Below are 198,487 nucleotides of genomic sequence, written 5' to 3'. Positions count from 1 at the left end.
GGGCGCGCTGTCCTCGGTCAAGTGTGCGTGAGTTCTAGCGCAAGACTATATGCAGGCGTTAGGTGTGCCAACATCGCGCTCTTTGACACTGTATGTTTCTAAATCTGAGGACCGTTACCGGCCTGGTATTCTCAAGACCCTACTCTATTGACCCTGATGTTTTGGTGGACAATCCTGTGGCCATTTCAATCGCGTTGCACCCTCCTTTTTGCGCGTTGGTCAGCTAGAGTTATTGCCGCCGCACTCGCAGCAATGCTCATCCAAAAGCATTAGAAGAGTTGAGCATGATAGTGTCGCACTTAATTGAGCGAGAGTACAAAAGCGACATTAATCAAAGCCTGGTTTTGCCGGTCAATTAGTTGAATTGGCTAGCTATTTCGCCAGCGTCTCACTTCACTGGTGGCTAATTGGCTACGTGTTGGTTATTGCCAGGGTAATTTTAACAGTGACAACTGCGCTGCTGGAGGCTTTACCTAGACTATGGACCCTTTGGATTTTGTGAAAATTTGACCCTTGGTTTCAACCTTGGACTGGTGGCGGCGAGCACTTTTCATTCTTCAATCAGCCCATTGCAGCAGAAGCAAATTATTACATGTTTTGGAAAGCAGTGAGACTGCTACTTACAGAAGATGCTGAAGCGTTAGAACAGTTCGACCAAGTAGGCCGCGGCTTTTCAGAAGCCATGCAAAAACAAATCCAAAAAATGTGGGCGGACAAACTTGGCTTGACTGAATATCACCCAAAGCTATTTGAAAAATTTAATGCAGTTAATGACTGACTCAGAGGTAGATACACCATTTTCTTCCGCGAGTTATCCCATATACCAGATGATATCTCAGCATTGAAAAAAAAGCTTCTACGTTAAAACTTCACCACAAACTCGATGAACAATGGCAATCTTGGCTAAAAAGCTGGCGCGACCTCGTCATTAACGACGGCAATTTGGCTGAGATATCAACAAAGATGAAACAGACGAACCCAAAATACACATGGCGAGAGTGGTTGATTGCCCCTGCCTACAACAAGCCATGCAGGGTGACTATACTTTAGTTAAAGAGTTGCAAGAAGCTTAGCTATCCATATGATGAGCAATCACAAGACGTAGAAGATAAATACTATCGTCTAAGACCTAAGGCGTTTTTTAACACGGGTGGGTGTCGCACTATAGCTTTCATCTTGAATAGCTGCGTGACAAGCAACTATTCAAGATGAACAGCTTTGTTCTGAGCAAACTGCTGAAAGCCAGGTTTGCAATGAGTTTGAGTCCGATATGATAAAAAATTTCACGTATCGCGGCTCAACCCTAATAGCAATGCATAATTTGAATTAGAAGTCGAAGCGTCTATTGCTCATTCCCTGGTATAGCCTGGCTTTTTGTAGAGCTTCTCTGGTTGTTCAAGATTTCTGGTTTATAGACTGTCTCTACCCAATCCTCTGGGTGATTTCTTCGATCGCGACCGAAATCGAGTCTTCGCTGCTTTCGAGAATTGACATAGCATCTTTCACAATTTGCTCGACAAACCGAACCTTTGCTGTTCCGACCTCGGGATAAAGCTTGATGCTGATATGAGGCATTGTTTTTCTCCTTCAGTGCTTTGCTGAACAAAGTTTAAAGCCATTGGCGCGGAGGTCATTCTCATGACCAGGGACGAGCCGACAATTACTGGTAAGAATTCGATCCACTGCCTGGATTTAGTTAACGTTTATTGGTAGGTATCGTTTCAGCGATTAATATGTTGCATGAAGGATAGCAGGTGATTTGCAACGACTTGGGGTTGATCGAAGTGGGGCACATGTCCCGCTGCCTCAATCCAAATGAGTTGACTGCCTGAGATCGCTCGCTGCACCGAGTCGCATCAGCGGTTCCTAACACATCATCCGCTTTGCCCCACAGAATCAGCGTGGGATGGGTGACTTGAGCAATTCGATCGCTTAAATCCGAATACCCGCCACTTCTGGTAAAAGAGGCGATCGCCTCCTTCCACCAGGCATCTCTGATGGAGGAATGAGCAACGCAAAGCATCAATCAGCATCGGATTGACCATCGGTAAAACTGAAGCCGCCGCCAGGGCAGCCCGCTTACGGAAATAGAGCCAGTCCGCACCCAGGTCAATGAGTCCCTGTGGCAGAAATTGTCCGATTGGAAAGCTGCCAGAAAGCCAACGCTATCAATCAAAGCAAGGGATCGCACCCAGTTAGGATGGTGCAAAGCGAAATCGATCGCCACTGCCCCTCCTAAAGAAGCACCCACAAGAATAATCGGTTCACCAATCCAAGTTTCTACAATGCTCAGAAGATGTTGCCGGATTGACCTGGATTAACTGAGATCGAGGTAGGGTGCTCGGTGAACCCTGACCCGAGAGGTCGATCGCCCACACGTCTCCGCTCCCTGCCAACAACGGGAGCAACCGCCGAAATTCTAACAGGGAACTGTCGAACCATGCAACAGCAGAATTGGAGGAGTATCCGGGAAACAAGAAGATGACTGGGGAGCGAAATGAACATAAGCCGTCGAGAGCGCCGTTAGCCCTGCTGAAATGGCACCTCGACGATACGACGCTGAATGGTTTGCAGAAGGGTAATCGCCCCTGTATCTTGAATCTCGGCAACAGAGGATGGCAGAAAATGGGCAAACATTAGTCTCAACTAGATTGAGTAAGTTGGTATGCCAAGTTCCAATTTGGAACCGGACGGGATTGTAAATTAGATTGTGTCAAAGGTCAGAAGTTGAGATCTAATGAACTACTGAACTTGAGACAAAATCATGATGACCTTTCAACCCGAACTACTTGACCAACTGCTTCAAGGCTATGAAAAACCAGAAGATTTACTGGGGGATGGTGGCATCCTCAAACAATTGACTCAAGCCTTAGTGGAACGCTGCTGGAGGCAGAAATGCAAACCCACATCGAAGCACATCGGACTCAGCCTGAAGCTTTAAAGCCAAACAATCGTCGCAATGGGCATAGCAGAAGACGATTAAAGGTGAGTTTGGCGAAGCCGAGATTGCGATTCCACGTGACCGAGCAGGGGAGTTCGAACCCATCATCGTCCAGAAAAGGCAGACTCGCTTTGACGGGTTGATGACAAGATTCTGTCGCTGTATGCGCGGGGGATGAGTACTCGTGACATTACAGCTCAACTGCAAGACCTGTATGGGGTAGAAGTATCGGCTGGTTTGATTTCCAACGTGACTGAAGCCGTGGAAGAGGAGCGCAAAGTCTGGCAGAATCGTGGGCTGGAGCGGGTTTACCCAATTGTCTACTTTGATGCCATTGTGGTCAAAGTCAGGCAGGATGGACGGGTGATCAACAAAGCGGTTCATTTAGCTCTGGCAGTGAATCTGTCAGGCACAAAGGAACTGCTGGGCATGTGGATGACCCAAAACGAGTCATCTAAGTTCTGGCTCCAGGTGCTGACGGAATTACAGAATCGAGGACTCAAGGATATTTTCGTTGCTTGCTGTGATGGACTCACTGGCTTTCCAGATGCCATTGAAGCGGTATTTCCCAGAACAACGGTGCAGTTGTGCATCGTCCATATGGTGCGTAATTCCTTGAGCTATGTGTCCTACAAAGACCGTAAAGCTGTAGCAGCCGATTTGCGTCTGGTTTATACGGCCAGCACCGAAGCTTGGCGGAGCAATACTTGGTGGAGTTGGCTGAGCAATGGGACAAGCAGTATCCCACTATCAGTAAGTCCTGGATGAACCACTGGCAAAGGATTACTCCTTCTTTGCCTTCCCGAATGAAATTCGGAAAGCCATCTACACGACCAATGCCATTGAGTCGGTCAATATGACCCTGCGAAAGGTGTTGAAGAATCACAGAGCGTTTCCGACCGATGAGTCTGCACTTAAAGTGGTTTACTTAGCAATTCAGAACATCTCCAAAAAATGGACGATGCCGATTAAAGATTGGAAGCCTGCCTTAAATCGGTTTGCCATCGCCTACGACGATCGCTTTCCACTGTGACCTTCTATCCTTGACACAATCTATTTGACATACCCAACCGGACTGCTATCTTATGCAATCTACAAGTTTTCATCCTCCCCGATTGCCTTCAAGTACGCCTCGGCTGCTGCTTGCTTGAAGACACCCTTGGTGTACCGCTGAAACACTCGATCTCTCTTGATCCCCATCAATTCCTTACCAAACAAGGGATCAACCGCCTCGTCGGATCACTTCCGTTCCAAAGGTATGCCGGAACCGATGCGGGTTGAGATCTTCCACTCCAGCGATCGCCCCCAATTTCTTCACCATCCGGTGCAACCCTTTGTACCCTAACCTCTGTCCTGCACTCTTTGGGTCCTGCGCCAAAAACATCGGACTCTCTGGCAACGGTTCAAACATTCCACCCTGCTGCCGCCGCCACTCCAGGTAAGTCTCCAGATGAGATCGTGCCTCTCGACTCAGCGGCACCTCCGACACATTCTGCCCCTTCGAGCGATGCACCTTCAAAATCTTGCCGTTCCAATGCTCCACATTCAGAGCAGACGCTTCCGAAGCCCGCAGCCCATGACTGATCACTGCGGTTATCGGAAAGATGTGGGTGTATCTCTCTTAACCTGGTCTGAGGCTCTGGCTCGTGATGCTCAAACCTGGACAAACCATCTGGCAGCAATGGGTGGCAACACACTAATGCATGATGAAGGCGAGAATCTCTGGCTGGGCACCGCTGGAGCTTTCAGCAGCAATGACATGGTGAACTCTTGGGGAGCGGAGAAAAAGCAGTTTCGTCAGGGTATTTTTCCGAACGTCAGCAAAACTGGCGATTGGAATGATGTTGGACACTACACTCAGATGATTGGGGTGCGACGACTCAAGTCGGTTGTGCTAAAACCACCACAGGCGGCAATGACATTTTGGTTTGCCGCTACAGTCCTCCCGGTAATTTTGAGGGACAGCCTGTTTTTTTAAAACTGCCACATGGCTCATCTGCCCCTTGATTTAGACTGCAACGTGCCGCAATGGCAATGTTCCGCACCGCTGGACGCAGACATTGCGGCTCACATTCGCCGCGCCATGATGTTGCAGGGCTTCAAATGGGATACGCAAGTGGGCGATGTCAACACCCTGGCTCCTTTTGCCCTGATCTTGCCAGCTCAGACTTGGCGACAACTTGCTCAATTGGCGGAGTGTCTGACCCAGGAAACACTTCAGGCGGAGGCTGAACTGCAAGAGCGTCCTGATCTGTGGCAAGAATTGGGACTGCCGCGATCACTCCGACAAGCCATGTCCCAACACACACCCTGAACACCTGCCGCTGACCGAAATCAATTTGGCTATGCCAAGTGTCCACGTAACGGGGTTTTTCGTTCCACTGCATCTCAGACCCCACCGACAAACTGAAGCCGGAAAAAGCTGGCACACGTTGGAGGTGTCTCAATCGACGGTGCAGCAGTGGGAGAAATGGCAAAAATGTCTCCAGTTTGGAGAATCTGGAGAAGATTGCTCGAATTAGGGGATGGTGGTGGAGGATTTTGTTGCTTACCTGTATGGGTGCACAGGTGGGTTGACGAGTAAGGACATTCTTGATCGGGTAGAAGTAATGCCATCGCGGATTTTGCCCAGATGTTGCGAGTGATGGCGGATCGGATGGCTACGGCAAAGGATGCGCCGCCGATAGTGGAGCGTAAGGGGAAGGCTTCGACTAACGCTCAGCCCAAGGGGAAGGGCGAGGGGGAAGGCTTAGCTCAAGGTGATCGGGTGCCGCTGGAGTTGCTGGAGCAAGTTGAAATGGATGAGGTAACGGAGGGTACGGATGAAGAGATGAAGGGTGAAGTCTGAAGAATGAGGCTGAAGGAAACTGGAGCTTGCAGGGTTGAGATAGGGAACTCTTAACTCAATCAATAGGTTCAAGTATGAGATACCAATCCAGGCAAAGAAGGTCTTCGACATCGTTTGCAGTCAGAGCAAAACAAGTTCTCTTGCCTGGATTGTTGATTGCTGGAGTTAGCCTGCTTTCTGCGAAAGATGCTTTTTACTTTGATAACGGGTCGGGTGGGGCGGGTTGGAAGATTGGTAAACCAAAAGTATCGCTGCTCAACGCTCACGGCGGTCGATCGCTCCCAGAAGTTCGGCAGTTGGCGTTGGCGCTGGTGAACCGAGATCGTCAACTCAATGGCTTGTTGCCGCTAGTGGAAGATCCGCTGCTCTCTCAATCGTCTCAGCAGCACAGCCAAGATATGATGAGCCGCAATTATTACGCTCATGTCACTCCAGAGGGGAGAACCCCAACGGATCGCTTCACCCAAGTAGGCGGACGCGGTGGGGTGGGAGAAAAACATCATGCAGCAGACAGGCGGAACAGGAATTAGCTTGAGCTATGGGCTGATTGAAGCATTTCAGAAAAGCTGGATGTATAGCACAGGACATCGCCAAAAACTTGTTAAAGCCGGACTACAAACGTTTTGGTTATGGGATTGTGGTTGACCCGATGAGGGGACGAGCTTATGCGGTGCAAAACTTTGCTGGAGCAGAACAGTAATAACACTTGCGTCAGGGACTAGCGATTCTCGGTGTCGATCCACCAGCGTTGAAGTTTAGGCTTTTGACCGGGTTGATTATTGACGGTGACAACTGCTAGCTTTTGCCGTTGGCGTTGGTGAAGCTGAAGCGACAAAAGCCCATACCTGTACCAGAGCAGGTTTCGACTTCGTTGTAGCCAAGTTTGTCGATGAGTAGTTCATTGCGCCGAAGCGATCTCGATTGGGGGAATGTACTACACTTGCCATCCGCTGTTGAGCAAGGTCTTTCGTGCCTGAGCGTAGGGCATACCTTGTTTAAGGGTTTTGGGGAGGGTCTGAGCTATGGCGATCGTGGGCACAAGGAGTGTTGCGATCGTGGTTGCAGTGATTGTGGCAAGCAGTTTGTTCATAAGCACAACTTTATTTCTCCATGCAGTTCGCTAGATTTTTAGATTTACTGGATTTGTACGGAGCCAAATTAGATGACATCAAGACAAATTCGTGTCGCTGCAAACTCCCGCTATTGTAGGTTTGCAGATGATCGGTTGCTGAACAATCAATCATCTGGTCATCAGGCTTACCAAGTTGGCTCCAGACGGAAGGTTCATCAGGTCTAGCTTTACTGCTTCAACGACACTAATGCGTCTCTACGACAAATTAAAAGTCACTGTACACCTTAAAAGCATGGCAGCGAAGCGATTAGAACGAGTTCGTTGGCTGCACAAAGCGAGCGTTAGCGCGAACCAAGCAGTTATCGGCGGTGCGCAGCCAGGGAGCACCGTTAGAGGTGGTCATGGCCAGCCCGGAGCGATCACGAAATGCAGTGATCGGATCGCCCGCGTTGTAGGTGCGGCGAATGGACCCATTGGGTGTGGCGCGACAGTTGAGAAAGCCATCAGCCGACACGACTCTCCACCCGCGCCAAGTGCTAGATTGAGTGCCACCATTCCACTGATCGACGCTTACAGGTGTAAAGTCTCCACGCCCATCGGGACGGGGCAAGGCAGCCACTAAATTGAGCGTGACAGTCTGACCGATGACAGGACAAGCCTTGCCGCCTGTAACGTTCCAAGTGACTGAGAATCTTTGCCCAGGGCGATTGTCAGTCATGTCGATCGTGCCTGTACAAACCTGTTCAGCTCCGGGACCCGTACGAGAATCTCGAAACGTGCCTCGATAGCGTGAGACAACCACTCTCAGGCACCGGAACACCAGACACATTCGCTGAGCCAATCCAATCTTTGCCTTGAATGCGGCTCACGTATTCCACGCTCGGTTTCGAGCGACTTGAATCAAGCACGAAGCGAGTTTGTCCAGTTGTCGTAGTGTAAACAGCAGCTGAGGCGGCAGCCGGAAAGGCAAATGATAGTGCGCTGAGCGCCAGAAGATAACGGTATTGCATGGTTCAGTCCTGTAGCTTTGTCTTTTCAAAGTTCATTACTTCTAGAAAGACTACGCTTGTGTTGCGTGTTGCTACGGAAACAGTCGATAACTTTCTTCGCTGCTCGACCGAAGGGGGCACCTCAGAATTCGGAAAAATTTGTCCACTTAGGCGTTTCTGTAGCTTTGAGACCCAGTGTTACCGCGTGCGACCTTCCGGTTTACGCACATCCACGGCATTCGGTGGCAGGATGTTGCAGATCAACCCGCCTTCGGTGACCTGTGGATTTTTATCCAGCCCTTCATGCAGGATGCTGCTTTTCTAGCCGCCCATAACGCCTCTTTTGACCGGGGCGTGCTCTATGCGTGCTGTGACCTTTACGGCATTGCTCGACCGCCACAGCCTTTTTTGTGTACGGTGCAACTGGCTTGCAAAACCTGGAATTTACGTCCGACCAAACTGCCCAATGTTTGTGAATACCTGGGCATCGAGCTAGAGCACCATCAAGCGTTGTCTGATGCAGAAGCCTGTGCTCGCGTTGCTCTGGCAGCTCACCAGTCCCAAGCAGCTTGCCAGAATCGGTGTTGAACCAATCAAACGTCAGCGCCTACATGGGCTTAGAGATCGCCCCCCTGATGCCAGTGGAACCTGACCCTTGTCACCGTAACAGGGATTGCTTGCCTGATCTCAAGACCAGCCCGTAGGGTGAGAATAGTCCTGTTTGCCTGCCATTCATAATGCCCATTGAGGTCACCCTGGAGCGACGGCAACTGCAATTGACCTGTATCGAGGGGGCACTGGCGAAAGGTGCCACCAGCCGACACGCTTTACGCCGACAGTTTGAAAGCGCGATCGCTGCATTGCCTTTAATTGCAATCAAGCCCCCCCCCTCTCCCTCATCCTCACATTGAGATAATTTGATTAATTGGATTGTTGTGCCTGACGTTGTGACGTTGCCCCAGCCCATGCCTTTGATGATGGCTTTCAATTTCTGGTCTACGGTTGGCTAGAGCTTGTTGTACGCGACCTTGAGAAGCGGAATAGTCATTGCCTCTAAGGAGGGCCAAAAGCGCTGGAACCCCAATAAACCACTTGTCGTTAAACGCTCTAACTGGATCATCATTCCAGGCAATAATCAGAGAAATCGCCTCATCAATCTTTTCCAAAGCCGACGCCTGATCGCGAATTCTTCTTTGCGGCGTATGACCTGCAATAGTTGGTTGAACTCGTGATGGCACTGGCACCACAGGTGTAGGTATCGGAGTAACCGGAGCCGAACCCGTAAACAGTTGTTTTAACTGCTGAAACTGAATCAACTCCGCCTGCAGCCGTTCATTTTCAGTTTTCAACGCCTCCAACTCTTCCAACTCCTCCAACGGTCGAATCGCCACCGATGCCATACTTTGAAGTTGCCCCTGGGCCTGGTCAAGTTTTGCCAAGAGCGCCTGATTTTCAGCCCTCAACCGTTCTACTTCAGCTGTAAACCATTGAAAGGTGCTGCCAAAGGATTCAACCGAAGTTGCTATCGTCGGAGTCGAATCGTCTCGCAGAAACCTAACAACCGCCTCCATTACATCCGCATTAGAGCCTTGAGCATTGAGTTTAATTGCCGCTAATTCTTTGAGTTGATGCATTAAATCAGTAGGCACACTCGCGCGAGGTTTACGGGGATGGATTTCAGCATCCGGAAGAGCGATCGCCATTGTTTCATTCTCCATTACTTCAACTGGCTCAATATCTGCCAGTTCAACGGGTTCAAGCTCCAATTCGACCGTAGTCGGTAACGCTCCAACGCGTTCTAATAGAATCCCCTTTTCACCGAGTGGCTGCTGCTGGGCCCCGATCAAGAAATAATGAAAGTAGTGTTCCGTAGCCCCCGCATTCTTCCTTTTTGCTAATTCAGACTCACCAATCACATGCCCTAGATGCTGTTGCAGGAACCGGTGAGTGCCTTGATTAGGAGGACAGAAGAAATGCGTGGCAATTTCAGCATACGCCCCCCTAAGATTGTGAGCCGTCACCGCCTTTTCGCCAGGTAGCACCGGCAGTACCTCTGAGTCCTCGAAGCTGCTCTTGATATAATGCCTGACACTGGTATTGAGCCTGGAGTTAATGTCATCAGGAGACAACTCCGCCAACTCCTGAATTCTAGGATGGGCTCTAAACTTATAGATCGCCTTTAGAACCTTATCTGCATCAATCAAAGTAGCGATCAGGAAGGTTTGAGCCTTTTCAATGTCTTGAATTCCTTTTTTCAGTTGCCCACGAAACGAGATCGCGTAAGGATGATGGGTCGGTTTAAATTCGCCTTTAGCCACAATCTCACTGAATCGTCTCCCCGTCACCGCCAAAAGCCCTACTGCCCATTCATAGGGAGTTTCCCTTGTCAACAAATCCTTCGCCTTATTCAAGAACCTGTCTGCGCGAATCGGCTGTAAATCGTCCTGCTTTAGATTGTTCTTAATCGTCGTTTTTTGCTTAATTGCCTGCTGTACCTCATTTGGATAAGTCAGGTGATAAAGCCCCCAGTGAGGGTAAACCTTGCCATACAGACTAGGTGGCAACTCCAGCCTAGGCAATCGACCCTCATCTATAGCCCGAGCGATTGCCTTGCGATAGTCTGGTAAATATTGATTCGCGATCGAGGCAACCGGGTAGCCTTCTTCGAGGAGGGCAATTTCAGCGGCACAGAGAGCTTTCGCTGCGTTTTCAGTCTTACAGTTGCCCAACCTATCGATAAAGTGGAGGATCAATTCTCCACGTTCGTCTTTGGAGAGTTTAGTGCGATCGTTTGTAGCGATGCGATCGCGGAATCGAGCGATTAATTGTTCGCGGGTGGTGTCATGGGTATAGGCAGTAGGGATAAAACTCATCGTTTCACGTCCATGTTCATTAAATCCCTATCTATATCAGATATTCATACTATATCATTATCCTTATCGCTGTTGCAATCGGTGTGAGGAGGGGGAGCAAGAACTAGTTCTTGCAATAAATTTATGGAACGAATTGGGCATTTTAAGGGGGTAGTTTTTTGCATCTACTATGAAAGGCGTTTTGCATAGAATCCAAGCAAGGCTTGCTTCGCTGCTTTCCAAAAGCGAACTGAAGCAACCCACAATTAGCAGTTATGGGCAAGCTGAGAGTGGTGTTGCTTTAGACGATATTCAACCGGTAATGGAATGGTTATTCCTTAGCCTTCTCAATGCAGGCTATCAAGGGCAATCTCACTTGTTCTGGTTGTCTCCTAGAGATGCTGTTGACTTGCATCAACATCTACGACAGTTACACCAGAAAGATGAGCCTATTTTTGGCTATCGCTGTGGAGATCGCGTTTCAACACCCCGGAAGGCTTTTATTGGAGAATAATGGCAGAGCATCCCTCTTTGAAAATTTACCAGTTAGAAGTACAGCAAAATGGCTAAAAATGATTTTGTATCTACAATCGGGGTTGACTATACTACCCTTCTTGACCTGCTTCAAGCAGAAAACATGGATGAAGTTACAAAGAGGCAGGAAATAAAGAGCAACACTGGAACCTTTATTCCTAGTCAATTCAAGAGGTGAAACGGAGCTTTTACAGGTATTAAGCGATGAGTAAGCAAAGCCCATTTCACAAGTTACCCGAATGCGATCGCTGTTTTCACAATACCCATAACCCTCATCTTTTCTGTGCCGTTCATCCCTATGGAGTGCAAGAAAGTAGTGAACAGTGTGTAGATTTTGAACTAGATCCGAACTTATTAAATGGGGAATGGTGGGAGCCAGAAGAAGCCAGTTTTTATGGGAATGAGCTTGTCATTTCACCGGCGCAACGATGGAACCGAGCGCAAAAGCTAGAACTGTTGCTGTGGCATCCGCTTTTTACAGGTCTGTGCCCTGAGTGTCGCTATCCATTTCCTCCCGATTCAGCGCGTGTTCATTGGGATTGCCCTTCGTGTGAATGGAAAGACGACAGTGTGTAGATTGCACTTCAGACAATTTTGTTTGGGTCTAACTTTCTGGTTTTAGCCTAAACCTCACCGGGTTGCAGTGGCTTTCCTTGCCAGGATTTCTTGCCTATATAGAAGTCTTTTAATCAGCAGAGTGATTGCTCAACTTAATCGTCTAACCGCCGTGTTTGATTAAGATGAGGTCTGAATGTCCAGTTAATGCGTTCTGCTACTGATTGCTTAGTCTTGGGCAATTGATGAATGTGAGTGGATTGGCAACCGGGAAGCATGAGCAGTAGCGAACCATGTTCGAGAAAGAAATGCTGTAATTCCCCCTCATGCCCTTACGGGGTTTAAGGCTAAACTTGCGGATAGCGCCCAATGAAATCGAAGCGATCGCGGGACTGGTGCCCAGGCTCTTTTCGTTATCCGAGTGCCAACCGATTGAGTGTTCACCGACGCGATAGCGATTGCCAGTGGTGATCGCAAAGTTGAAGCCAGATTCAGTTTCTATACGGTCTCGTAACTTGGCTAATGGGTCCGTCCAGGGCAGCGGTTCTAGAAGTACCGACGACGAATAGAAATAGCTGCATCCCTCATCGCCATAGATAGCTTCCAAACGAGGGACAGGGATAAACTTGCCAAACATCCGAATATCATTTTGCTGCCAACTCAGAGCTTGGCTGTGTTCGTAGAGAGCATCGGCTTCAGCTTGAGAGAGGAATTGAGGCAGGTAGTAGTAGGGTTCTTGGGTCATAGCACCATCAGGGGGGTAGTGAATAGGCAAGGAATTGAAATAATTCGCGATCGCAGCAAGAGAAAACGTGTGACGTAGATTATTTCGATATAAGGTGCCCAAAGTCCAAGGAGATCATTCCTATTTCAAGTTATTTGCTACAGCGAAAGGATTGTAGCCAGAGAAGCTAACCGAGTCCTCATCGAAGAACCCCGCGATTGCCTTTCTGATTCCCTCTTTTTCCAAGCTTTAATAGTACAATTGCTTCAACGGCTCGGAACAATTTACCCATGCGACGGGATTCAATTTTCTATGCCTTATTTCAGCAATCTCCGACGCTTCTATTTGAGTTACTCGAAGAGCCACCCCTTAACGCTGAGGCCTATCGATTTGATTCCGTAGCCGTCAAAGAACCCCGGTTTGAAATCGATGGAGTGTTCTTACCCCCTGACACTGAAGTGCCTGGAATTGTGTACTTTTGTGAGGTTCAATTCCAACGGGATGAGCGGCTGTATGAACGCCTTTTTGGTGAGTCGTTTTTATATTTCTATCGCAACCGAGATCGCTTCAGTGATTGGCAAGCTGTAGTAATTTATCCCGCTCGTTCAATGGAGCAGAGCAATACGCTTCCCTATCAAGATTTACTGGCGGGAGATCGGGTTCATTGCGTGTTTTTAGATGAGTTGGGAGACATTGGACAATTGCCGTTAGGAGTCGCCCTCATGGTATTGACAACCCTTGAAGAAGCTCAAGCACCCGCAGAAGCAAGAGCGTTACTCGCGCGATCGCGGCAGGAAATAGACGAGCCAGCAGCTAGTCGCGCCATAATGGAGATGCTGACCACCATTATGGTTTACAAGTTTACAAATCTGAGTCGGCAGGAGATTGAAACGATGTTGGGAATCAGTTTGCAGCAGACACGGGTATATCAAGAAGCTAAGGAAGAAGCGCTTCAGCAGGTAGTGATAAACCTTCTGAAAGAAGGAATGACGGTAGAGGCGATCGCTCGTGTTACTGGACTATCGGTCGAACAAATCGAGCAGTTGCAGAAGAGCGTTCCTCACAATCCACTAGGATAGTTAACGCGATTGCACGTCTTCACCGCTCCATCCATACTCTTCATTAAATCGCACTGGTTCTGTAGTGTTATTTTTCATCGTTCCATCACGACCTTCCCTAATTCAGGAAAGGAACTGACTTAGATGTTCAAAAAAGCCTTCCCCCTTGCCGTTGCTAGAAGCTGCCGTCGATACCACACTTAACGTTTCAATGAGAGAGTCTTGGCTAGCATTCGCGACTAAATGCGTCAGAGCTTCTCCCCCTTCCCCTGTCTGAGCCGCCACAATAGCATTGATGTAATCTATCCGTTGCTCATTGGCAATTACCCCAATCAGGAAGCCTGCTCGAATCAGTAATAGATTCATCAAGAGGCGTGCTGTGCGTCCATTACCATCTTGAAACGGGTGAACCGTCACTAGCCTGAGATGAGCTTCAGCCGCATAGACGATTGGATGTAGTGCTTTGGCATTTTGAGAATTAAGCCATTCCACAAAGTCTGCCATCAACTTGTCTACCTGATAGTGGGGAAGATAGACAGACTCAGTCCCTGCCGCCCGGACATCCAGTAACCGAAATCGTCCTGCCGTTTCCGGGTCAATCGTTCGCAGAATGAGGCTGTGGACTTGCCTCAACTCCCACTCAGTAATGACAGCATCAGCAACAGAAAACGATTCAATGTAATTGATTGCCTGCCCATGTCCAATCACTTCTAAATGCTCTTTTAAGGACTTGCCCCCAATTGTGATGCCTTGCTCCAGCACTAGAGCAGTCTCTCTAAGCGAGAGCGTGTTGCCCTCGATCGCGTTGGAGTTGTAAGTAAACCGGACATCATAGCGTTGCTTAAGTTCAGCCACGATGCTGCGGTCAAGGGGACGAAACAAGTCAAGCCATGCTTTAAGACGATCTAGATGTGCCAACTTCTCAGAAAGAGAGACGTGGGATGCAAAAGTCAAATGCTCTCTTAAGACCTCTTCTGCGATGAGAACTTGGGATTGTAGGGCAGCAATCCAGCGAGCGTAGGCTATGGATGTATTCATAGGCATTCTGCAAGAAGTCCTCCACTTCAGTTTGACAGAGGAATTGAGGCAGGTCGTAGGGGTTTGAGTTATAGCACTCTGAGGAGTCAATGAACAATTATTTCAAGTTCTTTACTACGGCGAGAGGATTGCAACCGGAGAAGCTGATTGAGTCTTCGTCAAGGAAACCCGCGATCGCCATTTCAACAATTGACTCAATCGGTTGTTCAATCTGAGCGGCATAGGTCAACAGTCCCAACCGAATTTTATCTGGAAGCATCTGAATAAAAGCTTGGGCTGCTTCAGGAGAGAGATGTTCGGTCGTAATCTGCATTTTGCTGTCTCCTAGTTCATGCGAGTGTTGTAACGGGGTCGAGCCATTTGAATCATCAATGTTTCAATGTACTCAACTTGCTGAGGGGAACGCCGACCCATTGCAAAAGTCGAAATTCTAACATCATCTGGATTGAGCCTGTCAACAAATGCCCAACTCAGAGCCTTATGTCCATTACGGAACCGTCGTCTAAGATTGTTACCAATTCCAATATACAAAATCTCATCACGATAACGAAACGCATAGAAGCCTGGATTAGAGGGAACGGGTTTCAAAATCGCGGCTAAGCGGATAGCATTCCTCAAACAGGATAGAAGAAAGCGCTTTAAGAACCATCTGGGCATCTGATTTAAGTGTTTCGCTCATTGTTCAGTAAAGTGCAGGATCAACTTTGAGCGCTCGTTTTTAACCAGTTTAGTCCGTAGGGAGCGATCGCGAATTATTGGCTATTCCGTGTCCAAAGCTCAATGACATCGAGCCAGTTCATTGCGATCGCCGTCGCCTCGCGATTAAATATTGAATCTAAACTTTACCCTTGTTTTTATAGCCCTGCCTCCATGAGCGCCTGAAACAAATCAGCCTCAATCCCCAACTGGCGCGACCATTCGCCCAAATAATCAAAATCTAGAGTGTCGCCCTGCACCTTTAGTACTCCCAACACATCGCGCCATTGCTTATCCGATTGTGACTGTTGCCGCCAGCGTAATTTATTCAGCACCACATCTTCGGGCGATGCAAAGTAGAACGCTCCAGCCCCAATGACTTCGACTAGCTTGCGGCGCTTAAACTTCACTAAATCAAACTCTTCACTCCCCGCCATCATCAGATCGGCGCGTGAAATCGTAGGCTGATGCGTCACCCCCAAGGTTTTCATCCGACCCGATCTTACATCTTCCACTCCCGGAACATAAAACTGATGAACTTCCAACGCAATCACCAGTTGCTCTAGCTGCAATGGCGCAATTGCTAACACCACATCCAAATCACGGGTTGCTCTCGGATCGCCAAAAGTGGATGAGGCAACCCCGCCCGTAATGTAATAGTCGATTTGTACCTGCTCAAATACCTCATGCAAAATTGCCGCCAGCGCAATCGAATCTTGAATCCAGGTCATTTCATGGGTTGCTGTAAAAAAATTAGGCGGACAATGATCACCCAAAAAAGACTGGGCAACCTTTTGGGCAAAGGCCTCCCCCACCATCTGCGGGAAGCGATGCTTTAGCCCACTTATAGAGAGCCTGCGGGTGCTGCGAGTGTGAGCCGCAGACATCAACGCGCGATCGCTGTTCGTCCGCTGCCGCAATAACGCAAACTCAAACACATCCGTCTCAATGCTAGTGTCTTCCGCTTGGGGGCAGTACCCTGGCTTTACGGTAACCATTTAGGCGAAATACAGTAAAATAAATAGGCTTACATTATACACAATCTAAACGTTGTGGCAGTCAAGAAATATTCACGGCAGCAGGTGATCAAACTGGCAAAAACTACATCTAGCCGACTGTCGTACATGGATCGAATGGGGTTTGTTGTACCAGAGAAGATTGGTGAAGCGGATACCAAAAAGCCTGTGGTGCTGTATACGAAACATCAGATTGAACTGGTCAAGCAAATTAACCAGGCTTCTCATTTCTTGAGTGCATCAGGGTTGAGGTTGGCAATCCAACGCGATCGCCTGGCTGAAGTGGTGCGATCGTTGAGTGAATTACTAGATTAATTGAGCTACAAACGAGCTACGAACACAACCAATAAAATATCAAACAAGCTACTTATGCCATATAGCATTCAGAGGTTTTGAATATTGCCAGTCTTTTTCAGTTGATATCGTCTGTCTGGTAGCCGTAGAGTTGTTCTTCAAGGCGAATAATGCCTCTTTCGCCGTCCTGATAGAGAATTTCTGGTCCCAATCCAAAGCAGAATCAGGCAATGGTTCAAAGGCTTGTGGATGCGCGTAGAAAGCATCAAGCACTTTCAAGTCAGATGCCAAAGGCACATTTAAGCGATTGGGATTATTGGGAATGAGAGCGATCGCTTCTCGCAGTTTTTCAACGCCTAGTTGTTGCTGGAGTTGCCATAGAAACTGAACATAGGGCACTGTTGTAGGCATGTTTTCTTTGTGGTAGTGCAACCACAAAACTCGAATTTGGAGTGCAGTACAAGAGATAGAGGAGTTGAGCTTCGAGTTCATAGTGAGTGAAGATGATAATGAACAAAGTGATCGCTGAAGTTTTGTAGAGTGTTTAAGGAACCTTCAGGTTGAAATGAAGTGTTCATAGGAAAAATTTAGGCAAGAGGGTGGTGAAGCCACTGGAGCGATTGGAGCGATCGCAACACTCAGTTAATGAGACGCATCTTAGGAAAGCGGGTAGTCAAGCACTGGAGCGATCGAACATAGCTAGAAGGAGCGATCGCAACACGGCTAGAAGGAGCGATCACATTTCAACTCAAGTGTTGGAGCGACGAACTTTGTGGTCAATCGATAGAGATGTTTCTATGTTTTCTACTGCGTCAAGAGCAGCGTGGATGACCTGCGGTGGAACCAAGAGGTTGAAGCCGTGTTGCATTTTGACAAACGTTCTGCCAGGTTCCAGCCAACCATCACAGCCAACTCCATTGAAAGGCAAAGGAGCGATCGCATAGAGGATTGTAGTGTTTCTCAATGCCTGATTGATTACTGTGTAGCGGTGAACTTCAAACGAGCTAACGATTGCTGTGGTTTCCATTGCCTGATTCCTAGTAGAGTTCAGGGAACGCCAACTTGTTGATCCAGAGGGCGGCTCTTTGGCGCGTCCAGCGACGTTCTAAAGCAACAAGACCAATGGCGTGGTCAATAGCGTATTGCTCGTCAGCGGTCAGTGAGGACTGACGGAGAAAGTCGGTAACAGTTGCAATCTGAGTAAGTAGCAGTACCAGTAATCATAGGGAGTGCCCACGAATCAATTCATATTCATATCCATATCGTTATTATAACTCTATCTTTATCAATATCGCAATACATTAACCATAGAAATACCTGGAACTCATCCTGGATAAGACTTGTAAAAAACAATAACTGTCAATGATAGGAATATCAAATGTATCGCAGCTATAAAAAAGATAAAGATAAGAAAGATTCATTAGATATTTGTATCATTTCAGCGTCTCCTTGATAAGGATAGGGCGATGCAATGATGAGAACTGTGCAGAGTCGACAAGTTGAATCGCTGAAACTCATACACAGTGGGCATTGTAGTGATCGTAGTTTATGAGGCTTGTCAGCGATCCCCATCCTGCCGCTATCCTTATCACAAAATGGAGGGTTTGCGATAGGGTGAACGATAAGGATTGCTAATGATAGGGTAGTGATAAGGTATCCTTATAGGTGGACAGGGATAGCTTTTTGGTTAACCAAAAAGCTATCCCTGTCCACCTATAAGGATACCTTATCACTACCCTATCATTAGCAATCCTTATCGTTCACCCTATCGCAAACCCTCCATTTTGTGATAAGGATAGCGGCAGGATGGGGATCGCTGACAAGCCTCATAAACTACGATCACTACAATGCCCACTGTGTATGAGTTTCAGCGATTCAACTTGTCGACTCTGCACAGTTCTCATCATTGCATCGCCCTATCCTTATCAAGGAGACGCTGAAATGATACAAATATCTAATGAATCTTTCTTATCTTTATCTTTTTTATAGCTGCGATACATTTGATATTCCTATCATTGACAGTTATTGTTTTTTACAAGTCTTATCCAGGATGAGTTCCAGGTATTTCTATGGTTAATGTATTGCGATATTGATAAAGATAGAGTTATAATAACGATATGGATATGAATATGAATTGATTCGTGGGCACTCCCTATGATTACTGGTACTGCTACTACTCAGATTGCAACTGTTACCGACTTTCTCCGTCAGTCCTCACTGACCGCTGACGAGCAATACGCTATTGACCACGCCATTGGTCTTGTTGCTTTAGAACGTCGCTGGACGCGCCAAAGAGCCGCCCTCTGGATCAACAAGTTGGCGTTCCCTGAACTCTACTAGGAATCAGGCAATGGAAACCACAGCAATCGTTAGCTCGTTTGAAGTTCACCGCTACACAGTAATCAATCAGGCATTGAGAAACACTACAATCCTCTATGCGATCGCTCCTTTGCCTTTCAATGGAGTTGGCTGTGATGGTTGGCTGGAACCTGGCAGAACGTTTGTCAAAATGCAACACGGCTTCAACCTCTTGGTTCCACCGCAGGTCATCCACGCTGCTCTTGACGCAGTAGAAAACATAGAAACATCTCTATCGATTGACCACAAAGTTCGTCGCTCCAACACTTGAGTTGAAATGTGATCGCTCCTTCTAGCCGTGTTGCGATCGCTCCTTCTAGCTATGTTCGATCGCTCCAGTGCTTGACTACCCGCTTTCCTAAGATGCGTCTCATTAACTGAGTGTTGCGATCGCTCCAATCGCTCCAGTGGCTTCACCACCCTCTTGCCTAAATTTTTCCTATGAACACTTCATTTCAACCTGAAGGTTCCTTAAACACTCTACAAAACTTCAGCGATCACTTTGTTCATTATCATCTTCACTCACTATGAACTCGAAGCTCAACTCCTCTATCTCTTGTACTGCACTCCAAATTCGAGTTTTGTGGTTGCACTACCACAAAGAAAACATGCCTACAACAGTGCCCTATGTTCAGTTTCTATGGCAACTCCAGCAACAACTAGGCGTTGAAAAACTGCGAGAAGCGATCGCTCTCATTCCCAATAATCCCAATCGCTTAAATGTGCCTTTGGCATCTGACTTGAAAGTGCTTGATGCTTTCTACGCGCATCCACAAGCCTTTGAACCATTGCCTGATTCTGCTTTGGATTGGGACCAGAAATTCTCTATCAGGACGGCGAAAGAGGCATTATTCGCCTTGAAGAACAACTCTACGGCTACCAGACAGACGATATCAACTGAAAAAGACTGGCAATATTCAAAACCTCTGAATGCTATATGGCATAAGTAGCTTGTTTGATATTTTATTGGTTGTGTTCGTAGCTCGTTTGTAGCTCAATTAATCTAGTAATTCACTCAACGATCGCACCACTTCAGCCAGGCGATCGCGTTGGATTGCCAACCTCAACCCTGATGCACTCAAGAAATGAGAAGCCTGGTTAATTTGCTTGACCAGTTCAATCTGATGTTTCGTATACAGCACCACAGGCTTTTTGGTATCCGCTTCACCAATCTTCTCTGGTACAACAAACCCCATTCGATCCATGTACGACAGTCGGCTAGATGTAGTTTTTGCCAGTTTGATCACCTGCTGCCGTGAATATTTCTTGACTGCCACAACGTTTAGATTGTGTATAATGTAAGCCTATTTATTTTACTGTATTTCGCCTAAATGGTTACCGTAAAGCCAGGGTACTGCCCCCAAGCGGAAGACACTAGCATTGAGACGGATGTGTTTGAGTTTGCGTTATTGCGGCAGCGGACGAACAGCGATCGCGCGTTGATGTCTGCGGCTCACACTCGCAGCACCCGCAGGCTCTCTATAAGTGGGCTAAAGCATCGCTTCCCGCAGATGGTGGGGGAGGCCTTTGCCCAAAAGGTTGCCCAGTCTTTTTTGGGTGATCATTGTCCGCCTAATTTTTTTACAGCAACCCATGAAATGACCTGGATTCAAGATTCGATTGCGCTGGCGGCAATTTTGCATGAGGTATTTGAGCAGGTACAAATCGACTATTACATTACGGGCGGGGTTGCCTCATCCACTTTTGGCGATCCGAGAGCAACCCGTGATTTGGATGTGGTGTTAGCAATTGCGCCATTGCAGCTAGAGCAACTGGTGATTGCGTTGGAAGTTCATCAGTTTTATGTTCCGGGAGTGGAAGATGTAAGATCGGGTCGGATGAAAACCTTGGGGGTGACGCATCAGCCTACGATTTCACGCGCCGATCTGATGATGGCGGGGAGTGAAGAGTTTGATTTAGTGAAGTTTAAGCGCCGCAAGCTAGTCGAAGTCATTGGGGCTGGAGCGTTCTACTTTGCATCGCCCGAAGATGTGGTGCTGAATAAATTACGCTGGCGGCAACAGTCACAATCGGATAAGCAATGGCGCGATGTGTTGGGAGTACTAAAGGTGCAGGGCGACACTCTAGATTTTGATTATTTGGGCGAATGGTCGCGCCAGTTGGGGATTGAGGCTGATTTGTTTCAGGCGCTCATGGAGGCAGGGCTATAAAAACAAGGGTAAAGTTTAGATTCAATATTTAATCGCGAGGCGACGGCGATCGCAATGAACTGGCTCGATGTCATTGAGCTTTGGACACGGAATAGCCAATAATTCGCGATCGCTCCCTACGGACTAAACTGGTTAAAAACGAGCGCTCAAAGTTGATCCTGCACTTTACTGAACAATGAGCGAAACACTTAAATCAGATGCCCAGATGGTTCTTAAAGCGCTTTCTTCTATCCTGTTTGAGGAATGCTATCCGCTTAGCCGCGATTTTGAACCCGTTCCCTCTAATCCAGGCTTCTATGCGTTTCGTTATCGTGATGAGATTTTGTATATTGGAATTGGTAACAATCTTAGACGACGGTTCCGTAATGGACATAAGGCTCTGAGTTGGGCATTTGTTGACAGGCTCAATCCAGATGATGTTAGAATTTCGACTTTTGCAATGGGTCGGCGTTCCCCTCAGCAAGTTGAGTACATTGAAACATTGATGATTCAAATGGCTCGACCCCGTTACAACACTCGCATGAACTAGGAGACAGCAAAATGCAGATTACGACCGAACATCTCTCTCCTGAAGCAGCCCAAGCTTTTATTCAGATGCTTCCAGATAAAATTCGGTTGGGACTGTTGACCTATGCCGCTCAGATTGAACAACCGATTGAGTCAATTGTTGAAATGGCGATCGCGGGTTTCCTTGACGAAGACTCAATCAGCTTCTCCGGTTGCAATCCTCTCGCCGTAGTAAAGAACTTGAAATAATTGTTCATTGACTCCTCAGAGTGCTATAACTCAAACCCCTACGACCTGCCTCAATTCCTCTGTCAAACTGAAGTGGAGGACTTCTTGCAGAATGCCTATGAATACATCCATAGCCTACGCTCGCTGGATTGCTGCCCTACAATCCCAAGTTCTCATCGCAGAAGAGGTCTTAAGAGAGCATTTGACTTTTGCATCCCACGTCTCTCTTTCTGAGAAGTTGGCACATCTAGATCGTCTTAAAGCATGGCTTGACTTGTTTCGTCCCCTTGACCGCAGCATCGTGGCTGAACTTAAGCAACGCTATGATGTCCGGTTTACTTACAACTCCAACGCGATCGAGGGCAACACGCTCTCGCTTAGAGAGACTGCTCTAGTGCTGGAGCAAGGCATCACAATTGGGGGCAAGTCCTTAAAAGAGCATTTAGAAGTGATTGGACATGGGCAGGCAATCAATTACATTGAATCGTTTTCTGTTGCTGATGCTGTCATTACTGAGTGGGAGTTGAGGCAAGTCCACAGCCTCATTCTGCGAACGATTGACCCGGAAACGGCAGGACGATTTCGGTTACTGGATGTCCGGGCGGCAGGGACTGAGTCTGTCTATCTTCCCCACTATCAGGTAGACAAGTTGATGGCAGACTTTGTGGAATGGCTTAATTCTCAAAATGCCAAAGCACTACATCCAATCGTCTATGCGGCTGAAGCTCATCTCAGGCTAGTGACGGTTCACCCGTTTCAAGATGGTAATGGACGCACAGCACGCCTCTTGATGAATCTATTACTGATTCGAGCAGGCTTCCTGATTGGGGTAATTGCCAATGAGCAACGGATAGATTACATCAATGCTATTGTGGCGGCTCAGACAGGGGAAGGGGGAGAAGCTCTGACGCATTTAGTCGCGAATGCTAGCCAAGACTCTCTCATTGAAACGTTAAGTGTGGTATCGACGGCAGCTTCTAGCAACGGCAAGGGGGAAGGCTTTTTTGAACATCTAAGTCAGTTCCTTTCCTGAATTAGGGAAGGTCGTGATGGAACGATGAAAAATAACACTACAGAACCAGTGCGATTTAATGAAGAGTATGGATGGAGCGGTGAAGACGTGCAATCGCGTTAACTATCCTAGTGGATTGTGAGGAACGCTCTTCTGCAACTGCTCGATTTGTTCGACCGATAGTCCAGTAACACGAGCGATCGCCTCTACCGTCATTCCTTCTTTCAGAAGGTTTATCACTACCTGCTGAAGCGCTTCTTCCTTAGCTTCTTGATATACCCGTGTCTGCTGCAAACTGATTCCCAACATCGTTTCAATCTCCTGCCGACTCAGATTTGTAAACTTGTAAACCATAATGGTGGTCAGCATCTCCATTATGGCGCGACTAGCTGCTGGCTCGTCTATTTCCTGCCGCGATCGCGCGAGTAACGCTCTTGCTTCTGCGGGTGCTTGAGCTTCTTCAAGGGTTGTCAATACCATGAGGGCGACTCCTAACGGCAATTGTCCAATGTCTCCCAACTCATCTAAAAACACGCAATGAACCCGATCTCCCGCCAGTAAATCTTGATAGGGAAGCGTATTGCTCTGCTCCATTGAACGAGCGGGATAAATTACTACAGCTTGCCAATCACTGAAGCGATCTCGGTTGCGATAGAAATATAAAAACGACTCACCAAAAAGGCGTTCATACAGCCGCTCATCCCGTTGGAATTGAACCTCACAAAAGTACACAATTCCAGGCACTTCAGTGTCAGGGGGTAAGAACACTCCATCGATTTCAAACCGGGGTTCTTTGACGGCTACGGAATCAAATCGATAGGCCTCAGCGTTAAGGGGTGGCTCTTCGAGTAACTCAAATAGAAGCGTCGGAGATTGCTGAAATAAGGCATAGAAAATTGAATCCCGTCGCATGGGTAAATTGTTCCGAGCCGTTGAAGCAATTGTACTATTAAAGCTTGGAAAAAGAGGGAATCAGAAAGGCAATCGCGGGGTTCTTCGATGAGGACTCGGTTAGCTTCTCTGGCTACAATCCTTTCGCTGTAGCAAATAACTTGAAATAGGAATGATCTCCTTGGACTTTGGGCACCTTATATCGAAATAATCTACGTCACACGTTTTCTCTTGCTGCGATCGCGAATTATTTCAATTCCTTGCCTATTCACTACCCCCCTGATGGTGCTATGACCCAAGAACCCTACTACTACCTGCCTCAATTCCTCTCTCAAGCTGAAGCCGATGCTCTCTACGAACACAGCCAAGCTCTGAGTTGGCAGCAAAATGATATTCGGATGTTTGGCAAGTTTATCCCTGTCCCTCGTTTGGAAGCTATCTATGGCGATGAGGGATGCAGCTATTTCTATTCGTCGTCGGTACTTCTAGAACCGCTGCCCTGGACGGACCCATTAGCCAAGTTACGAGACCGTATAGAAACTGAATCTGGCTTCAACTTTGCGATCACCACTGGCAATCGCTATCGCGTCGGTGAACACTCAATCGGTTGGCACTCGGATAACGAAAAGAGCCTGGGCACCAGTCCCGCGATCGCTTCGATTTCATTGGGCGCTATCCGCAAGTTTAGCCTTAAACCCCGTAAGGGGCATGAGGGGGAATTACAGCATTTCTTTCTCGAACATGGTTCGCTACTGCTCATGCTTCCCGGTTGCCAATCCACTCACATTCATCAATTGCCCAAGACTAAGCAATCAGTAGCAGAACGCATTAACTGGACATTCAGACCTCATCTTAATCAAACACGGCGGTTAGACGATTAAGTTGAGCAATCACTCTGCTGATTAAAAGACTTCTATATAGGCAAGAAATCCTGGCAAGGAAAGCCACTGCAACCCGGTGAGGTTTAGGCTAAAACCAGAAAGTTAGACCCAAACAAAATTGTCTGAAGTGCAATCTACACACTGTCGTCTTTCCATTCACACGAAGGGCAATCCCAATGAACACGCGCTGAATCGGGAGGAAATGGATAGCGACACTCAGGGCACAGACCTGTAAAAAGCGGATGCCACAGCAACAGTTCTAGCTTTTGCGCTCGGTTCCATCGTTGCGCCGGTGAAATGACAAGCTCATTCCCATAAAAACTGGCTTCTTCTGGCTCCCACCATTCCCCATTTAATAAGTTCGGATCTAGTTCAAAATCTACACACTGTTCACTACTTTCTTGCACTCCATAGGGATGAACGGCACAGAAAAGATGAGGGTTATGGGTATTGTGAAAACAGCGATCGCATTCGGGTAACTTGTGAAATGGGCTTTGCTTACTCATCGCTTAATACCTGTAAAAGCTCCGTTTCACCTCTTGAATTGACTAGGAATAAAGGTTCCAGTGTTGCTCTTTATTTCCTGCCTCTTTGTAACTTCATCCATGTTTTCTGCTTGAAGCAGGTCAAGAAGGGTAGTATAGTCAACCCCGATTGTAGATACAAAATCATTTTTAGCCATTTTGCTGTACTTCTAACTGGTAAATTTTCAAAGAGGGATGCTCTGCCATTATTCTCCAATAAAAGCCTTCCGGGGGTGTTGAAACGCGATCTCCACAGCGATAGCCAAAAATAGGCTCATCTTTCTGGTGTAACTGTCGTAGATGTTGATGCAAGTCAACAGCATCTCTAGGAGACAACCAGAACAAGTGAGATTGCCCTTGATAGCCTGCATTGAGAAGGCTAAGGAATAACCATTCCATTACCGGTTGAATATCGTCTAAAGCAACACCACTCTCAGCTTGCCCATAACTGCTAATTGTGGGTTGCTTCAGTTCGCTTTTGGAAAGCAGCGAAGCAAGCCTTGCTTGGATTCTATGCAAAACGCCTTTCATAGTAGATGCAAAAAACTACCCCCTTAAAATGCCCAATTCGTTCCATAAATTTATTGCAAGAACTAGTTCTTGCTCCCCCTCCTCACACCGATTGCAACAGCGATAAGGATAATGATATAGTATGAATATCTGATATAGATAGGGATTTAATGAACATGGACGTGAAACGATGAGTTTTATCCCTACTGCCTATACCCATGACACCACCCGCGAACAATTAATCGCTCGATTCCGCGATCGCATCGCTACAAACGATCGCACTAAACTCTCCAAAGACGAACGTGGAGAATTGATCCTCCACTTTATCGATAGGTTGGGCAACTGTAAGACTGAAAACGCAGCGAAAGCTCTCTGTGCCGCTGAAATTGCCCTCCTCGAAGAAGGCTACCCGGTTGCCTCGATCGCGAATCAATATTTACCAGACTATCGCAAGGCAATCGCTCGGGCTATAGATGAGGGTCGATTGCCTAGGCTGGAGTTGCCACCTAGTCTGTATGGCAAGGTTTACCCTCACTGGGGGCTTTATCACCTGACTTATCCAAATGAGGTACAGCAGGCAATTAAGCAAAAAACGACGATTAAGAACAATCTAAAGCAGGACGATTTACAGCCGATTCGCGCAGACAGGTTCTTGAATAAGGCGAAGGATTTGTTGACAAGGGAAACTCCCTATGAATGGGCAGTAGGGCTTTTGGCGGTGACGGGGAGACGATTCAGTGAGATTGTGGCTAAAGGCGAATTTAAACCGACCCATCATCCTTACGCGATCTCGTTTCGTGGGCAACTGAAAAAAGGAATTCAAGACATTGAAAAGGCTCAAACCTTCCTGATCGCTACTTTGATTGATGCAGATAAGGTTCTAAAGGCGATCTATAAGTTTAGAGCCCATCCTAGAATTCAGGAGTTGGCGGAGTTGTCTCCTGATGACATTAACTCCAGGCTCAATACCAGTGTCAGGCATTATATCAAGAGCAGCTTCGAGGACTCAGAGGTACTGCCGGTGCTACCTGGCGAAAAGGCGGTGACGGCTCACAATCTTAGGGGGGCGTATGCTGAAATTGCCACGCATTTCTTCTGTCCTCCTAATCAAGGCACTCACCGGTTCCTGCAACAGCATCTAGGGCATGTGATTGGTGAGTCTGAATTAGCAAAAAGGAAGAATGCGGGGGCTACGGAACACTACTTTCATTATTTCTTGATCGGGGCCCAGCAGCAGCCACTCGGTGAAAAGGGGATTCTATTAGAACGCGTTGGAGCGTTACCGACTACGGTCGAATTGGAGCTTGAACCCGTTGAACTGGCAGATATTGAGCCAGTTGAAGTAATGGAGAATGAAACAATGGCGATCGCTCTTCCGGATGCTGAAATCCATCCCCGTAAACCTCGCGCGAGTGTGCCTACTGATTTAATGCATCAACTCAAAGAATTAGCGGCAATTAAACTCAATGCTCAAGGCTCTAATGCGGATGTAATGGAGGCGGTTGTTAGGTTTCTGCGAGACGATTCGACTCCGACGATAGCAACTTCGGTTGAATCCTTTGGCAGCACCTTTCAATGGTTTACAGCTGAAGTAGAACGGTTGAGGGCTGAAAATCAGGCGCTCTTGGCAAAACTTGACCAGGCCCAGGGGCAACTTCAAAGTATGGCATCGGTGGCGATTCGACCGTTGGAGGAGTTGGAAGAGTTGGAGGCGTTGAAAACTGAAAATGAACGGCTGCAGGCGGAGTTGATTCAGTTTCAGCAGTTAAAACAACTGTTTACGGGTTCGGCTCCGGTTACTCCGATACCTACACCTGTGGTGCCAGTGCCATCACGAGTTCAACCAACTATTGCAGGTCATACGCCGCAAAGAAGAATTCGCGATCAGGCGTCGGCTTTGGAAAAGATTGATGAGGCGATTTCTCTGATTATTGCCTGGAATGATGATCCAGTTAGAGCGTTTAACGACAAGTGGTTTATTGGGGTTCCAGCGCTTTTGGCCCTCCTTAGAGGCAATGACTATTCCGCTTCTCAAGGTCGCGTACAACAAGCTCTAGCCAACCGTAGACCAGAAATTGAAAGCCATCATCAAAGGCATGGGCTGGGGCAACGTCACAACGTCAGGCACAACAATCCAATTAATCAAATTATCTCAATGTGAGGATGAGGGAGAGGGGGGGGGCTTGATTGCAATTAAAGGCAATGCAGCGATCGCGCTTTCAAACTGTCGGCGTAAAGCGTGTCGGCTGGTGGCACCTTTCGCCAGTGCCCCCTCGATACAGGTCAATTGCAGTTGCCGTCGCTCCAGGGTGACCTCAATGGGCATTATGAATGGCAGGCAAACAGGACTATTCTCACCCTACGGGCTGGTCTTGAGATCAGGCAAGCAATCCCTGTTACGGTGACAAGGGTCAGGTTCCACTGGCATCAGGGGGGCGATCTCTAAGCCCATGTAGGCGCTGACGTTTGATTGGTTCAACACCGATTCTGGCAAGCTGCTTGGGACTGGTGAGCTGCCAGAGCAACGCGAGCACAGGCTTCTGCATCAGACAACGCTTGATGGTGCTCTAGCTCGATGCCCAGGTATTCACAAACATTGGGCAGTTTGGTCGGACGTAAATTCCAGGTTTTGCAAGCCAGTTGCACCGTACACAAAAAAGGCTGTGGCGGTCGAGCAATGCCGTAAAGGTCACAGCACGCATAGAGCACGCCCCGGTCAAAAGAGGCGTTATGGGCGGCTAGAAAAGCAGCATCCTGCATGAAGGGCTGGATAAAAATCCACAGGTCACCGAAGGCGGGTTGATCTGCAACATCCTGCCACCGAATGCCGTGGATGTGCGTAAACCGGAAGGTCGCACGCGGTAACACTGGGTCTCAAAGCTACAGAAACGCCTAAGTGGACAAATTTTTCCGAATTCTGAGGTGCCCCCTTCGGTCGAGCAGCGAAGAAAGTTATCGACTGTTTCCGTAGCAACACGCAACACAAGCGTAGTCTTTCTAGAAGTAATGAACTTTGAAAAGACAAAGCTACAGGACTGAACCATGCAATACCGTTATCTTCTGGCGCTCAGCGCACTATCATTTGCCTTTCCGGCTGCCGCCTCAGCTGCTGTTTACACTACGACAACTGGACAAACTCGCTTCGTGCTTGATTCAAGTCGCTCGAAACCGAGCGTGGAATACGTGAGCCGCATTCAAGGCAAAGATTGGATTGGCTCAGCGAATGTGTCTGGTGTTCCGGTGCCTGAGAGTGGTGTCTCACGCTATCGAGGCACGTTTCGAGATTCTCGTACGGGTCCCGGAGCTGAACAGGTTTGTACAGGCACGATCGACATGACTGACAATCGCCCTGGGCAAAGATTCTCAGTCACTTGGAACGTTACAGGCGGCAAGGCTTGTCCTGTCATCGGTCAGACTGTCACGCTCAATTTAGTGGCTGCCTTGCCCCGTCCCGATGGGCGTGGAGACTTTACACCTGTAAGCGTCGATCAGTGGAATGGTGGCACTCAATCTAGCACTTGGCGCGGGTGGAGAGTCGTGTCGGCTGATGGCTTTCTCAACTGTCGCGCCACACCCAATGGGTCCATTCGCCGCACCTACAACGCGGGCGATCCGATCACTGCATTTCGTGATCGCTCCGGGCTGGCCATGACCACCTCTAACGGTGCTCCCTGGCTGCGCACCGCCGATAACTGCTTGGTTCGCGCTAACGCTCGCTTTGTGCAGCCAACGAACTCGTTCTAATCGCTTCGCTGCCATGCTTTTAAGGTGTACAGTGACTTTTTAATTTGTCGTAGAGACGCATTAGTGTCGTTGAAGCAGTAAAGCTAGACCTGATGAACCTTCCGTCTGGAGCCAACTTGGTAAGCCTGATGACCAGATGATTGATTGTTCAGCAACCGATCATCTGCAAACCTACAATAGCGGGAGTTTGCAGCGACACGAATTTGTCTTGATGTCATCTAATTTGGCTCCGTACAAATCCAGTAAATCTAAAAATCTAGCGAACTGCATGGAGAAATAAAGTTGTGCTTATGAACAAACTGCTTGCCACAATCACTGCAACCACGATCGCAACACTCCTTGTGCCCACGATCGCCATAGCTCAGACCCTCCCCAAAACCCTTAAACAAGGTATGCCCTACGCTCAGGCACGAAAGACCTTGCTCAACAGCGGATGGCAAGTGTAGTACATTCCCCCAATCGAGATCGCTTCGGCGCAATGAACTACCTCATCGACAAACTTGGCTACAACGAAGTCGAAACCTGCTCTGGTACAGGTATGGGCTTTTGTCGCTTCAGCTTCACCAACGCCAACGGGCAAAAGCTAGCAGTTGTCACCGTCAATAATCAACCCGGTCAAAAGCCTAAACTTCAACGCTGGTGGATCGACACCGAGAATCGCTAGTCCCTGACGCAAGTGTTATTACTGTTCTGCTCCAGCAAAGTTTTGCACCGCATAAGCTCGTCCCCTCATCGGGTCAACCACAATCCCATAACCAAAACGTTTGTAGTCCGGCTTTAACAAGTTTTGGCGATGTCCTGTGCTATACATCCAGCTTTTCTGAAATGCTTCAATCAGCCCATAGCTCAAGCTAATTCCTGTTCCGCCTGTCTGCTGCATGATGTTTTCTCCCACCCCACCGCGTCCGCCTACTTGGGTGAAGCGATCCGTTGGGGTTCTCCCCTCTGGAGTGACATGAGCGTAATAATTGCGGCTCATCATATCTTGGCTGTGCTGCTGAGACGATTGAGAGAGCAGCGGATCTTCCACTAGCGGCAACAAGCCATTGAGTTGACGATCTCGGTTCACCAGCGCCAACGCCAACTGCCGAACTTCTGGGAGCGATCGACCGCCGTGAGCGTTGAGCAGCGATACTTTTGGTTTACCAATCTTCCAACCCGCCCCACCCGACCCGTTATCAAAGTAAAAAGCATCTTTCGCAGAAAGCAGGCTAACTCCAGCAATCAACAATCCAGGCAAGAGAACTTGTTTTGCTCTGACTGCAAACGATGTCGAAGACCTTCTTTGCCTGGATTGGTATCTCATACTTGAACCTATTGATTGAGTTAAGAGTTCCCTATCTCAACCCTGCAAGCTCCAGTTTCCTTCAGCCTCATTCTTCAGACTTCACCCTTCATCTCTTCATCCGTACCCTCCGTTACCTCATCCATTTCAACTTGCTCCAGCAACTCCAGCGGCACCCGATCACCTTGAGCTAAGCCTTCCCCCTCGCCCTTCCCCTTGGGCTGAGCGTTAGTCGAAGCCTTCCCCTTACGCTCCACTATCGGCGGCGCATCCTTTGCCGTAGCCATCCGATCCGCCATCACTCGCAACATCTGGGCAAAATCCCGCGATGGCATTACTTCTACCCGATCAAGAATGTCCTTACTCGTCAACCCACCTGTGCACCCATACAGGTAAGCAACAAAATCCTCCACCACCATCCCCTAATTCGAGCAATCTTCTCCAGATTCTCCAAACTGGAGACATTTTTGCCATTCTCCCACTGCTGCACCGTCGATTGAGACACCTCCAACGTGTGCCAGCTTTTTCCGGCTTCAGTTTGTCGGTGGGGTCTGAGATGCAGTGGAACGAAAAACCCCGTTACGTGGACACTTGGCATAGCCAAATTGATTTCGGTCAGCGGCAGGTGTTCAGGGTGTGTGTTGGGACATGGCTTGTCGGAGTGATCGCGGCAGTCCCAATTCTTGCCACAGATCAGGACGCTCTTGCAGTTCAGCCTCCGCCTGAAGTGTTTCCTGGGTCAGACACTCCGCCAATTGAGCAAGTTGTCGCCAAGTCTGAGCTGGCAAGATCAGGGCAAAAGGAGCCAGGGTGTTGACATCGCCCACTTGCGTATCCCATTTGAAGCCCTGCAACATCATGGCGCGGCGAATGTGAGCCGCAATGTCTGCGTCCAGCGGTGCGGAACATTGCCATTGCGGCACGTTGCAGTCTAAATCAAGGGGCAGATGAGCCATGTGGCAGTTTTAAAAAACAGGCTGTCCCTCAAAATTACCGGGAGGACTGTAGCGGCAAACCAAAATGTCATTGCCGCCTGTGGTGGTTTTAGCACAACCGACTTGAGTCGTCGCACCCCAAATCATCTGAGTGTAGTGTCCAACATCATTCCAATCGCCAGTTTTGCTGACGTTCGGAAAAATACCCTGACGAAACTGCTTTTTCTCCGCTCCCCAAGAGTTCACCATGTCATTGCTGCTGAAAGCTCCAGCGGTGCCCAGCCAGAGATTCTCGCCTTCATCATGCATTAGTGTGTTGCCACCCATTGCTGCCAGATGGTTTGTCCAGGTTTGAGCATCACGAGCCAGAGCCTCAGACCAGGTTAAGAGAGATACACCCACATCTTTCCGATAACCGCAGTGATCAGTCATGGGCTGCGGGCTTCGGAAGCGTCTGCTCTGAATGTGGAGCATTGGAACGGCAAGATTTTGAAGGTGCATCGCTCGAAGGGGCAGAATGTGTCGGAGGTGCCGCTGAGTCGAGAGGCACGATCTCATCTGGAGACTTACCTGGAGTGGCGGCGGCAGCAGGGTGGAATGTTTGAACCGTTGCCAGAGAGTCCGATGTTTTTGGCGCAGGACCCAAAGAGTGCAGGACAGAGGTTAGGGTACAAAGGGTTGCACCGGATGGTGAAGAAATTGGGGGCGATCGCTGGAGTGGAAGATCTCAACCCGCATCGGTTCCGGCATACCTTTGGAACGGAAGTGATCCGACGAGGCGTTGATCCCTTGTTTGGTAAGGAATTGATGGGGATCAAGAGAGATCGAGTGTTTCAGCGGTACACCAAGGGTGTCTTCAAGCAAGCAGCAGCCGAGGCGTACTTGAAGGCAATCGGGGAGGATGAAAACTTGTAGATTGCATAAGATAGCAGTCCGGTTGGGTATGTCAAATAGATTGTGTCAAGGATAGAAGGTCACAGTGGAAAGCGATCGTCGTAGGCGATGGCAAACCGATTTAAGGCAGGCTTCCAATCTTTAATCGGCATCGTCCATTTTTTGGAGATGTTCTGAATTGCTAAGTAAACCACTTTAAGTGCAGACTCATCGGTCGGAAACGCTCTGTGATTCTTCAACACCTTTCGCAGGGTCATATTGACCGACTCAATGGCATTGGTCGTGTAGATGGCTTTCCGAATTTCATTCGGGAAGGCAAAGAAGGGAGTAATCCTTTGCCAGTGGTTCATCCAGGACTTACTGATAGTGGGATACTGCTTGTCCCATTGCTCAGCCAACTCCACCAAGTATTGCTCCGCCAAAGCTTCGGTGCTGGCCGTATAAACCAGACGCAAATCGGCTGCTACAGCTTTACGGTCTTTGTAGGACACATAGCTCAAGGAATTACGCACCATATGGACGATGCACAACTGCACCGTTGTTCTGGGAAATACCGCTTCAATGGCATCTGGAAAGCCAGTGAGTCCATCACAGCAAGCAACGAAAATATCCTTGAGTCCTCGATTCTGTAATTCCGTCAGCACCTGGAGCCAGAACTTAGATGACTCGTTTTGGGTCATCCACATGCCCAGCAGTTCCTTTGTGCCTGACAGATTCACTGCCAGAGCTAAATGAACCGCTTTGTTGATCACCCGTCCATCCTGCCTGACTTTGACCACAATGGCATCAAAGTAGACAATTGGGTAAACCCGCTCCAGCCCACGATTCTGCCAGACTTTGCGCTCCTCTTCCACGGCTTCAGTCACGTTGGAAATCAAACCAGCCGATACTTCTACCCCATACAGGTCTTGCAGTTGAGCTGTAATGTCACGAGTACTCATCCCCCGCGCATACAGCGACAGAATCTTGTCATCAAACCCGTCAAAGCGAGTCTGCCTTTTCTGGACGATGATGGGTTCGAACTCCCCTGCTCGGTCACGTGGAATCGCAATCTCGGCTTCGCCAAACTCACCTTTAATCGTCTTCTTGCTATGCCCATTGCGACGATTGTTTGGCTTTAAAGCTTCAGGCTGAGTCCGATGTGCTTCGATGTGGGTTTGCATTTCTGCCTCCAGGCAGCGTTCCACTAAGGCTTGAGTCAATTGTTTGAGGATGCCACCATCCCCCAGTAAATCTTCTGGTTTTTCATAGCCTTGAAGCAGTTGGTCAAGTAGTTCGGGTTGAAAGGTCATCATGATTTTGTCTCAAGTTCAGTAGTTCATTAGATCTCAACTTCTGACCTTTGACACAATCTAATTTACAATCCCGTCCGGTTCCAAATTGGAACTTGGCATACCAACTTACTCAATCTAGTTGAGACTAATGTTTGCCCATTTTCTGCCATCCTCTGTTGCCGAGATTCAAGATACAGGGGCGATTACCCTTCTGCAAACCATTCAGCGTCGTATCGTCGAGGTGCCATTTCAGCAGGGGCTAACGGCGCTCTCGACGGCTTATGTTCATTTCGCTCCCCAGTCATCTTCTTGTTTCCCGGATACTCCTCCAATTCTGCTGTTGCATGGGTTCGACAGTTCCCTGTTAGAATTTCGGCGGTTGCTCCCGTTGTTGGCAGGGAGCGGAGACGTGTGGGCGATCGACCTCTTCGGGTCAGGGTTCACCGAGCACCCTACCTCGATCTCAGTTAATCCAGGGTCAATCCGGCAACATCTTCTGAGCATTGTAGAAACTTGGATTGGTGAACCGATTATTCTTGTGGGTGCTTCTTTAGGAGGGGCAGTGGCGATCGATTTCGCTTTGCACCATCCTAACTGGGTGCGATCCCTTGCTTTGATTGATAGCGTTGGCTTTTCTGGCAGCTTTCCAATCGGACAATTTCTGCCACAGGGACTCATTGACCTGGGTGCGGACTGGCTCTATTTCCGTAAGCGGGCTGCCCTGGCGGCGGCTTCAGTTTTACCGATGGTCAATCCGATGCTGATTGATGCTTTGCGTTGCTCATTCCTCCATCAGGAGATGCCTGGGTGGAAGGAGGCGATCGCCTCTTTTACCAGAAGTGGCGGGTATTCGGATTTAAGCGATCGAATTGCTCAAGTCACCCATCCCACGCTGATTCTGTGGGGCAAAGCGGATGATGTGTTAGGAACCGCTGATGCGACTCGGTGGCAGCGAGCGATCTCAGGCAGTCAACTCATTTGGATTGAGGCAGCGGGACATGTGCCCCACTTCGATCAACCCCAAGTCGTTGCAAATCACCTGCTATCCTTCATGCAACATATTAATCGCTGAAACGATACCTACCAATAAACGTTAACTAAATCCAGGCAGTGGATCGAATTCTTACCCAGTAATTGTCGGCTCGTCCCTGGTCATGAGAATGACCTCCGCGCCCAATGGCTTTAAACTTTGTTCAGCAAAGCACTGAAGGAGAAAAACAATGCCTCATATCAGCATCAAGCTTTATCCCGGCAGGTCGGAACAGCAGAAGGTTCGGTTTGTCGAGCAAATTGTGAAAGATGCTATGTCAATTCTCGAAAGCAGCGAAGACTCGATTTCGGTCGCGATCGAAGAAATCAACCCAGAGGATTGGGTAGAGACAGTCTATAAACCAGAAATCTTGAACAACCCAGAGAAGCTCTACAAAAAGCCAGGCTATAACCCAGTGGAATAGCAATAGACGGCTTCGACTTCTAATTCAAATTATGCATTGCTATTAGGGGTTGAGCCGCGATACGTGAAATTTTTTATCATATCGGACTCAAACTCATTGCAAACCTGGCTTTCAGCAGTTGCTCAAGAACAAAGCTGTTCATCTTGAATAGTTGCTTGTCACGCAGCTATTCAAGATGAACAGCTATAGTGCGACACGCCACCCGTGTTAAAAAACGCCTTAGGTCTTAGACGATAGTATTTATCTTCTACGTCTTGTGATTGCTCATCATATGGATAGCTAAGGACTTCTTGCAACTCTTTAACTAAAGTATAGTCACCCTGCATGGCTTGTTGGTAGGCAGGGGCAATCAACCACTCTCGCCATGTGTATTTTGGGTTCGTCTGTTTCATCTTTGTTGATATCTCAGCCAAATTGCCGTCGTTAATGACGAGGTCGCGCCAGCTTTTTAGCCAAGATTGCCATTGTTCATCGAGTTGTGGTGAAGTTTTAACGTAGAAGCTTTTTTTCAATGCTGAGATATCATCTGGTATATGGGATAACTCGCGGAAGAAAATGGTGTAATCTACCTCTGAGTCAGTCATTAACTGCATTAATTTTTCAAATAGCTTTGGGTGATATTCAGTCAAGCCAAGTTTGTCCGCCCACATTTTTTGGATTTGTTTTTGCATGGCTTCTGAAAAGCCGCGGCCTACTTGGTCGAACTGTTCTAACGCTTCAGCATCTTCTGTAAGTAGCAGTCTCACTGCTTTCCAAAACATGTAATAATTTGCTTCTGCTGCAATGGGCTGATTGAAGAATGAAAAGTGCTCGCCGCCACCAGTCCAAGGTTGAAACCAAGGGTCAAATTTTTCACAAAATCCAAAGGGTCCATAGTCTAGGGTAAAGCCTCCAGCAGCGCAGTTGTCACTGTTAAAATTACCCTGGCAATAACCAACACGTAGCCAATTAGCCACCAGTGAAGTGAGACGCTGGCGAAATAGCTTAGCCAATTCAACTAATTGACCGGCAAAACCAAGGCTTTGATTAATGTCGCTTTTGTACTCTCGCTCAATTAAGTGCGACACTATCATGCTCAACTCTTCTAATGCTTTTGGATGAGCATTGCTGCGAGTGCGGCGGGCAAATAACTCTAGCTGACCAACGCGCAAAAAGGAGGGTGCAACGCGAGTTGAAATGGCCACAGGATTGTCCACCAAAACATCAGGGTCAATAGAGTAGGAGTCTTGAGAATACCAAGGCCGGGTAACGGTCTCAGATTTAGAAACATACAGTGTCAAAGAGCGCGATGTTGGCACACCTAACGCCTGCATATAGTCTTGCGCTAGAAACTCACGCACACTTGACCGGAGGACAGCGCGCCCGTCGGCACCCCGGCAATAAGGCGTTGGGCCACCCCCTTTCAATTGCATTTCCCAGCGCTGTCCATTGATGATTCCTTCAAATACAGATATCGCCCGACCATCGCCATAACCATTACCCGTACCAAATGGACATTGTTGGGTATATTCGGTGCCATAAATCGACAGGGCATAACCCGTCGCCCAGCCCACCTGACGCATCGGCTCATGGGCAGCAGAGAGATCACCAGAAAATACACGGCGAAATTTTTCATTAAGCGCCAGCCCATCGCTCAACCCAAGTTCCTTAAAAAAAGTGCGGCTATGAGCTACATATTCTGGGTCTGCAAGCGGCGTGGGTGACACAGGTACGAAATGACCAGAAAAAACCTGGCGGGCCCGGTGATCATCACCATCGACCGTGGCATCAGGATCGGCATTTAAGGTATCCATCAGAGAATAATCTGCCAATTGTACAAACTCATCGAAGGTTGTTACACAAGGCTCAGCAGAGGGTTTAGATGGATATGGCATTGTTGCTAGCGCCGATATTGTTGGGAAGGATTCATGTTTAATTGAGGACTTTGCAGAGGCTAGCATATTAAATGTGAAGCTTTCCAGACTAACCGACTTATTAGTGGGGGTGATTGAAGCAGACCACCTTGAATTCCTTGGGTACCACCGGAGGAATCTGCTCATCTGAGCTTCAGCGCTACAAATAACCGAATAGCTGCCTGCCCAGCAAACAGTCAATGCTTTCATTTCGGTCGCCGCAAACCCTATCCAGCAAAGCTTTGATGCCTATATGATAAATTTTTACACGTATCGTCGGATCGATGCCTATTACTGGAAGCACTATTAAGCGATCGCCATACTGAGAGCAATAATCTCCCCGTTTGTTGTTAACCCTAACAGCATCTCTTGCTGTGGTTGAATATGCTGCCCTGTAATGGCACATTGCTCTTCTTGTTGAGAGACTGCCCTAAACGTCGCCCGAATATCCGACATGGATAACAGTGGGGGATGAAAGGGCGATCGCCTATCTTCAACCGAGTACGATTCTCCTTTGGAGAGGCTACGCCAACGCACCTCATCCGACACCATCTGCTGATCCACAAACTGCCAAAGGACTTCCCGAATCAGGGTTTGATAGCCCTGTTCTCCAGAAATCTCCCGCAATCGCTCCTTCAGTTCGGGTTCCAATCGAATACTCGTGACCTGCATTTCCGAAGTGCTGCCCCGCTTGCGTGTATCCATAACCGAACATCCTAAATTTCAATCAAGGGTGGACAATCCGATACTACAAGTGTAGTATGTAGACATCCAGAATTGTCATACAAATATTACAGCCTTCCATGATACGCATCCTTCACGCCACCTTAGCCAGCGCCATGCTCTGCCGACCTCAACACGGTCTAGGCAGAGCAGCGGTGCTGTTTGCGTTTGAGGGGACGTATTGGTTTAGCGGCGGTAAATCCGTCAGCGAAGGCATTGATATCAAAATCGCCGGACGACTCAATCCGGATCAACTCACTAGCAGCGGGAGGTGCAGGGCAATCCTGACACCGACATAGGGAAAGCCATATCCACTTCCCCAACCCCCGCTCCTGGTCATCAGAGGCGGGGTTTATTTTTTGAGGAGAAAACTCATGCAGACTGAGCAGCGACAAAAAATTCCAATACTTCAGAACCAGGTCGTAGTGTTTTCTAAGAACTACCTGCCCCTGGCACAGATCAACATTAAACGGGCGATCGTTCTACTGGTTACCGGACAGGCAGAGACCCTGGAGTTCAGCAGCACCCAGCAATGGGAAGTACGCTCTCCCAGTGTCGTACTACAAATCCCAGACCACATCCGGTTGACCAGTGGCAATCCAGAGCGGCATTGGAAAGTACCTCCTGTGAATCGTCGGGAAGTCTTCCGCCGCGACAACCACACCTGTCAGTACTGTGGCAGCACTAAGCATTTGACGCTGGATCACGTTATTCCCCGCTCAAAAGGGGGCCCCCATACCTGGGACAACGTGGTAACCGCCTGCGAGAAGTGCAATTCATGCAAAGGCGATCGCCTTCTGCATGAAACCGGGATGGTACTCCAAACCAAACCCAAAGCACCGATGCATCCTGCGATCGCCTTCGCCGAGCAGTTCTGGAAAGAACAGCAACCTGTTGACCCCTGATCTCAAGCCTAGAAAGGAGGCACGACCAATGTTGAAGCTGAATTACACCGACGTTGGGCTGTACATGGAGCGGACCATGACCAACCCCGAACTGTTGATTGCCCAGCGAGTCCTCCTGGCAATGCGGTTAGGGCGATCGCTCCATATCGAATCCGGTCGCGCCTCCTTTCTGCTGCCTGTTGATATTCCCGAACTGGAAGGGCTAGAGATGGCGCTACAGCGGGAATATGGCTCAGTAGTCACCCTCATTGCTGTAGATGAGGAGTTTGTCGAAGTTGGAATCAGCGGAAGCTGGATTGCCGAGGACAAAGACGCTCACGAAGGAATGTTCCTGGCGGTAATGAGCGATCGCGCTGAATTCCTGACTTACAAACTGTGGCGGATGAGTGAAGCCCGCATTTCCTCCCTAGCGTAGTGGGGAAACCCAGTAGGAAAGGGCGATACGACTATTTCTTTCCCGATCGCCCTCTTGCCTAGAAAAAAAGTTGTAGTACACCCTTGACAACTTGCAGCGCGTTTGTAGTATAACTGTAGTATCAACACTACAACCTCTCACAAAGGCTTTGTAGTCACCCTTCTGAACCTAGACAACTGAATCGCCACCTTTGGGGGTGTAGCTTAGTCTGGCTCAAAGCAGTCGCCTGTCGAGCGAAAGATCGCGGGTTCAAATCCCGCCATCCCCGCCTTGTAGCATCGTGGACGAATAGAGAAGTCGCCGTGCCTCTCAAGCATGGAGAAGCGGGTGCAACCCCCGTCGATGCTCCCAATGAGGATGTAGCTCAGATGGACAGAGTGCTTGTTTCCGAGACAAGTGGTCACAGGTACCGCTTCGCGGAAGCAAGCTACGACCCTGTCATCCTCGCTCGTGGGAACGGATTGGCATCACTTGCTCCGAAATCAACAAACGGACGGTTGCAGGATTGGGGTTCAATTCCCCACGTTTCCACCAAATCTCCAGGTCGCCAAGTGGGAAGGCGTTGGTCTGCAAAACCAACTAGCGAGAGTTCGATTCTCTCCCTGGAGTCCAAATTATTGCAGCGTAGCTTAATGGCAAAGCCCCAAGCTCATAACTTGGTCATCGCGGGTACCGCTTCGCGGAAGCAAGCTACAACTCCCGCCGCTGCAACCAATGCACAGATGGTGTAACGGCAACATCGCGGTCTCCAAAACCGTTGTTCGAGGTTCAAATCCTCGTCTGTGCGTTCTACGGCGTGCCCTCATCCGAGAAGCCTACATACTGGTCACTCGCCTAAACAGCGAAGTAGGTACCCTGCGGGAAGCAAGCTACGACTCCTACAGCCTCCGCCAACTTGGAGGCTGAAAAAACAGCTTCTCAAACTTGCACGTTGTAGAAATCTCAAAGTTTGGTGCCGTAGGCAAATTGGTAAAGCCGTCGATCTTTCAAGTCGATGCTTGCGGGTTCAACTCGTCGGCACTGCCAAATTCAACATGGGTCGGCTCGCCTATCAGCGTGGGCAACTGTCTGTAAAACAGCCGCTTCTTGCGTTGCAGGTGCGACTCCTGCCCGACCTACCAAATCTATGGAGAGTAAATCGATCAGGCGATCGGCGCTGTTTGCTAAACAGATGGATGAACAATTGTGGTTCGACTCCACTGCTCTCCGGCTCTGAGAACGTGGTGTAACTGGATAAACACATCGGTCTACGAAACCGAAGAGTGAAGGTTCAACTCCTTCCGTTCTCGCCAATCATGGAGGGCACCGCTGAATGGTCGGCAACTGGTCTTGAAAACCAGGGTAGTCCTTGGGCTAGGGGTTCGATTCCTCTGCTCTCCGCTTGTGGGAAGTTGGTGAAGCTGGTGCTCACGTGCCGCTGAAGACGGCGAGAAGGCGGTTCAATCCCGTCACTTCCCACTCGTTGCCCTATAGCTCAATGGCAGAGCGAGCGGCTGTTAACCGTGAGGTTGCAGGTTCAAGTCCTGCTAGGGCAGCCATTTATTGCAGGATGGACGATTGGCAAGTCGCTCTGACTCTGAATCAGAGAGAGGTTGGTTCAACCCCAACTCCTGCATCCATTTCAATGCCCTGTGGTGTAACTGGCAACATCCCGCTCTTTGAAAGCGAAGATTCCAGGTTCAAACCCTGGCGGGGCAGTTAGGAGGTAAACAGTCGCCTGGGCCATTCCCCTGTATTCCTCCCATCTCTCACTCCTGTAGCCCAACTGGAAGAGGCTATCGCCTTAGAAGCGATGCGTTGCAGGTTCAAATCCTGTCAGGAGTACCAAACATCGGGATGTAATTCAGTGGTCAGAAGCCTTGGTTTGGGACCAAGGAGTCGTGGGTTCAAATCCTACCATCCCGACCATTTGCCCTTGTGACGGAACTGCCAGACGTGCTGGCTTCAGAGACCAGATTTTGTGGGTTCGACTCCCACCAAGGGTACTGATGCTCCTGTGGCGGAAGGGAAGACGCTCTAGACCGAGGATCTAGGTTTTGTGGGTTCGATTCCCACCGGGAGTACCAAGCACCGAAGGCGGAAGTGGTGGACGCGCACGCCCGATAAGCGTGTTATTAGCAGGTTCGACTCCTGCTCGGTGTACCAAATATCTGAGTGTGGTGCAGTGGGAGCACGTCGGTTCGGGGAACCGGAGGTCGTAGGTTCAATCCCTACCACTGAGACCATTCGGGTCGTTAGCTCAACGGTTAGAGTGGCTGCCTTTTAAGCAGACAGATCAGAGTTCAAATCTCTGGCGACCCACCAATGCTTCGGGTTGTTAGCTCAGTTGGTAGAGCAGCCGCCTCTTAAGCGGAAGTGCATAGGTTCAAACCCTATACAACCCACCAAATACCCCTGTGACGCAATTGGCAGACGTGTCCGGCTTAAACCCGGATTGTTGCGAGTTCGACTCTCGCCGGGGGTATAGCGGGGATAGAGCAAGAGCGGCTCGGCAGTCTCATAAGCTGCGATCGGTGAGTGCAACTCTCACCCCCGCGTCTAACAAACGCAGGTGTGATGTAACGGGCAACATGAGGCTCTCGTACAGCCTTCATGCAGGTTCAACTCCTGTCACCTGCTCCAAATGCAGACGTGGTGTAACGGGCAACACAGGGGCTTGGTACGCTCCCGATATGGGTTCAACCCCCATCGTCTGCTCCAAATGTGCTGGTGTAGCTCAGTTGGCAGAGCAATCGCCTTGTAAGCGATGGGTTGCAGGTTCAACTCCTGTCACCAGCCCCAGAATGCGATCGTGGTGCAGCGGCAAGCACCTCTGGCTTCCACCCAGAAGACACGAGTTCGAGTCTCGTCGATCGCTCTGAACCAATAATGGTTCTGCCTGCGATCGTGATGTAACGGCTAGCATCTGAGTCTGCCAGTCTCAGCGTATGGGTTCGAGTCCCATCGATCGCTCTCATAGTCCTGTAGCTCAATGGTGGAGCGGGTTCCTTACAAGAACAGGGTTGCGGGTTCAAATCCTGCCAGGACTACCAATTATGGGCGTGTCGCCTAAGGGATAAGGGCATCGGTCTTCTAAACCGACTCGTATAGGTTCGACTCCTATCACGCCTGCCAAACATGGGTCTGTAGCTTAACTGGGAAAGCGTCTGCCTTGCAAGCAGAAAGATGTCGGTTCAACTCCGACCAGAATCCACCAATGGTGCTTAAAGTCGAAGCGGTCGAGACACCAGCCTGTGAAGCTGGCTATTAGCGGGTTCGAGTCCCGTTAAGCACCCTTAAGATGATGAACAACTGAACAGATGGAATCAGGAATACGATCGCCTACGCAATCCGAGCAATAAACTGTACTGGACTCAGGTTGCAAATGTGATCCAATGCGCCTGTGAGTGTAAACAGCCGTGGATCATCCCGGAATCGAAACACACGGTATAGATGGTAATGATCGCTGTAATTCTGGGAAACCATTACCTCATTCTGAGAAACGAAGAAGGGGACTTGCTTACCATAGGCAGTTGTCTTGACTTCGATGAAGCGATCGCGCCCATCCGCTTCAAACGATCGAACATCAAAACCAGCCCCATCTCCCTCAGTCACAGCAATGTGTTCTACTCGGTATGCAAGGCTTTCTTGCCCCAATCGGATGAGCCGTGCTCGCTCAAAATTAAGCACAAATTCTTCACCAGCCCTGCCAAGGGAGGCATTACGAGCTTCTCGTTCCAGATAATTAATGGCAGGACGGACACGACGCAACGGTTCCGATCGCTCTGCGGTTGGCGCAGGGGTGTATGGTTCAGGAGGAGAATCAAGCCGAGATAGCAAATCCTCTACGGTCGGGATGTTGGCAGGTTCCTCCACTGCCTGCTGCACAATTGCGCTAAAGCTTGAATCAGAACTGATGCGATCAGCGACAACCTCATAAAGTAGGGATTGATAATTACCCAACGGCTTGTAGCCAAAGATGTAGGGATAGCCAAACTCCATTAGGATGGCACTGATATTTTGGTGCTTTCGCTCAATGGCTCCTTCCGATCTCCCGTTGAGAAGCTGGATAAGGTTCCGTCGATGTGCCGCTTTGTTGTAAGGCTCCCGTCGTAATTCCAGGGAGAGCATGGCGAAGTAATCTGAAACAACAGCCTCGACTTCCGCTTGTGACCACTCACTCGGCACGTCATCTTCCCTTGGAACTGAGAAATTGAATCTTCAATGCCTCAAAGCTCATACCGCCGTTGTTACAGGCTGCGTTTTTCCTGCGCTCAACACCCGTGATGAGATGGAGTGCGATGCGGCTTCTGCCATTGCCTGCCAGTCTTCCTGGGTGAAAATTTCCGTCAAAAGTGACACTGCTTGCTTCCCGGTCGCTGGGTTCATATTTCCCGGATCAACACTTTCTGCCAGGATCCTATTAATCCTTGCCAGTTGAGTTTCAGTTGGATTGGTTAAATGATGACGAATCAACCGCCGAGCGATCGCATAGGTGTCGTCAAACCCCGCACCCAAATCCCAGGATTCCATCCACTGTCGTAAGGCTGTAAAGAGAATTGCCTGGACTTTCATCTGCTGCCGCAACTGCTGGTCTTGTTCGCTCGTGAGTGCAGCGATAGTTTGGCTAAACCCTTTCATCGGCAGTCCTGCTTCTACCTGCACCCCGTCTTCAACTTGAGTAGACTCGCGCAACCACGCCTCGTTGTTGCACAAATCCATTAAGTCTCCACTTTGGGCATATTGGGCAGCGAGGGTGGGATCATCCATCGAAAACTTTCCTAGAAATTATGGCAAACTTAGCGCCGGAGCACACCGTATTCAAAGTATACCAAGCCCTCCTTGTCTGGATCTGGGTCATACTCCGGCATTTGGTTGCGACGATAAAATTCTTCTGACTCGGGTAAAGCGTGAAGCCCGACTCGACCGCTATATCCTAATTCCAGGCTGCGCTGCCGCGCAAACAGCAATAGGGTTCGTCCTACCCCCCGTAAGTATGGTGGGTCTTCCAAGCGCCGACGGTTCCAGGGAGCCACAGCCAATGCTTCAACATAAACCAATGGGTAACGCTGGGGAAGTTGAGATCGGTGCCACTGAGTCTCAAGAAACATCAGTCCCTGAGTCAGACTGTCCACTTCAATTGCGTAAGCTTCATACCGGGACTCCTGATTGCCTTGCCGTAGCTTGTAGTCCCAACTCCAATAGCTATCAGGTTGCTCGGTTGCCCTCAAAACACCTTTCCAAATTGTCTCAAAATCCTCTAAGTGGCGATCGCTCATGCTACAGAGTAGTCCAGCTACGATGTCTCCTGTTCCACTTAGCAGTTGAATCGATCGTTGCATTCCCAGAAATTAAAGTGATGGTTCAGAACGTTGCGAGTAATGGTATCTCCAGAGAGTATCTCATGCTGCTGCTGTATCAGTTCTCCAAGGAATCAAATAACTCTGGATGTTGGTCAGCAAAAATGACTTTGCCAAGCACCTGCCGATGTTGTCCGTCTATGAAGACATGCCGCCAATGCTCATTGTTATCCTGAAAGGCATCTATCCGGGGATTGCAACTGTAGTCAAGAAAAGGGGCGATCGCATCAAATAACACGCTCTCATCTCCCGCTTTATCGCACCGATACTCCACAATCTCAATACTACCGTCTGCTTGCTGTACACTCCCTAAAGACCACGCCTGCAACGCATCCATTAGGGTCGCAAAACTCCCAGTAGACGGGAGATGACCACCTCGATAGCATTTTCTCATCGTCTTAGTTGTGTGGTCGTAGCTCATTGCTGTACCCATTCGTTCAACTATTTCAAGTTGATACAGATGATGAATTGCTGCTAGAGCTGCCGTAACTTGAGATGCAGGAATACGAACATTGTGAAATGAATAGTGAATCAAATACCCCATCGATTTATTTCCCGATTCAATCGCAGGTTAATCCCACCACATCGCAATAATAGACGCGCAAATTGATCTTTCTTTGCTTAGATTTGCACAAATTTCTAGCAGATCAATTGGGATATAGAGCAACAGGCGGTTTTTATAAGTTCTACTCATTGGCTTCAGCAGTGCACTACAGCCTGATTGGACTACAACTGGCCTCAAGTAGTACAGAAAATCCCATGCTACAAGCGTAATCCTGACCTGTTGACCCGCCTACGATGTTGATTCTGTGGATGACTCATTGCTCGTTTCGCAATGAGTGACCACCAGAAAGAAGATGAGCAGAAGTTATCAATCAAGCCCCTCCATCCTTCTGTTCATCAACTGTGTCTAAAATAGGCAAGATCACAGTCTGAAACTTCTACCCAGAAAAGGTTTCAGCCGATGTGGTAATTAATTGCCAGGAACGGTGTCATACGTGCGATTCGTTTAGCTGAAACAAGCGAAAGCTTGGGGATAGCTAGCAAGGAATAAAGGAGGTTAACAACTCAAACAACCTTGTAACTGAATAATCATGAGGGTGAAAGCCCCTCCCCACAAGTGCAGTGGTGACAGCATCACCCCTACGGTAGCGACTAGCCATCAATCCGTAAAGCGGGGTGAAAAGGCGGTATCTGAGAGCCTTACTTGGAAACCCGTCGAGCAGAGAACCGATGAGTAACACCCGTGAAGATGCATTGAACCATCGTCACCGTTAACCAGCCAAATCAGGCTGATAGGCTGGAGCCAAAAGGCAAAGGATAAGGGGTTGGCGTGTGTATGAGCGACCAATTGCACTCCCAATAAACCCGGTGGAGAGCATCACTCTAAGGGTTCTAATCAATGGTTATTCGGAACGAAGTAACTCACCATTTGCTCTTGCCCCCTGGGTCAGGCGGGCGAGTAGGTGCTAACCGCAAGCAAATGGTGAGAGGGATTGCCTAAGAAGCTAATGCCAGCGGGAAAGCCGCAGGATATGCAGACGTAGGCACGGTGATTTGGAATGAAGGGGAGTGATTAGCAATGAAAATGTCTAAAGCACGGGTAAACCCGATGATGGAATGGAACACGATCCCCTGGTGTCAGCTAGAGCGGCGCGTGTTTAAGTTGCAAAAGCGCATCTTCAAAGCCTCACAGCGTGGCGATGTCAAGGCAGTTCATCGACTTCAAAAGACTCTGATGAGATCCTGGTCTGCCAGGTGTCTCGCGGTACGTCAGGTGACTCAGGATAACACTGGCAAGAAAACAGCCGGAATTGATGGAATCAAGCAATTGGTTCCATCCCAGCGGTTGAAACTGGTCAGTATGTTACACCTAACCCATCGAGCACAACCCGTTTGCCGGGTCTTTATTCCGAAGCCTGGAAGTTCGGAAAAGCGTGGGTTAGGTATTCCGACAATCCATGACCGCTGTGTGCAGACATTGGTAAAGCTAGGACTAGAACCCGAATGGGAGGCAAAGTTTGAGCCCAACAGCTATGGGTTTCGACCAAGCCGCTCATGCCATGATGCGATTGAAGCGATTTTCAGTGCCATTCGGCAAAAGCCCAAATTCGTTTTGGATGCAGATCTCGAAAAATGCTTCGACCGGATCGACCAGTCCGCCTTGCTGGCAAAACTCAAGACCTTTCCAACGCTACGACGACAAGTTCAAGCTTGGCTAAGTGCTGGGGTGATGGAGAGAGGAGCACTGTTTCCGACCAAAGAAGGTGTGCCACAAGGGGGGTGTTGCTCTCCGTTGATGGCAAATATCGCCTTACACGGAATGGAGGCAGTGGTGAGCCAAGTCTCTAAGACGGCACGGCTCATTCGCTACTGTGATGATTTTGTGGTGTTACACGAAGATATTACAGTGGTACAAGCCTGCCAGCAGGCATTACAACAGTGGTTAGGTGGCATTGCATCCGTGGTCAGCAAAGCCTGTTTTGAGAAGCTTGACCATCTCATCTTTCAGCAACTGCGGGCTTGGGCACGTCGTCGTCATCCCAATAAGTCTCTTTACTGGATCATTCACCGTTACTGGAGAATGGAGAGTGGAGAGAATTGGCGCTTTAGCGTCACACTCAACGGACAACCGATGCACCTTCTCAAACATCGTGATACGCCCATTGTGCGGCATATCAAGGTGCAGGGAAATCGAAGTCCCTATGATGGCGATTGGCTTTATTGGAGTACAAGATTGGGCAGCAATCCAGAGGTGCCAACCCGAGTGGCAAGGCTACTCAAGCGCCAGAAAGGACAATGCCCAGCCTGTGGACTGTTTTTCAAAGATGGGGACCAGTTGGATATTGACCACATTCTTGCACTCTCACAAGGGGGTAAGGACGAATACAAAAACCTCCAACTGCTCCATCGACACTGCCATGTGGTTAAGACAAAACGGGAAAGAGCAACCGTTCAATCCTAGTTGGTTCAGTAGGTATGCATGACAAGCACCAAATTGCTGAGGAGCCGTGTGAGGTTACAAGCTTCAAGCACGGTTCTGAAGACCAGCGGGGTGGGCGACTGCTCCGCTGAGTTTAACCCCATCGTGGGCTTATTGACTTGTGCATTTGCAGCGTTCATGATGATGCCTAAAAATGTGATTGTAGTGGTTGCTAGAAACAGTGCGACGACCAGAAGCGGACGAAAACTGTTTCTGAAGGTGGACCCTATTTAGTTCATTGGATGTGGAAAAAACATGGAATAGATCTGATCGGTTCTAAGGCATCTCAGATTTGTGCCATACCAGAAATCATTAGGATTCCTAATCCTGCTGCTTCCATCGGATATTCGGGGTAGTGACAACGAAGCATCTGCATCATTCATCCTTCTCTGCATCTATATGCAATTCACCCTCTAATTGAGTTATTTCCCAGTACGTTTGGTTATCCACACGCCAGAACCGTAAGGCAACCTTGGCATCCCCCACTACCAAATTCTTCAGGGTTAAATCCGGCAACCATTCCGGTAGAACAGGCTGTACTCGTAGCCGTCGCTTCGGAGCATCAGCTTCCAGTCCAAGCAGGGTGCGGATAAGAAAGAAAATTGAGCCAGCCGCCCAAGCTTGCGGGATGTTAGCATCCGGATACGGCACGGGAAAGCTTTCAGCACCGCGCTCAATTCCAGCAAACAGTTCTGGCATTCGTCCAGACTCAAAGTAACTCGCTGCCGCAAAGGTAGCTTCAGCAATGCGATTAGCTTCCTGGTGATAGCCGTATCGCTTTAGCCCGGCTGCAATAAACGCATTATCGTGAGGCCAGACGCTGCCGAGCTGATAGCTAATCGGGTTATAGGCAGGATTTTGGGCTGAAAGCGTCCGTACACCCCAACCGCACCATAAATCTGGCTGAAACAGACGCTGCACGAGCGGCTTGGCTCGTTCGGGGGGCACAATCCCAGACCAGAGCAAGTGGCCAGGATTCGAGGTAATCGATCGAATCTGCTGCTTCTGGCTATCTAAACCCAAACAATAAAAGTTTTCTTCCGCTATCCAAAAGCGATCGTTGAATTGTTGGTAGAGATCTGCTGCTTTCTGGCGCAAGGTTTGGGCACGTTCGGATTCTCCCCAAATTTCATAGAGGGTTGAGGCTCGTTGCCAGGCATCATAGACGTAACCCTGTACTTCACAAAGCGCGATCGGCGGTTCAACTTGACTACCGTCTGGATACACGATCGAGTCCCCTGAATCTTTCCATCCTTGATTCCGCAAACCGTCTTTGGAGCGCGTTAAATACTCAACAAAGCCATCTCCATCAAAATCACCATACTGATCAATCCACGCCAGTGCGCGTTCTAGCGGTACTCGACAGGTATCAAGCAAGCTGGAGTCAGCATTCCAGCGATAGGACTCTGCTAGTGTAATAATCCAGAGGATGGTGGCTTCCACTGTTCCGTAGTAAGGGGTGTGTGGAACTTCATGCCGTTGCGCTAACTCGCCCTGCCGGATCTCATGCAAAATTTTACCGGGTTGAGCATCGCGCCAGTCATCTACCTCTGTAGCTTGAAGTTGCGCTAGCTTCACCAAGGTGCCGCCCCCAAACTCATAATTTACTGCCATAGTTTGCAAGCTGGCAATAATCGAATCACGCCCAAATACCGCTACAAACCAGGGAATGCCTGCTGCTGGCATCCAAAACGCTTGCCCAGTGTCCTCTACTTCAATTCGCAATGCTCCCATGTCAATCAACGCCTGTTGATAGGTTGCCATCACCTCTACATTAGAGGAATGCAGTTGGGTGGCAACGTCGAGAAAGTTCGCCATCACCTGTCCTGCTTTCGTGACGCTGATGGTTGCATCTGTGTGCTTTGGTTCCAGCACTTCGTCATCTACCAGAGCAATAAAGTTGATGCAGGTGTGCCAGGTTTCACCTGGATTGAGGATGACATCAAAGAAGAGCCGACCGTTGGCGTAACGGGGTGGCGTACTGGTGCCATCCGGTGCAACGACGATGCTGCGTTGGAACGCACCGTTCCGATACTCTGTTGTGAGGGCTTCATTTTGCCAGGTTGTTTTTACCTCACCCCGTGTTAGCAATTGCTTTGACTTAACTTGAAAAATATCAGCAAAGTCTGAACGAACAGCAAGCATCAATTGAAACTCAACGCGATTGCTGTGATGGTTAATAACGTCAATATCCTCGTGCATGCCACCGAGAATATCACGACGAATGGTGATAATCAAACGACCAGAAGGCAACGTTCCATTGACGGTGAGTAACTCTGGATTGGTAAATTTATAAATAGCAACGCGATGGCTAATACTGCTCGAAGCTAGCAGTTGCAGAGGATAACGGTTGATAGAAATTTCGTAGTAGGAAATGAGGCGAGTATCGCGAACAAAGAATCCCTGAGCACGGTTATCATCAATGGAACCATCACGAGCCGTAACGAGAAAAGAAGAACCATCATTGATGACAATCTGTTCAGTGTTAACGGCAACTTTGGTAGGCATAATTCATTTCTTTAAACTATAAGGAGAGAAAGTAAGTAGTAAAGGAACATGGGGCGTTGCATCAAGCACTTAATCACCGCTACTGTTTCTGGCAATTCCAAAGCAAACCGCCATCGACAAAAAAGGTGGTTAGTTTCATTGTTGCGGTTACTGCTAACTAAAACCAGGAAAGATAGGTAAGTTAGTTTTACCTTTAGCGACTGATGTTCTTCAATCTGAAACCACCCTAATTAGCTACAAGTAAGTTTAATGGTGGACATTGAGACAGGCTACAGATTGAAATTTTGCCCTGGGTATTAAAGCTGTGACTGAGAGACTCAAATTTTCCATTGCAAACAACGAATCGACAACATTACCCGCCCTTGGAACCTTGCCCGATGGAATCACAGTGCCCACTTGGGATCGGTGGTGAATACGATCGTCAGCCAACGATCAGGATTGTCTTCGCCCAATGCTTCGCCGATCTGATCACGGAGCGCATCCCATTCCTCCAGCCGCTTGGCAGAATAGTCTCGGGGTACGATGAAGTTGAGTTCTATCTGCCTTCCTCGACCCACGCGCGCGACGTAAGCACGGTAAGAGACGAACCCGAACCGCTCCACGGTCTGCATAGCAACCAGATCAACCTGTTCCTTCAAGTCCTGTGGAGTCACAAGCAGGATGTCGGCTAGCGCCTGACGAATCGTGCCGATAGGCATAGGAATGATGACAAGGCAGATGAGTAACAATGCCGCAGGATCGACATAAGCCGAGAGCCATTCGTAAGCGGTTCCACGAATAAGAAAGCCCAGCAGGAAGGCGGCGAACAGCGCAGTGCCAAGAGCAGCACTCATTATCCATGACTTCGCATCCAGAGCGACAAGCTGGGAGCGTATGCTTCTATTCGCACGCAGTGTATAGATAGCCATTCCAACGTCGGCTGTGGTCGAAATTGCGGCGTAGACTATAGCTGCGTCGAAGGAGAGTGCGCGTCCGCCTACAAGGATACTGCCAATCGCGTTAATCAGCGCATATATTGCCGCACCAGTAAGCAGGACTCCGTTGAGACCCAACACAATTGGCTCCAGATGCCAAAAGCCCATCGTGAACCGCTCGTAAAGCCGACCGCCAGACGCATCCGCCGCATTGGAGGTAGCGATCAATCGCGCAACCCCCAGTGCAAGCGCCGTCATCGCTGCATCCACCAGCCCATACACGCCATCGAAGATAATTGCGGTTGATCCGGCAGCGAGTCCAAAAACGACGCCGCTGAGGGCTAGCATCACAGTGGCGAACACCGAAACGCGAAGAACAGTTTGCTCTTTGCTCATGTCTATCTCACAGAGAAGGGGTCTGACCGGCAGTTCGGGGAAGTAGGGATTGAATCCGTCACGGTGCCTGCATAGGTGTGACCTGCTACAAGGACCAGAACTTTTAGTTTGATTGTTGCGGCTACTGCTAACCAAAACCAGGAAAGATAAGTAAGTTAGTTTTACCTTAAGCGACCAACATTTTTCCCTAAGTGTTTAACGAACGCTCAAGAGAGCATTAGCATTAAGGACATCAAGACGATTACCTGAGCTTGAGTAGAGGAAACATTGACCCAGCCCTAACCAAAGCTCACCTAACCTAATTTTGGTATTCCAGCTATGATTAGCTTACCCGGTATCACTATCAGAGCCAAAATCTATGAAAGTTCCAGTTCTCTGGTGTATCGGGGTGTCAGAGAGCAAGATGGCTTACCGATTGTCCTCAAAGTACTCAAGCACGACTATCCTACTCCTGCTGAGTTAATTCGCTACAGGCAAGAGTACGAAGTGACGCGATCGCTCAATCTGGAAGGAGTCGTCAAAGTCTACAGCCAACAGGATTACCAGCGCACTCTCGTCATGATGCTGGAGGATTTTGGCGGGGAGTCGTTGGAGAAATGGATGCAAGATTCCCCACAGATGTATTGCCCAATCCCTTTACCTGTGTTTCTTTGTCTCGCAGTTAAAATCGCAGAGATCCTGGGCAGAATTCATTTTGCCAATGTGATTCACAAAGATATTAATCCCAGCAATATTGTTTTCAATCCTGGAACCGGACAAGTCAAAATTATTGACTTTGGCATTGCCACTCGGTTTACTCGCACCAATCCCAGCTTCAAAAGTCTTCATGTTCTGGAAGGAACCCTCGCCTATATGTCACCGGAGCAGACGGGCAGGATGAACCGAGCGATGGATTATCGCACTGACTTTTACTCGCTGGGTGTCACATTTTATGAATTGCTTTGCGGTCGTCTGCCTTTTGAGGCAACGGATGCTGTGGAGTTAGTCCACTGTCACATTGCCAAGCAACCAATTCCACCCCATGAGCTTAATTCAGAGGTTCCTAAGGCAGTTTCAAACCTAGTATTGAAATTGTTAGCAAAAAACGCTGAAAACCGATATCAAAGTGCCTGGGGAATTAAAGTAGATTTGCAGGAGTGTTTAAATCAGTTGAAGGCTGACGGTAGGATTGAAGCCTTCTCTCTAGCTCGACACGACGTTTCTGATAAGTTTCAAATCTCTCAAAAGCTTTATGGCAGAGAGCAAGAAATTACTACCTTGCTAACAGCCTTTGAGCGAGTCAGTCAGGGTAAAAGTGAAATGATGCTGGTTTCGGGATATTCCGGTATCGGCAAGTCGGCGTTAGTGCAGGAAATTTATAAACCTATTACTCGACAGAGAGGGTATTTCGCCTCTGGCAAATTTGACCAACTTCAGGGAAATATTCCTTACAGCTCTCTAATTCAGGCTTTTCAAGAATTAATCCAACAGTTGTTAACTGAAAGTGAAATACAGATCGCTAGTTGGCGAGAGAAGTTTCTTGCTGCACTAGGAAACAATGGTCAAATTATTGTTGATGTAATTCCTGAAATAGGACTGATTATAGGTAAACAACCTGCTGTAGTAGATCTCCCGTCTACAGAGTCGCAAAATCGCTTTAATCTAGCCTTCCAAAATTTCATCAAAGTTTTTACCCAACCAGAACATCCCTTGGTGATTTTCTTAGACGATTTACAGTGGGTAGATAACGCTTCTCTTAAGCTGATTCAGTTATTGATGACTGAGCCCAATAGTCAGTATTTGCTGCTAATTGGAGCGTACCGAGATAATGAAGTGAGTGCAGCTCATTCATTAATGCTGACACTAGATGAGATCAAAAAGGCTGGGGTGATTATTAACTATATCTCCCTCTCCCCTTTGGATTTGACGGATACTAACCAGTTAATTGCAGACACACTTAACTGTGAAGTGAAAAATGTAACAACACTGGCAGATTTAGTGAGCCAGAAAACCGGCGGCAACCCCTTCTTCTTGAATGAATTCTTGAAATCGCTATATCAGGAGAAGTTGCTTAACTTCGAGCTTAATCTTGGTAGATGGCAGTGGAGTTTGGAGCAAATTCAAGCAGCACAACTCACCGATAACGTGGTCGAGTTAATAGCAGATAAAATTCAGAAACTCTCGGAGCCAATCCAGCAGATCTTAAAGCTCGCTGCCTCTATTGGTAACCAATTTAACTATAAGACCTTATTAATTATCAGTGAAAAGTCTCAAGCTGAAACTACTGCTGACCTTTGGGAAGCAGTACAAGAAGGTTTGATTCTGCCTATTGGGGATGATTATAAATATCTGCAAATCAAGAATTCAGAATTCAAAACTCAAAACCCTTCTGACTCCTGGTCCTTGACTCTTGACTCCTGTTCCTACAAATTTCTGCATGACCGGGTACAACAGGCAGTTTACTCCTTGATCTCAGAAGCAGACAAAAAACAGGTTCACTTGCAAATAGGTCAACTACTTCTAAAATCTACTCCTCCAGAATCACTGGAAGACAAAATATTTGACATTGTTAACCAGCTAAATATTGGAGTTGAACTGATTACTGATCAAACTCAGAAAGATGAATTGGCTCAACTAAATTTTATTGCTGGTAAGAAAGCCAAAACCTCCACAGCCTACAAAACTGCCTTAAGCTATTTCCACGTTGGGCAAAATCTTTTGAGCGAAATTTGTTGGACCTTGGATTATGATTTTACATTCGCTTTGACCACCGGGCTGGCTGAATGCGAATTCCTATGCGGTCGTTTCGATGAAGCCGATTACTACTTCGATCTGCTTTTGGAAAAGGCGCAATCACGTCTAGACAAGGGCAAAATCTACGACTTAAAGATCCACCAATATGAAAACTTAACTCATTTTGCTGACGCTATCCGTGTTGGCTACGAAGCTCTTGCACTCTTTGGCGTATACTTTCCTGACCTTTTGGAAGAAAAGCAGGCGGCTCTGGAGGTTGATCTCTCGACCATCCAGTCCCTCGTGGGTAATAGAACCATCGACTCCCTGATTGACCTGCCAGTCATGGAAGATCCAGAAGATCAGATGGTTATGAAGCTTCTCAGCAATCTGCATACCTCGTTCTATCTGGTGGGTGACAAAATTCTGACGCTCCTGAACACCTCTAAGATGGTTTGCCTGTCTCTCACCCGTGGAAACGCCCCAGAATCGGCACATGCATATGTACTTCATGCCATGCACATTGGTTCTATCAGAGGGGATTATAAATCTTCGTATGAGTTTGGCCTGCTAGCTATGCACCTGAACGAACGCCTACCCAATCCTGGACTGCGAGCCAAGATCTTGATGAACTTCTCGTGGGCGATTAGTATCTGGCGCAAGCCGATAGTGGACTCTTTTGCCTACTCGCGCGAGGCAATACGGCTTGGCAGTGAGACTGGACACTTTTCCGACGCAGCGTACGCCTTCTTCAACGACAGTTACTTCACCCTGCTTGCTGGCCGCCGTGAACTCGGTACTGTGCAGCAGGTGTGTGAAGCGGCTGTCAGCTTCACTAAGCGCATCAAGATGCATGGCTTCGTAGATGCCCCGCAGGTGTTTCGTCAATGGAGCCTTGCGCTTCAGGGGTTGACAGAGAGCCCGACCTCTCTCACCATTCATAAAGCCCGGACTGAGCCTACTGCCAGCTTCGATGAGGACGTGTACCAGCTTACCCACCGGGGGCACAGCCTCTTTGAGATGTTCTACCTCATCGCAAAACTAGCCCTCCTCTACACCTTTGATAGGTATCTTGCTGCATGTGAAGTTGCCCAGGAGACAGAACGAGTTATCCGGGATTACACTGGCACGATTTGGGATGAGCTGAGGGTTTTCTATCACGCCCTCGCGATCGCGGCACTCTATGACTCTTTCACAGCAGAAGAGCAGCAAAAAGCATGGAACCAGTTGACAGACCTACACGGCAAAATGAGAATTTGGGCTAAGAACTGTCCAGAAAATTTCCTGCATCAATATCTGTTAATTTCTGCAGAAATGGCGAGGATCAGTGGCAACCATATCGAGGCGATGGAATTCTATGAGCGTGGAATTCAGTCGGCGGTTGAAAATGAATTTATGCAAAATGAAGCCCTGGCAAACGAATTGTATGCCAAATTTTGGCTGCATAGAAAAAATGAGAAAATTACCAGGCTGTATATTAATGAAGCTCATTACAGTTATGTGAAATGGGGAGCAACTGCAAAAGTCAAAGATTTAGAAACTCGCTACCCGCAGTTTTTTCCTTCGTCGTCGAGCGTTGATTCCACGGCAATTCGCACAGCTTCTGAAACCATCTCTACTCGCTTAGACAGCGCTTTCGACTTGGCAGCAGTACTGAAGGCATCCCAAGCGATTTCGAGTGAAATTGAACTGGATCGGTTACTTGGCTCTCTGATGCAGATTTTAATTGAGAACGCTGGGGCACAAACCGGATTTCTAATTCTGGAGAACTCAGGCGACTGGGTGATTGAAGCTGCTTGTGAACTCGATGAGGGTGAGCAGGTTTGTGCTACGCGAGTGCTGCAATCGATTCCGATCGCAACTCGTTTACCCGCATCTATTATTCAGTATGTGATCCGGACTCATAAATCCATCATCTTGAACGATGCAACTCATGAAGGTAATTTTATCAATGAGTCATACATTCAGCACAATCAAACTCAGTCGGTCTTCTGTTTACCACTGCTGAACCAAAGTAAGCTGGTCGGCGTGTTGTATCTGGAAAATCAGTTAGCAACTGGAGCATTTACACCGGAGCGATCGCAAGTCTTACATCTACTATCGACTCAAGCAGCCATTGCGATCGAAAATGCCAAACTATACTCCAGGCTACGCGCTAGCGAAAGTAGGATGACTCAATTTCTAGAAGCAATCCCGGTGGGAATTGCTGTCGTGGATGTGACTAGTCGCCCTTACTACTTCAATCAACGGGCTATTCAGTTAGTGGGCAAAGGAACTGATCCTTCCGTAACACTGGAGCAACTTGCAGAGGCTTATCAACTTTATCGGGCGGGAACAAATCAACAATATCCCACTGAAGAACTACCCACTATCCGGGCGTTGAGCGGCGAACGCACCACAGTTGACGATCTGGAAATTCACCAAAACAGCGCAATCATTCCAGTTGAGGTGTGGGGAACTCCTATCTTTGATGAGCAGGGCAATGTCGCTTATGCGCTGACAGCCTTTCAAGACATCACTGAGCGGAGACAAGCAGAACAACTGCTAACCGATTACAATCGTACCTTAGAGCAACAGGTAGCGGAACGAACGGCAGCCCTACAGCGCAGTGAAGCTAAGTTCCGCAATATCTTTGAAAACTCACAGGTCTGCATCTTCCGAACGCGTCTTTCTGATGGATTAATTCTCGATGCCAATCAACGCCTGGTGGAGCTGTTTGGCTTTGATTCACCCGATGAGATTATTGGCATCAAACGCACGACAGACTTTTATGTGAATCCAGTTGTATTGCACCCGCATCTGGGTGAACTGCAAATCTTTGATAAGAATGTGCGAAACATTGAAGTGCAGATACGAAAACGAAATGGCGCGCTATTGTGGGGACTTTACTCCTTTTGTCTGAATACAGCCGATGGATACATGGAATGCGTGATTTCAGATATTAGCGATCGCAAACAAGCAGAAGCCGCTCTACAAAATAGTGAAGAACGGCTGCGCCTAGCACTAACAGCCACAAATCAGGGACTCTACGATCTCAATTTAAAAACTGAAGAAAGAATTTTTAACCCGGAATATGCTTTAATGCTGGGCTACGATCCAGCAACATTCCACGAACCCATTTCCGAATGGATTGCCCGTTTGCATCCTGACGACAGAGAATCAGTTGTCGCAACCTACCGTGCTTACATTGCTGGAGAAATCCCCAGCTATCAAGCAGAGTATCGCCAGCGTACCCAGGATGGTCGGTGGAAATGGACTCTTTCTGTTGGCAAAATTGTTGCCTGGGACGAATCAGGTCAACCCATGCGGATGTTGGGAACCCACGCTGACATTGACGATCGCAAACGTGCCGAAGAAGCCTCCATTCTAGAAGAGCGCAACCACATGGCACGGGAAATTCACGACACTTTAGCACAGGCATTTACAGGGATTATCATTCATACTCGATCTGCCTCCGATGAGGTAACGGCAGATCCAGAAAAAGCGCAAACTCTCCTCACTCAGATCCTCGACTTAGCTCGTTCTGGGCTTGCGGAGGCACGTCGTTCAGTAGAGGCACTACACCGTCCGCACCTTTTAGAGAGTAGTAACTTACAGGATGCCCTAAGCCGTCTTGCTGCTCAATTGGACTCCTCAATCGCCACCCAAATCGTCTACGAAGTCATTGGTACGCCCTATCCTCTATCCTCCGATTTGGAGAATAATCTGTTTCGGATTGGGCAGGAAGCTTTGACCAATGCAATCAAACATGCTGAGGCGCATGAAATCCGCATTGAACTGGTCTATGAACCGACCCAATGCAGCTTACGAATAAAAGACAATGGGCAGGGATTTGATGTAGAAAACCAGGCGATGAGAAATGGCTTTGGTCTGCTGGGGATAGTACAACGGGCTGAACGCATCAGAGCTGAGTTAAAGATTCAAAGCCATTTAGGGCAAGGGACCGAGATCACGGTATCTATTAATCGGGAGTAAGTCAGCATGAGTCAGCCCAGTCACATTCGCGTTCTGGTTGTGGACGATCATCCCGTTGTCCTTCAGGGTTTGATTGGGATGTTAGAGAAGGCTTCAGATATCGTCATTGCGGGTCAGGGGCGAAATGGGCATGAGGCGATCGCAGTGTTTCAGCAACAGCAGCCTGATGTGACTTTGATGGATCTACGGATGCCTGAGATGGGAGGTGTTGAGGCGATTACAGTGATTCGCAGTGAGTTCCCTAACGCCCAGATTATGGTGCTGAGCACGTATGACACTGATGAAGAGATTTATCAAGGATTGCGAGCCGGGGCAAAGGGATATTTACTGAAAGACTCTGAGCCAGAGGAACTATTGGCAGCAATTCGTACAGTGAACAGGGGGCAACGGTATGTTCACCCCAACGTGGCTGCCAAGCTAGTTCAGCGGGTGACTGGTCCAGAATTGAGCGATCGTGAGCTAGAAGTGCTTCGTTTAGTCGGACAGGGAATGAGCAATCAAGAAATTAGCACTGCGCTAACGATCAGCGAAAGTACGGTGAAAACTCATATTAACCGAATTTTAAGCAAGCTAGAGGTCAAAGATCGCACCCAAGCAGCCATCATTGCATTGAAACGCGGAATTGCGAGTTTATAAAGGTGAAATAGGGGTCAACTCAGAATTTGGAAAAATTTGTACGTTAAGGCTGTAAGCATTGATATGCAGAGGTTTCAGGGGTCAACTTTGAGATGTATTAATTTCACATTAGATTGCTTACCATAGGCGGTTTGAACGAAAAATCAGGGGTTTCAGAGTTTAATTATTACAAGAAGGTTCTTAATACTGGCAAAAGCAAGGCATTAGAGTACGATTTTTCCCGAATTCTGAAGTGACCCCAAGCTCATCCCGTTCTTGATACTCGTAAGTCTTTTTTTCGACTGACTCCTAGCTTGTGCTATACGGAAATCGCTTCACCGTAAATGTTCTGCTGAGGTTTTCTAAGCAAGGAGTAGACAAATTCAAGGGCTTGCCATAGGATATGACCATTCAGTCATATGACTGAATGGTCATATCCGTTTTGATTAGGTTCATGCCGTCCCAAACTTTTTTTAATTTACCTGATGTCAAGCGACAGATCATTATCGACGCGGCGATCGACGAGTTGGCGAACCATAGCTATGAAGCCGCGTCGATCTCAAACATTGTCAATCAGGCAAAAATTGCTAAAGGTAGTTTTTATCAATATTTTGAAAATAAAGAAGATCTGTATCTCTACCTGGTTGATCAAGCATTGGAGACAAAGAGAGCGTTCATTGCTAGAGCAAATTTGCCAAGCATTCAAGCTGGTTTTTTTGTGTACTTGCGGGCGTTATTTCAGGCAGTTTTAGAGTTTCAATTGGCGCATCCAGCCTTGACTCAAATTCTGCATCGAGGACCCCATCATGGCAATGTGCCGTTTCGAGAAGAGGTCTTTAAGCGCACAAGAATTGCCTCGATCTCATTCATGCGCCAGTGTGTGCAAGAGGCTATTGCCCAAGGTCAACTTGCAGCGGATATCAATCCAGATGTGACAGCCTTCACGATCGTGACGTTGGGAAACGAACTCAGGCGCTTTATTCCGGTTTATCTGGGAATCAACGCAAACCAATTGGTCAAAGACGGTCCCGTTCTGGATCAGGCTGCCATTGGTGAAGTTCTAGACGACTTTATACGCACCTTAGAGCGCGGGATTGGAGGCAGTCCATAATGCTCAACACCCTGCCGATTTCAATCAAAATTGTCATCTGGTTGTTTCTCTTTACGTTTCTCTTTTCAGTGGCGCTAGAGAAACCAAAGGTCGAAATCATCGCCATGATGAAATCGGGCTTGATGGGGCGATCGCTGTTCGCAAATTTCATTTTGCTGCCGATCGTGGGCTTAATTCTGATTCGGTTGTTCCATCTATCGCCCGAAATCTCAATAGGTTTTCTGGCGGTTGCGGCAGCCCCTGGCGGTTTGCTGGCTCTGCATTTTGCGCGGGTTGCCAAAGGAAACCTGATGTATGCCGTGGGCTTGGTCTTTCTGCTATCGCTCTTATCCATAATCGCGACACCGATTCTGATTCATCTGATTTTTCCCAGTATTAGCCCAGCGAGTGTGCCTATTTTCCCGCTCATGGGTCGCCTCTTGTTGCTGATTGCTCCGCCCCTTTTGGCTGGACAGGTGACCCGACATTGGCTAGAGATGTTGGCGCAGCCTCTCCATCGGAGAATCGCACCCAAACTGCAAAAACTAACCTCTTTTTTAGCTATTGCCCTGTTCATTACGTTGACTATTCTCACTTCGACGCTCAAAGCATTAGATACTCAAACGCTGGGATGGAATGGTGTAGCAGCGATCGCCACCTTGATCGTGGCAGCTTGGATCATCGGTTGGTGGTTGGGTGGAGCGGATCTCGCGGATCGTAAAGTGTTGGCAATCAGCACCAGCATGAGAAATATTGCAATTTGTCTGGCGATCGCGAGCAGTAGTGCCCTCGACCAAAAAGCAAATCTGGCAATCATCGGCTTTAGTGAACTGTTGGCTCCAATGAATTTAGTCTTTGCGATCGCTATGAGTCGCGTTAAGTCTCCATTAGCTTAATCAGTAAACCAACTAATCACGCGATTATCTACGCAAAAAAATTATGCCAAATTCAATCAGAGCAGGTTAACAAAAATGCGCCTAAATCACTTGTAAAACTAGCCATCATCACCACCTTACGACCACGCGCTATCTACTTATCATCCAGGAGGAACTCATGCTGAAACAATTTGAGGAACTGAGCCGCACTGTTCGCAATCTCAGCTCTGTCACCGATTTGCTCAAATCGATGGGTGAAAAAACAGACAATGTGTTTGACATTGAAGATAACTTTCGCGGTAGTGAGCAAATGAAGGTGTGTGTCGATCGGGTGAAAGCCATCCCCGAAGCCCGCGCCATGATGGACGATCGCTACATGGGTTCCGCGATCGATCTAGAAGCCTTGTCCAAATTGCCGAAAGGAACCCTGGGTCACACATACGCTACGGTGATGAAAACCCTGGGCTATGATCCCAATTTCTTCCGGCAACGCGAGATTGAAACGGATGACGACTGGGTGGTGGTGCGCCTCCGCAAAACTCATGATTTAACTCACCTGATTACAGGCTTCGGTCCCGCGGGTGGAGAGTTGGGCGTGTTGTCTATTAACGCGGTGCAGATTGGCTATCCCGCATCGGTGGTGCTTCAAGTGGCTAGTATTGGCTTGGCACTCAAGCGTCAACCGGAAAAGCTCTCCTATGTCACGCAGCAGGCAGCGCGAGGCATGGGGATGGCACTGGAAATAAAACCATTGATTGCTCAACGGTGGGAAGAGGGCTGGGATAAACCCTTGCAGCAATGGCGTGAGGAACTGAACATTACTGATCCGGTGATTGATGAGCCATACAGCATGAAGAACCGTTTGCCGGATCTGGATTTGGATTGGTAATTTGCTTGATTAGAACCTGTGAGGCTACTTTCTAAACCTCCAGGTTCGACAGATTGATAGAAAAAGCAGGATTTCTGCAACTTCCCTTCTCCTGCTCAATAACATCATTCAGCAACAACAAAGGATAAACGCCATGAAATCTTTTACACGTCCCACCATTTTTGCCTTGTTTTCAGTCTTGTTGTCTATCGGTATGGTTTCTCTGGATGCCCAACGTCATGCAACTGCTGCACCGCGTGTTAACCCGAATGTGAATCCTAATCCTAATGCGGGTCGTCAAAATGTGAACCCTAACTTTGATGCGAATCCTAATGTGAATCGGGTCAATCCTGGCGGCGTGGTTAATCCAGTTGTCAATCCTGGCGTAGATCGCGTAAATCCTGGCGGCGTGGTTAATCCAGTTGTCAATCCTGGCGTAGATGCGGTAAGGGCAGACCTGCTATTGGTGCAGTTGTCAGGGCATTACCTGGAGGTTGCTCGGCAACTTTAGAAGGTGGAGTCACCTACTACAACTGCGGCGGTGTTATTTATAAACCCTTCTACCAGGGCAGCAATGTTGTTTATGAGGTAGTTAGATATTAATTAAAAAGTTAATTTCAGTAAGCGGATTTTCACTACTTCGTTTGCTGAAATTAAACGTTTGGATTGTAGAACCTAGATCTTTGGATAGCTACCAAATAATTTCGGGTATTAAACCTGTGAGGCTACTTTCTCAGCCTTCAGGTTCGACAGGTTAATAGAAGAAGCGCGATCGCCGCAGCTTCTGAGGTAAGCATTATCTGTAACCACCCCACCCATGAAACGCACTTTTCTTCAAACCTTACTTGGATCGCTGTTAGCCATCATACTGGCTGGCTGTGGTAACACCGTTCAATCCAAAGGCATCCCGGCGATCGCACCCTCTCAATCCATGTCGATTCCTGCCGATCTACGCGATTTCCGCTATTGCGAGGTGCTTCCAGTGTTTCGAGATAGACTCACACTCACGGTCGAGGTTTACAACACGATGGGGCTAAATGATTGCCCCGCCGATCTATGGGCAAAGCTAGATGCCGACGCACTGAGCCAACAATATGGCTCCACAGCAACCAAACTCAACGGGCCACGCTATTGGGTGTTCAATCAAACCACAGCCGGAGGCGAAACGGCGGCAGGCAAAGTCGTCGATTTTGGCGGCATTGAGATGAAACTATTGGCGAAGCTTGAAACCAAATTATGGCAAGGCTCCGTTGGGGACAAGTTCTTTACGCCTAATGAAGTTCAACGCACCACGAGTTTTTTCTATCGAGCAGGCAACCTGGTTTATGAACTGATCTCTCCTGAAGGGGAGGTCTATCGGATGCAATCTTACGCTCAGATTGCCGATCCAGCATTAACCATTGCTGATCTGGAAACGCTGGGCACACGCCTGGAACTGCCGCAGGGCTGGAAATATCAGGCGCGTGTGTTGGAAGCAGATTCTGAATTGAGTGCCGATGGGTTGGCATATGTGATCAGCGACAACTTCTACAACACCTATCAGAAGGTTTTGCCATAGTTCAACGAGTTGGCGATCGCTGCGACACTTATTGCGAAATAACCATGAATACCCTTTTAGAAATATTACTGCCTGCCAAAATCGACAATACGATACGAGGGACGAAACTGCCGTTCTACGTGTTTGCCTTGTATACGATCGTCAGCACTGTGCGAAGTTTGATCCACCTGCTCGCTCCCGATGGTGGTGCGGGCAGCATTGCCGGGATGGATCTCTCAAACGGTGGCGCAGACGGCATTATCTTTGCCTTTGCCCTGTGGGGCAGTTCGCAAGTGTTGTTTGCCATTATTCAACTGCTGGTTGTGTTCCGCTATCGCTCGCTCGTGCCGTTCATGTACCTGTTGCTCGCACTAGAAATTCTGTTGCGCAAATTGGTGGGTCACATGAAGCCAGTTACCTTCGCACACACCCCGCCCGGTGAAATTGGCAACCAGATTATCTTGCCACTCGCAATGGCGATGCTGTTTCTGTCGCTGTGGAGTGCGTGTCGGAAACAAGTCAGCGAGGTTAAATGAAACATTTAGTCGCTTTGCTGTTATTGATTGCTTTGACGAGTTGTGGGCTGCTGTCCCGTCCCGCCGATAACTTTCTTGCCGACACAAATCAAACTGATACCACTGTCAATGACGGCACAGATCGCGGACAGGGTCAATTGTTGAGTGCTTTCTTTGGGCTGGATAATGGGCTACCCTTTAGTACCAACATCGGGATTTGTCCGGGTGGAGGCAAGGCTGATGGTATGCCGATCATTTTTGACCACGAGGTGGATAGTCGTACCCTTCAAGCTGGTGATTTTCGCGTGGTGACGCAGTTGGGCAAGGTGGCCAAGATCACCTGCGTAACGATGTTCCCTGCAATCGATACTGGCGAACTGCGTACAGCCCTGCTAGTTGGTGACTTTGGTTCTGCCAATAATGACCCGCCCAACGAGGTCAAGATTGTAGGTAACTTGCTCTCGTTGGATCAGACCATCAACTTTAAAGCTACCCAAATCAATGTGACGCCCTTGCTGCTTGGCCCCACGTTAATTTTGGCCGAAATTGTGCCGCAAGAACAGTGGCAACTTGGCAAAGAGTCTGGAACGGGGCGGGGGAGCGGTAGTGGTTGTCCTCAAAACACGATACAAATTGTGCGCGCTGTGTGGACGGGCGGTGTGGAAAAAGCCAATAGTGAGGAACTCGGTGATGCCGAGCGGTTGTTGTATCAAATTGCGCTTGAACAGAGTGATGGCAGTACCCAACGTGTGGCTCCTTTTGCGCTGGCAGATTTGGGTGATGGTGACAACAACCATCTGCTGTGTTTGGCTGTGACCGGAACCCCTCGCATGGTTTCATTTCCTGCTGGGCATCTGGTTGACCCAAACCATGACTTGAATCCTGCCACCTCTATCACTGTATCTGCGCCCGCTTTGCCGTGACAGTAGAAAGATACATACCATCATTGCAAAATAAACATGAAAGCCATATTAACTGCTGCTCCAAAGAATTCTCCAAAAGTACGTAAAGCTGTGTTGATTGGTGCGATCTCACTCGGCATCGGTGGCATAATGACGGCGGTAGTTTGGCGGTTTCTCGCTCCACCTGCCCCCGCCCCTCAAACCATCAGCCAACCTGAGATCAAAACGATCACAGCATTGGGACGTTTAGCCCCAAAAGGCGAGGTGATTAAGCTCTCTGCATCGACATCGAACCAAGAGCAACGAGTTGAGCAATTGTTGGTTAAAGAAGGCGATCGCGTCAAAGCGAATCAAGTGATTGCGATTTTAGATTCGCGCGATCGCTTACAAGCAGCCCTGGCGGAAGCCGAAAAACAAGTGAATGTGGCGCAAGCAAAATTAGACGTAACACTAGCGGGCGCAAAGTCAGGTGAAATCGAAGCGCAACGTGCCGAAATTGCCCGCCTTCAAATGGAACAACAAGGCAACATTGCCGCTCAAACAGCAACGGTGGCGCGATTACAATCCGAACGGCAAAATGCTCAAACCGAGTATGGTCGCTATCAAGCGCTGTATCAAGACGGAGCAATTTCGGCTTCTGAACGTGACAGTAAGCGATTAACCTTAGACACTGCCCAAAAGTCTGTACAAGAAGCGCAAGCCACGCTCGATCGCATTCGCACTACCAGTCCACAGGAATTGAATAAAGCGAGAGGCACCCTGGCTCAGATTGCCGAGGTGCGTCCTGAGGATGTGCGTTCGGCGGAAGCAGAGGTGAATCGGGCGATCGCAGCGCGTAATCAGGCAAAGGCAAGTTTGGAGCAACTATCCGTGCGATCGCCTGTGGATGGCGAAGTCCTATATGTTCATACCCGATCCGGCGAAGTCATCTCGACCGATGGCATTGTGGAGATTGGGGCAATTCAACAGATGCAGGCGATCGCCGAAGTTTATCAAACTGATATTGGTAATGTTCAGCCTGGACAACGAGTGCGGGTGACGAGCGACGCAATTCCCGGTGAATTAATCGGCACGGTTGAGCGAGTGGGTTCGCAAGTGCGCCGGCAAGATATCGTTAACAGCGACCCAAGCGCCAATATTGATGCCAGGGTGGTCGAGGTTCACGTAGCGCTGGATAGTGCCTCCAGTCAAAAAGCCACTAAGTTCACGAATCTTCAAGTTCGGGTAGTGATTGAACAATGATCAAATTGATGCAACAACTTCAGCGCCGTACTCCACTGGGATGGCTACAACTGAGCCACGAAAAAGTTCGGTTGCTGGTCGCGATCGGCGGCATTGCCTTTGCAGATATGTTGATGTTCATGCAGCTTGGCTTCGAGGCTTCACTCTATGACAGTAATACCCGTGCTAATCGCGCGATGTTGGCAGATATTATTTTGATCAGCCCCAAAGCCCTCAATCTGCAAAATGTGTCTACGTTTTCGCGGCGGCGGCTAATGCAGGCAATGGATATTCCCGGAGTGCAGACGACTAACGCGCTGTATGTCAACACCATCAATTGGAAAAATCCTCAAACTCGCCAGACCGCAACTGTACAGATGCTCGGATTTGCCCCCGATCAGCCAGCGTTTGACTTGCCAGAAGTTAACCAACAGCTTGACAAAATTAAGTTGCCGAATGTGGTGCTTTTCGATCGCGGCGCTAGAGGTAAGTATGAAGAAGTCATTGCCCAAGTCGATCAAGGCAAGATTATCACTGCTGAAGTAGATCGCCACACCTTGACGATTGCTGGGCTATTTAGCTTGGGGGCTTCGTTTGGTTCCGATGCCAGTCTGATGATGAGTGATCAAACCTTTCTCCGCCTCTTTCCCCGCCGCGATGCTGCCAGTATTAGCATCGGGCTGATTCGGCTAAAACCGGGCTACGATCCTCAGCAGGTTGTCGCTGACTTAAAGGCTCATCTGCCTGATGATGTCCGCGTGTTAACGGCTCAAGAGTATGTGCAGTTTGAGGAAAAATTTTGGAAATCAGCCAGCCCAATCGGCTTTATTTTCGGTTTAGGAACAGCGATGGCGTTTGTCGTCGGAATCGTGATTGTCTATCAAGTGTTATCGACTGATGTAAATGCTCATATCAAAGAATATGCAACCTTCAAAGCGATGGGCTATCAAAATATTTATCTGTTGGGCGTGGTCTTTGAAGAAGTAATCATTCTTTCAATAATGGGATTTTTTCCAGGTTTGCTTTTATCGTTTGGACTTTACCATTTAGCTGCAAAAGCCACTGCTTTACCGCTTTACATGACCGTTACCAGGGCGTTAATGGTGCTGGTATTAACGATCGTCATGTCTATGCTATCGGGTGCGATCGCAACTCGTAAACTGCAATCTGCTGACCCTGCCGATATGTTCTAGGAATAAGTATGACTATTGCAATTTCTGCTCAAGGGCTAGATCACTATTTCGGTCAAGGTGAACTACAAAAACAAGTTCTGTTTGGGATTGATCTTGAAATTAACGAGGGCGAAATTGTGATCATGACTGGACCTTCGGGTTCTGGTAAAACCACACTGCTCACCTTAGTCGGTGGATTGCGTTCGGCTCAATCGGGTCGTTTACAAGTGTTTGGTCAAGAACTCTTGGGTGCAACTGCCAAACAATTAGCGCACGTTCGCCGCCAACATGGATATATTTTTCAGGCACATAACCTGCACAGCAGCCTGACAACCCTTCAGAACGTCAGAATGGGACTCGAACTACACCCTAATTTCTCGGTCGCTGAAATGCAAACTCGCTCGACCGAAATTTTAGAACAAGTCGGACTAGGTGAGCGCCTCAATTACTATCCTGATGATTTATCCGGTGGACAAAAACAGCGCGTAGCTATCGCTCGTGCCCTGGTGAGTCATCCCAAACTGGTTTTAGCCGATGAACCCACGGCAGCCCTTGATAGCAAATCCGGTCGGGATGTGGTGACGCTCATGCAAACGCTGGCGAAAGAGCAAGGTTGCACAATTTTGCTGGTGACGCACGACAATCGCATTTTGGATATTGCCGATCGGATTGTGAATATGGAGGATGGCAAATTGAAGGATAATACAGTCGTCACGACGACTACAAACTGAACGGTCGGGTTCTAGACAAGGTGATCTGAGATCTTGCACCAATCTCAATTGCAACCTCCTCCGGCTAGGAAATCAATTTCCTAGCTCATAGCAATTAGTTTAGTCACTAAAATACAATGGCTTACTTTGCTGGGCGGTATAAGAAAGCTCAAATTCTGATCATGTAAATGACCCACAAATACTGTCTAACGGTCGTATTCAGCGGATACAAATCACCTTTGCAACTCAACGAAGAAGACTAGTTGTTCCGCTGCAATACGGTTGTTAAGCTGATGTGCATTCAAGTTGCATAAAACCGGGCTTGGAACCTAAACAGCGAGGGGATCAGTCTGAAAAAATAAATGACGATTAGCTGAGCTCAGTGTTTCTTAGAGTTGTAAATTTCACACCTAAGTTTCCCCACCAGCAGCTTTAATAAGAGGACTGACAATTCCTCTTGGTCTTCGGAAACCGCCCCGATAAGGGGTCGCCTCAGAATACGGAAAAAATCGTACGTTAAGGTTTTTGCAAATCTGATTTCGCTGTCAGTTATATCAGATGCTTAGTGCTTTATTGAGCATAATTTTTGGTGATAGGGATCAAGGAAAGCTTCTTGAAACACATGACAATGGCATTGAAACGAGAAAGGCTTTTCGAGAACTATTTCTGAGAACTCTATGCCCTTATGTTTGCCAACCAATAATCGAAGACAGGTTGCTTCTCACAAACGTAGGTTTTCAAGAACAAGATTCCTTCTCTTCGTGACTATGCAGCGGTCACCTGCCTATGCTGCGCAGTAATTATGCCTGATTGCAAGATTGAAAGGCTTACAACACCTACATTTACAAGTCCTTAGCGTACGATTTTTCCCGTATTCTGAGGTGACCCCAAATAGTACTTCTAACCTGGATTGACAATCATAGCCAGCTACTACTCTGAAGCGAGGGATTTTGTCTATGGAGGTAGACAATCAAACCTGAGTTTGATCTAAAGCCGAACTAAAGTTTGATTCGTTCTAATGCTTCAAATTGACTAATCCTCAATCGTCTTGCTACCTAAAATACAAACCACGGATTGACGACAGCGTTAAGTGAGTCCCGTACATTAAAGCCATACACATGATACGGGATGAAGGAAAGAGATTTCAGCGTGCTTCTTGCACGATTAATCCTCTTTTCCTCAAGGTTTAGAATGAGCAATGTTATTCCTGATGACGCACCTAGCGACCCTTGCGGTAACTGCGAAGCGGATCACAATCAGTTAGTTGTACCCCCTTCTGAGCAAGACCATCGGCAAGGATCATTGAATGCCCGTGTTGTGCTCGTTGAGTATGGGGATTATCAATGTTCTCAATGTGGTGAACTTTATACCTCAATTAAGGCAATTCAACGCCAGCTTGAGGCGACCCTATATGGGAGAGATTCTTTATGCTTTGTATTCCGGCATTTTCCTCAACCTCACATCCATCCTCAAGCTCAAAAGGCAGCAGCAGCGACAGAAGCAGCAGGAGCGCAAGGTCAGTTTTGGCAGATGTACGAAATCTTGCTGGAGCATCAACAAGCTTTAGAGAATGGCTATCTTGCCGAGTACGCTGATCGTTTAGGACTTAACGTTCCTCAATTTCTGCGGGATCTTGCAAGAGGGACGTATCTCGATCGCATTAATCAAGATATCGAAAGTGGAATACGCAGCGGAGTGACCCACGCTCCAGCTTTATTCATCAATGGCACTCGATATCGCAACGCTTTAGAAATTGAGCCACTACTGGCTGCAATTGTTGAATCAGGGGATTTTTCATAATCGCCAAGGCTTGTAAACAAATTATGACTGCACAAAGGAGGGAGAATCAATGACGAATGCCGCACTGAAAATGCCAAAGTCCCCTGTATCCTACCAGCCAAAACCTGACTTTGTAGAACGAGACTACCAAACTCAAGTTACGTCTCGCAGCCGCGAACGAGGGGTGATTCTGACACTGTATGGATGGAACAAACTTCAAACTTCAAAATCACAGGTGGAATTTGAAGAGAATGCTGGCGATCGCTTTACGTTGGAAGAATTAAGCGAACGGACAGAATTATCCTCACGGACTATCTCCAAAGTATTGGGCTGCATAGAACCCGTAGACCGATATTCACTGCAAACAGTGTTTCAGTCCCTTGGACTGGAGATGAGCAAGAATGATTATATCCGACCGACCTCTCGATCTGAAACCTCAGAATCTCAAGAATCTCAGCAGATTAATCTGTGGCAAAAGTGGAATTTAGGGATTAGCGGAATTGATGAAAATACAGTGACACCCCATTGGATGACTTCAGTTTGTTTCAGCCTAGACGGTAAGACGCTAGCTAACAGCAGTTCTGATTTTTCAGTACGAATATGGGATGTGCAGAGTGGTCAGTGCCTCAACATCTTGCAGGGACACTCAAGTTGGATCTATTCAGTTTGTTTTAGCCCCGATGGACGCATTCTAGCGACCAGTAGCCAGGACAGAACGACTAAGCTTTGGGATGTTCAGACAGGCGAGTGTTTCCAAACGCTGAAGGGCGATTGCTCAATTTCAAGTGAGAAGCGCAAGAGTCTGACAAACTGCCCTAAGAATCTGAAAGAAACTGGCATTTAAACTTTATACGTTTTGAGTAGACGAAGTTAGAGATTTTTAATCTTTTAATCAGCTTGGATTCAGTTTTAATTACCACTAAAAGGGTTCTAATATGTTTTCTAAACTGATGATAGCTGTTATAGTCGCAGTGCTAATGATTGTGACCTCTTGTCTTTTTCCAACGGTATCACTGGGCAAAATTGCGATTGCTCAAGTGCCAGGTGTCTATCCATTCAAGTTAGGTGATTTCACAATTACAGTCCTGAGCGACGGCACACTCCCCCAGGATCTACATACGCTGCTGTCGAATACGAACCCAACAGAAACCGATCGCCTGCTTCAGAAAAACTTTCTAACCAATCCTATTGAAGCATCGATTAATGTCTTCCTGATTGACACTGGAGATCAACAAGTGTTAGTAGATACAGGAGCCGGAACCTTCTTTAGTCCAAAGCTAGGCGGCAAGCTTCAGACATCGTTGAAGGCAGCAGGCTATGCTCCCAGCGAAGTTGATGCAATCCTCCTGACTCATATTCATACCGATCACAGCGGCGGTCTGGTCAAAGCAGGTCAACTGGTATTTCCCAACGCCACAGTTTATGTCGCCAAGCCAGATGTCGATTTCTGGTTCGATCGAGCGAATGCCACGCGATTCAACGTTGCTGAAAAGTACTTTGACGAAGCCGCGAAAACTGTCAAACCTTATTTAGATGCAGGCAAGGTGAAATCGTTTTCTGGCAAGACAGCCCTTCTACCGGGAATCACCGCGCATCCCACACCCGGACACACTCCTGGTCATAGCTGCTATGTGGCGGCAAGCAAGGGCGAGAGCATTGAGTTTTGGGGCGATATTGTTCACTTTGCTTCGGTGCAATTTCCCAAGCCAGAAATTACAGTTGCTTATGATGTCGATGCCATTGCTGCTGCGGCACAACGCAAAAAACAGTTTGCAAGAGCGGAAGCATCCCGAATTTTGGTAGCAGGCGCACATTTACCCTTTCCCGGCGTTGGACACCTTCGGGCAGCAGATCAAGGCTATGACTGGGTACCAGTAGATTACCGATGGCGTGAACCCTAACGAGAAGGTTGATGCCAACTGATTTGTTGGGCATTCAGAGTTGGCGTTGTTGCTACAAAACATCAACAGTTATGCCACTGAGAGTAATTTAGTTCGCCTATTTCAGGATTGATCGTAGTTAGTCGAACTGTAATTCATTGAGAAATAGTCATGTCTCATCATTTTGATTCGCCGACTGCCCGTGAAGATGGTCGTGTTGACCTAAGCGATCTCTACGTTTTTCCGGGAGAGAACTCAGATACCACTGTTTTGATCTTGACCGTTAATCCGGACGCTGGACTCTCTTCACCAATAACCTTTCGTCCAAATGATGCTTTGTACGAATTCAACATCGATTTGAATAATGATGTGCTTGAAGACATCAGTTACCGCATCACTTTCGGCAACCCCAATGGTAACAATGTGCAATTTATGCAGGTACGGGTTGCCGAAGGCGAAACTGCCAGAACTTCCAATGGTGCGATGGGAGAATTAATTGCTGAAGGATTGACTGGCGAAGTAATCAGCGTTGCAAATGGAGGGCGAATTTGGGCTAGGCTTGCTGCTGATTCCTTCTTTGCAGATGCCGGAGGTTTGGCAAAATTTCTCAGCGCAATCTCTGAAAATCGGCTCGAACATCCCACCTCTGAACCGCCACAGAATTGGTTCGATCTCCGAAATGTTTCAGGAATTGTGCTGGAGGTGCCAAATTATAAGCTGAACACAGAGGTCATTCGAGTTTGGACGACGGTTTCGCTGTTTGGACATGTCCCGCAGCAACAGGTAAATCGACAGGGAATGCCACTGCTGCAACCAATCTTTAATCAAGAGGATGAATGGAGCGAACAGGATAACCGCACTCATCCCAGAGACGATCGAGCTAACCTCCAGACTCGGGTTGCTAACGTTGTTGCCAAAGCTACAGAGATAGCTGGCACAGCAGCAAATCCTCAAGCTTATGGTTTACAGATTGCAAATCTTTTGCTTCCCGATGTCCTGACTTATTGCCCCAGTACTGCCGCAAGTTTTAGCTTTGCTGGGCTGAATGGTCGCACTCTCAATGACGATGTTTTTGACATAATGATGACGATCGTTGCTAACACTCCATTAACCGATCGCGTCGATTCTCCTCATCACTTGCCGTTGAGCTTTCCCTATCTTGACTCACCCTACCACGACCAAAAAGGAGTACTCCCTTTTCTAAACCGATCGCAATCGCCTTATTAATACTAATGAGTTTTTCACGTTATGCATCGCTCAGACAAGTTTGACATTGTTATGGAGCTAAACAGTATTAATCATCTCTTTAATGCTCCAGAAATGAATCCCTTCTCGAATAACGAACTGGAGGTTATGGGCGAATCTATTCTAACAAGATTGTTGCGTCAATTAGAGTCTCAGTCTCTAAACCGTAAAATGCGCCTAACCTTGCTATTGCCTGCTGAGCAAATCAAGCCAGATCTTGAACAGGAGATTCTGAAAGCCATGAATCAATACTGCCGCCTAAACATCAAAAACAACGAATGTAAGCTACAGCTACTGCGGCAATTTTGCTGGCGATCGTTGTTGAATGGCTTAACTTTTCTGACAGTATGTCTTTTGCTGTCTAACCTGTTTAATGCTCAATTTCTGTCGTTTATCCCTGAATTCATTCGCAGTGTTTTTAGAGAGGGATTTACGATCATTGGTTGGGTGGGGCTATGGCATCCCGTAGAGATGGTGCTCTACGACTGGATTCCCATTGTGCGTACAAATGCAATCTATAAATTCATTACAACGATACCGATTTATGTCTTTCCGAAAATCTAACGCATTGCCGCAATGCGTCTTCTAGTTCTCAAGTTTTTCCTTCTCTCATCAAACGAGGTAATTTATGTCTACTGCAACGATCGCTCCCTTCGATGCCCCCAACCGCAAGACGATCGCTCAAGGGCACCCAACCGATTGGCAATCGCCCCAACCGAAAGACCGATACGACTTAGTGGTGATTGGAGGTGGCCCTGCTGGTTTGACGGCTGCGGTGACAGCGATTCAGGCAGGTCACACCGTCGCGGTGGTTGAGCGAAACCTGATGGGTGGCACCTGCGTTAACTTTGGCTGTACCCCAAGCAAGTCCCTCATCCGAGCTGCCAGGGCAGTGTATCAAGCACGCGATGGCGAAAAATTTGGCTACACACTCGGTGCTGTGCCCCAAGTCAATTTTGCTTCAGTCATGACGCGAGTTCGGGAGATGCGAGCCTTCAGCGGCAGCTTTGATGCAGTGTCGGTTATGGCTGAGGCTGGGATTGACCTGTTTCTTGGCGATGCTCACTTTGTGAGTTCTGATGCGATCGCAGTCAAGGAACAGACGCTACGCTTTAAGAAAGCCGTCATTGCTTCAGGCAGCAAACCCGCAGTTCCCAATTTACCAGGGTTAGACACAGCGCATTATCTAACGAACGAAACCGTATTTGAGTTGTCTGAGCTTCCTCAACGGCTGGTCTGTATTGGGGCTGGTACCGTAAACTGCGAACTGGCTCAGGCATTTTGTCGGTTGGGCAGCGAGGTCGATTTGATTGGTAGTGGAGAACGCTTGCTATTAGCTGAGCCAGTCGAGGCATCAGAGGTGATAACCAGGCAGTTGCAAGCGGAAGGGGTGCGGCTGCACCTCAATACAAAGGCGACGAGGGTAGATGGTGAACAGCAGCGACTGACCCTGAGTAACGGGACGGAGTTAGCCTACGACGTACTCCTAATTGCTACTGGTAGAAAGGTCAACGTAGACGGAATGGGTTTAGAGGTAGCTGGGGTGAAGTTCAACGCCTCTGGAGTCGAAACCAATGACTATCTACAGACCACGAATCCAACTGTGTATGCGGCTGGTGATGTGGCGTTGCCAGAGAAGTATACCCATGCAGCGATCGCGACAGCAGGACTAGCGGTTGCCAATGCGATCGACGGAGCTGAAAAGCGGGTATCAGAACTGATCATCCCACGCTGCACCTACACCGATCCGGAGGTCGCTCATGTTGGACTCACTCCTCAAACAGGGGCAGAGCGCGAAATTGCTATCGATACCCATCGGTTAGAACTAGGGCAGGTTGAGCGGGCAATGATCGACGGGGAAGCAGATGGGTTCATTGCTCTATACACACAAAAGGGAATCATTGTTGGGGCGACTTTTGTTGCCGCCCATGCAGGTGAATCCCTACCTCTACTCACCTTGGCAGTCATGCAAAAGATGACACCGGCTGATTTAGCATCCGTGATCCACTGTTATCCAACTCAGGTCGAGGCAATTCAACGAGTTGCTGCCCTAGCTAGTCAAGCTGGTTGAGATCTAGTAGTGAAAGTGCTTTAAAGAAGATGGGTTTGTAGTAGCAGACACTATCAATTACGGAGGGCTTCTATCCAGTCTTATTCTGCTTAAATGTAAGTTTGTGTAGAAGCCCTCTATCCGTGTGCAGAATTGTACTGAGAGATGTCAATCAGTAACAGTTTTGTTGCTACGCGCATGAATTTACTAAGAGAGTGTTTGTAAATAAGCATTGCGAAAGTATTTACGAAATCCGGTTAAAAAGCGTACTAAAAAGTCAGAGTTGAGTGAGGTTAGGCATGGGAGCATTTAAAACCTACAGCAGTGATTTAACCGATGCCGAGTGGCACAGAATTGAGCCTTTGTTACCCACAGGAAAACCTGTAGGACGATTGCGGGAAGTAGATTTACGGCAGGTGTTAGATGCCATTTTCTACCGGGTTGAAAATGGAGTGAAGTGGCGCAACCTGCCGGCGGATTTTCCAGCATGGCAAACGGTGTATAGCTACTTTCGATTGTGGGTGCGTTTGGGGATATGGGAATCGATTAATCAGGCTTTAGTCCACCAGGTCCGACGCTCAGCAGGACGAGTAGGAGAACCCAGTTTGGGCATCATTGATAGCCAGTCAGTCAGATTGGGAGAAAAAGGGGGGAACACATTGGCGTAGATGGCTTCAAAAAGATCAAAGGGCGAAAACGAACGATTGTTGTCGATGTCTTAGGAATGGTGCTCAAGTGTCATGTGGGGGCTGCCAACCAAGCGGATGTCAAAGCAGCGCCTTGGGTACTGTTTGGGGTGATAGAAACCTACGAACGAATCGTGAAGATCCTGGCAGACCAAGGCTATCGAGGAGATCTAGAAATTGATTTGTCAGTGGTGTATGGCGTTGAGTTGGAGGTGGTTGAACATCCAGGAAAGGGCTTTTCAGTCCAGCCAAAGCGATGGGTTGTAGAACGGACTTGGGCATGGCTCGAAAATTGTCGAGGACTCACGCGAGACTATGAACGGTTGAGCGAGAATCATCAAGGGATGGTGTACATTGCCATGATTCGGTTGATGCTGCGACGACTAGACAATAATCGCAGACGGTGGAAACAAGAAACTGCTTAACACTGATTTACAAACGTCCTCTAAAGGGAGTGTGGTATGAACTCGATCGAGGGAGTCACTAAGATAATCGGTCTAATTATTGCTCCAGTTGTACTGGTCACAGCCTGTGTGTTGATTGTCAATGGATTGATTATTCAATATAACTCGATTGGCGATCGCATCCTCACTGTAAATCAGAAAATAATCAAACTTCGGAGTGTTCATATCAATGAAGATGACATCGAAACACAACATCTACCAGAACTTGAGGTTCTATTACTTGATCTGTTCAAACATCATCACTTCGTTCACGATGCCATCCTACTAATCTATTTATCCATTCTGATATTTATGTTGGATATGCTGGTGATCGCGATAGCAGTTACCACCAACATCAACTGGTTAGCACTGATGACACTCATTATCTTTCTAAGTGGCGTTGCTACTGCGTTTCTAGGAATAATTTTAATTTCTTACGAAACTAGTACATCCCACTATTCCATTCAGTTAGAGGTGCATCATAGTTGCCATCAGTGTCGTCGAAGTAGAAGATTCCTCCCCAACAGATACTAAGATAACCTCCAATTTTTGGAATAAACAAGTCTATTAAGTTTAACCTTAAGATAGCTATCTTTACTGGAAAAGTTGGTTTTGAGGATGCAAACTACTATTTAGTAAGCTCCATTAAATCACGCCTGTAAATAGCTACAGCAATCAATCAACCCAATCTGCTGTCTGGTTCTTCACTTTTACAACTCAAACTCTTCGATTGATGTCAATCAGTCAGCTTTTGAACCAGTCACGAGAGGATTCGCCAGTCATGATGTTGATGCTGCCTCTCAAGTTAACTTCAGTACTAGACAGCCAATAGTGTTGAAGCAATCTGATTTCAGCACAGAATCAGAAAAGAGCCTGAACATGAATCAGTACTGTCTAACTAATTGTCACTCTATTCCTCAAACATCAGGAGGAAAGGCTATGAACCAACTAAATATTCTGTCGAATTGTAATTGGGGTCTGAGGAGCAACGGAACGGTAAATGTATTTAAGGCTCCAGTTCTATTGCAGTCAGAGAAACCCTTAGCCAGCAGCCCTAACCACAAATGCCTTGATCCTAGGTTAAAAGCTATGCGTGACCTACAAACTGGATTGCATAAACCTGTTGCCAATTGATTGTCTAGTGCAATACGTTTATGCAACAGCCAAGGCCTATATTTCTGGTTAGATTCGGATCATTGCACAAACGTTCGTTTATGCAACGATGAGTCCCTCTAATTATGAGCGGTAGTAGCCGTTAGTTTATGGTACAGAGCGAAAGACTAAAAGGCTCTATTTGCAATGCTTTAGGGCACTATCAGATGAGATTTGAGAACGCTTAAGTGCATTTACCGTTCCACTGCTCCCCAAACCCCAAATTCAAATTCTGGTCATCGGTTGAAAGGCTTGTTTGGGAGGAGCGATCGCGAGCGTAAACAAAACCACCGGATACTGTTGGCGAACTCCGATTGGGATCACACTCCTCTGCTTGAGCTGTAAATTTCCGAATTCTTCTGCACTAAATTCTTCAACGCTATTTAGCACTTTGAGTCAAATTCCCTTAGCTCACCCTGACAAATAGGGTTCATCCCAATTCGTCTGTTGAATGGTCAGGAATTTCAAGCGTTGACTGAAAGGAAAAATACCGCCAAAAAGAGTGTACTCTATTTGTCATCCTCTTCCCGCCCCACCATGGCCCTCTCGATCGCGTGCTATCTTCGGGTCTCTTCTCGCACCCAGAAAACGGATAGACAGAAAGCCAAAATTGAGCAATGGCTAATTCGCCACGGGCACGAGCTAGCATCCGTGCAGTGGTTTGAAGATAAGGAATTTGGCAAAACGTTGAAGCGACCTGCATTTCATTAGATCTCAACTTCTGACCTTTGACACAATCTACTTTACAATCTCCCTTAGAAACTGAAAACAGTTCGTAAAGTCCCTGTGATAATCGTGCCGTTTTCATTTCGATTCCCCGCATTGGTAATCACCTGAATCAGCGGCGTAACTTGAATTCTGTCGTTGATTGGAAAGTTGTAAAACGCTTCAAAGTTCGTTTGAGTTACATTTCCCGCCGCCGCTTCAATAAAAGGTTGACCAACGCCAAATCCGGCAAGTGCGCCGCGTACAAATAAATCTTGCAGCACTACTCCAGCGCTCCAGTACTTCGGTTTAATGTCTCCTAATGTCGTGTTGGGATAGTTGGCACTGCCATACCGCCCAAACAGTCCCACGCGATCGCTCAGCGCGAGTTCAACATTTGCCCCAAAAACATCAAAGTCACTGCCAAATAACCTGCCGCTACTGTAAAGCAAACGAGCAGTAAACCATTGAATCGGGGTGTATTCCAACTCAATGATGCCCTGATAGGGGTCGCCAAACAAACCTCCCGTCGCCCCACCACCGCCAGTCGGAAATAGCCGAACGTCTTCTGCTCCGCCACCGCCGGTCAACCGTTGATTTTCGCCTAAATCCGCCGCCCCACTGGCAGCAACATAAACCGCCCGCAGCTTGAATGCGCCTTTGCCAGGGTTCCAATCCAATACTGCACCTGCACCCACCGGACGGGGTGCCAGAATAAAATTGTTGACGAGTGCCTGGGTTGAGAAGTCGCGAAAACTGGTGTTGGCGTAGCGATTTTTGTCAACAAACTCCAGGGCTGAGAGCAGAGAGCCGATCGTCACGTTGAGATCTTTAACAGGCGTGAATGTATAGTAGGCACGTCCCAGACTGATTTGCCCATCTGTCCCTGGCAACGAATAATCCAGCACACTGCCCAAATTGGGTTCTAAAAAACCAGCGGTGTTATCGGTGGCGCGATCGCTGCCCGTAACCAGCCGTACTTGCAAGAGATCGTTGCCCTGAAAGCTGGTGTTGAGATTGAAACTGGTGCGGTAAAGTACGGTTGCATTGGGATCCGATGCCGTAATCACGGCTCCTCTGGGCGCAATGATGCGATCGCTTCCAAAGCTGCCCTCGTTGGCAGCAATAATTACCTGTCCTGTTAGCCTGGTCGTTGTCGAGAATTGACTCCGCTCCAATGTTGCAGTGCGAATCTCCAAAGCATCGACACGACCACGTAAGGTTGCCAGTTCTGCGGCAAATTCCTCTTGCAGTTTTTGCAGGGTCAACCGATCGTCTTTAGTCACCAGATTGACTGTACTCGCTGCCAGTAATTCTGAAATCCGATTCAGGCAGGCGTTCACTCCTGCTGCAAATTCATACCGAGTCAAAGCGCGATCGCCTCGATAGCTACGGTCTGGATAACCAACGATGCAACCATAGCGTTCCACCAAAGCTTGCAGCGCACCAAACGCCCAATCCGTCGGTTGCACATCTGAAAATTGACTCACAGATGTCACTTGAGTCATGGGATTGGGTTGGTCTAGTATCGGTATGGTTGAGGCTGATTGAGCGATCGCGTCTCTGCTGCACGGAATACAGAGCGTCATCGCACCGATCAAATAAAGCCAGTTAAAATCACGTCGCCTCATACGGTCAAACTCCGTCATACTCTAAACCTTATAGGATTATTTCCTTGCATGAAAGTACAAAATGAACTCGCAGCTCACGCTGCTTTTGTGGAAATCAGCCTACAAATAGGGCGCTGTAGAGCCATGAGAGCCAATCCACAAACCAGCATTAGCCCTCCCGCTAAAGCGTAGGTTGTGCCTAAACCAACCGCTTGACTGACGGGCTGACTAACCAACGGTGAAAGAAATTGCCCTAGGAAAAAGAACATTGTCGAGCCTCCCAGCGCCCGTCCTCGAGCCGCATCGGAAACTTCAGAGGCAATCCACAGATTTAGATTGGGCATTAGCAACCCTAACCCTGACCCCGCGATCGCCAATCCAACCAGCACTAACGCATAATTATTCACCAGTCCGATGATGCTGTAGCCTGCGCCCATCAATCCAAACGCCAGCACCAGAACGCTAAAGAAGCCAAAATGCTGTTTGACTTTACCGTAGAAGAAGGACGACATGGCGCTGAATAGGGTTGCTAAGGCGATCGCCAGTCCACTTTGACTCGCGTTTGCGTTCGCTAATTCTTTCAGGTAAAACGGCAACTGCACCGGAATCAGGTAGAAGATAATTTGAGTCAGCAGCGCCACGCCGTAGAGAAACGCCAGTAGTTTGACCGGAAAACCGGAACCAGAACCGGGAGTATTCCCTTGAGTGGAAGGTGTCATTCGGTGCGGCTCGGAGATTGCCCAAATGATCAGTGGCAACAGCACCCAGGCAAACAAATAGATCAAAAACGGAGAGCGCCAGTTTTGATCCGCCAGAAATCCGCCGAGTGACAGAAAGACCACGCCTCCTAAACCCATAAAGGCAGCCTGCAAGCCGAGAAAGGCAGCGCGGGTTGCTCCAGTGTAATAATCTGCGATCAAGGTGGTGGCAGTGACCATAATGCCTGCGACGGCAAACCCCAGAAACGCTCGTCCAATCAAGATGTGGAATAACGAGTTGAGCACGTAGCCGGACGCGCCAGCCAACCCATACAGAGCAACCGCTGCTAGCAGAAGCGGTTTACGCCCAAAGCGATCGACCACTACTCCCGCAATCAGTGAGCCAAAGACGATAAATAGGGCTGGCAGGGTGAGTACCAGTCGAACCCAAAGAGCCGCATTGGGGACTTCTTTAAAGTGCTCTTGCATTGCAGGCAGGGAAGGCGCGATCGTCGCCCCCGCCATCACGGTCAGCGTACTCACGAGCAAGAGAGTCGCTTTGGTGGGAAATGAGTTGGAGTTTGGTTGGCTCATGGTGTTCTCTTGGTCGGTGATTGGACGTTGAGTTAAATTAAACAATGCCACCGTTAGCACGGATCGATTGACCTGTAATCCAATGAGCATCATCGGACATCAGCAAAGCAACCGCATTGGCAATATCGGTCGGCTGACCTAATCGTCCCATCGAAGTTTGGGCAATCATTTGATCGACTTGTGCTTGCTCCAGTACCAATCCATCGGTTTCGGTCGCGCCAGGAGAAAGCGTGTTTACAGTAATTCCCCGTGCGCCCAATTCCTTTGCCAGTCCCATACTGAACTGCTCAATCGCCTCCTTACAGCCTGCATACGCGCCAGCCGTAGGAATTGCCATTGTCGTTCCACTGGTCGAGATGCTAACAATACGACCCCCATCTGCGAGATGATGCGCGGCTTGCTGAAGCGTAAAGTAAACGCCGCGTGTGATGTCAAACATACTGTTGTATTCGTCTTCAGTCATTTCTGCGGTGGGTTTAAAGATGTTTCTCCCCGCTGCATTGTTGACTAAAATATCGACTTTGCCAAACTGCGTGATCGCCTCTTCAAACAGCGATCTCACCTCTTCTAGCTTTCGCACATCGACCTGAATTGCCGTTGCTTTTGATCCAGCAGAGGCGCTCGCCTGAACAACCTCTTCCGCCTTGTCTCGATCTCCAGCATAAGTGACCACTACTGACGCGCCATCGCGTCCTAATCTTTCAGCAATCCCACGACCGATGCCACGAGATGAACCTGTGACGATCGCAACTTTTCCTGATAGAGATGACATAGAACTAATTCCTCAAAGTGGAAAAAGTGGAGATGGAGTAAACACTTTCTAAGTTAGACTTATACTGATATTTTTGGAAGTACTTACTTTTTTGTCAGTATCCACAGATGGTGTAGAGGTGGTGTAGATGTCTGAACAAACGGTAGGCACAGAATTTGTGCAAACGACATTGAGAATCTTAGGGGGCAAATGGAAGATTTTGATTTTGTGGCATTTGAAAGATGAGGTAAAACGGTTTGGTGAACTGAAACGGCTGATGCCTGAAATTACGGAAAAAATGCTGATTCAGCAGTTGCGAGAACTGGAAAAAGATGCGATTGTACATCGAAATGTGTATCCAGATGTGCCTCCTAAAGTGGAATACTCATTCACCGCTTACGGCAGAAGTCTTGAACCTGTTTTACAAGTGCTTTGCAGTTGGGGAGAAGCGCATTTGAACCGAAACAATCAGTTTCCCTCTAAAGACGAAGTGCAATAAACTCGGTAAACTCACTTTCTAGAATCACTGTTGATGCTGAATCATTCATATAGGTGGCTTTTCGATCGCATGCATTTGGACAAGTAAATGAAAACGAAGCTACTCAGAGCGAACCCCACCCCCCAATGGGTACGAGTGATCGGAGGCTTTTCTGAGTTTCAATTTGCAGAACTTTGTCTACCGACGTTGGCAGAACTCAATGCAGCCGCTCCAGACACACCCGTTTTTGTCTTGAACCTCTACGATCGCGCACTGCTCAACCGGGCTGCTCTCCGAGCAATTGGCTATACCAAAGACACTCCTGATCCGCCTGGAGGCTTAATTGAACGCGATCGCGCCGGAAACCCTTTGGGTCTAATCGTTGCTAAACCCAGTCCTCTATCGCTCTTGGCAGCCCTTGCCCTGGCAGAACAGCTTTCCCCCGATGATGAAATCAACTCGACTCGGCAATTTATGCGAGAGCTAAATCGACTTGGCATCACCAGCGTCATTGATGCAGCAGGAGGCGGATTACGCTACCCCGATAACTACAACATCGTTGAGCAGTTAGCTGAAGCAGATCAGTTAACAGTTCGGATTGCTTACAACTTGGTCTCCCAAAATATTGGGCGTGAGCATGAAGATTTTGTTAACTATGTGAACACGCTTCAGATGGGGCAGGGCAACGATTTCTATCGCCTGAATGGTGCCGGAGAGAATCTTGGGGTAGTGAGCGGCATCAACTACTTTTGGAGATGAAGCAGACCTATAAAGTCTTTACACCGCGCTTTAGATTGATTGAATCCCTATTGGAGATGCTCCTATGATGAATGCGAAGATTGATTTATTGACTCCAATCCAGATGGGAGCTTTCACACTACCCAATCGGATGGTCATGGCACCGATGACACGCTTGCGAGCAGTTGGCTCAATTCCCACTCCTTTGATGGCAGACTATTATGCCCAGAGAGCTTCAGCCGGGTTAGTCATCACTGAATGCACCATGATTTCATCCTTGAGTAACGGCTATGTCAACTGTCCAGGCATTTACTCCCCAGAGCAAGTCACAGCATGGCAGCAAGTGACGGATGCGGTGCATCGCGAGGGTGGCAAAATCTTTTTGCAACTGTGGCATAGTGGGCGGGTCAGTCATCCCTCCCTGCTTAACGGTAAGTTGCCCATTGCACCAAGTGCGATCGCAGCGATCGGCACCCTGCATGGCCCCACTGGCAAAGTCACTTTAGATAAACCTCGCGCACTGGAAACTGATGAAATTCCTCAAATCATTGAGCAGTTTCGCCAAGGAGCCAAAAATGCGATGCAGGCAGGGTTTGATGGCGTTGAGCTACATGGTGCTTTTGGTTATTTGATTGACCAATTTCTGCAAGATGGCTCCAACCAGCGGACTGACCAATATGGCGGCTCAATTCAAAATCGCGCTCGATTTCTTCTGGAGATTGTAGAAGCAGTTTGTCAGGTTTGGGGGAATGATCGGGTCGGGATTAAACTATCGCCTAGCAATACGTTCTATGGGATACACGATTCAAATCCTTTGACAACCTTCAGCTATGCGATCGAACAACTCAATCAATTTAAGCTGGCGTATGTGCATTTGATGGAGCCGAGCGAAGACGATCTCAAGACCCGTGATGTGATCAATCCTGTGATTTCGACTTTTCGCCCCCTTTATTCAGGTCTAATCATCACAAACGGCGGATATGACAAATCTAAGGGAAACCGAATGCTAGAGACTGGCAAAGCAGATCTGGTTTCCTTCGGTAAGTTGTTCATCGCAAACCCCGATTTGCCAGAGCGATTTACTCTGAATAGTCCTTTGAACGACCTCAACTTTGCAACCATATACAGTAAAAGCGATCAAAATTTAGAGCAAGGGTATACGGATTACCCGTTCCTAAAATTGCAAGGGAATTAGCATGTGGTTTGATGGCTGGCGTTTCACTTCAGAGGCAAGTTCCTAAAATTGCAAGGGAATTAGCATGTGGTTTGATGGCTGGCGTTTCACTTCAGAGGCAACCAAATCCTATACTCGATCTATGTGGTGATCAGAGCATAATCGGGTCGAGGAGGGTGTTTCTCCCCCCCCCTCCCACACTACCCGTCAAGGTCAAGCGGCTCCTGCTGCTTTTTCACCTCCCACTTGTTGTACTTCACACCGTTTGGCATCTGGGGTCCGGAACGCATTGTGGGGGCGTGAGCAAATCTCGAATATCAGTTGCAGTTGTTGGGCGTTTTAGGGTCGCGTCAAGGCAAATTTCAAATCAGTACAGGAGATTAACCAATGGACGAACGGATTGATATTCTGACAACGCTTTATATCGCAGAGCAAACATTTGATTCTGGAGACTTGGAACAAAACATCCAGACCTGGAGCGATGAGGTGCTAATGTGAAACACCCTTTGGTTCTGCGGATAGCCTGGAGTCCTACAAGGCTTGGTTTAACGGGTTTTACGCACAAACCTCTGCTAATGGTGAAACGCGCCACTATGTTCACGATCCTATCGTTCATGTAAATGGAGATCGCGCCGAAATCATTGCCTATCTCTACATCATCAACGCTAGTACAGGTGGTTTTCTCGGCTTCGCAAGAATCCATGAAAAGTTGAAGAGAACAAGTGCTGGGTGGAAGTTTACCTACCGTAGCGTAGCGTCAGATCAAGACTTATCCAAACCGACTTCTTGAGAAGGTGCGTGACATTTACTGCACTGACGGCATAATAAGTCGCTACACCGGAACGTCGCAAACTGCTCGGCGAATGTTCAAGTGTACCTGCGTCCGGTGAGCTTGTCGTTGGGCTGCTGAGGGTTATATTTAAGGCTCAATAGGGATTCCGGGGAGGTATTTGAAGATAAGGGTTTGAAATGCTTACTAGTAAAGCTTTTCAGCGCCGGAGGTCAAAAGACGCTGGAACGGATCTGGTTCAGACTTTTCGGCTTTTCCCCATAGCTCATCTCCCTAGAACAGCTATTGAGCCATGTTTAATTACCGTATAATTCAAACATAATCTTAACCTCAAGATGAACATTGAAAACAACACGATTTTAATCACCGGCGGCGCAACAGGAATTGGATTTGCTCTTGCCAAACACTTCTTAGCAGCAAACAACAATGTGATAATTTGCGGAAGGCGCGCAGAGGCATTACTAGCGGCAAAACAGAAACTTCCCAAATTACAAATTCGCGTTGCCGACTTAAACAATGTTGACCAACGCAATAGTCTGGTTGAGTGGACGACCGGGAATTTTTCGAATCTAAACATTTTGGTTAATAATGCCGGAATAGAGCGTGAGTTCCGAGTAAAAGACTCAAGTCTCGCCGATGATTTTCTAAACGAGAACGAAATCGAAACAAATTTGACTGCGCCAATCCATCTGACGTTTTTATTATTGCCGCAGTTGCTGAAACAACGAGAGGCTGCGGTTGTCAACGTTTCGTCTGGACTTGGATTTGTGCCGATTGCGGTAATGCCCATTTATTGCGCGACGAAAGCCGCGATGCAATCTTTCAGCAAGTCGCTTCGTTATCAGCTTAAAGAAACGAGCGTTAAGGTTTTCGATGTCGCCCCGCCGCTGGTTGAAACCGAATTACACGAAAAAGTGGGAGCGAAAAGCAGCCAGCCAAAAGGAATTCTGCCCGAACAAGTTGCTAAAAAAACTTTGCAAGCCATCAGAAAAGACAATTATGAAATTGCCATCGGATTAGCCCGAGTTTTACGAATAGCATCTAAAATAGCTCCGAGCCAAATGTTCAAAATAATAAACCAAAATGCATCTGGGGAGTGAAACACCGCAATAACAAAACGCAGCCCAACTCTACATCATCAACGCTAGTAGGCCCAAAGGTAGCGAGGCTGCAACCAAGTGCCACTCGACCTCTAAAACGATTGCATAGCAAGCAGTTCAGCTAAAAATCTAAAATTTGCAACTTGCTCGTAAATGATAGATAGGTTTTTGATAAAATGCACGATAGAACTAGGGTTTCAGGCAATTTCCTCTGCAAAACTTGCCCGTAAATGACTATTTTCCGGGATGTTTTAGCCAAACCACGAAATTCTTTCTGTAATCCTTGTGCAATCTAGCTTCCAGACGTTACGTGGCACTTCGTTACAGCTTCGCTGACACTGTTGGCGAATTATTTCTTCATAGCTGAACTACCTATTCCGTCGTTACTCGACTTACAAAACCAATGACTTTCAGCTAAGGAACGACAGCAGTTCAGGTCTCTCAGTGCGTTAAGCAATGTTTCGCCAACAGTGTCTTCGCTATCTTTACCCCCTATTCGAGGTCGATGGTAAGCAGACAACCACAATCATGAGAAACGGGATTGATAGAAATCCGGCGTAGTTGATGAGAAGTCGAATACGCGAAAAGCCTCCACTTTTACATGCTCCGCTGCGATCGCCCGAGCGTCGGCCCACTCACCAGCATCACGATGAGTGCTGCCATCCAGTTCACGGCAGCTAAACACCACCACGCCCTAATATAGTCTGGGCCTGAGAACAGTTGAAAGACGTTGAATCCTGCGCCTCCCATGGTATTTGCTGCTGTGTGGTACACCATAGCGAGTAATGCGCTGCCATCAGTGTTGTAATACACCCAATTCGTCACAACGGCTGAAGCGATCGCGGTGATCAAGTAGGGTGCTGCAAGGGTGCGATCGCTTAAAGCAATCGGCACATGCCAACCAGCGATCAGCACTGCAAGGATGAGGGTGTTGGCAATTGGCGAACGCTCGGCGGGAAATTGGGGTAGGGAATATCCACGCCAGCCCGTTTCCTCTAACAGGGGAGCATCAAACAGGGCTAAGGGAAACAAGAAGAAGAAACTGTACCAAGGGCTGAGCTGAATCGTTGTAGACACAGCCGCGCCCATTAGGAGGTTAAGCGCTACTGCGGTCAGGGCGATCGCAATCGGAACGGTCAGCACCACGATGTACCACAGGAGTCCGACCCGCCAGTACAGACAACGACGCAAAAGCTCATTCAGTCCGGCTTTGCCAAGGGTAGCGCTCGCCACGATCAGTGCCGCGAACCATGGACCCCAAGGGAAAAGGAAAGGACCAGATAAAATCGCGTAGCTACCCCACGAGAAGCCGTAGGCCAAACCAAAAAAGGTGATGAGTGGGAAGCGCTTGACGAACGCAGCGATCAAGGTCATGGTTGTCTCATAATTGCAATCTAGTACGGGTAGATTCCCCACCGCTCTGCGACGAAGCGGACAAACTGCAATCTGATTCTGCCATTCTTGACCGTATGTTGGGATTCACAGCTTGGACAAGAAATCATCTCGCTTGACCTCAGAGAAAGGAAATATCCGCCATCATTTGATCCTTACTTGTTTAGGAATACCGTTAAAACAATTCGACTCATGGCAGGTCAGTCTCGGATTGTAGGCTAGGCACTTCAGGGAATAAAGACAGTGAACGCGAAGGATCAATCGCATTTATCGGGGGGAATTGACGCGACTGTGCGGCTAAATATTGCCCGGTCAACATAGGCGGAACCACTTTCATGGTGTGTGTTCGACTGTAATAACGATGGGTCTGTTCGCTATTACGGCGCTCCTGCAAGCTTTCATTCGCGATCTTTTTTCGGAGCTTTATAATTGCGTCCAGGATTGCTTCTGGTCGAGGTGGACATCCAGGTAAGTAAATATCAACGGGAATTAGTTTATCAACGCCTCGGACAGCCGTGGGAGAATCAACACTAAACATACCGCCTGTGATGGTACAGGCTCCCATCGCAATCACATATTTCGGTTCAGGCATTTGTTCGTATAGTCGAATCAGGGCTGGAGACATCTTCATCGTGATGGTTCCGGCTGTAATTAACAAATCTGCCTGACGCGGACTTGCCCGTGGGAACATCCCAAATCGTTCAATGTCGAACCGAGAGGCGATTAACGCTGCCAGTTCAATAAAGCAGCAGGCAGTTCCAAACAACAAAGGATATAAGCTCGACATCTTTGCCCAGTTGTAGAGATCATCAACAGTGGTGAGAATGATGTTCTCAGACAAGCTGTCTGTTACAGAAGGAGGTGAAACTGGGTTGATGATAGAAATTTCAGCGCTCAAATTAGCATTGGGTGTTGGCTCGGATAAACTCATAAAAGTTCCTCAATATGGAAAATTCAGGGCCACAGGCTCGCTTACGGCGACAAATAGTTGGTCAGCGATCGACTGATTCGACATCCCAGTTGCAAGATATTGGATTCGCGGCGATATGAGTGAGCGATCTCAAGACTAAGGGTAATGCTTGAGTTGAAAAAATTGCAATGTCCATAATCAACCCCTAAGTTATTGATGCTTCTAACCGATTGCTCAGCACTGGGCTATAGAGTGCAAGCGCACTAATTCAGTAAACCGATTTTCTTACCGTTATCATGAGCCAGATGAATTAGATGTTGACGGTGTTTGATGTCGATACCGCAGTGATCGCATACCTGAGTCATTGGGCAGCAAAGCGATTAGAACGAGTTAGTTGGCTGCACAAAGCGAGCGTTAGCGCGAACCAAGCAATTATCGGCAGTTCGCAGCCAGGGAGCACCGTTAAAGGTGGTCATGGCCAGCCCGGAGCGATCACGAAATGCAGTGATCGGATCGCCCGCGTTGTAGGTGCGACGAATGGCCCCATTGGGTGTGGCGCGACAGTTGAGAAAGCCCTCAGCCGACACGACTCTCCACCCGCGCCAAGTGCTAGATTGAGTGCCACCATTCCACTGATCGACGCTTGCAGGTGTAAAGTCTCCACGCGCATCGGGACGGGGCAAGGCAGCCACTAAATTGAGCGTGACAGTCTGACCGATGACGGGACAAGCTTTGCCGCCTGTCACGTTCCAAGTGGCTGAGAATCTTTGCCCAGGGCGATTGTCAGTCATGTCGATCGTGCCTGTACAAACCTGTTCCGCTCCGGAACCAGTACGAAAATCTCGAAACGTGCCTCGATAGCGTGAGACACCACTCTCAGGCACCGGAACACCAGACACATTCGCTGACCCAATCCAATCTTTGCCTTGAATTCGGCTCACGTATTCCACGCTCGGTTGCGAGCGACTTGAATCAAGCACGAAGCGAGTTTGTCCGGTTGTCGTAGTGTAAACAGCAGCTGAGGCAGCAGCCGGAAAGGCAAATGATAGTGCGCTGAGCGCCAGAAGATGACGGTATTGCATGGTTCAGTCCTGTAGCTTTGTCTTTTCAAAGTTCATTAGTTCTAGAGAGACTACGCTTGTGTTGCGTGTTATAGCTACAGACAACAGTGTTAGGACACAGCATCTTTCAGGACCGACTCCATTGCTTGCCGTAAAGAACTAAAGCTAGACAAGCTGTTGCGAATACGACTTTTCAGCCAAGCCCAACACTTTTCAATCCGATTGAAATCTGGAGAATAAGCGGGTAAATATAACAACCGACACCCTACCGACTCCACCAATTGAGCAACCCGTCCCCCATGATGAAACGTGGCATTGTCGAGAATCAAAACCTTCCCAGGCTTAAGCGTTGGCAGCAAACACGTTTCTAGCCAGATTTCAAACACGACTCGATTACAAGAGCCGTTCACGGTAAAAGCAGCACTCAGTTGGTGCTCACAGTAAGCCGCAATCATATTGATTCGTTGACCCCGTCGCCCTGACTTGAGTGCTTCAAATCGCACACCGGGTTCACACCAACCATATCCATAATCCTCTCGCTCATCCATTCCCGATTCATCGATGTACACCCGGTCGGATAAAGACACTTTGGCGAGCTGCTCTAGGAACTCTGCTCGTTTGTGCTCATCGCGTTCAAGGTAGCCATAGGTCTTTTTTTTCGACTCAAGCCCAGTTTGTGTAACGCCCTGGAAATTGTGCGAACACTGAGTTGGTCTTGCCACAACTCGACCATTTGCGCTTGGGTCTTGCCCCCATGCTGCTTGGCAAATTTGGCAAACTTGTCCCAATCGGTGATTTTGCTGCTGGTTCGATGGGGACGAGTTGTTTTGGCTTGGTAGTCTCCAGTTTCCTTCTGTCGCTTCAGCCATAGATTAATCGTGTTGCGACTGAGTTGAAACACTTGGGCGGCTTCACTCTGCTTCATGCCGTCTAATTGGATGGCATTGATCACCTTTTGTCGCAAGTCGTAACTGTACGCTTTTGCCATAGATGCACTCACCCTCCTATAGCTGGGGATACCTCTCAGTCTATGTCCTATTGGTCCTGGCAATAGCTATAACAAGATTGATTGCGAGAGCTATCCCTTTACCCTGATACTGGACAATCAAACTCAAATTCACACCAGAGCAGTCGTCATCGCTTCGGGTGCGCGCTACCGCTGAGGGATGAGAAGGTTTTGAAGTCAATTTTGGCTCACGCTAGATGATTGCCCTCAGAGTTAAACTCAATGAGATTGAGCGAGAAACGCTTGATATTGATCTGGGGTATCCAAATCGATCGCGCCTTTTGGAAAATCGATGGTGTAAGTTTCGTTGAGATGTTGTTGAATAATTTGTCTTGCTCCAGTATCTGAATTGAGCCGCAAGAGTTCGGAAAAATAGCGATCGCTCAATAAAGCTGGAACCCCAATGGTTTCTAAATAGGTCGTTGCTACAATCTGATAGTTTGTGGACTGGTAAGCTACCACTAGCTGATCGATCAGGGCTGTCGAAACGAAGGGTTGGTCACAAACTAAAATTAACATTGCTTTCAAGGTGGGTTTCTGTTCTAATAACGCGGCTAGACCTGTACTAATCGAGGTTCCCATGCCCGATTGCCAATGCTGATTCTCAATAATTTGCAGCGGTAAATCTTCAATTTCAGGGCGGATTTGATGTGGAGATGCGCCTAGCACTGCAATCACCGGATCGCATAGTGACGCGATGCTAATTTCTGCGAGATGCCGAAGCAAGCTACGTCCTTGAATGGGCAGTAACTGCTTGGGCGTTCCCATTCTCCTCGAAGCTCCTGCCGCGAGGAGGAGTAATCCGATCTGGGTAGGTTTCATGAATGGATGCATTGCGATATTTGAGAGAGTTGCCTGAACGACCGCTCAAGACGGCTTGGATTTCTGCCACAATCGCCAGCGCGATCGCGGCGGGTATTTCCGCTCCAATATCCAGTCCAACTGGAGCGTAGAGTTTTGATAGTTGCACCTCGGTGTAGATTGTTTCTTGTTGCAGTTCCTGTAGCAGTCGTTTTGTTCGCTGTTTTGATCCGAGTAAACCGATGTAGTGAATAGAAGCCGGGAGTAATACTCTGAGAGTTTCCAGATCGTCGTAGTAGTTGTGGGTTACGATCACGGCAACTGCTCCGGTTGGGATGGCGAGACGATCGAGCGTGTCTCGTCGGGTGAGAATCACTTGATCGCTGCTAGCAAATCGCTGGTAACTCAGTGGATTGGCGCGACAGTCTATAACTGTTACATGCCAGCCTAAAGTTTTGGCAAACTCAGCGATGGGCATGGCATCCTGACCGGCACCAAAAATCAACAGGGGGATGGGTGGTTGAATGAATTCGAGCAAGACTTGAACTCGTCGGGTTGCAAGCTCATATTGCCTCACCACAGACTGTTGATGTTGTAGAACTGATTGAGCATCGGGGATGATTGCATCGATTAAATCTGGCTCAGTTTTACCCAACACGCTAATTGAATCTGATGTCAGCGTCAGACAAGCCCCTAACTGAGTGGCACTGCCTTCAACTTGAATGATGCTGACTAAGACTCCAGGAACGCGATCGCGCCAACACTGAGCTAGAAAGGTAAGCGAATCGTGAGGCGGATTTAATGGTTCAACCAGGACCTGCACAGTGCCAGTGCAACCGAGTCCAAATCCCCATAGAATATCTTCGGTAGCAGTATGGTCGTAAGTAACAATCTTGGGTCGATTGTCTTGCATGAGCTGAGTGTGTTCAAAAAGATCGCGTTCTAGACAGCCACCACTCACCAAGCCAACGGTTTCGCCATCGTCAGTGATAAATAGGCGCGCACCAGGACGACGATAGGTTGATCCTTGAGTGCCGACTACTGTTGCGAGAAACGCCGCTTTGCCTTGACGTTGGCTTTGCTCAAAAGCATTGAGAATTGATTGAATTTCACTGCTCATTTCAGATTAATTTGTCTAATGTGATTGGCAGATCTCGAATACGTTTTCCGGTAGCGTGATAGACCGCATTGGCGATCGCCGCCGCCACACCGACAATTCCAATTTCACCTACTCCTTTAGCGCCAATCGAGTTGATGTATGGGTCATTTTCTTCCACAAAATAAGCTTCGATCGCGGGGATATCTGCATTCACGGGGACGTGGTACTCGCCCAGATTAGGATTGACGATGTGCCCAGAGCGTGAATCGGTAATCGTCTCTTCCATTAACGCCATGCCAATGCCCATTGTGATTCCACCAATCATTTGAGAACGTGCGGTTTTCAGATTCATGATTTGCCCTGCACCAAAAGCTCCCACAAAACGGCTGACCCGAATTTGACCCAGATCGGGATCGACGAGCACCTGGGCAAAGTGTGCGCCAAATGAGTGCATTGAATGCTTCTTATCTTTCGAGTCAAACTTGGCATCGAAGCTGGCTTCCACCACCTTCAAATTATTGCGTTTGAGAATAGATTCATAGGTTTCGCTTTTGGCGCGATCGCTCTTAACAAACAACTGTCCGTTTTCAGCAACAACTTCTGTATCTGGAATGTTGTACAGCGGCGATCTGCTATCTTGACGGGCTATTTCTAATACCTTCGCACGGATTGCTTGCGTTGCTCCTGCTACCGCAGTCCCGACTGAAGAGATGGTTGCCGAACCGCCGGAAACTGGCGCACGCGGCAGTTCAGTATCACCCAGTTCAAATCGCACTCGCCCGATCGTAATGCCCAGTGCATCGGCAATTATGGGTGCTAAGGCTGTTGCCGTGCCTGTCCCCATCTCGTGCGTACCGCTTTGGACAACCACGCGACCATCTTGCATAATTTTGGCGACGGCACTAGCAGGAAAATGAATTACGGGGTACGTTGCATTAGCCATGCCCATGCCCACCAGATACCGACCATCGCGCATCGATCTCGGTTCGGGGTTTCGCCGCGACCAGCCAAACTTCTCAGCACCCAGTTGATAACATTCCTTGAGTGACTTACTCGACCACGGCAAGTTTGTATCAGGATCGGTGTCTGCGTGGTTTCGCAAGCGCAACTCGATCGGGTCTAGTTTTAACTGATAAGCAAGTTCGTCAAAGGCAGATTCGAGTGCATAAACTCCAGAAGCTTCACCTGGGGCGCGCATAAACGTGGGTTGCCCTTTGTTTAGTCGAACGACTCGCTGAGAAAGCCGCATATTCGGGCAGGCATACATCATGGGAGTCGCTCTTGTGAACGGTTCGACAAACTCACCAATTGCTTCTTCACAAGTATCAGAAATACCGGTGTGAGCTAAAGCAGTCAGCTTGCCGTCTAAAGCAGCAGCCAGAATCACTTGTTGCTCTGTCTGCGCCCTGTACCCCGTACCTGTAAACATTTCCGGGCGCGTCAACACTAGCTTGACCGGACGACGCACATAACGAGCGGCTAGGACAGCTAGAGGGACATGCGACCACATCGTCCCTTTACAACCGAAGGCACCGCCGATGAATTTGCAGATAACGCGCACGTTTGCTTCGGGGATGCCAAACGCTGCCGCTAGAGTTTTGCGCGTGCCGAAGTTGTTCTGTGTGGCATCGTAAACTGTGAGGCGATCGCCTTCCCAAACGGCGGTTGTGGCGTGCGGCTCCATTGGGTTGTGGTGTTCGGTGGGTGTGGTGTAAGTTTCGTCAACCCGCACCTGTGCCTGTGCCAACCCTTGCTCAAGATTACCGCGCAGCGTATCTGCTGGTTTTTGCCCTACTTTGCCTTTCGGTATGACTGCTTGGTTTCGCAGCCGCTCCATCTCGATTAGTGGAGGTTGTTGTGCATACTCAACCCGCACTAATTCGGCGGCGTGGGTGGCGCGCTCAAAGGTATCGGCAACAACCACACCAATGTATTGACCTGCGTGATAAATATTGTTGTCGCTTAAGGGAGTACGGTTCTCTGCTGCACTTCCTCCGGCTGTAAAAGTTGGCAGGGCTTTGAGTTTGGGGGCATTAGCATGGGTGAGAATAGCAAGAACTCCCGGTGCTTTTTCTGCTGCACTTGTATCAATCGTTTTAATTGATCCACGGGCGATTTTACTGTCAATTAGGACTGCATAGGCAAGATTCTGTTGCGGATATTCAGCCGAGTATTGCGCCATTCCCGTCACTTTCTGGCGACCATCAACCCGATCCATCGGTTTGCCTGTCACTGCATTGATTGACCGATTTGCTTGATTCATACCGCTGTCCCTTCTGTTGCTATAGTTAGCGAGCGCACAATTGACCGTTTTGCGAGTTCCACTTTAAAGGCGTTGTCTTTGTAACCTTTTGCTCCCCTTAAAGTTGCATCTGCCGCCGCCTGGAAGGTTTGCTCATTCGGCTTCGCACCAATCAGAATTTTTTCGGCTTCGACCGATCGCCAAGGTTTATGTGCGACACCGCCCAATGCCATCCGCGCATTCTGAATCGTGCCGTTATTGATCTCTAGGGCAGAAGCCACCGAAACCACCGCAAACGCATAGGATGTTCGATCTCTGACTTTGAGATAATGCGATCGCTCAGCAAACGGTGAATTGGGCAAATCAACCGCCGTAATCAACTCGCCCGGTTGGAGTGCCGTATCGATCTGTGGCGTATCTCCTGGTAAGCGATGAAACTCCGAAAATGGAATCGAGCGATCGCCGTTTGCTCCCGATACTTGTACAACAGCATCAAGTGCTGCTAATGCCACACACATATCGGAAGGATGAGTCGCGATACATTGGTCACTCGTACCCAGAATTGCATGAATGCGGTTGTATCCTTCAATGGCGGCGCACCCAGAACCTGGTTGACGCTTATTACAAGGCATGGACATATCGGAGAAGTAGTAGCAGCGAGTTCTTTGCAGCAAATTGCCACCGACCGATGCCATGTTTCTTAGTTGTGGCGATGCTCCCGCAAGCAAAGCTTGTGATAGCAGCGGATAGCGGGTGCGAATCAACGGATGGTTGGCAGTATCACTGTTTTTTGCTAACGCCCCAATTCGCACCCCGTTAGATGTGGTTTCAATTTGCGACAGTTTTATTCGAGTGATATCAACAAGACGATCAGGCTGTTCTATGCCTTCCTTCATCAAATCGAGGAGGTTCGTACCACCAGCGATAAATTTCGTTTGGTTGCTAGTTGCTGCTTGGATAGCTGTACTGGGTTCGGTAACCCGTAGATAAGCGAATGGCTTCATATAGGGAAGGGGAATAGAGAGCTAAGAACCAAATTTTTTTATTTAATCTACTTGTTGTTGGAATTGACGAATGAGATCGATTATGAACTCGCTTGACTTGCTTCCTGTACTGCTGAAACAATGCCGGGATAAGCACCACACCGACAGAGATTCCCACTCATCCGTTCTCGAATTTCTACATCGGTCAATTTAACCTGTTCCTGCTTTCTAACATCCGCTGTCACTGCACTAGCTGTCCCCGCTTTTGCTTCAGCGATCGCCGCCACTGCCGAGCAAAGTTGGCCGGGTGTACAATATCCGCATTGAAAACCATCATGCTTGATGAATGCTGCCTGGATCGGGTGTAGGTCATTTCCTCGCGCCAATCCTTCAACGGTGGTGATTTCTACATCGTCGTACATGACTGCCAACGACAGACAGGAATTGATCCGCTGTCCGTTGACTAATACAGTGCAGGCACCACACTGACCGCGATCGCATCCTTTTTTGGTTCCAGTTAGACCAATGCGATCTCGCAGTGCATCCAGCAAGGTCACACGCGATTCAATTTGCAATGGATACTCTTTGCCATTGACTCGGAGCTTGATGCTATTCGCTGCCAAACCTTGCGCGGTCGAAGGAGGAGCAGGTCTAGTTTGGGCGATCGTTCTTTTCGTAATCCCGCCAAATGCACCTGTTACTGCACTAATGACGACCCATTGACCAAAGCGCCGCCGTCTAAATCTAAGATTCACTCGCTAAGCTCCTATACGAACATCGATCAAATATTGATAAAAAACGCTTTCTTGCTGTCTGTGTAACGAGGATCTTTACCAAAGCAGATGAGATCAATTGAAGGCACTCGCTGAGCAGTATTTACTGAAGAAACTTGCTCAGCAATACTTACTGTCAGCGTGAAAACGGCAGCAAATGCAAGTACTTAAAAAAAACGACGCTTAAACATGAGCAGCCCTCAAAAGATGAAGGAAAGCAGATGAGTGATTAGGCAGCGATTGTAGAACAGATGCGATCAACGCGAAGTTCTTGAGCAAGGCGATGCCATTGATTGAGTTAATCTTAAACGCAGAAAGAGGATGAGGAATCTAATTGACATTACCTTAGTGGTTGAGCATTTAGATTTTGTCTCTCCATTGAGATAGATTTGTCTCACTATTGAGATAGATTTGTTTCTCTAGGTAACAGACTGGGCATGGTCAATCAGGGGAAGGCAAGCAACGCTGCAAATGTCGCCACTCCCAATGTTCTCGCTCTACTTTTATTCGCGACTATCGGTATCGTTATTGTGGATACCTCCCAGAAGTGAAACGGCAAATTGCAGAGATGGCAGTCAACGGGAGTAGGATAGCCTTCGGCACGTCTACGCCTACGAGATACCGCCCGTGTGCTCAAGATTAGCCGCACAACGGTGATTGAAACGTTAAAAAAAGACCGTCATCTCAAAGCAATCAATGAAGCTCGTTCGGCAGAACTTGAACTGACTCAAACGATAGTGAAACTGTGCCACTGGGAAGACTTGGAAGCTGAAGCTGACGAAATGTGGAGTGACGTCGGTTCAAAGAAACAGCAACGGTGGTTGTGGCACGCCATTGACCATCAGACGGGTGAAGTGTTGGCGTATGTGTTGTCTCATCATCAAGACAGCGCTTTCTTGGCACTCAAAGCGTTGCTAGAACCCTTTGGGATTATGCAGTTTTACACCGATGCTTGGGGTGCTTATGTTGGCGTAGCCTGCCGGAGGTATCACGTCATCTTGATCCAGCGTTTCACATCGTTGGCAAGGCAAATACTCAAAGGATTGAGCGCAAGCATCTGACCTTACGCACCCGAATTAAACGGTTGGCTCGCAAAACCATTTGCTTTTCCAAATCCATCTGGTTGCATGATGTCGTCATTGGACTGTTCATCAACCGCTATGAGTTTGGCTTGAATGTTTAGATTTAATCCACAGGTCTAGTCCATTAGTGCGCCGAGCGAAGCTCGGCTCTGCCAACCAGGGGAAGAACCTGGTCAGGGAAGCCTTGGCAAGGCACCAAGTACCGAGTGTTGCGCTGTCATCGGCAACGAGGACAGTGAAGCGTACACAGGGAGATGATGGGCTGCAATGCGAAAGCGTGAAGGGATTGAGCCCCGAAATTAGACACACAGGTGGATGCTGACACAGTTAGTGGTGTGGAAGGCAAAACCGACAGAGCCGAAGCCAAGGTTCTAGAGGGTCCACCGGGGTCGGAGACCGTAGCACGTCATCAAGGTAGAGTCGGGAACTCGGGAGATCCCAAGAACTCCTCCGAATTGGGGGTAGAGCAGCACAACCGGCAAACCGGAAGGACGCTTAACGGTTCATGGGAAGTCGGATGTCCCCATAGTAGTGAAGAAGTGGGGTAACGCCCACGGAGCGAAGGGGGACACATTGGGTCGAACACTCGAAGGCAACATCAACCACACTCAGAGGTGGAAGTATGGTGGCAACAGGAATCGAGCGGATAGCCGAACGGGCTCACAGAGAATCAGGGGCTGTCTTCAGTGCCCTGATGCACCACTATAGTGTGGAGAATCTGCGAGCCTGCTTTCAGTCGCTAGACAACAAAGCGCCTGGAATCGATGGAGTGACGAAAACGGAGTACGGACAGAACCTGGAGGAAAACCTCCAAGCTTTGTCCCAGAAACTGAGCCAGATGTCGTATCGACCACAAGCGGTACGACGCGTCGAGATTCCCAAAGAAGATGGCAGCTTGCGCCCCCTGGGAATCAGTTGCGTTGAAGACAAAATCGTTCAGGAGATGACTCGTCGGGTCTTAGAATCAATTTACGAACCGGTATTCCTCAGTATCTCCTATGGGTTTCGACCCAATAAAGGATGTCATGATGCCCTGCGGCAACTGCATCAGGAGGTCATGGGGCAACCCGTTGGGTGGATTGCAGACCTAGACCTGGCTCAATTCTTCGACACCATGCCGCACCAGGAAATCCTCAAGGTATTAGCCCTGCGGATTCGGGATAGAAGATTCCTACAGGTGATTGCGCGAATGCTCAAAGCCGGAGTCCAAACCCCAGGCGGCGTAGTACAGGATGAATTGGGTAGCCCGCAAGGCTCGATAGTCTCCCCCGTCATTGCAAATGTGTTCTTGGATTTTGTGCTAGATCAGTGGTTTACCACCATTGTGCGCCAGCATTGCCGAGGCTACTGCGCTCTGATTCGGTATGCGGACGATAGCATTGCCTTGTTTGAGTTCGAGGATGATGCTCGACGATTCATGCGGGTTCTGCCCAAGCGATTGGAGAAGTTCGGCTTGCGCCTCAATGAGGAGAAAACCCAACTTCTTCCCTGCGGCAAGCGGCAAGCGGGTCTAGCCCTCAAGTACGGGAGAAAATTCCCCAGCTTTGATTTTCTGGGATTTACCCACTACTGGGGCAAGAGTCGCAACGGAAAATCCCGATTAAAGCGCAAGACTTCAAAGAAACGATTTCGCCGTGCGTTAGTCACCCTCAATCAATGGTTGCAGCAAAAACGCAATGCTCATAAGCTGCCTCAGCTATGGCAAGCAATCGGGCAAAAGCTGCGCGGACACTTCAACTACTTTGGGGTCACCGACAACGGTCATGCGCTCTACCACTTTGAAGACGCAGTTCACAAGCTGGTCTTCAAATGGCTGAATCGACGGAGTCAACGACGTAGCTTTCGCTGGGAGAGCTTTCTACGCTATCTGGCGTGGCATCCTCTCCCCAGACCTGGTCGCTTAGTGTCGCTTTATTAGAGCAGGTGAATGGCTCAATGAAGAGGCTTGTGCGGGAAAACCGCAGGCAGGCTTCTGTGAGGGGGAGGTTTCCAACGATATAAGGCTAAATCGTGTGACACTCTCGTATTCCGAAAGGTGAGAGCAACGGGGAATACAAAGCAAGCCTAAACATTGGAGGAACCCTCTCTACTCGACCCCTGCAACTGCATCACAACTGTCTTATCTGTTCGGTTTTGATACATAGATTGACTGACAAGTTGTTTTACAGGGTTTGAGGGCTGAAATGCTAAGTTGCGATCGCCCATCTGACTATCTCTTTTGGGGTCCTTTGATTGACAGAAAATGACCAAGATAAGCGGCAGCTGACAACTTTCGCACCGTCACTATAGATCTCTCAACGGTCCGTTTCATTGACTTGTTAGCTGGTTTTTGCCACCAACAGCTTCCATAAACGATGGCCTCGCTTTCACAAGCACTGCTCATACAATCTTATCGATCTTACTAGTAGTCTCCAAACTGCTGTCAGTACAGGGTTTATAAACACTAATGGCGCGGTAATCAAGTTGCCATGACAGTTCTTCAGTCATGAGTTTCGCTCCAGTCTTTGCTCTTGAATTGTCCGCCCGATCACACACAGATCGTCGAGTTTCAACGATCCAACCAGAAATGTTAGTTGTTGAGTTAGTTGTTGAAGGAGATAACAACTCTTGCAAAACCACAGAGTCAACTTTAACCTTCCACGGGCAAGGAGACTGCCCCCATAAGCTAGAGACCACTTGACCTGTCTCCGGCAGTACTTGTAAACGCAATTGTAGTGCCACAGCACTGTGATTCCGGACGATCAAATCTTTATAGCCATAGGAGATCGAAGCATCTTGACCCAGCTGGTAAAAGCGATCGCCCCCGTAAGCATCGATGCTATGGCAATGTCGCTCCAGAATCTGGCAGCCTGAAAACAAAAACATATGAAACAGGTTGGTAGCAATTAAGCATAGTCCGCCACCCACTCCCGTCTGTACTTGACCGCGCACAAACACGGGTCCTGCCTTAAACCCATTACTTAAGGTTGGGTCGCCTACGCAATTACAGAAGCTGAAGATTTGCCCAGGGTTAAGTTGAAGTTGGTGAATTTTGCTCGCAGCCAGTTGCAAGTTTAAGACACGATTTTCCCGAATTTCTGGACTGCCACGAGTTGGAATGGCTGTGACGGAATCACACCATAAATGAGAGTAAAGATATGACCGATGGGGAGTTTGTTGACGAGCATAAAAAAAAGGGTAGCCACAAAGCAAGCTCCTAGCATACTTGAGGCTAATACGCAGAGATCGTTTCCATTCTTTCAAAACGGCGACTCCTTTATTGATGTACCCGACAGATTTGACGGAGATCAAGCAATTCCGCTTCTATAATAAAAGCTAACGCCCCGGTTCACCCGTGGAAGATTATCTCACCATACTCGCTGAGCCACTACGTTCCATCGGGTGCAACCGGATAGTTAGGCAGTAATTGCAAAATGTAAAATGTAAAAAAGGGTGCTTTTAAGTGCCCAGAAACATATCCATATGAAAAACCAACAGCACTCGTTGTTACTCACCCTGTTTGAAAATTACAGGGGGTAGCTGTAGAAAAGTGCGAATGACTTCAGCAGCTTCACGTTTACTGCTTAGGTTAGCGCTGTAGGTTTTAGCCAAAGGTTCTATATGGCCGGAGTCTAAAACCAGGCTAACTCGATATCCCAGGCGACTTCGTTGATGCTCACCGACTTCTTTAATTGATGTAAATCGATTTTCTTCAATTGCAATTGCTTGAATAGCTTGAATAGGATACCTGAGGGTGGGGGATAGGCTATGCCGTTTGAGGGTAAGCATTCCATTTGCTTTGTCAAATTCAAACCACGACCCTGGTTTACGGGCATACAACAAGCTTGCTACTACCACTAGCAAACCAGGCAGATAAGGTTGCCAGGGGATTGGATAACTGATAATGATGGGGGTAAGTTTCGTCTTCTTGATAGTGTGGGTCAGTTGTATGGCAATGGCTCCTACCGGAGAAGTGACGAGAACGGCAGGTGATTCAGGATTAGCGATCGCGGTTCGTAAATGAGCGGTTAACGTATCTGCATCATGCCAGGTCGCTGTGAGTGGAATATCAATGGTTGCAAGCTGATTTGAACCGCTAATACGCAGATGGTTGATTGAGTCAGCATGGAACTGGCCAAAAGGTGAGGGGCTAGCTGGAGTTGCAGGTACAAGGGCCACGCTTTCGACAGGATTGACTTCTACTTCCGTATCACTCGGTTCAGTCCCAAAAAACATGACTGTTTTGGCGCGACAACGTAACCCCCGGGGTGGATACTGCCACCAAGTGCGATCGCATTCTAAAACTGGCGTTTTGGTCAAAGACCAAAGATAAAGGCCTGTCACAAGGAGTAAAACGCTGATAATACTAAGTTCGTTCCGCGTATACAGACGTAGCTTATTGGTAACATTAGCCGTAACGCGCAACTTTAGATTCGTGCTGGTATAGCTTGCCATGTTAATTCATCACAGATCTGCTGGTTCGCTTCCCTATGTATTCCCTCTAGAATAGCTCTTCAGAAATTGAGGATGTTACGGAGGTAACTGTCTTCCCAACTTCAGTAATCAGTCTCTTAACAGCAAGAGTCAAGTACGGGTCAATCCAGTCCTCCAGCACCGCTTCGTCTAGCCAAAAGGTTAAATCTTTCTCTACCCTTCAGGCCAACGTTATACTCAGACCAGTTGCGGACACGGTATGTAGCTCTCATAGTGTGTTTTGGTTGTGGTGATTAAAACCTACCATTTCTCTCCCGCCCCCCAGTTCCTCTTTCGTGCAACAACGCCGTGTGTTTGTTTAATTGACAGGAGACGATGAGATGTGGCAGTGGCTGAACTCCTGGCAAAGCGTGATCGACAAACTTCAACTTGGAGTCAAACAACCTGTGGTTAAAGAGCTAACCCCACCACCAATTACCTTGCTTTCCCCTGCCCCCAGAGTCGCAGTTACCCAGGCTCTACCGCATCCGCTTGCCGTTGACTTGCTTGAATCCAGCTTGTTTTACTGCTCTATTGAGGGCAAGATCGTGTGCAGATCGATCGCGTCGGGTGCGATTGAGTGGGAATCGAAAGACAATGCCTATCCCTTGCGCGTCAGTGATCACATTCTGTGGGCGGTGCAAGGTGATGCCATTGCCGCCTATTCGACGACAGACGGTCAACTGCTGATGCGATCGCAACCGCTGTGGCTACCAGGTGGAGCGACTCATACTCTGTGTGACTTGTCTCAGCAAACCTTGCGAATCTATTCAAAATATTTTCCACCACCACCAAATACCGGAGTGTGGGTTCCTCATTACCCCAATGAGGATGCGGCAGCGTATGAGGTCAGTCTTATCAGTGGAGAAGTGACTACCCTATACCAGTGCACTCTGCGTTGTTCACATCAAGCCATGGGAGATGCGATCATTCCCAGGCTCCCTGACGCGTTATGCAATGCCCTGGAAAGTCATTCTATTGATGAGCATGATAAGCCACGCCAACTTATGGAGGACTATCGCGGCGGCAAGGTTTCTCGTGACGACTTATCCCAACGTCTTAAGGACGATCTCAGCGAAAGCAGCAAGGCTTATGACGAGCTACTCCAACGCATTGAGGACTATCGTAGTGAGAATAAGAAGGCTTATCATTGGCCGGATTGGCAAGAAGTTGAGTCGCAATTTTATGGGGGGAGAAACTCTGGAACGGCTGAGTTGCAGAAGGCTTCTGTTGTCGTTTTCGATTGCTCTGTTGACCAATCCGTCAAGCGTAGGACTGCATTGAGGGTTTCCAGTAACCAACCTCCTTATACAGAATACTGGCAAGATCCAAACTACTGGCAAGTCACCTTAAAAGAATTTTGTATAGAAATACCGCGCTGCTAACGCTCATCATGCATTCCTGTTCCATAGCGACCGGCAAAGAAATTGAAGTTTCAGCGCTTTGTAGTAGTTTTGAACTTAATAAAGGAGATCGCTGCGGTACTGATTAACAAGAGCAAGATTCTTCAGACTCAATAAGACTGCCTCTAACTGTTCTGTCTCTAGTTTGCCCCACTCCACAGCAATCGGATACGACGAGTGAAACCGCTGCACTCGATTTGTCTCCGTTTTTGTTCTGCCAACACTGCTTCACGATCAATGCTGTAGGCTGCCATCAGGTATTGTTAGACTGGGCTAACTTCACAAAGTAAAGTTAGCCCAGTCCGCGCTCGAAGACCTGCATCGTTAACCGATAGAGGGGATCAAAACTTCTAGCTTCATCCTCAACGAGGACGATCCCTGGGCTGTCGTTGCTTCCAAAATGCGATTACTAAAGCTAATCCTATCCCAATTCCAGCGATTGCCCACCAAGGCAACCCTACTGCCTCATTCGCCTTAGCGACAGGATTAATTGAAACCGACCAGTTATCAATCCCACTAATAATCGAATATTGAGCGTTTGTTGTGGTGTTGGCGCGAAAGAAGCCAAACTGAATTGGTGCTCCTGTCGCTGAGAAATCGGGATGTTGGTTGGTCGTACCCATTGCTACAAAGTCTTGTGCCTGCAGAGCGTTAAGCTCCTTATGTGTCCAGCTAGTTTCTGGCGTAATCAATCTGGAGGTAGGGAGGTAGATCTGTTGATTTTGACGTAGAGCCAGTCCGGCAGCTTGCCCCTCACCAAATCCATTGATTAAGATGGCTTCCTCCGAATAGTTAATGGCTGCTATTGCACCCTGAGCTTGGGGGTCATAGGTTGCCCCAACTCGCCAGTGCAGCCCAAGCACGTTAGAATTGACGCCTTTCGAGGCTTGGTTAACGGTATTAGTGATTTCTCGAAAAGAGCCAACCTCCCCCATAGCATCTCTTTGCTGGACTGCTACTGTTCCCCCTTTGCCGCTTGTTATTACCTCTAACTGCCAGCCTGTATCGTTAAAGGTCGAGTCTAAGAACTGCACATTTGTCATAAAGCTTAAGAATTTTAGAATGACTCTACTTGCGAGTTACGGAAGTTTAACGAGGCAGAGTAATTTAATAATTCCCCATTATATTGATAAGTCCAACGGTGAGCGTCAGCGGCGGCAGATAGGATTGAGACAAAGCTGGGGATTGTCATTCCGTCCGGTGCACGCAAGGGTTAGCTGGCGATCGCTAAAGTAGCAGAATTAGCCAGTAGGGGAACCGCTGGTTTCTTTTGATCAACCCAACCTACACTGTTAATGATCGCACTAGAATTAAGCAATCATCGTGATTACTCCGGTATTAAAGCGCTGCTGTGTGCATCTTTCAGGTGTCCGCTATACCTGCGTTGATTTGGAGCAGGCTCACAATGGCACTCACCAAGCGTTCTGACTCCAAAGGTTTCGTCAAGTGCTGCTGAAAGCCAGCTTGCAGGGCGCGTTTTTGGTCGATTTCGGCAGCATAGGCCGTGAGGGCGATCGCGGGCACCGTACCGCCCTGAGCCGGTGGGCGGGAGCGAATCTGCTCCATCAGCAGATAGCCATCGATTTCTGCCATCCCGACATCACTGACAATCACATCTGGAATCGCTCGATCAAGTGCCTGTAACGCTTCTGAGCCAGAGGCAGTGGCGACCACCGTTGCCCCCTGTTGTTCCAACAGGAAAGCCTCAAACTCGCGGGTATCCGTATCGTCATCCACAAGCAAAACTTGCACATTTTGCAGGCGCATTTCTGAGTTGGCTTGAACCTGGGTCGGTTCAAAATCGATCCGCCTGATCTGGAGTGCCGGCAACTGCACAATGAACGTTGCCCCTTGCTGCTCACCCTTACTTTCTGCCCTAACCGAACCACCGTGCAATTCTACAATTTGCCGCACGATCGCTAGCCCCAATCCCAGACCGCCAAATTTGCGGGTCGTGGAGCCGTCTTCTTGCCGAAAATACTCAAACACATGGGGCAGAAATTGTGGATTGATTCCTTTCCCTGTATCGATGACTTCGATTTGTGCCATCGCATTGCCCAAGCTGCCCTCGGCAGCCACTCGCCTCAGTTGAACCATCACCTGTCCGCCAGGGTCTGTGAACTTGACCGCATTGGTCAACAGGTTCCAGACCACTTGTTGCAGCCGGACCGTATCACCGGGGACGGGGGCGACTTCCGAATCAAGGTTAAGCGTGATTTGAATATTTTTCGCGGCAGCCGCTAAAATCACGGTTTCAACGGCAGCAGAAATGATAGATGCCAAACTGACCGAAGTCGCCGTTAGGGTCAGCTTGCCCTGCATAATGCGGGAAATGTCGAGCAAGTCCTCAATTAGTTGCGATTGGAGTTTGGCGTTACGCTCGATCGTGGCTAAAGCATCCCTTTGACGGGCGGGATCGAGTTTGCCGTTTCGCAACAGACGTGTCCAGCCCAAAATCGGATTGAGGGGCGATCTCAACTCATGGGACAGCACCGCGAGAAACTCATCTTTGATTCGATTGGCGTTCTCGGCGGCTTCGCGTGCACTTTGTTCTTGCTGTAAGAGCTGTTCTCGTGCAGCTTGGGCGCGTCTCAGCTCTTCGATGTCTGTGCTCGTGCCAAACCACTGCACAATTTGTCCCTGTTCGTCTCGAATGGCGATCGCCCGTGAGAGAAACCAACGATAGGTCTGAGCCGCCCAGTGTTTCAAGCGAAATTCCGCTTGATAGGGTGTCCCGGTCGCCAGCGCCGTCTGCCACAGTTCACTCGTGATCTCAAAATCATCAGGATGAATGACTTGAGTGGCATAGTGGATGTCTTGAGTCTGCTCTAGAGTCAGCCCGGTGTAAGCTCTCCATTGCTGGTTCACATATTGCGTATTGCCTTGAGCGTCGGTGATCCAAACCTGTTGCGGCATGGCATCTGCGAGTTGGCGAAACTGCGCCGCCCGTTGCAAAATAGTGGCTTCTGCCTGTTTGCGATCATGGATATCGACCGATGCGCCGAACCAACGGCTGATCGCGCCCGTTTGCGAGTCTCGGTAAGGCTCTGCACGTACCAAGAACCAGCGATAGCTGCCCGTGGCCGAGCGAATCCGGTTTTCAACCGCGAAAACGCCGCCGCTGCGTAGCGCTGCGTTGAACACCTCTATTGAGCGCTCGCCATCGTCTGGGTGCACAAAGCTAGCCACAGCCTCAGCTGCTGTCATCGGTTTATAAGGCACGCCTGTGTAGTCGCACCATTGCTTGTTGAAGAACTCCACCCGCCCTTGGGCATCCATAATCCAAACGATTTGCGGGACGGCATCTGCCATCAGTCGGAACCGTTGCTCACTCTCACGCAGCGTTGCTTCTGCCTGTTTGCGTTCGCTGATATCGGTAAATACGACCGCCACCTGGCGCATTGCGGCATCGCCAATCCGCGACACCAAGACGTCGAACCAGCGATCAAGCGAGTTCGCTCGCTCTTCAGTGCGGATAGACTCACCGGTGTGAATGACTTGGGCGTAAAGATCATTCCAATACTGTTCCAGCCCCGGTGCGAGTTCGCTTGCCCTTTTGCCTTCTGAGTTGACAATACCAGACTGCCGCTCGAAGGCTGGATTCGCTTGCAAAATGCAGTGATCAACCGGCTTGCCCTCGACATCGAAGAGCACTTCAACCGTGCAAAAGCCTTCGTCGATCGACTCGAACAACTGGCGATAGTGTGCTTCCGATTGACGCAGGGCAACTTCTGCCTGTTTGCGATCAGTGATATCCACCGCCGCTCCGTAAAGCACTTGTGCTTCTAGGTGCGGCTGCGCTCTCCAGAGCAACCAGCGGTAGGAGCCGTCTTTGTGCCGATAGCGATTTTCAAAGGCAAACGTTGCGCTGCCAGACAACACGCGGACGCTTTCCGCAACAGATGCAGGGATATCGTCTGGATGAACAAAATACGTCCAGGGGCGAGATGTCATTTCGGCGGGTGTCCAGCCGAGAATGCGCTCAAAGGCAGGGCTGACCCATCGGAAATAGCCGTTGCTGCCCGTGATGACTTGCAGATCTGACCCGATGGCAAGAAAGCGAGCGCGTTCCTGCTCAACTCTTTGGCGCTCGGCTTCGATGCGCTTTGTCTCGCTAATGTTGGTAAACAAGACGGCAAACTGATGGCTTTGTGGCTCACCGACGCAAAAGGCGTAGACATCAAACCAACAGTTCATGGCGATCGCTTGCTGCTCAAAGCGAACAGGTTCCCTGGTTTGCACAACTCTGCCATAGATCTCAGACCAGTAGGCTTCATGCTCGGGCACCAATTCCCGCATCGTTTTACCAGTCGCTTGCTCCACTCCGGTGAGCCGCTCAAATGCCGCATTCACTTCAAGAAAGCGATAATCAGTGGGTGCACCGTGCTCATCAAACAGCAGTTCGCAGCGGCAGAAGCCTTCATCAAGCGACTCCAACAATGTGCGGTATTTTGCTTCCAATTCGCGCCACTCGGCTGACGCACGGGTAGGTTGAACGGGTGCTGTGGGGTTGCTGTTGTAGGGTTGCTGTGGCTCGGTTTCTATAGGCGTTTTCTCTGACTGCTGGTTTTGGTCGAGTTTTGCCAACCGAAGCTGCACCGCCATTTTCAGGTCGTCTGTCCACGTTTCGATGTCGCCCAGGGGCGTTTGTGACCAGTCGTGCGATCTCAGGAAGGTACTCATCTCACCACCGCCCACAAAGAGGGCTTCCGGCCGTTCCAAGGGTTCCTCTCCTCTCATGCTTTGAGCGTCTTGAAAGGAACGTCTTTGCCTTGGCTCGCCTGGCTGCGTGTTCGCAACGTCATCGCGGGTGACTCCGCTAACTGGTGCAGCAAAAGTTCAATTTGTTTTAGGGCTAAGGGTGAAGGAGTGGCATGTCCGTTTTCCCAGCGATTGATTGTGGGGAAGCTGACGCCCAGTTGTGCGGCAAACTTCTCTTGAGTGAGCTGCAAGGTTTGCCGCAGCTCTCGAATCAGTTGGCCAATGGCTGGTTGTTCGACCCCTAGATAGTCCTGATGAAACGCCATGGCACTCACAATTTATAAAGTTCAATATGATTACGAGTTTCGGTGAGGTTTCAGGCGCTGTCAATCCGCCACCCGAGAGACGCGCCTGCCTGGAGTGGAGGAAGAACTGCTCTCCGATGGTCGGCTTTACTACCCCATGAATCCAAAAAGCCTTAAACTGCCTTTACCAATTGCCTAGCGGTTTCACGCCTAAACTTGTGATCCAGCATCCGACAGTGGTTTTCAAACCAAAGCGTAATGCGCAATCGGTGTCGTCTGCGCTGATCTTCTGGTTCAGTCAGAATTCTTAGTTTATAGCTCGATTCTCCGATAGAAGACTTTAACAAGAATATGATTCATTGTTGAATAACTTGCTCTATTTATTAGAAGCAGTCATTCGTCGTAATTTCTAACATATATTTAGCCCCAAGTATTACTTAGAAACTGTATGGGAATTCTTGTTGGAAAACAGTTGCAGAACGGCAAGTATACACTCGCTCACGAACTTGGGCATGGCGGGTTCGGCATTACCTATCGTGCTAGATTGCACTCGTTGGAACAAACGGTCGTGGTTAAGACGCTGAATGACTCATTTCGCAAAGACCCACAATTTGCTCAGTCACAACAACAGTTTCAGGCAGAAGCGAAGCGACTGGCCCTTTGTGTACACCCGAATATTGTTAGAGTGCTCGACTTCTTTGTTGAGGATGATCTTCCCTTCATCGTCATGGAGTATGTCCCAGGACAAACCCTCGATACCCTAGTCCTTCCTGACACTCCCTTACCCGAAGTAACCGCAATCCATTACACCCGTCAGATCGGCTCTGCCTTAAAAGTCGTTCATCAAAATGGACTGCTGCACCGCGATGTCAAGCCGCAAAACTTGATTCTGCGGCAGGGGACTGATCAAGTCGTCCTGATTGATTTTGGGATTGCTCGTGAATTTTCTCCAGGGGAAACTCAAACGCATACAGGTTTGGTCTCCCCTGGTTATGCTCCCATTGAGCAATATCTCCAACAGGAGAAGAGATCGCCCACAAGCGATGTGTATGGGTTAGCGGCTACCCTCTACACTTTACTCACGGCTCAAGTTCCGGTTGCCTCGATTTTGCGAGAGCGCCAACCCTTATCCGTACCACGTGATTTGCGTCCAGAGTTGAGCGCCGCAACGAATCAAGCAGTGATTCGGGGCATGGCCGTAGACTCTCACAATCGACCTGCCAGTATTGATGATTGGCTCAAGCTGTTACCCATTCTCCCCTCTGGAACAACCGCCCTAACCGGAGCAACAAGCCAAATGGCAACGTTGCGTGTGTCTCCTGGTCGCGCGAGTTTGTCTGAGGGAAAGCCTGCAATCACCCCTAAGGTAAGTAGACCCATCTGGCAAACCTGGTTGCCTATGGGAGTAGCCGCATTAGCGACAGCCGCAATCATTGGAGCAATTTTGGCAAGACCGCAACAACCTGTTCCAGATCCCAATGCGACTGCTTCTCCAACCACAGCTACAACCACATCTCCCTCTTCTCCAACGCCGGTGCCCCCCAGTCAGCCCACTCGCCCTGAAGCGATTCCTCCAAGGGATTCTGAGTTACCCAGTCCCGTACCATCCCCATCCCCTAGCACGGTAGAACCATCCCCTCCAACCGATGATGCCATCCCACTTCCAGAGGTGGAGCCAACCGATAATGCCATCCCACTTCCAGAGGTGGGGCAACCGGAACCAGTCAATCCTCAGGAAGCTGAACAAGCGCAAGAAGCTCAGAAGAAAACTGAGGAGCAGATAAGAGAAGCCCAGAAGAAACAGGAGGAACAACAACGAGAGGATGAGAAAGCGGCCAAGGAGCAGGAGAAAGACAACGCTAAAGGAAAGGGAAAAGATTAACCCCTTCCTTCGCAATTCTCTAATTGCTTGCTAGTCCCCAACTTGGTCCCGCAAGTTCTCCCCGTGCCACATCTGGTCTTTTCACCACCGTCGTTGTGCCGACAGCCCAACGTCCATCGAGCGTAACAAAAATTCACCTTGTTCAAAACCACCGCCGGGTTGCCACTTGATGGGGCAAAGGTAGCATAGCTGCAACGAAGTGCCACGTAGCGTCTGAAAGCTTTACTATGCAAGGATTACAGAAAAAATTCCACGATTTAGCCAAAACATCCCAAGAAATACCTATTTACGGGCAAGTTTTTACGCGAAAAGGGTGTGAAAGGCTGATTCTACCGTTAAATTCCTGAGCAACCCAGCCATCATTTATGGGCAAGTTTCAAATTTCGAGGTTTTTTTGCTGGATTCGTTGATACTGAAGCATTACAGCGGTTGCGTGGCACTTGGATGCAGCTTCGATACCTTTACGCCTACTTGCCGCGCGATTGGTTGAATATCTTCTCAAGTTTTTGTGCTCAAAGGATGGGGGGCGCTAGAGGGTGCAACCTTGACTGAGACAAAAATCAAGACAATCTAAACGCGGGGCAAATTGCAGCTCAGCCAGTCGGCGTTTTCGCGCAGGACATGCAGAATACTGGCACGAACGACCAATTCCATTTGTAATCGCTCTTGTATAGGGAGAGAGGGGTATTTAGATTGGTCAAATGGTTCTTGTACCCCTTGGACAATGTAGTAGTTGGGGACATTACTGAGAATGTGGGCAACCAGCCTTTGGTGCAGTTCAGGCAATAAAAAAGCGGCTTGATAAGGATGTTCAGGGTATTCCTCTAAGACATACTCAATCTCTTGAAGAACTGCTGGCAATGTTAGATTGACTAAGCCCTGGGACATGTTCACCTCTAAATATAAAAACTGTGGATGTAAGACTGTGGATAACCCAAAGACGACTTTTAGAGCGATCGCCGTTAACTTAATAAAATAGGCATGTCCTGATGACAATGGGCACAACGCCAGTAAAGCCCATCCAAACGCATGTGGCGTAGCAAAACCCTAGAACAACAGGGGCAAGTATGCCGGATATTCATGGAAGGATCGATAGCCGTTGTAGCGCTTAATTGTTGGCTGCGATCGAGTTTGAGGTGCCTTGATATGGGTAGTAGATAATCCAATAAAGTAACCATTTTGAAACCTGAACTAATCTCTGGCGATGTAAACACTTTTCAAGAAACTAGGACTTACGCAAGAGATTCCTAAACCCCTTTTTAATGAGCTTTTAAGGTTCCCCCTCTTAAGAAGGGTTAGGGAGGATCTCAATTTGAAGGCGCAAGTGCTTAAGTCCTGAAAACTGTTACGGCTAGCTCTAATGTGTTTCTGGTTAGACTTCTTTGACGAGGTGGCTCACCAAGCGGCTGCACTCAAGCATACTCACCTCCGTTCATTACGCATCTTCGTCCAAAACGGTTCCGGCTAAATTTGCCCCGTCCAGATTAGCACCACTGAGGTTCGTCTGGTCTAAATCTGCTTGATGTAGATTCGCGTGGGAGAGATCGGCGATCGCCAAGTCCGCCTGTCTCAAATCTGCGCGGTCTAAATTTGCCGCGTTCAAATTAGCCTCTGCTAAATTTGCCTGACTTAAACTTGCGTCAATCAACTTCGATAGTGCCATCTCAGAGTGGCTCAGGTCAGCATTGTCCAATGTTGCTCCCTCCAAAATTGCGCCCTCTAAAACGGCACCATTCAGATTTGCGCCACTCAAATTCGCATCCTTTAGGTTGGCTCCATTCAAATCTGCCTGACTTAAACTGGCATGGCTGAGATTGGCTTGAGTCAAATTTGCACCGTTCAAGTCGGCATGGTTCAAGATGATATGACTCAGATCGGTTGCTGCTAAATTGGCTTCACTTAGCTTCACTGCGGTGAAATCTCGCCGTCCTTCAGCATATTGGATTAAGATTTCTTCAACGTCCATATGTCCTCCTGGTTACAGCTCTATCCAAGTGAGTTTTGTTCTTCACACAATCTCATTGAGCAGAATCAGATTGCGATACCAGCCCCCTAAGATCAATCCCTGACGGAATCGCTGTGCCAGTGGTGGCATAGCTGTAACCAGCATAGCTAACGCCAGCAATCAACGCGATGGCCAGTAGCGCACCCAAAAGCCCGTCTCCTGAACGAGAGCGGGTGGCCATCCTGCCTTGTCGGATGCCATCCCGATAGCCCTTCAGATAATCTAAATTCTCAACCGTTTTAGGTTTTGTCGTTTGTCTCATGATGGTTTAACTGAAATTAATAGAAGAGTCCTTTGCGATCGCTCAGCCGCAAATTTTTCAAAGTATTTCAAATCTGCAATCGCTCAAGAGGACTACTGCTCCAGCAATCGCGACTATTATGAAAGTTGACTCTGGAGTAAAAGCACGATTCTACAGAGGAGCTGCGAGCATCGATGCCCCTCGTGCGGTATCAGATTGTTGACACATCGAGAGAATGCGTTGATCGTTGGCGCTGAAAGTCGAGATCGAATGCAACCCAACGAGGGAGGTATCTGCTTCGACTGGACGAGAATCTCCATTCATCGTCGCTTCCACATCTAAGCGACTTCCCTGAATTTCACCGACAAAACAGGAGAACTCTGATCGAGGTGAGTAAAAAGCACCGACAACCTTACCATTCTGGTGCTGAAACAGGACGTAGTTGTTCAAAAGCTGGTCGGGCTGAGGCGTATTGCTGTAGAGATAAACGCCGTTTGGTAGAGCAGAATTGTTAAATGACCTAGTCTGACTGGCTTGAACCTTGTGTTCTAAATCCATTCCCACTAGCCCGAGTGGCAACAGAGCAGCCGTTGTTAGCATTACCCATTTTTGAGCAGATGCAGGTGGAATCATAATCGTTTCTCCTTGCTTGCTTTGAACAACACGATAGACCAACATCTTTGCTGAACCCTCCCTCGCAGGTTGTGGTTTTGAACCATAAATATCTACCTATTGGCAGAGACAACAAAAGTACTACAGGTGAAAGACCTCAAGGGTTTGTTCGGTCAGCGGGTGATGCGGCTTTGAGAGAGCAGGGATTGATTGATGATGGCGATATGGCAGCATAAAACTATCCCTCTGTGCAATTAAGCTCCTGATAATGAATCTTTTCGGGAGCTTATTCGGTTAGGGCGATCATTATCTTCTGGGACGAAACCGAAGGGGGTACACCCTATGTTGAACCCAACCTGATCACCAGTTCTTCTGACTCTATCCTCATACCAATTTAAACAGTATTCAAGGCAGATAGGGCATCCAGGATAAAGGAATAACCTGTGAGAGAAGCAATTACTTGTGGTGTTAACTCAGCCAGGAGTTGATCGATTTTGACTTGTAGTTGGTCGAGCGTTTTGAACGCAGCCCACTTCAAACTTGCCTTGAGATGTTCCCACAACCTCTCAATAGGATTTAGCTCAGGGCAGTAAGGCGGTTGGAATAACAAGATGATGTTCTCTGGCACCACCAACGCTTTACCCTTGTGAAACCGCCCGTTATCCACTTGCAAGACGTTCAGACTATCCGGATAAGCGTTGGAAAATTCATTCAAGAATCGTTGATAACACTCGGTATCAACATGAGAAAATTGCAGAAAAAAGGACTCTCCCGTGGCAGGTTCAACCGCCCCGTAGAGCCAGAACGCTTTGAACAACCACTGCCACTGCCCAATCGGTTTGATGCCACACGCCGTGATCAATCGTCCCATCAGAGTATGCAGTCCAAAACGACTCTCATCCTGAGCAAAATAGCGAATGGGACGTTCATCCTGCCCCCGGTGGCGAGCATACTGACTCAGCAAGCTGAGGTCGCCCTTGAGGTTTGCTTAAAAGCAGATCGCTGTTCACTATCCTGCTGGCAATTTTGAGGACGAGCAACCTTTAGCTTGGCTTTGAGCCGATAGCGGGTCATTTGGTAGACCGCGTGATACTCCGCTTCTACTCCCAAGGTTTCTGCCAACCACTGTTGTACTGCTCCATAACTTTGAAAGCCGTGTCTCTGTCGTAACCGCTTTGCCAAAGCATCCTCTGCCCATTGGGGTATCACTCGCACTCCCCCCGGCGATTTCTTGATTTCTAGCATCGCCCCCACTCCTCCAGTGCGATACATCAATAGCCAGCTTTGCACCGTGTTTCGATGTTTCCCGACCGCTTTGGCAATCGCACTAATGCTCGGCGCATTCTCTTGTTTCAACCAGTAGAGCACTTGCAATCGTTCTTTAGCGCTTGGCGTTTCGGCTTGCCGCAACTGTTGAGCTAAGTCATCCAAACTTTCTTTCACGTCTATTGACGTTACACCTGCCATGACTAGACTCTCCAAACAACTCCGCTCAGTCTAGTCCATTTGCCGCTTACTCAATTTAAATTGGTATCAGTATTTTCATCGAAGCGCTGCTTCAAGCGATGACTGCACGATTGGTTGAATATCTTCTCAAGTTTATTGCGCTCAAGGTATGGGGGTCGCTGCTCATACTGCTGGTGTTTAATTGCCATCGGGCTATGGATGAAGCGGCGATCGTTTTGATGGGCTGCCAGCACAATTGATCGCAGGTCGGACAAGGGTAAAGGTTATAAGCCCTATGCGAGGACCCAGCATGATTCCCTTTTTCTTTCACCACCTCTTCAGCCTTTTGATCAAGAAGGTGCTCAAACCATTTGTAGAGCGATTAGCTGAATATCTTTGGAAACGTATTGCCTTGACAAGCCCAACCAGAAACTTAATTGATGTTTTCCAGAGAGGCAATTTCTTGGTTCCATTAGCCCACAGGCTTTCTAAATAAGAAGAATGCTGCACTGTCGAGTCTCAACAGTGCAGCATTCATGGCTTTCTCACCTCAGCTTATCTATTAGGACTTACGCAAAATGGCATCTAATAGGGATAAAGACACTAGATATAGTAGTTATTGCCCCTGTGAAAACGCTATTACACTAGTCTGTGCGTAAGTCCTGTCTATATCAGCGACGGATTCATCCTAGAGCACTTAAGCATTCGCTTTACGCTGAAGCTTCTTGCGACCTAGAATAGCGCTCCCTGCTGCGATTGCACCTAAGATGGTCATGGGTTCAGGAGCCGCCGCAGAGTTCTCACCAACAGAAATAGGCGTGACTTCAGGAGCTGAAGAGATTCCACTCACCAGACCACCTAAAACTTTATCGCTGCCACCTCCTGCATTTACTTGCTGGAAGCGACCAACGATATTTAAGGAGTCGTTCTTGATACCGCTCAGGAAGGAATTCTCAACCAAGCTAGCCGTTAGTCCAGTACCGGAGAATATGAAGCTGACCAAAGTAGAGTTCCCAGCGGTTAAGCCTGTTTGAGGATTGCCGCCTGCAAAGGTCCCTGGCCCGGCAGAACGAATGCCGACATCAAAGGTGCCAAAGGGGTTTAGAGCTGCCTCACCTAGGACTGACTGATTCAAGCTGGAGTCGCCATAAAGCTAGTAAACGCACTGCCTGAGGCGTTGTAGCTAAAGCCTTTGATTAAAGCAGGTAGATCAAATCCAACGCCAACCAGAGTTGAGGCTGTAGCACCCAGCCCAGTGGACCCATTGGTTGTGTTTTGGAAGCCCAGGTTGAGCTTGACGTTAGCGCCATCTTGGACAAAGTTGAAGTCAAGCAAAGCCGTAGAGCCAGTGTTCTCGGTACTGCCCTGGGAGGGGTCGAGTGAAATGGTAAAGGCTTCTGCTGGATTGATAGCGGCAACGGATGAAACCAGAGCCACACCTATCGCGAGAGCAGAAAGGGATAGGGAGGAGAGAGTGCGGTTCATAGCTTAATCCTAGATAAGTGGCGAGTTCAGGTGTTTGAGGCTGCAAAAGATGCTTATGTAGCCTAAGCTACCCAAATGAACGGCTCTTGTCCTCGGTTACATAACTGAAAGGGGACTATCTTCAATTAAGCCTGCCCTTGCATGAAGAGCTGGAAAAACACGTAGAGGGCAGCGAACGTGGCATCAGCAACTAAGGGTTTGCACTTGGACAGTGCTCAAATCGAACCAGCGGGGCATTTGAATAGAAACCTACAGTTCTGGTTGGAGATGTTATTCCACAAAGCTTTCACCGCCCGTAAAGGCAACTGCTAGAAAAACAACCGTTTTCTTTGTAACGAACTTTTAGCCGCAATTGGACCTTGATAGGCGCAAAAAAACTCATCAAAAAATCAAAATCAGGTTACATGGTCAGATCTAAGTTTCCTGACACATCGAAACCGTAACTTTCTGCATGGATGCGCCCGCTGGTCCCATTAGCGTAATCATGGTTCATGGGATTTCATCGTCAGAATGTAGTAGTTCTCATAAAACCTTTCTCTACTCTCCTTTTGCAAGCTTTTGTTTTGTACTAAGCTTTGGAACTACCGAATTTGGTTTAGGCAGAATACTCTTTCAGTCGAGGAGCTAATCCTAAAAGGGTTAACAGGGCAATCGCAATAACCGCACTGGCAGCAATGATTTCAAATCGGGTGATGGCCCGAGTTTCAACGTTGTTCGTCGTCCCTAAGATTTGGATCGCTTCGTTTGCCGCCTTAGTCTGAGCGTCCTGAGGATTGGGATTGACTTTAACTTTAAATGCGATGTCAACACCCACTTCCCGAAGTGCCTGTACGATCGACTCCTGAAACGCCATCATGTTTATATCTAGCACCTTCTGATGGGCTTCCTTATACTGTTCAAATGCCCCATTAGATTGACCGACATCGGTTCCTATACACAGCACGATCGCCTCTTGATGCTTGCCACTCTGCTCAAGTTGGCGAATTTGATTATCAATGTTGAAATAGACTCCAAATGACCGGAGTGTTTCAACCGCTGCCTCCCGTTCACCGGGGAAGGTAATGTTGTGAAGAGCATCGGCAAAAAATCCCTGGAACCCGTCGGCTCTGAACTCTCGATCTTGAGTGGATCGGTAAGCATTGGCAACTGAATCAAAGGTTTGAGGGGTGGAGACTTTGGCAATTTGATCCGTTTTCTGAAAAAATGCCTGCTCATGATTTTTGGCGATTGCTCTGTCGAGTAAATAGCGACTCTCATCTCCATTGGCACTGTAAGCAAGCGATCGCGCCACACGCAAGGCATAGAGGGAGTCAAAGGCATTCTCTTTGGCAACTTTTAAGTGATGGGAAGCCGCATTCAGGCTCTGGTAGGTGTAGTCCAAAAAAAGGATGGAGATCGCAGAAGCAGCCAGCAATCCAGGATTCAACCGCCGACGCATTCTGTGATTCAAGAATAACTGCACTCCAACCAGCACTCCCAAAAGTACCAGTCCGGCGATCATCACGCTAAACAGATAACTGCTGTGGGTTGATCGTTGGTTTCGGTAGCTCACCGTTAGCTGGTTATTATTGACTTCAGCCAGGGTCGTTGCCGCAGGCAACAAGGTTTTGTCCATCAATTCGGCTGCGGCTCGATAGGCTTTGAGCGTGTTTGCCTGATCGCCTTGAGCATGAAAATCTCGCGCTTGCTGAATGAACTGAATATAGTCACCGACCTTCGATTGAATCGTTTGAATTGGAATCCGTTCCTGGTCGTCGTAGGTAATGTTTTCGGCAACGGCAACTAGCAAATTGGACAATTTCTCTCGACGCTGATCATATCCGGCTACTGCATCCCGATTTTGTCCTGGTTTAGCCAGCAACTCATTGGCAGCGTTGGCATCCATATCCGCCAAACTATCTTTGATCCGCTGGGCATTGAGAATGCTGGGGGCTGAATCCAAACCAACAGTCTTGATGGCATCCCGCTGCGATTGAACCGCTGAGATCGCCGTTGTCATCAACACCAAGCTAGCCCCCCAAGTTGCAAATAAACTCCATCTCAGCAGCTTTGGAGTGGGAGATTCCTTTACTTTTGTCAGAAGACCTACAGATGTTGAACTCATTGTTTAAGTTTCTCCTTTTTATGAGCGATCAGTTGTCGTTTGTCAGTTGTAGTGAATGCAATATCAACGATGATCCGTAAAAATTGATGCTTAATAAGCAATGACTAACTATTAGCCACCTTGATTTTTATCCAATGTCCCAGTGTGATTTCATCTTCACTTTTTAACAGCACATCAACCATTGGTTTTAATTCAACATTATTGAGTTTCGTGCCATTTGAAGAGCCAATGTCCCGTAGCACTAAAGTTCCATCGAGATTGAGGCTTAGCAGAGCGTGACGATGGGAAACGGCATCATCGAAGTCGAGAGGAATTTCGGGATGAATTGCGCGTGCTTGACTGGTGCGTCCAATCAAGTTGTTGCCTTGCACTAAACGTAAACTGATGGGAGTAAAGTTATCTGGAGGAGGTGGGCTTGCTGGATCTAGGTCAACGGCAGCGATCTCAATGGTAAGCTCCCAGTTCAAAGGGTCGGGCGAACTAGGCAGGGATGAAATGGGTAAGGAAACAGGATCTATGGTGTCCTGCTTTTGATGTGATTCCCCTTCCTCTAGCTTGATTGGGTCTGAAACGGGAGGATGGCTGATCGCGATCGGCACTTCACCATGTGCCCCACTGACGAAGTTATAACCGCAGATTTCGCAAAAATCACCGCTATTCGGTTCGTGAAGAGTTGCACAATCGGGACAGGTCAACCCGGATTTTGACTGAGATGATGGTGGTTGCGTAGGGCTGAATGATGGGTCAGAACTGCCCTGAATTCGAGCACCACATTCAGAACAATAGTCAGGCTCAGTCGAGTTGTGTCCTTTGGGACAGAGGTAGATGGACATAGTGTATGCAAATAATGCTTAAAGTTGCACTTATTGGTGATGATTTGTTCTGTGACATAATGTCAGTCATTGACTAACGACTATTCACACTATTGAGCAGATTTAGGAATTCTGGTTGTTTTGGTCGATCGCGTTTCCAGCGTCATTGCATCTTCCTTCGCAACTTCTCGTTTCAGGCGCACCGTTCCGGTAACGGCATCTTCCACCTCAACGACTTTGCGAAGGAGTTTAGCGGTTGCCTCGTTACCAGATTGATGAGCAAGCTGCACCGCTTTACCAAGTTTGGCAGTTGCTACTTCAAGGTTGCCCTGCGCTTGGGCTTCCAGTCCTTCTTGAATCGACTGGGCGAGATCTGCCTGTCCAGTGTAGTGAGCAACGCGGCGATCGATTTTGGCGGATTTTGCTTCATCATCAGTCCAGACTGCCAGAATTTTGGCTTCGGTAATCTTGGTTTCCACTCCATTTAGAGTACACATCAAACTTGCACGCCCAGCCAGCATTTCATCCCCCATGTTGCCCGGTTGCACTTCGATACAGAAGTGGTAATCGCGGGATTCGTCCTTACTCCAAGAACCGGTAGGATAATCGACGACCTGCGGCTTAATGGATTTGGCGCGGGCAGTCAGATCAACAATATCGGGGCTGACTTGCTTGCAAAACAACGTGCGGGCACCCTGAGGAGTCCACAACCGAAGATTTACATCGCTGATGTTCTTGCTCAGGGCTTTCCCCAAAATTTCCTGGAAATCTGCCTCAATTCCGGTAGCATCGGAAATAATGTCGGTTGTGCCTAGCAACTTACTGGAGATTTGCTGAAGCTGTCCCACTTTCCAATCAGTACCCACGCCTCGACAGTCACATTGAAATATGCCTTCACACCGCTCTAAAGCAGCTAGCAAGGGGCGATCGTCATTCCTATCATTTTGACCATCTGTTAATAGAAGTGCTTGCCGAATTGCATTAGGCATCTTCTTGAATTGTGCCAATGCTTGAATTAACCAATTTGAAATGACCGTCGTTCCGTTGGCATCAATCGTGCGGATGAGACTGATTGCCCGTTCCTTATTTTGCGGTGTCGCCAGTACAACCGGAACCAGTACTTTGGCAGTGTTGTCTCCAGTGACAACGAAGAAATGGGTATCCTCCGGGATTAACTGGATCAATTTGATTATTGCCTGCTTGGCTGCCCCAATCTTTTCGCCCTGCATTGAACCGGAAATATCGCAAATAATGCCAAATAGGCGATCGCGACCGGAAGCAGCGGAGACTTCAGCAACGCCTTCTGCGGCAATCGTCATAATGGCATGAACTTCACGGGAGCCTTGCGGCAGGAATTGGTTTTGGAAGACTTCAGCTTTAAATTGAGTAGTTGTCATGGTTGATAGGTAGTAGGGAGAAAGGGTTTAGGGATTGGGAATATCAAATTAGAAATGACAAAACTGCAACAGTGATGTTATCGCGTCCGCCTTGCGATCTCGCATACTCGACTAATCGACGGGAAAGCACAATGGCATCAGGAGCCACATAGCGATGCACCAATTCTGCAAGCTGGCTGGCAGTAGGGGTGTAGTTCCACAACCCATCGCTGCATAGCAATAGGTAGCCAGACCCAGGAATCGTAAACGTGGCGATCGAAGGAGTTGCATTTTCTCTGGCATCTGCTCCTAGCCAGCGATTGATGGCGTGGGCGTGGGGAGATTGCCTTGCCTCGGCTTCAGAGAGTTTGCCAGACGCAACCATATCATTCATCCAGGAATCATCTTGAGTTAATTGTTGGATAGTGTCGGCAGCAACCCAATAAGCGCGGCTGTCACCGAGCCAGCCAATTGTGATTTTGTTTGTCTGAACGATTGCTGCAACGATTGTAGTGGAGGGCGGGTCGCCATCGTCTTGTTGATGATAAGGAATGGCGCAAACTGCTTTCAATGCAGCGGCGATCGCGCCATTCATCGCCAGTTCCGACTCTCCACCCGCTGGCAAAGCCGTTACTAGATGTTGACAAGTCGCCTCTACTGCTGCTTTTGCTGCTAATTCTGGAGTCTGGGAACTTGACACCCCATCACACACAACCAGGATATGATGGTCGTCATTCAGGGTTTGCAGAGTAATGTAGTCTTCGTTGCGATCGTGCTTGAGTCCCGGATCGCTAACTCCTGCCAATCGTGGCGATACTGCCAGTTCGATGCGATCGTTGGGGATGGCACTAGAGACTGGAGCGTTGCGAAATCCACACTGAGCGCAATAATCCTCAGCATCGATGTCACTGGAGCCGCATTTTGCACAGGCTGTCGGGGGCGATGACTCGGCGATCAAGGGTACACCACAATTCTCACAGAAGCGATCATCTGACAGGATAGAACCATTACAGTTAGGACATTGCATAGTCGTGATTCGTCATGGGTTAGTGATGATTGGTCTCTAAAACAATGTTTTGGGGCGGATACGATTTGCCTCATCGACCAATTGAATTTTTTCGTCACCTAGAGTCAAGTGCGCCATCGATCGCAGAACTTTTTCTAATCCCAAGCGTAACTTCACTTCTTCTAGGGGCTGTCCCAGAATAGTGACTGTGGATGTTGGTGGGAGTGCTTTGGTGGTGAGAAGATGCAATGCGGTTTCTAAGACTTGTTTATTCAATTGATGGCGTTCCATCCCTTCTAGAGTGATTGCTTCCACAATCGTGGCAGCATTCTTCAGTTCGTTCATGCCTGGTTCGGATCTGTCCCGACTAGTGAGAATGCGAGCAACTTCAACCCGCGATCGCGTGAACAGGCTAGAGGATTGGGGCACTTGTTCTAGAGCGGCGACTGCGCCTTTGCGATCGTTTTTGTGAACCAGGCAGCGTGCCAGTCCAAAAGCAGCGGAAACGTAGCTAGGATCGGTGCGAAGTACCAGGTTATACATTTGAATGGCGAAGGAAAAATCACGAGCTTGCTCGGCAGCAATGGCGATCGCTAGTTTGGGTGTCAGTTCTCCAGGTAGGTCAAAGTAGACTTGATCAAACGCTTTCTTTGCCTCCTGGGCTTTGCCTTCTGCCATCCGAGATCGCCCCCGATACCAAAGTATCCGCCAGTCCCAGGGGTCGTTCTCCTCAACCTGAGCCAGAACTTGCTCCACCCGAAATTTCTCCACCCGCTTATCATTGTCACCCAGGTCAATCAGGCTATTTGCCAGACGCAGCAGAGCTTCCTTCGATTTGGGATACTGATCGGCTACCTGGATCAAGTTCTCAACGCGTCGCTCTGGGTCAGCGATCGCGCTGGCGTTCATAACCGCATTAAACGCTGGATCGGTGGCATCTAGAAGCGGGATTGGCAGATGACGGAATTCCGGCTTGATGGGAGCAAAATCATTGGCGGCAGTGAGGGCGAGCAAATCTCCGCCAAATAGGCTGCTGGTAGTCGGACGGGGTGTACTGGTTTCTAGGGCAACGACCTCTCGCAATACGCCCAGCAGTTGATCTGCCATCTCGTCGGCAGATTGAAAGCGGTCATCTGGTTTTTCGGTTGTGGCTTTTAACAAAAATCGATAGAGAGATTCCTGCTGAGCAAACAGCGGTTCTTCTTGAGGACTGGGCAGGCTGTATTGGTGGGTGCTACCAAAGCCTTTGATGTCACACAACAGGACTGCCAGAGTTCGCCCGATAGTGTAGAGGTCGGAGACTGCCGTAGGACCTTCCCCTGCTTCAGGCGCACTGTAGCCCACGGTGCCGTAAATGTCGCCATCAGGATCATCAATCCGACGCACACCGCCCATGTCGATCAGCTTGACATCGTTGTCTTCCAGCATGACGTTATCGGGCTTGAAGTCGCAGTAAGCCAATCCTTGTGAGTGTAGATAAGCAAAGGCTCCCAAAATGCGGTGGATGTAAGCGATCGCCTCGGCTGCGGGTAATGGACCTCGTTCTTTGCGAATCTGCTTCAGTGTCTTGCCACCGACGTACTCCATGACAATGAAGCCTTCGGTGCCATGATTCACGAAGTTATAGATGCCAACGATATTGGCGTGTTTGACCGATGCCAAAAATTTACGTTCAGCGATCGCAACAGCGGCACTGGCGGCATCTTCGCTGTTGAGCAACCCTTTCAAGACAATGTAGCGAGACAGCGTATTGTCAAACCCCAGGTAAATCCAGCCCAACCCACCGTAGGCGATCGCGCCCTTGACCTCATACTGCTCTGCAATTAAATCCTTTGGATTCAGGGTTGCACTGAAGGAATACTTCTGTCCACACTTACTGCAAAAGCCTTTTTCACGGCGAAGCGGATTGTTGCAATTGCCGCAAAACCGCTTATTCTCCGGCACGTTTGGCTCAACCAGAATCAGTTTTTCCGGTTCTGTAGACGGCAATTCTGGAATTGAAACTAGCCCTGCGCCTAGCTGCTTGCGGCTACTGCGGGCAGACGTGGAACCTGTGCGGCGAGAGCCTCTAGATCGATTGGTTAAAGGGGAAGACCCAGTTCCAGTGGTGACGGGTGCACTTCGACCTGTGGGCGTTGTCGTCTGTTTCTGGCTAATGAGCGACCTAACCGCCGCCAATCCACAGACATCGCAATAACCATCTTCAAGGGTTCCAGTACAGGCAGGGCGTTGACAACGTTCGTTCATAGTTCATCCGAGTAAGGGGTAGAGGGTTGAGTGATCTGGTTCTGATTTCAGTTAGCGATCGTTCAGGTGCCTCTCGTACTGAGTCACCAACTCAATCGCTTTAGTTAAGTCAGTCGGGCGGGTATATAAGATTTGTTTTGCCTGGGCAGAGAGGTCAGCCAAAATTGGGTCTTCCGCCCGTCCACGCGCCAAGGCTTTTGCCTTCAGTGCCGCTAACCGTCCCCGGAGTTCGCGACGAGTTTCCAGAGGATAGCAATTGGCACTGACGGCACGTTGTTCGATCGCGATCGCGGCTTTCACATTTGCAGTCCAATTTTCTAAACCCACTTGGATCGGATTGACTAATCCTTCCGCAAATCGGGTTTCCAAGCGGGATAACCACTGGCATAGGGCATCCAAATGATCTGCTGATAGAGGCGGTTGTAAGCCGGAGTGATCCCTTACCTTCTCTAAGCTTTCAGCATAGGCTGTATGTGCTTGCTGGTTTAATTCTGTAAGATTCTGCAACAACGTGTGAGCGATCGCCAATCCATCCTGGATCTGATTGTGCTGCTGCAAGACCTGATTCAGACTATCCTTAACTCGCTCAATTAACGGCTGGATTTGCTGCTCAAACTCATCTTTCACTCCTAACGGATCGGTCGTAACCCGATCTCGGAGTGGTGCGATCTCCTGCTGAATTACTCTTAAGTCAATCAGGTTATTCCCTCCCAACATATTCACCTGCTGCCGTAAGGGCTGAATCTCGGCTTCCACCCGGGAAAGAGTTAGTTCTAAGTGAGACCAGGCAACATCAATCGCCAAAATCGTATCTCTGGCAGTTTCAAAGGTAAGGGTCATCATTGCCAGAAGGTTATCTGGTGTCACTGTGCAGGTGGTTTCCGCTGCGCTTAACAAACTTCGTTGCGCCAAGGGAACCTGTACAACGGACAACTGAATGGATTGCCCGATTAACAACTCTTCAACTGCTTGCAGCTTTTGATCACTTCCAAGAAATCGCGGAACTTGCTTGTATAATGCTGCTGCCCGACTAATCGTTGCCAGCAGCAGATCAAAATACTGAAAAACCTGGTTCATGGCATCAAGGGCAGCAGCAACCTGTATTGCAGTAGTCCCAGTTAGTTGTGTCTTTGGGAACCCGGCTTCACCTGCCAACCGTTGATAGGTGGTCAGCCCCTGAAGGGCAAGCATATTCTGGCTTGCTAGGTCTAACCGCATTTTCCAATCTGCTAGTAGCTGCTCAATTCGTTCGGGTATCACTTGTTTGTTGGAGTTTAGAGTAATGACCATCTGTTTCCATTGATTTACCCATAAAGTTTCCTGAGTGCCTAAGAGTGTGTCTGAGAAGTCACTAATTTACAGAAAGCAGCAATAGGGCAACAGCTTTACCTTTTAAGCCATCTTCTAAATTGCAAAGTATCCATTTAAAGGCGATCTCTATTTATGGATAGCCGTATCTTCACTGAAAACTCTATTAATTCCAGAATTCGAGGATCTGAAGCAATACACGCAATCCGCAAGGACAAATATCAAAAGATGATGGGCGCTTTGCCCCAGCAGTTCACTCAAGCTGCCCTGCGCTTCATCCCGCTAGATTTAGAGAAAAGGATTGCTGAGTTTCCGCCTGACACTGGCATTCGGCTACCGCTTCAGCCATTTTTTGGCATTTTGGGCGTGGCAACGGAGGATGATCGGTCTTCTATTCCGCCCGGACTCTACGGTGGCAACATTGATAATCGCCAGCTCCAGGCAGGATCACGCTTATTTTTGCCGATCTTTGTGCCAGGAGCCCTGTTTTCAATCGGCGATGGTCATGCTGTTCAAGGTGATGGTGAAGTGAATGTGACCGCGATCGAAACCTCGATGAATGGCACTATTCAACTGATCGTCCGCAAAGATTTAACATTGACCGCTCCGATCGCTGAAACTGCCACCGACTTCATCACCATGGGCTTTGGCAATACTCTCGGTCATGCCTTTGAACACGCGCTCCAGCAAATGATTGAGTTTTTGCAGCGCTTCATCGGTTGCCTGCGGAAGAAGCCTACGTGCTATGCAGTTTGGCGGTGAATTTCCACATTACCCAGGTTGTGAACAGTCCCCAAAAAGGAGTCCATGGACTGTTGCCCAAGGCGATTTTGCCCGTCACTTCGGTGCTGTAAGTTTTGCGATTGCGCCCATCACAGCCCTGCTTTCAAGGAATACTACTCACTGCCCATTGCCAATCAAGATAAACGGTGCCCAGTAGAAAGGACGGGCAAAATTTCCACCCTCGCGGATGAGAGATAACTGAGCTTGACGCAAGGCTTCAGTCTTGGTCATTGGCTTTTTGGCAGTGCTAGCAGCCAGAGTGCGATAAAACTCATACATCAACACACTGGTACTCGCATCATTCACACTCCATAAAGACGCAATCACAGCTTTGGCACCATTGCTCAAAAAATAAGAGCTGAGTCCAGAGATTTCTACTCCATCTTGATCCGCACCGCCCAACGCCGTTTCGCAGGCAGACAGCACCACAAGATGGATATTATTCAAATCTTGCAGGGTTTTGATTTCTGGGATAGTCAGTTTCTCGCCACTGCCCAACACGAGAAAAGAATCTTCTGGGCGACCAGAGACAAACTTGCCGTGAGTAGCAATGTGCAAGATTTTGTGGGCAATCAAATTGTCTCGCAGTGCGCGAAAGTTAAACGACTGGTTGAGAAATTTTGAGCCAGAAAACCCGCCGTTCAATTGATTTGATGGAGATTTTTGCTGGACGATCGCGTTTAATTCGGCAGGCACACTCGGCAACGGGCTGTAGTCCTTATCTTTAAACTCAGATGCACCCAAAGCCAAAATGGAGGTTTGATTACTGGCGGGCAGTCTATCGCGCAGATCGGTTAAATCGGCAGAAAGCACGGTGGAGACAGCATAGTTTTCAATCAAATACTTTTCGCCATCAAACAGGGCACTCATAGGAATGTAGCGGGTGACGCGATCCAGCGAAAACACGAGATTTTGAATCTTATTGGCTTTCAGTTCCGGTTCCAGTGGTTTGATCAGCCAGTCATACAGTTGCTTTCCAGTCGTGAGCATGGCTTGGCGATCGCCCGGACTCTGACTTTGCACCGCTTGGCGAAATTGCACCACGGTTTCCCCTAGTTGTTTTCGGGAAACGGGCACCGCCACACTTTTGATAATCCCGCCTTTTGCCGCCCACAGCAGCCAGATTTTGTCTTCCAACACAAACGGATAAATCAACACCGTGCCCGGTTGCGATTCTACAATTTCCTTCGCCTTAGACGACAGGTTGCGCGGGTCGAGCAGGGCATCATCCACCGATTTGCGCCGACGGATTTCTTTTTCAAAGCTGGTAACGGTTTGGTTATATTGCTGAGTCAGCACTTGCTGCTGGTCGTTAAGTTGGCTGAGTTGGGCACAGCGGCTCTGTTTGCAGGTTTCCACTTTTTGCCCAAAGGCGATCAGGCTGCCGTGTTCTTTAAGGATTTTTGCTTCACTTGCAGTCGTCGCAATCCCGGCAGATTGAGCGGTTTTTACTTCACGGGTGAATTCGCGAATTTCCTGGATTTTCAGTAGCTCCAACACCTGCTGTGCTTCCAGAATTCGCCCCTGTGCCAAGAGCAAATCTGCCAAAGCCCGATAGGTGCCAGACACCGTCTGGGTATAAGATTCTTGCTGCGATCGCGATAAACTTTTCAGCCCACCCTTAATCTCTTCCCGCACGTTGATCGATTGTTTGTAAAAAGCGATCGCCAGTTCTGGCTGTTTTTGTTTGGCAAACAACTCACCCAAATGGCTAAGGGCTTGAGCCTGTGTAGGGCGATCGCCCGCCTCTTGTGCAACGACTAAGGCTTCCTGCAAAGCGGATTGGGCTTCAGTTGCTTTGCCTAGTTGAGTTTGAGCCTGCCCTAAAAAGCTTAGGGTAGCGGCAGCATCAGCACGGACTCCCATTTGCTGTTGAGCAATCAGGGCTTGCTGGAAAGTACTAGCGGCTTGTGCCGGTTGGGCTTGCTGGAGATAAAGCCGACCCAAACCCTGAAGTGTGGAGGCTTCGCCATAACGATTGCCAATGGCTTGAGCGATCGCCAGAACCTGTTGATAGTGCTTCAGTGACGCATCTAAATTGCCCTGGTCGCGATAATCGGAGGCAAGGCAAGCAAGGCTGCGGCTTCCTGCGGTTTTGTGCCGATTTTTTGGGCTGTTGCCAAGGCTTGTTGATGGGTAGCGATCGCCAGCGAATATTCACCCAACTGACGGTGCAGTGCCCCCTGATGCAGCAACACCGACACCGTACCCGTAGGTTGCCCAATTTCCTGGTGAATTTTCAGCGCTTGTTGATAGGTGGTTAAAGCCTTGGCATAGTCGCCTTTGTAACGATGCACTTCTGCAATGTTATCCAGAATTTTTGCTTCAGCGGCGCGTTGCCCGATCTTTTGTGCTAAAGCTAGAACAGTCTGGTAGATTTCCAAAGCTGCTGCATAATTACCTTGATCGCTGGCAATTTGCCCCAAGTTTGTACGATAGGCGATTTCGCCGCTGCGGTTATTCTGCACAACGGCAATCTTCAGAGCTTGCTGGATCAATTGGGTCGCTTTGGCATAATCTCCTTGATTGAGCGCCACTACTCCCAAGTTATTTAGATTGTATGCCTCGTCTGCTCGATCCTGCTGCTGACGGTTAATCGCCAGGGATTGTTGGTAGAGTTCCTGGGCTTTTGGGTAGTTGCCCTGGTCGTCATATACAGTTCCCAAATTGTTAAAATTTGTCGCTACGGCATGCAGCACACTCCCTCGCCAGGTGGCAATCCTGAATTTGAATGAGTCAAAAATATAGCCTGTGGGCAAAGTATCAGGCGTAGCACACACTTGTGAAGAAGATCCGGGCCTGGCTTGAGGATCTTTGCCACTGCGAAAATTATTTCGCTCTTGACACAGCCAACGGATGTTTTGGGGAGTAACCCCTGCGGACAATTGCTCCACAGTTTTTTGATTTCTCGCTAATCGATCTTGATAAATTGCTAATGCCTGCGCGTAGTTACCCTGAATAACGTAGATATTGGCGATATTGTTTAGGGCAATGCTTTCTTTCGTGATGTAGCCTCGGCTGAGTTGGAGGGCTTGTTCGTAATAGGCAAGTGCTTGAGCATAGTTTGCTTGATCTTTATAAATGATGCCGATGGAGAGCAGGGCAAAAATTTCCTGTTCACGATTTTGCACCTCCCGCGATCGCGCCAACACGCGCTGATGGATCGCTAAAGCTTGGGCATATTGCCCTCGAAACCGGTAGACCTGGGCAATCCCTCCCCAATGTTGCAGTTCTGTGCCAGGAGGCTGGAGTTTCTCGGCAAGGGCGATCGCTTTTTGGGAATAGTCTAAAAATTTGTCGTACTGTTCTGGGGTGTTGTGGCGATTGGCTAAACCATTGTAAATCGTGTGTTCTAAGAAGATTAGGCTCTGTTCGTTATCGGGTTTTCCGGTCGCTTGGAGCAGAGCACGCAGCTGGCGCATTTGCTCTAACGCTTCAGCGTATTGATTTAGCGCATTGTAAGCATTGACGATTCCCGTCCGCGTCTGAAAAATTGCCTGCGTGATTTCTTGGCTTGCCTCTGCGTCTTTAAGGTCTGTAGCAAGTGTTTGTGCCTGCTGCCAGATCGGAAGGGATTGCTCATACGGTTTCACGGCTCCCGCATAGTTTCCACTACCATGAATCGCCTGCCCAATGTTGCCATAAGCTTGGGCGATTGCCTTCAGCGCCCACAGTTCTTGGGGGCGATCGCGATTGCCGCGTGCTACTTCTAACTGTTGCTGAAAGGTGGCTAAGCCTTGCTCTGAAAGGGTTTCAGCCTGAGTATAATCCCCTTGAGAGCGGCGAACATTGCTATGGAACAAGTAGGTATAGCCAATGCTGCTCAAAACCTGGATTTCTTGCTGCGGATTTTTTAGCTGTCGATAGAGGGTCAACGCTTGCTGATAGTGTTCTTGGGCTTGAGGGTATTGCTTTTGTTGTTTATATGCATCGCCCAAATTAGTCCAAACTTGGGCAATATCTGCCTTGGGGCGATCGCCTGCTTGGTGTATCTGTAAGGCTTGTTGGAAATGGGTCAACGCTGTGGGATATTGCTTCAGCCGATAATGGGCAATGCCGATGTGATTGTGCAAATAGCCGACGGAAGCGCGATCGTCCGTAGTTTGATACACCGCCAAGGATTGTTGATAAAAGTCGATCGCAGGTTCCGGTTTTTCCTGCTCAATTTGGGTTAATCCCATGAAAAATAGCGTGGTGCCTTCCATCTTGCGATCTCCCATCGCTCGATTGATCACCAACGCCTGCTGCATCGTCTGCAAACCTTGTTCTGGCTGTTTGGTCAGCGACTGCGCCCGACCCACCCACGCTAAAATTCGTCCTTCCCAAACCCGCGATTTAGGGTTTTCTGTGCCTTGTTTCAGCTCATCTAATCCTTGTTTCAGCGGCTCAAAAGCTTTGTCATTGTTGCCTTTGCCCACCAACGCCGCACCCCAAATCAGGTGGCTTTTGCCCAATTCCAGATGATCTTTCAGACGGGTTTGAATCGCGATCGCCTGTTGTGTCAATTCGATCGCTGTGGCATAGTCGCCCTTTGCCCGATGGGCATCGGCAAGATTGGTCAGAGTTGCGGCAGTTTGGCGATCGTTGTTTTGATTACGCGCTTGAGTGAGAGCTGTTTGCAAGGTTTGTAGGGCGCGATCGTACTGTCCCATACCCAGATATGCCTCGCCTATCTTATCCAGAGTGGCGGGGTTATCTTTCTTGAAGTTCAAGATTTGCTCAAAGGTTTGAATGGCAGCTTTTGATTTGCCCTGCAATAACAGCTGTTCGCCTTTCTGAAAGAGCCGATCCCCTTCCCGTGAGACTTCGTAATCTGGGATAGTTTGGGCGGCAGCAGGGAGTAGCACATCAGGAGTGAGAAGTAGGGGAAACCCAGAAGTCAGCAGTAGCGTAACAGCAAGGCGGAAGGTCTGGGCGGGTTGCATGGGGACGCTTACCTTGGGGGTGACTGCCAATTTATCATCCTCTAACCCAAAAAATATGCCGTCTCACTGGACTGCTCATTTCACAATTTCTATCAATCACCTGAACCTTTCTGCCTGTGAGCTGGTCTAATTAAACGTAACTCCAAATTTGATGGAGGAGTGTTTTGCAGGGGTTCATTGTGTCAACTGCGTTTCACGAAAGCCTGCCCGAAAGTGATGATAGTCACCTCGTACAGCAAAGCCTTCATGGGGATGCACAAAGCTTTCGGCTTTTATATCGTCGTCATGAAAAACGGGGCGGCGATCGCGATTTAGGGAAGGTCATTGGCACTCGTTACCCGCTAGATGTGCAAGATGCTTTATTGCAGTTGAAAGACGCTCAAGGGTTTGTTCGGTCAGCGGTTGAAAGCCCCATTCTCTCGTAGCACTTCTGCCACTCCCACAGAAGTGCTGCTGCTGAGCCTCGCCTTCAATAGATTCTCTAAAACTCAATTCAAATAAGGCTTTCCAGCTCATCTTGCACTTTTTTGGTCATATGGCGGCTCGACCCCTAATGCAAGGAATTACAAATCGGTTGTCTCAGAAAGCAGGTCTTCAGCAATCAGGTTGTCTCTAATTGCGATGACAGCAGCTTGGGTGCGATCGCGCACGTCTAGCTTCTGCAAAATGGCATGAACATGAACTCGCACCGTTCCTGGCGCAATGTATAACATCTGAGCAATCTCCTGGTTGGTATTGCCATCCGCAATCAAAGCCAGGATTTCCTGTTCTCGCCGCGTTAGAACAGGAGCCGAGTTATCTGAAACATTCGCAGACATGGCACTGGAATTACTTTCAAAGGCAGCGCGAATTTCAGTTGTAGCGGCAGAATCCCACCAGGATGCTCCAGCGGCGACTGATTGAATCGCAAGAATTAGAGTCTGTGATGGTGCACCTTTGATGCAATAGCCTTGTGCTCCAACTTCAATAATTCGGTTAATCAATGCTTTTTGTGTATGCGAGGTGAGCACTAGAACTGGGAGATTCGGAGCCAACTGTCTGATCTGCCGACAGGCATCAACACCGCCTAAACCCGGTAGTCCAAGATCTAAAACGACGATGTTGAGCAAGTGAGATTTGACCATTTCGATCGCCGTCTCCCCATCTTCTGCCTCTGCCACAATTTCCAGCCCTGGCTCCCGCTCTAGCCGCACCCGTAAACCGAGACGAAAGAGTTCATCGTCCTCGACTAAAAGAATCTTGAGCGGTGGGGATACCATCTTAAGCAGAATGGGAAGGGTTATACGGGAACGTGGGTAACCGAAAAGCAAAGGTTGCCCCGGTGGCTTGTCGATTCTCTGCCCAAATTGTACCGCCGTGAGCCTCTACGATTTGCCGAGATAGGTAAAGCCCCAAGCCTGATCCTTTTGCCTGTCTATCGCTCTGTCCCTGATAAAACCGTTCAAACAGGTGGGGAAGCTCGTTTGACTTAATGCCTGCACCACTGTCTGTCACCTTAACCGTCTGATGAGAGGAACCTGGTTCCAGGATGACCTCAACCCGTTCACCACGAGGGGAGTGGTTAATGGCATTGGTGAGCAGGTTTGCCATCACGCGCTGGAGTTGCAGGGTATCCCCTTTCACCCAAAGAAACTGGCGAAAATCAGATGCTCCATGATGGAGAGAGAGGTGTACCCGACGACTGGCAGCCAAATCTGTCATCGTTGCTTTGACCTCTTCTGCAATCTCAACCAGATCGATTGGAGCGAGATTAAGCTGCAAGCCTTCATTGTCATTTCGGTAGACATCCAACAGGGTTTCGACCATCTGTAGGGTTGTTTTATGACTTCGCATCATGGTTGCTAGAACCCTCTGTTGACTGGGTTCAACCGAGCCAAAGCTGCCATTTTGAAATGCTTTTAGTGTCTCAATTGCCCCCAGCAGTGGAGTTTTTAAATCGTGGGTCAGGGCTGAGGCAAAGTCCTCCCGAATGTTGGCTAACGTTTCCTGTGCTTCCAGTTTGGCTTGCTGTTGCAGAACGGTTTGTTGATAGAGGCGGTTGCGATCGCTCAGAACACCCGTTACGACCAGTGCCAGTGTTGCAATGAATCGGCTGGCGATCGTTGGAGCTTTCACGGTTTCAATCCCTGGCAGCCAAACATTCATCAAGGTGAGAACACAAGCAATTAGGGTCGTTTGGAATGTAGTTTTGCGGCTCAAGTGAGCACTGGCTAACAGAATGGGACCAATGTAGAGATAGCCAAACACGTAATCAGGTGGGGTTGAAAATTCCAGGGACAGAACCACTGCAAACAATCCCACCACTAACCAGAATGTTCTCAAATGCCAGTTCTGTGAATGAAACACATGTTGAAGTTGCAACATTTGACTCCAGAAGTCAGGAAAGTAGCCATTGAACTTTTTAAGTAAAACCATCTAAAAAGCAGCTTAGTCTGCGTTTAGATGTAAATCTATATTTGTAGATATAGAACCTGTCTAAACACTCTCTAAACACTACGTCCTATGGATATGCCATTGATCCATGAATTGTAGTAAACGCTGCTCTACACCTTGTAATTCTTAAATCAGACTCTCACTATCAATGAATAGGGGGCTTTGAAAGATTTAGTGATGAATCTTTAGTTAATAACACTGGTTCAGTAACGAATGATGACTGAGCAACGACCCTTTCACCAATGCTTGGAGTTAAATGACTCATGTTACAAGGATGGATTCAAATTGGATTGACGCTACTGATCGTAGTGGCAATTACGCCATTCTTCAGTCGGTATATGGCACGTGTATTTATGGGACAGCGTACATTACTTGATCCGGTTCTAACGCCTGTAGAACGAGCTATTTTTTCGTTAAGTGGAGTTCGAGCCAAAGAAGAAATGACAGGCTGGCAGTATGCGCGGGCAGTGCTGTATAGCAACTTGGCGATGCTGATATTTATCTACCTGATCTTCATGTTGCAGGGAGCGTTGCCCTTTAATCCTACTGGATTGGGTGCACCGTCCTGGGATCTAGCTCTACACACCACCATTTCATTTGTTACCAATACCAATCAACAGCACTATTCTGGCGAGACAACCTACAGCTATTTCAGCCAGTTTGCGGCTCTGGGTTTCATGATGTTTACCTCGGCAGCCACAGGAATTGCGGTGGCGATCGCCTTTATCCGGGGCTTAACGGGCAAACCGTTGGGAAACTTTTATGTCGATTTAATTCAGTCCATTACGCGAATTCTGCTGCCCATTAGCATTGTCGGTGCTGTTGTTTTGATTGCAGCTGGAATACCGGAAACGCTTTCAGGGTCAGCCATCGTGCCGACTTTGGAAAATCCAGAAATAAGTCAGGCGATCGCACGCGGTCCGGTTGCCCATTTCGAGATTATCAAGGAATTGGGCGAAAACGGTGGTGGTTTCTTCGGTGTTAACTCAGCACATCCCTTTGAAAACCCGAACGGATTCTCAAATTTAATTGAACTGGTTGCAATGCTCTCTATTCCAACCTCAATGATCATCACTTATGGCATCTTTGCCAATAATCTGAAGCAAGCGTGGTTAGTGTACAGCATTCCACTTGCGATTCTGGTGATTTTCATCATTATTGCTGGGGTTGGAGAATATCAGGGTAATCCTGCTGTAAATGCGCTGTTGGGGGTGGATCAGGCTCCGAATTTGGAGGGGAAAGAAGTTCGGTTTGGTTGGGCGCAGTCGGCTTTATTTGCTGTGTTTACAACCGCCAGTATGTGTGGTGCCGTCAACGGAATGCACGACTCGTTGATGCCTAATAGCGGATTTGTCACCCTATCCAATCTGTTTTTGCAAATTGTGTTTGGTGGACAGGGAACGGGAACGGCGTATCTCTTTGCTTACTTGATTTTGGCTGTGTTTGTGACAGGCTTAATGGTCGGGCGCACCCCTGAATTCTTAGGACGCAAGATTGAGAAACGGGAAGTGGTACTGGCGAGTTTTCTCCTGTTGCTGGTTCACCCGATCGCCGTTTTGATTCCATCTGCCATAACCCTGGCATCGTCAGGGCAACTAGCAGGCATCAGTAACGCCGGATTTCATGGCTTGTCTCAGGTGATTTACGAATACGCTTCCGCTGCTGCAAACAACGGGTCTGGATTTGAAGGATTGGGAGATGGCACCCTTTGGTGGAATTTAAGTACCAGTTTCAGCCTGTTAGCGGGACGCTACATTCCCATGGTGGCGCTGCTGCTGCTGGCGGATAGCATGTCCCGCAAACAACCCGTCCCTGCAACGACTGGAACGTTAAGGACTGACACAGGATTGTTTACTGGAGTAACGGCTGGTGTAATTCTGATTTTGGGCGCACTGACCTTTTTCCCGATGCTGGCATTAGGTCCGGTTGCAGAAGCATTTCAAATTGCCAAAGGTATTGGGTAGGAGTTTTGAGAACTTATGAAAACTAACAACAAACCCTCTACATCCTCTCGCCCAGTTCGGGTGCCTCATGGTCGCCGTGATGATCGCAGACATATGCAAAAAGTCGATCGCAAAGGACTGTATCAACGAGCCATTCGCGAATCATTTGTTAAGCTGAATCCGCGTGTGGTAGTGCGTAATCCAGTCATGTTTGTGGTGTGGCTGGGTACGATCGTTACTCTACTTGTCACCATCAATCCCAACCTGTTTGGCACAGTTCAAGCGGATGTTAATCAGCAGCGTTTGTTGAATGGCATCATCACATTCATTTTATTTTTCACGGTTCTGTTTGCCAACTTTGCCGAAGCGGTCGCAGAAGGACGGGGCAAGGCACAGGCAGATGCATTGCGATCAACCCGCAGTGACACAATTGCCCGCAAGCTATTGCCTGATGGGGATCTTCAGGAAGTCAGTTCCACTGAACTGCGTCGGGGCGATCAGGTGAAGGTGATTGCGGGGGATATGATTCCTGCGGATGGTGAGGTGATACAGGGCATTGGTTCAGTGGATGAATCAGCCATCACTGGGGAGTCGGCTCCAGTCTTGAAACAACCCGGTACAGATATCGCGAGTTCCGTCACGGGGGGCACTCGCCTGCTCTCGGATGAACTGGTGATCCGCATTACCTCTGATCCAGGGCAGGGGTTCATCGATCGCATGATTGCCCTGGTAGAAGGAGCCGAACGCAGCAAAACGCCCAATGAAATTGCGCTAACCGTGCTGTTGGCAGTGTTGACCCAGGTGTTTTTGATTGTTGTCGCCACAACCCCAGCTATTTCTGGCTACATTGCTGGCTTTTTAGACAGCGTTGCGGGAGACACAACAGGCAACAGTTTACGGGCTGGCACCAGCATCGCCATTTTGATTTCCCTTCTGGTTGCCCTCATTCCCACCACAATTGGTGGCTTGTTAAGTGCGATCGGCATTGCTGGGATGGATCGAGTGGCTCAGTTTAACGTAATTGCCACTTCTGGACGAGCCGTAGAAGCTTGTGGCGACGTGAATACGCTGGTTTTGGATAAAACTGGAACGATTACTTTAGGAAACCGTTTGGCTGATGAATTTATCCCAGTTAATGGTCATGACCTTCAGGAAGTCGCCAATGTTTGTTTAGCTGCCAGTGTGTTTGATGAAACCCCGGAAGGGCGATCGATCGTCCAGTTAGCTCAAAAACTAGGTGCGAAATTCGATCTGGATGGCAAACCCGCAGAGGGCATTGAGTTCTCGGCTAGAACCCGTATGAGCGGCACTGACCTGGATAGCCAAGAATACCGAAAAGGTGCGGTGGATGCCATTAAAGGCTTTGTGCGTTCACGAGGTGGGCAAGTTCCTACAACTCTGGATGAAGCCTACGAGCGAGTATCCCATCTGGGTGGAACACCCCTCGCAGTATGTCAGGGCAATGACATTTATGGCGTAATTTATCTCAAGGATATTGTGAAACCTGGACTGCGAGAACGGTTTGACCAGCTGCGGCGCATGGGTGTCAAAACCATCATGCTCACAGGCGATAACCGCATTACTGCCTCTGTGATTGCCCAGGAAGCGGGAGTGGATGATTTTATTGCTGAAGCCACCCCCGAAGACAAAATTGATGTCATTCGCTCAGAACAGGCTCAGGGCAAGTTGGTGGCCATGACTGGAGATGGCACCAATGACGCACCTGCTCTGGCTCAGGCCAATGTTGGTGTGGCCATGAACTCTGGCACTCAGGCAGCAAAGGAAGCTGCCAACATGGTCGATCTGGATTCTGATCCAACTAAATTGATCGACCTGGTGACGATCGGCAAACAACTGCTAATTACCCGTGGTGCATTAACCACCTTCTCCGTTGCCAATGACATCGCCAAATACTTTGCAATTATTCCCACCATCTTCGCTGCTGCGGGAATTGGTGCGCTCAACATCATGGGGCTAAAGAGTGCTCAATCGGCGATCGTCTCTGCTTTGATCTACAACGCCTTGATTATTCCAGTTCTGATTCCTCTGGCTCTGAAAGGTGTGCAGTTCCGTCCACTAACCGCCGATCAACTGCTGCGACGCAACATTCTGATTTACGGCTTAGGCGGCATTATTGCCCCGTTCATTGCAATTAAGGCGATCGATTTGATTCTGCCGCTGTCCTAGCTCTCAAACAAATTTCTTTGTAGCAATGAAACTCAATCTTTTAAGATCATCACTTCCATCTCCTCAAACAGACACTCAAACGCTCGAGACGGTTTCAGAAATTTGGTCAGAATGGCGCAGGCGAAAGCTGCCGCTATATCTATTTTTGGCACTGAGCTTCAACCTGGTTGTTGCACCTGTCGTTTACGCCGCTAGTGGCAGTGAATTCTCTCGCACCCAAGCCTGGTCATTAGGGCTCTTGGGACTGGGAACGATTGTGCTCTCGGTTTACTTATTCTTTGTTATGTTCGTACCGGAGAAGTTCTAATGAGTTTTTCACGTGAGGCAGGTAGAGCCATTCGATCAACCCTGGTGCTTTGGGTCATCACTGCCCTGATTTATCCGCTGGTCATGGTTGCTTTTGGGCAAATTGCCTTTCCCTTTCAGGCAAACGGCAGCATTTTGACGAATGCTCAAGGTCAACCTGTCGGATCAGCCTTGATTGGACAACCGTTTACCCGCGATCGCTACTTCAACAGTCGTCCCAGTACTACCAGCTACAGCACAGCAGATCCGAAGAAGGATGAGTCTGGCATACTCAAAACGGGTGTGTCGGGAGCAAGTAACCTGGCTCCGTCTAATCCTGATCTGCTTAAGCGAGTTCGAGAAACCACAGCTCAGTTAAAACAGGCAGGTATTCAACCGACTGCTGATCTGGTTTACACTTCTGGTTCCAGTCTTGACCCTCACATCACGCTTGAAGCCGCCAGAGCGCAGATTACACGAGTGGCAACTGTACGGGGGGTGCAACCCAATCAACTCAAAGCTCTGATCAATCAAAACACAGATAGTCGCTTTTTAGGCATCTTTGGCGAGCCGGGGGTGAATGTGCTGAAGCTCAACCTGGCTCTCGACGCATTGGGCAGCTAAACTATGTATCACTCGTCAAACCCTTCACCTGACAGCACCGACATTCGTCCTGCCCATCGCGGCAAGCACAAAATCTTTATTGGCATGGCTCCCGGCGTTGGCAAAACGTACCGCATGCTGGATGAAGGGTATCGCCTCCGGCAAGAGGGTGTTGATGTGGTCATCGGTTTACTCGAAACCCACAATCGGCAGGAGACTGCACAACGGGCAGAGGGGCTAGAAATGGTGCCCAGGCAACCCATTAACTGCTCTGGTGTCATTCTTTCCGAGATGGACACAGACGCAATCCTTGCTCGCCAGCCGCAACTGGTTCTTATCGATGAACTCGCCCATACCAATGTCCCTGGTTCTCAGCGAGAAAAACGGTATCAGGATGTAGAAGTTGTTTTAGCATCCGGGATTGATGTGTATTCCACAGTTAATATTCAGCATCTAGAGAGCTTGAATGACCTGGTTGCCCGGATTACAGGAGTTGTTGTACGAGAGCGGATACCTGATCGCCTATTAGAAGAAGCCGATCAGGTAGTCGTCATTGATGTCACACCGGAGACGCTAGAAGAGCGCCTGAAAGACGGTAAAATCTACGCCCTTGAAAAGGTTGACCAATCTCTGCAAAACTTCTTCCAACGGCGTAACCTGATTGCCTTGAGAGAATTGGCATTACGAGAAGTCGCTGACAACATTGAGGAAGAGGCACTTGAGCAAGCATCGAATGGAACAAAAGCAGACGCTCCGTTTTGCAGCATTCATGAACGAGTATTAATATGTGTATCAACCTATCCCAATGCCATTCAACTAATCCGACGCGGTGCCCGAATCGCCGGATACATGCACGCTCCCTTCTACTGTCTATTCGTGGATGACCCTGATCGTTTCTTAACCAAAGCAGAGAGTTTACATATCGAAACCTGCGAACAACTCTGTAAAGAGTTTGGTGGAGAGTTTATTCGAGTGGGTGATCAGGATAAGGCAAAAGCGATTGCAGACGTTGCAAAAAACTGCTACGTCACTCAAATTGTGATTGGGGAAAGCCAACGATCTCGATGGAAATTGATGCTGCGTGGCTCGCTTACTCATAAACTGCTGCGATCGCTCAAGAACATTGATGTTCACATTATTTCAACGGATAAGTGCAGCTAAAACTTTTTCAGGCACTCTACCCTGCGTTTTAGCCAACTTGCTACCCAACACTCTTCTGAGGGTCTGAGGGCATTGTGCTCAACGGCGTTCCCGTAGCAATTTGGGGTATAAACCGTTTCTGGCCATTAAGTGCCACATCGGCTGAAACCTTTTCTGGGTGGAAGTTTCAGACTGTGATCTTGCTGATTTTAGACACAGTTGATGAACAGAAGCATTGGCGAGGGAAGGGCGGCGGTGCTTGATTGATAACTTCTGCTCATCTTCTTTTTGGTCATAACTCATTGCGAAACGAGCAATGAGTCATCCCCAGAATCGACATCGTAGGTGGGACCAGCGGGCGCATTTGAACAGAAAGTTACGGTTTTGGCTAGAATCCTTCTCCTGCAATACTTTCATCTCCCATAAAGGCAACCGCTAGAAAAACAACCATTTTCTTTGTGCCGAGCTTTTTGACGCTATGAGGTCTTGATCAGCACAAGAAAACTCATCAAAAAATCAAAATCAGGTTACATGTCAGCTCTAAGTTTCCTGACACATCGAACCGTAACTTTCTGCATGGATGAGCCCGCTGGTCCACTTACAGCGGTTCTTGCTTGAGTCAGCCACAATTTGCCAGTCTAAGAGGCAACCAATGCAATATCAAAATTGTCGCCTATGCCAGCCGCCTTATCTGTCGATTTACGTCAACGAATTATGGCAGCGTATGAAGCCAAAGAAGGGTCACAGCGGCAACTGGCAGAGCGCTTTAAGGTGAGTTTATCCTTCATCAGAGATCTGAGACGACACCATCGTGAAACGGGCACCGTGCAACCCAAGCCCCACGGGGGAGGAGCAGTTGCCAAGTTAGGGAAAGAACAGTTGCCCATCGTTGAAGCGTTGGTTACGGCCCAACCGGATGCCCTGCTCGAAGAGTTGTGTGAGCGCTTTGCAAGGGCAACCGGGGTGGAGGTGAGTGTATCGACCATGCAACGAACTGTCTGTAAGCTCAAGTTAAGCGTCAAAAAAAACACTGATTGCCTCTGAACAAGACACGCAACGAGTCAAAGATTTACGATTTGCTCATCGGATGTGGAGTTTCACGATAGACCCGCGTAACTTGGTCTTCATTGATGAGACTGGCATCCATCTGGGCATGACTCGGCTCTATGGTCGCGCCCCAATCGGTGAACGCTTGTACGACAGTGAAGCTCCTGGCGATCAAGGAAAGAATATCTCGTTAATCGGAGGGATGAGTATCGATGGTTTGATTGCCACGATGAGCCTTGTCGGCAGCGTCAATACTGAGGTGTTCTTGTTCTACATCCAGGAGATTTTGATTCCTCAACTGTGGATAGGAGCGATTATTGTCATGGATAACTTACCTGTTCATCATGCCGTAGTGGTGCGAGAGGCCATTGAAGCGGTGGGGGCAAAAGTCGTATTTTTGCCCCCTTATTCACCAGATCTTTCACCCATTGAATTGTGTTGGTCAAAACTGAAGCAACTTTTGCGCTCGGCTAAGGCTCGAACCCGTGAAGCACTCGACCAAGCCTTGAGCAAAATTATCAATGACTGTATTTCCGCTGATGACGCGCTCGGTTGGTTCGCTCACTGTGGCTTATTTATCTGAAAATCGCTGTAAGCCCGCTGGCACGGTAACGCTGGGTCTCAAAGCTACAGGAACGCCTTAGCGTACAAATTTTTCCGAATTCTGAGGTGCTCCCCTGCGGTCGAGCAGCGAAGAAAGTTATCGACTGTTTCCGTAGTATAGCTATTGCCAGGACCAATAGGACATAGACTGAGAGGTATCCCCAGCTATAGGAGGGTGAGTGCATCTATGGCAAAAGCGTACAGTTACGACTTGCGACAAAAGGTGATCAATGCCATCCAATTAGACGGCATGAAGCAGAGTGAAGCCGCCCAAGTGTTTCAACTCAGTCGCAACACGATTAATCTATGGCTGAAGCGACAGAAGGAAACTGGAGACTACCAAGCCAAAACAACTCGTCCCCATCGAACCAGCAGCAAAATCACCGATTGGGACAAGTTTGCCAAATTTGCCAAGCAGCATGGGGGCAAGACCCAAGCGCAAATGGTCGAGTTGTGGCAAGACCAACTCAGTGTTCGCACAATTTCCAGGGCGTTACACAAACTGGGCTTGAGTCGAAAAAAAAGACCTATGGCTACCTTGAACGCGATGAGCACAAACGAGCAGAGTTCCTAGAGCAGCTCGCCAAAGTGTCTTTATCCGACCGGGTGTACATCGATGAATCGGGAATGGATGAGCGAGAGGATTATGGATATGGTTGGTGTGAACCCGGTGTGCGATTTGAAGCACTCAAGTCAGGGCGACGGGGTCAACGAATCAATATGATTGCGGCTTACTGTGAGCACCAACTGAGTGCTGCTTTTACCGTGAACGGCTCTTGTAATCGAGTCGTGTTTGAAATCTGGCTAGAAACGTGTTTGCTGCCAACGCTTAAGCCTGGGAAGGTTTTGATTCTCGACAATGCCACGTTTCATCATGGGGGACGGGTTGCTCAATTGGTGGAGTCGGTAGGGTGTCGGTTGTTATATTTACCCGCTTATTCTCCAGATTTCAATCGGATTGAAAAGTGTTGGGCTTGGCTGAAAAGTCGTATTCGCAACAGCTTGTCTAGCTTTAGTTCTTTACGGCAAGCAATGGAGTCGGTCCTGAAAGATGCTGTGTCCTAACACTGTTGTCTGTAGCTATAACTAAAAAGGGCAGTGCGATCGTTGCCCCAAATTTCTGTGCCTGCACCTGTGCCCTGCCCGCCAGCGCCTGTCCAGAGATGCCAGTCGGGAACCCCAAGTAGTTCTCAATTTTTGAGCTAGTGCCCGCTTGTCCGCCCGGTGCTTCGGCTTCGATCAACACCGTATCTAATGCTTCTGACGCGGCATAAACTGCCGCTGAAAGTCCCGCTGGTCCACCCCCCACGATCGCCACATCATAAACATGGTCTGGCGGCAGAACCTCCACCAGTCCCAGCCATTGAGCTAATTCCAGGTTAGACGGGTTATGCAGCAGTTGTTCGCCCAGGTGAATATACACGAGCGGGAGTTGTTCTTCTTTGAGGTCAACATCCTGCAAAAAAGCGGTTTCTTGGCAGGCGGCATCATAGCTGAGAACTTCTAGCGGATAGCCGTTGCGTCGCAGAAACCGCTCAATCCGCAGCTTATCCGCAGACTCTTTGGTGGCGATCAGCGTCACAGCGCCTTGCTGATGCGAGATTAAACCCACTCGTCGCAGAATAAACGCTCGCATCACTGTTTCGCCGATGTCTGGTTCAGCAGATATGAGTTTACGAAACTGCTGACGATTAAAGCGCAAGACGCTGCCGTTTTCGCCCATACGACCGCCAACGAGAATTTGGCGGCTGTTGAATAAATCGAGTTCTCCAGTAAATTGATGCTCTCCATGGACGGTGACGACGTTTATCCCATTCTGGCGATGCTCATAAATTTCGATATTGCCCTGCAACACAATAAAGAAATCGACGCTGCGTTGCCCACGTTCAAACAGAATTGTGCCTTTGGGCAACGGTTCTTCCTGACCAAGCAATCTAGCGCGCTCAATCTGCTCTTCTGTTAGCACCGGAAACGTTTGAGCGGTACGAACATAGGGATCGCTTGGATCAACTGGCTCAGTAGTTCTATCAATATTGGTGGTTTCCATTGCGAGGGTTTCTCTTAACAACCTTGATTATCTTAGTTGTTATCTCTACTGGGTTTCACTACGAGGATTTGTTAGAGCAGTAGAGGCTTTCTCCCCTGTCAGAGGAGAAGGCAGAATCAGAGATTGATTCTCTGGGCAAGAGCCAAGCTGAACGCCCCAAGAATCGTCGCAATGGACATAGTAAAAAGACGATTAAAGGGGAGTTTGGTGAGTCCGAGATCGGTATTCCCCGTGACCGCAATGGGGCATTTGAACCGCAGTTGATTGCCAAGGGGCAGACCCGCTTCAATGGCTTTGACGACAAGATTCTATCGCTGTATGCCCGTGGCATGACCACAAGGGACATCCAGGCGCAGTTGCAGGATCTCTATGGGGTAGAAGTATCCCATAGCTTGATCTCCAATGTGACAGAAGCGGTAGAGCAAGAGCGTAAGGCATGGCAGAATCGCAGCCTCGATGCCATTTATCCGATTGTTTACTTCGATGCCTTGGTGGTCAAAGTGCGGCATGAAGGACGGGTGATCAACAAAGCCATTCACCTGGCATTGGGAGTGAACCTGGCGGGTCAAAAGGAGCTATTGGGGCTGTGGATGACTCAGAATGAATCGTCAAAGTTCTGGCTTTCTGTGCTCACCGAGTTGCAAAACCGTGGAGTTAAAGACTTTTTCATTGCCTGTATCGATGGGCTGACAGGCTTTCCAGAGGCAATTGAAACGGTCTTTCCTCAAACTAGGGTGCAACTCTGTATTGTCCACAGGGTGCGAAACTCCTTGAGCTATGTGTCCTACAAAGACCGGAAAGCGGTTGCCTGTGACCTCAGAGCGATCTACACGGCTGCCACTGAAACCGAGGCAGAGCAAGCCCTCGTTGACTTTGCCGAGCGCTGGGACAAGCAATACCCCACCATCAGTAAATCCTGGATGAATCACTGGAACCGGATTATTCCCTTCTTTGTCGTCCCACCTGACATTCGTAAAGCCATCTACACCACGAATGCCATTGAATCTATGAACATGTCTCTGCGCAAGGTCTTAAGAAATCATCGTTCCTTCCCCACGGATGAATCGGCAATGAAGGTCATTTACTTGGCGATCGCTAATATCTTCAAAAAATGGACGATGCCGATTCGAGATTGGAAAGCAGTTTTAAATCGCTTTGCCATTGAGTTTGAAGGGAGGTTTCCACTGTAATCTTTCTCTCTTGACACAAACTACTTTACAAATCCCAAATCGAAGCACTCGACCTGATTCAACTAGAGGATTTAGGAGAGGCATTGTTGAACTTTGCAACGTTGGCTGATTTTAGCGGGTGGTTAGAGCGTTCGCGCAGAGTTCCGTAGATCAACACTCACCCAACCCAGATTTGCTACCTGCGATCGCAATTGACCGCAATGTACACCATCCTTTTGGATAGGCGAGTCAAGTTGAGCCTCCTATGGTATCTGATGGGCTTTGCTGAACGCGAGAAAGACGATGGAGAACCTCAATAATTGGCAGTTGCATGAGTTGAGCTGGAGTCAGATCCAGCTTTTTTAATATCTCGGTGCCGCATAACTGCTCGATCGTCATCATCAAGTCGAGTTCTCCCCGCCCCTGAGCCTCGATCAAATCTGAGTTAGAGCGACCGATGAGATCGGCGATCTGGCTAAATCCCTCCCACCCTTTGCCGGTTACAGAAACATTGTGCCGCTTCTTTTCCTCCCCTTCATACGCAAGCTGCCTGCCTTCACGGTTCAAATTCGCCAAAGACTTTGGGTTGCGGTGCTTTCCCCTGCCGTCGCCAGTGCCAGCTTTACCAGAACCCGACTTTTTCCCAGCCATCACTAAAACCATACGAGTTCTCCTCATTATCCAGCTTCTCGGATCTGGCGCAAATGGCATCTGCACAACGCCTACATCTACGGTCGATAATTTTCTAGCTAAAATCATCCAATTTTTACACACTTTTCTGAAAAAGAGCGTTGTTTTATCAACATAGTGTGTATAATATAGATAAGATAACAGAGCAGCAGAGAGCGCAACTGCTTCAAGAGCGCCCGCCACTCTTCCCAGAGAGTATGACCCGTGAAAAAGGGGAGCGACACCCCGGCGGACGGACTGAAGAAACCGCTTGGCGGAACAGCAGAATACAAGCGCTTTGTTGCCAGTGCCCTCAAACACAAAAAAGAGAGCACTTCACCAGAAATGCCCGACCTTAGAATTAGAAAAGGATGTTCTGAGTATGTCATTTATCGCTGACTGTTGCTTGGCTGATCGGGATCAACGAGATCAGCAAGTTTTGGAAGCCATCGAACCCGACTTCTACGAAGGCAAAGCAGATTTTGCTTTCGGGAAGATGCCGACACAACCGAATAATCAAGTTTACATGGATGGCTGGATGAGCGCCCTGCGCGAAGGTGTTCGCTTTGAGGGAGAGATTGCAGTTTACCCAGAAGGAACGTACAGAGCGAATGCAACAAGCGACTTGAACAGTGCAATTTTTGCAAACGTTCCGTTCGTTGAGTTTTAGAGCAGCAAACCAAGGAGGGGCGCTATTGCCCCTTCTAGTTCACCTGAATCAGGAGCTTTTAGCGATGGCAAAAGTCGTCAGCCCAATCAGCGCAAAGGTTGAAGTGGTCGGAAAGTTGAAGGACGGGGATTATGGACCGTACCGCTCCGTGCTATTTCTAGATCAGTCTCAACCCGAAGGATCAGAAGCAGCCAAGATATGGAAGTCTTTGAGCGATGAAGAGACAAAACCCCTACGCAAGGGAGTAATAGTGCAACTGATTCCAGCAGGGAGTGATAAGAACGGCAATGTCAAACATAACATTGTGCTGCTGGACACTCAAAACACTTCTCCACCCACTGCGAGTGCTTCAACTACACCACCCGCTATTCCACAGCGACCCGATGCACCACCGCTTTGGACAGATGACCAGAAACGTCAGCTATCGGCTGCTGTATGTGATCATGCTGACTTATTTCGGTTTTGTTTGGAAACTGTAAAAGGCAAAATTAACGATCTCGCCGATCATCGAGATCACCGAGCGATCGCAACCACAGTCTATCTGCAAGTGCTGCGGCAAGAACCCACAGCAGCAATTACGCCAGAAAATGCTCTCAAATCACAAGAGTAGCCATGTTAACAATAAGCACAACAACCAGTAAGCCTCTGGCAACGGATACTTCTATCCAACAATTGGTTAGGGTTCTAGAAAAGGCTAAAGACTCTACGGGAACACCAATCACAACAGAAGAAATCCCGATCATCACCGATCAAATACTGGATTGGTTGCTCAAACATCCAGACCTTGAAGCGAGAATTCAAGAGTGCCTGGATGACATTCGCTTCAAAGTTCGATAGTTGCACCGCATCAACCAGAGAGCCGTTTTTTAGCTCTTCCTCTATCCCTGACTGGATTTGTCTACATGAAATTTTTTGTTTGGCTGACGATCTTGATCGTCGGCATGAAAGTTGCTGCAGGTAAGTCAAGCCTGCACATTCACCCTCATCACAGCGAAGTTCCTGACCGAGACCCATTGCGAACTCGCGTACTGTCTAGACCTAAACGAAGAAGGGGTAAATCGATGGAACCGAATTTGAATCAACACGCACTGAAAAAAATGTCGGATGCCCAACGGGAAATGGCACAAGCATTCAGCCACTACCAACAATTGCTGAACGCTGTTGAAACATCATTTGCTGCATTCCAGGAGGCAAGCAACACCAGCATCAACCAAAATTGTCTGCAATACCAGGTGATTGCAGATGAGTTGAGTGGGGCTTACGGTGAGTTATTCGGAGCGCTGAGATTGCTCATGGTGCCGTTTAATCATCCCAGAGTTTCAACCATGATTCGCGCTGGGCAAGAACAATCTGCCCGTGAACAATAAGCCTGAATGCTGTTCATTACAAATCGATGTTCCTGGTAGAGAGTCCGCCTACCAGGAACAGTCATTTAGAGGAAATACAGTCATTTAGAGGAAATACAGTCATTTAGAGGAAATACAGTGACTACAACCCTACCCAAAATCAAATTGACATTATTCCAGCTAGCCGTCTTACGACAGCACTACAAGCCTCAACAGGAAATTTCCACCCAAATAACTCCCCAAGAAGATGTGTATGGGTTGTTGGAGGAGTTGGGAAAGCAGAAACTACTGCAAGCGATCGCGTTGATTCCAAACAACCCCCAGTTGAGCTACGAGCAAGCAGGAATTCAGTTAGCCATATTGGATCACTTCCACGCACATCCAGAGCATTTTGAATTCCTGAATCAAAAGACATTGAACACACTTAATGAGGCTCCAGAAATTCTGTACGCCGATGGAGAGAAAGCACTCATTACGATTGATAGAAAGTGCTATCGCTACGAGAAAGACACAATTTTTGACTGATTCACATTGCAGCAACATCCCGATTCAAAAGATGTTACTGCATCACCCTTCACTTAAAACTCATTGTGATGCAAGAACTTAACCCAGTCGATCGCCAAGTCATCTATCAAGCCCTGGATGCATTTCAACAGGTACTTAACTGGTGCTATCAGATCGACGATGACGATTCACGAGTGCCTCTCGACATACTCGATGCTGCACATAAGTCAATCAACGCAGCAACAGTCCGATTTCAGCCGGAGAAGATAATCATGACGCAACAACCTCTTAATCCTCAATGGGCTGAGGAATCTGTACAAAGATCCGAAATAGTTGTAGCGCTGGTCAGGCATTTATACGAACAGGGAATCCTTCCATCACCTGAACCCAATTGCGAGGAAAACGAAGACTTTCCATTCGTGCTTGCTGCCGTCCGATACATCGCCTTTGCGAAAGTAGAGAGCAAGGCTGATTTATTCCAGTCGATGAACAAACAAATATGGCGATTGTCCTGGCTGTTAGGCACGATCGCGTATCAGCTTCAACGAGTTAATGCTGATTGGGCAACATTACACGATGCCAACATCGAGGCGCTGGTCAGCAGTAGTGCCACAACGACAGCCTTTGACGATAAAGAAGTGCTGCTCAGTGTCGCCTCCTGCCTGAACTACTGGATCAAAGGCGAAGCGTTTCGGTCAATCTCCTTCCGGTTTAGCAACCTCTTAGAAGTGGTGTCGCACATCGCCACCGCAATCAACAACATTGATGAACCATTTTTGCAGTGAGGAAGATTTCATGACCGCACATATACCAACTCTACCAGGTATTCCTTACAAGCAATCCTCTGTATACCTTCACCCACCCCAAGACACGTTGAGAAAGGCAGCAACTACGCTAGAAGGATTGTTAACCAGCCTTAGTTTAACTGAAGACGGCAAAGCTTTTTTAGCCTCTCCACCTCAAACTGCATTGCAAGAGCGTGTTTAGCAACGGCTTCAGGACCTAGAGACGGTTGACAGGAACATTACTGAGGCAATGGAAAAGCTGATCAAGTCGGTAGAAGTTTTGCGGAGGCTATCGTCTTCAAAACCGCCCATGCAAGCGAAATCAGGAGCAAACTACGATGCCTGATCTGGCAAATTTAATGAATATTGCCGCAACGATATGCGAGTTAGAAGTTTCCATGCAGATTGAGGCAGATCATTCTTCCATTCATCAGCAAGACTGGGAGGAAGCGATCGCCCACCTACAATCAGCAGAAACCCTTGTCCTTCATTTGCTTGCAGCAAAAAGTCAGAGAATATCGGACTCAACGACTCAAAAGCCCAGATTTCAACTTCTCCAAGGGGGATTGGAAGGCGAGCCGCAAACGAGACCCAGAGACATCCCTTTCTAGCCCTCACATTATCCACAACAAGGCAAAACGTGCCAAACCTGCTGCTTCTGCTTCGTACCAATGAACCCATCAATTTCTTGGAGAACGTTCAATGCCCATGAACTACACTCTTTCAATTGGCGATATCGTCAAGCTCAAAGATCCGTATCGACCAGAGGAATGGGCACACCGCAAACCAAAGACCTAGCGGGGATTCGAGTACGGGATCGTGGTTGAAATTGTCTCGACGCAATTCACGGTCAACGGCGATCTCTACGGCAATACCCAGATTCCTCGAAATGTGTCTTTACATCTCTACGAGGCTTCTGGGCATTTATTCATCCTTCCTCAATGGATTGAGAAGAGGTTGATGATTCCTGAGTATGTGGATCATCACATTTCTGAACTGATCCTCTACAAAATTGCCACTGAGACTGGCTATGTTCCAGTCGCCGATCCACCCAACTGGGATAAGTGTATGGGATGAGGAAATGAGCATCCTGAAAGAATTTGAGTATCAAATCAGCATTGAGAAACTTGACTCTCAGGTTCTCAATACATCAGGACTGGGGCACAAGCGGAGACATCGCATCGCTCCAGTCTTTTTCTATAAAGCCTCGCGTGAGAACCCCGGTCTTTCAAGCCGGGGATGAAACGCAGCAGCAACCTTGAGGTTGCGAGTTATTTCCCCTTTTGCCCTTCAATATATTTTCTGACCGTTTCAGTTGAGACATTGCCTACACTTCCCACAAAGTAGCTGGGAGTCCACAGAGTAGGAAGTTTTTTGAGTTCTGGGAACTCCAATCTCAAGTGATGTGATGCTCTTCCTTTGACCTTATTCATCACTCCGCTAGCTGAATCAGTCGGCTTGATGTTGAGCAGCAAATGAACATGATCAGGCATCACCTCAAGAGCAATAAGCTTCCATCGATGCTCTACAACCAATTCAAAAATGATTTCTTGCAGCCGTTCCGTAATCTTGCCAACCAATACCGCCTTACGACGCTTAGGGATAAACACAAAGTGCAGATTGATTAGAGAGACGGCGTTACCTTCGTGCCGATACTCTAAATCTTCCTTCGATAAACTTGCTATAACGCAACCAGTTTGTTGATGTGTTTTGTATAATCAACATAGCGTATAGATAGAAAAGGCGTTAAGTGTTTGGATGCCAGCAGTTAAGTGTTTGGATGCCAGCAGGTTTTAATTAAGCCTGACAAAGAACTGAAAGCCGTTCTGGAGTTTATTTGTGGAGAGTCTAACAAGCTGCACAATTGCGCGGTTTACTACGCTCGTCAGATGTACTTCAAGGCTAGGGTTTACGTTCGTCCGTTTGATCTAATCAACGAACTGAAGCGAAATCCTCACTACGGAGCGTTGTGCGCTCAAGCGGCTCAACAAACTTGTGGGGCGGTCGGTGAGTCAGTGAAATCTTTCAAGGGTTTAATCAAGCTGTTCCGAGAGGGCGGTCTAGAACACAGACCCAAGTTTCCCAACTACCGCACAAAGGACGGGCTTCATTTGATTGCCTACCCTAAACAGGCTCTAGGCAAAAAGTTGATTGATGGTCAAATCTCAATTCCACTAGGGCAAAAAGTTCAAACTTGGTTCGGAGTGAAGAATTTCACAATTCAGATGCCATCGAACCTAGACTACGCAGTTGTTCGAGAAGTTAGAATCTTGCCTCGCAATGGTCAGTTTTATGCTGAGTTTGTCTACAAAACCGAAGCTGTGTATTCAGATGTTGACCCTAAAAAAGTTTTAGGGATTGACCACGGGATAGATAACTGGCTGACTTGTGTAAGCAATGTTGGAAGCAGCTTCATCGTGGATGGCAGACATTTGAAAGCGCTCAACCAGTGGTACAACAAGCGAGTTTCAACCCTGATGGATGGCAAGTCTAACGGGTTTTGGTCGCATCAGTTGGCGCGAATAACCGAAAAGCGGAATCGACAGATGCGGGATGCGGTCAATAAAGCGGCTCGATTGGTCGTTACCCATTGCCTAGAGAACAGAATTGGCACCGTCGTTTTTGGCTGGAACAAAAGGCAGAAAGACTCAGCCAGCATGGGAAGAAAGACCAATCAGAAGTTTGTGCAGATTCCCACGGCTAGACTGAAAAAACGGATTGAGCAACTGTGTGAGCAGTACGGGCTTCAGTTCGTTGAAACCGAAGAAAGCTACACGTCTAAGGCTTCATTTATTGACCGTGACTTCCTGCCTACAATCGGTGCAAAACCCGATGAGTGGAAAGAATCTGGTAGACGAGTTAAACGTGGCTTGTACCGAACGGGTCTACAAAATTGGTATATCAATGCAGACTGCAATGGTGCTGCCAATATCATCAGAAAAGTAGCGACGATGTTAGGGCTTGACCTTAACGGAGTTAGTAGGGGCGTTTTGACAGCGCCTTTGAAAGTTCGCTTATGGACTCTTCAAGAATCCCCGCGTCTTTAGACCGGGGAGTGTCAACAGCCACCCCAAACGTCTCAATACCGCTTCTTTAAAGGATATTTCGTCCCATGCCCTGAAGTCAGGATTTTGGATGCCCAGACTTTTCTAACCTGCTCCGGAGCAAATCAAGCACCTGTTCACCCAACTGTTTATCCTGCTCCAGTAATCGCGCCGTCGCCTCAACCCAATCACTGACGGACACATCGTGTTGATCGGACAACTGGCGCAAAACTTCCCATGCTTCATCGGTCAAACCGAAGACATGCTCTTTCTTGACGCTACCCCACCGGGGAAGGGGAACGCGGCGATTGCCTTCAAGATTGCGATGGGAGTTGGGGTTACTCCCTTTTCCGCGATAGTGTGCGATCGACATGGCGGCTCTAATACATTTGCTCTGTTAACTTCACCCTAAAGCATTTTACAAACGCTTGACATTCTGACAAGAAAATCTACCCATAAGTAGTACTATTGTATTGATATTTCTTGGATACCCTGGTATTCTTAAGAAAGGCTTGATACCTCCCTCTAACCTGCTTTTCCTCACATTTAACGGCGATCGCATTTATCCCATCCCTGCAATCTTTTCGCCCCACCTATACTCACAGCTTGTTTAAGCCAGACTGCATCCAATTCAGTCCTCGTTGCCACATCACAAACCCACCCATTTCTTCGAGGAGCCATACCATGTCTCACTTCTCCGATATTCGGACTCAACTCAATCACCCGCAAGCCCTTGTCAAGGGTTTACAGGCAATGGGATTTGATGTGCAAGCGGTAACACTGACCCCTGAAATGAGCATTAAAGACATCCAAGCGGCTGAGATCGTCTACCACAATAGCTACGGAGACTCTCGCCGTGCCCATGTGATTGCACGTCAGCGGCAGTTGATGAACAACCGCACCGCGATCGGCTTTCTTTGGGATGCCGTTGCCAATCTCTACACCCTTCAGTGTGACCCATATGAAATTCGTCATAGTCAGTTTGGGCGAGAGTTTGACTATACCCAACTACAAGATGCCGCAATTAAGATTTTGCTCAATCAGCAACTTCAGATGGAGCACGATCGCGCTGCCGTACTGCTGAAGTTCCCAGCGAATCAGTACACCATCACTGAACAACGAATTGAGAACAAAATTACGTTGACAATCAAGCCAAAACAACAACTTCAAACCATTGGCAGCGCCATTTAAGGGTCATTCTACCAATTCATTTATCCTTGAGAACAACTATGCAAACTCCCACAATTATCATCACTCTAGAACTGGGTCAGTCCATCAAAACAGAAGTCAAAGGAGTTCAGGGAGAAGGCTGTAAAGCGCTGACCAAACCATTGGCAGAACTGGGCACAGTGGAGAAATTCACTCCCAAACCAGAGTTTTATGACCAGCCCATTGTTCAGACCAATACGTTGACTCAAAGTCTGTAGGAGAGTTGCTCAATGCCCTTGGATATTTCCCTGATCAGAAACCGCTTGGATGCCGCTTCGGGCGTGCTTGCAATTAACAGTCCAAACGCCGTTGAAGATGAACTGGTCACTAAATTACTCCTAGAAGTTGCCCAACCGTTGGAGTACAAACCCTACTACTGGAACTTGAGCAAATCATTGCGGGAAGTCAGCCTCACCCGTGATAAAAGCGGCAAGATTACGGGCATCAAGAAAACTCCAGTCCCAGACTACACTACCGATAACCCAGTGACCGGGCTGTTTCAGTTTATTCGCGACTGTAAAGATCATGCCCTATTTTTGATTGCCAATGTGCAGGAGTTTCTGCCGGGAGGAATGCAACCGAACGTCTTTGTTCTACAAGATCTGATTGACCTCTGCCGGGAGATTAAGCGATCAGATAAGCGCATCATTCTGTTGGGCGATCGCCTGCGGTTGAGCCATCACTTTGATGGTGCGATTTTTGAAATTGATAATCCCCTACCGACTGAGGCGGAGCGGGAAAGCAACCTGGAATTTCGACTCGCTGATATTAAAGCCCAGTCCAAAGGCAAGGTGAAATTCAATCTATCGAACCAAGGGCGGCAAAATCTGATCCGAGCGATGGGCGGGATTACCAAAGAAGAAGCTGATGATTTGTTACTAGAAGCCGCGATCACTGATAAGGCGATCACCGATGGCACTGGAGAATTTATCAAACTTCGCCGCAGCGCTAAGTTGCGAAAGCGAGGAGTTGATATTCTCGAACCCCCTCCAGTCAAAGCGGTTGGGCTGGGGAACTTAGACCGATGGCTGGAGCGCAAGGCGAAGATGTTTAGCCCCAAGGCACAGGAGTATGGGCTGGATCTGCCCAACGGCTGTTTGATTGTGGGACCACCGGGAACGGGAAAGACGTTGACAGTGAAGAATATGGCAGCTACTTGGGAAATGCCAGTTTTCGTTATGAACATTGGACGCATGATGGATCGACATGTGGGCGGTAGTGAGGAGAATATGGATCGGTTTTTGAAGGAGATTGAATCTCAGACAGGTATTCTGTTTATTGATGAATTAGACAAGCAGTTTGCCGCGATCGCCGTCAATGCCTTGGGCGGTGATGGTGGTACCAGTCAGCGAATGTTTGGCACGTTTCTGCAATGGCTCAACGATAAACGAGAAAAGCGCATCCCGATTTTTGTCGCGGCAACTGCGAACCGGGTGGATCATCTGCCTTCCGAGTTCCTGCGCGATGGTCGGTGGGATGCCAAGTTTTATGTGGGCTTACCTCGTCAGAAAGCCAGAGCCGAGATTCTGAACGTCCACCTGGAGCGCCGTAAGATTGAGTTGTCAAAAGACGCGATCGCTCGAATTGCCGTAGCAACCGATGGGTTTAATGGGGCGGAACTAGAGCAGTTGGTGATTACCTGTGCTGAAGCCGCCTTTATCGCTGATCGTCCCGGACAGGTGAGCCTGGACGAGTTGATTGAGGCAGCAATGGTTGCCCCGGTGCAGAGCCGTAACCCAGATGAGCAAGAGAAGTTGCGTCAACTAGAGGATTGGGCGCGGCAGTCTGCCATTCCTGCCTCCCTGGAAGCCGATGAAACAATAGAAACAGCAGAATACAGTTCCGATCGCCGCGCTCGATTCTAATACAAGTTTAGATTTTGGGTTTTGGAGTTTCAGCTATGACAACAAGGACTCGTCCCGATTTAAGTAAGGCAATCCGCACCGTCAAACTCATTTGTGTCAATGCCACCACCAATAGTAATAAGCAGTGGGCAGCCTGGGTACTATCAGATGGCACTTTGTATGTAGAGTACGGGCGGGTCAACTACGCTCAAAAACCTCATGTCTATTCCTGTCGTTCGGTGGCGCTGGCGGACAACAAATTAAACCAGCTCCTCGCTGAGAAGCGCAACAAAGGGTATCGCCCAGTGCAGGTGGAAGACCAACCTCAGATCTTCCTTGACTTCAATCAGTTAGGCAGTGACTATGCTGAGACAGTTCGAGAAAAAATTGACCAACTGGCATCAATGGCAGAACCTGTAATTAACCATACGGCGATACGGTTTGATCGAGATCGCGGCGTGTTTGTGACGCAGATGGGCACTGTCTCTCGCCAAACCTTGACTCAGGCGACGATGGCGCTGCAAAAAATCAAAGCCAGTCTCAATGGAACGATTCGGCGTGGCTACGAAAGCTCACCCTACTTAGATGCAGTTGAGCAGTACTTAAGTACTGTCCCTTTGCCTATTGGAATGAAGCTTGAAGCCCGTCAGGTACTGGGAAACCTAGATCAGATCACTCAGCAATTTGGGATGTTGCAAACTTTAGAAGGTTGCCTGGGCAAGGTTGAAGAAATTCGGATAATGATTGAGCAAGCGATCGCTGGGGGTGGGGCGGTCGGCAGTGATGAACGTGCTCGCTGGCTAAATTGGGGAGCAACAGAGGAGATAACTGAAATGGAAGAACAAACTGCTTTGGCGGCGGATGAGCGTGCTTGTTGGGTTAGATGGTAACTAAACATCAACTTTTCAAGCGGGGACAACTTTTTTGGCGGCATATAGACCTCCCCCCAGGCTCTGCCATTTACCCTCCTTCTTACCGATAGAAAGAATGCTGGCTAATGACACTTTCGCTCGCTTAAAGTCTGAAGCAGAGAGGCTGCCGTACATTTGACTGAGCAGTTCATTTAGGTGCAGTGGCTTTGTCGTGCTTTCTAAAATTTGATTCACTGCGTCGGTGAGAGTTCTTCCCTCAAACTTGGGTAGCAGGAGTTCCCGAAACTCCTTAGTCTTGCTCGACTTGTCTTTTTTCAGGGTTGATTGATTGGGAAGGTTCGCTTTTTTTGCTGTCGAGGTTCTGGTTTTACCAGCAGTGACTGATTGAGCTTTAGGCTGCAATCTCGAGGAGGTAATTTTTGAGCCTTTGGGGTTGGGTTCCAATTGGGTTGGAGTAGGAGTCGTGGCGATAGGACTTTCAGTAGGGGAATTAAACTCAGACACAGCAGTTTCATTGAACTCAGCAGAACTCGCAAGGTCATTCGAGAGTTTTACGGCATTGCTGGTTGGAAGTATTGTAGTTTCTACTAGTGGAGATGGGGATTTTCCAGTACCCGCAGTCATTGCGCTCTGCGCTTGGGAGGTAGTTGATTCCAGGGCAACTAATTCGGAGAGTAGAGCCTCGACCCCTTGTAGTTGAAGCGTCTTTTGCTCCACCTGTTGATTGATCCATTCTAGTTCTCCACTCAAGTGGTTTTTTACTTTCTGAAGAGATGAAATAAATGCGACTGCATCAGCTTGCGGCAAGGATTGGAGGTAAGAAGACGTTGAAATTTCCACAACTGGAGTCTTGAAACGATGAGTATTCCGATTCTATGCTGAACTTGTTAAAAAGCAGCAGAATTTGAATAGTGAACCTTCGATGTAAACAAGGAAGCCTTATGCTGTGAAGCAGAGGAAACAGATCTCGTAACCCATGAATCAAACTCAAGCGCATCCCAAGGTGGTCGTCGTTGGAGCCGGGTGGGCTGGCTTAGGAGCCGCGTATCACCTGGCAAAGCAGGGATACAATGTCACGCTCTTGGAAGCAGGCGGCTATCCGGGCGGGTTGGTGGCAGGGTGGAAAACGGCACAGGGACGCTCGGTTGAAGCAGGCATTCATGGCTTCTGGTATCCTTACCGCAATATTTTTGCCCTGGTAAAGCAACTGGGCTTAAGTCCTTTTACCGATTGGACGCGCTCCTCTCAATATTCGCCAGCAGGCTTAGAAGTAGAGTCGCCGATTTTTCAACAGGAACCCCGGCTACCCACGCCATTAGGTACCTTCTTGTATACCCAATTTAAGCGACTACCCTTGAGCGATCGCCTCTCTGCCCTACCTTTGCTTTATGCAATGGTTGATTTTGACAACTCCGATGCAGCATGGCGACGGTACGACCCGATCACGGCTCGTGAACTCTTCAAACAATTTGGCGTGTCTGCACGGCTTTACAAAGAGTCGTTTGAGCCAATGTTGCTGGTGGGCTTGTTTGCACCGGGAGAACACTGCTCAGCGGCGGCAGCCTTGGGAATGCTGTACTACTTTATCCTGGCACATCAACCCGATTTCGATGTGGTCTGGTGTCGTGGCACGGTGGGAGAAATGATTTTTCGCCCCTGGGTAGAGCAACTTGAGCACGCTGGTGGACGGGTACTTACACAACGTCGAGTTACCGATGTCGTCATCAACACTCCAGAGGAAGGGGGAAATGCCAAACCACAAGTGACTGGCGTGGTATGTGGGGAAGAGAGATTTGAAGCAGATGCGGTGATTTTTGCAGTGGGTGTCATCGGAATGCAGAAGATTGTCAGTAGCAGTTCGACGCTGCGGCAGTTCCCTGAGTTCTGCAACCTGATGAATTTGGGTGCGATCGATGTTCTGGCAACCAGGCTTTGGTTTGATCGCAAAGTTTCGGTGCCTTTGCCGTCGAATGCCTGCTTTGGGTTTGATGCCACTACCGGATGGACATTTTTTGATCTCAACGCCTTGCACGACGAATGGAAGGATGCACCGGGCAGTGTAATTGAAGCTGACTTTTACCATGCCAATCAACTGTTGCCGATGGATGACGAAGACATCATCGCTAAAGTACACCATGATTTAGCAACCTGTGTTCCCCAGTTTCACGATGCCAGGGTGATTGATAGCAGTGTTATCCGATTGCCTAAAGCGGTAACGCACTTTTCTCCTGGAAGCTATCAGTACATGTTGCCTAGAAGGACGAGTTTTACCAATGTATTTATGAGTGGGGATTGGATTATTACTCGTCATGGTTCCTGGTCGCAGGAAAAAGCCTATGTAACTGGGCTTGAGGCTGCAAATCAGGTGATTGAGCGCTTTAGCATAGGGACACCTGCCCAAATTATTGCGGTTGAACCGGATGAGCCTCATATCGACCTTGCCCGTAATGCCACTCGTGCCATCAGAGATACGCTCAGCCAGTTTCTACCCACTCCCTGGCTTCCTTAAACTAAAGCGATATCCCATTAATGGACAGCAACACTCGCCAAGCAAAACTGCGGCAAAAGCTGCGGCAACTGAAGCAGCAGCATGACACCCAGTTTGCCAAGCAGATGATTGAGCAATTAGGGATTTCAGGCGATCGCGTAACCTGGCGACTGCCAGATGATCAGCAGGCGAACGACTGTGGGGAGTGGTTGAAGCGATCGTTCCCCTGGCAGTGGTCGCAAATTGATTGGGCAAACGTTCCCGGCAGTATTTGCTATCCGTGTCAAAAAGAGCCGCAGCTTGTAGCAGCGCTCGAGCAACTTTGCCAGCAGTTTCAATTAGGCAATCCAATGGTGACAGTGATCTGGTTCAACGCCCGCAATCCCATTTTGCAGATGCAGCTATCGACGGTGCAGCAGAACGCTCTTGCCGTGTTCAGCCACGACTGGGATACCTGGATTGGGTCACCTCAAGCAGGGTGGTGCATTGAGTACCATCATGAAGGAACGATTTGCTTTGGGTACGGCGCGATCTCAGATGGAGCTGCTTGATGGAAGGGGAGTCATCCAACAGAAAACTCGGTGTAGTGACGCATCATCGGTGGATCAAAGCCCAAAACAATATCGTGCTTTGGCACGCCTAACTCAACTAACTTGTTCGCAATGCCAACTTCTGTGCCATCCTGTTGAATCCAAATCTTGCCATCAATAACATCAAGGTGCAGAACCACACCATAGACCCGCTTTGATCCGCGCCAACCCACATAGACCAATTGGTAACGATCTCGTTCAGTATCAAACAGAGTTTCGGCGTGAATGCGCTCATCCCAAACTGACTCGGCATGTTGAGTCAGCAATTGCCGAATGGACTGGCGGTAAGTGTCTAGTGTAGCTCCGGTTGCCAACGTTCAATTACCTCCCGCTCAAGATCGTAGCTTAAAAGATTAAGCTGATTTTGCCCAACAAGGTCTTGGATGAAAGACGTTGCGAAAAATAGTTCGTAAATGCTACTGGGTACTGCCAAATATAACATTCGTTCTGGTTCCTGAATTTGTAGAGCCGCACGATAGGCGATGAACTGTCCAAGCGCACCATAGAATTGTGAAATCTTTGATGGTCCTAAAAAGCTTTTGATTTCAACTGCAATTTTTTGCTCTCCTCGCTGAGCGGCAACGACTTTCTCGGCACCCAGGTCGATCGCTAAGTCAAAGCTACCTGCTTGAAGAGGATAGGGTTGACATACTCACCGGGCTAAAGCCGCGATGATTCTTGACGGATCAACGGGAATTGCTACCGAGGTAGTCTTACGCTCCCTCACCGTTTGTTTAGAGTCGTGGCAATGCCCTATCCCGACTTTTTCGATATTCTTGGATGCGTTCTCGTCTCGATCATGGGTTGAGCCACAATTGATGCATTGAACGGTTCTAACTTTCAGGTCGAGTTTGCCCCATCGAAACCCACAATCAGAGCAAATCTGAGAGGTTGGCTCCCATCGGTTGATTACCCGAAAGTCTCGACCGTAGCGAACCGACTTGCCATCGCAAAACGTTCTGAACATTGACCAACCTTGCAGACTAATTGCCCTAGACAACTTGCGATTCTTGACCATACCAGAGATATTTAAGTCCTCTAGCACGATGATCTGATTCTCCCTAACCACTTTGGTAGAGAGCTTATGCAAGAAGTCTTTTCGCTTGTCTGCAATCTGGTTGTGCAGTTTGGCAATCTGCAACCGAGTGACTTCTCGACGCTTAGAACCGGGCTGCTGACGGGCTAACTTGCGCTGCTTGCGTCTGATTTTGCGGTCTAACTTAGAGTAGTCCGGTGCTTTAGCGCTCTCACCATTGCTCATAAATGCAAAAGTCTTAATCCCTAAATCAATTCCGATGCTTTGGTTCTTGGCATGGATTTGAATAGGTTCAACTTCTACAACAAAGCTAAGGAAATATCGATTAGCTGCGTCTTTAATGACCGTGACAGAGCTAGGCTCTGATGGCAATTCTCTAGACCAAATAGGCGACATCTCGCCAATCTTGGCAAGATAGACTGAATCGCCTTTGATTGAAAAACCACCAATTCTAAACCGCGCTGATTGCCTCCCAGTCTTCTTTTTGAATCTGGGAGTCCCAACCTTTTTCCCTTTCCGCTTGCCCTTAAGCGAGTCGAAAAAGTTTTTGTAGGCAACTCCCAAATCAGCCACAGACTGCTGCAACGGAATATTGGAAACGGTTGCTAACCATTCCCGCTCAACCGTCTTTTTAGCTTGAGTGATGACCAACTTTTGCAAGTCGTTATTACTCGGCAGCTTCTCAGACTGCTTGCAGAGCGCTAAGGCATCATTCCAAACTACCCGCACACAACCAAACAACTGAGCTAAGCTCTGTCGCTGTTGGCTGGTTGGATAAAATCTGTACTGATACCGGGCTTTCATGGTCTGCGCTTCAACTATGCTAGAATCATTGTAACGCATTTTGCATTACAAATGGGGACCTTAAATCTTAGATTGCCTGAGTCAGAACTTGAACTGCTACAAGAGTTCTGCGAGATGACAGAGAGAAATCAAACTGATGTTATTAGGAGTTACATCAGATCTTTAGAAGAGAAGATCAACCCCAAAAGGATAAAGCCAGCAACAATCACCCCTTACTTACTCCCCTCTGTCCCACTGTCAAAATGGCAAATGGTTCAGCAAGTTTCCTGCGTGTATTTTGTGATGGATGACGAAGAGGTCATCTATATTGGGAACGCTCAAAATCTTTATGAAAGGATGACTGGCAATCACCACAAAAGGGCATCGCTTTTGCAGGAAAATCCTAGCGCTAGAATACATTGGATTGAAAGAATAAAATCTAGTAGGGTCGATTTTGAGAAAAAATGTATAGCCCGTTTCAAGCCTAAGTACAACGTTAGCCCCAGTTCTTAATCTGCGTGGCTAAATATCGTCGGTCTATATTTACGGCTGAAAGCCTTGATTTGATTGAAAAATCGTTTCGTGAAGTCGCTGAAAAGATGAACTTCCAGATTCTTGAATTTAATGGCGAAGGAAACCACGCACACGCACTGATAGAGTATCCTCCAAAGCTTTCAGTTTCTCAGATGGTTAATGCTCTCAAAGGGGTATCGAGCCGTCGTTACGGACAAGCTGGATTGCCAAAACCACACAAAGAAGCACTCTGGAGTCCTAGCTACTTTGCGCTTTCAGTTGGAGGAGCGCCATTAGAGGTTCTAAAGGAATACATTAGAAATCAAGAAAAGCCGTCCTAAAGGAGCGGGGCTTGAATCCCATACCTCCGGTCATGAGTGATGAGCCACCCATCTTTCTGGAGGGCAGTAATAACAATCCCGTGAAAAGCATCTTTGGCGGACACAGCGACAGATTATTGACTAAACCACTACAAACCCTTCTCTATTTTGGTGCAACTTCTTAATTTCGGCAGATTTTAAGAGCTACAGGTATTGGCGATTAGCAACTTGTTAAAAGAAGCAATCTGCAATCCAGCCAACTTGATAAGCATCCAACTTGTTTTGAGCCGTTGAATCGGTTGTTGGAGCCAGCGGCATCGGGTTAATCGATTCATACCACACGACCCCATCACTTTTGATTCTGTGCCCTGTTAGCCAAATGGTTTGTCCAGACTCAACAGCGCCCAAAATTGCATTGGAATCTAGCGTCGGATACTGCCTGAAGTTTGCCCCGCTGCTAGGTGATCCATTGCAATAGGCAGGAATCTGATAGGTTCGATAAGAATCTTTCCATCGACTACCGGGGTTACCAGATGCACTTAGGGATGGATTGGCTTTGGGCACATAAGGAGTCAGTTCAGAATTAGGGATGGTTATCTGCGGACTTATTTCTCCTTGTGTTGGATGATTAGTCAAAGGTAGATGACCAGACCCATAAGCACCTCTGGACTCTTTTGTATTGGCATAAAACGCAACTCCAGCCACACCTACTACCACAAGACCTGCCATGGTCAGTAGCGAGTTGAATAACTGCTTTCCTCGTGCTGATGAAGTGCTGTTCGTCATCATTGACCTCCTTGTTAGGAGAAAGAATGTCCACTGAGAAATGAATACTAAAGTTGTTCAAAACGCTTTAGCTAAAACTTACTGATTCAAGTCTGTTATCAGTTTCTCGACTAAATTCTTGACTCCTCCTTTGCCGTTGTAAGGCTTGGAGTGCGGGTTAATAGCTTTCCCCCAAATTGCCGTGCAAATCTCAAACGGCTTTGTGTACCCTTGACCCATGAGTTGAGTAATTCGCCCTTTGGCACTCTCGAATAACCTGCCTGGTTTTGCCGTAGAAGACCAGGGCAAAACATGCAGACTATCTGTCTCAGGTGCGACATCACTCGTAGGAGTTGCAGGGAAAGAAGGAGAGGATTGATCAAGGTTTGCAGCGGAAGTGACATCTGCATTTTGAGGGTTAAATGGCGGCAAAACCTTACCATCCTCCCCAAGCCTCTCAACCTCCCCAACTTGGTCAACCTGGTCAAAACCTGCTTCCGGTGGGGGGATATCCGAGGAAGATCTGTCAACCTCATCAGGTTGCCAGTCTTGATCCTCACTAAAACCTTGATCAACCTGCCCCAAACTGTTATCTGAGGAAGCTTTTAGGTCATCTTGAGAGCTATCTTCACCCTGGTTAAAGCCCAATCCTTGGAGTAACTGTGCCACTTGTTCAGGAGGAAGGTTGTTCAGGTAAGGGAGCTTTAAATCAAACTCACCCTTGGGGGAGTTCTCAACCTGATCAACCTCAGAGTCAGCAGAGGGATGAGACGAATCAAAGGTTGTCTCAACATGAGTCTGGTCATCCAGATTAATCGTATCTAAGTCTTCATCTCTGATAGTTCCATTTACAGGTTCTGGTTCAGATAAGTGGGAGATAGTAACGCCATTGACGGCATAGGTGCCAGGAGTAGGCATGGAAGCAATAAAGGGACGTTTTCCAGGCATTTTAACCAAACAAAAGTATGAATCGCCGCGTGCAACCCGCAGGTGATATTGAGCCAACCAAAACTCTTTATCAGTGGAGCTAACTTTGCCTTTCAATTCCTCATCCAAAGCGCGAGGAATGTTCTCGCCGATGAAGATGTTGACGGACTGATCGAAGTCATCTCGGTTGAGTCCTAAACGGCTACACAATGGGGATTGTGCCACGTATAAAACCTTCAGCCCTTTACCTTTTTTCTTAGTCAGCCCACGCCCCAGTTTCAAGCCTTTCCGCAACATCCGCGCCAGGTTTCGTTGCATCGAGAGTTGCCCGCGTCCAGGGGGATCAATGTCATCTCGCAATCGAGCTTCATCCATCAAGATTTCGGCTTCATCAAGGGCAAAGAGTTCTGCTGGAAATTCTCGAATTGCTCTCCCTGCATCCTTATCCAACCGCGCTTGAATAAAGCGAGAATCCACTAATCGCTCCAGCTTGCCCACCCCAACTAAGCACTCCTCAGCTCCCTTAAAGTTCGGTTGAAAGGTCGTCCATTCGGTAAAGGGATATTTGGGATCAGCTAGAGTGACGCTTAACGTGCCAAACACGGCTTGCAGCGACCCAACCAGGTTATCTGCCAGGGCAGATTTACCAGAGTCAGTCGGTCCAGTAATCCGAAAGTGATTGCCTATTTCTGCGACCACCAGCAGCCAATCGGGTTCCGCTTCAAGGACTTGCGGTTCTTTCGCCCGTTTACGCTCTTGGGCTTGAGCTTCCCAATCAATTCCAGAGATGTCGATCGCAAGCTGAATGCCGCCATAGACCATCTCTGCTTGGGGTTTAGAGGCACAGCCATTGACGACATTCTTGATGCCATCGAGCAGCTTGGTTTGAATCAGCTTAAAGGCATCGACTAGATTAGTAATGTATTCCGGTTCATCGTCACCCCGGTTCTGGTTGAGCACTGGATCAATCGGGAGAATAGTGAAGGTGAGGTCAAACTGGTTGTGAGGCTTGGGTTCCACCACAGGGCGCTTGGCGATAATGCCATGCCGATAGAGCAGGTCAATCACCTTATCTGCCAATAGTTCTTCGTGGGTGGCACCGGGCGTTTTATCCGGCTGCTTGAGCCTGTACGCCTCGGTCATTGCCTTATTTGCCAGAGCCGAATAAAGCTGTTCCCGCTCAGACCACAATCGCTCAAAGTTTGCCATCATCTGGGCTTCAAGCTCTTTGAGCCTTGTCTCTTCTGCCAGCACCCGCTGCTCCAGTTGTTCTTCAAATGCCAGTTCGAGATCGCGTAATGTCTGTTCCCGCGATTGAAGCTCCTGGAGATGCTCTTGATATTGCTGGGCAAGACTGGTTTCTAAAGTCACTTCTCGTGACTCTAGAGCCTCTTTTTGCTGGGTTAAGGACTGTCTTTGTTCCGCTAGCCAATGGTCCAGTTGCTGGTGCTCTGCTTGGAGTTGCTGTCGCTCAAGTTCTAACTGCTCCTGCTGGCGCTGGAACTGCATTTCTTTGAGGGCAATGGTGTCTCGCTCCTGATTCAGTTGCTCTAGTGCCGCTGCCTGCACCTGGGTCAACTCCAGATTTAAAGCCTCTACTTGATGTTGCCACAGGGTTGCATCCCCTTGCGAGTGCTCCATCTGGGTATGGAATTGCCCAAGCTGTTGCTGGTGGCGGTAGGTCAACTGATCTACTTGCGCTTGAGCGGCGGCAAGATACTGCTGATGAATTGTTTGCCGATCATCTTGATGCTGAAGTTGCAGCTGATACAGGTGGCTTTCGTATTGCTGCTTTAAGCGAGTTGCGGTCGTGGTAATAGCCTCCTGAACCTGCATCTCCAGGCTATTTTGCAATTTTTCTTCCTCCTCCTCAACCTTGCTGTACAGAGCAACGGCGGCAAACGCGGACGTTAAGCCGCCCCATTGCAACAGATTCCAGAACCAACGGTTGTTTGGGTCAGATGGAATCACAAAGGTAAAAACAGCGGCGATCGCCAGTGCCGTTAACCCATGCGCGGTTCGTTTGAGGTAGCCGGCATCGGGTTCTGACGGAGCGATCACAGCAGACGCACCTTCATACCGGGTGTTCTCATTAGTCGTCGAGAATTCCGGAGGTGCGCCACCATAAAACTGATCAACCATATGAACCTCGCGTTGGCTTGCATTGAAAAGAAAGACAGGTTAGCCAGGGAGCATGAATTGCCAAAGACTGAGGGCAAACCCTGCTAAACCTGCTGGAGCATAGAGGTTGAGGGAGGTTTGATAGTCTCTCCAAAATCGGCTTCCCTGAAGCACCGTGGAATAGAAAAGCATCAGCCCACCCAATAAAGTAACCAGGAAAATTGCCAGGTTGGGCAGCGGGAGTTGTGATTCCAAAATCCACTGCACCAGCGTCGTGCTGCGGTTTAGCAAGAAGAAGGTGGCAACGGCGATCGCTAAGCGGTTCATTAGCACTCCAAATCGTAAAAAGCTGCTTCCAGGCAGAGGTTGAGAAGATCCATCGAGGCAATGGCAAGATGGGGAACAACGGCAGCCCTTATTGAAACAACTGCCGGACATTGCCCTCGAAGCCCCGTTCAACTTTGGTGGCTTTTGCTCCAATCCCTCCAGTGGAGTAGTTGGCAAACTGCGAAATCAACCCGCGCAGTTTCAAGATTTCCTGGTCGTCCAGATTCTTTTGATCCGTCGAATCCACCTTCATCTGCATGGCTGCAAGCTTGGCAGCAATTCCTTGACGATGGAGATCCCATTCAAAGGGAGCCGCTGCTGCATCGTCAAATGCCATTGCCGCTTGAAACCGCTTTTGGATCAGCTTGTTGACGACGATTGAAAAGTCTTGTTTTGTCATTTCAACGCCCACTTCAGCAATGCCAACCTCAATTAGACGTTGGTCGAGCACATGGTAGTCACGAGACAGTTCACCTTGAGCGATCGCCAGCATCACGCCTCGATGTTCGCGTTTGACCTGCTCTAAAGCAACTTGAAACTCAACCTCGGTCAGGTGCCGAATTTGAGGTCGCTTTTGGTATGGCGTGATGGAGGGGCGATGGCTACTGGGTCTTTGAGAGTAGTTCGGTTCTTTCATCACATTAAATTCTCGCTTTGAGTAACATCAAAAGTTGGGTGAATTAAAGCAGCCACCGGACCCCTTGGAGGCAGGGAAGAGGAGGGACGAAAGATAGTAAGCGCAGTTGAGGCAATAATCCAAGCAGCGAAGGCAACTAGGGGCATCCCTAGGCACATCGCAAAAATCAGCGTGGGTAAGTCTACCCCATCGAGCCAGAGTTCAGCACTTTGCCGCCATCCCTGGCTTTCGTTGACTACGGCATTTGCCACTTGAACTTGAGCGATCGCGTTGCCTGTCGCTTGGACAGAGCTTTGAGAAGTATCAGCAACCACCTTTTGAGCATTAGTGACTCCTTCAATCAGTTGCAAATCAGACTCTCTTTGCCACTTCAATGCGTCTAGAATCTGCTGATCCTTTGGACTGGTCGGTTCGGAAACCCGTGTTGTAGCAGTGGCAGCATAAACCGCACGCTCAATTTCGGGGCGCAGAACGTTTGCAAGCTCTTGAGCCACCTGTGATCTGGGCAAAGCCTCACCAGGATACATAGACGGCTGATGATTCGCCCGATGAACATCATGAAGGCTCGTCTGGGGAAAACGAGGCTGGAGCATTCCAGGTTGACTAGAATATTCGCTCATCCCGGTGGGCATGGAATGAGCCTGAACCAATGAACTGTGAGGCACAACCTCTATTGGGGAAGAGGTTTGAGGAGTTTGGATCGGCGCAACGTGAGAAGCTTGAAATCCACCAAACGGTTGATGGGTTTGACTCCAGGACATCAAGGCTTGCTTGAATAGCTGCCCTTCAGGAGTTCCGAGCAAGTCTGTGATCGCGTACAACCCTGCGAGGGTTATGAACGTCCGACCCAGTTGTTCAACATAGTGTTGTCCGCTTGTTAGCCATCCCAAAGCTTGATTGAGAGTGGGTTCTCGGTCCACACCAATCCCAAACGCTCCAGCTAGCATTCGATAAGGGAACAAGGCTCCATGCTGAGGATCAAAGATGACATGCTTGATCCAGGCTTGGGGGTCGTATTGAGAATTGAACGTCATGATTTGTCTCCAGAAAGTGAGAGAACACCGCCATTGCTAAAAGCAGGAGGTAGACAGTTGGATGAGCGTTACTTGCCATCTAAAGCGCTAAGGTGCAGCAAATAAGCCGTGAGAGCCTGATTGGTTAGGTCATCAAAACTTTGGGTTGGGTCAGCATCAAGCACTTGTTGCAATCGTCGGAATAAGGGTTCTGAAAGGTTGATTTCAAGAGCGATTGGAGCTTCAAGAGTGGTCGCGGTCATGAGATGCATCCGTTGTAATTTCAGTGAAGGGTTAGAGACGAATTGATGACTCTGCTAGGGGAGAAGCGTTGAGGTGGGCAGTTTTGGGGCATTTGAGGTTTGCGGCAAATAAACAACGCGCCAAGCAAGGGCACAAGTAAGCAGCATCAACGCAGCAATCGCGACCGGTATTAGGCAGTTTGCTGTTGGGGTGGATCGGCGGGGATAGACAGTAAGCCCAGCTTTTTTGCCAACTCCACCCGTGCCGAGTCGGTTGCCTGCATCATGCTGCCCATTTCCGCGATCGCCAGTTCGGTTCCCAACCGAGAGCCTTTTTGAGTGGCATTCTGTTTGAGGGCATCTTCCAGGGTCTGATCGTTGCTGACAAACTGCTGGAGAGTGCTATTCAAGCGGGTAATAGCTTCAGCAAGACGTTGGGTAGAGTCAACCACGGTTAGATTCAGGGGTTGAATCTCCTGCACAGGGAGCGGTACGTCAGACTCTCGCAGGGTAATTGCGGCGGTTGTCGGAGGGTCGGCAGCTTGACTTTGAGACGTAGAGGCGTGATACGCGGTGACCAGATCAGGGTTTTGCTCCCAAAGCTGGGCTTTCCAGGCTTCAAAGGGTAACTCAGAGGTTCGATACCCACCCATCAGTTCGATGCAGAGTGGGGTATACCGCTCGTCAGGCAGTTTCAAATCGGTTTCAGTAAACCACGGGCAGGCATCTTTGACCTTTTGAAACCATTGCTGAACTGATTTGCGAGACACCCCGTAATACTGGGCGATCGCTTTTGTGAACTGCGGCTCGGCTGGTCGCCAAAGGCGAGGGTGAGCATTCGTACTACCTTCGTGAGAAGTGACAGGGGAAGTCTCAGCCACTTCGCTCAAGGCTTCTGGGGTTGGTGGCAGATCGAGTTCCAGCGAAAAGGCGATCGGCTCTGTCATCGGCTCAACTGCTGATAAATCAAGGTGTTCAGCCATATTCATAATTCCCTAAAAAGAACTAAATGAGAAGTGGGTTGATTCTTACCCAAGTTCCTACGAAGGATGGTAGCATGAATACACCAGAATGCACCAGATTGAACCATTAGTTAGCGCTGAGGTTAGAGTATGCTTATTTCAGAACCAATTGGGCACGAAACAGTGGATCGCATCAGCATTGATATTGAAGGACTTCGAGAGCCTTTAGAGGTTGTTGCTGCTGAGGAAGAACGAAATCTAACTCAGATGATTCGCTTTCTTTTGAAGGAAGGACTGGCAAAAATATCAGCACGTCCAGCCCGAAATTTCATATCTCTTAAGCCAGGTTGGATAGAAGAACTAAATACTGATGAACTTGCAACATTGGCAACAGAGATTATTTCTGAGCTAGCAAAACGTGCTCAAGCCCAAGAAACAAAAGAATCTTGATATAACTGTTCAAAGATTTTATTGCTCAGGCATCATTGCAAAATATTTCACCAGCCAAAGATCTAAAAATCCGCTTTTAGGTCGGAGAACTCTTATGAAATGAACTAATGCAGCCTTAGCCTGTCCCAAGCCAGGTTAGAAAATGCAGAGGGAGTCTATGAGAAAGCGATCGCTGTGTCCTGGAAAAACTAAGCGATCGCCTTCTCAATGTCCTTTACAGACTTACAACATATGATACCAAGACATACCCGGCATGGTACATCCCTTGCACCGAATCAGATTTTTAGTGCCGGATTTCGGGATGGGATGAATCACCGCGTTCCCCACGCAGAATTTCAAGATAACCTTCACTACCTTAAAGGCTACGCCGAAGGCTGTTGTTCTAGTCCAGCTAGCCCCACGCTGATAGCCTTCTGTCAAATGCCTAGCCTCGACTCTGCTCTGCAATCCATTCAACACTGGGAGCAAGACCGAGAACGATTTGGTTTTGGTACTGTTGCCCTCGGTTATCGCCATAGCTTGTGGATCGTGCTGGTTTCCAAAGACTTGCACGATATTGCTTTGCCCTTCTGATCACCTCTAAACAATCCCCAATAAGCGCGGATCGCGTAGAGCAGGCGGTTTTATGCGATCGCGTTTCTCTTCCATCTGGAACCCACCATTGTCGTGGGGCAATTCCTCATGCAAGTTTTTACCCTTGAGACGGTCGAACGCTGCCCTGTCTTCCAAGTCGCTACCCCTCAAGTTCTGGGAACCTCAATCGTTCTAAATCTTGAAGAGTTTCCAGAACTCAACTGGCTATCGGCTTACCTTACAACTCTCAACACCTTACAGAGTGAGTGCGATCGCTTATGTCATTCCATCCAAACCATTGCCGCAGAAGGCGACGTTTACCGCAACTGCTGGATTGAACCCTACACCAAAATCAAAAACGAAAAAAAATACACCTACTATCAACTGCGCCGACTTACAGGAGAACGCAAGAAATCCGGTCAACCCAAGGTGAAAACCAAACACCTTTCCCATCGAGCCGTGGGTGAAGTTCGAGCCGCGATCGCGCGAGGTGAACAAATCGCAGCGTTAGAGAAGCAACAGGAACAGATGAAAGTTCAACTTTCCAGGCTCAAGCAAATAGTTTGGGGAACAGACAGACGACTTGAGCGAATGGGTTTCCAAAACTTGATGACGAATCAATCAATCAATCAATTTATAAAAGGGTGTCTATGATGAGCAATAAAACACTTGAAATAAACTCAATCCCCATTCCACCGCAACTGGCAGGACGGCTCAAGCAAGCTTTGGGCAAATCAGGAACAGGGTTTGATGAGGGAGCATTCCTGCAACAACTGTATTACTGGACGCTCAACCCTGCAACAACAGGTTGGATGATCGACGGAACTAAATGGATCTACAACTCACTTAAGTCTTGGCAAGAACAGTTCCCCTGGATGAGTGAGTATGGGTTGAGGAAAGCGATCGCTAATCTGAAAAAGCTTGGATTGATTGAGACGGCACAACATTGGATTTCTTGCTGCAAGCGAGTGATGTTCTACCGAATCGATTACGAAAGATTGAATACATTTACAGAAGACTTTTGCGATCTGGTCGCACCTCGATTTGTGAACAGCGATCACATCGATGCGCGATCTGGTCGCATTGCAAATACAGAAACTTCTCCAGAAACTTCTTTCTCAGAACAACAAACGGATGTTGTTTCAGACATGAATGAAAATCTTGAAGATATGGATTTCCTGAAAACACAAAGTTGCAATCAAGCTTCTGAAGTAGAAGCCGGAACGCTCGGAGGAGATAACCTTTCTCGGGCTAGTTCTGGGAACGATTTTGCAATTCAAGATGCAGAGTTCCCAGAACTTATAGATGCAGTAGCTCAAGCGGTAGCGCATCCGGCAGGTTCCCCTTTACCGACTGCCCTCAAAAGGGCGATCGCGCAATTTCCTGATCGAGTACAAGCTGCAATTGATTATCTGAATCACCAACAGCAGAAACAGCAGATCAAAAATCCGGTTGGGTATCTTTATCAGGCGATCGTCAAGAACTGGAAATTGCAGATTGAGAAGAACTCAATTTTACCGAAGGGATTCAATGAGTGGTTTGATCAAATGAAACGCCAAGGATTGGTTGTAGCAGCGATGGTGATTGATGGAATTCATTACACTCTCCATTCTCAACTCGGCTGGATAACCACGACTCAACTGATACAGCAATACCCTTTGTAATTAAAAGGATGATTCTGCTGAAGTCTCTTCCTGATATTTTCTACAATGCATTCAGGACTAAAGAATAATTCAGCTTGTTCAGGCTCAAATAGTTTTTATGTATAAGGGAATAATTTTCTACCTAGCCTCTTATCATCCATCGCTTCCTTTCTCTCCTATCTTAATCAAACCAGCCGACTTCGTAAGGCTCGAAGATGGAGAAAAGCTTTCCAAAATCCATGTAGCTGTTCTGTGGGTAATTCCTGAATTAACTTAAATAGTCCAGTATATATATGTGTGTCAGCTAATTCTTGCCAAGTATCCGCCGTTCTGCTCATTAGATCAGCCGCATGTTTACTAGTTTCACAAGGTTTTCCTGGTTTGATGGAAAGTTTAAATATTATTTCTATCAACTGGGCGACTACATTCTCGTTAATATTGTTTTGTGCCTCTTCATCCAATGATCGCACGAGAGACAATAATTGATTTTCTAGATACGACCGTACTTCTTCATCACCAATGTAATTAATTTGATCGGATGCAATATCCAATGCTAAAAGTCCAAGATCACGGTTGAGCTTGAACCATGTAGTGATGCTGCTCCCTGCAACAACCTGTTTGAATGAGTCTCTCAAATCCTCATAAATAGGTAAATCCCCAACAACAGCATTAAGCCAGTTCCATTGAGTTAGATCAGTTGGATCACTTTCAAGATTTTGGATTGCCCCTGCAATAATTGCCTTTAAAGATGCCGATTCAAGATACTGAGCTAGTTCTGAGCCAAAGAACGGAGCTAAACAGTGTCCACGATCGCCCCCTAAAATTGACCTTAAACTATCCTGTGCTAGCATTGGGTCTCGGAAGAGCTGGGTATTAGGAACACGATGCTCGTCAACTGTTTTCAAAGCAAATGCTTGTATACACTCAATCACTCCAGTTTGGGTTAGTACTTCTGATGGCTTATCCTGTAACAAAGATGCAAGCCCATGAACGGCTATAACAATTCGGTCAAAACGATGGGGATGGAGTATGTCATTCCAAAACTTCACGTCTCGATTAAATCTATCTGGATTGACTTGGCTCTGAAGCATTACCCAAAGATTTTCAATAAACTCCTGAAGTTTTAAACCTGGAATATCTAGGAAATTTTGCAGTTTACTTGCATGTGCCCAGGTCATAGCTAATCTGACGGGGACAGACCATTCTTTAACATCAGGGCGGAAACTAAATGCATTATCTGTTAGTTGCAACAGCACACTAAGTAGATTGAAGTGAGGGATAGCTGTATCACTGTAAACTTCATTGAGTAAATGCTTCACTAATTCACTTTCTTCCTTTTGGGGAAAACACAAAGCCAAATCAATCAGATGAAACTTACATATGGGGGATGCCCAAGAGGCAGTGAGCTTCTTGAATAGAGACTGTCTGTCTTCAGGAGCTAACTTACCTAGCTCTTCTAGTATTACTAAGGGCAATTTAACAGGTAGACAAGCCAACCGTTCTAACGCTTCTTCAAGACCTTCTTCAGCAATTAGAGATTGAGCAGCTTGACTCAGACGAGCATGAAAAGCGTCACCACTGGTGATAGTTGTATCCATACGAAAATGTCTGAGTAATCCCTCAGCTGAGGGAGGCATTAACTCACTCATACTCAACTCATCAGTATGAGCAAGTTCTAATTCAAGCTTTTTATAGAAGAAAGCCGCAGATTGAGCTCGCCACGTTTTAGCCTGTTCAAAGCGCTCACGGGGTTCTTCGATAGTACTAATCTCAGCAATAAGCTTATCCAGCGTTTTATTATCACAATCTAACCAAAATCGGCGCGATCTCAGAACCTCTACTCCTGGAGATGAGTCATGATGTAACAATTGGAATAATGCATCGTCTATTCCTTGCACAATTGAGCCGTCATAACTTCTGATCTCCAGAACGTCTCTTGCAGAATTGTTCGTAGCGGGTTGAATTCTAAGTTCAATTTCAGGTTCCAGTGCAGTAATAGTAGCCTCTTTGCCATTTACTGCCGCTTCAGCAGCTTGCCAAAACTCTGCTGATGGCAAACTCAACCTATCAATTTTGATAGAAGGAATAGTTCTAATCCCAAGCCAATCCATCAGTTCTTGATCAGATTTTATTTCAGTGCAAAGGGAATCGGGAAGATCATAATAGAATTGCTGATGAATGTAACGGACAACTTGGTCTTGTAATTCATCCTCTTGATGGGCTTTGCTTTGTTCATAAAGCAAGAAGTGAATGGCTTTTGATGTAATATTTGCAGCATCTGGGTTAGCCTTAAATCGTCGGTCAGTCAATTGCCAGTCAAGCCAAGTAAAGTAATGCAGCCGAAGGCTCTGTTCCTCTAAGCTATTGCTGTTTTGCTCTCGCCATAGGTGGATGCCACTTATATATAAACTGCTGATATCCAGCCCAATCAGGTCAGTACCATTACCATTAGAATCATTAGTTGGCGTTAGGTGGCGGAATCCAAAAGTTCCCGTATAAAGATTAAGCAACATCCAGTTAGCGTAAGCAACAGCATCCTCATTGCTTACCAAAGTATCCAACCATCCAGCAATTATCGCGTCTTCAGTTGCACGGAGGCAGCTTAGTAGAAAGGTTATCTCACCCTGAGGATTTGGAGAATTGTCCGGTATAGGAGGTAGTTGCAATCTATGAGTGTCGATGAGACAAGAAGCAATATATTGCCTAAGAAGCGCCAGTGCCTCAGTTTCCTTAATAGAACCATCGATTATTGGTGCCTGTCTCAGCCAGTAGACAATTTCCTTACCACTAATTGGAATATAGCGGGTGTTGGCTTTACGGAGTTGCAATAGTTTATCGTAGTAATCATCTTGACTGAGCGCATTAACAGCAAGAAGCGCATCAAGTACTTCAACGATAGTGATAATTTGAGTGTGATGAGGATATTGATTGAAAAAGCGATCGTCAATCCAAATAACATCTATATCATTATCAAGTTGAGATTCGAATCTAAATAAATCAAATGCCGTTAGTAAATCGAGGTTATTCTCATTCTCATGTTCTAATTCCTGATTAGCTTTACTATCCGGCAGCGTAACTGTTTCATAAGTATGCTTCTCTAATCCATCCCGCACACGCTCTATTAGATCAGTTAACTCACTCACAAGTCTTGAACGCTGTTCGTTGCTACTTATAGCGAGCCGTGCCTCATCAAGGTAAGTATAGTCAACGGTGACTTGAAAATATTGACAGATTTTATTAAGTATTTTGGCTTCTGCTAGAACTGAAGCAGTGCCACCCATAAGATAAATTGGAACGTTTAGTTGAGGTAGTAAAGCTGAAGGTTCTGAATGTCCTTCACTTCCCAAACCCGTTAATGCTGATTGGTATTGGTTGTCTGTTATTACTTTGCTTTGCCTAAGTGCTTCTAACAAAGAACGGCAATTGATAACCTGTGCTTGATCTTCTGGTGATAAAGATATTGGTTGTAGCTCTTCCTCAGTAATCCATACCTGTAATGGTAGAAACTCAACTAGATAACCACCTTCAGTTTTTGCCTTTTCCAATAGAGCTATCCACTGTTGCCCTTTCTTTTCCACCAAATCACAGCTGAAGGAAATGGAAACCTCCATTCGCCGTGGTAGTTCTTTGAGAACATTTCTGTACAACAGTTCTAGCGTTTGTCGATATAGCTCTAACCGGGAAGGTTGATGCGAGTGTAGCATCTGAAGCTGGCGTGCTAGAGCTGGCTGAAATACAGCAGAAACTTTAAGGGGCTTGAAATGCTCTTCCAAAAGGTCAAGAATTTCTAAGTAATCAGCTAGTAGAAAAGCTGATATATCTAAATGCAATCGCCAGTGAGTGCAAGATAATCTAAACTCTTCTGACAAAGGATGCGCTTGCACCGGACGACCACCATGCCTTACGAGGATTGATGGTTGGCGGTGCGGATTTGGTGCCACAGCATTCTTTTGCAGGAGATCTCGGAAGAGATTTACAAGGGGGAATCTACCTGCTTCAGCAACCAAGTGAATGGGAAGTCCTCCACGGTCATATTTTGTATTCAGTTCGTTTGCATGTTCTGACCAACTGCGTTGTAGAGAAATAACTTCCCTGAGCGGAACTGCTTTAAAAGGTCCTTTATCTTCGAGGGCTAGAAGTTGAGCTTGATGTAGGAACTGACGAAATTCTGCATCATTTGCATCAAGCGATAACTTGAAGCCTATATCAATTACTTCTCCTAATATGTCTGGATCAACTGAAGCTTCCGTTGCCTTTTGCCAGATCTGACGAGCTAGCCTTAAGTCCTTAGGCTGAACTAATCTTGCGGCTTGTAAAAGATTGGCTGGTGGAACATCGTTCTTCTCTAATAAGTACCTGGCTGTAATTACCATTCCATGAGCATCTCCCTGCCGGAACTGAATTGCCAGTAGGGTTGCTAGATTATTTGCAGTTGGATAGTCTTTTGCCAAAGATTCCGCTTCATGTACTGCTGCTGTGATAGCACCAGTTTGAGCTAAGCACCAAACCTTGAGATGACGTAAGTAGTCAGGCAGAACACCATTCGGGAAAAGCTTTTGGTTTTCACTTAAAAGTTTCACACATCGACCTGGTCGTTTTGCCCTGTGAGAGCAATCTACTGCAAGGCTCAAAGCACGGGGTGTGCCAATTTTTTCAAGCAATACCTCAGATTGATCTGCAACGTAAAACCAGTCTTGAAGATAGGCTTTTAGATAACAGCACTCATACAAGAATTTGCCATCTTGAGTTTCCTCAAAGCAATTTTCCAGATGCTCAATCACTGCTTGCCAATCACCGGATTCTGTAGCAATTTCTCGTAAAACTGCTGTTCTTAAGAGACGACGTGCTTGCGGATCAGATACAGCTTCAATTTCCTGAAGCGCTTCTTCAAGTCTCTCAACTGCTATGAGAGCTTGAATATACCAAAAGAGCCAGTAATTAAGATCACCGTGCTGTGCAAACTTCTCTCTTGTTCGATTTAGAAGGTCTAAGGCAGCTTCAGAATTATCATCATTAAGGTAGAGCCAGAGCAGAACAGTAATACGTTCAATCGCATCTCTATCATTGGTAGATATCTTAAGGGATTTATCTAAAGTTCTTTGACTGACCGCAGTGTCAATTTCGTAGTTTCGTGCGATCGCCCAAACAATTGTCTTTGTATTAGCTGAATTCTCTTCAAGCAGACGTAGGCAAAATGCTTGCGCTTCATCTTGTCGATCCGGATCATTAGCCAAACAAGCAAGCTGCCAGATTTTCCAGTACTGCCGTAAATCTTCTGCTCTCTCCGATTCTGAAGCAAGTCTGGCAAACGCAGCTTCAGCCTTTCGTAGACGAGCTAAACTGTCGTCATCATGCTTGATAAATGCTTTATCAACAGGTTCAGGAAGAGGGAACCTACCCTTTTGCAAGGCAGCAGGAGATAAAGCACTATGGTATTTAATGACTGCCTCTGTTTCACGTACCGTTTCCCACTCGGAATTGGCAGAAACAGCTTCTTGAATCTTCTGTTGTGCTTCGAGTATATTGCCTTCAATTAGAAGGGCTAATGCATGTAGACGATGAGTTTCGGCGTTAGGTTGAATATTATTGGGAATTGTCTGAATTGTTGCGATCGCTTCATTAGCCCGACTAATCTCTATCAGCAGAGCAAGCTTTAAGTTGAAGAGACTAATATCGTTAAAATTACTAAGTTCTGCTAATGCAGCCTGTACACCTTGAGTGCGAGAGCAAATCAGAGTTCGGATGAAGATTGTATCCGCTTTAGGATCTAACTGAGTAGCTTGCTCAAGCAGATTACTCGCTTCAATGGCATCGTCATCCAATACAATCGCGTAGCCTGCCAACATCTTAAGAATCTTTGCTTGGACTGGTCTCTCAAATATCTTCCAATTTTCCGAATCGCGTAGTTCTCTAGTTCCACTATGAGCACTCCGCACCAGTCCTTCACGTTCAAGTTCACAAATCTCTTCCAATTTATTGGCATTGATGTCTTCGGAAATCCCTGAGGATAAGCGCTCTAACTCAGAATTAGAAATAGCTAACTGAAGTTCTAAATGCCGTAAGCTGTTTTGGTTTTGAGAAGTATGAATGTGAATTCCACCGTTATAGGCTACTCCACCTGACTGAACGACTGTCTGATATCCTTGAGCATAATCAGAGCCATATTGAACCATTTGCTCAGCCTGACGAGGCTTCGGTTCAAATCCCTGTTTTGATTCGTAATTGAATTTAGCTAAGATTTCAAATGCAAAAGCACTAGCATGACGTGCAGCGATCTCTTGATAGCCCTCCGTGTCTGCTTGAGTTTTGTTATAAATCAGGTCAGAAATGCCACGAATTATCAGTGCGAACACTTGTTGATTGGCACGAGCTGCATCGAGAAAGCCAAATCCTTCCATCTCAACCGCGATCGCATCTCCATAATTGGAGCGCAAAAATTCAAAAATTTCCGACTCGATCGCAGCGATTACTTTTTCACCAGCCGCAATTGGCGCGACATAAACTTTTGGCACAGGAGAAGGAACGGACGACAATCTCTGTAGCCAATCTGATTTTCTAGCTTCGGCTCTGGCTCGTTGTTCCAGACTATAAGCACTTAGCCCAACTTCTGGTCTAGGTCTGAACGTTCCTTCTGTCTTACCAGATTCGTATCCGTAAACTTTTGTTGAGGCAACGACATCGCCCAGTACAACATCCTTAATGCCTCCAGCTACTCCGACGAAAAGGATAACATTTGGGTTGAAGTAGGAGATCGCCCTCTCCGCCTCAAACGCTGTACCTGAATTACCTGCGCCAATTTCAACAATCCCAACTTCCCAAAGTCGCCCCCCAGAAACGAACTGCCCCCGCTCGTAGATTGTCCCCTGAGGATGCATTTCCTCTTGAAGACTTATAAGATAGGCACGAACAGCCAAATATTCAACAGGCAGAGCAGTTAGTATCACCGCACGAGGCATGGGCTAATCCTTCAAGTAACCTGAATACCCACTATTTTGGCTATTTCACCTAACAATTGCCCACAGTTTAGAGAATTTGTTTGGTTTGCTGATGAATGACTTCTCATCAGCCACAATAAAGGTAGGTTTGAGTAGGAGCCAGCCATGAGCGATAAAAACCAAATTCTTGAAATCTTTTTTAAGGAATATGACAAGCTGAAGTCTGAGCAGGCTCAACGAATTGGCTTCCGGGACAACTTGCTCTACGTAACGTTGGGCTTGTTTGCCACGATCATCTCGTTTGCGGTTTCTAATGCTGCCAACTACTATGCCTTACTGGTGGTTCCTTGGGTATGCCTGATTCTAGGCTGGACTTACGTGGTCAACGATGAGAAGATTTCGGCGATCTGCAGATACATTCGCTACAAACTGGTTGACAAGGTCAAGGAGTATACGGGCTACGATGACCTGGAAACTCTGTTTGGGTGGGAAATTGCTCATCGGGATGACAAGCACCGCAAGCGCCGTAAAATTCAACAGCTAATTGTAGATGAAATTACATTTGTCGCTTCAGGAATGATTGCTCTGGGAGCATTCTGGTTTCTGGTTCCCAATCCACCGATTGGAGTAACGATTTTGTCCTGGGTGGAGCTGTTACTGCTTGTTGTATTGGGAGTTGAAACGTTGATTTATTCTGACTTAGAAAAGGGGCGTTGATGTTTCATCTGAGTAGATCAGAGACAACTGCCACAATCAATCTATAAGTTTTTCCTGCTGTGGCATCTGTAAAATTCAACGGGAGTTCCATCCGGTAAAGGAGCAAGAGAACATCTACATAGGCATTCAGATGCCGCCCCAACCGAATCCAGACGCTTCACGCCCCAGACTGAATAGTTTCTCTAGATCCTCAGCGTCATCCAGTTCAGGCAGGGCTTTAGCTTAAATCATCATCGGCTCCTGAACGCTTAATGCTCATTGTCGCTGAAAAATTTGAGTATGGCACTACGGGCGATCGCAGTCAAAACAGCCAGCCCCATAAACTGTCCAAAAGCACTTGGACTACCGTCCGAAATGCCTCTCCGATACAATCAATAAGCTGGGAATGGAAGGGCAATGGGTAACGATCTGTCAAAGCTAGGCTATGAAGAGTTTCTCGGTGAGCTAAAAGAGCGAATTCGCAATGCTCAGGTGAGGGCAGCTCTGGCAGTAAACCGGGAACTCATTCTGCTCTATTGGCAGATTGGACAGGAAATTTTGCAGCGACAGCAGCAGCAGGGATGGGGAGCCAAAGTCATTAATCGACTAGCAACTGACCTGCGTAAAGCATTCCCAGATATTAAAGGGTTTTCTGCCCGCAACTTGCTTTACATGAGAGCATTCGCAGGGGCTTACCCAGATATAGAAATTGTGCAACAGGTTGTTGCACTAATTCCCTGGGGGCACAATGTCCGGATTTTGGACGCAGTAAAAACCCCGAAAGAACGAATTTGGTATATCCAGCAAACCATTGAGTATGGCTGGAGCCGCAACGTCTTGATTCATCAAATGGATAGTCAGCTTTACCGTCGTCAGGGCAGCGCGATTACCAATTTTAGCCGAGTTCTTCCTGATCCTCAATCCGAACTAGCGCAGCAGGTCATTAAAAATCCGTACTCGTTCGACTTCCTAAGTTTAGGTAAGCAAGCTCTAGAGCGAGAGCTAGAAACAGCTCTCATTCAGCACATTCGGGAGTTTTTGCTGGAGTTAGGGGTGGGGTTTTCCTTTGTCGGCAGTCAATATCCCTTGGTTGTAGACGGGAAAGAATACAGAATCGATCTGCTCTTTTATCATTTCCGCCTGCATTGTTTCGTCGTTATTGATCTAAAGGTTGTCGAATTTGAGCCAGAATTTTCCGGGAAGATGAACTTTTACGTTTCAGTGGTAGATGACTTGTTGCGAGGTACTGACGATAAACCGACGATCGGGATTATCCTCTGCCGGACTAAGAGTAAGACCGTTGCTGAGTATGCCTTGCGAGACGTTCATAAACCAATCGGCATCTCCACCTACCACATGGGCACACCATTACCAGAAGAGTTACAGATGAGTTTACCGACGATTGCAGATCTAGAGGAAGAAATGGAGGCGATCGCTGCCGAAGTTGAGCAGTCTCTAATATCTCAGGAGATAGAACAGCTTTCCCTATTTGCTGACCCCGCCACCCCTGATGAAGAATAAAGTGTTTTGCAAGTTTCCTTCGGAGCGGATATGCCAACCTGGTTACGAAGAGTCGCTTTCCCAAAGCGTTAAATCTCCATAGAAAATGAGCTGATCCATTTGCTGCACAACCTGTCTTGCAAGCCTACAATTCTGAATTAGAATACCCATCTCGATGTTTAGTGACATGGCATATGCTGTCAAGTTGGCGCTGGAGATAAAGAGCTGTTGGTAATCGCAAACAGCACACTTGGCATGCAGAGAACCATACCGCCCATGCTCATCCACAGGACGTTTTTCCTTTGGCCAGACATAGATCTGAAACCGTTCTAAGATCTCCCTGCCAAAGGTCGTTGCCATCCCAAAAGAAATTTTACCGTCGCTGGCTTCAGGGGTTTCAGCGATGATGCGAACTTTAACCCCACGATCAAGCGCAGCAATGAGTGCTTGAACAATCTCAGGAATGTTATAGATGGCAAAACTGACAATCAGGAGATCTTGCTGTGCGGCGCGAATCAGTTGTAACAAAGCTTGATCGGTGCGTCGTAGAGGAAGTGCGTCTGGATTCGGTCCAGTCCAAACCAGTTCAGCCGTTAGCTCCTGTTGGAGTCTATCTTGGCAATGTGCGGCAGTTGCCAAGGCGGTCGCGATCGCGTTGCCATCTAAGAGAGTCGCCTCGGTCTGCCACACATCAATCAAGTCATTGGTCAACTGTCGCCATGAGGCTCTCGGCAGTAAGGGCAGAAGCTTGTGCTTTAGTGTGGATGACCCACTAAAACTGACAGTCATGAGCACTCGCAGCAGGGAGTCCAGGGTGGAGGCTGGCACTTCCTGAGCGACCCGGCGTAACTGTTCCAGCAGTTTGGCAGAGAGGGTAGCCATAGGTCAAACTACCGACTGAAAGAAGGCGAGAGACTCTAATTCGGTCTTCACCGTTGGGACCAGGAGCGTCCGATCGAGGTATTTGTTGCCCCGTTCGCAGGATGTTTCTGGGCTGAAGAGGCAGGCATGGCAGGCAGCCCAATGTAAGGAGTTCAGGGATTGGAGCGGGCTATGCTCTGCACACAGAGGGTCAGAGGCACATAAGCGCATCTGCTCTAAAGCTTGACCAATATGACGACCGAGTGTTGTTGGTTCTCCTAAACTCACTAAGCCACCCAAGGTGCCTTCACTATCGGGTGCCGCTGTATAGAGCAGAATGCCTGCCATGGGTCCGTTATCCTCATCCGGGGACTTGGAGTAAATGCGCTCTCTTAAACTAGCGGCGCTATAACCACATTCAATGGCTAACTGTCGCATTAAGGCATGAGCGAACGAATGTAGTAGAAAGTAGCGAACGCCAGGGTAATTGGCATCAGGATCAAGCGATCGCGCTGTGCGCCAACGCCGATGCGCTTCAACGCTCTGTTTTTTGTAGGCTTTCAGTTGTGGCAAGTTCTCCCACTGCGAGATCGCTGGTTCGCTGAACTGAATAAAGAGACCTTCGCCGCGCACTTCAGTTGCTGGCACCCACTTTGGCTCCTGGCGGCTCAGGGGTGCCCAGCAGTCCTCCGGCAACTCGCCAGTTTCCGTAAAGTCACCAGGCGATTCAATCCGGGTAAAACCGACTAAGGCGCGGACTTCCCGCAGGCGTTCGACCAGCACGACTTGGCTGAAATAAGCCTCATAGCCTTTGGGCGCGGCCACAGACGAAAGCCAAAAATCAGCCGAATTGAGACTGGTATCTGCCTTAGAGAAAACCTGCCATTCGGGCGTTTTGATGTCTTTAGCTTCATCCTCCATGTTGTCCGCTGTCGCTGATCGCCACTGCTGTATCTGTGCCCAGAGTTCGGCGTCGGTATACTTCGCAAACTCTTTCAGTTGCCCAATCAGCCGGAAAGCAGCCAGCACTTCTAGACTGACGGCTTTTTCTAGTACCGTCCAGTGTTTCTCCACCAGTTGAGCCAGCCGATCAACCGTCGTGGGGATGGAGAGGACAGAGAGGGTAATTGGAAACCAGCTATTGGAAGCTCCTAAGGAAATGCCTACCATTTGCTGGTCGCAACCCCCGTCAGCAAAATGCCGCAGATGCACATGACGACCGCGACATTGAGGCAGATATTTTTTACCCAACTCTCCAAAGGCATCCGACATACGACGATTAGCCCCACAGCCATCGCATTTGACCTCAATATCAGCCGCCGAGCCGGAGACACCATACTCATACAACCGCAAGGTGCCCTTTTGACAATCGACACCGCGATGGACAAAGTAACGCCAGGGAAAATCATCCAGATGCCCATGTCGGCAAGCCACCAGAAAACGGGCAGGGATGACGGTGGGTGGATATTTCCCTTTGGGGCAGTTGGTGTGAATGTAGCGGTTTTGATCGGAGCGAAAGCGATCGGTCTTGAGGTCGAAGAGTCCAGATTGGAGCGGAGCCAGGAGACGGCAACTGGGACAGAGCATCCAGGTCGGGAACGGTGAAACTGGGATGCCTACACGCTGGCTCTCGTCTAAGAGCGGCGACAGGCTATCGGCTTCTGGTGGCACGGGCGGGGACAGTAACCGCTTGACCGTATAGCTGAGAGATCGCCGCACGACTGCCAATAAGCGTTCTTCTCCCAGTTCAGCCGCATGGGTCAGATCCCAATCATCCAGTCCCATCACCATCGTGGAGAGGTTCGGCAAATCAATCACGGCACCAATGCCAGCCGAAAATAGAATTTGGCTGGGACGGAGTTCCCCAACTTTGCTGCGGGGTTGTGCTTGTGCCATGGAATCCTCTCAATCAGGGTGAACTGGGCATGGGTTGAGGTGCGCGGAAATCATCCTCCGGAATGCGATCATCCAGAATGAGTCCAATCGTCGGCTCCACATTACGCAGTGAATTCAAGCAGGTGAAGGGTTGCCAGTCTCCCTGTCCCGGTTGTGCCAATAAGCCAGTCGTGATGCCGTCTTTTTTTGGTTTGTAGCCCAACACGGCTCCACCCAGCAGGTTGTCTGACTGCTCTAGCCAGTAGTCGAGTTTTGCTTCTAAGGACTGCCTGACCAAATCCCTGGTTTTAAGACCATCGACATTGGCTGCTCGTGTCACGATCGTCTCGATGGCTGCCTGAATGTACGGATGATTGCGATCGATCCGCCCTGCTTTATCATTCTGGTTGAGTTCGATGCCCTGCAACCGTACCAGGGAGACAAACAAGGCTGCTAACCCACGATCAATCGCGCGAGGCGCAAAGGGCGTGACGGAGAGAGCTTCGACGTGTTTGTAGAAGGTCGTGTGGTAATGTTCAAACTGCTCATAATGAGATAAATCTCGTGGTCGTGCCCAGTTATAGACTGTGAAGACAAGACCAGGAAAAGCGCGTCCGACACGAGACGTAGCCTGAATGTACTCTGCCGTCGTTTTCGGCTGCCCTGTCACCACCATTGTGCCTAACCGCCGCACATCCACACCCACCGAAATCATGTTGGTTGCCAGCAGCACATCAATGGGTTTGCGCGTATCGGTTTTCTTGTCGCGATTGGGGCTAAACGGCACTTCCAGCGCATCCAGCACAACAGGGATATCAGTGGAAGCAATACGGGAAGTCAGTTCTTTCACTTCCAGGCGCGATCTCTTTGCCAGCCCCCGTTGATCCATCTTGCCCAGACGGGACTGGATGTCGTCATCCACCAAGCGCCGTGTACCACCAAGTTCCCGCATGGAGTTGAAGTAGCCGACCAAGGTCATCCAAGGGTCAGCCGCTTCGCCATATTTGCCATAAAGTGCCTGTGAGGCAGCAAGCACCGCCGTATAAACTCTGATTAGAGCCGCTTTGAGCCTGCGTCCTGTGGCACAGATACCTAGATAACGCCGTCCGGGATACTCTTCACCAGGCTCGCGTTGAAGGGAAAAGAAGTTGTCGGTGACATCCAAGCCTTGCGGTGGGAAAACCTGCACCTGTCGTAGGAAGAGATGATGGATCTGGTCACGCGCTTGCCGGATGGTCGCCGTGGAAGCGATGACTTTAGGACGGACTGTTTTACCGTCCACCGTCCAGGAACAGAGTTTGTCTACTGCTGTTTCGTAGAGACCGACTAGAGTGCCCAGCGGTCCACTGATCAGGTGTAGCTCGTCTTGAATGATTAGATCTGGGGGCCGCAGGGGATTAGAAGGGAGGGTTTTAGCCAGCGGTTGACCATACTTGGCAGGATGGCTCGGCGAATCCTCGATTTCAGGCGAGACAAACCCATGTCGTTGACAGTAGCCGTCTACCTGCCCAAACAACATTTGCACAGCACCATTCCACGGCATCTGGGCAAACTTATCAACGGTGGCAATCAGCAGTGTCGGTAGACGACGATAAATTTCTTCATCGACCACCAGAATGGGCAAGCCTTCGGTTGGGGATTGTTTTTGCGTAAACAGACAGCGACCGAGCGCGTCACCGCAGTAAATGAGGGTACGCGCCTGTCCTTTAGCAAAGGACTCCACTTTAATATGCTGCTTACCGGGGTCAATTTTGGTGCCGCACCAGGGGCAGTTTGTGAGTTGATGGGGAGAGCCACTGCTGGTCGGCTGATATTGTCCCAGCTTTTGCTTAAGGAATTCTTCGCTTTGCTCCGTGCGGTTGGGAGTCGTTTTTTGACCGACCCATAAGCCAATTCGAAACGGCTCGTTGCCCCATTTAGCAGTATCCTCTCGACGAATCGCTTCACAAGCACAAATCAAGGCTGTGGCCCGCTGGAATTGCTGCAACGTCAGCAAGCGCAGGGTGTAACGCATTAACACCGCCACACCTGCGTCTCCAGACCGTCCGGCGATCGTGCCTTGTAAGCGTCGTAGTCCAATTGTGTAAGCGGTCAGTCCCAAATAGGCTTCTGTCTTACCACCTCCGGTGGGGAACCAGAGCAGATCGGCGATCGCTTCGGTTTCGTGGCTGCGATCGGGGTGGTGCAGGTCAGTAATACTGGGTAAGTTCAGCAGGATGAAGGCAAGCTGAAAAGGTCGCCAGGAGCGATTTTTGGGAATATCAACGGTGTTTAGTTCAACAGCCTCGCCCCGGCGCTTCTGTTCGGCAAAGAGTGAATGCACCCGTTGCTGCCACATCGCTCGGTTGGCGAACTGAAACGCTTCCAGGGCTTGTGAATCCGCCTGCAATAGGGCCAGACCTGCCTGAATGCGCTCTAAGGTGCGGGTACACTTTGCTAACGTATCATGGGCGATCGTCTCATAGCCTTGCAGTTGGGCAGTGGCATCAGCAACACGAGCCGCCTGCTCAACAATCCAAGCGGCATAGGCCGCGACCAGAGGATTCAGTTGCTCCAGCAGGGCGGTCGGGGAAACCTCGGCTAACACCTGCATATCGAGAACGAGTCCTGCTAATCCGGGCATCTCATCGGGTGTGGGCGCATCGGTCTTAGGGACTTCGTAGGTGGGCACAACCCTTGTGCACAAACGCACAGAACGATCAGTGCTGCCGTCTGCTAACTCTACATGAACACCAGTCCCAAGCCCCACGGCAAATTCAACCTGATGCCGATAGAGCATAGCCATTTCTTGTTCTTCGGCGTACTGCACCGGGTCGAGTTTACCCACTGAGCGTTGCTGCGCTTTGCGGATGAAAATATCGCGCTGATTTAGGTCTGCGGCTTCTACGCTCAATTCGGGCTGAAACAGCCATGCTTGATCAGGGGAACGCTCCGGTTCGCGCTGTTCGTTGACTAGGAATAAACTGATGATCCAGTCATCGTCACAGGCACGGATTTGCCCCCGCACATAGACCTCACGGTCTGGGTCAATGCGCCAGGGTGCAATGTCACCTGCTTGAAGCGGTATCGGTGGGGATTGCCCCACGACGGGATACCTACGCCAAACTGTTTTCGGTGCGCCAGTGGGCGTTGCTATAGCTTCACTTTTGGCACGCTCGTACTGCCCCCAGCCCGCTTTGATGGTGATGGCGGGAGCCGTACCGCTCACGCAAAAGCTCAGGCCCAGCGAAGATGGGAACATGGTTTCGCTGACTGGATTGGTCGTTTCGGTAGTGCCATCATCGATCGTCCCTGTGCCACCCACAGCCAGTTCATCGATCTGTTCGGCGCTCTCATCCACGGTGCCCGTTTTAGCGGTAGCCAGTTCGTCTGTTGGTTCTACCAGTTCCTCGCTTAAAGCCGAACGATTGCGTCGGTGGAGAGGAGCCAATAAGCCAACCAGGTAGCGATCGCTGACTCGGGCTTCATCCACTTCTTCGTATTCCCCGCCCGCCGGACCCAATAAATCCGCCAGTACTGCCTGTTCTAACTCAGCTCGGATTTGGTAATGAGACGGTGGCTTCAAGATGGGTGGAGGATCAGACGGTAGCGGTTGCTCCTGGCTAGCAACCGCTTCAACAGCGGGTTGCTGCGCTTCCTGGGTGTTCCCCGGCACAAATTGCATCTCGATTAACTTGCCTTGTCCTTCGCCCTCTCCCTGGGTTGTTGCCACAAATTGAGGTTCGACCAGACTAGGTTGCTGCCAAACCGTAGGCGCTACTTTAGCAGAGGGCGCTGCGGCTTTCACTCTCTTGGTCTGTTTCGGTGCGGCTTGCAGCACCTGCACTACTTTCTTCACGATCGTGTCGGACAGGGTGCTGTCTTCGCAGTCGAGAACATCTGTATCGTCAGAGAGATCTAGCCCTGCCAGCAACACGGCGAGATGCGGCTCAGGGGCAGAAACGACAGCACTCCAATCCAGTTGCGCTGTACGATCGCGTAACTGTTGGTTGACCGCTACCAGGTCTAAAGTCCCCGGAAGCGTGGCTGGAAGTTTGATAATGTTCATGCGTTGCCAAGGTTCCAGAGGCGAGGATCGAATGTTTGGAGCAGAGGTGGTGGTTGCTTGGCAGGCACCAGCACCAACAGGGCACGCATGGCTCTTGTCATGGCAACATAAAGAGTGCGTCGCTCACGGGTCATCATTTCCGCCACCGCTTCTGGTGCAGTACCTTTGGCGATCGTCGGGTAGGCACCTTCCAAAAAGCCTGCGATCGCCACGATTGGAAATTCCAACCCCTTTGCCCCTTTAAGTGGTAACACCTTCACTCCTTTATAGCTGAGATCCAGGTCTTTGCTGGTCATAAACCGCGCGTCAAGGCTCAGATAGTTTAGTTGTCCTGTGAGGTTTTTACCAGCTTTTTCAGTTGGCACCAGGATCGCACAGGCTCCCAGACCTAAGCGAAATTCATGAGCGGCGGTACGGCAGAACTGAGCCAGTAGACTGCCTTCAGAGGCACGGTCTGGGATGGCCCGAACTGCTGGCGGTGGACCTGTATGGACATAGAACCGTTCCTTGTCATCTTCTTCCAATATGCCGTCTTGCAGGTAAGCAAAGGCAGCTTCGCCAATTTCTTGGGTGGTGCGGTGGTTCACTTTGAGGATGCCTGTGCGCCCCACAAACTTGAGGGACTCATGGATTTCACTCCAGCGGAAACTGCTGCCGTAGATGGACTGGTTGGCATCGGCGGTAATGAAGAGGCGATTCGTTTGCTTGCAGAGGTGGATCAGAAAACGTAGAACAGTCGGGCTAAGGTCTTGGGCTTCGTCGATGATGACGGCATCATATAGTAGTGGCTCTGGAGTGTTTTGCAGTAGAGCTAACGCACGCTTCCGCATCTGTGCCCAGGTTTCCATGCCTTGGTCTACAAGAAGACGATCGCAGTGCTGCCGCAGTTGCCAGATGGCTTGCCGCTGCACTTTGTTGAGTGGCAGGCTGCGACCTGTGCGGGGGGTGGCGCGGTAAGCTTCTAGCGTTTCAATGCCTCTGGCATCAATCATCTCGGTCAGTTCTTCCAGCAGGTATTCCGGTTGCAGGCGTTGCAGAATCAGTCGCTGTGCCTGTTGCTGCAACGCATTGCCCTCTACGGTCGCGATCGTCTGGGGTATGGCTTGTTGCACCAGCTTTAGCAGGTCTTTAGTGGTCGCAATGTTCGGTGCTCCTGTAGCGTGGCAGACCAATGAGTAGATCAAGGCATCGGCGGTCTTCACCTCCACAAACTGAGCGTCCTGCCCCAAAAGCTCTTGCAGCAGTTGTTCAGAGAAGGTAACAAGAGCGTTCGTGTAGGTGGTGAAGAGAATTCGGGGCTGGCTGACACCGCTGGCTTGCAGTTGTTGCAGAATCTCACGGGTACGGTAAAGTGCCACCGTACTTTTACCTGTACCGGGACCACCCTTGAGCAGTGTCGGACCGGTAGCGTTACTTGCCCAAGTGACAAATTTCTCTTGCTCAGGGTTGAGCTTGAGCAGGAAGCCAAGTAAATTCCCTTCTTTGAAGCGCAACAGTGCATCGGGGCTACCCGTAACAAAACTGGGCTGATTGAGGACTTGATCAAAATTGGGAGCCGTAATGCAATCGAAAAGTCGATCGCGCACTGCCCCTGGCACATCGGCTTCTAACAAGTCATCAAGGGTACGACAAGCCAGGAGAGTAGGAAAACAGCTTTTGGGAATGAGCAGGCGATCGAGTAATTCCTCGGTTAGCTCAACAGGTAAAAGGTTCTCCGGCTCCCCTTCTCCCAAAATAGGCGAAGGGGTTGGGGGATGAGAGCGGTTCGGAGTCAACAAATCTTCAAGATTAGCAAAGGCAGCGACATCGACTTCAGTTTCTTCCGCTATCAATTTGTCACCCTTATAGACATCCTTACGAGCATCAACTCCAAGCAGAGCAACCCAACCATCACCGTAGGTATAAATGATGCGGAAATCTCCAGACCGCAGGCGGTAAATATCGCCTTTGTACCCGTATAGCTTCTTCTTCAGACTGCCGTGGGGCTTAGGGTCATCCCGTAAAACCTCGATTTTTTCCAAGATCTGCATGACTCGCTCTTTGGGGATGGCGAGCAGTTGGTTAGTAAAGGTGGGTTTGTGAATGATCTCGAAGGGCATAAATTAAGACGGTGTTGGGGAAGTTTGTAGCGCTGAATCAAGCTCTCAAAGATAAACAAGTGACTGTGAGGCTACTGAGCTTCTTTTGTTCAGTCACAACATACTTCCAAAGATGATTCCGTCCATGTTTTGAGTCTGTCCTTCTCCAGTAAAGCCATTCCACGGTGAATCGTCACTACTTCTCAGGAGTGGCTCGTCGGCCCTTTACCAAAACTGAACGCCAAAGCGCTCATTCAGATTGTCTAGGAAGCGATCGCACTCTTGATAGGTTACCCACCGACGCTCGTACTCTCGAAAGGTCTTGGTGTGTCCCTGTTGCAGATAGAGGTGCAAGTATTCATGCCAAAGCAAATATTGAATCACGTCTTCACTAACATCGGGACTATCAAGCAGGCGGTTAAGCCGAATTTTACCTTGCCCATGAGGCTGACCGGGTTCCCAGTAAGCCTGTCCATACCAACCTTTCACTAAGCGCTTTGTCCACACCACAGAATGCCGTTGAGGCAATGGTTGATCGATCCCTAGCAAGCCGGAAGCCAACTCCAGCACTTTCACCATCTGATGGTCTAAATTGTGGTGCGGTCCCGGTTGTAGCGTTTCTTCGGGTCTAGGGTGGAAAATTGGCACTGCCCGTTGAAAGCGAGTACTAGCGTTTAGGTGTTGCTTTTCGTAGAGAGCATCGTCGATCGCGGCTCGAAAGTCTCGGAGCGAAGGATAAATCGCTTGAGCCAAAACGGTGTAGCGTTCCTCAGTCAAAGTATTCTGTGCCTTGGCTCCTAAGTCATCTTCAAAAATGCGGCTTGCAATGCAGTAAGGATCGCACGCTTCTCGATCGGCGAGGTCGTTATACTCTGGGCAGTCTCCACCTGCTAGCCGATGTTCGATGACCTTTTGCACATCATGTTGAGAGGGTAGGGGATAATCAGAATCACAAAAGAATTCATCGAAGGGAGTGTCTGCTTGCATCGTTGCAAGCGCTACTTGAGTCCGTGCCCATAGATCCTTCAGCAGTGCTTCCCAGGATGAATGTTGATGCTCGTAAACGGCAATCACCTGATAAACATCTTCACCATCCTGGTCGCGGGAGAGCAGATACCAGCCGTGTGGGATTGCTTCAAAGACATCTGCCTCAAAGCCCCGCCCTTGCATCGCCATTCGAGCTGCTGTTGCTCGAATTAAATCCCAGGGCAGCATCGAAACCAATGTTGGAGTCACCACTTTTGTAGATTTTTCAGCATCAGGCTCTGGAGGCACAATATCTGGAACTAGCGCCAATGGGCTTTGCCATTCGCGGAAGCGTTCCCAGTGGTCTTCAAACGAGACAATGTAAGCGTCCTTCGTTCCGCTAGCTTTTGCACCTCTTAACGCACGTCCAATCATCTGACGCATTAAAATTTCACTAACCGTTGGACGAGTCAAAAAGATGGTTTGGATGCCAGGAATATCAACGCCTTCAGTGAGAATCTGGACATTCACCAGCACATCGATCGCGTCTTCACTCTCTGGGTCACGGAAACGATGCATCCTTTCCCGATTGTTGGTTGGTTCGCCGTCAAGACGATAGCTGGCAACATAGTCTGCTTTGATACCTTTGGCTTGCAGCCGTTCCGTCAGGAGTGCGGCATGGGACACATCGATCGCAAAAATTAAGGTCTTGCCATATTTCTCGTGGTTTTGCAGGTAGTGATCGACAATGAGGCGGTTCCGTTCTTCCAGATGACCAATCCGTTGGAGCCAAGCTTCGCTCAGGTCATGGAATTGAGCGAGAAATTGCTCATCTTGCGGCGTGACCCCTGCCTCCACCTCAGCCTTCGTTGCGACCCGCACTGGTAAGGGACGAGCCAGAAACTGGCGTTCAATCAGAGTTTTGATGGGTACGTCGTAAAGAATCCGGTTGCCAAAGAGTTTGGCAAGGGTGCCTCGCTCAGCTTCTGCTGTACGAGTCGGTGTGGCGGTTATTCCTAAAATACGGCGATTATCAATCGTTCCCAAGCGGTTAATCAGCGCCTGGTAGCTTTTCGCTGTGGAGTGATGCGCCTCGTCAATGACCAGAAAGCTCTTGGGGTCAGCAAGAATTTTATCAATCAGATCAGGGCGACGGGCAAGGCTGCTGACTGAGGCAATCAGGATGTGGTCTGCCGGATCAATTTGGGTGGTCGAGCAGTGAATGCCGGAAATAATACGAACCCTCAGCTTTCCGAGGTGGGTTGCGAAGCTCGCCAAATTGTGAAACTCTCGTGCTGCTTGCTCTAGCAATTCATGCCGATGCGCCAGCCAGATTAAACGATAGCCACGATTGATTACGTTCTGCATCAACCAACGAGCGCTAGTAAAGGTTTTCCCTGAACCTGTAGGCATGACCAAAAGACCCTGAAAAACCTGGGTCACTTCAGACTCTGCGAAATGGACCGATAGTTTGTCCCAGGCTTCGCTTTGATAATCGTAGGGCTGACGGGAATCTACAGGCTGTTTAGCTGGATCGAGAATGACAAAACGAGGCACAGAGCCATCGGTAGGAAACAGAAGCGGATCATCCGGTTGGCGATCCTGGTCGCCGTAGCGCAGCATTGCTTCCAACAGTCGCAGCCGCACTGTTTTGGAGTTACGGCATTTTCTGACATAAGCAACGCAATCCGTTTGAGTTTTGGGGTTGCCGAGTGGACCGATGCCTGCGTCAATTAGCTGCTCCACAAGCTGAGGAGTCCCAGAATAGTCGGGTAGCCAGCATTGTTCTAGCGTTGGCTTCATGCGCTCAACGAAGTATTCATCCGGGCGGCTATGTTTATTGGTCAGCCAGGTTAGTGGATCGGACTCCAGACGAGAGGAGTAGCCATTTGCATGGGCGATCGCTTTTACCGTCCCTTCACCAAACGCATCCCAAGAGAAACGGTATTTTCGAGCCATTAATGATACCTGTTGAGTGCCACCTTCTAGGATGCCCACTTCTGGCTGGCGCAAACTTAACCATTCAGTGAAGAGGCAAGGCTGTCTGGCTAGTCTTAATAGTCGTCATCGCCCGGTGCCCATATGTCGGGAAAATCGCACAAGCCAATCATATCAAGGTACTGACGGGTCGTTACCTAATTACTGAATTCTGCTTCGTTGTCATCATCCTCGAGCAAGTACGCAGCATCTTCTCTAATCCGCTCGACTAACCAATGGCGCGATCGCTTCTCTCGATCGCCACTTTTGCAAGTGTTAAGTCAGGCGATCGCTCCAAACTCATCTTTGACTAGAGGTTGATAAATTGGGCTAGAGAAGGGATGAAAATTTTCTGACCAGGCAGCGGTCAAATTACAGAGCAGACGGAATTGGAGCGGTGTTGGTGAAGGATTTACTCGCTCTACGGTTACGTTCACCTGTTGAGGAAACTGGCAGATTAGTTCAAAGAAATCTTGGGTGAGGTAACGAGGGCAGTAACCAACGAAGTGTAAATCCTTTGTTCTCAGGATCAGGGCACGAGAATCAACTGGGTTTTGAAGGTCATGGGTTACGAGCAATGGAGTTTCGGGCTGAAGAGACTGAACATACTGCTGAATGGCTTCGGGGAAGTGGCGCAGTCCGTGGGCAAAGAAGTGAACATGATAGTTGCCCTGCTCATCACGCTCTGGGCAAGGGAAAACCTCAAGGCTATCAGTCTTACGTTTTCCACCACTGCGAGCCAGGAGAGCGATCGGATCGTCTTGTTGCTCAGGAATATTGAGCCACTGCACAAAATTTTTGTAGTCAGGGCGGGAAGGGCGAAGAAGGCGGTTTGCAAAGAGTGGAAAAAGTTCAGCAGAGCTATAGCAATGGTAGAGGTCGGGAAATGACCATAGAGGTTGAAAGTTCGCTTGTTCTTTGGCTTGAATAGCTCCTTGAAGGTAGCTAAAATAATACAACCCACCTTCAGAAGTTAGCTTACCTACCGGGAACCAGGTTCTGGAGGTTGGGTCTTGCCAAGCTAAAAATAGGGTTTTCAATTCAAATCCTTTCGTAAATGCAGTAGCCTACTTCTGTTGATTTCAAGCATCTGGTGACCGAATTCTAGAGCAAGTGGTGAGATTCGGCTTGCCGGGATTCGCTCAAAGAGCGCTTTGACCGCTTGAAGTGGGACTTTAGCTAATTGATCTAACCATATTGTCGCTGACCTTGGGTAGTCATGAGCGATCGCTGCAAAGACATCGAACGTTAACATTAGCTGCTTATCGCTTTCCTGCTGGTAAAAAGCAGATCTTGATTTTTGGACATATTGTTGAATGGTTCGATACTGAATCCGTTTCTGTCGGGTTGCGTCAAGCAGTTCTCGCCCCAAGCAGGAGGCATGATCATAGGTGGGAGCCAGATGAGGAATTCCTTCAGGCAACTGAACGACAAAGCCCCAATTTTCATGGTGGCGATCGCCATTGCTAATCCAAGCATCCAGAAGCAAATAGCCCACAAAGGTAGAGATAGCCTCAGCGATGCCTGCGAGTGGAGTCCAGTTAAGAGGGCTTTTTAAACCAGGACTTTTGAGTGCTTCAAGAACGATTGTGATTGTGTGCTGGGAAAGTTTATAGCCTTGATTTTTGGGATAGATGGATACCAAACCTGCAAGGATGTCATTGCCGTGAATGAGTGCAGTGCTTTTAGGAAGGAAGCTTGGCGAGATTACCCCAGGTTGTCCCTGCCAGGTAGCCAGCTCATAGGTCGTGTGGGGCAAGCCCAATAATCGAGCAAGTTCAGCAGCGATTTTCTCAGACCAGTCTTCGCCAGTATTGGAACGAGCCAATTTGAAGAGACAATTCCCTAATTCTGGATGGTGGAACCAGAACTTGAACTTTGTGCCCATTGCTTCTTCAGCTTGAGCAGCATCGTCTGGAATTTCAATGATAGGGAAAAAATTGGTTATCAGAGCAGGGCTTCTCTCCGTAAGATTATTGTTTTCCCAAACTACCAAATATTGTCCGCAACAATCTTTTGAGTGCAATTTGCCACTTGTGAACCCGATCTACTGTTTTAATTCATTTAGTTTGATTTTGACTAACGTCAGAGCTTTCCCGGCTTGTAGCGGGAGAAACTACCAGCCCACAGGTAATTAACCCAGTAGCAACAGCAGACCCCCACATGAAAGCTTGTGCCCAGATACCCCAGTCACTCCAGCTACCGAGTATTCCGAAGATCAGCAGAATAATACATGCTAAACCGTTACTGATAATGCCAACTGTTACAGCATTACCAATATCTTTGTTTCTACTAAAGTCACGGTATCCCAGGACATATCCTGCCCCCAAAGCAAAATAAGCTGCTCCTAGCAAACGTATAAACACGATCGTATCTTCTGGATTGGGGAATCCTATTGCTATCAGCCAGGATGAAGGGAACCCGAGTAGTGGCACGCTCCAGAGTCCAAACGTCAAGATGATCTTGAAGAGAAGAACTAACTGCAAAGGTTTCATTTCGTCTTCGCACACTGAATTTGATTAAAGTGGATCACAAAAACTAGGTAGAGGGTGAAGATCACTCACAAAAAAACGATAGAAGTAGTTCACAAGTAGAAAGTCACAAGTAGAAAGCTCATTCAAAGCAAGGTTGACGTGAGACTTTAATTTCTAAAGGCTTGAAAAACTTTCATCATCCCCGTTAACAATAGTTCAAAAGTTCCAATTAGGATAATGGGTAAGAAGCTTAAAATCTTGAGAAGAGATGATTTAGCTTCTATCAAAATAATCCTAATGGAGCGAAGCAAGATTCTAGCAATCCTAACTTTTTGGCTTAATCGTAAGCTTGCCAATGTGGGATCTTCAGTCAGAAATTTCTGTCCATGTACCCCTTCAATTTGCTCAACAAGGTTTTGAATTTCCCCATCACTAATTTGAAGATCGGAACAACGCTGGTGCAGCCAGACGAGTCCCGATAGTCTACCTAACAAGAAATCATGTTCGCGATAGCGTTTGTCAAAGAAGCCACCAAAGGCTCCAAAGAAGTCACTAGCCAGTAAACCTGCTGTGTCACCTTCATCAAGCTTTGTTTGAATGTAACTATTCTTGGATAACGCTTTGTCGATCGCTTCTAGTTTTTTGATTCCTTTAATCTTGCCAATAGTACTGGGAGAGATACGATTCAATTGAATGGAGCGATAAGGCAGAGGTTCCTCTAATTTGTCTTTTATTTCTGAAGATAAAGGTAGAGAACCGAATTGTTTTTTTAGCAAGTCGCGTAGATTTCTTCGATTTTCAAATTCTCGCTTATAAGCTTCATTGCGTTCCCGAATTTCTTGAAGCCTAATCGCATCATGCTCGGTTTTAGTCAACGTTAATGCTTTGATAGCGACCGTTAGCATCGGAAAATATTTCTGAAATAAGCTCGGTTCTTCTTTTTGCAGAGTCTCCAACTTGTTTACTGGTTTAGGTTGGATGTAGACATATCGTCTACGATTCTCGTTTTGAGTAACATCATTGTCTAGATCAAGCTTTAGTCCATCTAGATTCAACCCCAACTCTGTCCAGTATTTCTTGAAAGGGTTAGCATCTGATGGATAGTGCGTATTTGACAGAAGATCATTCTCGATTTGAATTCCTTTGCCAATGGGCAATCCGTCCAATACGCCTCCATCTGTATAAGAAAAAACAAATTCCTTCTTGTTGGGATCTGAACCAACAATATCTTTTAGCAAGCCTTTATCGTATGAGTCTTTGTAATCATCAACTAGATTCTCAAGATTCGGGCTATCTATCCGCGAGTCATCTGTAACGGGTGGGAAAGCAACAGGAAAAGCGCCAGATGCTCGTCCACCAGTGATGACTTTTCTCCACATTGAATTAACTTTTTCAGTATCTAGCTCTGAATGGAAAAGAAAGAGACGAGTTTCCGCACTGGAAAGTACATGAATTGAATCTCCATCTTCAGTCTTGAATTTAGTGTCCTTCAAAAGACCCTGAAGATTTGTCAGAGTCATGAGCAGAGCAAGAGGTTGTGTCTTTTCTATAGCTAGAGGCTCTTGTGTGATTAATTCTGCAATTTCTGCAATCTTTTTACCGGATAGTACACTCCACTGTCCATCTTCTGGAGCAAAGCCCAAGCGATCGATTCCTTCCATATCGATTTTTTCGACCCAAGCTTTGTAGAAGATGTTGTCTTCTACAGGTTCGCTAAGTATGCGCTCACGATTTTCTCGCAGTAGGTAGTAAGCTGCGATCGCTCCTGTCATGGCTCCGGCAGAAGCGCCAGTAATAATATCAACAATAATCTTTGAATCTGGCTTAACGGCTTCCTTGATCAATTCATAGAAAATTCCTGCCATATAAGCGCCCAACGAAATACCACCGGAGCAGTTAAGAGTAACAGGAATAGGCGGAACACTTCTTTTTGGAGTGATTACTTGGCTCATGAGTTTTTGTTCGCGTGTAATAGGGGCAGCGGAATGTCATGGGATTCAAAGAGAAGCCTAATTAATCCGGATAGGGTTGATAAAGGTTTGTAACGCTGGATGGTTACAGCAGGCTCATTTGACCCTCGCCCGCTTTGGCTCTAGTTTTTTGTTGGTCATCTTTCCTTTTTTCTTACCGTGTGACTGCTAGACGCATTAGCTCCAGTTCCCAATTTGGATGGAACCAATTGGCAGGAAATGACGAGCCTCACCGGGATGCCATTATTCATACCTAGAGCAGCACTATCTACCGGACCTATCACAGCACATTGTTACGGAGCGTGTCATTAACCCTCTCTATTTTTGAAATGAGTTGAATAGCTACAAGGGAAGTGCATTTTCAGTAGAGCCAACACTATTTCAATCTGCTCGGTTTCGCCCTCATAACCAAAGCGAAGACATTTCAAATCTTTATTGTGCTGGAACTGGAACACACCCAGGAGCAGGTTTGCAGGGGGTAATGAGTTTTGGGAAAATTGTGGCAGAAATGATCAAAGAACTATAGGTATAGCTTGATTATGAACCTTGCAACTTTAATTCTTGCTCCCAACTCTCAAAAACTTCAATGTCAAAAATTCCCCTGGCACCAACTGTTCCACCATAGTGATCCGGTGACTCTCCTACAAAAGCCTCATGCAGTTGAGGCTCATCTTCTACTAATAGAGCATTTAATCGAATTCTTCGTGGCTCTACTCCGTCTGTGTCTCCAGCCACAAAAAACTTTCCATTAATCGCTAGATGTAAGCCAACATTGTTCTCTCTTGCTTTAGGCGCAACATTATCTACAATCTCAAATAACTTCGATAGCTCAACTAAGTTTGTACTTACGCTTAGGATGAGAACTCGCGCATTAATCAATACAGCTACATCAATGTTCTTTTCAACTGATTTCTGGATATCAGCAAGTCTTTCATCTGTTTGATGCTGATCGGCTTTATCGCTAGAAACAAATAATGATTTACACTCTGAAATAACAAGTGTATCTTCAGACAACCAGAATAGATCGATTTCTGCAAAATTTGTCTTGCTACCTGCTTGAAAGATATCACCACCGAATTGAATAAAGCCTGAAGTTGAAGATGGAATTTTTCTAAATAAGGCAGCAGTCATTAAAACCACAAGTCCGCCCTCCTGAACTAAACGGGCTACTAGTTCGTTAGGTTTATAAGTAAACTGTAATCCATGCAATGGAATTTGAAAATTTTCAGCACAACCCCTACAATCGACAAACTCACTAATTTCTTCTAGAGAAAACCAGTCCTGTAAATTACAATTTGGGCATTGCAAAGGATACCCACGTCTTATAAGTCCGCTTGCTAGTAAAGGTGAAAGTTTCTGATTAAGAATTTCATTTATTTTCTTTTTATCAAATCCATAGTTCTTTTCTAGAAAAGTAATGATTCCATCTCTATATAGACCCTGCTGTTCTGCTCTATGAGCCACAAGAGCAGCAATAATTTCTGAACCCCCAGTGTTCAATAAACTAACAACCTCTCCTAATCCATTCAACCGTTTAACTAATCCCTGAGCATACCGAGTGTGTTTGTTAAGTTTAACTTCTAAGCCAGCTTCCTTTACCTGTGTACTAATGACAACTTCATCAGGGTGAATATAGAAACAAGCTTCTCTCCCTGGCAATGTAATTCCTGTAATTCCTTTTGGTGTGGCTCTTACTGGTAAGTCTCTTCGTAACCAAAGTTCTCCAAAATTTTCTTTATTGTTTTCTGCATACTCAATCCTTTGCAGCTCGTTTGTAAGCAGAATAGAGTTCTTGCGAGTGTTAGGACTAAAGAATTTTGAGCCTGATTCAAATTTGACTTCTGCGGTATAGCCAAATGTAAATTCAGTATTTGTGTGACCCATGGGGGTTAAGGGCACAAATCGAACAGAACCGTTTCCACCGATTGAACGAGTAAAATTGGTTGTTTCATCAGAATAAAGATGTCCAATAATAGAATCGAATTTGAAGTTTGAATGGCAGACTTTAACCAATATTTCGTGTCCTGCTGTAGCAAAGGCACTCTTCAAATTTTCATGCATTACCGCAGCGTCTTCCGGTGTGGACGCGACTGTAATATATATCGCTCTGATAAAAGGGATGAACTGAACAATTAACAAGGTAAGACTTTCAATGTTATTTAAGAAATTAGCTTTTGGCAAAATTATCTTATTTTTCGGAAACTTCCATCGAGTATTCCAAAAAGCAGCGGCAATATCAATATTTTGACCGTCATCAAGAAAAATACACAAGGTTTCAGGGTCATCTACCATCATTAAGTAGGAATAAAATAACTCAAATCTTGTCCCAGTCCTATCCATAGTTAATTGAATAGGATTCATATATTTGGAGATGACTAGACTAAGCTTCAAAAGCTCTTTAATATCTGTAGGTCTAGAATATGTAGTAGCTCCTAAACGTTGACCAAGGTAGTTTTGAAATTTTTGTGTTGGAGTTCCTACTTGTACAGCAAGTTCAAAATTATAAGAGGTACCCTCCTCTACAAGCCGGATGTTACTCTCCTCCAAACCTTCAGGATAAATAACGGGAAGAATAGTCTCCATCCGTGATATTACACCGCCAAATAAGCGAAGCAAATCATCTCTAGAGCCATTAATATGTTTCTGAACTTCATCTCTTGAAATTGGACGAAGTAGAACTGGCAATTGATCCAAGACTTGGGATACTTGTGGTGGTAACCCTTCGTGCGGTACAAAAATGTAATCAGGGTTTATCCACTGAAGAGTTGTTCTGAAATCACTAATTTCAGCGTCACCGTTCGGGATCGGTAAGATTACATTAGCAAAACCGCCCCATATTTGCGTGTATAAGGCTATAGCGTCAAGGAATTCCTCTCGATCTCGAACCAAATATACATATTTCAAGGGGCGAGAGTTGAGCTTTAGCGTAACTTCGCGATCGTGGGTTTGCATATTTCCTCATTCAAAGAGAGGCATAGAACTGATGGTCAGAACAGCAAAATTTGTTCAGGTGAGGAATTCGATTTTATAGTAGTTTTCTTCTTTGATCCTGACTTACCTTTCTTCTTGCCCTTATCATGCAAACCCTGGGCAACCTCTTCGGCATATCGCTGATGGTTCAACTCCAAGAGCCGATCGAGCACTTCCCGTCGGGCGGTTTCGCTAATGGTGAAGCGATCGCCCTGTTTGGTCTTATGAAAACCGTGCTCTAGGTCGAGGTCTTGCCAACCGTAGGCAGCGGCTACTGCCTGATCCATTTCAATGTGCAGCGATCGCAATTTCTGAATATCATCCGCCGTCTCGTTGGAATTATGGAAGCGGTTGTAGGTTTTGGTGAGTCCTTCCTGCCGATCGCGCATGACTGCCTGACGATGGGTGTAGTAGGTTTCGCCGATCGTATTGAGGGTTACGAATTGGGTGCTGAGGTCTGACGGGTCGGGTGTGGGGAAA

Annotated in this window: 198 protein-coding genes, 33 tRNA genes and 9 pseudogenes (1 of these 240 cut by a window edge); 140 read left to right on the top strand and 100 right to left on the bottom strand. The window is 48.3% G+C overall.

Annotated features, from left to right (window positions below; translation table 11 throughout):
• A pseudogene (locus JOY44_RS33135) lies at positions 1-1,212 on the top strand (protein adenylyltransferase SelO family protein); the annotation flags it as partial.
• Between the two features lie 210 nt (positions 1,213-1,422).
• Here the strand turns inward: JOY44_RS33135 and JOY44_RS27140 are convergent.
• Together JOY44_RS27140 and JOY44_RS31835 are read right to left on the bottom strand one after the other, a co-directional pair.
• A complete protein-coding gene (locus tag JOY44_RS27140) occupies positions 1,423-1,575 on the bottom strand; it encodes a hypothetical protein (protein WP_171576240.1) in 153 nt (50 codons plus the stop codon).
• A gap of 121 nt (positions 1,576-1,696) precedes the next feature.
• Positions 1,697-2,023, bottom strand: a complete 327-nt coding sequence (locus tag JOY44_RS31835) for an alpha/beta fold hydrolase (protein WP_242541856.1) — start codon at positions 2,021-2,023, stop codon at positions 1,697-1,699.
• Between the two features lie 741 nt (positions 2,024-2,764).
• Between JOY44_RS31835 and JOY44_RS33130 the strand changes: the two genes are divergently transcribed.
• From JOY44_RS33130 to JOY44_RS33120, 3 genes and pseudogenes are all read left to right on the top strand, one after another.
• Positions 2,765-2,941 carry a hypothetical protein gene (locus JOY44_RS33130; RefSeq protein ID WP_242541899.1) on the top strand — a complete coding sequence of 59 codons (177 nt, stop codon included), beginning with the start codon at positions 2,765-2,767 and terminating at the stop codon, positions 2,939-2,941.
• A gap of 37 nt (positions 2,942-2,978) precedes the next feature.
• A pseudogene (locus JOY44_RS33125) lies at positions 2,979-3,709 on the top strand (IS256 family transposase).
• Positions 3,702-3,974, top strand: coding sequence for a transposase (locus JOY44_RS33120; RefSeq protein WP_415881142.1), 273 nt, complete (start codon positions 3,702-3,704; stop codon positions 3,972-3,974). The pseudogene JOY44_RS33125 and the gene JOY44_RS33120 overlap by 8 nt, the downstream one beginning before the upstream one ends.
• 189 nt (positions 3,975-4,163) lie before the next feature.
• Here JOY44_RS33120 and JOY44_RS27125 read toward each other — a convergent pair whose 3' ends face one another.
• Entirely contained in the window at positions 4,164-4,529 is a 366-nt protein-coding gene (locus JOY44_RS27125; protein ID WP_242541898.1) for a tyrosine-type recombinase/integrase, read from the bottom strand.
• Between JOY44_RS27125 and JOY44_RS27120 the strand changes: the two genes are divergently transcribed.
• From JOY44_RS27120 to JOY44_RS31815, 6 genes are all read left to right on the top strand, one after another.
• Positions 4,518-4,919: a CAP domain-containing protein gene (locus JOY44_RS27120; RefSeq protein WP_242541897.1), complete on the top strand. Its 402-nt coding sequence runs from the start codon at positions 4,518-4,520 to the stop codon at positions 4,917-4,919. The two genes, JOY44_RS27125 and JOY44_RS27120, sit on opposite strands and share 12 nt — an antisense overlap.
• Before the next feature lie 9 nt (positions 4,920-4,928).
• A complete protein-coding gene (locus JOY44_RS27115) occupies positions 4,929-5,255 on the top strand; it encodes a hypothetical protein (RefSeq protein WP_171576274.1) in 327 nt (108 codons plus the stop codon).
• 31 nt (positions 5,256-5,286) lie between these two features.
• The gene (locus tag JOY44_RS27110; RefSeq protein WP_171576579.1) at positions 5,287-5,463 is read left to right on the top strand and encodes a hypothetical protein; all 177 of its coding nucleotides are present in this window, start codon (positions 5,287-5,289) and stop codon (positions 5,461-5,463) included.
• A 134-nt stretch (positions 5,464-5,597) separates the two neighbouring features.
• Entirely contained in the window at positions 5,598-5,789 is a 192-nt protein-coding gene (locus JOY44_RS27105) for a hypothetical protein (RefSeq protein ID WP_171576578.1), read from the top strand.
• A gap of 140 nt (positions 5,790-5,929) precedes the next feature.
• A complete protein-coding gene (locus tag JOY44_RS31820; protein ID WP_242541896.1) occupies positions 5,930-6,319 on the top strand; it encodes a CAP domain-containing protein in 390 nt (129 codons plus the stop codon).
• Positions 6,291-6,434: a hypothetical protein gene (locus tag JOY44_RS31815; protein ID WP_242541895.1), complete on the top strand. Its 144-nt coding sequence runs from the start codon at positions 6,291-6,293 to the stop codon at positions 6,432-6,434. Before JOY44_RS31820 ends, JOY44_RS31815 begins: the two co-directional genes overlap by 29 nt.
• A gap of 289 nt (positions 6,435-6,723) precedes the next feature.
• Here JOY44_RS31815 and JOY44_RS27095 read toward each other — a convergent pair whose 3' ends face one another.
• Both JOY44_RS27095 and JOY44_RS27090 read right to left on the bottom strand, forming a co-directional pair.
• Entirely contained in the window at positions 6,724-6,879 is a 156-nt protein-coding gene (locus tag JOY44_RS27095) for a hypothetical protein (protein ID WP_171576270.1), read from the bottom strand.
• 289 nt (positions 6,880-7,168) lie between these two features.
• A complete protein-coding gene (locus tag JOY44_RS27090; RefSeq protein WP_171576577.1) occupies positions 7,169-7,702 on the bottom strand; it encodes a hypothetical protein in 534 nt (177 codons plus the stop codon).
• Between the two features lie 343 nt (positions 7,703-8,045).
• On the opposite strand from JOY44_RS27090, the gene JOY44_RS27085 reads away from it, so the two are divergent.
• On the top strand, positions 8,046-8,438 hold the full coding sequence (locus JOY44_RS27085) for an exonuclease domain-containing protein (protein ID WP_171576267.1): 393 nt from the start codon (positions 8,046-8,048) through the stop codon (positions 8,436-8,438).
• A gap of 149 nt (positions 8,439-8,587) precedes the next feature.
• The gene (locus JOY44_RS27080) at positions 8,588-8,761 is read left to right on the top strand and encodes a hypothetical protein (RefSeq protein ID WP_171576266.1); all 174 of its coding nucleotides are present in this window, start codon (positions 8,588-8,590) and stop codon (positions 8,759-8,761) included.
• Here JOY44_RS27080 and JOY44_RS27075 read toward each other — a convergent pair.
• Positions 8,753-10,723, bottom strand: a complete 1,971-nt coding sequence (locus JOY44_RS27075) for a protelomerase family protein (RefSeq protein ID WP_171576265.1) — start codon at positions 10,721-10,723, stop codon at positions 8,753-8,755. The two genes, JOY44_RS27080 and JOY44_RS27075, sit on opposite strands and share 9 nt — an antisense overlap.
• A gap of 181 nt (positions 10,724-10,904) precedes the next feature.
• On the opposite strand from JOY44_RS27075, the gene JOY44_RS31810 reads away from it, so the two are divergent.
• Together JOY44_RS31810 and JOY44_RS27065 are read left to right on the top strand one after the other, a co-directional pair.
• Complete coding sequence (locus JOY44_RS31810; protein ID WP_242541894.1) at positions 10,905-11,216, top strand: hypothetical protein; 312 nt, start codon at positions 10,905-10,907, stop codon at positions 11,214-11,216.
• A 224-nt stretch (positions 11,217-11,440) separates the two neighbouring features.
• Positions 11,441-11,812, top strand: a complete 372-nt coding sequence (locus JOY44_RS27065) for a hypothetical protein (RefSeq protein WP_171576253.1) — start codon at positions 11,441-11,443, stop codon at positions 11,810-11,812.
• A gap of 196 nt (positions 11,813-12,008) precedes the next feature.
• Here JOY44_RS27065 and JOY44_RS27060 read toward each other — a convergent pair whose 3' ends face one another.
• Complete coding sequence (locus JOY44_RS27060) at positions 12,009-12,536, bottom strand: alpha-ketoglutarate-dependent dioxygenase AlkB family protein (RefSeq protein WP_242541893.1); 528 nt, start codon at positions 12,534-12,536, stop codon at positions 12,009-12,011.
• A 269-nt stretch (positions 12,537-12,805) separates the two neighbouring features.
• Here JOY44_RS27060 and JOY44_RS27055 point away from each other — a divergent pair, with 269 nt between their 5' ends.
• Entirely contained in the window at positions 12,806-13,594 is a 789-nt protein-coding gene (locus tag JOY44_RS27055) for an Rpn family recombination-promoting nuclease/putative transposase (protein WP_171576254.1), read from the top strand.
• Positions 13,595-13,696: 102 nt separating this feature from the next.
• On the opposite strand, the gene JOY44_RS27050 is transcribed toward JOY44_RS27055, so the two are convergent.
• The 4 genes from JOY44_RS27050 to JOY44_RS27035 all read right to left on the bottom strand — a co-directional run bounded on the left by JOY44_RS27050 (position 13,697) and on the right by JOY44_RS27035 (position 16,305).
• Positions 13,697-14,611 (bottom strand): Fic family protein, encoded by a 915-nt coding sequence (locus JOY44_RS27050; protein ID WP_242541863.1) that lies wholly within the window; start codon positions 14,609-14,611, stop codon positions 13,697-13,699.
• 97 nt (positions 14,612-14,708) lie between these two features.
• Positions 14,709-14,924, bottom strand: coding sequence for a hypothetical protein (locus JOY44_RS27045; protein WP_171576256.1), 216 nt, complete (start codon positions 14,922-14,924; stop codon positions 14,709-14,711).
• 11 nt (positions 14,925-14,935) lie between these two features.
• Complete coding sequence (locus JOY44_RS27040; protein ID WP_171576576.1) at positions 14,936-15,268, bottom strand: GIY-YIG nuclease family protein; 333 nt, start codon at positions 15,266-15,268, stop codon at positions 14,936-14,938.
• A 197-nt stretch (positions 15,269-15,465) separates the two neighbouring features.
• Entirely contained in the window at positions 15,466-16,305 is an 840-nt protein-coding gene (locus tag JOY44_RS27035) for a hypothetical protein (protein WP_171576258.1), read from the bottom strand.
• Between the two features lie 54 nt (positions 16,306-16,359).
• Between JOY44_RS27035 and JOY44_RS27030 the strand changes: the two genes are divergently transcribed.
• Positions 16,360-16,638 (top strand): hypothetical protein, encoded by a 279-nt coding sequence (locus JOY44_RS27030; RefSeq protein WP_171576575.1) that lies wholly within the window; start codon positions 16,360-16,362, stop codon positions 16,636-16,638.
• A gap of 48 nt (positions 16,639-16,686) precedes the next feature.
• Here the strand turns inward: JOY44_RS27030 and JOY44_RS27025 are convergent, their stop codons facing one another.
• Positions 16,687-17,109 carry a hypothetical protein gene (locus JOY44_RS27025; RefSeq protein WP_203032171.1) on the bottom strand — a complete coding sequence of 141 codons (423 nt, stop codon included), beginning with the start codon at positions 17,107-17,109 and terminating at the stop codon, positions 16,687-16,689.
• Positions 17,110-17,365: 256 nt separating this feature from the next.
• A complete protein-coding gene (locus tag JOY44_RS27020) occupies positions 17,366-17,644 on the bottom strand; it encodes a hypothetical protein (RefSeq protein WP_171576261.1) in 279 nt (92 codons plus the stop codon).
• A gap of 1,127 nt (positions 17,645-18,771) precedes the next feature.
• Between JOY44_RS27020 and JOY44_RS27015 the strand changes: the two genes are divergently transcribed.
• The 3 genes from JOY44_RS27015 (at position 18,772) to JOY44_RS27005 (ending at position 19,925) form a co-directional block, all read left to right on the top strand.
• The gene (locus tag JOY44_RS27015) at positions 18,772-18,957 is read left to right on the top strand and encodes a hypothetical protein (RefSeq protein WP_171576262.1); all 186 of its coding nucleotides are present in this window, start codon (positions 18,772-18,774) and stop codon (positions 18,955-18,957) included.
• Between the two features lie 10 nt (positions 18,958-18,967).
• Positions 18,968-19,246, top strand: a complete 279-nt coding sequence (locus JOY44_RS27010; RefSeq protein ID WP_171576261.1) for a hypothetical protein — start codon at positions 18,968-18,970, stop codon at positions 19,244-19,246.
• Positions 19,247-19,502: 256 nt separating this feature from the next.
• Positions 19,503-19,925 (top strand): hypothetical protein, encoded by a 423-nt coding sequence (locus JOY44_RS27005; RefSeq protein WP_203032171.1) that lies wholly within the window; start codon positions 19,503-19,505, stop codon positions 19,923-19,925.
• Positions 19,926-19,973: 48 nt separating this feature from the next.
• On the opposite strand, the gene JOY44_RS27000 is transcribed toward JOY44_RS27005, so the two are convergent.
• Complete coding sequence (locus JOY44_RS27000) at positions 19,974-20,252, bottom strand: hypothetical protein (RefSeq protein WP_171576575.1); 279 nt, start codon at positions 20,250-20,252, stop codon at positions 19,974-19,976.
• Between the two features lie 54 nt (positions 20,253-20,306).
• On the opposite strand from JOY44_RS27000, the gene JOY44_RS26995 reads away from it, so the two are divergent.
• The 4 genes from JOY44_RS26995 (at position 20,307) to JOY44_RS26980 (ending at position 22,914) form a co-directional block, all read left to right on the top strand.
• The gene (locus JOY44_RS26995) at positions 20,307-21,146 is read left to right on the top strand and encodes a hypothetical protein (RefSeq protein WP_171576258.1); all 840 of its coding nucleotides are present in this window, start codon (positions 20,307-20,309) and stop codon (positions 21,144-21,146) included.
• A 175-nt stretch (positions 21,147-21,321) separates the two neighbouring features.
• Positions 21,322-21,675, top strand: coding sequence for a GIY-YIG nuclease family protein (locus tag JOY44_RS26990; protein ID WP_171576264.1), 354 nt, complete (start codon positions 21,322-21,324; stop codon positions 21,673-21,675).
• Positions 21,676-21,686: 11 nt separating this feature from the next.
• Positions 21,687-21,902: a hypothetical protein gene (locus JOY44_RS26985; protein WP_171576256.1), complete on the top strand. Its 216-nt coding sequence runs from the start codon at positions 21,687-21,689 to the stop codon at positions 21,900-21,902.
• Positions 21,903-21,999: 97 nt separating this feature from the next.
• Positions 22,000-22,914 (top strand): Fic family protein, encoded by a 915-nt coding sequence (locus JOY44_RS26980; RefSeq protein ID WP_242541863.1) that lies wholly within the window; start codon positions 22,000-22,002, stop codon positions 22,912-22,914.
• Between the two features lie 102 nt (positions 22,915-23,016).
• Here the strand turns inward: JOY44_RS26980 and JOY44_RS26975 are convergent, their stop codons facing one another.
• On the bottom strand, positions 23,017-23,805 hold the full coding sequence (locus JOY44_RS26975) for an Rpn family recombination-promoting nuclease/putative transposase (protein WP_171576254.1): 789 nt from the start codon (positions 23,803-23,805) through the stop codon (positions 23,017-23,019).
• Between the two features lie 269 nt (positions 23,806-24,074).
• Between JOY44_RS26975 and JOY44_RS26970 the strand changes: the two genes are divergently transcribed.
• Entirely contained in the window at positions 24,075-24,665 is a 591-nt protein-coding gene (locus tag JOY44_RS26970) for an alpha-ketoglutarate-dependent dioxygenase AlkB family protein (protein WP_171576583.1), read from the top strand.
• Between the two features lie 134 nt (positions 24,666-24,799).
• Here the strand turns inward: JOY44_RS26970 and JOY44_RS26965 are convergent, their stop codons facing one another.
• Positions 24,800-25,171 (bottom strand): hypothetical protein, encoded by a 372-nt coding sequence (locus tag JOY44_RS26965; RefSeq protein ID WP_171576253.1) that lies wholly within the window; start codon positions 25,169-25,171, stop codon positions 24,800-24,802.
• 168 nt (positions 25,172-25,339) lie between these two features.
• Positions 25,340-25,708 (bottom strand): hypothetical protein, encoded by a 369-nt coding sequence (locus tag JOY44_RS26960; RefSeq protein ID WP_242541862.1) that lies wholly within the window; start codon positions 25,706-25,708, stop codon positions 25,340-25,342.
• A gap of 181 nt (positions 25,709-25,889) precedes the next feature.
• Between JOY44_RS26960 and JOY44_RS26955 the strand changes: the two genes are divergently transcribed.
• Positions 25,890-27,860, top strand: coding sequence for a protelomerase family protein (locus JOY44_RS26955; RefSeq protein ID WP_171576265.1), 1,971 nt, complete (start codon positions 25,890-25,892; stop codon positions 27,858-27,860).
• Here JOY44_RS26955 and JOY44_RS26950 read toward each other — a convergent pair.
• Positions 27,852-28,025, bottom strand: coding sequence for a hypothetical protein (locus JOY44_RS26950; RefSeq protein ID WP_171576266.1), 174 nt, complete (start codon positions 28,023-28,025; stop codon positions 27,852-27,854). The genes JOY44_RS26955 and JOY44_RS26950 overlap by 9 nt on opposite strands.
• Positions 28,026-28,174: 149 nt before the next feature.
• Positions 28,175-28,567: an exonuclease domain-containing protein gene (locus JOY44_RS26945; RefSeq protein WP_171576267.1), complete on the bottom strand. Its 393-nt coding sequence runs from the start codon at positions 28,565-28,567 to the stop codon at positions 28,175-28,177.
• Positions 28,568-28,741: 174 nt separating this feature from the next.
• Between JOY44_RS26945 and JOY44_RS26940 the strand changes: the two genes are divergently transcribed.
• The 3 genes from JOY44_RS26940 (at position 28,742) to JOY44_RS26930 (ending at position 30,107) form a co-directional block, all read left to right on the top strand.
• Positions 28,742-29,443: a hypothetical protein gene (locus JOY44_RS26940; protein ID WP_171576247.1), complete on the top strand. Its 702-nt coding sequence runs from the start codon at positions 28,742-28,744 to the stop codon at positions 29,441-29,443.
• Between the two features lie 290 nt (positions 29,444-29,733).
• Positions 29,734-29,889 (top strand): hypothetical protein, encoded by a 156-nt coding sequence (locus tag JOY44_RS26935; protein ID WP_171576270.1) that lies wholly within the window; start codon positions 29,734-29,736, stop codon positions 29,887-29,889.
• Positions 29,877-30,107, top strand: a complete 231-nt coding sequence (locus JOY44_RS26930) for a hypothetical protein (RefSeq protein WP_171576271.1) — start codon at positions 29,877-29,879, stop codon at positions 30,105-30,107. The genes JOY44_RS26935 and JOY44_RS26930 overlap by 13 nt, the downstream gene beginning before the upstream one ends.
• Before the next feature lie 18 nt (positions 30,108-30,125).
• Here JOY44_RS26930 and JOY44_RS26925 read toward each other — a convergent pair whose 3' ends face one another.
• The 5 genes from JOY44_RS26925 to JOY44_RS26905 form a co-directional block, all read right to left on the bottom strand.
• On the bottom strand, positions 30,126-30,683 hold the full coding sequence (locus tag JOY44_RS26925; protein WP_242541892.1) for a CAP domain-containing protein: 558 nt from the start codon (positions 30,681-30,683) through the stop codon (positions 30,126-30,128).
• Between the two features lie 140 nt (positions 30,684-30,823).
• Positions 30,824-31,141 (bottom strand): hypothetical protein, encoded by a 318-nt coding sequence (locus JOY44_RS26920; protein WP_203032172.1) that lies wholly within the window; start codon positions 31,139-31,141, stop codon positions 30,824-30,826.
• Entirely contained in the window at positions 31,096-31,326 is a 231-nt protein-coding gene (locus tag JOY44_RS26915) for a helix-turn-helix transcriptional regulator (protein WP_171576273.1), read from the bottom strand. Before JOY44_RS26915 ends, JOY44_RS26920 begins: the two co-directional genes overlap by 46 nt.
• A gap of 31 nt (positions 31,327-31,357) precedes the next feature.
• Complete coding sequence (locus JOY44_RS26910; RefSeq protein ID WP_171576274.1) at positions 31,358-31,684, bottom strand: hypothetical protein; 327 nt, start codon at positions 31,682-31,684, stop codon at positions 31,358-31,360.
• Between the two features lie 9 nt (positions 31,685-31,693).
• Positions 31,694-32,095 carry a CAP domain-containing protein gene (locus JOY44_RS26905; RefSeq protein ID WP_171576275.1) on the bottom strand — a complete coding sequence of 134 codons (402 nt, stop codon included), beginning with the start codon at positions 32,093-32,095 and terminating at the stop codon, positions 31,694-31,696.
• Between JOY44_RS26905 and JOY44_RS26900 the strand changes: the two genes are divergently transcribed.
• Complete coding sequence (locus JOY44_RS26900; RefSeq protein ID WP_242541857.1) at positions 32,084-32,578, top strand: tyrosine-type recombinase/integrase; 495 nt, start codon at positions 32,084-32,086, stop codon at positions 32,576-32,578. The two genes, JOY44_RS26905 and JOY44_RS26900, sit on opposite strands and share 12 nt — an antisense overlap.
• Positions 32,579-32,637: 59 nt before the next feature.
• On the opposite strand, the gene JOY44_RS26895 is transcribed toward JOY44_RS26900, so the two are convergent.
• A complete protein-coding gene (locus JOY44_RS26895) occupies positions 32,638-33,849 on the bottom strand; it encodes an IS256 family transposase (RefSeq protein WP_415881137.1) in 1,212 nt (403 codons plus the stop codon).
• Between the two features lie 130 nt (positions 33,850-33,979).
• Between JOY44_RS26895 and JOY44_RS26890 the strand changes: the two genes are divergently transcribed.
• A complete protein-coding gene (locus tag JOY44_RS26890) occupies positions 33,980-34,903 on the top strand; it encodes an alpha/beta fold hydrolase (RefSeq protein ID WP_171576277.1) in 924 nt (307 codons plus the stop codon).
• A gap of 148 nt (positions 34,904-35,051) precedes the next feature.
• Complete coding sequence (locus JOY44_RS26885) at positions 35,052-35,285, top strand: tautomerase family protein (protein ID WP_171576278.1); 234 nt, start codon at positions 35,052-35,054, stop codon at positions 35,283-35,285.
• 170 nt (positions 35,286-35,455) lie between these two features.
• Here the strand turns inward: JOY44_RS26885 and JOY44_RS26880 are convergent, their stop codons facing one another.
• Positions 35,456-37,159: a protein adenylyltransferase SelO gene (locus JOY44_RS26880; protein WP_171576585.1), complete on the bottom strand. Its 1,704-nt coding sequence runs from the start codon at positions 37,157-37,159 to the stop codon at positions 35,456-35,458.
• Positions 37,160-37,483: 324 nt separating this feature from the next.
• Complete coding sequence (locus JOY44_RS26875) at positions 37,484-37,882, bottom strand: hypothetical protein (RefSeq protein ID WP_171576279.1); 399 nt, start codon at positions 37,880-37,882, stop codon at positions 37,484-37,486.
• Positions 37,883-37,980: 98 nt separating this feature from the next.
• On the opposite strand from JOY44_RS26875, the gene JOY44_RS26870 reads away from it, so the two are divergent.
• From JOY44_RS26870 to JOY44_RS26695, 36 genes are all read left to right on the top strand, one after another.
• Positions 37,981-38,199, top strand: coding sequence for a hypothetical protein (locus JOY44_RS26870; protein ID WP_171576280.1), 219 nt, complete (start codon positions 37,981-37,983; stop codon positions 38,197-38,199).
• Between the two features lie 75 nt (positions 38,200-38,274).
• Positions 38,275-38,805 (top strand): HNH endonuclease, encoded by a 531-nt coding sequence (locus JOY44_RS26865; RefSeq protein WP_171576281.1) that lies wholly within the window; start codon positions 38,275-38,277, stop codon positions 38,803-38,805.
• A gap of 28 nt (positions 38,806-38,833) precedes the next feature.
• Positions 38,834-39,220: an alr0857 family protein gene (locus tag JOY44_RS26860; protein ID WP_171576282.1), complete on the top strand. Its 387-nt coding sequence runs from the start codon at positions 38,834-38,836 to the stop codon at positions 39,218-39,220.
• A 192-nt stretch (positions 39,221-39,412) separates the two neighbouring features.
• A tRNA-Asp gene (locus tag JOY44_RS26855) sits at positions 39,413-39,488 on the top strand.
• 6 nt (positions 39,489-39,494) lie between these two features.
• Positions 39,495-39,571 (top strand) — tRNA-Glu (locus tag JOY44_RS26850).
• 2 nt (positions 39,572-39,573) lie between these two features.
• A tRNA-Arg gene (locus tag JOY44_RS26845) sits at positions 39,574-39,667 on the top strand.
• Positions 39,668-39,757: 90 nt separating this feature from the next.
• Positions 39,758-39,832: transfer RNA gene (locus tag JOY44_RS26840), tRNA-Cys, on the top strand.
• A 6-nt stretch (positions 39,833-39,838) separates the two neighbouring features.
• Positions 39,839-39,934 (top strand) — tRNA-Ile (locus JOY44_RS26835).
• A gap of 2 nt (positions 39,935-39,936) precedes the next feature.
• A tRNA-Trp gene (locus JOY44_RS26830) sits at positions 39,937-40,007 on the top strand.
• A 164-nt stretch (positions 40,008-40,171) separates the two neighbouring features.
• Positions 40,172-40,246, top strand: a tRNA-Glu gene (locus tag JOY44_RS26825).
• A gap of 10 nt (positions 40,247-40,256) precedes the next feature.
• Positions 40,257-40,341 (top strand) — tRNA-Tyr (locus tag JOY44_RS26820).
• Between the two features lie 93 nt (positions 40,342-40,434).
• Positions 40,435-40,512, top strand: a tRNA-Arg gene (locus JOY44_RS26815).
• Between the two features lie 5 nt (positions 40,513-40,517).
• Positions 40,518-40,600: transfer RNA gene (locus tag JOY44_RS26810), tRNA-OTHER, on the top strand.
• 5 nt (positions 40,601-40,605) lie between these two features.
• Positions 40,606-40,678 (top strand) — tRNA-Phe (locus tag JOY44_RS26805).
• A gap of 5 nt (positions 40,679-40,683) precedes the next feature.
• Positions 40,684-40,758 (top strand) — tRNA-Asn (locus tag JOY44_RS26800).
• Between the two features lie 5 nt (positions 40,759-40,763).
• Positions 40,764-40,839, top strand: a tRNA-Gln gene (locus JOY44_RS26795).
• A gap of 6 nt (positions 40,840-40,845) precedes the next feature.
• A tRNA-Gln gene (locus tag JOY44_RS26790) sits at positions 40,846-40,918 on the top strand.
• 52 nt (positions 40,919-40,970) lie between these two features.
• Positions 40,971-41,047 (top strand) — tRNA-Leu (locus tag JOY44_RS26785).
• Between the two features lie 5 nt (positions 41,048-41,052).
• Positions 41,053-41,128 (top strand) — tRNA-Pro (locus tag JOY44_RS26780).
• Between the two features lie 3 nt (positions 41,129-41,131).
• A tRNA-Leu gene (locus JOY44_RS26775) sits at positions 41,132-41,205 on the top strand.
• 5 nt (positions 41,206-41,210) lie between these two features.
• Positions 41,211-41,286: transfer RNA gene (locus tag JOY44_RS26770), tRNA-Leu, on the top strand.
• A gap of 1 nt (position 41,287) precedes the next feature.
• Positions 41,288-41,365, top strand: a tRNA-Ile gene (locus JOY44_RS26765).
• A 5-nt stretch (positions 41,366-41,370) separates the two neighbouring features.
• A tRNA-Pro gene (locus JOY44_RS26760) sits at positions 41,371-41,445 on the top strand.
• A 3-nt stretch (positions 41,446-41,448) separates the two neighbouring features.
• A tRNA-Lys gene (locus JOY44_RS26755) sits at positions 41,449-41,524 on the top strand.
• Between the two features lie 7 nt (positions 41,525-41,531).
• Positions 41,532-41,607 (top strand) — tRNA-Lys (locus JOY44_RS26750).
• A gap of 3 nt (positions 41,608-41,610) precedes the next feature.
• A tRNA-Leu gene (locus JOY44_RS26745) sits at positions 41,611-41,684 on the top strand.
• Positions 41,685-41,686: 2 nt separating this feature from the next.
• Positions 41,687-41,757, top strand: a tRNA-Met gene (locus JOY44_RS26740).
• Positions 41,758-41,767: 10 nt separating this feature from the next.
• Positions 41,768-41,842: transfer RNA gene (locus JOY44_RS26735), tRNA-Thr, on the top strand.
• A 3-nt stretch (positions 41,843-41,845) separates the two neighbouring features.
• Positions 41,846-41,920 (top strand) — tRNA-Thr (locus JOY44_RS26730).
• Positions 41,921-41,925: 5 nt separating this feature from the next.
• Positions 41,926-42,001, top strand: a tRNA-Thr gene (locus tag JOY44_RS26725).
• Between the two features lie 4 nt (positions 42,002-42,005).
• Positions 42,006-42,077: transfer RNA gene (locus JOY44_RS26720), tRNA-Gly, on the top strand.
• A gap of 23 nt (positions 42,078-42,100) precedes the next feature.
• Positions 42,101-42,172: transfer RNA gene (locus tag JOY44_RS26715), tRNA-Gly, on the top strand.
• A gap of 5 nt (positions 42,173-42,177) precedes the next feature.
• A tRNA-Val gene (locus JOY44_RS26710) sits at positions 42,178-42,252 on the top strand.
• 5 nt (positions 42,253-42,257) lie between these two features.
• Positions 42,258-42,334: transfer RNA gene (locus tag JOY44_RS26705), tRNA-Arg, on the top strand.
• A gap of 5 nt (positions 42,335-42,339) precedes the next feature.
• Positions 42,340-42,416 (top strand) — tRNA-Ala (locus JOY44_RS26700).
• A 2-nt stretch (positions 42,417-42,418) separates the two neighbouring features.
• Positions 42,419-42,495: transfer RNA gene (locus JOY44_RS26695), tRNA-His, on the top strand.
• A 46-nt stretch (positions 42,496-42,541) separates the two neighbouring features.
• Here the strand turns inward: JOY44_RS26695 and JOY44_RS26690 are convergent.
• The 4 genes from JOY44_RS26690 to JOY44_RS26675 form a co-directional block, all read right to left on the bottom strand.
• The gene (locus tag JOY44_RS26690) at positions 42,542-43,387 is read right to left on the bottom strand and encodes a DUF3883 domain-containing protein (RefSeq protein ID WP_171576283.1); all 846 of its coding nucleotides are present in this window, start codon (positions 43,385-43,387) and stop codon (positions 42,542-42,544) included.
• A gap of 48 nt (positions 43,388-43,435) precedes the next feature.
• Complete coding sequence (locus JOY44_RS26685; protein WP_171576284.1) at positions 43,436-43,969, bottom strand: hypothetical protein; 534 nt, start codon at positions 43,967-43,969, stop codon at positions 43,436-43,438.
• Positions 43,970-43,998: 29 nt separating this feature from the next.
• Complete coding sequence (locus JOY44_RS26680; RefSeq protein ID WP_242541864.1) at positions 43,999-44,541, bottom strand: GNAT family N-acetyltransferase; 543 nt, start codon at positions 44,539-44,541, stop codon at positions 43,999-44,001.
• A 76-nt stretch (positions 44,542-44,617) separates the two neighbouring features.
• On the bottom strand, positions 44,618-45,103 hold the full coding sequence (locus JOY44_RS26675) for a hypothetical protein (RefSeq protein WP_171576285.1): 486 nt from the start codon (positions 45,101-45,103) through the stop codon (positions 44,618-44,620).
• 1,044 nt (positions 45,104-46,147) lie between these two features.
• On the opposite strand from JOY44_RS26675, the gene JOY44_RS26670 reads away from it, so the two are divergent.
• On the top strand, positions 46,148-47,524 hold the full coding sequence (locus JOY44_RS26670; protein ID WP_171576611.1) for a reverse transcriptase N-terminal domain-containing protein: 1,377 nt from the start codon (positions 46,148-46,150) through the stop codon (positions 47,522-47,524).
• A 5-nt stretch (positions 47,525-47,529) separates the two neighbouring features.
• Here JOY44_RS26670 and JOY44_RS26665 read toward each other — a convergent pair whose 3' ends face one another.
• From JOY44_RS26665 to JOY44_RS26655, 3 genes are all read right to left on the bottom strand, one after another.
• A complete protein-coding gene (locus tag JOY44_RS26665) occupies positions 47,530-47,682 on the bottom strand; it encodes a hypothetical protein (RefSeq protein ID WP_203032192.1) in 153 nt (50 codons plus the stop codon).
• Between the two features lie 235 nt (positions 47,683-47,917).
• The gene (locus JOY44_RS26660; RefSeq protein ID WP_171576573.1) at positions 47,918-50,050 is read right to left on the bottom strand and encodes an amylo-alpha-1,6-glucosidase; all 2,133 of its coding nucleotides are present in this window, start codon (positions 50,048-50,050) and stop codon (positions 47,918-47,920) included.
• Positions 50,051-50,433: 383 nt separating this feature from the next.
• Positions 50,434-51,360: a cation diffusion facilitator family transporter gene (locus tag JOY44_RS26655; RefSeq protein ID WP_171576572.1), complete on the bottom strand. Its 927-nt coding sequence runs from the start codon at positions 51,358-51,360 to the stop codon at positions 50,434-50,436.
• 318 nt (positions 51,361-51,678) lie between these two features.
• Between JOY44_RS26655 and JOY44_RS26650 the strand changes: the two genes are divergently transcribed.
• The 23 genes from JOY44_RS26650 (at position 51,679) to JOY44_RS26545 (ending at position 77,498) form a co-directional block, all read left to right on the top strand.
• Complete coding sequence (locus JOY44_RS26650) at positions 51,679-58,047, top strand: AAA family ATPase (RefSeq protein ID WP_171576571.1); 6,369 nt, start codon at positions 51,679-51,681, stop codon at positions 58,045-58,047.
• A gap of 6 nt (positions 58,048-58,053) precedes the next feature.
• Complete coding sequence (locus JOY44_RS26645) at positions 58,054-58,683, top strand: response regulator (RefSeq protein ID WP_171576570.1); 630 nt, start codon at positions 58,054-58,056, stop codon at positions 58,681-58,683.
• A 433-nt stretch (positions 58,684-59,116) separates the two neighbouring features.
• The gene (locus tag JOY44_RS26640; protein WP_171576569.1) at positions 59,117-59,773 is read left to right on the top strand and encodes a TetR/AcrR family transcriptional regulator; all 657 of its coding nucleotides are present in this window, start codon (positions 59,117-59,119) and stop codon (positions 59,771-59,773) included.
• Positions 59,773-60,648, top strand: coding sequence for a bile acid:sodium symporter family protein (locus tag JOY44_RS26635; RefSeq protein WP_171576568.1), 876 nt, complete (start codon positions 59,773-59,775; stop codon positions 60,646-60,648). The genes JOY44_RS26640 and JOY44_RS26635 overlap by 1 nt, the downstream gene beginning before the upstream one ends.
• 157 nt (positions 60,649-60,805) lie before the next feature.
• Complete coding sequence (locus JOY44_RS26630; protein ID WP_171576567.1) at positions 60,806-61,516, top strand: Coq4 family protein; 711 nt, start codon at positions 60,806-60,808, stop codon at positions 61,514-61,516.
• Between the two features lie 133 nt (positions 61,517-61,649).
• On the top strand, positions 61,650-62,006 hold the full coding sequence (locus JOY44_RS26625) for a hypothetical protein (RefSeq protein ID WP_171576566.1): 357 nt from the start codon (positions 61,650-61,652) through the stop codon (positions 62,004-62,006).
• Positions 61,958-62,098: a hypothetical protein gene (locus tag JOY44_RS33115; RefSeq protein WP_415881141.1), complete on the top strand. Its 141-nt coding sequence runs from the start codon at positions 61,958-61,960 to the stop codon at positions 62,096-62,098. The genes JOY44_RS26625 and JOY44_RS33115 overlap by 49 nt, the downstream gene beginning before the upstream one ends.
• 214 nt (positions 62,099-62,312) lie before the next feature.
• Positions 62,313-63,053, top strand: coding sequence for a hypothetical protein (locus JOY44_RS26620; protein ID WP_171576565.1), 741 nt, complete (start codon positions 62,313-62,315; stop codon positions 63,051-63,053).
• Between the two features lie 44 nt (positions 63,054-63,097).
• Positions 63,098-63,568, top strand: coding sequence for a hypothetical protein (locus JOY44_RS26615; RefSeq protein ID WP_171576564.1), 471 nt, complete (start codon positions 63,098-63,100; stop codon positions 63,566-63,568).
• Positions 63,565-64,470: a hypothetical protein gene (locus JOY44_RS26610; RefSeq protein WP_171576563.1), complete on the top strand. Its 906-nt coding sequence runs from the start codon at positions 63,565-63,567 to the stop codon at positions 64,468-64,470. Before JOY44_RS26615 ends, JOY44_RS26610 begins: the two co-directional genes overlap by 4 nt.
• A 36-nt stretch (positions 64,471-64,506) precedes the next feature.
• Entirely contained in the window at positions 64,507-65,691 is a 1,185-nt protein-coding gene (locus tag JOY44_RS26605; protein WP_171576562.1) for an ABC exporter membrane fusion protein, read from the top strand.
• Positions 65,688-66,863, top strand: coding sequence for an ABC transporter permease DevC (gene devC, locus JOY44_RS26600; RefSeq protein ID WP_171576561.1), 1,176 nt, complete (start codon positions 65,688-65,690; stop codon positions 66,861-66,863). Before JOY44_RS26605 ends, devC begins: the two co-directional genes overlap by 4 nt.
• An 8-nt stretch (positions 66,864-66,871) precedes the next feature.
• Positions 66,872-67,573, top strand: a complete 702-nt coding sequence (locus JOY44_RS26595; RefSeq protein WP_171576560.1) for a DevA family ABC transporter ATP-binding protein — start codon at positions 66,872-66,874, stop codon at positions 67,571-67,573.
• A gap of 1,170 nt (positions 67,574-68,743) precedes the next feature.
• Positions 68,744-69,352 (top strand): DsbA family protein, encoded by a 609-nt coding sequence (locus JOY44_RS26590; RefSeq protein ID WP_171576559.1) that lies wholly within the window; start codon positions 68,744-68,746, stop codon positions 69,350-69,352.
• A gap of 49 nt (positions 69,353-69,401) precedes the next feature.
• The gene (locus JOY44_RS26585) at positions 69,402-70,175 is read left to right on the top strand and encodes a WD40 repeat domain-containing protein (RefSeq protein ID WP_171576558.1); all 774 of its coding nucleotides are present in this window, start codon (positions 69,402-69,404) and stop codon (positions 70,173-70,175) included.
• A 133-nt stretch (positions 70,176-70,308) separates the two neighbouring features.
• Entirely contained in the window at positions 70,309-71,232 is a 924-nt protein-coding gene (locus tag JOY44_RS26580; RefSeq protein ID WP_242541891.1) for an MBL fold metallo-hydrolase, read from the top strand.
• Between the two features lie 150 nt (positions 71,233-71,382).
• Positions 71,383-72,438, top strand: coding sequence for a DUF4331 family protein (locus tag JOY44_RS26575; RefSeq protein WP_171576556.1), 1,056 nt, complete (start codon positions 71,383-71,385; stop codon positions 72,436-72,438).
• Positions 72,439-72,459: 21 nt separating this feature from the next.
• Positions 72,460-73,020, top strand: coding sequence for a hypothetical protein (locus JOY44_RS26570; RefSeq protein WP_171576555.1), 561 nt, complete (start codon positions 72,460-72,462; stop codon positions 73,018-73,020).
• 64 nt (positions 73,021-73,084) lie between these two features.
• On the top strand, positions 73,085-74,527 hold the full coding sequence (locus tag JOY44_RS26565; protein WP_171576554.1) for an FAD-dependent oxidoreductase: 1,443 nt from the start codon (positions 73,085-73,087) through the stop codon (positions 74,525-74,527).
• A 278-nt stretch (positions 74,528-74,805) separates the two neighbouring features.
• Positions 74,806-75,174, top strand: coding sequence for an IS5 family transposase (locus JOY44_RS26560; RefSeq protein ID WP_171576553.1), 369 nt, complete (start codon positions 74,806-74,808; stop codon positions 75,172-75,174).
• Complete coding sequence (locus tag JOY44_RS26555; RefSeq protein WP_307822071.1) at positions 75,141-75,617, top strand: transposase; 477 nt, start codon at positions 75,141-75,143, stop codon at positions 75,615-75,617. The genes JOY44_RS26560 and JOY44_RS26555 overlap by 34 nt, the downstream gene beginning before the upstream one ends.
• Positions 75,618-75,653: 36 nt before the next feature.
• Positions 75,654-76,169 carry a DUF2721 domain-containing protein gene (locus JOY44_RS26550; RefSeq protein ID WP_171576552.1) on the top strand — a complete coding sequence of 172 codons (516 nt, stop codon included), beginning with the start codon at positions 75,654-75,656 and terminating at the stop codon, positions 76,167-76,169.
• A gap of 1,065 nt (positions 76,170-77,234) precedes the next feature.
• Positions 77,235-77,498 carry a recombinase family protein gene (locus JOY44_RS26545; protein ID WP_171576550.1) on the top strand — a complete coding sequence of 88 codons (264 nt, stop codon included), beginning with the start codon at positions 77,235-77,237 and terminating at the stop codon, positions 77,496-77,498.
• A 44-nt stretch (positions 77,499-77,542) separates the two neighbouring features.
• Here the strand turns inward: JOY44_RS26545 and JOY44_RS26540 are convergent, their stop codons facing one another.
• The 3 genes from JOY44_RS26540 to JOY44_RS26530 form a co-directional block, all read right to left on the bottom strand.
• A complete protein-coding gene (locus JOY44_RS26540) occupies positions 77,543-79,123 on the bottom strand; it encodes an iron uptake porin (RefSeq protein ID WP_242541890.1) in 1,581 nt (526 codons plus the stop codon).
• 74 nt (positions 79,124-79,197) lie between these two features.
• On the bottom strand, positions 79,198-80,394 hold the full coding sequence (locus JOY44_RS26535) for an MFS transporter (protein WP_171576549.1): 1,197 nt from the start codon (positions 80,392-80,394) through the stop codon (positions 79,198-79,200).
• 37 nt (positions 80,395-80,431) lie between these two features.
• A complete protein-coding gene (locus JOY44_RS26530; RefSeq protein WP_171576548.1) occupies positions 80,432-81,166 on the bottom strand; it encodes an SDR family oxidoreductase in 735 nt (244 codons plus the stop codon).
• Positions 81,167-81,293: 127 nt separating this feature from the next.
• Here JOY44_RS26530 and JOY44_RS26525 point away from each other — a divergent pair, with 127 nt between their 5' ends.
• The 5 genes and pseudogenes from JOY44_RS26525 to JOY44_RS26505 all read left to right on the top strand — a co-directional run bounded on the left by JOY44_RS26525 (position 81,294) and on the right by JOY44_RS26505 (position 85,425).
• Entirely contained in the window at positions 81,294-81,644 is a 351-nt protein-coding gene (locus JOY44_RS26525) for a winged helix-turn-helix transcriptional regulator (protein ID WP_171576547.1), read from the top strand.
• Between the two features lie 105 nt (positions 81,645-81,749).
• Positions 81,750-82,346: pseudogene (locus JOY44_RS26520) on the top strand (amidohydrolase family protein); the annotation flags it as partial.
• Between the two features lie 103 nt (positions 82,347-82,449).
• Positions 82,450-83,556: an alkene reductase gene (locus JOY44_RS26515; protein ID WP_171576609.1), complete on the top strand. Its 1,107-nt coding sequence runs from the start codon at positions 82,450-82,452 to the stop codon at positions 83,554-83,556.
• 502 nt (positions 83,557-84,058) lie between these two features.
• Positions 84,059-84,325: a nuclear transport factor 2 family protein gene (locus JOY44_RS33110; RefSeq protein WP_171576608.1), complete on the top strand. Its 267-nt coding sequence runs from the start codon at positions 84,059-84,061 to the stop codon at positions 84,323-84,325.
• Positions 84,326-84,660: 335 nt separating this feature from the next.
• The gene (locus JOY44_RS26505) at positions 84,661-85,425 is read left to right on the top strand and encodes an SDR family oxidoreductase (RefSeq protein WP_171576545.1); all 765 of its coding nucleotides are present in this window, start codon (positions 84,661-84,663) and stop codon (positions 85,423-85,425) included.
• Between the two features lie 597 nt (positions 85,426-86,022).
• Here JOY44_RS26505 and JOY44_RS26500 read toward each other — a convergent pair.
• The 9 genes and pseudogenes from JOY44_RS26500 to JOY44_RS26460 all read right to left on the bottom strand — a co-directional run bounded on the left by JOY44_RS26500 (position 86,023) and on the right by JOY44_RS26460 (position 95,674).
• The gene (locus JOY44_RS26500) at positions 86,023-86,799 is read right to left on the bottom strand and encodes a CPBP family intramembrane glutamic endopeptidase (RefSeq protein WP_203032190.1); all 777 of its coding nucleotides are present in this window, start codon (positions 86,797-86,799) and stop codon (positions 86,023-86,025) included.
• A 289-nt stretch (positions 86,800-87,088) separates the two neighbouring features.
• A pseudogene (gene nuoB / locus JOY44_RS26495) lies at positions 87,089-87,748 on the bottom strand (NADH-quinone oxidoreductase subunit NuoB); the annotation flags it as partial.
• A 359-nt stretch (positions 87,749-88,107) separates the two neighbouring features.
• Complete coding sequence (locus JOY44_RS26490) at positions 88,108-88,809, bottom strand: hypothetical protein (protein WP_171576542.1); 702 nt, start codon at positions 88,807-88,809, stop codon at positions 88,108-88,110.
• A gap of 89 nt (positions 88,810-88,898) precedes the next feature.
• A protein-coding gene (locus JOY44_RS26485) for an IS630 family transposase (protein WP_242541884.1) occupies positions 88,899-89,776 on the bottom strand; the annotation gives its coding sequence in 2 pieces (ribosomal slippage) (positions 88,899-89,444 and positions 89,447-89,776; 876 coding nt in all).
• A gap of 237 nt (positions 89,777-90,013) precedes the next feature.
• Complete coding sequence (locus JOY44_RS26480; RefSeq protein WP_242541889.1) at positions 90,014-90,562, bottom strand: NTP transferase domain-containing protein; 549 nt, start codon at positions 90,560-90,562, stop codon at positions 90,014-90,016.
• Positions 90,522-91,715, bottom strand: coding sequence for an XdhC family protein (locus JOY44_RS26475; RefSeq protein ID WP_171576540.1), 1,194 nt, complete (start codon positions 91,713-91,715; stop codon positions 90,522-90,524). The genes JOY44_RS26480 and JOY44_RS26475 overlap by 41 nt, the downstream gene beginning before the upstream one ends.
• Position 91,716: 1 nt before the next feature.
• A complete protein-coding gene (locus JOY44_RS26470; protein ID WP_171576539.1) occupies positions 91,717-93,957 on the bottom strand; it encodes a xanthine dehydrogenase family protein molybdopterin-binding subunit in 2,241 nt (746 codons plus the stop codon).
• Positions 93,954-94,940, bottom strand: a complete 987-nt coding sequence (locus tag JOY44_RS26465; RefSeq protein WP_171576538.1) for an FAD binding domain-containing protein — start codon at positions 94,938-94,940, stop codon at positions 93,954-93,956. Before JOY44_RS26465 ends, JOY44_RS26470 begins: the two co-directional genes overlap by 4 nt.
• Positions 94,941-95,020: 80 nt before the next feature.
• Positions 95,021-95,674: a 2Fe-2S iron-sulfur cluster-binding protein gene (locus JOY44_RS26460; protein ID WP_171576537.1), complete on the bottom strand. Its 654-nt coding sequence runs from the start codon at positions 95,672-95,674 to the stop codon at positions 95,021-95,023.
• 454 nt (positions 95,675-96,128) lie between these two features.
• Here JOY44_RS26460 and JOY44_RS33105 point away from each other — a divergent pair.
• Both JOY44_RS33105 and ltrA read left to right on the top strand, forming a co-directional pair.
• Positions 96,129-96,875, top strand: a pseudogene (locus tag JOY44_RS33105) (IS1 family transposase); the annotation flags it as partial.
• A gap of 521 nt (positions 96,876-97,396) precedes the next feature.
• Positions 97,397-98,692: a group II intron reverse transcriptase/maturase gene (ltrA, locus tag JOY44_RS26450; protein WP_171576535.1), complete on the top strand. Its 1,296-nt coding sequence runs from the start codon at positions 97,397-97,399 to the stop codon at positions 98,690-98,692.
• Between the two features lie 461 nt (positions 98,693-99,153).
• Here the strand turns inward: ltrA and JOY44_RS26445 are convergent, their stop codons facing one another.
• Both JOY44_RS26445 and JOY44_RS26440 read right to left on the bottom strand, forming a co-directional pair.
• Entirely contained in the window at positions 99,154-100,017 is an 864-nt protein-coding gene (locus JOY44_RS26445) for a VanW family protein (RefSeq protein ID WP_242541886.1), read from the bottom strand.
• Positions 100,018-100,260: 243 nt separating this feature from the next.
• A complete protein-coding gene (locus JOY44_RS26440) occupies positions 100,261-101,073 on the bottom strand; it encodes a hypothetical protein (protein ID WP_207211231.1) in 813 nt (270 codons plus the stop codon).
• Between the two features lie 494 nt (positions 101,074-101,567).
• On the opposite strand from JOY44_RS26440, the gene JOY44_RS26435 reads away from it, so the two are divergent.
• On the top strand, positions 101,568-102,611 hold the full coding sequence (locus tag JOY44_RS26435; RefSeq protein ID WP_203032188.1) for a hypothetical protein: 1,044 nt from the start codon (positions 101,568-101,570) through the stop codon (positions 102,609-102,611).
• Positions 102,612-102,991: 380 nt separating this feature from the next.
• Here JOY44_RS26435 and JOY44_RS26430 read toward each other — a convergent pair whose 3' ends face one another.
• From JOY44_RS26430 to JOY44_RS26420, 3 genes are all read right to left on the bottom strand, one after another.
• The gene (locus tag JOY44_RS26430; protein WP_171576532.1) at positions 102,992-103,672 is read right to left on the bottom strand and encodes a hypothetical protein; all 681 of its coding nucleotides are present in this window, start codon (positions 103,670-103,672) and stop codon (positions 102,992-102,994) included.
• A 319-nt stretch (positions 103,673-103,991) separates the two neighbouring features.
• Positions 103,992-107,351, bottom strand: coding sequence for a PAS domain S-box protein (locus tag JOY44_RS26425; RefSeq protein WP_171576530.1), 3,360 nt, complete (start codon positions 107,349-107,351; stop codon positions 103,992-103,994).
• 14 nt (positions 107,352-107,365) lie between these two features.
• Complete coding sequence (locus JOY44_RS26420) at positions 107,366-107,656, bottom strand: helix-turn-helix domain-containing protein (RefSeq protein WP_171576529.1); 291 nt, start codon at positions 107,654-107,656, stop codon at positions 107,366-107,368.
• Positions 107,657-108,083: 427 nt separating this feature from the next.
• Between JOY44_RS26420 and JOY44_RS26415 the strand changes: the two genes are divergently transcribed.
• Positions 108,084-109,517, top strand: a complete 1,434-nt coding sequence (locus JOY44_RS26415) for a serine/threonine protein kinase (RefSeq protein ID WP_242541885.1) — start codon at positions 108,084-108,086, stop codon at positions 109,515-109,517.
• 570 nt (positions 109,518-110,087) lie between these two features.
• Here the strand turns inward: JOY44_RS26415 and JOY44_RS26410 are convergent.
• From JOY44_RS26410 to JOY44_RS26395, 4 genes are all read right to left on the bottom strand, one after another.
• Positions 110,088-110,513, bottom strand: coding sequence for a hypothetical protein (locus tag JOY44_RS26410; protein WP_171576528.1), 426 nt, complete (start codon positions 110,511-110,513; stop codon positions 110,088-110,090).
• A 439-nt stretch (positions 110,514-110,952) separates the two neighbouring features.
• A complete protein-coding gene (locus JOY44_RS26405) occupies positions 110,953-111,483 on the bottom strand; it encodes a pentapeptide repeat-containing protein (RefSeq protein WP_171576527.1) in 531 nt (176 codons plus the stop codon).
• A 52-nt stretch (positions 111,484-111,535) separates the two neighbouring features.
• Positions 111,536-111,784: a hypothetical protein gene (locus JOY44_RS26400; RefSeq protein ID WP_171576526.1), complete on the bottom strand. Its 249-nt coding sequence runs from the start codon at positions 111,782-111,784 to the stop codon at positions 111,536-111,538.
• A gap of 150 nt (positions 111,785-111,934) precedes the next feature.
• Positions 111,935-112,441 carry a hypothetical protein gene (locus tag JOY44_RS26395; protein WP_207211230.1) on the bottom strand — a complete coding sequence of 169 codons (507 nt, stop codon included), beginning with the start codon at positions 112,439-112,441 and terminating at the stop codon, positions 111,935-111,937.
• 2 nt (positions 112,442-112,443) lie between these two features.
• On the opposite strand from JOY44_RS26395, the gene JOY44_RS26390 reads away from it, so the two are divergent.
• Positions 112,444-112,611, top strand: a complete 168-nt coding sequence (locus JOY44_RS26390; protein WP_171576524.1) for a hypothetical protein — start codon at positions 112,444-112,446, stop codon at positions 112,609-112,611.
• Positions 112,612-112,769: 158 nt separating this feature from the next.
• On the opposite strand, the gene JOY44_RS26385 is transcribed toward JOY44_RS26390, so the two are convergent.
• A complete protein-coding gene (locus JOY44_RS26385; protein WP_171572047.1) occupies positions 112,770-113,339 on the bottom strand; it encodes an IS630 family transposase in 570 nt (189 codons plus the stop codon).
• Positions 113,333-113,842 carry a helix-turn-helix domain-containing protein gene (locus tag JOY44_RS26380; protein WP_171573305.1) on the bottom strand — a complete coding sequence of 170 codons (510 nt, stop codon included), beginning with the start codon at positions 113,840-113,842 and terminating at the stop codon, positions 113,333-113,335. The genes JOY44_RS26385 and JOY44_RS26380 overlap by 7 nt, the downstream gene beginning before the upstream one ends.
• A 98-nt stretch (positions 113,843-113,940) precedes the next feature.
• On the opposite strand from JOY44_RS26380, the gene JOY44_RS26375 reads away from it, so the two are divergent.
• Positions 113,941-114,081 (top strand): hypothetical protein, encoded by a 141-nt coding sequence (locus tag JOY44_RS26375; RefSeq protein ID WP_203032187.1) that lies wholly within the window; start codon positions 113,941-113,943, stop codon positions 114,079-114,081.
• 437 nt (positions 114,082-114,518) lie between these two features.
• Here the strand turns inward: JOY44_RS26375 and JOY44_RS26370 are convergent, their stop codons facing one another.
• The 8 genes from JOY44_RS26370 to JOY44_RS26335 all read right to left on the bottom strand — a co-directional run bounded on the left by JOY44_RS26370 (position 114,519) and on the right by JOY44_RS26335 (position 124,141).
• Positions 114,519-114,956 carry a hypothetical protein gene (locus tag JOY44_RS26370; protein ID WP_171576522.1) on the bottom strand — a complete coding sequence of 146 codons (438 nt, stop codon included), beginning with the start codon at positions 114,954-114,956 and terminating at the stop codon, positions 114,519-114,521.
• A complete protein-coding gene (locus JOY44_RS26365; RefSeq protein WP_171576521.1) occupies positions 114,953-115,306 on the bottom strand; it encodes a hypothetical protein in 354 nt (117 codons plus the stop codon). The genes JOY44_RS26370 and JOY44_RS26365 overlap by 4 nt, the downstream gene beginning before the upstream one ends.
• Positions 115,307-115,901: 595 nt before the next feature.
• Positions 115,902-117,410: a hypothetical protein gene (locus JOY44_RS26360; protein WP_171576520.1), complete on the bottom strand. Its 1,509-nt coding sequence runs from the start codon at positions 117,408-117,410 to the stop codon at positions 115,902-115,904.
• Positions 117,411-117,514: 104 nt separating this feature from the next.
• Complete coding sequence (locus tag JOY44_RS26355; protein WP_171576519.1) at positions 117,515-118,243, bottom strand: FHA domain-containing protein; 729 nt, start codon at positions 118,241-118,243, stop codon at positions 117,515-117,517.
• 89 nt (positions 118,244-118,332) lie between these two features.
• Complete coding sequence (locus JOY44_RS26350; protein WP_171576518.1) at positions 118,333-119,619, bottom strand: vWA domain-containing protein; 1,287 nt, start codon at positions 119,617-119,619, stop codon at positions 118,333-118,335.
• A 43-nt stretch (positions 119,620-119,662) separates the two neighbouring features.
• Positions 119,663-120,625, bottom strand: a complete 963-nt coding sequence (locus tag JOY44_RS26345; protein WP_171576517.1) for a PP2C family serine/threonine-protein phosphatase — start codon at positions 120,623-120,625, stop codon at positions 119,663-119,665.
• A gap of 36 nt (positions 120,626-120,661) precedes the next feature.
• Complete coding sequence (locus JOY44_RS26340; protein WP_171576516.1) at positions 120,662-122,851, bottom strand: serine/threonine-protein kinase; 2,190 nt, start codon at positions 122,849-122,851, stop codon at positions 120,662-120,664.
• Positions 122,852-122,902: 51 nt separating this feature from the next.
• Entirely contained in the window at positions 122,903-124,141 is a 1,239-nt protein-coding gene (locus JOY44_RS26335) for a hypothetical protein (protein WP_171576515.1), read from the bottom strand.
• 252 nt (positions 124,142-124,393) lie between these two features.
• Between JOY44_RS26335 and JOY44_RS26330 the strand changes: the two are divergent.
• Positions 124,394-125,013 (top strand): annotated as a pseudogene (locus tag JOY44_RS26330) (acetamidase/formamidase family protein); the annotation flags it as partial.
• Between the two features lie 46 nt (positions 125,014-125,059).
• Here the strand turns inward: JOY44_RS26330 and JOY44_RS26325 are convergent.
• The 3 genes and pseudogenes from JOY44_RS26325 to JOY44_RS26320 all read right to left on the bottom strand — a co-directional run bounded on the left by JOY44_RS26325 (position 125,060) and on the right by JOY44_RS26320 (position 129,867).
• Positions 125,060-126,442 (bottom strand): CHAT domain-containing protein, encoded by a 1,383-nt coding sequence (locus JOY44_RS26325; RefSeq protein WP_415881140.1) that lies wholly within the window; start codon positions 126,440-126,442, stop codon positions 125,060-125,062.
• A gap of 138 nt (positions 126,443-126,580) precedes the next feature.
• A pseudogene (locus tag JOY44_RS33100) lies at positions 126,581-126,979 on the bottom strand (tetratricopeptide repeat protein); the annotation flags it as partial.
• Positions 126,976-129,867 carry a DUF2225 domain-containing protein gene (locus JOY44_RS26320; protein WP_415881139.1) on the bottom strand — a complete coding sequence of 964 codons (2,892 nt, stop codon included), beginning with the start codon at positions 129,865-129,867 and terminating at the stop codon, positions 126,976-126,978. The pseudogene JOY44_RS33100 and the gene JOY44_RS26320, both read right to left, overlap by 4 nt.
• Before the next feature lie 164 nt (positions 129,868-130,031).
• Between JOY44_RS26320 and JOY44_RS26315 the strand changes: the two genes are divergently transcribed.
• Positions 130,032-130,292, top strand: coding sequence for a hypothetical protein (locus JOY44_RS26315; protein WP_207211229.1), 261 nt, complete (start codon positions 130,032-130,034; stop codon positions 130,290-130,292).
• 138 nt (positions 130,293-130,430) lie between these two features.
• Here the strand turns inward: JOY44_RS26315 and JOY44_RS26310 are convergent, their stop codons facing one another.
• Together JOY44_RS26310 and JOY44_RS26305 are read right to left on the bottom strand one after the other, a co-directional pair.
• On the bottom strand, positions 130,431-131,126 hold the full coding sequence (locus tag JOY44_RS26310; RefSeq protein WP_171576512.1) for a response regulator: 696 nt from the start codon (positions 131,124-131,126) through the stop codon (positions 130,431-130,433).
• A gap of 1 nt (position 131,127) precedes the next feature.
• A complete protein-coding gene (locus JOY44_RS26305; protein WP_171576605.1) occupies positions 131,128-132,231 on the bottom strand; it encodes a sensor histidine kinase in 1,104 nt (367 codons plus the stop codon).
• Between the two features lie 332 nt (positions 132,232-132,563).
• Here JOY44_RS26305 and kdpA point away from each other — a divergent pair, with 332 nt between their 5' ends.
• The 8 genes from kdpA to JOY44_RS26265 all read left to right on the top strand — a co-directional run bounded on the left by kdpA (position 132,564) and on the right by JOY44_RS26265 (position 141,173).
• Positions 132,564-134,264, top strand: coding sequence for a potassium-transporting ATPase subunit KdpA (kdpA, locus tag JOY44_RS26300; protein WP_171576511.1), 1,701 nt, complete (start codon positions 132,564-132,566; stop codon positions 134,262-134,264).
• Positions 134,265-134,279: 15 nt separating this feature from the next.
• Positions 134,280-136,430 (top strand): potassium-transporting ATPase subunit KdpB, encoded by a 2,151-nt coding sequence (gene kdpB, locus JOY44_RS26295; RefSeq protein WP_171576510.1) that lies wholly within the window; start codon positions 134,280-134,282, stop codon positions 136,428-136,430.
• A 25-nt stretch (positions 136,431-136,455) separates the two neighbouring features.
• Positions 136,456-136,737 (top strand): potassium-transporting ATPase subunit F, encoded by a 282-nt coding sequence (locus tag JOY44_RS26290; RefSeq protein WP_171576509.1) that lies wholly within the window; start codon positions 136,456-136,458, stop codon positions 136,735-136,737.
• Positions 136,737-137,339 carry a K(+)-transporting ATPase subunit C gene (gene kdpC, locus JOY44_RS26285; RefSeq protein ID WP_171576508.1) on the top strand — a complete coding sequence of 201 codons (603 nt, stop codon included), beginning with the start codon at positions 136,737-136,739 and terminating at the stop codon, positions 137,337-137,339. Before JOY44_RS26290 ends, kdpC begins: the two co-directional genes overlap by 1 nt.
• 3 nt (positions 137,340-137,342) lie before the next feature.
• On the top strand, positions 137,343-138,479 hold the full coding sequence (locus JOY44_RS26280; RefSeq protein WP_171576507.1) for a sensor histidine kinase KdpD: 1,137 nt from the start codon (positions 137,343-137,345) through the stop codon (positions 138,477-138,479).
• Positions 138,480-139,133: 654 nt separating this feature from the next.
• Positions 139,134-139,502: a helix-turn-helix domain-containing protein gene (locus tag JOY44_RS26275; protein ID WP_171572621.1), complete on the top strand. Its 369-nt coding sequence runs from the start codon at positions 139,134-139,136 to the stop codon at positions 139,500-139,502.
• A gap of 43 nt (positions 139,503-139,545) precedes the next feature.
• On the top strand, positions 139,546-140,088 hold the full coding sequence (locus JOY44_RS26270) for an IS630 family transposase (protein ID WP_203032186.1): 543 nt from the start codon (positions 139,546-139,548) through the stop codon (positions 140,086-140,088).
• Positions 140,089-140,295: 207 nt separating this feature from the next.
• Positions 140,296-141,173 (top strand): IS630 family transposase gene (locus JOY44_RS26265; protein WP_242541884.1). Its coding sequence is split into 2 segments (ribosomal slippage): positions 140,296-140,625 and positions 140,628-141,173, totalling 876 coding nucleotides; the frame shifts between segments, so codons are not numbered across the junction.
• Here the strand turns inward: JOY44_RS26265 and JOY44_RS26260 are convergent.
• The gene (locus tag JOY44_RS26260) at positions 141,121-142,155 is read right to left on the bottom strand and encodes an FAD-dependent oxidoreductase (protein ID WP_171576505.1); all 1,035 of its coding nucleotides are present in this window, start codon (positions 142,153-142,155) and stop codon (positions 141,121-141,123) included. The genes JOY44_RS26265 and JOY44_RS26260 overlap by 53 nt on opposite strands.
• A gap of 95 nt (positions 142,156-142,250) precedes the next feature.
• On the opposite strand from JOY44_RS26260, the pseudogene JOY44_RS26255 reads away from it, so the two are divergent.
• Together JOY44_RS26255 and JOY44_RS26250 are read left to right on the top strand one after the other, a co-directional pair.
• A pseudogene (locus JOY44_RS26255) lies at positions 142,251-143,345 on the top strand (IS256 family transposase); the annotation flags it as partial.
• A 38-nt stretch (positions 143,346-143,383) separates the two neighbouring features.
• Positions 143,384-143,494 (top strand): DUF4351 domain-containing protein, encoded by a 111-nt coding sequence (locus JOY44_RS26250; protein ID WP_171576604.1) that lies wholly within the window; start codon positions 143,384-143,386, stop codon positions 143,492-143,494.
• A 79-nt stretch (positions 143,495-143,573) separates the two neighbouring features.
• Here JOY44_RS26250 and JOY44_RS26245 read toward each other — a convergent pair whose 3' ends face one another.
• Complete coding sequence (locus tag JOY44_RS26245; protein ID WP_203032185.1) at positions 143,574-143,987, bottom strand: hypothetical protein; 414 nt, start codon at positions 143,985-143,987, stop codon at positions 143,574-143,576.
• A 231-nt stretch (positions 143,988-144,218) separates the two neighbouring features.
• On the opposite strand from JOY44_RS26245, the gene JOY44_RS31200 reads away from it, so the two are divergent.
• From JOY44_RS31200 to JOY44_RS26210, 8 genes are all read left to right on the top strand, one after another.
• Entirely contained in the window at positions 144,219-144,392 is a 174-nt protein-coding gene (locus JOY44_RS31200; protein ID WP_171576504.1) for a hypothetical protein, read from the top strand.
• Positions 144,376-144,663, top strand: coding sequence for a hypothetical protein (locus tag JOY44_RS26240; RefSeq protein ID WP_171576503.1), 288 nt, complete (start codon positions 144,376-144,378; stop codon positions 144,661-144,663). The genes JOY44_RS31200 and JOY44_RS26240 overlap by 17 nt, the downstream gene beginning before the upstream one ends.
• Before the next feature lie 25 nt (positions 144,664-144,688).
• Positions 144,689-145,273, top strand: coding sequence for a hypothetical protein (locus tag JOY44_RS26235; protein ID WP_171576502.1), 585 nt, complete (start codon positions 144,689-144,691; stop codon positions 145,271-145,273).
• 2 nt (positions 145,274-145,275) lie between these two features.
• Positions 145,276-145,500 (top strand): hypothetical protein, encoded by a 225-nt coding sequence (locus tag JOY44_RS26230; RefSeq protein WP_171576501.1) that lies wholly within the window; start codon positions 145,276-145,278, stop codon positions 145,498-145,500.
• 65 nt (positions 145,501-145,565) lie between these two features.
• Entirely contained in the window at positions 145,566-146,030 is a 465-nt protein-coding gene (locus JOY44_RS26225; protein ID WP_203032184.1) for a hypothetical protein, read from the top strand.
• 117 nt (positions 146,031-146,147) lie between these two features.
• Positions 146,148-146,534, top strand: coding sequence for a hypothetical protein (locus JOY44_RS26220; RefSeq protein WP_171576499.1), 387 nt, complete (start codon positions 146,148-146,150; stop codon positions 146,532-146,534).
• A gap of 68 nt (positions 146,535-146,602) precedes the next feature.
• Positions 146,603-147,298, top strand: coding sequence for a hypothetical protein (locus tag JOY44_RS26215; protein ID WP_171576498.1), 696 nt, complete (start codon positions 146,603-146,605; stop codon positions 147,296-147,298).
• A 10-nt stretch (positions 147,299-147,308) separates the two neighbouring features.
• Positions 147,309-147,500 (top strand): hypothetical protein, encoded by a 192-nt coding sequence (locus JOY44_RS26210; RefSeq protein WP_171576497.1) that lies wholly within the window; start codon positions 147,309-147,311, stop codon positions 147,498-147,500.
• A gap of 131 nt (positions 147,501-147,631) precedes the next feature.
• Here the strand turns inward: JOY44_RS26210 and JOY44_RS26205 are convergent, their stop codons facing one another.
• Positions 147,632-147,826 (bottom strand): hypothetical protein, encoded by a 195-nt coding sequence (locus JOY44_RS26205; protein ID WP_203032183.1) that lies wholly within the window; start codon positions 147,824-147,826, stop codon positions 147,632-147,634.
• 291 nt (positions 147,827-148,117) lie between these two features.
• On the opposite strand from JOY44_RS26205, the gene JOY44_RS26200 reads away from it, so the two are divergent.
• Positions 148,118-148,375: a hypothetical protein gene (locus tag JOY44_RS26200; protein ID WP_171576495.1), complete on the top strand. Its 258-nt coding sequence runs from the start codon at positions 148,118-148,120 to the stop codon at positions 148,373-148,375.
• Between the two features lie 194 nt (positions 148,376-148,569).
• Here the strand turns inward: JOY44_RS26200 and tnpA (JOY44_RS26195) are convergent, their stop codons facing one another.
• Entirely contained in the window at positions 148,570-148,983 is a 414-nt protein-coding gene (tnpA, locus tag JOY44_RS26195; RefSeq protein WP_171576603.1) for an IS200/IS605 family transposase, read from the bottom strand.
• 87 nt (positions 148,984-149,070) lie between these two features.
• Between tnpA (JOY44_RS26195) and JOY44_RS26190 the strand changes: the two genes are divergently transcribed.
• The gene (locus JOY44_RS26190) at positions 149,071-150,345 is read left to right on the top strand and encodes an RNA-guided endonuclease InsQ/TnpB family protein (RefSeq protein ID WP_171576494.1); all 1,275 of its coding nucleotides are present in this window, start codon (positions 149,071-149,073) and stop codon (positions 150,343-150,345) included.
• Positions 150,346-150,421: 76 nt separating this feature from the next.
• On the opposite strand, the gene JOY44_RS26185 is transcribed toward JOY44_RS26190, so the two are convergent.
• Complete coding sequence (locus tag JOY44_RS26185; RefSeq protein ID WP_171576493.1) at positions 150,422-150,715, bottom strand: hypothetical protein; 294 nt, start codon at positions 150,713-150,715, stop codon at positions 150,422-150,424.
• Between the two features lie 173 nt (positions 150,716-150,888).
• The gene (locus JOY44_RS32545) at positions 150,889-151,023 is read right to left on the bottom strand and encodes a hypothetical protein (protein WP_281063345.1); all 135 of its coding nucleotides are present in this window, start codon (positions 151,021-151,023) and stop codon (positions 150,889-150,891) included.
• Positions 151,024-151,026: 3 nt separating this feature from the next.
• Here JOY44_RS32545 and JOY44_RS26180 point away from each other — a divergent pair, with 3 nt between their 5' ends.
• Genes JOY44_RS26180 through JOY44_RS26165 form a run of 4 tightly spaced genes read left to right on the top strand, consistent with a single transcriptional unit; the run spans position 151,027 to position 154,285 of the window.
• A complete protein-coding gene (locus tag JOY44_RS26180; RefSeq protein WP_171576492.1) occupies positions 151,027-151,533 on the top strand; it encodes a hypothetical protein in 507 nt (168 codons plus the stop codon).
• Positions 151,534-151,571: 38 nt separating this feature from the next.
• Entirely contained in the window at positions 151,572-151,769 is a 198-nt protein-coding gene (locus JOY44_RS26175) for a DUF2997 domain-containing protein (RefSeq protein WP_171576491.1), read from the top strand.
• Positions 151,770-151,781: 12 nt separating this feature from the next.
• The gene (locus JOY44_RS26170; RefSeq protein ID WP_171576490.1) at positions 151,782-153,416 is read left to right on the top strand and encodes an AAA family ATPase; all 1,635 of its coding nucleotides are present in this window, start codon (positions 151,782-151,784) and stop codon (positions 153,414-153,416) included.
• Between the two features lie 35 nt (positions 153,417-153,451).
• Complete coding sequence (locus JOY44_RS26165) at positions 153,452-154,285, top strand: WGR domain-containing protein (RefSeq protein ID WP_171576489.1); 834 nt, start codon at positions 153,452-153,454, stop codon at positions 154,283-154,285.
• 15 nt (positions 154,286-154,300) lie between these two features.
• Here JOY44_RS26165 and JOY44_RS26160 read toward each other — a convergent pair whose 3' ends face one another.
• On the bottom strand, positions 154,301-155,107 hold the full coding sequence (locus tag JOY44_RS26160) for a hypothetical protein (RefSeq protein ID WP_171576488.1): 807 nt from the start codon (positions 155,105-155,107) through the stop codon (positions 154,301-154,303).
• A 136-nt stretch (positions 155,108-155,243) separates the two neighbouring features.
• On the opposite strand from JOY44_RS26160, the gene JOY44_RS26155 reads away from it, so the two are divergent.
• On the top strand, positions 155,244-156,776 hold the full coding sequence (locus JOY44_RS26155) for an FAD-dependent oxidoreductase (protein ID WP_171576487.1): 1,533 nt from the start codon (positions 155,244-155,246) through the stop codon (positions 156,774-156,776).
• Positions 156,777-156,796: 20 nt separating this feature from the next.
• Positions 156,797-157,306, top strand: a complete 510-nt coding sequence (locus JOY44_RS26150; protein WP_171576486.1) for a hypothetical protein — start codon at positions 156,797-156,799, stop codon at positions 157,304-157,306.
• An 11-nt stretch (positions 157,307-157,317) separates the two neighbouring features.
• Here the strand turns inward: JOY44_RS26150 and JOY44_RS26145 are convergent, their stop codons facing one another.
• Genes JOY44_RS26145 through JOY44_RS26135 form a run of 3 tightly spaced genes read right to left on the bottom strand, consistent with a single transcriptional unit; the run spans position 157,318 to position 159,185 of the window.
• On the bottom strand, positions 157,318-157,659 hold the full coding sequence (locus JOY44_RS26145) for a XisI protein (RefSeq protein WP_171576485.1): 342 nt from the start codon (positions 157,657-157,659) through the stop codon (positions 157,318-157,320).
• Positions 157,638-157,946, bottom strand: coding sequence for an element excision factor XisH family protein (locus JOY44_RS26140; RefSeq protein ID WP_242541903.1), 309 nt, complete (start codon positions 157,944-157,946; stop codon positions 157,638-157,640). The genes JOY44_RS26145 and JOY44_RS26140 overlap by 22 nt, the downstream gene beginning before the upstream one ends.
• Positions 157,947-157,997: 51 nt before the next feature.
• Positions 157,998-159,185 (bottom strand): RNA-guided endonuclease InsQ/TnpB family protein, encoded by a 1,188-nt coding sequence (locus JOY44_RS26135; protein WP_171576484.1) that lies wholly within the window; start codon positions 159,183-159,185, stop codon positions 157,998-158,000.
• A 51-nt stretch (positions 159,186-159,236) separates the two neighbouring features.
• Here JOY44_RS26135 and JOY44_RS33095 point away from each other — a divergent pair, with 51 nt between their 5' ends.
• Together JOY44_RS33095 and tnpA (JOY44_RS26125) are read left to right on the top strand one after the other, a co-directional pair.
• Positions 159,237-159,677 (top strand): ribbon-helix-helix domain-containing protein, encoded by a 441-nt coding sequence (locus JOY44_RS33095; protein ID WP_171576483.1) that lies wholly within the window; start codon positions 159,237-159,239, stop codon positions 159,675-159,677.
• On the top strand, positions 159,677-160,018 hold the full coding sequence (gene tnpA, locus JOY44_RS26125; RefSeq protein WP_171576601.1) for an IS200/IS605 family transposase: 342 nt from the start codon (positions 159,677-159,679) through the stop codon (positions 160,016-160,018). The genes JOY44_RS33095 and tnpA (JOY44_RS26125) overlap by 1 nt, the downstream gene beginning before the upstream one ends.
• On the opposite strand, the gene JOY44_RS26120 is transcribed toward tnpA (JOY44_RS26125), so the two are convergent.
• The 8 genes from JOY44_RS26120 to JOY44_RS26085 form a co-directional block, all read right to left on the bottom strand.
• Positions 160,015-160,122: an element excision factor XisH family protein gene (locus JOY44_RS26120; protein ID WP_171576482.1), complete on the bottom strand. Its 108-nt coding sequence runs from the start codon at positions 160,120-160,122 to the stop codon at positions 160,015-160,017. The genes tnpA (JOY44_RS26125) and JOY44_RS26120 overlap by 4 nt on opposite strands.
• Before the next feature lie 106 nt (positions 160,123-160,228).
• On the bottom strand, positions 160,229-160,786 hold the full coding sequence (locus JOY44_RS26115) for a hypothetical protein (protein WP_171576481.1): 558 nt from the start codon (positions 160,784-160,786) through the stop codon (positions 160,229-160,231).
• Between the two features lie 75 nt (positions 160,787-160,861).
• A complete protein-coding gene (locus JOY44_RS26110; RefSeq protein ID WP_171576480.1) occupies positions 160,862-163,831 on the bottom strand; it encodes a hypothetical protein in 2,970 nt (989 codons plus the stop codon).
• Positions 163,832-163,870: 39 nt separating this feature from the next.
• The gene (locus JOY44_RS26105) at positions 163,871-164,137 is read right to left on the bottom strand and encodes a hypothetical protein (protein WP_171576479.1); all 267 of its coding nucleotides are present in this window, start codon (positions 164,135-164,137) and stop codon (positions 163,871-163,873) included.
• Positions 164,138-164,225: 88 nt separating this feature from the next.
• Positions 164,226-164,774, bottom strand: a complete 549-nt coding sequence (locus JOY44_RS26100; protein WP_171576478.1) for a DUF2252 family protein — start codon at positions 164,772-164,774, stop codon at positions 164,226-164,228.
• Positions 164,774-165,808: a hypothetical protein gene (locus JOY44_RS26095; RefSeq protein ID WP_171576477.1), complete on the bottom strand. Its 1,035-nt coding sequence runs from the start codon at positions 165,806-165,808 to the stop codon at positions 164,774-164,776. The genes JOY44_RS26100 and JOY44_RS26095 overlap by 1 nt, the downstream gene beginning before the upstream one ends.
• Positions 165,809-165,876: 68 nt before the next feature.
• Positions 165,877-166,050: a hypothetical protein gene (locus tag JOY44_RS26090; RefSeq protein WP_171576476.1), complete on the bottom strand. Its 174-nt coding sequence runs from the start codon at positions 166,048-166,050 to the stop codon at positions 165,877-165,879.
• 170 nt (positions 166,051-166,220) lie between these two features.
• Positions 166,221-167,012: a hypothetical protein gene (locus JOY44_RS26085; RefSeq protein ID WP_171576475.1), complete on the bottom strand. Its 792-nt coding sequence runs from the start codon at positions 167,010-167,012 to the stop codon at positions 166,221-166,223.
• Positions 167,013-167,141: 129 nt separating this feature from the next.
• Here JOY44_RS26085 and JOY44_RS26080 point away from each other — a divergent pair, with 129 nt between their 5' ends.
• From JOY44_RS26080 to JOY44_RS26065, 4 genes are all read left to right on the top strand, one after another.
• Complete coding sequence (locus JOY44_RS26080; protein WP_171576474.1) at positions 167,142-167,441, top strand: hypothetical protein; 300 nt, start codon at positions 167,142-167,144, stop codon at positions 167,439-167,441.
• A gap of 231 nt (positions 167,442-167,672) precedes the next feature.
• Positions 167,673-168,014, top strand: a complete 342-nt coding sequence (locus JOY44_RS26075) for a hypothetical protein (RefSeq protein ID WP_171576473.1) — start codon at positions 167,673-167,675, stop codon at positions 168,012-168,014.
• Positions 168,015-168,122: 108 nt separating this feature from the next.
• Entirely contained in the window at positions 168,123-168,668 is a 546-nt protein-coding gene (locus JOY44_RS26070) for a hypothetical protein (protein WP_171576472.1), read from the top strand.
• On the top strand, positions 168,665-169,678 hold the full coding sequence (locus JOY44_RS26065) for a hypothetical protein (RefSeq protein WP_171576471.1): 1,014 nt from the start codon (positions 168,665-168,667) through the stop codon (positions 169,676-169,678). Before JOY44_RS26070 ends, JOY44_RS26065 begins: the two co-directional genes overlap by 4 nt.
• A 164-nt stretch (positions 169,679-169,842) precedes the next feature.
• On the opposite strand, the gene JOY44_RS26060 is transcribed toward JOY44_RS26065, so the two are convergent.
• Positions 169,843-176,613 (bottom strand): hypothetical protein, encoded by a 6,771-nt coding sequence (locus JOY44_RS26060; RefSeq protein WP_171576470.1) that lies wholly within the window; start codon positions 176,611-176,613, stop codon positions 169,843-169,845.
• A 144-nt stretch (positions 176,614-176,757) separates the two neighbouring features.
• Here JOY44_RS26060 and JOY44_RS26055 point away from each other — a divergent pair, with 144 nt between their 5' ends.
• From JOY44_RS26055 to JOY44_RS26045, 3 genes are all read left to right on the top strand, one after another.
• Positions 176,758-177,309, top strand: coding sequence for a hypothetical protein (locus JOY44_RS26055; RefSeq protein ID WP_171576469.1), 552 nt, complete (start codon positions 176,758-176,760; stop codon positions 177,307-177,309).
• A gap of 251 nt (positions 177,310-177,560) precedes the next feature.
• Positions 177,561-177,713 carry a hypothetical protein gene (locus JOY44_RS26050; protein ID WP_171576468.1) on the top strand — a complete coding sequence of 51 codons (153 nt, stop codon included), beginning with the start codon at positions 177,561-177,563 and terminating at the stop codon, positions 177,711-177,713.
• Entirely contained in the window at positions 177,706-178,809 is a 1,104-nt protein-coding gene (locus JOY44_RS26045) for a PDDEXK nuclease domain-containing protein (protein ID WP_171576467.1), read from the top strand. The genes JOY44_RS26050 and JOY44_RS26045 overlap by 8 nt, the downstream gene beginning before the upstream one ends.
• A gap of 42 nt (positions 178,810-178,851) precedes the next feature.
• Here the strand turns inward: JOY44_RS26045 and drmC are convergent, their stop codons facing one another.
• The 9 genes from drmC to JOY44_RS26000 form a co-directional block, all read right to left on the bottom strand.
• A complete protein-coding gene (gene drmC / locus JOY44_RS26040) occupies positions 178,852-179,670 on the bottom strand; it encodes a DISARM system phospholipase D-like protein DrmC (protein ID WP_171576466.1) in 819 nt (272 codons plus the stop codon).
• A gap of 3 nt (positions 179,671-179,673) precedes the next feature.
• Complete coding sequence (drmB, locus tag JOY44_RS26035) at positions 179,674-181,545, bottom strand: DUF1998 domain-containing protein (protein ID WP_171576465.1); 1,872 nt, start codon at positions 181,543-181,545, stop codon at positions 179,674-179,676.
• Positions 181,546-181,558: 13 nt separating this feature from the next.
• Complete coding sequence (gene drmA / locus JOY44_RS26030) at positions 181,559-185,572, bottom strand: DISARM system helicase DrmA (RefSeq protein ID WP_171576464.1); 4,014 nt, start codon at positions 185,570-185,572, stop codon at positions 181,559-181,561.
• Entirely contained in the window at positions 185,569-187,671 is a 2,103-nt protein-coding gene (locus JOY44_RS26025) for a UvrD-helicase domain-containing protein (RefSeq protein WP_171576463.1), read from the bottom strand. Before JOY44_RS26025 ends, drmA begins: the two co-directional genes overlap by 4 nt.
• 204 nt (positions 187,672-187,875) lie before the next feature.
• A complete protein-coding gene (locus JOY44_RS26020) occupies positions 187,876-190,629 on the bottom strand; it encodes a DEAD/DEAH box helicase (RefSeq protein WP_171576462.1) in 2,754 nt (917 codons plus the stop codon).
• Positions 190,630-190,874: 245 nt separating this feature from the next.
• Positions 190,875-191,633: an HIRAN domain-containing protein gene (locus JOY44_RS26015; protein ID WP_171576461.1), complete on the bottom strand. Its 759-nt coding sequence runs from the start codon at positions 191,631-191,633 to the stop codon at positions 190,875-190,877.
• Complete coding sequence (locus JOY44_RS26010; RefSeq protein ID WP_242541883.1) at positions 191,630-192,481, bottom strand: hypothetical protein; 852 nt, start codon at positions 192,479-192,481, stop codon at positions 191,630-191,632. The genes JOY44_RS26015 and JOY44_RS26010 overlap by 4 nt, the downstream gene beginning before the upstream one ends.
• Positions 192,482-192,653: 172 nt before the next feature.
• Positions 192,654-193,088, bottom strand: a complete 435-nt coding sequence (locus JOY44_RS26005) for a hypothetical protein (RefSeq protein ID WP_203032182.1) — start codon at positions 193,086-193,088, stop codon at positions 192,654-192,656.
• Between the two features lie 146 nt (positions 193,089-193,234).
• Entirely contained in the window at positions 193,235-195,019 is a 1,785-nt protein-coding gene (locus JOY44_RS26000; RefSeq protein ID WP_171576459.1) for a patatin-like phospholipase family protein, read from the bottom strand.
• 195 nt (positions 195,020-195,214) lie between these two features.
• Between JOY44_RS26000 and JOY44_RS31795 the strand changes: the two are divergent.
• A pseudogene (locus JOY44_RS31795) lies at positions 195,215-195,563 on the top strand (FAD-dependent oxidoreductase); the annotation flags it as partial.
• 11 nt (positions 195,564-195,574) lie between these two features.
• On the opposite strand, the gene JOY44_RS25995 reads toward JOY44_RS31795, so the two are convergent.
• Complete coding sequence (locus JOY44_RS25995) at positions 195,575-197,989, bottom strand: hypothetical protein (RefSeq protein ID WP_171576458.1); 2,415 nt, start codon at positions 197,987-197,989, stop codon at positions 195,575-195,577.
• A 35-nt stretch (positions 197,990-198,024) separates the two neighbouring features.
• On the bottom strand, positions 198,025-198,487 hold the final stretch of the coding sequence (locus JOY44_RS25990) for an Eco57I restriction-modification methylase domain-containing protein (RefSeq protein WP_171576457.1). Its footprint extends 3,713 nt past the window's final position; only the last 463 of its 4,176 coding nucleotides appear in the window; its start codon lies off the right edge, out of view; its stop codon occupies positions 198,025-198,027.

The organism is Leptolyngbya sp. Cla-17 (genome assembly GCF_016807185.1).
In the GTDB taxonomy this organism is placed as follows: domain Bacteria; phylum Cyanobacteriota; class Cyanobacteriia; order Leptolyngbyales; family Leptolyngbyaceae; genus ULC077BIN1.
This window is presented reverse-complemented; position numbering and strand designations above follow the sequence as displayed.

Coding starts and splice junctions, on each gene's coding strand:
- JOY44_RS27140 (WP_171576240.1), bottom strand. CDS start 1,575: ATGCCTCATATCAGCATCAAGCTTTATCCCGAGGTCGGAACAGCAAAG.
- JOY44_RS31835 (WP_242541856.1), bottom strand. CDS start 2,023: ATGCTTTGCGTTGCTCATTCCTCCATCAGAGATGCCTGGTGGAAGGAG.
- JOY44_RS33130 (WP_242541899.1), top strand. CDS start 2,765: ATGATGACCTTTCAACCCGAACTACTTGACCAACTGCTTCAAGGCTAT.
- JOY44_RS27120 (WP_242541897.1), top strand. CDS start 4,518: ATGACTGATCACTGCGGTTATCGGAAAGATGTGGGTGTATCTCTCTTA.
- JOY44_RS27115 (WP_171576274.1), top strand. CDS start 4,929: ATGGCTCATCTGCCCCTTGATTTAGACTGCAACGTGCCGCAATGGCAA.
- JOY44_RS27110 (WP_171576579.1), top strand. CDS start 5,287: ATGCCAAGTGTCCACGTAACGGGGTTTTTCGTTCCACTGCATCTCAGA.
- JOY44_RS27105 (WP_171576578.1), top strand. CDS start 5,598: ATGGCTACGGCAAAGGATGCGCCGCCGATAGTGGAGCGTAAGGGGAAG.
- JOY44_RS31815 (WP_242541895.1), top strand. CDS start 6,291: ATGCAGCAGACAGGCGGAACAGGAATTAGCTTGAGCTATGGGCTGATT.
- JOY44_RS27095 (WP_171576270.1), bottom strand. CDS start 6,879: ATGAACAAACTGCTTGCCACAATCACTGCAACCACGATCGCAACACTC.
- JOY44_RS27080 (WP_171576266.1), top strand. CDS start 8,588: ATGCCCATTGAGGTCACCCTGGAGCGACGGCAACTGCAATTGACCTGT.
- JOY44_RS27075 (WP_171576265.1), bottom strand. CDS start 10,723: ATGAGTTTTATCCCTACTGCCTATACCCATGACACCACCCGCGAACAA.
- JOY44_RS27065 (WP_171576253.1), top strand. CDS start 11,441: ATGAGTAAGCAAAGCCCATTTCACAAGTTACCCGAATGCGATCGCTGT.
- JOY44_RS27060 (WP_242541893.1), bottom strand. CDS start 12,536: ATGACCCAAGAACCCTACTACTACCTGCCTCAATTCCTCTCTCAAGCT.
- JOY44_RS27055 (WP_171576254.1), top strand. CDS start 12,806: ATGCGACGGGATTCAATTTTCTATGCCTTATTTCAGCAATCTCCGACG.
- JOY44_RS27050 (WP_242541863.1), bottom strand. CDS start 14,611: ATGAATACATCCATAGCCTACGCTCGCTGGATTGCTGCCCTACAATCC.
- JOY44_RS27045 (WP_171576256.1), bottom strand. CDS start 14,924: ATGCAGATTACGACCGAACATCTCTCTCCTGAAGCAGCCCAAGCTTTT.
- JOY44_RS27040 (WP_171576576.1), bottom strand. CDS start 15,268: ATGCCCAGATGGTTCTTAAAGCGCTTTCTTCTATCCTGTTTGAGGAAT.
- JOY44_RS27035 (WP_171576258.1), bottom strand. CDS start 16,305: ATGGTTACCGTAAAGCCAGGGTACTGCCCCCAAGCGGAAGACACTAGC.
- JOY44_RS27025 (WP_203032171.1), bottom strand. CDS start 17,109: ATGAACTCGAAGCTCAACTCCTCTATCTCTTGTACTGCACTCCAAATT.
- JOY44_RS27020 (WP_171576261.1), bottom strand. CDS start 17,644: ATGGAAACCACAGCAATCGTTAGCTCGTTTGAAGTTCACCGCTACACA.
- JOY44_RS27015 (WP_171576262.1), top strand. CDS start 18,772: ATGATTACTGGTACTGCTACTACTCAGATTGCAACTGTTACCGACTTT.
- JOY44_RS27010 (WP_171576261.1), top strand. CDS start 18,968: ATGGAAACCACAGCAATCGTTAGCTCGTTTGAAGTTCACCGCTACACA.
- JOY44_RS27005 (WP_203032171.1), top strand. CDS start 19,503: ATGAACTCGAAGCTCAACTCCTCTATCTCTTGTACTGCACTCCAAATT.
- JOY44_RS26995 (WP_171576258.1), top strand. CDS start 20,307: ATGGTTACCGTAAAGCCAGGGTACTGCCCCCAAGCGGAAGACACTAGC.
- JOY44_RS26990 (WP_171576264.1), top strand. CDS start 21,322: ATGAGCGAAACACTTAAATCAGATGCCCAGATGGTTCTTAAAGCGCTT.
- JOY44_RS26985 (WP_171576256.1), top strand. CDS start 21,687: ATGCAGATTACGACCGAACATCTCTCTCCTGAAGCAGCCCAAGCTTTT.
- JOY44_RS26980 (WP_242541863.1), top strand. CDS start 22,000: ATGAATACATCCATAGCCTACGCTCGCTGGATTGCTGCCCTACAATCC.
- JOY44_RS26975 (WP_171576254.1), bottom strand. CDS start 23,805: ATGCGACGGGATTCAATTTTCTATGCCTTATTTCAGCAATCTCCGACG.
- JOY44_RS26970 (WP_171576583.1), top strand. CDS start 24,075: ATGACCCAAGAACCCTACTACTACCTGCCTCAATTCCTCTCTCAAGCT.
- JOY44_RS26965 (WP_171576253.1), bottom strand. CDS start 25,171: ATGAGTAAGCAAAGCCCATTTCACAAGTTACCCGAATGCGATCGCTGT.
- JOY44_RS26955 (WP_171576265.1), top strand. CDS start 25,890: ATGAGTTTTATCCCTACTGCCTATACCCATGACACCACCCGCGAACAA.
- JOY44_RS26950 (WP_171576266.1), bottom strand. CDS start 28,025: ATGCCCATTGAGGTCACCCTGGAGCGACGGCAACTGCAATTGACCTGT.
- JOY44_RS26940 (WP_171576247.1), top strand. CDS start 28,742: ATGCAATACCGTTATCTTCTGGCGCTCAGCGCACTATCATTTGCCTTT.
- JOY44_RS26935 (WP_171576270.1), top strand. CDS start 29,734: ATGAACAAACTGCTTGCCACAATCACTGCAACCACGATCGCAACACTC.
- JOY44_RS26930 (WP_171576271.1), top strand. CDS start 29,877: ATGGCAAGTGTAGTACATTCCCCCAATCGAGATCGCTTCGGCGCAATG.
- JOY44_RS26915 (WP_171576273.1), bottom strand. CDS start 31,326: ATGCCAAGTGTCCACGTAACGGGGTTTTTCGTTCCACTGCATCTCAGA.
- JOY44_RS26910 (WP_171576274.1), bottom strand. CDS start 31,684: ATGGCTCATCTGCCCCTTGATTTAGACTGCAACGTGCCGCAATGGCAA.
- JOY44_RS26905 (WP_171576275.1), bottom strand. CDS start 32,095: ATGACTGATCACTGCGGTTATCGGAAAGATGTGGGTGTATCTCTCTTA.
- JOY44_RS26895 (WP_415881137.1), bottom strand. CDS start 33,849: ATGACCTTTCAACCCGAACTACTTGACCAACTGCTTCAAGGCTATGAA.
- JOY44_RS26890 (WP_171576277.1), top strand. CDS start 33,980: ATGTTTGCCCATTTTCTGCCATCCTCTGTTGCCGAGATTCAAGATACA.
- JOY44_RS26885 (WP_171576278.1), top strand. CDS start 35,052: ATGCCTCATATCAGCATCAAGCTTTATCCCGGCAGGTCGGAACAGCAG.
- JOY44_RS26880 (WP_171576585.1), bottom strand. CDS start 37,159: ATGCCATATCCATCTAAACCCTCTGCTGAGCCTTGTGTAACAACCTTC.
- JOY44_RS26875 (WP_171576279.1), bottom strand. CDS start 37,882: ATGGATACACGCAAGCGGGGCAGCACTTCGGAAATGCAGGTCACGAGT.
- JOY44_RS26870 (WP_171576280.1), top strand. CDS start 37,981: ATGATACGCATCCTTCACGCCACCTTAGCCAGCGCCATGCTCTGCCGA.
- JOY44_RS26865 (WP_171576281.1), top strand. CDS start 38,275: ATGCAGACTGAGCAGCGACAAAAAATTCCAATACTTCAGAACCAGGTC.
- JOY44_RS26860 (WP_171576282.1), top strand. CDS start 38,834: ATGTTGAAGCTGAATTACACCGACGTTGGGCTGTACATGGAGCGGACC.
- JOY44_RS26685 (WP_171576284.1), bottom strand. CDS start 43,969: ATGGATGATCCCACCCTCGCTGCCCAATATGCCCAAAGTGGAGACTTA.
- JOY44_RS26680 (WP_242541864.1), bottom strand. CDS start 44,541: ATGCAACGATCGATTCAACTGCTAAGTGGAACAGGAGACATCGTAGCT.
- JOY44_RS26675 (WP_171576285.1), bottom strand. CDS start 45,103: ATGGGGTATTTGATTCACTATTCATTTCACAATGTTCGTATTCCTGCA.
- JOY44_RS26670 (WP_171576611.1), top strand. CDS start 46,148: ATGTCTAAAGCACGGGTAAACCCGATGATGGAATGGAACACGATCCCC.
- JOY44_RS26665 (WP_203032192.1), bottom strand. CDS start 47,682: ATGAACGCTGCAAATGCACAAGTCAATAAGCCCACGATGGGGTTAAAC.
- JOY44_RS26660 (WP_171576573.1), bottom strand. CDS start 50,050: ATGCCTACCAAAGTTGCCGTTAACACTGAACAGATTGTCATCAATGAT.
- JOY44_RS26655 (WP_171576572.1), bottom strand. CDS start 51,360: ATGAGCAAAGAGCAAACTGTTCTTCGCGTTTCGGTGTTCGCCACTGTG.
- JOY44_RS26650 (WP_171576571.1), top strand. CDS start 51,679: ATGATTAGCTTACCCGGTATCACTATCAGAGCCAAAATCTATGAAAGT.
- JOY44_RS26645 (WP_171576570.1), top strand. CDS start 58,054: ATGAGTCAGCCCAGTCACATTCGCGTTCTGGTTGTGGACGATCATCCC.
- JOY44_RS26640 (WP_171576569.1), top strand. CDS start 59,117: ATGCCGTCCCAAACTTTTTTTAATTTACCTGATGTCAAGCGACAGATC.
- JOY44_RS26635 (WP_171576568.1), top strand. CDS start 59,773: ATGCTCAACACCCTGCCGATTTCAATCAAAATTGTCATCTGGTTGTTT.
- JOY44_RS26630 (WP_171576567.1), top strand. CDS start 60,806: ATGCTGAAACAATTTGAGGAACTGAGCCGCACTGTTCGCAATCTCAGC.
- JOY44_RS26625 (WP_171576566.1), top strand. CDS start 61,650: ATGAAATCTTTTACACGTCCCACCATTTTTGCCTTGTTTTCAGTCTTG.
- JOY44_RS26620 (WP_171576565.1), top strand. CDS start 62,313: ATGAAACGCACTTTTCTTCAAACCTTACTTGGATCGCTGTTAGCCATC.
- JOY44_RS26615 (WP_171576564.1), top strand. CDS start 63,098: ATGAATACCCTTTTAGAAATATTACTGCCTGCCAAAATCGACAATACG.
- JOY44_RS26610 (WP_171576563.1), top strand. CDS start 63,565: ATGAAACATTTAGTCGCTTTGCTGTTATTGATTGCTTTGACGAGTTGT.
- JOY44_RS26605 (WP_171576562.1), top strand. CDS start 64,507: ATGAAAGCCATATTAACTGCTGCTCCAAAGAATTCTCCAAAAGTACGT.
- devC (WP_171576561.1), top strand. CDS start 65,688: ATGATCAAATTGATGCAACAACTTCAGCGCCGTACTCCACTGGGATGG.
- JOY44_RS26595 (WP_171576560.1), top strand. CDS start 66,872: ATGACTATTGCAATTTCTGCTCAAGGGCTAGATCACTATTTCGGTCAA.
- JOY44_RS26590 (WP_171576559.1), top strand. CDS start 68,744: ATGAGCAATGTTATTCCTGATGACGCACCTAGCGACCCTTGCGGTAAC.
- JOY44_RS26585 (WP_171576558.1), top strand. CDS start 69,402: ATGACGAATGCCGCACTGAAAATGCCAAAGTCCCCTGTATCCTACCAG.
- JOY44_RS26580 (WP_242541891.1), top strand. CDS start 70,309: ATGATTGTGACCTCTTGTCTTTTTCCAACGGTATCACTGGGCAAAATT.
- JOY44_RS26575 (WP_171576556.1), top strand. CDS start 71,383: ATGTCTCATCATTTTGATTCGCCGACTGCCCGTGAAGATGGTCGTGTT.
- JOY44_RS26570 (WP_171576555.1), top strand. CDS start 72,460: ATGCATCGCTCAGACAAGTTTGACATTGTTATGGAGCTAAACAGTATT.
- JOY44_RS26565 (WP_171576554.1), top strand. CDS start 73,085: ATGTCTACTGCAACGATCGCTCCCTTCGATGCCCCCAACCGCAAGACG.
- JOY44_RS26560 (WP_171576553.1), top strand. CDS start 74,806: ATGGGAGCATTTAAAACCTACAGCAGTGATTTAACCGATGCCGAGTGG.
- JOY44_RS26550 (WP_171576552.1), top strand. CDS start 75,654: ATGAACTCGATCGAGGGAGTCACTAAGATAATCGGTCTAATTATTGCT.
- JOY44_RS26540 (WP_242541890.1), bottom strand. CDS start 79,123: ATGAGGCGACGTGATTTTAACTGGCTTTATTTGATCGGTGCGATGACG.
- JOY44_RS26535 (WP_171576549.1), bottom strand. CDS start 80,394: ATGAGCCAACCAAACTCCAACTCATTTCCCACCAAAGCGACTCTCTTG.
- JOY44_RS26530 (WP_171576548.1), bottom strand. CDS start 81,166: ATGTCATCTCTATCAGGAAAAGTTGCGATCGTCACAGGTTCATCTCGT.
- JOY44_RS26525 (WP_171576547.1), top strand. CDS start 81,294: ATGTCTGAACAAACGGTAGGCACAGAATTTGTGCAAACGACATTGAGA.
- JOY44_RS26515 (WP_171576609.1), top strand. CDS start 82,450: ATGAATGCGAAGATTGATTTATTGACTCCAATCCAGATGGGAGCTTTC.
- JOY44_RS26505 (WP_171576545.1), top strand. CDS start 84,661: ATGAACATTGAAAACAACACGATTTTAATCACCGGCGGCGCAACAGGA.
- JOY44_RS26500 (WP_203032190.1), bottom strand. CDS start 86,799: ATGACCTTGATCGCTGCGTTCGTCAAGCGCTTCCCACTCATCACCTTT.
- JOY44_RS26490 (WP_171576542.1), bottom strand. CDS start 88,809: ATGCAATACCGTCATCTTCTGGCGCTCAGCGCACTATCATTTGCCTTT.
- JOY44_RS26480 (WP_242541889.1), bottom strand. CDS start 90,562: ATGGGAACGCCCAAGCAGTTACTGCCCATTCAAGGACGTAGCTTGCTT.
- JOY44_RS26475 (WP_171576540.1), bottom strand. CDS start 91,715: ATGAGCAGTGAAATTCAATCAATTCTCAATGCTTTTGAGCAAAGCCAA.
- JOY44_RS26470 (WP_171576539.1), bottom strand. CDS start 93,957: ATGAATCAAGCAAATCGGTCAATCAATGCAGTGACAGGCAAACCGATG.
- JOY44_RS26465 (WP_171576538.1), bottom strand. CDS start 94,940: ATGAAGCCATTCGCTTATCTACGGGTTACCGAACCCAGTACAGCTATC.
- ltrA (WP_171576535.1), top strand. CDS start 97,397: ATGGTGGCAACAGGAATCGAGCGGATAGCCGAACGGGCTCACAGAGAA.
- JOY44_RS26435 (WP_203032188.1), top strand. CDS start 101,568: ATGTGGCAGTGGCTGAACTCCTGGCAAAGCGTGATCGACAAACTTCAA.
- JOY44_RS26430 (WP_171576532.1), bottom strand. CDS start 103,672: ATGACAAATGTGCAGTTCTTAGACTCGACCTTTAACGATACAGGCTGG.
- JOY44_RS26420 (WP_171576529.1), bottom strand. CDS start 107,656: ATGGCGTTTCATCAGGACTATCTAGGGGTCGAACAACCAGCCATTGGC.
- JOY44_RS26415 (WP_242541885.1), top strand. CDS start 108,084: ATGGGAATTCTTGTTGGAAAACAGTTGCAGAACGGCAAGTATACACTC.
- JOY44_RS26405 (WP_171576527.1), bottom strand. CDS start 111,483: ATGGACGTTGAAGAAATCTTAATCCAATATGCTGAAGGACGGCGAGAT.
- JOY44_RS26400 (WP_171576526.1), bottom strand. CDS start 111,784: ATGAGACAAACGACAAAACCTAAAACGGTTGAGAATTTAGATTATCTG.
- JOY44_RS26395 (WP_207211230.1), bottom strand. CDS start 112,441: ATGTTGGTCTATCGTGTTGTTCAAAGCAAGCAAGGAGAAACGATTATG.
- JOY44_RS26380 (WP_171573305.1), bottom strand. CDS start 113,842: ATGGCAGGTGTAACGTCAATAGACGTGAAAGAAAGTTTGGATGACTTA.
- JOY44_RS26375 (WP_203032187.1), top strand. CDS start 113,941: ATGACTGCACGATTGGTTGAATATCTTCTCAAGTTTATTGCGCTCAAG.
- JOY44_RS26365 (WP_171576521.1), bottom strand. CDS start 115,306: ATGAACCGCACTCTCTCCTCCCTATCCCTTTCTGCTCTCGCGATAGGT.
- JOY44_RS26360 (WP_171576520.1), bottom strand. CDS start 117,410: ATGAGTTCAACATCTGTAGGTCTTCTGACAAAAGTAAAGGAATCTCCC.
- JOY44_RS26355 (WP_171576519.1), bottom strand. CDS start 118,243: ATGTCCATCTACCTCTGTCCCAAAGGACACAACTCGACTGAGCCTGAC.
- JOY44_RS26350 (WP_171576518.1), bottom strand. CDS start 119,619: ATGACAACTACTCAATTTAAAGCTGAAGTCTTCCAAAACCAATTCCTG.
- JOY44_RS26345 (WP_171576517.1), bottom strand. CDS start 120,625: ATGCAATGTCCTAACTGTAATGGTTCTATCCTGTCAGATGATCGCTTC.
- JOY44_RS26340 (WP_171576516.1), bottom strand. CDS start 122,851: ATGAACGAACGTTGTCAACGCCCTGCCTGTACTGGAACCCTTGAAGAT.
- JOY44_RS26335 (WP_171576515.1), bottom strand. CDS start 124,141: ATGGTCATTACTCTAAACTCCAACAAACAAGTGATACCCGAACGAATT.
- JOY44_RS26320 (WP_415881139.1), bottom strand. CDS start 129,867: ATGCAACCCGCCCAGACCTTCCGCCTTGCTGTTACGCTACTGCTGACT.
- JOY44_RS26310 (WP_171576512.1), bottom strand. CDS start 131,126: ATGGTATCCCCACCGCTCAAGATTCTTTTAGTCGAGGACGATGAACTC.
- JOY44_RS26305 (WP_171576605.1), bottom strand. CDS start 132,231: ATGTTGCAACTTCAACATGTGTTTCATTCACAGAACTGGCATTTGAGA.
- kdpA (WP_171576511.1), top strand. CDS start 132,564: ATGTTACAAGGATGGATTCAAATTGGATTGACGCTACTGATCGTAGTG.
- kdpB (WP_171576510.1), top strand. CDS start 134,280: ATGAAAACTAACAACAAACCCTCTACATCCTCTCGCCCAGTTCGGGTG.
- JOY44_RS26290 (WP_171576509.1), top strand. CDS start 136,456: ATGAAACTCAATCTTTTAAGATCATCACTTCCATCTCCTCAAACAGAC.
- kdpC (WP_171576508.1), top strand. CDS start 136,737: ATGAGTTTTTCACGTGAGGCAGGTAGAGCCATTCGATCAACCCTGGTG.
- JOY44_RS26280 (WP_171576507.1), top strand. CDS start 137,343: ATGTATCACTCGTCAAACCCTTCACCTGACAGCACCGACATTCGTCCT.
- JOY44_RS26275 (WP_171572621.1), top strand. CDS start 139,134: ATGCCAGCCGCCTTATCTGTCGATTTACGTCAACGAATTATGGCAGCG.
- JOY44_RS26270 (WP_203032186.1), top strand. CDS start 139,546: ATGTGGAGTTTCACGATAGACCCGCGTAACTTGGTCTTCATTGATGAG.
- JOY44_RS26260 (WP_171576505.1), bottom strand. CDS start 142,155: ATGGAAACCACCAATATTGATAGAACTACTGAGCCAGTTGATCCAAGC.
- JOY44_RS26245 (WP_203032185.1), bottom strand. CDS start 143,987: ATGGTTTTAGTGATGGCTGGGAAAAAGTCGGGTTCTGGTAAAGCTGGC.
- JOY44_RS26240 (WP_171576503.1), top strand. CDS start 144,376: ATGTCATTTATCGCTGACTGTTGCTTGGCTGATCGGGATCAACGAGAT.
- JOY44_RS26230 (WP_171576501.1), top strand. CDS start 145,276: ATGTTAACAATAAGCACAACAACCAGTAAGCCTCTGGCAACGGATACT.
- JOY44_RS26225 (WP_203032184.1), top strand. CDS start 145,566: ATGAAATTTTTTGTTTGGCTGACGATCTTGATCGTCGGCATGAAAGTT.
- JOY44_RS26215 (WP_171576498.1), top strand. CDS start 146,603: ATGCAAGAACTTAACCCAGTCGATCGCCAAGTCATCTATCAAGCCCTG.
- JOY44_RS26210 (WP_171576497.1), top strand. CDS start 147,309: ATGACCGCACATATACCAACTCTACCAGGTATTCCTTACAAGCAATCC.
- JOY44_RS26185 (WP_171576493.1), bottom strand. CDS start 150,715: ATGTCGATCGCACACTATCGCGGAAAAGGGAGTAACCCCAACTCCCAT.
- JOY44_RS32545 (WP_281063345.1), bottom strand. CDS start 151,023: ATGGCTCCTCGAAGAAATGGGTGGGTTTGTGATGTGGCAACGAGGACT.
- JOY44_RS26180 (WP_171576492.1), top strand. CDS start 151,027: ATGTCTCACTTCTCCGATATTCGGACTCAACTCAATCACCCGCAAGCC.
- JOY44_RS26175 (WP_171576491.1), top strand. CDS start 151,572: ATGCAAACTCCCACAATTATCATCACTCTAGAACTGGGTCAGTCCATC.
- JOY44_RS26170 (WP_171576490.1), top strand. CDS start 151,782: ATGCCCTTGGATATTTCCCTGATCAGAAACCGCTTGGATGCCGCTTCG.
- JOY44_RS26165 (WP_171576489.1), top strand. CDS start 153,452: ATGACAACAAGGACTCGTCCCGATTTAAGTAAGGCAATCCGCACCGTC.
- JOY44_RS26155 (WP_171576487.1), top strand. CDS start 155,244: ATGAATCAAACTCAAGCGCATCCCAAGGTGGTCGTCGTTGGAGCCGGG.
- JOY44_RS26150 (WP_171576486.1), top strand. CDS start 156,797: ATGGACAGCAACACTCGCCAAGCAAAACTGCGGCAAAAGCTGCGGCAA.
- JOY44_RS26135 (WP_171576484.1), bottom strand. CDS start 159,185: ATGAAAGCCCGGTATCAGTACAGATTTTATCCAACCAGCCAACAGCGA.
- JOY44_RS33095 (WP_171576483.1), top strand. CDS start 159,237: ATGGGGACCTTAAATCTTAGATTGCCTGAGTCAGAACTTGAACTGCTA.
- JOY44_RS26115 (WP_171576481.1), bottom strand. CDS start 160,786: ATGATGACGAACAGCACTTCATCAGCACGAGGAAAGCAGTTATTCAAC.
- JOY44_RS26110 (WP_171576480.1), bottom strand. CDS start 163,831: ATGGTTGATCAGTTTTATGGTGGCGCACCTCCGGAATTCTCGACGACT.
- JOY44_RS26105 (WP_171576479.1), bottom strand. CDS start 164,137: ATGAACCGCTTAGCGATCGCCGTTGCCACCTTCTTCTTGCTAAACCGC.
- JOY44_RS26100 (WP_171576478.1), bottom strand. CDS start 164,774: ATGAAAGAACCGAACTACTCTCAAAGACCCAGTAGCCATCGCCCCTCC.
- JOY44_RS26095 (WP_171576477.1), bottom strand. CDS start 165,808: ATGACGTTCAATTCTCAATACGACCCCCAAGCCTGGATCAAGCATGTC.
- JOY44_RS26090 (WP_171576476.1), bottom strand. CDS start 166,050: ATGACCGCGACCACTCTTGAAGCTCCAATCGCTCTTGAAATCAACCTT.
- JOY44_RS26085 (WP_171576475.1), bottom strand. CDS start 167,012: ATGGCTGAACACCTTGATTTATCAGCAGTTGAGCCGATGACAGAGCCG.
- JOY44_RS26080 (WP_171576474.1), top strand. CDS start 167,142: ATGCTTATTTCAGAACCAATTGGGCACGAAACAGTGGATCGCATCAGC.
- JOY44_RS26075 (WP_171576473.1), top strand. CDS start 167,673: ATGATACCAAGACATACCCGGCATGGTACATCCCTTGCACCGAATCAG.
- JOY44_RS26070 (WP_171576472.1), top strand. CDS start 168,123: ATGCAAGTTTTTACCCTTGAGACGGTCGAACGCTGCCCTGTCTTCCAA.
- JOY44_RS26065 (WP_171576471.1), top strand. CDS start 168,665: ATGATGAGCAATAAAACACTTGAAATAAACTCAATCCCCATTCCACCG.
- JOY44_RS26060 (WP_171576470.1), bottom strand. CDS start 176,613: ATGCCTCGTGCGGTGATACTAACTGCTCTGCCTGTTGAATATTTGGCT.
- JOY44_RS26055 (WP_171576469.1), top strand. CDS start 176,758: ATGAGCGATAAAAACCAAATTCTTGAAATCTTTTTTAAGGAATATGAC.
- JOY44_RS26050 (WP_171576468.1), top strand. CDS start 177,561: ATGCTCATTGTCGCTGAAAAATTTGAGTATGGCACTACGGGCGATCGC.
- JOY44_RS26045 (WP_171576467.1), top strand. CDS start 177,706: ATGGGTAACGATCTGTCAAAGCTAGGCTATGAAGAGTTTCTCGGTGAG.
- drmC (WP_171576466.1), bottom strand. CDS start 179,670: ATGGCTACCCTCTCTGCCAAACTGCTGGAACAGTTACGCCGGGTCGCT.
- drmB (WP_171576465.1), bottom strand. CDS start 181,545: ATGGCACAAGCACAACCCCGCAGCAAAGTTGGGGAACTCCGTCCCAGC.
- drmA (WP_171576464.1), bottom strand. CDS start 185,572: ATGAACATTATCAAACTTCCAGCCACGCTTCCGGGGACTTTAGACCTG.
- JOY44_RS26025 (WP_171576463.1), bottom strand. CDS start 187,671: ATGCCCTTCGAGATCATTCACAAACCCACCTTTACTAACCAACTGCTC.
- JOY44_RS26010 (WP_242541883.1), bottom strand. CDS start 192,481: ATGGGCACAAAGTTCAAGTTCTGGTTCCACCATCCAGAATTAGGGAAT.
- JOY44_RS26005 (WP_203032182.1), bottom strand. CDS start 193,088: ATGAAACCTTTGCAGTTAGTTCTTCTCTTCAAGATCATCTTGACGTTT.
- JOY44_RS26000 (WP_171576459.1), bottom strand. CDS start 195,019: ATGAGCCAAGTAATCACTCCAAAAAGAAGTGTTCCGCCTATTCCTGTT.
- JOY44_RS25995 (WP_171576458.1), bottom strand. CDS start 197,989: ATGCAAACCCACGATCGCGAAGTTACGCTAAAGCTCAACTCTCGCCCC.